This window comes from Klebsiella terrigena (genome assembly GCF_006539725.1).
Taxonomy (GTDB): Bacteria; Pseudomonadota; Gammaproteobacteria; order Enterobacterales; family Enterobacteriaceae; genus Klebsiella; species Klebsiella terrigena.
This window is the reverse complement of sequence record NZ_BJNO01000001.1, coordinates 285,572-511,461: the sequence shown is the minus strand read 5'-3', so window position 1 is coordinate 511,461 and position 225,890 is coordinate 285,572. Positions and strand designations below refer to the sequence as shown.

General features: G+C 55.9%; 215 protein-coding genes and 11 pseudogenes (1 of these 226 cut by a window edge). 100 read left to right on the top strand and 126 right to left on the bottom strand.

Features of this window, described 5'->3' with window-relative positions:
* Positions 1-124: 124 nt before the first annotated feature.
* Positions 125-1,537, bottom strand: coding sequence for an aminotransferase-like domain-containing protein (locus tag RTE01_RS02450; RefSeq protein WP_134526205.1), 1,413 nt, complete (start codon positions 1,535-1,537; stop codon positions 125-127).
* Positions 1,538-1,635: 98 nt separating this feature from the next.
* Between RTE01_RS02450 and RTE01_RS02445 the strand changes: the two genes are divergently transcribed.
* The gene (locus RTE01_RS02445) at positions 1,636-2,442 is read left to right on the top strand and encodes an arylamine N-acetyltransferase family protein (protein ID WP_134526202.1); all 807 of its coding nucleotides are present in this window, start codon (positions 1,636-1,638) and stop codon (positions 2,440-2,442) included.
* Positions 2,443-2,532: 90 nt separating this feature from the next.
* Here RTE01_RS02445 and RTE01_RS02440 read toward each other — a convergent pair whose 3' ends face one another.
* Entirely contained in the window at positions 2,533-3,780 is a 1,248-nt protein-coding gene (locus tag RTE01_RS02440) for a diguanylate phosphodiesterase (protein WP_052474527.1), read from the bottom strand.
* Between the two features lie 314 nt (positions 3,781-4,094).
* Here RTE01_RS02440 and RTE01_RS02435 point away from each other — a divergent pair, with 314 nt between their 5' ends.
* Positions 4,095-4,706 (top strand): glutathione S-transferase, encoded by a 612-nt coding sequence (locus RTE01_RS02435; protein WP_134526199.1) that lies wholly within the window; start codon positions 4,095-4,097, stop codon positions 4,704-4,706.
* 150 nt (positions 4,707-4,856) lie between these two features.
* Here the strand turns inward: RTE01_RS02435 and RTE01_RS02430 are convergent, their stop codons facing one another.
* The gene (locus RTE01_RS02430; RefSeq protein WP_115192614.1) at positions 4,857-5,318 is read right to left on the bottom strand and encodes a GNAT family N-acetyltransferase; all 462 of its coding nucleotides are present in this window, start codon (positions 5,316-5,318) and stop codon (positions 4,857-4,859) included.
* A 146-nt stretch (positions 5,319-5,464) separates the two neighbouring features.
* On the opposite strand from RTE01_RS02430, the gene pdxR reads away from it, so the two are divergent.
* Positions 5,465-6,934, top strand: coding sequence for a MocR-like pyridoxine biosynthesis transcription factor PdxR (pdxR, locus tag RTE01_RS02425; RefSeq protein WP_134526196.1), 1,470 nt, complete (start codon positions 5,465-5,467; stop codon positions 6,932-6,934).
* A 174-nt stretch (positions 6,935-7,108) separates the two neighbouring features.
* Here the strand turns inward: pdxR and RTE01_RS02420 are convergent, their stop codons facing one another.
* The 7 genes from RTE01_RS02420 to RTE01_RS02390 form a co-directional block, all read right to left on the bottom strand.
* Entirely contained in the window at positions 7,109-7,777 is a 669-nt protein-coding gene (locus RTE01_RS02420) for an ATP-dependent Clp protease proteolytic subunit (RefSeq protein ID WP_115192616.1), read from the bottom strand.
* A 192-nt stretch (positions 7,778-7,969) separates the two neighbouring features.
* Positions 7,970-9,193: an MFS transporter gene (locus RTE01_RS02415; protein WP_134526193.1), complete on the bottom strand. Its 1,224-nt coding sequence runs from the start codon at positions 9,191-9,193 to the stop codon at positions 7,970-7,972.
* Positions 9,193-10,443 (bottom strand): arsenic transporter, encoded by a 1,251-nt coding sequence (locus RTE01_RS02410; RefSeq protein WP_134526190.1) that lies wholly within the window; start codon positions 10,441-10,443, stop codon positions 9,193-9,195. The genes RTE01_RS02415 and RTE01_RS02410 overlap by 1 nt, the downstream gene beginning before the upstream one ends.
* Positions 10,443-11,111, bottom strand: coding sequence for a hypothetical protein (locus RTE01_RS02405; RefSeq protein WP_134526187.1), 669 nt, complete (start codon positions 11,109-11,111; stop codon positions 10,443-10,445). Before RTE01_RS02405 ends, RTE01_RS02410 begins: the two co-directional genes overlap by 1 nt.
* 149 nt (positions 11,112-11,260) lie before the next feature.
* Positions 11,261-12,607: a sigma-54-dependent transcriptional regulator gene (locus tag RTE01_RS02400; RefSeq protein WP_134526184.1), complete on the bottom strand. Its 1,347-nt coding sequence runs from the start codon at positions 12,605-12,607 to the stop codon at positions 11,261-11,263.
* On the bottom strand, positions 12,592-14,103 hold the full coding sequence (locus RTE01_RS02395; protein ID WP_255313500.1) for an ATP-binding protein: 1,512 nt from the start codon (positions 14,101-14,103) through the stop codon (positions 12,592-12,594). Before RTE01_RS02395 ends, RTE01_RS02400 begins: the two co-directional genes overlap by 16 nt.
* A 46-nt stretch (positions 14,104-14,149) precedes the next feature.
* Positions 14,150-14,689, bottom strand: coding sequence for a GNAT family N-acetyltransferase (locus RTE01_RS02390; protein WP_134526181.1), 540 nt, complete (start codon positions 14,687-14,689; stop codon positions 14,150-14,152).
* Positions 14,690-15,232: 543 nt separating this feature from the next.
* On the opposite strand from RTE01_RS02390, the gene RTE01_RS02385 reads away from it, so the two are divergent.
* The 4 genes from RTE01_RS02385 to RTE01_RS02370 all read left to right on the top strand — a co-directional run bounded on the left by RTE01_RS02385 (position 15,233) and on the right by RTE01_RS02370 (position 17,106).
* Entirely contained in the window at positions 15,233-15,418 is a 186-nt protein-coding gene (locus RTE01_RS02385) for a con-10 family general stress protein (RefSeq protein WP_041145707.1), read from the top strand.
* Positions 15,419-15,507: 89 nt separating this feature from the next.
* Positions 15,508-16,008, top strand: coding sequence for a YciE/YciF ferroxidase family protein (locus RTE01_RS02380; RefSeq protein ID WP_041145706.1), 501 nt, complete (start codon positions 15,508-15,510; stop codon positions 16,006-16,008).
* A gap of 41 nt (positions 16,009-16,049) precedes the next feature.
* Complete coding sequence (locus tag RTE01_RS02375) at positions 16,050-16,556, top strand: ferritin-like domain-containing protein (protein ID WP_141334638.1); 507 nt, start codon at positions 16,050-16,052, stop codon at positions 16,554-16,556.
* A gap of 145 nt (positions 16,557-16,701) precedes the next feature.
* Positions 16,702-17,106 carry a YdeI family stress tolerance OB fold protein gene (locus RTE01_RS02370; RefSeq protein ID WP_041145704.1) on the top strand — a complete coding sequence of 135 codons (405 nt, stop codon included), beginning with the start codon at positions 16,702-16,704 and terminating at the stop codon, positions 17,104-17,106.
* Positions 17,107-17,254: 148 nt separating this feature from the next.
* On the opposite strand, the gene RTE01_RS02365 is transcribed toward RTE01_RS02370, so the two are convergent.
* A complete protein-coding gene (locus RTE01_RS02365) occupies positions 17,255-17,488 on the bottom strand; it encodes a DUF6434 domain-containing protein (RefSeq protein WP_134526178.1) in 234 nt (77 codons plus the stop codon).
* A gap of 266 nt (positions 17,489-17,754) precedes the next feature.
* Here RTE01_RS02365 and RTE01_RS02360 point away from each other — a divergent pair, with 266 nt between their 5' ends.
* Positions 17,755-18,303 carry a GNAT family N-acetyltransferase gene (locus tag RTE01_RS02360; protein WP_041145702.1) on the top strand — a complete coding sequence of 183 codons (549 nt, stop codon included), beginning with the start codon at positions 17,755-17,757 and terminating at the stop codon, positions 18,301-18,303.
* Positions 18,304-18,353: 50 nt separating this feature from the next.
* On the opposite strand, the gene RTE01_RS02355 is transcribed toward RTE01_RS02360, so the two are convergent.
* The gene (locus RTE01_RS02355; RefSeq protein ID WP_041145701.1) at positions 18,354-18,569 is read right to left on the bottom strand and encodes a DUF6500 family protein; all 216 of its coding nucleotides are present in this window, start codon (positions 18,567-18,569) and stop codon (positions 18,354-18,356) included.
* 403 nt (positions 18,570-18,972) lie between these two features.
* Here RTE01_RS02355 and tcuC point away from each other — a divergent pair, with 403 nt between their 5' ends.
* Together tcuC and RTE01_RS02345 are read left to right on the top strand one after the other, a co-directional pair.
* Entirely contained in the window at positions 18,973-20,268 is a 1,296-nt protein-coding gene (tcuC, locus tag RTE01_RS02350; protein ID WP_115192627.1) for an MFS transporter, read from the top strand.
* Positions 20,269-20,282: 14 nt separating this feature from the next.
* A complete protein-coding gene (locus RTE01_RS02345) occupies positions 20,283-21,089 on the top strand; it encodes a substrate-binding domain-containing protein (RefSeq protein WP_041145699.1) in 807 nt (268 codons plus the stop codon).
* Here the strand turns inward: RTE01_RS02345 and RTE01_RS02340 are convergent.
* Complete coding sequence (locus RTE01_RS02340) at positions 21,064-21,963, bottom strand: LysR family transcriptional regulator (protein ID WP_115192629.1); 900 nt, start codon at positions 21,961-21,963, stop codon at positions 21,064-21,066. The two genes, RTE01_RS02345 and RTE01_RS02340, sit on opposite strands and share 26 nt — an antisense overlap.
* A gap of 244 nt (positions 21,964-22,207) precedes the next feature.
* Between RTE01_RS02340 and RTE01_RS02335 the strand changes: the two genes are divergently transcribed.
* Positions 22,208-22,969 carry a DeoR/GlpR family DNA-binding transcription regulator gene (locus tag RTE01_RS02335; RefSeq protein ID WP_134526175.1) on the top strand — a complete coding sequence of 254 codons (762 nt, stop codon included), beginning with the start codon at positions 22,208-22,210 and terminating at the stop codon, positions 22,967-22,969.
* A 14-nt stretch (positions 22,970-22,983) separates the two neighbouring features.
* Positions 22,984-24,375, top strand: a complete 1,392-nt coding sequence (locus RTE01_RS02330) for a M24 family metallopeptidase (protein WP_141334636.1) — start codon at positions 22,984-22,986, stop codon at positions 24,373-24,375.
* Between the two features lie 271 nt (positions 24,376-24,646).
* Here the strand turns inward: RTE01_RS02330 and RTE01_RS02325 are convergent, their stop codons facing one another.
* Entirely contained in the window at positions 24,647-26,101 is a 1,455-nt protein-coding gene (locus RTE01_RS02325) for an MFS transporter (protein WP_141334634.1), read from the bottom strand.
* A gap of 103 nt (positions 26,102-26,204) precedes the next feature.
* On the opposite strand from RTE01_RS02325, the gene RTE01_RS02320 reads away from it, so the two are divergent.
* A complete protein-coding gene (locus tag RTE01_RS02320; protein WP_141334632.1) occupies positions 26,205-27,011 on the top strand; it encodes a helix-turn-helix transcriptional regulator in 807 nt (268 codons plus the stop codon).
* A gap of 357 nt (positions 27,012-27,368) precedes the next feature.
* Here RTE01_RS02320 and RTE01_RS02310 read toward each other — a convergent pair whose 3' ends face one another.
* The gene (locus RTE01_RS02310) at positions 27,369-28,073 is read right to left on the bottom strand and encodes a B3/B4 domain-containing protein (protein ID WP_141334630.1); all 705 of its coding nucleotides are present in this window, start codon (positions 28,071-28,073) and stop codon (positions 27,369-27,371) included.
* 43 nt (positions 28,074-28,116) lie between these two features.
* On the opposite strand from RTE01_RS02310, the gene RTE01_RS02305 reads away from it, so the two are divergent.
* Together RTE01_RS02305 and RTE01_RS02300 are read left to right on the top strand one after the other, a co-directional pair.
* On the top strand, positions 28,117-28,719 hold the full coding sequence (locus RTE01_RS02305; RefSeq protein ID WP_041145692.1) for a helix-turn-helix domain-containing protein: 603 nt from the start codon (positions 28,117-28,119) through the stop codon (positions 28,717-28,719).
* A 76-nt stretch (positions 28,720-28,795) separates the two neighbouring features.
* Positions 28,796-29,257 (top strand): GNAT family N-acetyltransferase, encoded by a 462-nt coding sequence (locus tag RTE01_RS02300; protein ID WP_115192635.1) that lies wholly within the window; start codon positions 28,796-28,798, stop codon positions 29,255-29,257.
* 137 nt (positions 29,258-29,394) lie between these two features.
* Here the strand turns inward: RTE01_RS02300 and RTE01_RS02295 are convergent, their stop codons facing one another.
* Positions 29,395-30,588 carry an MFS transporter gene (locus tag RTE01_RS02295; protein ID WP_141334628.1) on the bottom strand — a complete coding sequence of 398 codons (1,194 nt, stop codon included), beginning with the start codon at positions 30,586-30,588 and terminating at the stop codon, positions 29,395-29,397.
* Between the two features lie 169 nt (positions 30,589-30,757).
* Between RTE01_RS02295 and RTE01_RS02290 the strand changes: the two genes are divergently transcribed.
* Both RTE01_RS02290 and RTE01_RS02285 read left to right on the top strand, forming a co-directional pair.
* A complete protein-coding gene (locus RTE01_RS02290; RefSeq protein ID WP_041145690.1) occupies positions 30,758-31,651 on the top strand; it encodes a LysR family transcriptional regulator in 894 nt (297 codons plus the stop codon).
* 381 nt (positions 31,652-32,032) lie between these two features.
* Positions 32,033-32,620 carry a LysE family translocator gene (locus RTE01_RS02285; RefSeq protein ID WP_134526172.1) on the top strand — a complete coding sequence of 196 codons (588 nt, stop codon included), beginning with the start codon at positions 32,033-32,035 and terminating at the stop codon, positions 32,618-32,620.
* A 61-nt stretch (positions 32,621-32,681) separates the two neighbouring features.
* Here RTE01_RS02285 and RTE01_RS02280 read toward each other — a convergent pair whose 3' ends face one another.
* Together RTE01_RS02280 and RTE01_RS02275 are read right to left on the bottom strand one after the other, a co-directional pair.
* Positions 32,682-33,575: a LysR family transcriptional regulator gene (locus RTE01_RS02280; RefSeq protein WP_134526169.1), complete on the bottom strand. Its 894-nt coding sequence runs from the start codon at positions 33,573-33,575 to the stop codon at positions 32,682-32,684.
* A 131-nt stretch (positions 33,576-33,706) separates the two neighbouring features.
* Positions 33,707-33,862 (bottom strand): annotated as a pseudogene (locus tag RTE01_RS02275) (diaminopimelate epimerase); the annotation flags it as partial.
* A gap of 301 nt (positions 33,863-34,163) precedes the next feature.
* Here RTE01_RS02275 and RTE01_RS02270 point away from each other — a divergent pair.
* Positions 34,164-35,858, top strand: coding sequence for a thiamine pyrophosphate-binding protein (locus tag RTE01_RS02270; protein ID WP_123552271.1), 1,695 nt, complete (start codon positions 34,164-34,166; stop codon positions 35,856-35,858).
* On the opposite strand, the gene RTE01_RS02265 is transcribed toward RTE01_RS02270, so the two are convergent.
* The gene (locus RTE01_RS02265; RefSeq protein WP_041145686.1) at positions 35,855-36,775 is read right to left on the bottom strand and encodes a LysR family transcriptional regulator; all 921 of its coding nucleotides are present in this window, start codon (positions 36,773-36,775) and stop codon (positions 35,855-35,857) included. The two genes, RTE01_RS02270 and RTE01_RS02265, sit on opposite strands and share 4 nt — an antisense overlap.
* A 69-nt stretch (positions 36,776-36,844) precedes the next feature.
* Positions 36,845-37,042 (bottom strand): annotated as a pseudogene (locus RTE01_RS02260) (histidine phosphatase family protein); the annotation flags it as partial.
* Between the two features lie 119 nt (positions 37,043-37,161).
* Between RTE01_RS02260 and RTE01_RS02255 the strand changes: the two are divergent.
* Both RTE01_RS02255 and RTE01_RS02245 read left to right on the top strand, forming a co-directional pair.
* On the top strand, positions 37,162-37,602 hold the full coding sequence (locus RTE01_RS02255) for a GNAT family N-acetyltransferase (protein ID WP_069476558.1): 441 nt from the start codon (positions 37,162-37,164) through the stop codon (positions 37,600-37,602).
* A 592-nt stretch (positions 37,603-38,194) separates the two neighbouring features.
* Positions 38,195-38,638 carry an acetyltransferase gene (locus tag RTE01_RS02245; RefSeq protein ID WP_134526166.1) on the top strand — a complete coding sequence of 148 codons (444 nt, stop codon included), beginning with the start codon at positions 38,195-38,197 and terminating at the stop codon, positions 38,636-38,638.
* A gap of 19 nt (positions 38,639-38,657) precedes the next feature.
* On the opposite strand, the gene RTE01_RS02240 is transcribed toward RTE01_RS02245, so the two are convergent.
* The 3 genes from RTE01_RS02240 to gcvA all read right to left on the bottom strand — a co-directional run bounded on the left by RTE01_RS02240 (position 38,658) and on the right by gcvA (position 40,787).
* Entirely contained in the window at positions 38,658-39,242 is a 585-nt protein-coding gene (locus RTE01_RS02240) for a helix-turn-helix domain-containing protein (RefSeq protein WP_041145681.1), read from the bottom strand.
* A gap of 403 nt (positions 39,243-39,645) precedes the next feature.
* The gene (locus RTE01_RS02235) at positions 39,646-39,816 is read right to left on the bottom strand and encodes a hypothetical protein (RefSeq protein ID WP_227503243.1); all 171 of its coding nucleotides are present in this window, start codon (positions 39,814-39,816) and stop codon (positions 39,646-39,648) included.
* Between the two features lie 71 nt (positions 39,817-39,887).
* On the bottom strand, positions 39,888-40,787 hold the full coding sequence (gcvA, locus tag RTE01_RS02230; protein ID WP_134526164.1) for a transcriptional regulator GcvA: 900 nt from the start codon (positions 40,785-40,787) through the stop codon (positions 39,888-39,890).
* 155 nt (positions 40,788-40,942) lie between these two features.
* On the opposite strand from gcvA, the gene RTE01_RS02225 reads away from it, so the two are divergent.
* A complete protein-coding gene (locus tag RTE01_RS02225; protein ID WP_134526161.1) occupies positions 40,943-41,857 on the top strand; it encodes a DMT family transporter in 915 nt (304 codons plus the stop codon).
* Between the two features lie 129 nt (positions 41,858-41,986).
* Positions 41,987-42,073, top strand: a complete 87-nt coding sequence (locus RTE01_RS26565; protein ID WP_071844925.1) for a LysR family transcriptional regulator — start codon at positions 41,987-41,989, stop codon at positions 42,071-42,073.
* A 512-nt stretch (positions 42,074-42,585) separates the two neighbouring features.
* On the opposite strand, the gene gap is transcribed toward RTE01_RS26565, so the two are convergent.
* The 5 genes from gap to RTE01_RS02195 form a co-directional block, all read right to left on the bottom strand.
* Positions 42,586-43,596, bottom strand: coding sequence for a type I glyceraldehyde-3-phosphate dehydrogenase (gene gap / locus RTE01_RS02215; protein ID WP_134526158.1), 1,011 nt, complete (start codon positions 43,594-43,596; stop codon positions 42,586-42,588).
* Positions 43,597-43,674: 78 nt separating this feature from the next.
* Positions 43,675-44,655, bottom strand: a complete 981-nt coding sequence (locus tag RTE01_RS02210; RefSeq protein WP_134526155.1) for a GlxA family transcriptional regulator — start codon at positions 44,653-44,655, stop codon at positions 43,675-43,677.
* A gap of 262 nt (positions 44,656-44,917) precedes the next feature.
* Positions 44,918-45,307, bottom strand: coding sequence for a VOC family protein (locus RTE01_RS02205; RefSeq protein WP_134526153.1), 390 nt, complete (start codon positions 45,305-45,307; stop codon positions 44,918-44,920).
* A gap of 210 nt (positions 45,308-45,517) precedes the next feature.
* The gene (locus RTE01_RS02200) at positions 45,518-46,696 is read right to left on the bottom strand and encodes an MFS transporter (RefSeq protein ID WP_134528502.1); all 1,179 of its coding nucleotides are present in this window, start codon (positions 46,694-46,696) and stop codon (positions 45,518-45,520) included.
* Between the two features lie 28 nt (positions 46,697-46,724).
* Positions 46,725-47,918: an MFS transporter gene (locus tag RTE01_RS02195; RefSeq protein WP_134528499.1), complete on the bottom strand. Its 1,194-nt coding sequence runs from the start codon at positions 47,916-47,918 to the stop codon at positions 46,725-46,727.
* A gap of 134 nt (positions 47,919-48,052) precedes the next feature.
* Here RTE01_RS02195 and RTE01_RS02190 point away from each other — a divergent pair, with 134 nt between their 5' ends.
* The gene (locus RTE01_RS02190) at positions 48,053-48,640 is read left to right on the top strand and encodes a TetR/AcrR family transcriptional regulator (RefSeq protein ID WP_134526150.1); all 588 of its coding nucleotides are present in this window, start codon (positions 48,053-48,055) and stop codon (positions 48,638-48,640) included.
* A 66-nt stretch (positions 48,641-48,706) separates the two neighbouring features.
* Here the strand turns inward: RTE01_RS02190 and RTE01_RS02185 are convergent, their stop codons facing one another.
* Positions 48,707-50,236 carry an MFS transporter gene (locus tag RTE01_RS02185; RefSeq protein WP_141334626.1) on the bottom strand — a complete coding sequence of 510 codons (1,530 nt, stop codon included), beginning with the start codon at positions 50,234-50,236 and terminating at the stop codon, positions 48,707-48,709.
* A 123-nt stretch (positions 50,237-50,359) separates the two neighbouring features.
* Between RTE01_RS02185 and RTE01_RS02180 the strand changes: the two genes are divergently transcribed.
* Entirely contained in the window at positions 50,360-51,247 is an 888-nt protein-coding gene (locus RTE01_RS02180) for a LysR family transcriptional regulator (RefSeq protein WP_141334624.1), read from the top strand.
* Between the two features lie 42 nt (positions 51,248-51,289).
* On the opposite strand, the gene RTE01_RS02175 is transcribed toward RTE01_RS02180, so the two are convergent.
* The 4 genes from RTE01_RS02175 to eitA are packed head-to-tail and all read right to left on the bottom strand — an operon-like array spanning position 51,290 to position 55,345.
* On the bottom strand, positions 51,290-52,537 hold the full coding sequence (locus RTE01_RS02175; protein ID WP_134526147.1) for an MDR family MFS transporter: 1,248 nt from the start codon (positions 52,535-52,537) through the stop codon (positions 51,290-51,292).
* An 11-nt stretch (positions 52,538-52,548) separates the two neighbouring features.
* Complete coding sequence (eitC, locus tag RTE01_RS02170) at positions 52,549-53,310, bottom strand: siderophore ABC transporter ATP-binding protein EitC (RefSeq protein WP_041145669.1); 762 nt, start codon at positions 53,308-53,310, stop codon at positions 52,549-52,551.
* Positions 53,310-54,347: a FecCD family ABC transporter permease gene (locus tag RTE01_RS02165; RefSeq protein WP_134526144.1), complete on the bottom strand. Its 1,038-nt coding sequence runs from the start codon at positions 54,345-54,347 to the stop codon at positions 53,310-53,312. Before RTE01_RS02165 ends, eitC begins: the two co-directional genes overlap by 1 nt.
* Positions 54,347-55,345, bottom strand: coding sequence for a siderophore ABC transporter substrate-binding protein EitA (eitA, locus tag RTE01_RS02160; protein WP_134526141.1), 999 nt, complete (start codon positions 55,343-55,345; stop codon positions 54,347-54,349). Before eitA ends, RTE01_RS02165 begins: the two co-directional genes overlap by 1 nt.
* A gap of 341 nt (positions 55,346-55,686) precedes the next feature.
* Here eitA and RTE01_RS02155 point away from each other — a divergent pair, with 341 nt between their 5' ends.
* Positions 55,687-56,094: an MAPEG family protein gene (locus RTE01_RS02155; RefSeq protein WP_115192656.1), complete on the top strand. Its 408-nt coding sequence runs from the start codon at positions 55,687-55,689 to the stop codon at positions 56,092-56,094.
* Positions 56,095-56,256: 162 nt separating this feature from the next.
* Here RTE01_RS02155 and RTE01_RS02150 read toward each other — a convergent pair whose 3' ends face one another.
* A complete protein-coding gene (locus RTE01_RS02150; RefSeq protein WP_134526138.1) occupies positions 56,257-57,189 on the bottom strand; it encodes a LysR family transcriptional regulator in 933 nt (310 codons plus the stop codon).
* A 103-nt stretch (positions 57,190-57,292) separates the two neighbouring features.
* Between RTE01_RS02150 and RTE01_RS02145 the strand changes: the two genes are divergently transcribed.
* Positions 57,293-58,501 (top strand): MFS transporter, encoded by a 1,209-nt coding sequence (locus RTE01_RS02145; protein ID WP_134526135.1) that lies wholly within the window; start codon positions 57,293-57,295, stop codon positions 58,499-58,501.
* Between the two features lie 259 nt (positions 58,502-58,760).
* On the opposite strand, the gene RTE01_RS02140 is transcribed toward RTE01_RS02145, so the two are convergent.
* Positions 58,761-59,123, bottom strand: coding sequence for a DUF4406 domain-containing protein (locus tag RTE01_RS02140; protein ID WP_115192659.1), 363 nt, complete (start codon positions 59,121-59,123; stop codon positions 58,761-58,763).
* Between the two features lie 217 nt (positions 59,124-59,340).
* Between RTE01_RS02140 and RTE01_RS02135 the strand changes: the two are divergent.
* A pseudogene (locus RTE01_RS02135) lies at positions 59,341-59,553 on the top strand (DeoR family transcriptional regulator); the annotation flags it as partial.
* A gap of 18 nt (positions 59,554-59,571) precedes the next feature.
* On the opposite strand, the gene RTE01_RS02130 reads toward RTE01_RS02135, so the two are convergent.
* Together RTE01_RS02130 and RTE01_RS02125 are read right to left on the bottom strand one after the other, a co-directional pair.
* On the bottom strand, positions 59,572-60,054 hold the full coding sequence (locus RTE01_RS02130; protein WP_134526128.1) for a glutathione peroxidase: 483 nt from the start codon (positions 60,052-60,054) through the stop codon (positions 59,572-59,574).
* A gap of 179 nt (positions 60,055-60,233) precedes the next feature.
* Positions 60,234-60,719 (bottom strand): GNAT family N-acetyltransferase, encoded by a 486-nt coding sequence (locus RTE01_RS02125; protein ID WP_134526125.1) that lies wholly within the window; start codon positions 60,717-60,719, stop codon positions 60,234-60,236.
* A gap of 235 nt (positions 60,720-60,954) precedes the next feature.
* Here RTE01_RS02125 and RTE01_RS02120 point away from each other — a divergent pair, with 235 nt between their 5' ends.
* Both RTE01_RS02120 and RTE01_RS02115 read left to right on the top strand, forming a co-directional pair.
* A complete protein-coding gene (locus RTE01_RS02120) occupies positions 60,955-62,004 on the top strand; it encodes an NAD(P)/FAD-dependent oxidoreductase (protein ID WP_134526122.1) in 1,050 nt (349 codons plus the stop codon).
* A gap of 215 nt (positions 62,005-62,219) precedes the next feature.
* A complete protein-coding gene (locus tag RTE01_RS02115; protein ID WP_134526119.1) occupies positions 62,220-62,528 on the top strand; it encodes a chorismate mutase in 309 nt (102 codons plus the stop codon).
* 428 nt (positions 62,529-62,956) lie between these two features.
* Here the strand turns inward: RTE01_RS02115 and RTE01_RS02110 are convergent, their stop codons facing one another.
* On the bottom strand, positions 62,957-63,265 hold the full coding sequence (locus tag RTE01_RS02110; protein WP_134526116.1) for a YciI family protein: 309 nt from the start codon (positions 63,263-63,265) through the stop codon (positions 62,957-62,959).
* Between the two features lie 233 nt (positions 63,266-63,498).
* Positions 63,499-64,278, bottom strand: coding sequence for an alpha/beta hydrolase (locus RTE01_RS02105; protein WP_134526113.1), 780 nt, complete (start codon positions 64,276-64,278; stop codon positions 63,499-63,501).
* Between the two features lie 127 nt (positions 64,279-64,405).
* On the opposite strand from RTE01_RS02105, the gene RTE01_RS02100 reads away from it, so the two are divergent.
* The gene (locus RTE01_RS02100) at positions 64,406-65,401 is read left to right on the top strand and encodes a GlxA family transcriptional regulator (RefSeq protein WP_141334622.1); all 996 of its coding nucleotides are present in this window, start codon (positions 64,406-64,408) and stop codon (positions 65,399-65,401) included.
* A gap of 141 nt (positions 65,402-65,542) precedes the next feature.
* On the opposite strand, the pseudogene RTE01_RS26325 reads toward RTE01_RS02100, so the two are convergent.
* Positions 65,543-65,857 (bottom strand): annotated as a pseudogene (locus RTE01_RS26325) (AraC family ligand binding domain-containing protein); the annotation flags it as partial.
* Positions 65,858-66,316: 459 nt separating this feature from the next.
* On the opposite strand from RTE01_RS26325, the gene RTE01_RS02090 reads away from it, so the two are divergent.
* The 5 genes from RTE01_RS02090 (at position 66,317) to RTE01_RS02070 (ending at position 70,746) form a co-directional block, all read left to right on the top strand.
* On the top strand, positions 66,317-67,882 hold the full coding sequence (locus RTE01_RS02090; protein WP_170197846.1) for a sensor domain-containing diguanylate cyclase: 1,566 nt from the start codon (positions 66,317-66,319) through the stop codon (positions 67,880-67,882).
* Between the two features lie 38 nt (positions 67,883-67,920).
* Positions 67,921-68,421 carry a hypothetical protein gene (locus tag RTE01_RS02085; protein WP_134526104.1) on the top strand — a complete coding sequence of 167 codons (501 nt, stop codon included), beginning with the start codon at positions 67,921-67,923 and terminating at the stop codon, positions 68,419-68,421.
* A 602-nt stretch (positions 68,422-69,023) separates the two neighbouring features.
* Positions 69,024-69,596: a cytochrome b gene (locus RTE01_RS02080; RefSeq protein WP_041145654.1), complete on the top strand. Its 573-nt coding sequence runs from the start codon at positions 69,024-69,026 to the stop codon at positions 69,594-69,596.
* A complete protein-coding gene (locus RTE01_RS02075; RefSeq protein ID WP_041145653.1) occupies positions 69,593-70,165 on the top strand; it encodes a YceI family protein in 573 nt (190 codons plus the stop codon). The genes RTE01_RS02080 and RTE01_RS02075 overlap by 4 nt, the downstream gene beginning before the upstream one ends.
* A gap of 383 nt (positions 70,166-70,548) precedes the next feature.
* Complete coding sequence (locus tag RTE01_RS02070) at positions 70,549-70,746, top strand: hypothetical protein (protein ID WP_041145652.1); 198 nt, start codon at positions 70,549-70,551, stop codon at positions 70,744-70,746.
* A 175-nt stretch (positions 70,747-70,921) separates the two neighbouring features.
* Here the strand turns inward: RTE01_RS02070 and mgtS are convergent, their stop codons facing one another.
* The 3 genes from mgtS to ftrA all read right to left on the bottom strand — a co-directional run bounded on the left by mgtS (position 70,922) and on the right by ftrA (position 72,471).
* Positions 70,922-71,017, bottom strand: coding sequence for a protein MgtS (gene mgtS, locus RTE01_RS02065; protein ID WP_115192668.1), 96 nt, complete (start codon positions 71,015-71,017; stop codon positions 70,922-70,924).
* Between the two features lie 171 nt (positions 71,018-71,188).
* Positions 71,189-71,404 (bottom strand): DUF4177 domain-containing protein, encoded by a 216-nt coding sequence (locus RTE01_RS02060; RefSeq protein ID WP_041145651.1) that lies wholly within the window; start codon positions 71,402-71,404, stop codon positions 71,189-71,191.
* Positions 71,405-71,457: 53 nt separating this feature from the next.
* Complete coding sequence (ftrA, locus tag RTE01_RS02055; protein ID WP_134526102.1) at positions 71,458-72,471, bottom strand: transcriptional regulator FtrA; 1,014 nt, start codon at positions 72,469-72,471, stop codon at positions 71,458-71,460.
* Positions 72,472-72,539: 68 nt separating this feature from the next.
* On the opposite strand from ftrA, the gene RTE01_RS02050 reads away from it, so the two are divergent.
* The 7 genes from RTE01_RS02050 (at position 72,540) to urtE (ending at position 79,919) form a co-directional block, all read left to right on the top strand.
* Entirely contained in the window at positions 72,540-72,932 is a 393-nt protein-coding gene (locus tag RTE01_RS02050) for a rhodanese-like domain-containing protein (RefSeq protein ID WP_134526099.1), read from the top strand.
* 195 nt (positions 72,933-73,127) lie between these two features.
* On the top strand, positions 73,128-74,231 hold the full coding sequence (locus RTE01_RS02045; RefSeq protein ID WP_123552303.1) for a cobalamin-independent methionine synthase II family protein: 1,104 nt from the start codon (positions 73,128-73,130) through the stop codon (positions 74,229-74,231).
* A 174-nt stretch (positions 74,232-74,405) separates the two neighbouring features.
* On the top strand, positions 74,406-75,677 hold the full coding sequence (gene urtA, locus RTE01_RS02040; RefSeq protein ID WP_041145647.1) for an urea ABC transporter substrate-binding protein: 1,272 nt from the start codon (positions 74,406-74,408) through the stop codon (positions 75,675-75,677).
* A 98-nt stretch (positions 75,678-75,775) separates the two neighbouring features.
* Complete coding sequence (urtB, locus tag RTE01_RS02035) at positions 75,776-77,341, top strand: urea ABC transporter permease subunit UrtB (RefSeq protein ID WP_134526096.1); 1,566 nt, start codon at positions 75,776-75,778, stop codon at positions 77,339-77,341.
* Positions 77,341-78,414, top strand: a complete 1,074-nt coding sequence (urtC, locus tag RTE01_RS02030; RefSeq protein ID WP_115192673.1) for an urea ABC transporter permease subunit UrtC — start codon at positions 77,341-77,343, stop codon at positions 78,412-78,414. The genes urtB and urtC overlap by 1 nt, the downstream gene beginning before the upstream one ends.
* Positions 78,414-79,211, top strand: a complete 798-nt coding sequence (urtD, locus tag RTE01_RS02025) for an urea ABC transporter ATP-binding protein UrtD (RefSeq protein WP_041145644.1) — start codon at positions 78,414-78,416, stop codon at positions 79,209-79,211. The genes urtC and urtD overlap by 1 nt, the downstream gene beginning before the upstream one ends.
* Positions 79,212-79,220: 9 nt before the next feature.
* Positions 79,221-79,919: an urea ABC transporter ATP-binding subunit UrtE gene (gene urtE / locus RTE01_RS02020; RefSeq protein WP_041145643.1), complete on the top strand. Its 699-nt coding sequence runs from the start codon at positions 79,221-79,223 to the stop codon at positions 79,917-79,919.
* Positions 79,920-79,967: 48 nt separating this feature from the next.
* On the opposite strand, the gene RTE01_RS02015 is transcribed toward urtE, so the two are convergent.
* Complete coding sequence (locus RTE01_RS02015; protein WP_134526093.1) at positions 79,968-80,438, bottom strand: helix-turn-helix domain-containing protein; 471 nt, start codon at positions 80,436-80,438, stop codon at positions 79,968-79,970.
* Positions 80,439-80,554: 116 nt separating this feature from the next.
* The gene (gene ydeE, locus RTE01_RS02010; protein ID WP_115192675.1) at positions 80,555-81,751 is read right to left on the bottom strand and encodes an efflux MFS transporter YdeE; all 1,197 of its coding nucleotides are present in this window, start codon (positions 81,749-81,751) and stop codon (positions 80,555-80,557) included.
* Between the two features lie 194 nt (positions 81,752-81,945).
* Here ydeE and eamA point away from each other — a divergent pair, with 194 nt between their 5' ends.
* Positions 81,946-82,845, top strand: coding sequence for an O-acetylserine/cysteine exporter (eamA, locus tag RTE01_RS02005; protein ID WP_041145640.1), 900 nt, complete (start codon positions 81,946-81,948; stop codon positions 82,843-82,845).
* A 43-nt stretch (positions 82,846-82,888) separates the two neighbouring features.
* Here eamA and marB read toward each other — a convergent pair whose 3' ends face one another.
* From marB to marR, 3 genes are read right to left on the bottom strand one after another with little or no spacing between them, the layout of a single operon-like run.
* Entirely contained in the window at positions 82,889-83,095 is a 207-nt protein-coding gene (gene marB, locus RTE01_RS02000; RefSeq protein WP_041145639.1) for a multiple antibiotic resistance protein MarB, read from the bottom strand.
* Between the two features lie 30 nt (positions 83,096-83,125).
* Complete coding sequence (gene marA / locus RTE01_RS01995) at positions 83,126-83,506, bottom strand: MDR efflux pump AcrAB transcriptional activator MarA (RefSeq protein ID WP_004862191.1); 381 nt, start codon at positions 83,504-83,506, stop codon at positions 83,126-83,128.
* 17 nt (positions 83,507-83,523) lie between these two features.
* Entirely contained in the window at positions 83,524-83,958 is a 435-nt protein-coding gene (marR, locus tag RTE01_RS01990) for a multiple antibiotic resistance transcriptional regulator MarR (protein ID WP_041145638.1), read from the bottom strand.
* A 248-nt stretch (positions 83,959-84,206) separates the two neighbouring features.
* On the opposite strand from marR, the gene RTE01_RS01985 reads away from it, so the two are divergent.
* Positions 84,207-84,875, top strand: coding sequence for a MarC family NAAT transporter (locus RTE01_RS01985; RefSeq protein ID WP_134526090.1), 669 nt, complete (start codon positions 84,207-84,209; stop codon positions 84,873-84,875).
* A gap of 64 nt (positions 84,876-84,939) precedes the next feature.
* Here the strand turns inward: RTE01_RS01985 and RTE01_RS01980 are convergent, their stop codons facing one another.
* The gene (locus RTE01_RS01980) at positions 84,940-86,136 is read right to left on the bottom strand and encodes a sugar transporter (RefSeq protein WP_134526087.1); all 1,197 of its coding nucleotides are present in this window, start codon (positions 86,134-86,136) and stop codon (positions 84,940-84,942) included.
* A gap of 200 nt (positions 86,137-86,336) precedes the next feature.
* Here RTE01_RS01980 and RTE01_RS01975 point away from each other — a divergent pair, with 200 nt between their 5' ends.
* On the top strand, positions 86,337-87,140 hold the full coding sequence (locus RTE01_RS01975; protein ID WP_041145635.1) for a PhzF family phenazine biosynthesis protein: 804 nt from the start codon (positions 86,337-86,339) through the stop codon (positions 87,138-87,140).
* A 98-nt stretch (positions 87,141-87,238) separates the two neighbouring features.
* A complete protein-coding gene (locus tag RTE01_RS01970) occupies positions 87,239-87,721 on the top strand; it encodes a GNAT family N-acetyltransferase (RefSeq protein ID WP_134526084.1) in 483 nt (160 codons plus the stop codon).
* Here RTE01_RS01970 and ptrR read toward each other — a convergent pair.
* On the bottom strand, positions 87,675-88,553 hold the full coding sequence (ptrR, locus tag RTE01_RS01965) for a putrescine utilization regulator PtrR (protein WP_045858233.1): 879 nt from the start codon (positions 88,551-88,553) through the stop codon (positions 87,675-87,677). The two genes, RTE01_RS01970 and ptrR, sit on opposite strands and share 47 nt — an antisense overlap.
* A gap of 118 nt (positions 88,554-88,671) precedes the next feature.
* Between ptrR and sad the strand changes: the two genes are divergently transcribed.
* The 7 genes from sad to RTE01_RS01930 all read left to right on the top strand — a co-directional run bounded on the left by sad (position 88,672) and on the right by RTE01_RS01930 (position 96,485).
* Positions 88,672-90,057: a succinate-semialdehyde dehydrogenase gene (gene sad / locus RTE01_RS01960; protein ID WP_134526081.1), complete on the top strand. Its 1,386-nt coding sequence runs from the start codon at positions 88,672-88,674 to the stop codon at positions 90,055-90,057.
* A gap of 79 nt (positions 90,058-90,136) precedes the next feature.
* Complete coding sequence (glsB, locus tag RTE01_RS01955) at positions 90,137-91,063, top strand: glutaminase B (protein ID WP_041145631.1); 927 nt, start codon at positions 90,137-90,139, stop codon at positions 91,061-91,063.
* Positions 91,063-91,428 carry a DUF4186 domain-containing protein gene (locus tag RTE01_RS01950; RefSeq protein WP_041145630.1) on the top strand — a complete coding sequence of 122 codons (366 nt, stop codon included), beginning with the start codon at positions 91,063-91,065 and terminating at the stop codon, positions 91,426-91,428. Before glsB ends, RTE01_RS01950 begins: the two co-directional genes overlap by 1 nt.
* A gap of 115 nt (positions 91,429-91,543) precedes the next feature.
* Complete coding sequence (locus tag RTE01_RS01945; RefSeq protein WP_041145629.1) at positions 91,544-92,956, top strand: GGDEF domain-containing protein; 1,413 nt, start codon at positions 91,544-91,546, stop codon at positions 92,954-92,956.
* Positions 92,957-93,046: 90 nt separating this feature from the next.
* A complete protein-coding gene (locus RTE01_RS01940; protein WP_041145628.1) occupies positions 93,047-93,577 on the top strand; it encodes a GNAT family N-acetyltransferase in 531 nt (176 codons plus the stop codon).
* Positions 93,578-93,680: 103 nt separating this feature from the next.
* Entirely contained in the window at positions 93,681-95,132 is a 1,452-nt protein-coding gene (locus RTE01_RS01935) for a tagaturonate reductase (RefSeq protein ID WP_134526078.1), read from the top strand.
* A gap of 297 nt (positions 95,133-95,429) precedes the next feature.
* A complete protein-coding gene (locus RTE01_RS01930) occupies positions 95,430-96,485 on the top strand; it encodes an alpha/beta hydrolase family protein (protein ID WP_174824629.1) in 1,056 nt (351 codons plus the stop codon).
* Here the strand turns inward: RTE01_RS01930 and RTE01_RS01925 are convergent.
* Both RTE01_RS01925 and RTE01_RS01920 read right to left on the bottom strand, forming a co-directional pair.
* The gene (locus RTE01_RS01925) at positions 96,439-97,470 is read right to left on the bottom strand and encodes a helix-turn-helix domain-containing protein (protein ID WP_134526075.1); all 1,032 of its coding nucleotides are present in this window, start codon (positions 97,468-97,470) and stop codon (positions 96,439-96,441) included. The genes RTE01_RS01930 and RTE01_RS01925 overlap by 47 nt on opposite strands.
* A gap of 115 nt (positions 97,471-97,585) precedes the next feature.
* On the bottom strand, positions 97,586-98,596 hold the full coding sequence (locus RTE01_RS01920) for a LacI family DNA-binding transcriptional regulator (RefSeq protein ID WP_041147638.1): 1,011 nt from the start codon (positions 98,594-98,596) through the stop codon (positions 97,586-97,588).
* A gap of 223 nt (positions 98,597-98,819) precedes the next feature.
* On the opposite strand from RTE01_RS01920, the gene RTE01_RS01915 reads away from it, so the two are divergent.
* Entirely contained in the window at positions 98,820-99,260 is a 441-nt protein-coding gene (locus RTE01_RS01915; RefSeq protein ID WP_141334618.1) for a GNAT family N-acetyltransferase, read from the top strand.
* 208 nt (positions 99,261-99,468) lie between these two features.
* Here the strand turns inward: RTE01_RS01915 and RTE01_RS01905 are convergent, their stop codons facing one another.
* The 5 genes from RTE01_RS01905 to RTE01_RS01885 form a co-directional block, all read right to left on the bottom strand.
* Positions 99,469-99,861: a tautomerase family protein gene (locus tag RTE01_RS01905; RefSeq protein ID WP_141334615.1), complete on the bottom strand. Its 393-nt coding sequence runs from the start codon at positions 99,859-99,861 to the stop codon at positions 99,469-99,471.
* Entirely contained in the window at positions 99,852-100,166 is a 315-nt protein-coding gene (locus RTE01_RS01900) for a carboxymuconolactone decarboxylase family protein (RefSeq protein WP_041145623.1), read from the bottom strand. Before RTE01_RS01900 ends, RTE01_RS01905 begins: the two co-directional genes overlap by 10 nt.
* Positions 100,167-100,317: 151 nt before the next feature.
* The gene (gene tam, locus RTE01_RS01895; RefSeq protein ID WP_141334613.1) at positions 100,318-101,082 is read right to left on the bottom strand and encodes a trans-aconitate 2-methyltransferase; all 765 of its coding nucleotides are present in this window, start codon (positions 101,080-101,082) and stop codon (positions 100,318-100,320) included.
* Positions 101,083-101,224: 142 nt separating this feature from the next.
* Positions 101,225-101,515: a hypothetical protein gene (locus RTE01_RS01890; protein WP_041145621.1), complete on the bottom strand. Its 291-nt coding sequence runs from the start codon at positions 101,513-101,515 to the stop codon at positions 101,225-101,227.
* A gap of 228 nt (positions 101,516-101,743) precedes the next feature.
* On the bottom strand, positions 101,744-102,934 hold the full coding sequence (locus RTE01_RS01885; protein ID WP_076947514.1) for an MFS transporter: 1,191 nt from the start codon (positions 102,932-102,934) through the stop codon (positions 101,744-101,746).
* 170 nt (positions 102,935-103,104) lie between these two features.
* On the opposite strand from RTE01_RS01885, the pseudogene RTE01_RS01880 reads away from it, so the two are divergent.
* The 3 genes and pseudogenes from RTE01_RS01880 (at position 103,105) to RTE01_RS01870 (ending at position 105,673) form a co-directional block, all read left to right on the top strand.
* A pseudogene (locus tag RTE01_RS01880) lies at positions 103,105-103,726 on the top strand (LysE family translocator).
* A 67-nt stretch (positions 103,727-103,793) separates the two neighbouring features.
* Positions 103,794-104,234, top strand: a complete 441-nt coding sequence (locus RTE01_RS01875) for a VOC family protein (protein WP_115192689.1) — start codon at positions 103,794-103,796, stop codon at positions 104,232-104,234.
* A gap of 257 nt (positions 104,235-104,491) precedes the next feature.
* Positions 104,492-105,673: a YbfB/YjiJ family MFS transporter gene (locus RTE01_RS01870; RefSeq protein WP_409372325.1), complete on the top strand. Its 1,182-nt coding sequence runs from the start codon at positions 104,492-104,494 to the stop codon at positions 105,671-105,673.
* Here RTE01_RS01870 and RTE01_RS01865 read toward each other — a convergent pair.
* Positions 105,670-106,512 carry a LysR family transcriptional regulator gene (locus RTE01_RS01865; protein ID WP_134526073.1) on the bottom strand — a complete coding sequence of 281 codons (843 nt, stop codon included), beginning with the start codon at positions 106,510-106,512 and terminating at the stop codon, positions 105,670-105,672. The genes RTE01_RS01870 and RTE01_RS01865 overlap by 4 nt on opposite strands.
* A gap of 92 nt (positions 106,513-106,604) precedes the next feature.
* Between RTE01_RS01865 and RTE01_RS01860 the strand changes: the two genes are divergently transcribed.
* A complete protein-coding gene (locus RTE01_RS01860; protein WP_134526070.1) occupies positions 106,605-107,690 on the top strand; it encodes an NAD(P)H-dependent flavin oxidoreductase in 1,086 nt (361 codons plus the stop codon).
* Between the two features lie 35 nt (positions 107,691-107,725).
* On the opposite strand, the gene RTE01_RS01855 is transcribed toward RTE01_RS01860, so the two are convergent.
* Genes RTE01_RS01855 through RTE01_RS01840 form a run of 4 tightly spaced genes read right to left on the bottom strand, consistent with a single transcriptional unit; the run spans position 107,726 to position 111,028 of the window.
* On the bottom strand, positions 107,726-108,385 hold the full coding sequence (locus RTE01_RS01855) for a methionine ABC transporter permease (RefSeq protein WP_166793729.1): 660 nt from the start codon (positions 108,383-108,385) through the stop codon (positions 107,726-107,728).
* Positions 108,382-109,173 carry a methionine ABC transporter ATP-binding protein gene (locus RTE01_RS01850; protein ID WP_076947518.1) on the bottom strand — a complete coding sequence of 264 codons (792 nt, stop codon included), beginning with the start codon at positions 109,171-109,173 and terminating at the stop codon, positions 108,382-108,384. Before RTE01_RS01850 ends, RTE01_RS01855 begins: the two co-directional genes overlap by 4 nt.
* Positions 109,170-109,976 carry a MetQ/NlpA family ABC transporter substrate-binding protein gene (locus RTE01_RS01845; protein WP_041145614.1) on the bottom strand — a complete coding sequence of 269 codons (807 nt, stop codon included), beginning with the start codon at positions 109,974-109,976 and terminating at the stop codon, positions 109,170-109,172. The genes RTE01_RS01850 and RTE01_RS01845 overlap by 4 nt, the downstream gene beginning before the upstream one ends.
* 23 nt (positions 109,977-109,999) lie before the next feature.
* The gene (locus RTE01_RS01840) at positions 110,000-111,028 is read right to left on the bottom strand and encodes an isopenicillin N synthase family dioxygenase (protein ID WP_115192693.1); all 1,029 of its coding nucleotides are present in this window, start codon (positions 111,026-111,028) and stop codon (positions 110,000-110,002) included.
* 289 nt (positions 111,029-111,317) lie between these two features.
* Here RTE01_RS01840 and RTE01_RS01835 point away from each other — a divergent pair, with 289 nt between their 5' ends.
* Positions 111,318-111,605, top strand: coding sequence for a VF530 family protein (locus tag RTE01_RS01835; RefSeq protein ID WP_134526067.1), 288 nt, complete (start codon positions 111,318-111,320; stop codon positions 111,603-111,605).
* A gap of 6 nt (positions 111,606-111,611) precedes the next feature.
* Here the strand turns inward: RTE01_RS01835 and RTE01_RS01830 are convergent, their stop codons facing one another.
* Positions 111,612-112,028 carry a hypothetical protein gene (locus tag RTE01_RS01830; protein ID WP_123552319.1) on the bottom strand — a complete coding sequence of 139 codons (417 nt, stop codon included), beginning with the start codon at positions 112,026-112,028 and terminating at the stop codon, positions 111,612-111,614.
* A gap of 121 nt (positions 112,029-112,149) precedes the next feature.
* Entirely contained in the window at positions 112,150-113,106 is a 957-nt protein-coding gene (locus tag RTE01_RS01825) for an AraC family transcriptional regulator (RefSeq protein WP_123552320.1), read from the bottom strand.
* Positions 113,107-113,215: 109 nt separating this feature from the next.
* On the opposite strand from RTE01_RS01825, the gene RTE01_RS01820 reads away from it, so the two are divergent.
* Positions 113,216-114,415 carry an MFS transporter gene (locus RTE01_RS01820; RefSeq protein WP_041145610.1) on the top strand — a complete coding sequence of 400 codons (1,200 nt, stop codon included), beginning with the start codon at positions 113,216-113,218 and terminating at the stop codon, positions 114,413-114,415.
* A 45-nt stretch (positions 114,416-114,460) separates the two neighbouring features.
* Here RTE01_RS01820 and RTE01_RS01815 read toward each other — a convergent pair whose 3' ends face one another.
* Entirely contained in the window at positions 114,461-114,910 is a 450-nt protein-coding gene (locus RTE01_RS01815; protein WP_045858182.1) for a helix-turn-helix domain-containing protein, read from the bottom strand.
* Positions 114,911-114,979: 69 nt separating this feature from the next.
* Between RTE01_RS01815 and RTE01_RS01810 the strand changes: the two genes are divergently transcribed.
* Positions 114,980-116,206, top strand: coding sequence for an MFS transporter (locus tag RTE01_RS01810; RefSeq protein WP_134526064.1), 1,227 nt, complete (start codon positions 114,980-114,982; stop codon positions 116,204-116,206).
* A 15-nt stretch (positions 116,207-116,221) separates the two neighbouring features.
* Here RTE01_RS01810 and RTE01_RS01805 read toward each other — a convergent pair whose 3' ends face one another.
* Both RTE01_RS01805 and RTE01_RS01800 read right to left on the bottom strand, forming a co-directional pair.
* Positions 116,222-117,115: a dihydrodipicolinate synthase family protein gene (locus RTE01_RS01805; RefSeq protein ID WP_134526062.1), complete on the bottom strand. Its 894-nt coding sequence runs from the start codon at positions 117,113-117,115 to the stop codon at positions 116,222-116,224.
* Positions 117,116-117,164: 49 nt separating this feature from the next.
* Positions 117,165-118,055, bottom strand: coding sequence for a DMT family transporter (locus RTE01_RS01800; RefSeq protein ID WP_135184607.1), 891 nt, complete (start codon positions 118,053-118,055; stop codon positions 117,165-117,167).
* Between the two features lie 104 nt (positions 118,056-118,159).
* Here RTE01_RS01800 and RTE01_RS01795 point away from each other — a divergent pair, with 104 nt between their 5' ends.
* Entirely contained in the window at positions 118,160-119,494 is a 1,335-nt protein-coding gene (locus tag RTE01_RS01795) for an aminotransferase-like domain-containing protein (protein ID WP_141334611.1), read from the top strand.
* 44 nt (positions 119,495-119,538) lie between these two features.
* On the opposite strand, the gene RTE01_RS01790 is transcribed toward RTE01_RS01795, so the two are convergent.
* The 5 genes from RTE01_RS01790 to nifL form a co-directional block, all read right to left on the bottom strand.
* Positions 119,539-120,084 carry a dihydrofolate reductase family protein gene (locus tag RTE01_RS01790; protein WP_041145604.1) on the bottom strand — a complete coding sequence of 182 codons (546 nt, stop codon included), beginning with the start codon at positions 120,082-120,084 and terminating at the stop codon, positions 119,539-119,541.
* A gap of 170 nt (positions 120,085-120,254) precedes the next feature.
* Positions 120,255-120,758: a nitrogen fixation protein NifQ gene (locus RTE01_RS01785; RefSeq protein WP_134526056.1), complete on the bottom strand. Its 504-nt coding sequence runs from the start codon at positions 120,756-120,758 to the stop codon at positions 120,255-120,257.
* On the bottom strand, positions 120,758-122,164 hold the full coding sequence (gene nifB, locus RTE01_RS01780; protein WP_134526053.1) for a nitrogenase cofactor biosynthesis protein NifB: 1,407 nt from the start codon (positions 122,162-122,164) through the stop codon (positions 120,758-120,760). Before nifB ends, RTE01_RS01785 begins: the two co-directional genes overlap by 1 nt.
* Positions 122,165-122,318: 154 nt before the next feature.
* Positions 122,319-123,893 (bottom strand): nif-specific transcriptional activator NifA, encoded by a 1,575-nt coding sequence (gene nifA / locus RTE01_RS01775; RefSeq protein WP_123707956.1) that lies wholly within the window; start codon positions 123,891-123,893, stop codon positions 122,319-122,321.
* Complete coding sequence (gene nifL / locus RTE01_RS01770) at positions 123,890-125,377, bottom strand: nitrogen fixation negative regulator NifL (protein ID WP_076947528.1); 1,488 nt, start codon at positions 125,375-125,377, stop codon at positions 123,890-123,892. The genes nifA and nifL overlap by 4 nt, the downstream gene beginning before the upstream one ends.
* A gap of 320 nt (positions 125,378-125,697) precedes the next feature.
* Here nifL and RTE01_RS01765 point away from each other — a divergent pair, with 320 nt between their 5' ends.
* Positions 125,698-126,228, top strand: a complete 531-nt coding sequence (locus RTE01_RS01765; RefSeq protein WP_115192704.1) for a flavodoxin — start codon at positions 125,698-125,700, stop codon at positions 126,226-126,228.
* Between the two features lie 22 nt (positions 126,229-126,250).
* Here RTE01_RS01765 and nifM read toward each other — a convergent pair whose 3' ends face one another.
* The 14 genes from nifM to nifH form a co-directional block, all read right to left on the bottom strand.
* The gene (gene nifM, locus RTE01_RS01760; RefSeq protein WP_134526050.1) at positions 126,251-127,051 is read right to left on the bottom strand and encodes a nitrogen fixation protein NifM; all 801 of its coding nucleotides are present in this window, start codon (positions 127,049-127,051) and stop codon (positions 126,251-126,253) included.
* 2 nt (positions 127,052-127,053) lie between these two features.
* Positions 127,054-127,494: a nitrogen fixation protein NifZ gene (locus RTE01_RS01755; protein WP_041145597.1), complete on the bottom strand. Its 441-nt coding sequence runs from the start codon at positions 127,492-127,494 to the stop codon at positions 127,054-127,056.
* On the bottom strand, positions 127,491-127,751 hold the full coding sequence (locus RTE01_RS01750; protein WP_080773214.1) for a nitrogenase-stabilizing/protective protein NifW: 261 nt from the start codon (positions 127,749-127,751) through the stop codon (positions 127,491-127,493). Before RTE01_RS01750 ends, RTE01_RS01755 begins: the two co-directional genes overlap by 4 nt.
* Entirely contained in the window at positions 127,751-128,893 is a 1,143-nt protein-coding gene (gene nifV, locus RTE01_RS01745; protein WP_041145595.1) for a homocitrate synthase, read from the bottom strand. Before nifV ends, RTE01_RS01750 begins: the two co-directional genes overlap by 1 nt.
* A gap of 13 nt (positions 128,894-128,906) precedes the next feature.
* A complete protein-coding gene (gene nifS, locus RTE01_RS01740) occupies positions 128,907-130,109 on the bottom strand; it encodes a cysteine desulfurase NifS (RefSeq protein ID WP_134526047.1) in 1,203 nt (400 codons plus the stop codon).
* Between the two features lie 30 nt (positions 130,110-130,139).
* Entirely contained in the window at positions 130,140-130,964 is an 825-nt protein-coding gene (gene nifU / locus RTE01_RS01735) for a Fe-S cluster assembly protein NifU (protein WP_115192708.1), read from the bottom strand.
* 195 nt (positions 130,965-131,159) lie between these two features.
* On the bottom strand, positions 131,160-131,630 hold the full coding sequence (locus RTE01_RS01730) for a NifB/NifX family molybdenum-iron cluster-binding protein (RefSeq protein WP_041145592.1): 471 nt from the start codon (positions 131,628-131,630) through the stop codon (positions 131,160-131,162).
* On the bottom strand, positions 131,617-133,002 hold the full coding sequence (gene nifN / locus RTE01_RS01725) for a nitrogenase iron-molybdenum cofactor biosynthesis protein NifN (RefSeq protein WP_123552326.1): 1,386 nt from the start codon (positions 133,000-133,002) through the stop codon (positions 131,617-131,619). Before nifN ends, RTE01_RS01730 begins: the two co-directional genes overlap by 14 nt.
* A gap of 10 nt (positions 133,003-133,012) precedes the next feature.
* On the bottom strand, positions 133,013-134,386 hold the full coding sequence (gene nifE / locus RTE01_RS01720; protein ID WP_041145590.1) for a nitrogenase iron-molybdenum cofactor biosynthesis protein NifE: 1,374 nt from the start codon (positions 134,384-134,386) through the stop codon (positions 133,013-133,015).
* A gap of 194 nt (positions 134,387-134,580) precedes the next feature.
* Positions 134,581-135,243, bottom strand: coding sequence for a NifB/NifX family molybdenum-iron cluster-binding protein (locus tag RTE01_RS01715; RefSeq protein WP_115192711.1), 663 nt, complete (start codon positions 135,241-135,243; stop codon positions 134,581-134,583).
* 10 nt (positions 135,244-135,253) lie between these two features.
* On the bottom strand, positions 135,254-135,472 hold the full coding sequence (gene nifT / locus RTE01_RS01710; protein WP_041145588.1) for a putative nitrogen fixation protein NifT: 219 nt from the start codon (positions 135,470-135,472) through the stop codon (positions 135,254-135,256).
* 39 nt (positions 135,473-135,511) lie between these two features.
* Positions 135,512-137,074: a nitrogenase molybdenum-iron protein subunit beta gene (nifK, locus tag RTE01_RS01705; protein WP_076947536.1), complete on the bottom strand. Its 1,563-nt coding sequence runs from the start codon at positions 137,072-137,074 to the stop codon at positions 135,512-135,514.
* A 55-nt stretch (positions 137,075-137,129) separates the two neighbouring features.
* Positions 137,130-138,578 carry a nitrogenase molybdenum-iron protein alpha chain gene (gene nifD, locus RTE01_RS01700; protein ID WP_128878160.1) on the bottom strand — a complete coding sequence of 483 codons (1,449 nt, stop codon included), beginning with the start codon at positions 138,576-138,578 and terminating at the stop codon, positions 137,130-137,132.
* 16 nt (positions 138,579-138,594) lie between these two features.
* Positions 138,595-139,476 (bottom strand): nitrogenase iron protein, encoded by an 882-nt coding sequence (gene nifH, locus RTE01_RS01695; RefSeq protein ID WP_041145585.1) that lies wholly within the window; start codon positions 139,474-139,476, stop codon positions 138,595-138,597.
* 405 nt (positions 139,477-139,881) lie between these two features.
* Here nifH and nifJ point away from each other — a divergent pair, with 405 nt between their 5' ends.
* Together nifJ and RTE01_RS01685 are read left to right on the top strand one after the other, a co-directional pair.
* Positions 139,882-143,397, top strand: a complete 3,516-nt coding sequence (gene nifJ, locus RTE01_RS01690) for a pyruvate:ferredoxin (flavodoxin) oxidoreductase (RefSeq protein WP_141334609.1) — start codon at positions 139,882-139,884, stop codon at positions 143,395-143,397.
* Between the two features lie 91 nt (positions 143,398-143,488).
* A complete protein-coding gene (locus tag RTE01_RS01685) occupies positions 143,489-144,148 on the top strand; it encodes a riboflavin synthase subunit alpha (RefSeq protein ID WP_141334607.1) in 660 nt (219 codons plus the stop codon).
* On the opposite strand, the gene RTE01_RS01680 is transcribed toward RTE01_RS01685, so the two are convergent.
* The 6 genes and pseudogenes from RTE01_RS01680 to RTE01_RS01655 form a co-directional block, all read right to left on the bottom strand.
* Entirely contained in the window at positions 144,145-145,128 is a 984-nt protein-coding gene (locus RTE01_RS01680; RefSeq protein ID WP_218029258.1) for an NAD(P)H-quinone oxidoreductase, read from the bottom strand. The two genes, RTE01_RS01685 and RTE01_RS01680, sit on opposite strands and share 4 nt — an antisense overlap.
* Before the next feature lie 108 nt (positions 145,129-145,236).
* Positions 145,237-145,344: pseudogene (locus RTE01_RS01675) on the bottom strand (glyoxalase III HchA); the annotation flags it as partial.
* Between the two features lie 349 nt (positions 145,345-145,693).
* Entirely contained in the window at positions 145,694-146,455 is a 762-nt protein-coding gene (locus RTE01_RS01670; RefSeq protein ID WP_041145581.1) for an amino acid ABC transporter ATP-binding protein, read from the bottom strand.
* Between the two features lie 8 nt (positions 146,456-146,463).
* The gene (locus RTE01_RS01665; protein WP_141334603.1) at positions 146,464-147,564 is read right to left on the bottom strand and encodes an amino acid ABC transporter permease; all 1,101 of its coding nucleotides are present in this window, start codon (positions 147,562-147,564) and stop codon (positions 146,464-146,466) included.
* A gap of 15 nt (positions 147,565-147,579) precedes the next feature.
* Positions 147,580-148,758 (bottom strand): amino acid ABC transporter permease, encoded by a 1,179-nt coding sequence (locus RTE01_RS01660; protein WP_141334601.1) that lies wholly within the window; start codon positions 148,756-148,758, stop codon positions 147,580-147,582.
* Between the two features lie 65 nt (positions 148,759-148,823).
* A complete protein-coding gene (locus RTE01_RS01655; protein ID WP_141334599.1) occupies positions 148,824-149,849 on the bottom strand; it encodes an amino acid ABC transporter substrate-binding protein in 1,026 nt (341 codons plus the stop codon).
* A 689-nt stretch (positions 149,850-150,538) separates the two neighbouring features.
* Here RTE01_RS01655 and RTE01_RS01650 point away from each other — a divergent pair.
* From RTE01_RS01650 to RTE01_RS01635, 3 genes are all read left to right on the top strand, one after another.
* On the top strand, positions 150,539-151,141 hold the full coding sequence (locus RTE01_RS01650) for a DJ-1/PfpI family protein (RefSeq protein WP_134526040.1): 603 nt from the start codon (positions 150,539-150,541) through the stop codon (positions 151,139-151,141).
* 138 nt (positions 151,142-151,279) lie between these two features.
* A complete protein-coding gene (locus RTE01_RS01640) occupies positions 151,280-151,546 on the top strand; it encodes a type II toxin-antitoxin system TacA family antitoxin (protein WP_134526037.1) in 267 nt (88 codons plus the stop codon).
* A complete protein-coding gene (locus tag RTE01_RS01635; RefSeq protein WP_076947544.1) occupies positions 151,534-152,019 on the top strand; it encodes a GNAT family N-acetyltransferase in 486 nt (161 codons plus the stop codon). The genes RTE01_RS01640 and RTE01_RS01635 overlap by 13 nt, the downstream gene beginning before the upstream one ends.
* Positions 152,020-152,240: 221 nt before the next feature.
* On the opposite strand, the gene RTE01_RS26320 is transcribed toward RTE01_RS01635, so the two are convergent.
* Positions 152,241-152,534 (bottom strand): hypothetical protein, encoded by a 294-nt coding sequence (locus RTE01_RS26320; protein ID WP_227699924.1) that lies wholly within the window; start codon positions 152,532-152,534, stop codon positions 152,241-152,243.
* Here RTE01_RS26320 and RTE01_RS01630 point away from each other — a divergent pair.
* Genes RTE01_RS01630 through RTE01_RS01595 form a run of 8 tightly spaced genes read left to right on the top strand, consistent with a single transcriptional unit; the run spans position 152,455 to position 158,466 of the window.
* On the top strand, positions 152,455-153,138 hold the full coding sequence (locus RTE01_RS01630) for an amino acid ABC transporter ATP-binding protein (protein ID WP_228283737.1): 684 nt from the start codon (positions 152,455-152,457) through the stop codon (positions 153,136-153,138). The two genes, RTE01_RS26320 and RTE01_RS01630, sit on opposite strands and share 80 nt — an antisense overlap.
* A gap of 10 nt (positions 153,139-153,148) precedes the next feature.
* Positions 153,149-153,847: an ABC transporter permease subunit gene (locus RTE01_RS01625; RefSeq protein ID WP_041145574.1), complete on the top strand. Its 699-nt coding sequence runs from the start codon at positions 153,149-153,151 to the stop codon at positions 153,845-153,847.
* A gap of 9 nt (positions 153,848-153,856) precedes the next feature.
* The gene (locus RTE01_RS01620) at positions 153,857-154,612 is read left to right on the top strand and encodes an amino acid ABC transporter permease (RefSeq protein ID WP_134526034.1); all 756 of its coding nucleotides are present in this window, start codon (positions 153,857-153,859) and stop codon (positions 154,610-154,612) included.
* Positions 154,599-155,444 (top strand): transporter substrate-binding domain-containing protein, encoded by an 846-nt coding sequence (locus RTE01_RS01615; protein ID WP_041145572.1) that lies wholly within the window; start codon positions 154,599-154,601, stop codon positions 155,442-155,444. The genes RTE01_RS01620 and RTE01_RS01615 overlap by 14 nt, the downstream gene beginning before the upstream one ends.
* A 22-nt stretch (positions 155,445-155,466) precedes the next feature.
* A complete protein-coding gene (locus tag RTE01_RS01610) occupies positions 155,467-155,988 on the top strand; it encodes an L-2-amino-thiazoline-4-carboxylic acid hydrolase (RefSeq protein ID WP_134526031.1) in 522 nt (173 codons plus the stop codon).
* Positions 155,988-156,740 (top strand): VOC family protein, encoded by a 753-nt coding sequence (locus RTE01_RS01605; protein ID WP_134526028.1) that lies wholly within the window; start codon positions 155,988-155,990, stop codon positions 156,738-156,740. The genes RTE01_RS01610 and RTE01_RS01605 overlap by 1 nt, the downstream gene beginning before the upstream one ends.
* A 13-nt stretch (positions 156,741-156,753) precedes the next feature.
* Positions 156,754-157,557: a pyrroline-5-carboxylate reductase family protein gene (locus tag RTE01_RS01600; protein ID WP_134526025.1), complete on the top strand. Its 804-nt coding sequence runs from the start codon at positions 156,754-156,756 to the stop codon at positions 157,555-157,557.
* A gap of 21 nt (positions 157,558-157,578) precedes the next feature.
* Positions 157,579-158,466 carry an alpha/beta fold hydrolase gene (locus RTE01_RS01595; RefSeq protein ID WP_255313499.1) on the top strand — a complete coding sequence of 296 codons (888 nt, stop codon included), beginning with the start codon at positions 157,579-157,581 and terminating at the stop codon, positions 158,464-158,466.
* Between the two features lie 135 nt (positions 158,467-158,601).
* On the opposite strand, the gene RTE01_RS01590 is transcribed toward RTE01_RS01595, so the two are convergent.
* The 5 genes from RTE01_RS01590 to RTE01_RS01570 form a co-directional block, all read right to left on the bottom strand.
* Positions 158,602-159,891: an anaerobic C4-dicarboxylate transporter family protein gene (locus RTE01_RS01590; protein ID WP_141334597.1), complete on the bottom strand. Its 1,290-nt coding sequence runs from the start codon at positions 159,889-159,891 to the stop codon at positions 158,602-158,604.
* A gap of 65 nt (positions 159,892-159,956) precedes the next feature.
* On the bottom strand, positions 159,957-160,838 hold the full coding sequence (locus RTE01_RS01585; protein ID WP_141334595.1) for a fumarylacetoacetate hydrolase family protein: 882 nt from the start codon (positions 160,836-160,838) through the stop codon (positions 159,957-159,959).
* A 75-nt stretch (positions 160,839-160,913) separates the two neighbouring features.
* Positions 160,914-162,308, bottom strand: a complete 1,395-nt coding sequence (locus tag RTE01_RS01580) for an MFS transporter (protein WP_041145565.1) — start codon at positions 162,306-162,308, stop codon at positions 160,914-160,916.
* Between the two features lie 243 nt (positions 162,309-162,551).
* Positions 162,552-163,481, bottom strand: a complete 930-nt coding sequence (locus RTE01_RS01575; RefSeq protein ID WP_041145564.1) for a dihydrodipicolinate synthase family protein — start codon at positions 163,479-163,481, stop codon at positions 162,552-162,554.
* Between the two features lie 247 nt (positions 163,482-163,728).
* Entirely contained in the window at positions 163,729-164,760 is a 1,032-nt protein-coding gene (locus RTE01_RS01570) for a LacI family DNA-binding transcriptional regulator (RefSeq protein ID WP_041145563.1), read from the bottom strand.
* Positions 164,761-165,228: 468 nt separating this feature from the next.
* Here RTE01_RS01570 and RTE01_RS01565 point away from each other — a divergent pair, with 468 nt between their 5' ends.
* From RTE01_RS01565 to RTE01_RS01545, 5 genes are all read left to right on the top strand, one after another.
* Positions 165,229-166,626, top strand: coding sequence for an MFS transporter (locus tag RTE01_RS01565; protein ID WP_134526021.1), 1,398 nt, complete (start codon positions 165,229-165,231; stop codon positions 166,624-166,626).
* A gap of 186 nt (positions 166,627-166,812) precedes the next feature.
* Positions 166,813-168,156 (top strand): carbohydrate porin, encoded by a 1,344-nt coding sequence (locus RTE01_RS01560; protein ID WP_255313498.1) that lies wholly within the window; start codon positions 166,813-166,815, stop codon positions 168,154-168,156.
* A gap of 352 nt (positions 168,157-168,508) precedes the next feature.
* On the top strand, positions 168,509-169,057 hold the full coding sequence (locus RTE01_RS01555) for a hypothetical protein (RefSeq protein WP_227503242.1): 549 nt from the start codon (positions 168,509-168,511) through the stop codon (positions 169,055-169,057).
* Between the two features lie 364 nt (positions 169,058-169,421).
* Positions 169,422-170,783, top strand: a complete 1,362-nt coding sequence (locus tag RTE01_RS01550) for an NHL repeat-containing protein (protein WP_134526018.1) — start codon at positions 169,422-169,424, stop codon at positions 170,781-170,783.
* Between the two features lie 397 nt (positions 170,784-171,180).
* Positions 171,181-171,957, top strand: coding sequence for a BPL-N domain-containing protein (locus RTE01_RS01545; RefSeq protein ID WP_134526014.1), 777 nt, complete (start codon positions 171,181-171,183; stop codon positions 171,955-171,957).
* A gap of 26 nt (positions 171,958-171,983) precedes the next feature.
* Here the strand turns inward: RTE01_RS01545 and RTE01_RS01540 are convergent, their stop codons facing one another.
* The 3 genes from RTE01_RS01540 to RTE01_RS01530 form a co-directional block, all read right to left on the bottom strand.
* The gene (locus RTE01_RS01540; protein ID WP_041145558.1) at positions 171,984-172,571 is read right to left on the bottom strand and encodes a TetR/AcrR family transcriptional regulator; all 588 of its coding nucleotides are present in this window, start codon (positions 172,569-172,571) and stop codon (positions 171,984-171,986) included.
* 194 nt (positions 172,572-172,765) lie between these two features.
* Positions 172,766-173,902, bottom strand: a complete 1,137-nt coding sequence (locus RTE01_RS01535) for an FAD-dependent oxidoreductase (protein ID WP_134526011.1) — start codon at positions 173,900-173,902, stop codon at positions 172,766-172,768.
* Between the two features lie 51 nt (positions 173,903-173,953).
* Entirely contained in the window at positions 173,954-175,390 is a 1,437-nt protein-coding gene (locus RTE01_RS01530; RefSeq protein WP_141334593.1) for a DHA2 family efflux MFS transporter permease subunit, read from the bottom strand.
* A gap of 165 nt (positions 175,391-175,555) precedes the next feature.
* On the opposite strand from RTE01_RS01530, the gene RTE01_RS01525 reads away from it, so the two are divergent.
* From RTE01_RS01525 to RTE01_RS01500, 5 genes are all read left to right on the top strand, one after another.
* On the top strand, positions 175,556-176,143 hold the full coding sequence (locus tag RTE01_RS01525) for a TetR/AcrR family transcriptional regulator C-terminal domain-containing protein (RefSeq protein ID WP_134526008.1): 588 nt from the start codon (positions 175,556-175,558) through the stop codon (positions 176,141-176,143).
* Between the two features lie 1,180 nt (positions 176,144-177,323).
* On the top strand, positions 177,324-180,017 hold the full coding sequence (mgtA, locus tag RTE01_RS01515) for a magnesium-translocating P-type ATPase (protein WP_115192738.1): 2,694 nt from the start codon (positions 177,324-177,326) through the stop codon (positions 180,015-180,017).
* Positions 180,018-180,092: 75 nt separating this feature from the next.
* On the top strand, positions 180,093-180,329 hold the full coding sequence (locus RTE01_RS01510; protein ID WP_115192739.1) for a hypothetical protein: 237 nt from the start codon (positions 180,093-180,095) through the stop codon (positions 180,327-180,329).
* A gap of 2 nt (positions 180,330-180,331) precedes the next feature.
* Positions 180,332-181,984, top strand: a complete 1,653-nt coding sequence (locus tag RTE01_RS01505; RefSeq protein ID WP_134526002.1) for a Na/Pi cotransporter family protein — start codon at positions 180,332-180,334, stop codon at positions 181,982-181,984.
* Positions 181,985-182,006: 22 nt separating this feature from the next.
* Positions 182,007-182,390 (top strand): SLOG family protein, encoded by a 384-nt coding sequence (locus RTE01_RS01500; RefSeq protein WP_255313497.1) that lies wholly within the window; start codon positions 182,007-182,009, stop codon positions 182,388-182,390.
* A 106-nt stretch (positions 182,391-182,496) separates the two neighbouring features.
* On the opposite strand, the pseudogene RTE01_RS01495 reads toward RTE01_RS01500, so the two are convergent.
* The 9 genes and pseudogenes from RTE01_RS01495 to RTE01_RS01460 all read right to left on the bottom strand — a co-directional run bounded on the left by RTE01_RS01495 (position 182,497) and on the right by RTE01_RS01460 (position 190,794).
* Positions 182,497-183,566 (bottom strand): annotated as a pseudogene (locus tag RTE01_RS01495) (helix-turn-helix domain-containing protein).
* A 190-nt stretch (positions 183,567-183,756) separates the two neighbouring features.
* Positions 183,757-184,557 carry a hypothetical protein gene (locus RTE01_RS01490; RefSeq protein WP_134526000.1) on the bottom strand — a complete coding sequence of 267 codons (801 nt, stop codon included), beginning with the start codon at positions 184,555-184,557 and terminating at the stop codon, positions 183,757-183,759.
* Between the two features lie 16 nt (positions 184,558-184,573).
* On the bottom strand, positions 184,574-186,064 hold the full coding sequence (locus RTE01_RS01485; protein WP_134525997.1) for an alkaline phosphatase D family protein: 1,491 nt from the start codon (positions 186,062-186,064) through the stop codon (positions 184,574-184,576).
* Between the two features lie 11 nt (positions 186,065-186,075).
* A complete protein-coding gene (locus tag RTE01_RS01480) occupies positions 186,076-186,933 on the bottom strand; it encodes a lipase family protein (protein WP_134525994.1) in 858 nt (285 codons plus the stop codon).
* Between the two features lie 123 nt (positions 186,934-187,056).
* Positions 187,057-187,161 (bottom strand): annotated as a pseudogene (locus RTE01_RS26560) (NAD(P)-dependent alcohol dehydrogenase); the annotation flags it as partial.
* A 207-nt stretch (positions 187,162-187,368) separates the two neighbouring features.
* A pseudogene (locus RTE01_RS01475) lies at positions 187,369-187,617 on the bottom strand (type II toxin-antitoxin system TacA family antitoxin); the annotation flags it as partial.
* A 112-nt stretch (positions 187,618-187,729) separates the two neighbouring features.
* On the bottom strand, positions 187,730-188,512 hold the full coding sequence (locus RTE01_RS01470) for a CBS domain-containing protein (RefSeq protein WP_134525989.1): 783 nt from the start codon (positions 188,510-188,512) through the stop codon (positions 187,730-187,732).
* Between the two features lie 125 nt (positions 188,513-188,637).
* On the bottom strand, positions 188,638-189,420 hold the full coding sequence (locus RTE01_RS01465) for a peptidoglycan-binding domain-containing protein (RefSeq protein WP_166793728.1): 783 nt from the start codon (positions 189,418-189,420) through the stop codon (positions 188,638-188,640).
* 300 nt (positions 189,421-189,720) lie between these two features.
* Positions 189,721-190,794 carry a helix-turn-helix transcriptional regulator gene (locus RTE01_RS01460; RefSeq protein WP_141334591.1) on the bottom strand — a complete coding sequence of 358 codons (1,074 nt, stop codon included), beginning with the start codon at positions 190,792-190,794 and terminating at the stop codon, positions 189,721-189,723.
* A gap of 121 nt (positions 190,795-190,915) precedes the next feature.
* On the opposite strand from RTE01_RS01460, the pseudogene RTE01_RS26315 reads away from it, so the two are divergent.
* Positions 190,916-191,164: pseudogene (locus tag RTE01_RS26315) on the top strand (site-specific integrase); the annotation flags it as partial.
* A 395-nt stretch (positions 191,165-191,559) separates the two neighbouring features.
* On the opposite strand, the gene RTE01_RS01450 reads toward RTE01_RS26315, so the two are convergent.
* Positions 191,560-192,525, bottom strand: a complete 966-nt coding sequence (locus RTE01_RS01450; RefSeq protein ID WP_141334589.1) for a helix-turn-helix domain-containing protein — start codon at positions 192,523-192,525, stop codon at positions 191,560-191,562.
* Between the two features lie 402 nt (positions 192,526-192,927).
* Between RTE01_RS01450 and RTE01_RS01445 the strand changes: the two genes are divergently transcribed.
* From RTE01_RS01445 to RTE01_RS01405, 9 genes are all read left to right on the top strand, one after another.
* Positions 192,928-193,821, top strand: a complete 894-nt coding sequence (locus RTE01_RS01445) for a transporter (protein WP_134525983.1) — start codon at positions 192,928-192,930, stop codon at positions 193,819-193,821.
* Positions 193,822-193,875: 54 nt separating this feature from the next.
* The gene (locus tag RTE01_RS01440; RefSeq protein WP_041145538.1) at positions 193,876-194,358 is read left to right on the top strand and encodes a group I truncated hemoglobin; all 483 of its coding nucleotides are present in this window, start codon (positions 193,876-193,878) and stop codon (positions 194,356-194,358) included.
* A 135-nt stretch (positions 194,359-194,493) separates the two neighbouring features.
* Positions 194,494-196,008: an amidase gene (locus RTE01_RS01435; RefSeq protein ID WP_141334586.1), complete on the top strand. Its 1,515-nt coding sequence runs from the start codon at positions 194,494-194,496 to the stop codon at positions 196,006-196,008.
* A gap of 23 nt (positions 196,009-196,031) precedes the next feature.
* On the top strand, positions 196,032-196,640 hold the full coding sequence (gene nthA / locus RTE01_RS01430; protein ID WP_041145536.1) for a nitrile hydratase subunit alpha: 609 nt from the start codon (positions 196,032-196,034) through the stop codon (positions 196,638-196,640).
* A 15-nt stretch (positions 196,641-196,655) separates the two neighbouring features.
* Positions 196,656-197,309 (top strand): nitrile hydratase subunit beta, encoded by a 654-nt coding sequence (gene nthB / locus RTE01_RS01425; protein ID WP_134525980.1) that lies wholly within the window; start codon positions 196,656-196,658, stop codon positions 197,307-197,309.
* Positions 197,306-197,773, top strand: a complete 468-nt coding sequence (locus RTE01_RS01420; protein WP_135184649.1) for a nitrile hydratase accessory protein — start codon at positions 197,306-197,308, stop codon at positions 197,771-197,773. Before nthB ends, RTE01_RS01420 begins: the two co-directional genes overlap by 4 nt.
* Positions 197,770-197,979: a CbtB domain-containing protein gene (locus tag RTE01_RS01415; protein ID WP_115192754.1), complete on the top strand. Its 210-nt coding sequence runs from the start codon at positions 197,770-197,772 to the stop codon at positions 197,977-197,979. The genes RTE01_RS01420 and RTE01_RS01415 overlap by 4 nt, the downstream gene beginning before the upstream one ends.
* A 10-nt stretch (positions 197,980-197,989) precedes the next feature.
* The gene (locus RTE01_RS01410) at positions 197,990-198,745 is read left to right on the top strand and encodes a CbtA family protein (protein WP_134525974.1); all 756 of its coding nucleotides are present in this window, start codon (positions 197,990-197,992) and stop codon (positions 198,743-198,745) included.
* A 4-nt stretch (positions 198,746-198,749) separates the two neighbouring features.
* Positions 198,750-199,319, top strand: coding sequence for a histidine phosphatase family protein (locus tag RTE01_RS01405; protein WP_134525971.1), 570 nt, complete (start codon positions 198,750-198,752; stop codon positions 199,317-199,319).
* A 38-nt stretch (positions 199,320-199,357) separates the two neighbouring features.
* On the opposite strand, the gene RTE01_RS01400 is transcribed toward RTE01_RS01405, so the two are convergent.
* From RTE01_RS01400 to RTE01_RS01375, 6 genes are all read right to left on the bottom strand, one after another.
* Complete coding sequence (locus RTE01_RS01400; protein ID WP_041145530.1) at positions 199,358-200,251, bottom strand: transglutaminase family protein; 894 nt, start codon at positions 200,249-200,251, stop codon at positions 199,358-199,360.
* A complete protein-coding gene (locus tag RTE01_RS01395) occupies positions 200,248-202,659 on the bottom strand; it encodes a circularly permuted type 2 ATP-grasp protein (RefSeq protein WP_197734838.1) in 2,412 nt (803 codons plus the stop codon). The genes RTE01_RS01400 and RTE01_RS01395 overlap by 4 nt, the downstream gene beginning before the upstream one ends.
* 159 nt (positions 202,660-202,818) lie before the next feature.
* Positions 202,819-206,163, bottom strand: a complete 3,345-nt coding sequence (locus RTE01_RS01390; RefSeq protein WP_134525965.1) for a transglutaminase family protein — start codon at positions 206,161-206,163, stop codon at positions 202,819-202,821.
* The gene (locus tag RTE01_RS01385; protein WP_197734839.1) at positions 206,160-207,110 is read right to left on the bottom strand and encodes an alpha-E domain-containing protein; all 951 of its coding nucleotides are present in this window, start codon (positions 207,108-207,110) and stop codon (positions 206,160-206,162) included. Before RTE01_RS01385 ends, RTE01_RS01390 begins: the two co-directional genes overlap by 4 nt.
* Positions 207,110-208,561 carry a circularly permuted type 2 ATP-grasp protein gene (locus RTE01_RS01380; protein ID WP_041147625.1) on the bottom strand — a complete coding sequence of 484 codons (1,452 nt, stop codon included), beginning with the start codon at positions 208,559-208,561 and terminating at the stop codon, positions 207,110-207,112. Before RTE01_RS01380 ends, RTE01_RS01385 begins: the two co-directional genes overlap by 1 nt.
* Before the next feature lie 603 nt (positions 208,562-209,164).
* Complete coding sequence (locus RTE01_RS01375) at positions 209,165-211,930, bottom strand: LuxR C-terminal-related transcriptional regulator (RefSeq protein ID WP_134525962.1); 2,766 nt, start codon at positions 211,928-211,930, stop codon at positions 209,165-209,167.
* 254 nt (positions 211,931-212,184) lie between these two features.
* On the opposite strand from RTE01_RS01375, the gene RTE01_RS01370 reads away from it, so the two are divergent.
* The 4 genes from RTE01_RS01370 to lpdA are packed head-to-tail and all read left to right on the top strand — an operon-like array spanning position 212,185 to position 217,101.
* A complete protein-coding gene (locus RTE01_RS01370) occupies positions 212,185-213,144 on the top strand; it encodes a thiamine pyrophosphate-dependent dehydrogenase E1 component subunit alpha (protein WP_166793777.1) in 960 nt (319 codons plus the stop codon).
* Positions 213,145-213,155: 11 nt separating this feature from the next.
* On the top strand, positions 213,156-214,175 hold the full coding sequence (locus tag RTE01_RS01365) for an alpha-ketoacid dehydrogenase subunit beta (protein ID WP_134525956.1): 1,020 nt from the start codon (positions 213,156-213,158) through the stop codon (positions 214,173-214,175).
* 3 nt (positions 214,176-214,178) lie between these two features.
* The gene (locus tag RTE01_RS01360) at positions 214,179-215,714 is read left to right on the top strand and encodes a 2-oxo acid dehydrogenase subunit E2 (protein ID WP_141334584.1); all 1,536 of its coding nucleotides are present in this window, start codon (positions 214,179-214,181) and stop codon (positions 215,712-215,714) included.
* Positions 215,704-217,101 carry a dihydrolipoyl dehydrogenase gene (gene lpdA, locus RTE01_RS01355; protein ID WP_134525953.1) on the top strand — a complete coding sequence of 466 codons (1,398 nt, stop codon included), beginning with the start codon at positions 215,704-215,706 and terminating at the stop codon, positions 217,099-217,101. The genes RTE01_RS01360 and lpdA overlap by 11 nt, the downstream gene beginning before the upstream one ends.
* Before the next feature lie 207 nt (positions 217,102-217,308).
* Here the strand turns inward: lpdA and RTE01_RS01350 are convergent, their stop codons facing one another.
* The 9 genes and pseudogenes from RTE01_RS01350 to RTE01_RS01310 all read right to left on the bottom strand — a co-directional run.
* Entirely contained in the window at positions 217,309-218,367 is a 1,059-nt protein-coding gene (locus RTE01_RS01350; protein ID WP_307723804.1) for an alpha/beta hydrolase family protein, read from the bottom strand.
* A 302-nt stretch (positions 218,368-218,669) separates the two neighbouring features.
* Positions 218,670-218,762 (bottom strand): annotated as a pseudogene (locus RTE01_RS26310) (cation diffusion facilitator family transporter); the annotation flags it as partial.
* Between the two features lie 226 nt (positions 218,763-218,988).
* Entirely contained in the window at positions 218,989-219,687 is a 699-nt protein-coding gene (locus RTE01_RS01340; RefSeq protein ID WP_041145523.1) for a GntR family transcriptional regulator, read from the bottom strand.
* Positions 219,688-219,705: 18 nt separating this feature from the next.
* Entirely contained in the window at positions 219,706-220,932 is a 1,227-nt protein-coding gene (locus RTE01_RS01335; RefSeq protein WP_134525950.1) for an amidohydrolase, read from the bottom strand.
* Entirely contained in the window at positions 220,925-222,415 is a 1,491-nt protein-coding gene (locus RTE01_RS01330; protein WP_076947107.1) for a chlorohydrolase family protein, read from the bottom strand. The genes RTE01_RS01335 and RTE01_RS01330 overlap by 8 nt, the downstream gene beginning before the upstream one ends.
* The gene (locus RTE01_RS01325; RefSeq protein WP_141334582.1) at positions 222,415-223,605 is read right to left on the bottom strand and encodes an amidohydrolase family protein; all 1,191 of its coding nucleotides are present in this window, start codon (positions 223,603-223,605) and stop codon (positions 222,415-222,417) included. The genes RTE01_RS01330 and RTE01_RS01325 overlap by 1 nt, the downstream gene beginning before the upstream one ends.
* Positions 223,606-224,640: an ABC transporter ATP-binding protein gene (locus tag RTE01_RS01320; protein WP_041145519.1), complete on the bottom strand. Its 1,035-nt coding sequence runs from the start codon at positions 224,638-224,640 to the stop codon at positions 223,606-223,608.
* Positions 224,637-225,620 carry an ABC transporter ATP-binding protein gene (locus RTE01_RS01315; RefSeq protein ID WP_134528482.1) on the bottom strand — a complete coding sequence of 328 codons (984 nt, stop codon included), beginning with the start codon at positions 225,618-225,620 and terminating at the stop codon, positions 224,637-224,639. The genes RTE01_RS01320 and RTE01_RS01315 overlap by 4 nt, the downstream gene beginning before the upstream one ends.
* Positions 225,621-225,631: 11 nt before the next feature.
* Positions 225,632-225,890 carry the 3' end of an ABC transporter permease gene (locus RTE01_RS01310; protein WP_041145517.1) on the bottom strand. Its footprint extends 710 nt past the window's final position, so only the last 259 of its 969 coding nucleotides appear in the window; the start codon falls outside the window, past its right edge; its stop codon occupies positions 225,632-225,634.

Below are 225,890 nucleotides of genomic sequence, written 5' to 3'. Positions count from 1 at the left end.
GCCGCATATTATTTATCCTGACGCTACGTCCCCCCTATTTCCAGGCGCGGAAGAGGTCAGGCAACCGGCGGCGGCCAATCCGCCGCCGGTCCTGCGCAATATCAATAACGCTCCCGCCAGGCTATTAATTCTTATTATCCGCGTGCTGACAAATCTCGCCGAGCTTTATTACCGCCGCTATCAGCTGTGGCGTAGGTTCGCAGGCGCAATTAAGCCGGAGATAATGGGTCATATCCTGGCGCGGGGAAAAAAGCTGGCCCGGACTGACGCCAATTCCGGCGTCAAGCGCGGCGCGGTGCACGTCCAGCGCGTTAATGGATTTGGGCAGCTCCACCCACATTAGAAATCCGGCCTGCGGAATGACCACCCGGGTTTGCTCGGGAAATTGAGCCGCTACCGTGCGGGATATGATGTCGACGCTTTTTTTGATCCTGCTCTTCAGGCGTAAAAGGTGACGATCGTAGTCTCCTCGGGACATAAAATCGCTTACCGCCGCCTCCGTCAGCGGCGAGCCGGCCCAGTCGCTGGCCAGGCGAATTTTCATCACCTCTTCATAGTAGCGGCCCGGCGCGATCCAACCCGTGCGCCAGCCTGGCGTCAGCGCTTTCGACACCGAGGAGCAGTACAGCACGGAGCCGCTGCGGTCAAATGCCTTACACGCCGGCGGACGGGCGGCATCCCCGACCAGGTCGCCATAGACGTCATCTTCAATCAGCGGAACGCCGTGTCTCTCCAGCATCGAAACCAGCTCCCTTTTGGCGGCTACCGGCATCACGGCGCCCGTTGGGTTCTGCGCGCTGGGAGAGACCAGCACCGCGGCAGGGCGATAGTTGACGATGGCCTCATTCAGCGCCGGAAGGGAGATGCCTTCCTGCGGATCGGTGGCGATTTCCAGCGCCTTGAGGCCCATTGACTCCAGAAGCAGCAGTGCGCCGAACCAGGCGGGACGTTCGATCGCCACAACATCCCCGGCAACGCAGACGGCCTGTAGCGCCAGGCGTACGGCCTGAGTGGCCCCGCCCGTGACGATCAGTTCGTCGGGGCCGAAGGTCGCGCCCCACTGGACGGCCCTGCGGGCTATCTGATAACGCAGATCGGCTCTTCCCGGCGGCATGCTGTAGGTCTGCCCGCAGGCCTCCAGACGCCGGCTTGCGGACTGCAGAACCCGCTGCAGCCGGGCCGCCGGCAGCCAGGCCGGATCGGGCTGCGCGGCACCGGGCGGAACCAGACGACTCTCCTGGCGGCTAAACAGCGTTCTGGCGAGGGTCGACATATCCACGGAGACCGGCGCGGCGTTGGGGATCGCGCCAGATGTGACCGCGGAGGCGACGAGGTTGACGTAGTACCCGGAGCGCGGGCGGGCGACGATCAGCCCTTCGGCTTCCAGAAAACGCAATGCTTCCTGGGCCGTCGGGATGCTGACCTGCTCCCGTTCAGCCAGCTTGCGTACTGAAAGCAGGCGGTCGCCGGGATGAAGCGCGCCGGCAATGATGGCCTGTTGGAGCGAAAGGGCAATGCGCTGATAGCGGGGAAGCATGGGATCTGTACAGGCTGGTTTTCAATAAATCTGAATATATCCCCTTAGCGCCCGTAACGCTATTCTCGGCTGCAGATGACGAAACCACGGAGATTGCCATGAAAGCTAAAAATTTTGACCTTGCCGCCTATTTTCAGCGCATTGATTATCACGGGTCGGCACGGGCGGATGCCGCAACGCTGCATGACGTTATGCAGAGACAGCTCTTTTCAATTCCGTTTGAGAATATCGACGTGCGGAACGGGAAAGGCGTTTCGCTGGTCGCGGAAGATATTGTCGAAAAACTGATCGGACGGCAGCGGGGCGGATATTGCTACGAAGTTAACGCGCTGTTTGCCATGGCGCTTGAAGCGCTGGGGATCCCTTACCAGTTTGCCGCCGCGCGCCCGATGTTCTATCCAGCCCGTCGCCCGCGAACGCATATGGTGGTCATTGCTTTTGTCGACGGCAGGCGCTGGCTGTGCGATCTCGGGTTTGGTCATTATGGAATACGGGCGCCCGTTGACCTCGCCATTCTTGATACTGAACAGCCGCAAAATCCGGATACCTTCCGTCTCAGCCTCGATGCGACCGGCGTGTATACGCTGCAGGCGTGGGTTGATAGCGGCTGGCACAACCAATACAGTTTCGATCTCTCGCGCCACGAGCTGATCGATTTTGAGCCCGCCAACTATCTGAATTCCACCCACCCGGACACCGTGTTTGTCAGGCAATTAGTGGTCGTGTTACACCATCCCGACGGCAGAGATATTCTCTCCGGCCAGGCGCTTAAGACGATCCGCGGCCAGGAGACGCGCCAGCGGCAGCTCTCCGATGACGAGCTCCCGCAGGTACTGCGCGAGACGTTCAGGGTGACGGTGCCTGAGCCCGCTTCAGCGCCGGCGGATAAATCGCTCGTCAGCTGATTTTTTTGTCATCAGCGGCGGAGATTATCCGGCCTCCGCCGCTGGGCACGAGCGCGCTGATGGCGGCGTTAACGGGGGATTGAGCGCCGCTTATGGCGCCAGTGTGGCCGCTGGCAGCCCTTTGCCGGGGAGCCTGACCGGCCAGCGGACTTCTCCGACGCCGTTCAGCTGGGGTCGGGAGAATAAAAAGCCCTGGAAAAGACGAATTCCGATGGCGTGGAGCCAGCACCACTCAGCAATGCTCTCCACGCCCTCGGCGACGACGGCGATCCCGAGGTCTTCGCAGCATCTGACCACGGACACCACAATCGCCTGCTTGGCTCCGCTCATATGAATATTGCGCACCAGCTCGGCGTCGATCTTAATTTTATTCGGCTGGAAGCGGGTCAGAAGCGAAAGTCCAGAATAGCCGGCGCCAAAATCGTCAATGGCCAGGCTCATGCCGGCCACGCGAATATCCTTCAGCACCTGCTGAAACTCGGTAAAACCGGAGATAACCTCGGTTTCGGTGACTTCTATTATAATTTGCTCCGGCTTTAGCCCGGCGTCGCGGATTTTATCCAGTAAAAACGCCACCGAGCCGGAGCGGTTATACAGCGAGCCCGGCAGCAGGTTAACCGCCAGCCGCTGCTCGCCGAGGTTAATGCTGCCGGCAAGCGAAAAGGCGTAGGCTTTGGTTTCGAGATCGAAATCGTAGCGCTTCTTTTCCGGCACCGAAGAGAACATCTCCGCCGGTGAGCCGCCAGATGGGCTGCGGATCAGCGCTTCAAACGATGAGATATGGCCGCTTTCCGGCTCGACAATCGGCTGAAGCGCGAACTGGCAGGGCTGCCCGGGAGACAATCCCGACAGCGGGCAGAGCGAAGGGGTGCCACGGCTCTCCATAGTCCACAGCGCGGGATTGAGCCCTTCCGGCAGAATATAGCGCCCGCCGTGCGCGATAAAGGCCTTGATAAACTTGAACATCCGGTCATCCGCAGAGAGCGTGTTTCTGAACTCACCTAAATGGAGGATCTGTTCCGTCAACGCCCCCGGCTTGTTTAGCTGCAAATCAAACAGATGCATACCGATATCGCGAAACCGCCGGTAGGCAGAATAATCGCGCATTAGCTCCACCACGTCGGTGTGGCGCGGGTCGTTGCGGATCTGGCTGAATAGCGCATCGACCACCTGCTCATCGCCCTCCAGGACCTGAAAAAACTGCGACCCACTAAAAATCAGGATACCGGTGACGTGGAGATTTGTGTTTTTCTGTCGTGCCCGGCTGACGAGAGTGCCCAGGCCGGTCGGCTGCCAGGCGGGAGCTAACTGACTCCGGTAGATCAGTGTGGTCAGCATATATTTCCTTGTTGGATCGGACTAATGGGTGCCAGTCTGCGCGAGGGAATAAGTCCTGGCCCGAGGTCCTCTGACCTAAGCGGGTACGGTGTTCATGCCTTTGCCAATTATCAGGGCGTGACGCCGGTATTTTCGAGTGTCGCTATCACGCTGAGAGTCGCTTACTTTACCCTGAACGGCGCGCTATTCCATGTTTATCTTAGTTCTGCCGGGCGTTTGAGGAAATCGTTCTCAGCCTGCTCGTCCGCTGGTGCATAAAGCGTGCCTGCGCGAGCGTAATAACTTTTGCATCCACAAATTAACAAGGAGTGGTAATGAAACTGATTGGCATGCTGGATTCACCCTATGTGCGGCGCGTAGCAATATCGCTGGCGGCTTACGGCGTGGCTTTTGAACACCTGCCGCTGTCCGTGTTTAGCGACTATGCGGCCTTTGCCGAGCTGAATCCGGCGGTGAAAGCCCCAACTCTGCTGCTGGATGATGGCACGGTGTTAATGGATTCCACTCTGATATTGCACTATCTGGAAGCGCAGGCGGATGCTGCCGCTAAGCTTTTGCCCGCGGATATTGCGGCGCTGGCGGAAGATAGCCGTCTGCTCGGGCTGGCGCTCGCGGCGAGTGAGAAGGCGGTGCAGCACGTCTACGAGCATCGCCTGCGGCCGGAGGAGAAACGGCACCAGCCGTGGATAGACCGGGTCACCCGGCAGCTGTTGGCGGATTGCGCCGCATGGGAGGCCGGGCTGCAGCATCGTCAAATCAACGACGCCCGGCTGGATCAGGTCGCCATTACCAGCGCCGTGGTGTGGGGGTTCATTCAGATGATGATCCCAGAGGTGGTCAGCGCCGGCGACTACCCGCGCCTGCAGGCGATCTCTCAGCAGCTTGAGGCGCTGCCGCTGTTTGCGAAATTTCCCGCGCAGAGCTGAGAGCTGAGAGCTGAGACGGGGGCATCGTTCTTTGTCCGCGATCGCGGCGCGGCGTTCACCCACGGCCCGGCGGGTCGGCATCGACTGCCGCCGGACGTTACTGCTGCGCTATGTGAAGGGTGGGGAGGAGGCCGCCGTTCCCGCGCGGGCCTACCTCAGCGGCATGCGGTATTCGATCATCCCGCTTTTGCTGGCGATCCAGTCGTAAAGCCGCTGCCCGCGCAGGTTCGTTTCATGCGTATGCCAGTAAAGGTGGGCGCAGTGCCGCTTTCTTGCCTGCCGCTGAACGTGCTCGATAAGCCGCTTACCAATCTGCTTGCCCCGCACATCGGCGCTGACAAAGAGGTCCTCCAGATAGCAGTAATCCGTGTCGGCCCACGTCGAACGGTGAAACAGGTAGTGCACCAGCCCGACGACGGTTCCGTTCTCTTTTGCCACCGCGCAGTACACCGGCTCGATGGGATTAAAGAAACGGTTCCAGGTTAGCCGGGTGGTGCTTTCCGCAATATCGACGCGATAAAACGTCTGATAGTTTTTCCATAACGCTAACCACTGCGGGTAATCATTTTCGGCAACGATCTCGACAGTAATATTGTCTGGATCGCCGGTCATTGCTGCTCTGTGCATCGCTTTTCCTTGTTTATGTCATGACCCGATTGTCTCTGTGCCGGTGATGTTAGAGGGATTTTTGGTTCCAGGTAAGTCACGCTTTTTGTATATTTATAGGATCCACTTTTACCAAAAGGACGTGGGCACCTGTGAAAAAAGCCGTTTCTCCTCTGTTTCAGGATCTGCTGTTAGATAGCGGGACCATCAAGGATCAGGTCTATCATGCTCTTCGCCGCGCTATTCTCGACGGCCGCCTGAGCGCGGGCGCAAAAATTCCCTCCAGCCGCGCGTTGGCCGAAGTGATGGGAATTTCGCGTAACTCGGTGATTGCCGGCTTTGAGCGCCTGAGCGATGAGGGCTATCTGGTCACGCGGGAGGGCGCGGGGACCTTTGTGGTCACGCATATCCCCGACTGGCTTATCCATACGGACGGCGCGGGTGGCGGGCAGGTTGACGATCCGCCGTCGGTCGGGTCGCTGAATCCGGATATCACCGCGCTGCGGCCCCTGTGGTCAGAAAGCCAGGCCGGAGGCGGCGCAAACCGCCTGTTTGCCGTAGGCGTCGGCTGCACCGATCTCTTCCCCTACGATCTCTGGGGCCGGCTGCTGGGGAGAGTCTGGCGGCAGTCGCGCCGCGAGATTGGCCTTCACGCCAGCCCCAATGGTTATCAACCTTTGCGGCGGGTGATATGTCAGTACATTCAGTCGACGCGAGGGGTTAACTGCACGGAGGATCGCGTGATTATCGTCAACGGTATCCAGCAGGCGCTGGATATCACCGCGCGCTCGCTGCTTTCGCGCGGGGATGAGGTGTGGCTCGACGATCCCGGCTATAACGGTGCCCGCGGCGCTTTTGCCTCGGTAGGGGCAACGGTCAGGCCGGTAAGGGTCGATAGCCAGGGAATGGACGTTGACCACGGGATGACGCATTATCCTCACGCCCGGCTGGCCTATACCGCACCCTCGCACCAGTTTCCGCTGTGCGCCACCCTTAGCCTCACGCGCAGGCTGGCCCTGCTGGAGTGGGCCGAATCCCGGCAGGCGTGGATCTTCGAAGACGATTACAATAGCGAGTTTCGCTACGCCGCGCGTTCATTGCAGGCCCTGCAGGGGCTGGATAAGCATAATCGGGTCATTTACGCCGGGACGTTCTCGAAGATGATGTATCCGGAGTTTCGTCTCGGTTTCCTGGTCGTTCCCGGCCATTTACGCGAACAGTTTGCCACGACGAAATACTTCTCCGATCTGTGCAGCGGCTATCTTGAGCAGGCGGTGCTGGCCCGTTTTATCGCAGAAGGCCACTACGCCAGCCACGTTCGCCGGGTCCGCAAAGCCTGCTATGAGCGTAAGCTGGCGCTGGCCGCCGCGGTTGAGCGCTATCTGCCGCAGAAAATGACCGTTCATCCGACGGATTCCGGCGTGCATCTGGTGTGCTGGCTGCACGGCGGCCTGACGGCAGAATACGTGGTGGAGAGAGCCCGCGAGCTGGGGATGGGGATCCAAACCTTTGCCCGCTACTGCCAGCAGCCAATGGAACGAGAGGGGGTATTGCTGGGCTTTGCCAACCATTCGCCCGCAACGCTCGAGGAGGGGATTCGCCGCCTTGCGCAGGCGCTGTGATGCTTGTCAGTCAGATGTGACAATACGTTATTTTTCCGGCTTATTATTCCGCCCGCCCGCAATAATAAGCCGGGGCGAGTGAACCGTTAGCGCTAAACGTGTTCTGCTCGTGCCGGCTTTTAAGGTCATTGTGTCTGCCACGGACCGTATGGAAATATTCTCTGCACGACTATCTTAACTATCGCCGTCGGTAACATAGTAGGTTACCGAATAGCTATGGCTCTCTTTGATACCGCGAGTGACCAGGCCGGCTTTGGCTGCCTCATCGACCTTATAAAATACGCGTCCGGTTTCCGAGGCCGTTATTTTATTCAGTTCATCGGCGGAGATTTTTGTGCAGGTCGAATAAATAGTGCGAAACAGGACGTTGTAGCTTTCAGCATCTTCCAGAATGCGCCTGGCCTGATCGGGTTTCAGATAATCCGCTTTGTCGTTCCACGCGGCGGCAGGATGAAGCATGAATCTGGCAAGCGGCATGGCGTAACGCTCATCCGATCCGCAGTAAATCATGGTTGCCGCTGAGGCTATCACTGAAGCATCGATCATATTCAGTTTGATCGCACTCTTGCGCAGCGCTTCATAGGCCACGTACCCGGCGTCCATATCTCCGCCTTCGCTGTTGAGATATATATCGATATTCTTGATATTGCGGTACCTGCCTGCTATTTCTGCAAGCGAGGATAATAACCAGGTGACGGTTCGGTTATTGATCGCGCCGTTGAAGTAAATGGCAGCCTCATTAACGCTGGTATTCTTGACGGTATCGGCTTTGATATAATAAACGTTGGCCTGTGCGCTCAGGGGTAACACGAGAGCCAGCAGGAAGAGCGGCCGCTTATTCATGGATAGGATCGTCCTTGGTATCAGGAAATTTTTAAGATATCGATGTAAGTTGCTTAATCAGCTGGAATGAGGCGCAATAAAGCAGATAAATAACGCCACCAGCCGCGTAATGTGATAGCACATGGCGCGTAAGGTATGGCTGATCTGCATCAGTTCTGGCACGGTCTGTTGAAAGATTAATGATGCTCGGGTTCAGTGTTTCGCCGCAGGTTTGCGTTGCCCCGCGAAGGCAAACAGCAGTATGGCCAATAGCGCAATGAGGCCGTGTACCAGAAAGGCATGGCCGTAGCCCCACTTCTCAACAACGGCTCCGGCGACGACGCTGCTAAGGGTCGCGCCAATGCCCTGCACGGTTAATACGCTGGCAAATCCGAGGTTAAAGTGGCCCGTCCCCGCCAGCAGTTTTTCCAGCACCAGCGGTGTCAAAATGCCGAGCAGGCCAGCCCCGAGGCCGTCGAGAATTTGCACGGGATAAATCGCATTGAAGTCGTGCGCCTGTGCCGCAATCACGCCGCGTATCGGTAGCGTAGCCAGCGCGAACAGCACCAGATATCGCAGGCCAAATATGCGAATAGCGGCGGGCACCAGCAGCGCCCCGACAATGGCCGAGGCCTGGCCGACCAGCATGATAATCGCCGTGGTTTTAAAGGGCTGATCCAGATTGATGGCATTTTGCTGGATCAGCAAACGCGATATTGGCGCATTGGCGAAATGGAACAGCATCAGCGTTAGCGCAAACACCAGCAGCCCGCGATCGGACCACAGAACCCGTAGCCGTGAGGGTGGCTTGTGTTGCCTGTTGCCCGGCGTTTCATCCTGTCCGCGAGCCACCTCATGGTCGATGTCATCGGGGTTGATTGTTAATGTTGCCAGGACGGTGACGACGGCGGTTATCGTCATCAGCGTTGCGACGCCGGACAAGCCGGCTTCACTGCTGATCCACCATGTCGCCATCAGCAGCACAATATTACCGGTGTGGTTCCACGCTTCGTTATAGCTCACCTGTTGAGTGAAACCGCTGCGTCCGACCAGGCCCAGCGAGATAGCCACCATGGTGGGGCCAATCAGCAACCCTGCCAGCGCGGTTAAGATTTGGGAGACAAAAACCACGGGTTTACTGGGCCATAAAATAGCGGCAAAAGCCAGCAGGGTGGTTAACAACACCGGCACAATTAGTAGGCTGCGCTTGGCGCGGGCGGCATCGACCCACGCGCCGGCAGGAACCCCGGCAAACAGCCCGATAGCGCCGCCGGTGGTTGCCAGTAAGCCCAGCTCAAAAGCCGTCCAGCCCTGGGTGATAAGCCAGGCATCGAGAAAAGGTCCAAGTCCATCCCGTGCGTCGGCGAGAAAGAAGTTAAGGACCGCCAGTGAAACGAGCGTTCGGGTACGCAGAGGAAGAGTGCTGAGTAAAGACATTATGCGATTCCATGCAGAACGAAAAGAGCAAGCAGCAGCGTTGGCGGCATCACCAGCAGCCCCAGTTTGAAAAACTGCCCCACGCCGACGTGCAGCCCCTCCCGGCGTAGGGCATTGAGCCACAGAATGGTCGCCAGCGAGCCGGTAACGGAAAGATTAGGGCCGAGCGCAACGCCGATCAGCGCGGCGGCAGAGATCGCCGGCGCAGGCGTCGCAGATTGCAGGACCGATCCGGCCAGCAGCCCTACCGGAAGGTTATTCGCAAGGTTACTGACCAAAGACAGCGCGCCGCCAACCATCAGCCCCGAAGCCTGCGGCCAGCGCGTGGTCACCCGCGTTAAGGCATCAGAGAGAGGGCCGATCGCGCCGCTATACTCCAGCGCCTGCACGAAGACAAACAGGGCGGCAACCAGTGGAATAACGCTCCACGAGACGGCTTTAACCACGCTGAGCGGCGATTGCCCGCGGCGGAACCAAACCAGGAGCAGCGTTAGCAGAGCAATCATCAGCGTGGGCATACCGAGGTCGATGGCGTTCCAGGCGCAGGCGGTTAAAATCACGGCCGCACCAACCAAACCGACCACGGCCAGCCGCCCGCTGCGGCTCAAAGGGCTGGGGGAGATGTCGCTGTGGAGGCGTGGCGCAATGTCGGCCCGCAGCCTCCAGCGCAATAGCGCATAGGTCGCGACAATGGCGACCAGCGAAGGCAGCGCAAACAGGGCGAACCAGCGGGACAATGGCGGCATCGAGGTACCGAATACTACCAGATTGGCCGGATTGGAGGCCGGCAACACGAAGCTGGCCGCATTCGCAATGAACGCGCAAATATAGAGATAGGGCAGCGGGGAGGCGCCAACCGCTCGGGTAACGGCAAACACCGCCGGCGTCAGCACCACGGCCGTTGCGTCGTTGGAGAGGAAAACGGTCACCAGCGTTCCCACCGCATATATCAGCAGGAATAGGCGAGGTCCGGAGCCGGCAGCCCGGCGCGCCGCCATCGCGGCTAACCAGTCAAAAACGCGCTCCCGGCGGGCGAGCTCGGCCATCAGCATCATGCCCGCGAGGAACAGGTACACCGAGGTTCCTCGGCGGACCCCCGCCATCGCCTGGGCGAAGGGAAGAAGGTGAAATACCAGTAAAATCAGGACACCTGAAGCTGCCCATATCGCCTCAGGTAGACGAAACGGCCGCAGTATCACCGCCGCGGTTGCGCTACCGGCAACCAGCCAAATCCACGGGCCGGTTTCCATTAAGGCTCTCCGCGATAGAGAGGCTGAAGTGAGGAAAGGGTGGCGCCGACGCTCACGGCCTCAAGCGCCTGCCCATACTGATTACGCGTTCCAAGCCCTGCTGCGGCGAACGGCATTCCCGCCTCCAGCGATCTCTGCAGCGAGCCGGGAGGAAAATGCACGATGCTGCCATCATTGAGGATCGCGCCGTTGATTTCACCGCGAGGGCCGGTCAGAACGGTATCGATAGAACCCGAGACTTCAAAGCGCTGTAGCGTATTCGCCCGCAAATGAGGGGGGATGCCCTCATCCTCGACTGTCGGGGGGCGATCGACCAGGGCCTGCCCCGTGGCGACGTTGATAATACTTTCGGCTTTTACCCGCTTTGCGGTTTCCATAAAACCGCTAATACGCACGGATTGACCCGGCGCGGCTTCTGCGGCAAGCCTGGCGCCCATATGGGGTGGGAAAGCGACGACAACACCGCTTTCCAGCTGTAATCCATCGACTTCACCGAAGGGGTTGATAAGCAACCGCCGCACCTTACCTTCCGCGACCGAGATCGGCTGTTGCGAAGGCGGGGTAGCCGAAAGTGGAGGCAGAGGAGCGGCCGGGGGCGGTTCAGCGATAGCCGCTGTCAGCCCGCTCAACGCCGCTGCCAGAGTGATAACAATCAACGACAATTTCATAATAACTCCCGAGAAATACAGCAATGATTTCTCTAAGAGCAAAGAGCGTGCCAGCTAAGAAAACGCGCCACCGGGCGCGATGCGGGGCGGATCTGTCACAAAGTGTCCGATAATGTGACAGCGTGCTGTCCGCCGTACGGACACCCTGGTTATTTAATGTCTAACTGCTCAAGCTTACGATAAAGCTGCTGGCGCGAGAGGCCGAGCCGACGCGCGGCATGGGCCCGATTATTATCGGTGGCCGCCAGGGCTCGCATAATCATCTGCCGTTCAATAACGGCGAGGGCTTCCTGCAGGGTTCCGTCCCAGTTCAGCTGCGGAGCGGCATCGGCGGCCTGAGGCGTCCGTAGCCCTAATCCTAATTGCTCGGGGCCAACCGTCGGCCCCTGGCTTAGCACCGAAGCCCTTTTGATGGCATTCTGCAGTTCACGCACGTTCCCCGGCCAGATATGCGCCAGCAGCGCCTGGCAGGCCTGCTGGGAAAGACGCTTTGGCGGATGGCTCTCCGACTGGCGTAAAAAATGCTCCGCCAGCAGAATCACGTCTCCCGACCTTTCCCGCAGCGGGGGCAGGACGATAGTGATGACCTGTAATCGATACCACAGGTCTTCGCGAAAGCGCCCCTCCTGTACCGCCAGCGGCAGGTCGTGATGGGTGGCTGCGATGATGCGTACCTTTACCGGATGAGCATGCGTTCCGCCGACCGGCGTAACCTGCCGCTCCTGCAAAGCGCGTAAAATTTTCGCCTGCACCGGGAGCGGCATATCGCCAATTTCGTCTAAAAAGAGGGTTCCTCCTTGAGCGGCGCGGAACTGACCAGGACGGTCCGCCACGGCGCCGGAAAATGCCCCTTTCACATGACCGAACAGCTCACTCTCAATCAGCTCTGCCGGGATTGCCGCGCAGTTGACCGCGATAAAAGGGCCGCTAGCGCACGGCCCGCTACGGTGTATCTCGCGAGCCACCAGCTCTTTCCCGGTTCCCGTCTCGCCGCTAATCAGCACCGTGGCATCGCTATTAGCCACCTGGCCTATACGTTTAAAAATCTGGCGCATCGCTTCGCTGCTGCCAACCAGATCGTCGTCAGCCAGGGGCATATCGTCGGCGGTGCTGCCTGAACCATGCTGATTTTCTGCAATGCGATCCAGCGCGCGCGTCAGCACCTCTTCAAGCGCCGCGCGCCCGATGGGTTTTGTCAGGTGATCAAAAGCGCCCATCCGCATGGCTTCAATGGTATTGCCGCTGCTGGCGTAGGCGGTGAGCATGATGCAGGGGATGTCGGGGGCGAGCGCCCGGGCCTGGCGCAAAAAAACCAGCCCATCATCGCCAGGCATGCGCAGATCCACAATGGCGATGTCGATATCGCCTGTGCGAAGCTGCTGCATCCCTGCCAACGTACAGTCGGCTTCGATCGCCTGATGATTTAAGTCGCTTAATGCCTCGACCAGGCTGGCGCGAAACGCGCTATCATCATCAACAATCAGCACTCTGGCCATGTCAGCTCCATCTCAAAACGCGCGCTATCTGCCAGCGAAATATTGCCGCCGTGGGCATGGACTATTTCACGTACCAACGCCAAACCGAGCCCGTAACCGTCCGGGCGGCCGGTGATAAAAGGGTTAAACAGCCGGGCGCGCAGCTCATCAGACACGCCCGGGCCATCATCGGCAACCCACAATAGCAGGTTGCCATTGGCGCGGCGCCTTGCGCCTGTCTCAATCCGACCGCCGTTCGCGACATGCGCCAGCGCGTTTAATATCAGATTATCGAACGCCCGGGCCATTTGCGACGGGTCAAAGAGTTTGCGGTCATTCATGTGGGCGGGTAATTCAGGGTCAATCGTCAGCGTTAGCTCAATCTGACGCCGCTGGGCGGCATCCGCGTGGGCGTTTATTCTCTCCAGCAACCACTCTTCAATGTTAACTTTCTGCCGCTCAACGCGAAACGGTTGCGTCAATGCCAGCAGGCTGGAAACGAGCCGGTTGATCCTTTCCGTTTGTTCTATTACCACCAGCAGGGCACTTTCGGCTCGCGCTACGCGGCTCGCCTGCGGGGCATGCAGCGCGTTTTCGGCCTTCATCTGAATGGTCGCCAGCGGGTTGCGAATTTCATGCGCCAGCCCGGCAGAAAGCTCGCCGAGCGCCGCGAGTTTTTCCGCCTGCGCCAGCTCGGCAGACAAGCGTGCGGATTCGCGCTGGGCGTAGGCCAGCCGCTGCGAGTAATCATTCAGCGCGACCGTAACCCTATCGAGGTCGGCTAATCCCGACAGCTCGGCGAGCTCCGGCGCGGAGGAGTCAAACTGAGTTCTGGATTGCTCCAGCACTCCCGCCAGATAATGCACGCCGCGGGACCAGCGGGTGAGCGTCCAGCCCAGCCAGCTGCCGGATAAAAGGACAAAACCGAGTAAAAGCGCCATCGCCAGCACCAGCCGGTCGAGGGCATCACCCGTTATGGTCGGCACGCGGGATAGCGTCCAGGCAACCAGGGCCGAATTTTGCTCCAGCGGGCATGCGGAAAAAATGACCGCCTCACGCAGGCCGGGACGTACGTCGGTAACGGAGCGTTTCCCATCCAGGGCGCGACGGCTGGTGGACTCAATTCGCTCCAGTTCAGCGCTGGGCGGATCGCGTTTGATGCCGCTGCCGTCATAGGTCGGGAAAGCGTAGGCGACGACTCCCGAGCCCATGCTCCACAGCCCGCCTTCGACGCCGGGCCGGTCTCTCAGCGTGAGATCGATAACCGCCTGCGCGCCGGAAACCCACTGTGGGCTCAGATTTATCTTCCCGGAGTCGGCGCTAAGACCCGCGCGGGTTGCCGCGATCCGCAGCGTTTCACAGCTGGCGGCGGTGAGCTGGCGCTCGCGTCGAATCTGCTCATCTGCCCCCTGACGGCTGAGTTCGAAGATAAGCCATCCTAAAGTAATAGAGACCGCCGCAAAGCTTAACCATATAAACAGCAGCCGGCGTAGCAGGGTATTGCTGCGTAACATCATGTACCTTCGATCCTGGTGGCAGGGAGTTTTTTAGAATCAGCTCAAACTATTTATCGCGCCACTCTTTGGCGAGGACGGCAAACACCAGCGTATTTTCGTAGACCACGGTTTCATTATCCGTGATAAAAGAGACGTGCTCCTTAAAACATCCTTCGAGGCGCATACCGAGGTGACGGCAAAGATTTTGTGAAGGTTCATTATAATCAGCAACATAGGCATATATTCTTCGGGCGTTTTTATGATTAAACAGGTAGTCGAAAAACGCCTGTGCCGCTTCGCGGGCGAACCCCATACCTTCATATTTTTTATTCAGCAGCCAACCCACGCCGTATGTATCAGGGGCCGGTTCCCGGCTGTTATCCGCAAAAAGCTCGCCAATCAGCGCACCGGTTTCCTTCAGGCTGATGGCATAGTCGTGTTCCTCTTTTTGCCGGCGCGTAATTTCGCTAACTGCCTCCCCCAGGGAGTGAAGTTTTTGATCCATAAAACAGGCTACGCGCGGGTTTGACAAATATTCGAACATATCCTCGGCGTCATTATCCTGAAAAGATCGGATGATTAGCCGGGGAGATTCAGTATATTTCATGGGGTCATTCCGGTGTATAAGCGTTGATCGATTTTATCGCTAACGGCAGGGGATCGCCTATGAGATTGTGTATCGCGAGGCAATATTTTATGCGTGACGCAGGCCTTCGCGACGAACGCTGCACGGGCGTCGATTGAGATGGCGGGTATCGGTTATCGGGTATCGGGTATCGCTGAAGCGGGCGGCGGTCATACACGCGGCAAAGCGTAGCGGGGAGGGCGGAATTTTTTTGCTGCTGACTCTACGCGCAGGGTCTTTTTTCGTTATATTTACATTTCCGGCATTTCTTTACAAAGGGCAATCCGCAGCATAAATATTTTTGCGCCTGGCGCTGGCCGTCTCGTTTATTCTATAGTCTTAATAGCTACTTGGCTTAAAAATAATTTTTGCTGCCGCTGCGTTATTTTTCTTTAAATATTTTATTATGCCTGGTGTTAAATTATTAATAATTTGACTCTCGCGCTCAGTGTCCTAGCCTTAAATCTCGAAGGCGATGATTTGCAGGTCTGAATCATTATTAAGTAATCATCTGGAGATAAAATTATGACAGAGCACAGAGGCGGTTCAGGTAATTTTGCAGAAGATCGGGATAAAGCATCTGAAGCCGGTCGCAAAGGCGGCCAGCACAGCGGGGGGAATTTTAAAAATGACCCAGAGCGTGCTTCCGAAGCCGGTAAGAAAGGCGGGCAAAATAGCCACGGCGGCGGCCGTAAATCTGACGGCAGCTAAGCCGTAAAGGACCCTATTGTACCGCGTTCAGAATATCAATAGTCCCTGCGGGTCAGCCGACCCGCATCGTTTATTTACAAGGTTACTCCATGAAAATTCAAAGCATTGAAGACGTATTTATTCATTTGTTATCGGATACCTACAGCGCCGAAAAACAATTAACTCGCGCGCTCGCTAAGCTGGCACGGGAAGCGAGCTGCGACGAGCTAAAAACCGCCTTCAGCCAGCACCTCGATGAAACCCACGGCCACGTCGAGCGCATTGATAAGCTGCTGGAAGAAAATAGTAATATCAAAGTTAAAAGGATTAAATGTATGGCGATGGAGGGGCTGATAGAAGAGGCCAAAGAGGTTATTGAGAGTACCGACAAAAATGAAGTGCGTGACGTCGCGCTGATCGCCGCGGCACAAAAAGTGGAGCATTATGAAATTGCTGCCTACGGCACGCTGTGTACGCTGGCAAAACAGCTGGGATATAACGCCGCCGGAAAATTGCTTGCCGCAACCCTGGAGGAGGAAAAAACGACCGATATGAAATTAACCGATCTGGCCCTTAGCCATATTAATCAGGATGCCCAGCAGGCCGTTTAATTTTATTCCAGCAATAACCCCTACAGCATTAAGAGGTTTTTATGACCGACATTGAGAATTATCACGACTGGCTGCGGGATGCTCACGCTATGGAAAAACAGGCTGAGTCGATGCTTAAATCAATGGCGAAACGCGTCAATAATTATCCGGAATTAGGTACGCGTATTGAACAGCATCTTTATGAAACTCGCCAACAAATTACGCTGCTTGAAGGGATTATTTCGCGCAATCAAATTTCCCGCTCGGTATTAAAGGATTCAATGAGCAAAATTGCGGCCTTAGGACAATCTATTGGCGGCATTTTTCCGGAAGACGAAATTGTTAAAGGCGTTATTAGTAGCTATGTTTTCGAGCAGTTCGAAATAGCCTGCTATACCTCTTTGATAACGGCAGCGGAAAAGGCCGGTGATGTTCACTCTATTCCCGAGCTGCAGAGGATTCTTGCCGAGGAGCGAGGAATGGCGGATTGGCTGCTGCACCATATCCCTGATATTACAGAACAGTATATTCTGCGCTCGCAAACGCCCGGGGTTGACGCTAAGAGATAATCCTCGAAGGGGCTATTTCGTCGTCTCAGTATAAGACGGCGGCTTTATTAGCCGCAGCCGGTGGGGAGAGTACCGCACGCGTATTGAAGTATCCAGTCATCAGGGCAGTGGGCGAGCAGGCCATCTTAAATTTATCGGGGGCGTGATGAAAATAATACCGATTTTAATTATCTCTTTATTAGCAACGCTGAACGCACATGCGGATGAGAAGGGTGGATTTAACGGTAACGCGGCGCCGCCGCCGCCGCATAAGCTGGATGACGGGTATCGCGGCATGGAGGACGCCAGGATAATGACCGTGGAGCATGCGAAAACTATGCATGATGGCGCCACTATCTCGCTGCGCGGTAATCTTATCGAACGTCAGGGCGATGACCGCTATATTCTGCGGGATAAAACGGGAGAAATTACTGCGATAATTCCGGCCGCTGTTTTTACCGATCAAGAAGTGAAGCCTGACCATCTGGTTAGCATCAACGGTAGCCTGGATACCAAAATGACACCGCCCGTCGTGCGCGTCGACAGGCTGCAAAAGCAGGCGCCAGAGTAAAGCCGGGTCGCGCGGGCTGATTTATTTGACGCGGCTCGCGTCCAGGCTTATCGCGATTTTCACCCATTCTGATTATCCTCGGGGCCGCGTGGAAAAGGTAAGCGCTATCGCCTGCGGCTGGACGCGGCGCTGGAGATCCACAAATCAGTCAGCGGAGGCGGGCACTCTCTTTCTGGCGTTGCTGCCTGCGCTTCCACTCATCGACAACGTCACCCAAACTTTTGGCGACATCGTTACGGATCCATGCCATGAATTCACGGTCAAACCGAAAGTCCTCCCCACACTCCTTGAGCATAAAGCGGCGGACGTTTTGCGTATTCTTATACTCTTTATCAACAACGGTAGTACGTGTGAGCAATGTACTATGCCAGTCAATTTTCACCTTTCCCGCTCCCGTGGTCAGTCATCACTAAGACGCAGTGCTATAACTTAACCCAACGGGTAGCAATGTTGAAATATCCGCTTCTCGCGTAAAAACGGCCTCTGAGGAATATCTGACGCCGTTGGAATAAAAGTGCACGGTGAATGACGGGGGAGAGAGAGTCGGTTAAAAAGCAAAAAGAGAGCAAAAAGAGAGTGAAAATCTCTCAGTAACGGGCATGATGCTATTGATCGTTGAGCCTCTATTTAATCGTTTATGGATGACATATGAAAACGCCAATGCTGGAAACTTCACGTCTTTATCTTCCACCGCTTCAGGCCGAAGATGCCCTGCAGATTCAGCAAATATTTCCGCAATGGGAGATTGTTCGTTATCTTGCCGCCGGCTTTCCGTGGCCTTTTCCGCAGGACGGCGCCAGCCGTTATGTCAACCAGATTGCGCTGCCTGCCTCAGAGCGAGGAACGGCATGGTACTGGACAATCAGGCGCAAGGAAGATCCGTCGGTGATGATTGGGCATATATGCCTCTCGGATGAGCAGGACAACAATCGCGGGTTCTGGCTGGTGCCTGAGTGGCGGCGCAAAGGCTATATGACCGAAGCCTGCCGTATCGTGACGGATTTCTGGTTTAACTCTCTGAACCGGGAAGTCCTGCGAGCGCCGAAGGCCAGCGGAAATGATGCCTCCAAAAAAATATCGCTGAATGACGGGATGCGCCTGATTCAAACCGGTAAGAAACAGTATATAGAGGGAGAGCTGGACTCCGAATTATGGGAAATCACCAGAGAGGAATGGAACCGTCAGAGCCGAGGCTGACCGGCCTCAGCCGTGAGCTAATACACGTGCGCAGCAGGCCGGTCTGTTCATCACATATCTAAAACGAGGGCTTTTATCTTTTCTGCCTTTTCAAAATGATCCAGCTTCATCTCCATGATCCACCAGTGCGCAACCTCCATCAGCAGCTCAGGGTCATCATTTTTATTGGCAAAAAAGGCATAGAATGAAAGCCCCACGTTACTGCCCTTAGCCACGATTTTAGCATCACAGGTGGTGATGATTTTTTCCTTCATTGCTGCCCGCACGTGCTCTCCTGTTTATTCGCAAGATCTCAGACTGTTTCAAATAATATTCGCGGCCGCGGACGGCGATGCAGGTCATGCAGAAGCAGGGGAAATGCTTTTCTCCTGCGCGCCCTGAGAGGACCCAAACGCGCCTTGCTGCGTCAAATTCCGCTATTTTATGCGCTTACACCTTACATGAACCCGGTCACAAAAAATGCATAAAGTTTTTAGCCTGCAGGGAGTACGGCGCTACAGGTTAATTTTGTTAATGGCCCGTTACAGCTTGTCGTAACTAAATGTTAAACCTGATTCATGCGACAAACGCATCAGTCCATGAGTTTATTGCGCTTATTTACTTTATTTTACTGAGCCAGTCTGCTGCAACAGGCGCGGTGAAAGCGTCAATAACTAACTGGAGATTAAGATGCATTCCTCTCACGCAAGCATGACGGCCTGGGGCAGAGCCAGCGCGATATTGCGCGTAACCTCTGGCAATTTTCTGGAGCAATTTGATTTTTTCCTGTTCGGATTTTATGCCACCTACATCGCGCATACCTTCTTTCCTGCCAGCAGCGAATTTGCCTCGCTGATGATGACTTTCGCGGTCTTTGGCGCGGGCTTTTTGATGCGTCCTGTCGGCGCCATCGTACTGGGCGCCTATATTGATAAAGTTGGCCGACGTAAAGGGCTGATCGTGACGCTGTCCATCATGGCCGCGGGCACCTTCCTGATTGTCCTCATCCCCTCCTATCAAACGATTGGACTCTGGGCGCCGCTGCTGGTGCTGGCGGGTCGTTTATTACAGGGTTTTTCAGCAGGCGCAGAGCTGGGCGGCGTGTCGGTTTATCTGGCTGAAATAGCCACCCCAGGGCGCAAAGGCTTCTTCACCAGCTGGCAATCCGGCAGCCAGCAGGTGGCCATTATGGTGGCAGCAGCCATGGGTTTTGCGCTGAATGCCGTCATGGAAGAAAGCGCCATACGTGAATGGGGATGGCGTTTGCCTTTCCTGTTCGGCTGCCTGATTGTGCCTTTCATCTTTTTCCTGCGCCGCAGGCTGGAAGAGACCGAGGAGTTCACCAGCCGCCGCCACCATCTGGCAATGCGCGAGGTGTTTAAAACCCTGTTAGCTAACTGGCAGGTGGTTATCGCCGGCATGCTGATGGTCGCCATGACCACCACCGCATTCTATTTGATAACCGTATATGCGCCGACCTTCGGTAAGAAGGTACTGATGCTCAGCGCTTCTGACAGCCTGCTGGTGACGTTGTTGGTTGCGATTTCCAACTTCCTGTGGCTGCCGGTAGGCGGCGCGCTGTCCGACCGTTTTGGCCGCAAGCCGGTCCTGATTAGCATGGCCTTGCTGGCCCTGGTCTCCACGTATCCTGCGCTTAGCCTGCTGGCGAATGCCCCCAGCTTTTCCATGATGCTGGCGGTGCTGCTGTGGCTCTCCTTCCTCTACGGCCTTTACAATGGCGCGATGATCCCGGCGTTGACCGAGATTATGCCTGTGGAGGTGCGGGTCGCCGGTTTCTCACTGGCATACAGCCTGGCAACCGCTGTTTTTGGCGGATTTACGCCGGTTATTTCTACCGCGTTGATTGAGTTCACCGGCGATAAGGCCTCTCCCGGCTACTGGATGAGCTTTGCCGCCGTATGCGCCTTGCTGGCGACGCTTTATCTCTATCGCCGCAGCGCGCTATCGCTGCAAGCAGCAGGTTAACCAGAGGGCAGATAATGAAAAAAATGAATCCTTTACTCCCTGTCGCGCTGGTGCTTGCTGTTGTCAGCCCCCAGGTGCTGGCAAAAGACGTCACCGTCATGATCTCAGGCGGCTTCAAAGCCGCGCTGGAGAAACTGGCCCCACAATTTGAAGCAGCCAGCGGCGATAGCATCATTTTGGTGTCCGGCCCCTCAATGGGTAAAACACCTCAGGCCATTCCCGCGCGGCTGGCGCGCGGCGAACGCGCCGATGTGGTGATCATGGTGGGCGAGGCGCTGGATAATCTGCAAAAAGAGAACTGGCTACAGCGTGGTTCGCGCGTGGAGCTCGCCGACTCGTCGATTGGCATGGTGGTCAAGCAAGGCGCTCCTCAACCCAGGTTTAAAACGACGGCGGAGCTGCGCGATACGCTCCTGCATGCTAAATCCATTGCGTATTCTGATAGCGCCAGCGGCCGCTATGTCAGCAGCCAGCTTTTCAAAAAGCTGGGTATCGAAGAGCAGGTAAAAGAGAAGGCGCACATGATTGAGCGCATTCCTGTGGCATCCGAGGTGGCAAAAGGAACCTATACGCTCGGGTTCCAGCAGGTCAGTGAGCTGCTTCCCGTTCCGGGCGTGACCTTTATTGGCGAGCTGCCGGAAAACCTGCAGTACATTACGCGCTTTGCCGGCGCGGTAACCGCCAATGCCGATCATCGCCGGGAGGGTAAAGCGCTGCTGGATTTCCTCTCTTCCGCCGAGGCGCAAAGCGTCATTCGAACCACCGGTATGAGAAGCGTGAAGGCAGAGCAGCCGCTTAAACCGCGCGATAGAGTTCAGTAAGCAGTTTTTCCAGCTCGGCGGCGACGTAGGACTGCATGCGTCCGCGGCGCCTGATCAGTCCCACCGTGCGCATCACCTGCGGCTCCGTCAGCGGCAGGTGGGTGAGCACCGAATGCGCTATCGTCGGCAACGACATCGCGGGAACGGCGGCAATGCCGATTCCCGCTTCAACCATACCCAGCATGGTCGTCACGTGGCGGGTTTCACAAATGCTGGGACGCTGTGGAATGATGTGTTCCAGCATCTTGTCGAGCAGATTGCGGTTGCCGGAAGTCTTATCGAGCCCGACATAATCCTGTTGATAAAACTCGTGCCAGGTCAGGCTTTTTTTACCGGCGAGAGGGTGGTCTCGTCGGCAGGCGGCCACGTAGGGGTCCCTCACCAGCGGTAAAAATTCGATATTGGGCTGCATGCTCATCTCAAAAGAGATGCCGAAGTCGGCCTGGCCGCTGGCAACCGCTTCAATGACGTTTCCTGCGCTGCTATCGATAAGCTTGACGCGTACCCGTGGATAGCGGGTCTGGAAGCGGCGAATAATGTCAGGCATGAAATAGTAGGCCGCCGAGGGCACCGTAGCGACGGTGACCAGCCCCACGCGGTCCTGGCTGACCTTGTCGATATCCGCTAATACCAGCTCAACGTTTGCCAGCAGCTGATCCGAACGCTCGGCAAAGGTTTGCCCATAAAGCGTCAGGGTGACGCGGCGGGTCGTTCTGTCGAATAATTTAATGCCCAGCGCGGATTCCAGCTTCTCTATTCTGCGGCTCAATGCCGATTGTGACAGGCAGATGGACTCCGCGGCACGCCGAAAGTTACCGTATTCAACCAGCGCCCGGAAGGCGTAAAGATCGTTGAGATCAAAATTAACGGGCATAGCGGCGGACAATCCTTTTAGAGACGATAAAAGCTTAAGGGAAAGATGATAGTCACATATTGGATAACGGCAACATAATACCCGCGCCGGCTGTCGCTACGGCGCGTAGCGTCAGGTCATGACTGGGGGGCATCGCGACTTCTTGCATCGAGAAGCATTATTTTGCATTTTGTGATGCTGTTTTGATCTAAAGATTGCAAAATAATGCAGTCCGTGCCAGGCTGTTTGCATCGAGGAGTTCACTATGTTCATTGAAGATCGTTTAAACAGAATTAAAAAAATCATTCAGGAGAACAAAAGTGTCTCGATAGAAACACTTGTCTCGCGAATGGGGGTGTCTAAAGACACCATCAGGCGTGACCTGATCAGGCTCGAACAGGACAATGTCATCAAGCGGACTCATGGCGGGGCGGTGATCAACAGCCGTGATGCCCTGATTTTTGATTACAGCCAGCGCTCGGGAACCCTTAACCCGGTTAAAGAACAGATTGCTAAAAAAGCAGCTGAGTTAATCCAGGATAACGCCAGCGTCATTTTTGATGCGTCGACCACGGTCGAAGCCGTTATCCCTAAACTTGCTGATAAGCACATACTGGCAATAACTAACTCTTTAACCAATGCCAACCGGCTGGCTAAAAATGCAACAGCCGATGTGAAGATTTTGCCAGGGAAACTGCACAAAGAGCAGCTCTTTTTGTTCGGCAGTGAAACCATTCAGAAATTAGCTGAATATCACGTTGACTATGTTTTGCTGGGAATTTTCGCCATTTCTGACAAAGGCGTTTTCATTCATACCGAAGAAGAAGGCCTGGTGAAAAGGCAGATGGTCATGCAGGGAACTCGGGTCATCGCCCTGGCAGATAACAGCAAAATTAATACCACAGGCTTTTTCAAGGTGTGTGACCTGTCTCTGATTGATTGTCTTATTACGGATATGCGTCCTGATGACAGTTTTATTCAGGCGTTGCAGGAAAGCGACGTCGAACTGATTCTGACCGCTACTTGATTGCGAGGTAAATTATGTACTCTAAAGATATCCAGCTGCAAACTGTCGAACCCCCGCGCAAATTCACCGGTGTCTCCCCTGTATTTTTAAGCGATGCAACTATGCTCGAACGAAAAAATAAAGTACTGGCGAGAATGAATGAGGAGGGTTTCGATGCGCTCGTTATCTATGCGGATAAAGAGCACGGGGGTAACTTTGAGTACCTGACCGGGTTTGTTCCTCGGTTTGAGGAAGGCCTGCTGATCCTCGACAAATCAGGTAGCGCAACGGTTGTTCTGGGAAATGAGAACCTGAAAATGGCAAACTATTGCCGTATCCCGGTTACCCTGAAGCATTGCCCGTATTTCTCTCTGCCTAACCAGCCAATGGATAACGAAAAGTCGCTTGAAGCGCTGTTCATTGAGTCGGGCTTGCACACCCGCTCTAAAGTTGGCCTGGTCGGCTGGAAAATGTTCACCTCTACCCTGGCCGATAATAAGGCCTATTTCGACCTGCCTTATTTTATCGTTGAGGCTGTTAAAAACAGCATCGCTCCAAACGTGGTCCTCGAAAATGCCGCCCATCTGTTTATTCGCGGTGATAAAGGCGCCCGAAGCACAAATAATGAAAACGAAATTGCCCACTATGAGTACGGCGCAAATCTGGCTTCCAACTCTATTCTGGATGCCATGAACGCGGTAGAACCGGGTATTCGTGAAACCGAACTCGGTGCGCTGCTGGCCGCAGAAGGGCAGTATCAAACCGTTGTGACAATTGCAGCAGCCGGTCAACGTTTTGAAAAAGCGAACTTCTACCCGACATATAAAAAAGTGGAACGCGGCAATCCTCTTTCACTGACCACCGGCTTTAAGGGCGGGCTATCCAGCCGCACCGGCTTCGTGATAGCAGACGAGAGCGAGCTCCCTGAAAATCAGAAAGATTATCTGGATCGGGTGGCAAAACCGTATTTTGCGGCAGTCGTCAGCTGGCTGGAAAACATCAAAACAGGGATGCCTGGCGGCGAATTGTACGATCTGGTTGAGTCAGTTCTGCCGAAAGCACAATACGGCTGGCACCTCAATCCGGGCCACCTCAGCGCGGATGAGGAGTGGATGTCCTCTCCCGTCTACCGTCATTCAGAGGAAACGCTGAAGAGTGGGATGATTATGCAGATCGATATTATTCCCTCTGTAGCGGGCTATACTGGAGTCAGCGCAGAAGAGAGCGTGGCGTTAGCCGATGCGGCGCTGCAGAAAAAAATCCAGGCGTCTTATCCTGAACTGTGGGCACGTATCGCCGCTCGCCGCGAGTACATCCGTAATGTGCTTCATATTAATATTGCGGATGAGGTGATCCCGCTGGCGAATACGGTGGCGTATCTGCGGCCGTTCTTGCTGGCGAAAGATAAGGCTTTTGCCGTTCAGTAACCTCTCCCCCCCAAACAGGGAGGCGTGTTTTTGTGACGGAAGTCATATAATAACACCCGGTTATTGTGATGTTGTTTGCATTAAATGGATTTTGCACTATTGAATCAGCCCGCTATATCTCTGCGGGTTTTTTTTCGTCCAGCGAGCCTCGAACAATCGTCAGGCTGACGGCTGCTTTGGGCGGCTAGCGCGCATATTGTTGAGCGCTGGCAAAGGTTTTCAACATCGCTACCCGCGCGCTTCATTATTTAAAACGCATGACCGAAGAACGTTAGCGGGGCGTCCGCTGCGTTTTTGACAGCCTCAGCAGCAACAGCCATATCAGCACGGCTGCGCCAAGGTTGTAGAGCATGCCAGCCACAAAGGCGGAGGCATAGATTCCGGCGTCGGGCGCTGCGTGCGTCCCTGAAAGTGCAGCCTTAAAAAGAATGCCGACGACGGCGACACCCAGCGCTGCACCGACCTGCTGGACGGTTGAGACAATGCCGGATGCCATACCTGACGTTGATTCATCCACGAAACCCAGCACCAGGTTTAGCAATGGCGTCATGATTAACCCCTGACCGGCACCGACCATGATGAGCGCTGGGATCAAACGGATGGGTTCCAGTTCAGCGCCCGCCATCTGAACCTCTGCAATCAATACGGCGATGAAGACGGCATAAATCAGCGCACTGACCACAAGGGCAGAGGTTCCCCACCTGGCCACCAGTTTCGGCGCGGCAAGCGATGCCAGCACAAACCCTGCGCTACAGGGGGCAAAAATAGCTCCCGCCAGGAACGGATTCAGACCGAGGCCGGTTTGCATCAGCAAGGCAAAACAGAGAAAAAATGAGCTGGATGTTGAGTAGACCAGCAGCACCAGTAGTGCCCCTGACGCGAAGCGAGGCTGGGCCATCAGGCGCATATCGACCAGCGGCCAAAGACCCGCGACCCGGCGACTTTCCTGCTGCCGGTAAAAAAGACCGAGCAGGGCAAGCGCCACCAGCGGTGAGCAAAGACTCCACAGAGGCCAGCCCTGTTCGGGGCCTTCTATCAACGGAATCAACAGCAGCGCAAGTCCCGTACTGACCAGCGCCATTCCCGCCCAGTCCAGTCGGGGCCGGTGCGGGGCGCAGGACTCTGGGATCCATCGCGCCGTAATAATGGCGAGTACTCCTACCGGCACGTTGATAAGAAAAATGCTACGCCAGCCAAGGCCGAAAAGGTCCGCATGAACCATCCATCCGCCGAGAACTTGCCCGGCAATGGCGGCCAGCCCCAGGATCATCCCCAGCAGGCCAAAGGCTTTGCGCCTGTCGTTGTCATCAAAATTAACGCGGATGGATGCATAGACCTGAGGGAACAACAGTGCGGCTGCCAGTCCCTGCAAAACCCGGGCGCAGATAAGATAACCCGGGCTGGCTGCCAGCCCACAAAACGCCGAAGCGAGCGTAAAGCCGGCCATACCGATGATGAACATTCGACGGCGGCCAAACCGGTCCCCCAGACGCCCGCCGGTAATTAATAAAACGCCAAAGGCGAGCTCGTAACCTGCGACAATAAAACCAATCTGCGCAAAACTTGCGCCCAGCCCGCTCTGAATAGTGGGGATGGCAATATTTACCACAAACAGATCAAAAATGGTGACGAAACCCGCCAGCAGCAAGACTGACAGCCCGGCCCAGGGCGGCGTTCTACTGGCGATGCGTTGAGGAGAGGGCGTTAAACAAAGGTTTGAATTCATATTGCATATCCATGTTTAGAAGAATATGCGACGATTCTCTCTTTATCATTAAACCATTACAATTTAACACATTATGCTATTACTAAAAGCAACGAGATAACCCATGCGCACACTGAATCGAACACGCCCCGACCTGGCGGCTTTCCTTAAGGCGCATCGGGAACGCCTGTCGCCTGCCGAGGTAGGGCTCCCCAGCGGGAACCGTCGCCGGACGCCGGGGCTTCGACGGGAAGAGGTCGCTGCACTCGCCGGCGTGGGCTTAACCTGGTACACGTGGCTGGAGCAGGGGCGCGATATTGGGGTGTCGGCCATCTTTCTGGATAATTTGTCCAGAGTGCTGAAACTTGATGCGGCTGAACGTCGCCACCTGTTTATGCTCGCTCATGAGCGACCTCCCGCTGAACCAGGAAAAACCTGGTGCGTGCTTCCATCACTCGTGCGCCGCCTGATGCACGACCTGCCGCATCCTGCTTTCGTGCTTAACCTGCGCTGGGACGTGCTGGGTTTTAATGCCCCTGCGGATGCGCTTTTCCGTTTCGGCAACCACCCAGTGGAGCGGCGCAATCTGCTCTGGATGCTGTTTACCGACGCGGCATTTCGCCAACGGATGGTGGACTGGGATGAACAGGCTCCGCTGATGCTGTCGAGCTTTCGCCGCGATTTCACCCGTGCCAGCCAGAGTAAAGACATTACCGGGCTAGTGGATGAGCTGGAACAGGTTTCGCCTGAGTTCAACATCTGGTGGCGACAACAGCAGGTTCATGCGCAATGCAGCGGCGTTAGCCATTTGCGGGTAGACGGTAAATCGATAGCGTATGAATTTACCTCGTTGACCGTTGATGAAGACCGACACCTGAGGTTGGTCGTCTATGCGCAACAGCAGAAAGAACCAGGGTTAAATGAAAAATAAAAGGGGAGGGCTAAGCGAAAAAGTTCTCACCGATTGAGGGCTGTCTGATGAGGCGGATTTTATTTTCCCTGGCGGTGAGCATGTTAAAACCCGTGAGTGTATTCGGACGGTTATGCCGTGAAGAATGGCCTTTTGATTACTACCAGACCACGATCCCGGCATGCTGTTTTGCCAGAGTGGCTATGCGCGTGCGCTGCTCCCGGGTCAGACAGGCGTAGCTTCCGGTTGCCCCCAGGATGCCCATCGCGCTTCAGTAAGACGGGAAAGAATATGGCTACAGCCCTTTTCAGCCACGCCGCCGGCGGTGACTGGGGTTCATGGAAACGCCGACAGGCCGGTAAACATAAGCGTTTCCCCTCAATGATTTTCCTGGTGTTGTTCTTCGATGAGAGCAACTTCAAACCACAGACCGGGCATCATTTTTTCAAGGCCGTCGGTCAGCATCTTCCCGGCTTCGTGAAGCGTCTCCAGCGGCATCTGCGGCAGACTCTCCAGAATGAACCACATTTGCTGAGCTTCCACGCCTAAACGGGTTCTGATCCCCTGTCGCCAGTTCCAGCGACGGCAGGTCACGCCGATATCGTCACACCAGATAACCTCGCCTTGTGAAGGAAATTCAACGGCGGTCTCACCCTCTTTGACGGTATCAAAAGGCTCTGTTCCTTTTGCCACCGCCAGACGCGGCGACCCCTGATAGGCCGAGATATTCTCTCCACCAACCGGAACGGCGTAGCGAAGACTAACGGCATTATAAAGATCAACGATGGGATCGAGCGCTGGCATCGTTCCGTCACGTAATACGCGCTTACGTAACGCATCCGCTGAGCAAGGGGTGCGTTTAGGTTTTGCGCCAAACTTTGGAAAAACGTCGGCCCATGCGGCGAGATGAGATTCCGCCCATTCAGGCTCACCGGCCAGAACTGCTTCACATGCTTCCCGCAGCGCCGTTTCTCCAATATCGGGGTTAAGCACTGGCGCAGCTTTTACGGAGATACTGAGTGCGCGAAAACCTGGAGCAATACGATAAATTTCAGGGGCAATTGACGGAGATACTGTTAGCACGTGATAATCCTGTAATGACCAATTTATCCCATGATAATGACCAATGACCAAAAAAGTCAATATAATGACCGATGCGAACTCTATCGTCAGCACCGTGAATGAAGCCGTATCTCAGCGGATTAAGCTGTATCGTAAGCAAAAGAAAATATCCCTCGATGAACTCTCCCGTCGGGCGGGCGTCAGCAAGGGAGCGCTGGTTGAGATTGAGGGATGCCGTGCAAATCCCAGCATTGCCCTGTTATGCCGCCTGGCTGCCGCGATGGGCGTTTCGGTGGCTGATTTTGTGGATGTCAGCGCCAAACCGACCGTGCATCTCATTGCTGAAGATGAGATCCCAGAACTATGGGAAGGGGAAAAAGGCGGGAGAGCACGGTTGCTCGCAGGGTCGGGTGGCCCTGATATGACCGAGCTCTGGATGTGGGAAATGCAGCCGGGGGAAAAGTTTGCTTCCCCCGGTCACACTGAAGGGACGCTTGAACTGTTTTATGTTCAGACGGGCACGCTCACTCTGGGCGTACAGGACCATCTGTATCTGGTGAAGACGGGGTGTTCGGCAACGGCCAGAACGGACCTTCCTCATTTCTATGAAAACCAGGGGGAAAGCCCACTGGTTTTCATCATGACGGTACATGAAAAAGCATCCTGAGTGTGGCCCAATATAGAAACCAGCCCTCACCAGTATGACTTGCCTCATCACAAGTAAGTACAGAAGGATACGTTCAGTGGATAATCAGCATCTGAGTTTTACCAAAGACCAATTTACTGTCACAACCGATCCTGCTTTTTTCCAGCTGGAAGCCATTCACGATTACCTCTCGCAATCGTCCTGGGCGCCCGGCATTGATGCTGAAACGGTCAGGATATCCGTCCAGAACAGCCTTTGTTTTGCGCTTCTGGATGGAACAAGACAAATCGGCTTCGCCCGTCTGGTCACAGACTATGCCACTTTTGGTTATTTGTGCGACGTTTACGTGCTGAATGATTATCAGAAGAGTGGCCTTGGTCGTTGGCTGATTGAATGCTGTCAAGCCCATCCGTTGATGTCACACCTGCGACGGATAATGCTGGTCACCGACAGCGCCCCCTGGCTATACCAGAAACTGGGGTATCTCCCGTTGAACCGACAAGATTTTGTCTGGCAGATCAATCGACCAGACATTTATCGTCAACCCGGAAAAAAATAAAACGGCCCGGCCGCACTCATTATCCGCATTTGGCACACAGCGGGCCTCCCGTGGCAAATATAACGCCTGTCAGGAGGCTCCTTTATCTTTTTATTTGTCGATTATGCCCTTCTAAAAAGGGGGGCGCCGCTTGAGCATTACCTCAGCCTTGCCGGGCTTTTCAGCATCCAAATCAGTGCCATACTGCAGACCATGACGGCCGCTGCCAGTAACGCCATTGTCTGAAGGCCAACTCTCGTCGACACCAGACCTCCGACAAGCGCGCCCGTACCGATTGCGGCATTGAAAATAGCGACGTAGACGGCTGATGCGGGCTGCGCCGTATTTCCGGCGCTACGTAGCAACCAGGTTTGTAAGCCAACAAACACGATGGCTATTCCTGCTCCCCAGATTGCAAGCAGCGTACCGGTGAACCAGATCGGAAGCGATGATCCGCTCTTCATGCCCAGCATACCCAGCGCGCCTGCGCTTAGCAGCAGTGAAGTCATAATCAGGATCTTGATATGTCGATCGATAAGTTTGCCGGCAATGAGATTCCCCAGTAGTCCGGCGAGTCCTGAAATAAGCAGCAGAACTGAAATAGTTGCCGTCGGTATCCCGTGGGTCTGAGTCAGCAAGGGCTCAAGATATGTGAAGGCGGCAAAGTGGGCGGAAATAATGCAGGCCGTGGCGCCGAAGAGTGAAAGCAGCAGCGGATTTTTAAATATCCCGACGTAAGTCCTCAGCCTCAGCGGCTGTGGTGACGCCAGCGCGGGAAGCGTCCAGAGTAACGCCACGGCGGTAGCCAATGAGAGCAGGGCTATCGCGGTAAATGCCAGCCGCCATCCGGCCATGTTGGCAATAAAACTCGATAGCGGAACACCCAGTACGCTGGCCGCTGAAACGCCGGAAAAAATAACTGAAGTGGCCAGCCCCAGTCTATCGGCCGGAACCAGCTGTATAGCCACGGTGCCAATTAATGCCCAGAAAGCGCCGTGTGCGACTGCTCCTGTCATCCGTGCCGTCATAAACGTCGGCATGGTGTGTGACTGCGTCGCCGCCAGGCAGGAGAGCGCCAGAATCAGCATTAGCGCAATCAGCAGCGCCTTGCGTGAAAACCGGGGAGGGATCGCACCGGCCAGCAAAGCGGCAAGCGCGGCCACCCAGCCGTAGGCGGTAACGGCAAGACCCGCTCCCGCTTCCGTCTGCTGTAAATCTTTCGCCAGCGCGCTGAGCATGCCAACGGGCGCCAGTTCGCTGGTCACAATCGTAAATGCGCTGATCCCAAGTGCGGTTACCGCCAGCCATGCGCGCGTGGGCACCGGGTTTACCTGTAAAACGCTGTCGTTCATTTAATGTATATCCCTGGAAAAATTGGAGAAAAAAATTGGTTTAGCCGATGCGATCGGATTTCTGCGTCGTTCCTCGTTGCCATCTCGTGGCGTGGCGTGCAGTATCATCCTGAGATAAGTGATAAAACAGCCCTGAAAACGGAGAGCCGTTTTCCATAAACGGAAAAAGATGAAAGCAGATTTTAACTGGGACGATACGCGTGTTTTTCTGGCTGTCGCCCGCGCGGGTACGCTAAGCGGCGCGGCAGAAAGCATGGATATGGGCATTGCCACCCTCTCAAGAAGGCTGGACCGGCTTGAGAAGTCGCTGGCTGTCCCCCTTTTCAGTCGACATCAGAGCGGCTACCGGTTAACGGATGATGGCGAGGCTCTGCTGGAACACGCCGAGGCGCTTGAGTATGCAGGACTGGCATTTGGCGAGATGGCGAGGCAGCAGGGGCACGTTGCCGGCCATGTCCGGCTTGCTACGTCGGATAATCTGGCCGCGCATTTTATATTGCCTTCATTCAACGCGTTGATGGAAAAGCATCCCGACCTGCGGGTGGAAGTGCTCAGCGGCGTGCAATCCGTCAATCTGCATCGACGGGACGCCGACTTGGCTATCAGGATGGTCAAGCCCGATAGCGGAAATCTGACGCTGAAGCGTCTCGGAAGCGTGGGATTTGGCCTATACGGCGCAGCCGGCTATCTAAAAACGTGCGCTGAAGGGCCCGCTGACGCGGCGCTCAGCCACGCGCAGTATATCGGGTGGCCGGAATCTCATCAGCATCTGCCCGCTGCGCGCTGGGTGACGCGGACGCTTCGCGGCAGGCCGTGCCGGATGGAAGCAAACACGCTGGTGGCACAGCTGGCGGCCGTGTCAGCCGGCATAGGCCTTGGCGTGTTGCCGCACTTTATGGCGAGGAAAAACGGCCTGCAGTGCGTGAATGCGCAGATCGGCGTCGATCAAACCCTATGGCTGGTGATGCATTCCGACTTAGCCAACTCGCGGCGAGTGAGAGTGGTCGCCGATCATTTAATTGCCCTGTTTGATGAAATAAAGGATCGGCTGACGCTGCCATAACCCTGAATCCTGAATCCTGAATCCTGAATCCTGCGCCCGGAAGCGTCAGGAGCTAACGAGCAGTCTGCCATGAGGCGGGCTGGGGGAGGGGGCGGAAGGCCGGCTATCCGCGAGCAGCGGACCTTATGCCGTATTCATCGCATGATAGTAGAAGCATCATTGTTGCAGACTGAACCTACGAAACGCGCAAATAATAATGAGTTAATTAAGTTTCTGGATGATCTATTGAATCGATTATGTGAAAAAATCAAATACAGCTTTACAGAAAACCCGCTTAATCTGGCCGTCTTTTTTCTATAGTCTACTAGGGTAACAGGAATGCCGTCGGGCAATAAAAATCAGCTGTATTAGATTGTGCATTTATAAGAATGCGGAGAGAAAATGATCTTAATTTTTGCAATGTTTATGTTCTCCCTTACCATGTCAATTTCGCCTGGTCCAGTCAATATGGTCATTATATCATCAGGGGCGAGCCATGGATTTCGAAAAACGCTCCCATTTGTCTCAGGTGCGACAATAGGATTTACTCTATTACTTATATTCGTCGGTTTTGGCTTCTATGCGATCATTGAGAAATATCCACTCTTCTTCAAATACCTCAACGTTGCCGGTTCGGCGTTTATAATATACCTGGGTTATAAGATAGCGTCATCCCGACCTGAGTTATCATTAACAAAAGCAGAGACCCCTGGTTTCGTACAAGGTTTTTTACTTCAATGGCTCAACCCCAAAGCCTGGATCGCCTGCGCATCCGGGGTGGTATTGTTTTCTGAACCCTCAAACAATACTCCGCTGACGGTCTTCATCATCATCTATTTTCTGGTGTGTTATTTCTCATTGGCTACATGGGCCGTTCTTGGGAATAAAGTTTCGATATTACTTAACAGCACCCAGCGCATCCGTACTTTTAATTTCTTGATGGGCGGATTGCTGATTGTTACTGCCTGCTACATGCTCTTTTCCCAATGAACGGCGATGTTAACGACTGGTTGTATTTGATTTCCAGGAATTAATGTATTTTTCATATTAATCATAATTTATGCGATTCAAAAGAGTGGTGAATTTTATTGATTAATGTGTAGGCGATACTGCTGGTCGATATATTGGAAGGCCAAATTGCATAAACTTTTAGTGGCTCTAATGACCAGTCGGGGAGAACCTCCTGCATTTCTTCGCGCGTAATATCCTCCTTGCCGAGATAACAAGGGGGAGCCGCTAGCCCAACCTGTTGTTTTGCAAGAGTGTAGGCAGCTTCGACATTATCAACGTAAACCGTTGGCGTGTACTTGATTAAAGCTACCTCTCCATTTTTGTGCCTGAACTCTCGATTGTCCTGTCGCATACTCAGGCCAATCCAGGGCATTTTTTCTAAGTCATCAGGATGGTTGACAGGTGGGTAATTGCTTAGGAATTTCTTTGACGCAACAACGCGGCGAGGCAATACAAAAAGATGCCGCGCTTTGAGTGAGCTGTCCGGCAGTTCGCCAATTCGAAATGCAACATCAATACTATCGGCAATGATATCTTTACGCGTGTCGCTATAAGAAATATTCAGGCAAACGTCCGGGTATTCTTTTATGAAATCTGCAAGATGGCGAGTGAATTCACTATTTATAAACACTGCAGGGAGAGAAATATGCAGCTTATTGGTTGTTGAAATAGAACGCTGCTTAAACTCGATAAATCCCTTTTCATAGAGTTCTAACATAGAGTTTGCGGTCTCGAGCAAACTTGCGCCATCGTGAGTCAGGGATAGTTTTCGGGTATTCCTGTATAGCAAAGCACTTCCCAGATTTCGCTCAAGCTTAGATAGATGTGTGCTTGCCGTCGCGGTAGTAAGCCCTAAAGCTTCTGCACCACCTGAAATTGATCCAGCCTCTACAATTTTTGCAAAAACAATCAGGTAACGGATGTCATCAATCATTTATATTCCTGTGTTCACTAAGTAATTTTAAGTCTGAGGATCGGCGGAAATGATTCAAGGATCTTACTCGCGATCCTTGAATCTTCAATGGATAACTCAACGCCTCGGGCAAATTAACCAAGGCGGGCAACGCCACCGTCGATCAGCAGACCGTCAGAGCCTACGCCATTGTGGCGGTGGCACAGGAGACGAATTTGCTCGTTGCTCAGTTGTTCAGCAACGGAACGATGGCATACCAGGGAATCATGACCTGGCCCGTGATATTTATGAAGGAGTAAAGCTGTCATGGAGCCGGTTAGTCCAGAGCCGCTGATTCTATTGCGCATTACAATACATTCACTGGCTGGATGGATAAAGCAACAAGTTGCTGACTGCAATGTCCGTTTCTGGCACTGTGCTGACGGGGCGTGGAGCCAGCTCTTCGACGCAGAACACTTTACATTTCCCAACGGAAAGCGGACTACCTCCATACCTAAAAAGGTATGACTGAGCATCATTATAGTATTGGAAAGAATGTCATACCTGTTATTAAGATTGAATCACCCGCCAGACAGGGCGAACTAATACGCAGATACAGGTGATCATTCTATGAGTAACGCAATAACTAAAGTCCAGAACGCCAATGCACGCCGTGGCGGTGATGTATTGTTAGAGGTTCTGGAAAGTGAAGGGGTGGAATATGTGTTTGGTAATCCAGGTACAACCGAACTGCCCTTCATGGATGCGCTGTTAAGAAAACCGTCAATTCAGTACGTGTTAGCTCTGCAGGAAGCGAGTGCAGTTGCCATGGCGGACGGTTATGCTCAGGCAGCAAAAAAAACAGGATTTCTGAATCTGCATACCGCCGGTGGTTTAGGCCACGGCATGGGAAACCTGTTGAATGCAAAATGTTCACAGACACCACTCGTGGTGACAGCGGGGCAGCAGGATTTACGCCACACGACAACCGATCCATTATTGTTGGGTGATCTGGTCGGTATGGGTAAAACGTTCGCTAAATGGTCACAGGAGGTTACCCACGTTGACCAGCTACCGGTATTAGTTCGCCGGGCTTTCCACGATTCTGACGCTGCACCGAAAGGCTCCGTTTTCCTGTCGCTTCCGATGGATGTGATGGAGGCGATGAGTTCTATCGGGATCGGGGCGCCTTCCACTATTGACCGTAATGCAGTCGCGGGTTCGTTACCTTTGCTGGCAAGTAAGCTGGCGGCATTTACTCCGGGTAAGGTCGCACTGATTGCCGGCGACGAAATTTACCAAAGTGAAGCGGCCAGCGAGGTTGTTGCTCTTGCTGAGATGCTTGCCGCTGACGTGTACGGTTCAACATGGCCAAACCGGATCCCCTACCCAACAGCACACCCCCTCTGGCGGGGCAACCTGTCCACTAAAGCGACGGAAATTAACAGAGCATTAAGCCAGTACGATGCTATTTTTGCACTTGGCGGTAAGTCGCTTATAACCATTCTTTATACAGAAGGTCAGGCAGTACCGGACCAGTGTAAAGTGTTCCAGTTATCAGCCGATGCGGGCGACCTGGGACGCACCTACAGTAGTGAACTCTCAGTGGTTGGCGATATTAAATCATCGTTAATGGTGCTACTGCCCGAACTGGAAAAAGCCACGGCAAACCATCGCGGTGATTATCAACGTCGTTTTGAAAGCGCGGTTCATGAGTTTGAATTGATTAAAGAAAGTCTGCTGGGGGAGGTTAAGGAACAACAATCTGCTACGGTAATTACGCCACTCGTGGCTGCGTTTGAGGCAGCAAGGGCGATCGGACCAGATGTGGCAATTGTTGACGAGGCGATTGCAACCAGCGGCTCGCTTCGCAAATCACTCAACAGTCGCCGCGCGGATCAATATGCCTTTTTACGTGGCGGTGGTCTGGGGTGGGGGATGCCAGCAGCTGTGGGCTATTCTCTCGGTTTGGGAAAAGCGCCTGTGGTGTGCTTTGTGGGAGACGGCGCTGCGATGTACTCCCCTCAGGCTCTCTGGACGGCCGCACATGAAAAACTGCCGGTGACCTTTATTGTAATGAATAACACGGAATATAACGTATTGAAAAACTTCATGCGTTCACAGGCAGATTATACTTCGGCGCAAACAGAACGCTTTATCGCAATGGATTTGGTTAATCCGGCAGTTGATTATCAGGCACTGGGTGCATCGATGGGACTGGAAACCAGAAAAGTTCTCCGTGCCGGGGATATCGCCCCGGCAGTTGAGGCCGCACTGGCGAGTGGCAAACCTAACGTGATCGAAATCATCATCAGTAAAAGTTAATTGGTAATCCGTCCGGCCTGTGCTGCATCCAGTTTATCCCTGATACTGCGGCACAGGTTCACAAAACCCGGTAAAGCCGGGTTTTTGTTCTTTGTCGACCACATCAGCATATTCTCCACCATATTCGGATTTTCCAGCCTCCGGTAAACCACACCACGCAATTGGGCATTCTCCATACTTGCGGGAATAAGCGCCACACCAACGCCATGGGCCACAAAATTCATCACAGACTGCTGCACGGAGGCTTCCAGCCCTATTTGCGGGCTAAATCCGGCCTTGAGGCACTGATGAAGGATGGAATCATAGAGCATCGGTGCGCTCTGGCGCGGAACAGTGATGAATGGGTCATCACAGAGTGATTCAAGCCTGAAATGCTCGCTTTGAACCTGGGGGTGATTGGCAGGAAGGGCGGCGATTAGCGGCTCACGCAAGAGCACCAGTGAATGAATCCCCGGAGTGGCCGTCTCGGAGAAGCTGATTGCCGCGTCTAATCGACCATCCTGTAATGCGGCATTTAAATCAGAGGGGACCATCTCCTGAAAATGCAATTCCACATCAGAATAGGTATCCCGGTGCTGCATGGCAACATGAGGCACAACGCTATAGCTGGCATACATTGTTGCACCTAAATTCAGAACACCTTTCTGCCCTGATTCTACTGCCCGTACGTTATTACAGGCCTGCTCAAGCATTACCAGCACCGCGCGGCAGTCCACCAAAAATTGCTCTCCGGCAAGGGTTAAACTGACACCTTTAGCGGCCCGCTTAAATAGCTTTGCACCGAGGATGGTTTCCAGCTGGGCTATTTGTCGGCTTAAGGGAGGCTGCGAAATATTGAGTTTACTGGCGGCTTTGCCGATGTTTCCGGTTTCAGCAACAGTGCAGAAGTTAATCAACTGATTAAGGGTCGGTTTCATGAGCATTCCTGAAGCAGGTTCATACCTTCTATGGTATCACTTGTTTGCAGGGCGGATATTCACATGAAGTTAAGCGTTCTGGTGTTCGAGTGGAAGTAGGTGTGTGGCAATACCCCATCTGACGGCTATGCATTTCCCATCCCAGAAATCGAGTACAGAGTAACTTGCATTGGGGTGAGCGTACCGCGAAAAGTTATCGATAGTTCCTTCTTTAGGCACCGCCAGTACTCCCTGACTGACTTGCCTATGCGTGACAATACATACGCTCTCGCTTCTGACAGGGAGCGGGTGGGGCGCTGAGAAGCTGCGTTAAGCGACGATCTGTCCTGGCAACTTTAGCGAAATTTGGATATTTTTACTCAACTCTTCTGCAGAAGGTAATGGCAATGACCTTAATTAGGGCACCCGAATTAAAAGATATACCGTCTTTAAACAAACTTTTTTTACAATTGGGCTATCAGACAGATGCTGAACGCTTAAAACAACATATTAATCAGACGAATACCAATCTTAGTATCCTGGTTGCTGAATCAGAAAAGGAGCTCTACGGGGTTATTGTGGTGAATTTTATCACGCCTGTTCATGAAGACGGCTTATGGGCATTAATTTCAGCTCTGGTCATAGATGAATCGTCGCGAGGGGCAGGAATCGGTCGGAAACTTCTCATCGCCGCTGAGCGAATCGCCCTGGATAAGGGATGTTCTCAGATTGAGCTTTCAAGCAGTGAAAGAAGAGTCAGAGCGCACAAGTTTTATGAAAGCAACGGTTATAAGGAAGTGAGAAAACGTCTTGTTAAACTCCTCGCTAACATGCCCATTGCTAACTAATTCCCCATCAGTTTTGCAACGTCCGCTGCTGGCACGGAGCGGTCTGCAAAACACTCAAACTTCCAGCGCGCGCTTATCGTCGGTCTTCAGTAAGGCCCCTGAATAGGGCATCTCGCAGGTGAACCCTTTATTTTGTGACCAATGCCTGAGGGGCGTTGCTTTTATCTGCAGGTTATCCGCCCTGGCGCTAAACCCGGCTGGAAGCATATGGAATGCATGCTTTTTTGTCATTGGTGTCTGTGGGGGAGGTGTCTCTGTCGTGCCTCAAAGTATGAGTGGTTTTCGTGGGGACCAGATTAGTTATCATCCCTTATCAGGTGTTGAAATTGAACTCGATCTCATCCTCGGCTATCGCCACTTACCTCCATCAGTACATGCCTTCGTTCTTACTGCCGAAGAGAAGCGGAGGGTTTATCGCATTCGCTACGTAATTTTCCAGCGGCGGGTTAACCAGCGTATTAGCACTTCTCATAGGGGATGATAAGGTATGGAAGTAAAAGCACTATTGTGAATTTAATTTCACTATAGTAAATTTAAGTGGACTTATTTTGTATGTAAATGCACAAAGCAATGACCACGTTAAGGTAGAAAAATGTTAAAAATCAGAACGTCACGACCATCCGAAGCGTCGGAAATCATCCAAATTTGGAAAAATTCTGTCGATGCTACGCACGATTTTCTGACCGCCCACGACCGACAAGAGATCGAAAAAGAAGTTGTCAGCTTTTTTTCAGAAACCCCTGTATTGGTAGCAACAAATCAGGAAGACCAACCGCTAGGATTCATGTTTTTGCATGAGGGCCATCTGGAGGCACTTTTTGTCGATGCTTCTGCTCGCGGACTTGGCGTCGGAAAACGGCTGATCTCACATGCGCTGGCTCTGCATCCTGATTTAAGCGTCGATGTAAATGAACAAAATCAGCAAGCTGTAGGGTTTTATCAGCATATGGGCTTTCAGCTTACAGGGCGTTCCGAGCGGGACAATCAGGGAAGGCCTTACCCCCTGTTACATCTACGCAAGTCTAATGTGATGTAACCCGGTTACCAGGGCAATATCATTGATTTTTTTGACTAAAAGCGACGATGTAAGAACAGCTCTGCTCGCTATCAGGATTGCTCATTTGGTACTCGCTTGCAAAGGTAAGGGCCAGACAGTCACCGGCTTGTAAATGATGGGTCTGATGATTGACCCGAAAATCAAGGCTGCCGCTCAGCATCCAAAGCGTTTGCCCGGAAAGGTGCTCATTCGCAGAGGCGGGTATCGTCAGTTGACCCATCGCGGGAATTTCAACTTTTATAAGTTCCGGGCATGCCCCCGCTGGGGACAGCGACCAGCGGGTAATGCCGGATTGTTCGTCTGTCCAATGCTGCTGCTGATCGGCGAAACGAACCAGTGAGTTCTGATGTTGCTCAAGCTCCGCAAAAAGTTTTGATAGCGTTATATTCATGGCGTTGGCTAAACGACTCAGGATAGTTGCGCTGGGGCTGGAGGCGCCTCGTTCAACTTTGCTAATCATGGCCTGACTGACGCCCGATCGTTGGGCAAGCTCCGTTACCGTCAAGCTGCGAGCCTTTCTGTGTTTAAGCAATAAACGCGCAATGTCGCTATCTACTATCTGATTTTTAGATGTTTTATCCATTTTTACCCTCACTTTTGCCAGTCTGATTATGCCATCACATAAATTGGGCTGAAATAAATGATTTTGTCAGTCTAAAAATTCAGCCTGTCAGGTCCCCTGTGAGCAGAGGATAAGGGATGGTTTATGAGCGAGTATCCTGAAATCACATTTTATTGATTTCACCACTTTATGCGGAGGATGACGATATTCAGGAAGGAGTCAGGACGCGGGAAGTTGACCGGTAGTTGAAAGAAATACTACCGGGGGGCATTTCAGTTCTGGTCCACAGATCGCCAGACACTCACGCGCGTAGAGGTCGATGATCGTCAGCAGACGAAGCCGGAGGGGCTTTATCAGACGCCCGCCAGGCGCGCCACCTCGGTGGCGCTGGCGAAACCAGAATTTTTACTTTGGCGGCTATTGCTCATGGTGCTGCGGCGATGGCTCGTTCACGTATAATGGCATACTCGGCCAGGCGGGTTAGCGACGGCTTCGGCGTTTCATACCACTCTTGCGGATGGAGCTGACGTTTATCGCGGATCAGGGCGATAGCGTCGTCGAGAGTGGGGAAACGTTGCGGGCACTCCAGGTGCATAGTTTGTTTATCTCCGGGGCATAGCGCGTGTAGAAAAGTGTGCCTGTCAGAGAGCGCTGCCGACAAGCGGATTAGGCGGGGTATTCATTCTTGTCAGCGGCGGCAGTGGCGGCGATCCAGTCCCGGAATCGTCGGCTTATTCGCTGCAAAATAGCGGACTCATCGTACACCAGGTAATACGCGATCGGTGATTCGATGGCCACTCTGAGGGGATTAATGAGGGTTCCATTTTTGAGCTCCTCCCGGACCAGCGCACTGCGGATAAGCGCGATCCCTTTTCCTGCCAGTGCTGCTTCCAGAACGCCGTTTGAGTCGACAAAAACAGGGCCTTTGTTCGTATCGGTATCCGGGAGCCCCGCCGCATTAAACCAGATCGCCCAGTCCATGCGATGTTCATCGTGGAGCAAGGTATACCGGGTAATATCAAGGGGGGAGGACAAGGGCAGCGTCTGGGAGATAAGACGCGGGCTACAAACGGGCTGGAGCCTGTCGTTAAGAAGACATTCAGATTCGAGTCCGGGATAACGCCCCAGGCCGTGTCTTACCGCAAAATCTATCCCTTCTGACAATAAGTCTACCCGCCGGTTAGTGGTGCTGATTTGCACCTCCACTCCGGGGTTCTCCTTTTCAAACCCCGGGAGACGCGGCAGCAACCACTGGATCGCAAAACCACTGGTGCAACTGATGGTTATCTTATTCGGTTTACCTTCATTCATCAGCCGCAGTGTCGCTTCTTCAATCTGGCTGAACGCCGGGCGGATCGCGCGCAGATAAATGCGGGCTTCATCCGTCAGCTCCAGACTTCTGGGGCTACGGATAAAGAGCCGTATGCTGGTCATATCTTCCAGCTTGGCAATTTGCTGGCTGACCGCACTGGATGTCACGCATAATTCTTCCGCCGCTTTTTTCATACTTAAATGTCTTGCTGTTGATTCAAAGCACATAAGTGCATGTAAAGGTGGGAGTTTCATAATACGTCCGACTCTATGCGTTAGTTAAACTTAATTATAAAAGAAAAACTTGCTTGTGTGTTTACTGACATACTCTTACAGTTTTTTCATGTTTAAGTTTTGTTAACTTAAGTCATATATACAACATTTTTCCTTTAATAAAAAGAGGGGGCTAAATGCGTATTGCAGACTACATCCGGCTAATAGTTCTTGCAGCCATCTGGGGCGCCAGTTTTTTGTTTATGCGTATAGCCTCTCCCGAGTTTGGGGCTATTAATACGGCATTCCTGCGCGTATTATTTGGCCTTCTGGGGCTGGCGGTCATTATTTTTGTTCTGAAGTCTTCATATAACTTTGAAGGGAAGTTTAAATCTTCTCTTATTCTGGGTGTGATTAATTCCGGGCTGCCGTTTTTCATGTATTGCCTCGCGGCACGATGGCTACCTGCGGGGTATTCCGCCGTACTTAACGCGACGACGCCGCTGATGGGCGCATTAATTGGGTTTGCTTTCTTTAGCGAGAAACTGACGGCACGGAAATGGGGCGGCGTGGTGCTTGGCCTGGTCGGAATCATGGTCATTACCACCATCGGTGAATCGCAGTCCACTAATGAAACCCTCGTCGGGGTTATCGCTTGTCTGGTAGCGACCGGGTGCTATGGCATCGCGGGTTTCCTGACACGCCGGTGGATCTCAAACAATGGTGGGCTTGATCCGAAAGTCGTTGCCTTTGGCAGTCAGATCGGTGCGACGTTGTTTTTGTTGCCCTTCTTTATCTGGAGCAGCACGACCGGACCATCGATTAACTGGCTGCAAGGCAACGTGTGGGCAAGCGTGGTGGCTGTCGGTCTCATTTGTACAGCCTTTGCCTATATTCTCTATTTTCGACTTATCGCGGATATTGGGCCCCTGCGCTCACTGACCGTGACTTTTTTAATTCCCCCCTTCGCGGTGTTGTGGGGATATCTGGCTCTGGGGGAAACCATTAATGAAGGATTTATTATTGGCGCCATTATTGTATGTGTTTCAGTATGGCTGGTTGTCAGTCCGGGAAAAGCACAGATGGTCTTAAAGAGTAAAGTGACAAAATAATATTTCAACTAATTAGTGGTGCTACAGAGTCCCGGTAGAGGAATTTTATGTCACACAATATTACGCTATCTCCATTACGGATGTTTATCGAAGTCAGTTGTCAGGGAAGCATGAAACTTGCTGCAGAAAATGTGTATCACAACCGGTGTCGTTAGCCAACAAATCCGTCATCTTGAGGAACAGATGGGGAGCAAATTGTTCTCACGACAAGGTTAACGCCCGATGCAGAGTATTCCCGGCCTCAGCGCACGGGATGTGGTTGGACGGGGATTTGAAAAGATAGCCAACGGTTGGGCAAAAATTGTTCCGCCGGCTCAGAATCAACTGGTCATTTCAGCGCTGACGGTGGTTGACCACTGTCGTTTCAGCGCGACTGCCCGTATTCAGTCGTAGCTGGCGTGCGACGTTCGACAATGCCGACTGTATTTTTTAGTCCCGCCATATAAGGTCCCCGAAAAGCTGGCACAGGGCCTCCGGTACCGGTGCAACGTCCGGGGCTGAAACCAGCGCCAGAAATTGTGCTTCGAACAGGGTGTACTCCTCGTTGGTCAAAACAGCTTAATGTTGTCCTGGTTAATCACAAACTGGACATTCCGGTTTTGCCGTTAAGAGGTTAAGCAGGGATCGATTGACCCACTTTCAATACGCCGCCATGCGGCTACTCACTCGCGACAGAGATAAAAATCCACGCCAGGCGTGGATTTTAGAGAAAGTGGCAGAGCAGGGGGTTAGCGTTCACGCCTTGCCATCAGCAGCGCCAGGTCGACGAGGCGACTGGAGAATCCCCATTCATTGTCGTACCACGCCAGAATTTTGACCATATTGCCGCCAATCACCAGCGTTGACAGACCGTCGATAATGGAAGAACGCGGGTCACCCTGGTAGTCGCTTGAGACGAGGGGTTCATCGCTATAGCCGAGGATCCCTTGCAGCGGCCCCGCGGCGGCGGCTTCACGAAACGCATTATTGACCTCTTCTGCCGTCACATCCCGCTCAAGCGTTACGGTCAGGTCGACAATGGAGACCACCGGAACCGGTACGCGCAGCGAGTAGCCGGTTAAGCGGCCATCGAGCTCGGGAATGACTTTGCCGAGCGCCTTCGCGGCACCGCTGGAGTAAGGCACAATCGACAGTGCCGCAGCGCGGGCACCACGAAGGTCTTTTTCCGGCTGGTCGTGCAGCGCCTGGCTGTTGGTGTAGGCGTGGGTGGTGTTCATCAGGCCATGCTTAATACCGAAATGCTGGTGCAGAACCTGCGCGGCAGGCGCCAGACCGTTGGTGGTGCAGCTGCCGTTGCTGACCACGTAGTGCTTATCCGGGGAGTAGAGGCCGTCGTTCACACCCATCACGATGGTTAAATCATCGTTTTTGCCGGGGGCGGAGATAATCACTCGCTTTGCGCCACCGCTATGGATATGCACCGCCGCCTTGTCGCGATCGGTGAAGAAGCCGGTGGCTTCAATGACGATATCGACTTCACTCTGACGCCACGGGATGTTGGCCGGGTCGCGTTCGCTGAACACGGTAATGGGACTACCGTCAACCACAAGCTGCCCCTCACCGGCGGTGACCTCTGCGTCGAGTTTACCGAGCAGCGAGTCGTATTTCAGCAGATGTGCCAGCGTTTTACTGTCTGTCAGATCGTTGATTGCCACAATCTGAATATCCGGATTACCCAGTGCAGCACGCAGTACGTTGCGTCCGATACGGCCAAAACCGTTAATACCGACCTTTACCATGATCAACTCCTTATCTGTTGTCTCTGCAGGTAATGTAGGCCGGTCGTCATTTGGCGTAAATGACAAAAAAGGATCACTTTACGCCATTTTACGGCAGTGAAAGCGCTGGCGATATTCACCGGGCGTGAGGTGAAGCTGTTTTTCAAATAGCCGTCGCAGGTTAATGCTGCTGCCAAATCCGCTTTGTTCGGCGATACGATCCAGCGTCTCGTTGGTCTGCTCCAGACGCTGGCGGGCGGCGGCCAGGCGGGCTTCGGCGACGTAGCGCGCCGGCGAAGCGCCGGTTTCCCGGGTAAACACGCGGGTGAAGTTGCGCGGACTCATGGCGACTCTTGCCGCAAGCTTATCGACGCTGAGATCGGCGGTGAGGTTCTCGAGCAGCCAGGCCAGCAGATCGTTAATCGGGCCCAGGGTGCTGGTCTGCTGAAGGTTGTAGCGGCTAAACTGCAGCTGGCCTCCGGGACGACGCAGGTACATAACGAAGTCCTGGGCGATGTCGCGCGCCAGGCTGAAGCCGTAGTCCTCTTCCACCAGCGCCAGGGTAAGGTCAAAGCCGGAACTGACCCCGCCTGATGTCCAGATGTGTTCGTCCTGAACGTACAGCGGACCGCCTTCGACGCGCACCTGGGGAAATTCTGCCTGCAGGGTTTCCAGCAGCTTCCAGTGAGTGGTGGCTCGTCTGCCGTCCAGCAGCCCGCTTTGCGCCAGCAGCATCGCACCGCCGCAAATGGATGCAATGCGGCGGGCATGGGGAGCGGCAAGGCGCAGCCAGTCGACCACCGCAACGCCTTCCTGCGGGTTTTGACCTCTGCCGGTGATAATGATGGTATCGAGAGGCTCGCGAGGGTCTATCTCATGCAGGCGGTGATCTGCCAGTAGATTTAAACCCGACTGACCATGGATAACCTGATGCGGTTGGGTTGTCGCTAACTGAACCTGGTAACAGGCGTTTGTAGCGCCTTCCTGATGCAGGCGGTTGGCCTGCATCAGAATGTCGGCAATACCGGCGGATTCAAACAGCATGCCGCCATCGGGGACAATAATGAGTATCTTTTTCATGTCCTGAAAAGTAATCCTTTTACAGAATAAGTCAACAGGACATGCGCAGCCGGAAAAAGGCAACGCTACCCTAAAGAAAGAGGGAGCAGGGTAGCGTGTTTACACAGGATTGATTAGTTACGATTATGGTCAAACTTGTCTCTTAATAATACAGTAAGACGATGTAAGACATTTCCTTGAAACAGATGCACTCATAATGTCAAATTAATCAATGAACTAACGCCTTTTATTGAACTGATACCGCCCGATAGTACATTAGCCGCTATCTCGTCTCGTGGTAAACCGCCTCTATATTGTACCCATCAGGATCAAGGATAAACGCAGCGTAATATCCAGGGTGATAATGGGGCCTGTACCCCGGTGCACCATTATCTTTTCCACCAGCCCGGAGGGCAGCGCAGTGGAATGCCTCCACTTCCTCTTTATTTTTTGCACTGAAGGCAAGATGCATCCGGGGCGTGGAGGGGGTACCCAGCGTTAACCAGAACGCGCCCCCTGGATCTACCCCTTCATCGAGTTGGGCGGGACCAAAGCCTACCGCCTTACCAGGGAATTCAAGCCGGATAATATAACCAAGACTTGCGAGAACGCTTGTATAAAAAAGTTTACTGTCTTCAAGATTTATGACGCTGAATCCGGTGTGGTCAATCATGTTTATACTCCCGCCAGCAAAGAAGAATATTCAGTAAAACATTCAACTATCGAGTGCTGTTTGATTTGGTATAAGAACAGGTGATTATGTCGGCTCTTTTTCTGCGTGAAACCATCCTCGTAGACCCGGCATGCTTGTTCTCTATTGATTGCCCTTGCCGATATTTGTAACGAGCGCAATTCGCCTGCGCCAGGCCGGGATTCGTTCTTATTACGCATCACCTCGATTCATGCCAGCCGCTACCGCCAAAAATAAGGCTGCGGCCGCTAACCCGCAGGCCAGCCAGAGCGTATCTGTCAGGGCTAACATATCTACTATCTGACCCCCGCTCCATGACCCCAGCGCAATCCCTGTATTGAACACCCCGACATAAAGCGCCGCGGCGATCTCCAGGGCACGAGGTGCGGCTTTCATCATCCAGGTCATCAGCCCGACCGAAAGCCCACCGTAAGCCAGCCCCCAGAAGATGAGGATACCCGCCCCACCTGTGACCGATTGCCCGGCGGTAATGAACAGTAACGGTGTTAACGCGAGCCCAGCCGCAATCGCAATCAGGGTGAATGTTGTACAGCGCGCCGCGGCGATACCCGCCAGAAAATTACCTGCGATGCCGGCGGCACCGTAGGCGAATAAAATGGCACCTATCCACTGCGTATCAACTCCTGACACTGAGATCAGCAGCGGGCGCACAAAGGTGAAGGCCACGAAATGGCCTGTTACGAGTAATAGCGTCAGGAACAAGCCCGTTTGTATTTTGCGGTTGCCAAGCTGGGTAATGAACTGGCTAATGTTAGCCGAACCCGTAACGGGCAGCGACGGAATGACCGCAAGGTGGAATACCAGCACCAGTGCGCTGAATACTGCCATGATCCCAAATGCCCAGCGCCAGCCGATGGCATCGCCAATAAACGCCCCCAGGGGCACGCCCAATACCGATGCAGCAGCAACACCACCAAAGATAATAGAGGTTGCCAGGCCAGTAGCGTTCTGCGGAACCAGGCGTGAGGCAAGACCGCCCGCGATCGCCCAAATTCCCCCCATGCAGAAGCCAACCAGAACCCGGGCTGCGAGCATTAAGATCAGATTTGGTGCCAGCGCGGAGGCAAGATTGGCTATCACCAGTAACGCCAGCAGGCCACACAATATCCATCGGCGATCTATTCCACCCGATGCAATGACCACGAACGGGGCGAATAACGCTGCCAGTAATGCTGGCAGGGAGATCATCAGACCCGCGCTTCCGGTGGTGATGCTGAGCGTTTCGGCTATGGATGTCAGCAAGCCCACCGGGAGCATTTCTGTGGTGACAACCGAGAAAGTCGCCAGACCGACAGCAATAACTGCCGTCCAGCGGCGGCGAACAGATTTCATGCCAGAAAATGTATTCATCATTTTATATCCCGAAGACGCACCCGGCTCAGGCGCGATTATCCTGCTTGTGCAGGGTTAAATGACTTAAAAATGCCATAAGCAGTACCAGGACTCCGGCACAGAAGGCGACGTAGAATCCAACCCGCGATCCGCTGCTATCAACAACCTGACCGGCAATCGCGGCGCCCAGCGCAACGCCCACGTTCAGCCCGGCCAGCAGCCAGGTCATGCCCTCTGTTAACTGGCTTTCTGAGACCTGACGTTCAATGAGCGACATGGCGACGATCATGGTTGGGGCGAAAAAGAGGCCCGCCACCAGGACGGCTGCCGCCAGCGCGGTAAGATTTGTGACCAGTATCAGTGGGACGGTGGTGGTGGCCGTTGCCAGCCCGCCTAACCACAACAGCCGATGGAGCGGGGTTTTCAGTTTGAGTGAGCCATAGAGTAATCCGGACAGACATGAACCAGCGGCATACGCGGATAACACCAGGCCGGCCGCTGCCGGCTGCTCCAGCTGTCCGGCGTAGGCGACACTCACGATATCAATGGTGCCGACAATGACGCCCATTGCCACCATCAGCAGCGCCAACAGCCGTACGCTTGCCATACCCATGACCGAGCCAGAGCCAATTTTGCCGCCTGGGCACGCCATTATCGGAGGTTCCGTGCCGCGCTGTAGCACCAGTGCAAAGACGCCGAAAAACAGCAAAAGCGCGGTAAGCAGCAGACCCGCCTGCGGAAACAGCGCGATGGAAAGGCCAATCGAGAGGGGCGGGCCAACGATAAACGTTAGCTCATCGAGCACTGTTTCAAGCGAATAGGCGGTCTGCAAACGCGCCTGGCCCCGGTACAGCGCCGTCCAGCGTGCCCGTACCATGGCAGACATACTCGGCATAAATCCTGCCAGGGATGCGCCGAAAAACGGCGCCCAGGTGGCAATACTCCGGTAGGAGCAGGCTATGAGGATGAGAAAGCCGGTGACGCTGATAGCCGTTGCCACAGGCAAAACCCGCAGCTGCCCATAGCGATCCACATAGCGGGAGATCTGCGGTGACAGCAGGGCGTAGGTCAGAACAAAGGTCGCGGAAATAGCGCCGGCCAGCGCATAGCCGCCCTGCTGCGAAAATAGCGTGATAATCCCGATGCCTGCCATCGGCAGTGGGAGCCGTGCAAGCAGACCCGCAGCGGAAAAATGTCCCGTTCCAGGGACAGCGAAAAGGTCTCGATACAGATTAGCCATCATCATCTCCGGTAGCATTTGCTTGCCACAACGCGGTGGCACAGCGACAATACATACAACGCGTATGAATCCAATCCTATATTCATACGCGTTGTATGTAAACAATCATTCGCATCGTATGTAAGAGGAAGATTATGGTTCGCCGAACCCGCGCTGAGATGGAAGAGACAAGAGCGACATTGTTAGCCACTGCCCGTAAGGTTTTTTGCGAATACGGCTACGCCGAAACCTCGATGGATGACCTGACTGCGCAGGCAGGGCTGACCCGCGGTGCGCTTTATCATCATTTTGGTGACAAAAAAGGATTGCTGACGGCCGTTGTGGCGCAGATCGATGACGAGATGGATCAACGCCTGCAGGCGATTTCCAGTCATGCAGCCGATCCGTGGGAAGGCTTTTGCAACCGCTGTCGGGCTTACCTCGAAATGGCGCTGGAACCTGAATTTCAGCGCATTGTGTTGCGTGATGCAAAAGCGGTGTTAGGCGGTTCTTCGCCTGAATCGCAACGTCAGTGCGTGGAATCCATGCGCTGCCTGATTCGCAATCTGATTCGGCAAGGTGTCGTTGATGACGTCGATCCGCAGGGCTTGGCTTCGCTGATTTACGGTAGCCTGGCAGAAGCGGCATTCTGGATTGCCGACGGTGAAGAAAGCGAGACCCGGCTGACAAAAGCCATTACCGCTCTGAACCTGCTACTTCGCGGATTGCAACGTACTGGCTGATACCCATGTCGGCACGCGCCCTGCGTGGTGACATAACCCAACCCGAGTACCCGCGTGCCCGGGTATTCAGCCGATCCCAGGGGCAGGATAAGCGCGGCTGTTCTGCCCTAACGTCCGCCAGACCAGTAATGCGCATAGCACCGTGATGGCGGCGAGAACGCGAAATAGCCAGACATAGGCGGAATCATAGCTTTCTCTCAGCAAGGCATGAGAAAGACCGGGTAAGAGAGCCGCCGCCCGTGCCGTGTTTCCGCCGCCAAGCCACGTCGCCGCGTTATCAATAATGTCTGGCGCATAGCCGGGAAGGACTCTTCTGAGGCTGAGCGCGTTCATTTCAACTAAAAATGCTGAAACCATTGCCAGCGCAATGCCCTCGCCAGCCACGCGAACAGTGTTAAACAAACCCGCTGCCATACCGGCTTTTTCGACAGGCACTGAGGAAATGGCCAGACCATCCATCAGCCCCCACGGAAGTGCCGCCCCGGCACCGGTTAAAGCCAGCGCAAATAGCAGAAGCGTGCCGCTGGTGCCCTGCAACGCCTGCCCGAGAATAAGCAATCCTGCCGCAGAGAGTATCAGCCCTGCGGCCGAAACCGATCCCGGAGTAAACCAGCGGGTCAGCAGAGCGGCAAACGAGGGAAAGATCAGCATCGGTGCCGTCAGCGCCATAAGATAAAAAGCACTTTGCGTCTCGTTCAACCCATCACCCCCCATAAAATGCAGCGGGACGATAATCAGCAGCACCACGTAGCAATAGCAGGTTGCCACCGGCAGCAGCAGGACGCCGACGAAACGCGGGTGCCGCATAAGTGATATATCGAAAACCGGATAGGTAACGTTCAGGCAGCGGGCCGTGAACGCGGTGAACAGCACCAGGGCGGTGATAAACAGCGCCAATCCGCGAAGTGATAAAAATCCCCAGGTCGGCACCAGCATTATCCCCGCAGTAAACAGAACCAGGGCTGCGGTGAACAGCGCTAAGCCGGCATAATCCACCTTTTGCCGGGAGCCTATTTGCGCGGCGGGTATAAACAGGGCGCCGGCCAGCATAACGGTTCCTGAAAGCAGGGCGATCGAGGCATAAACCCACCGCCAGCCTAACGCGTCGGTTATATACCCGATCGCCAGCGGTCCGAATGCTAATCCTGCCCCAAACAGCGTACCCAGTACGCTGAACGCCCGGGTTCGGGCAACGCCATCATAGAGCTGAGCCAGCACTGCGCTGCCGCCGGCGAGCGTCATCGCCGCCGCTACGCCCTGTAGCGACCTGAGCACGCCGATCGCGGCCGTATCTTCGGCCAGGCAAATGAGCAGGCAGCTAAGACAAAAGAGAAGCAAACCGAGGATGAATACCCGTTTTCTGCCTACGGCATCCGCAATAACGCCGGCGGACAGCAGAAAGCCGCCGAAAGTCAGCATAAATCCATTAGTCAGCCATGACAGAGCGGCCGGTGAACCGCCCAGCGCATGGCTGATAGCCGGAGTGGTCACCACGCCGCCGGTAAAACTGAACGGCAGCAGCATGGCGGCTATAAAAACTGAGGCCGCGGCAGGACTTCCCGGGCGCCGAAGAAACGATGTAGTGAAAGAGAGCATCTGATGACCTTTGTTGGCGGAACAATCGTGAGCAACAAATAAACTTCAGCCATCTTATTGCGGACAATTAATCAGATAAATAGACTGAATATACCGACAGAATAGAGATAAAGTTCATAATCAATGGATAGTTTCACCTCACTGACCTCGTTTGTAAGGACTGCGGAAACGCTGAGCTTTGTACAGGCTGCAAGGTTGCTCGGCATTTCAGCTTCAGCAGTTGGCAAAAATGTGGCCAGACTCGAACAAAAGCTGGGCGTCAGGCTCTTCAACCGCAGTACGAGGAGCGTCAGCTTGACGGCGGAGGGGGCGGTATTGCTGGTTCGCTGCCAGCATATTCTTGAGCAGTTACAGGAAGCGGAGGCAGAGTTGACCAGCAGCATCGGTCAGCCAGCGGGAAAACTCAGAGTTTCTCTTCCGGTTATAGGCTATCGGCTGCTGCTTCCACTTCTTCCTGCTTTTACCCGCCAATATCCGCAGATAGAGCTGGATCTGGACTTCAGCGATCGGCTGGTAAACATCATTGATGAAGGGTTCGATGTGGTGATTCGAAGCGGTGACCTCGCTGATTCAAGGCTGACGTCGAAAACGCTCGGCAGCTTCAATTTTGTTCTCTGCGCCAGCCCCGCTTATCTGAAGAAATATGGCACGCCGGGGTCGGAGGAGGATTTAAGCGCTCACCAATGCGTTCTTTTCCGCTTCCCCTCGACGGGTCTAATACAGCCGTGGGAGCTGCGGGGGATCACCGTAACAGGAGACTTCGCCTGTGCTTCGGCGTTAACCGCCAACAATATTGAAGCCGTTATCGGCATAAGCGCGGCGGGAATGGGCATAAGTTACGTACCCGATTTTGTCGTTCGCGATGCGCTGGAGAAGGGGGATTTGAGCGAAGTTTTACCGGGTTCGTGCGTCAGGCAGGGGCATTTTTGTGCGCTATGGGCCGCCAGACGCCACCTCTCTTCGAGAGTACGCTGCTTTGTCGATTTCCTCGCCGAAAACTGGACGAAGTGATCCAGCTTTCAATCGCTCTGCGCGTCCCGTTGCTCCGGACATTCAGGTTTTCGCGATCGGCGCGCTGCGTAGCGGGCGACAAATCACGGCCAGGGCAACGCTGCTGCATAAGGGAAACAGCGCCAGCAGCAGCCAGGGATAGATGGCCCGCGTGGAGGGTATGAGCGCGTCATCCAGCAGCGGGCCAAACAGCACATTACCCGCCAGCACCGCGAAGCCTCCGGCGGTGGCCAGTGCGCCATAGTGCGCACCAAGCGTCGACTCGTCGGCAAACCAGGGGATCAGATCCTTTGCTGACGGCACCAGCAGCATCTGCCCCAGCGTCAAAAGCGTCACAAAACAGGCCGCAGGCATTAACCGCAGCCAGCCTTCCGGCGGCTCTGCGGCTGCGAACATCGCCACGCTGGCAAAAGCGGCGGAGAGCAGCAGAAATCCCACCGGCAAGATTTTGACGGCCCCCACTCGCCGCGCGAAGCGCGCAAGCGGAAGCTGAAAGGCAATGATAAGCACCGAGGCCAGCATAAAAAGCGGACCGAGATCCTTCTCGCTGCCCCCCGAGCGCTGAATCTCCACCGGTAGCGCCAGATAGAGCTGGTTGTAGCTTAATAGCCACGAACTATAGGCAATGATAAAGGCGACGAAGCGCGGCTGGCGGAAGGTTGTCCACCAGGGGAGAATTTTTAGACTCTGCTTCGCGTGATGAGCGGCAGGGAGGCAGAAGAACAGCACCACGAGCGCGATGACAAAAATACCGGCCCCGGCCAGCGCCACCTGGCGAAAGCCGAAACCCGTAAGCAGGGCGCCAGCAACCGGGCCCAGCACGGCGCCAAGTTCGCCGCACACGGCAAATAGCGCGAACCACTCCGCGCGGCTGCGCTTTCCGCGTGCCTCGCTTTGCGTCCCCGCCTTTGCCAGTAGCGCTTCAATAGATGGGGAAAACAGCGCCCCACCGATACCGGTCAGGCAGGCGCCCAGAATAATCGCCCACAGGGAGTGGCCGAATGCCAGCAGCAGATAGCCCGCAACACGAATAAGGCAGCCGCAGAGGATAACGACCCTGGCGCCGTATCGGTCAGAGAGCGCGCCGCCGATGATAAACATGCCCTGCTGGGAGAAGGTGCGCAGCCCGAGGATCAGCCCGATCGCGCCGCCGGAGAGCAGCAGATCGTCGCGTAAAAAGAGGGCCAGGAAGGGGACGACCGCGTAAAAGCCGATGTTGAAAACAAACTGGCTGCCCAGTAACACGGGCGGCCGAAGCGTTGTGGCAGGTCGCAGGGAGAAAGGAGACATGCTACCCGATCCTAAACGATATAGTGAATGTGCTTTTTGCCATGGAAGCGGGAGATCTCAATTTTCGTTTTCACCCGAAACACCTCCCAAAGAAGCTCTTCGGAAAGAATGTCTTCGGGCGTCCCGGTGGCGATGATTTGCCCGTTCTGCATCACAATCAGCGAATCACAGAACATCGCCGCGTGGTTGAGATCGTGAATAGCCACAATGCTGGTGACCGGAAGCTCACTGATCAGCTGCATCAGCTGCATCTGATGGTGAATATCCAGATGGTTGGTCGGTTCATCGAGCAGAATTTCGCTGGGCGTCTGCGCCAGCGCACGCGCAATGTGCACCCGCTGGCGCTCCCCGCCGGAGAGGCTCTGCCAGCCTTGCGCGCTCTTTTCCAGCATATCCACCCTCTGCAGGGCGGCAGTGACGGTTTGGTCATCGTGCGCGCTCCAGTTAGAAAAAGGCGAGTGATGAGGAATACGCCCGAGCTTTACCACGTCGCGAACGCGCATATTGGCGTCGGTCATGCCGTGCTGCTCAACGAAGGCTACCCGGCGGGCAAGCTGCTTTTTGGCGACGCGGGAGATGTCCTGGCCGTCCAGCTTTACGCAACCGGCATCCGGGCGACGCAGGCCGGCGAGAATGCGCAGCAGGGAGGATTTACCGCAGCCATTAGGGCCAAGGAGCCCTACGGTTTCGCCACGAGAAACGTTCAGCGAGACGTCGTTGACGATGACTTTTTTGCCTACCTTCCAGGTAATATTGTCGGCGGAGATACTCATTACTTATTCCTTGAACGGTAGATAATCACGGCAAAGAAAGGAACGCCGACCAGCGCCGTCACCACGCCGACAGGAAGACTTTGCGGCGCGATCAGCAGGCGCGATGCAATATCTGCCAGCACCATCAGGATCGCGCCTGCCAGGGCGCTGGCAATCAGCAACGTCCGGTGCAGGGGACCAAAGAAGAAGCGCATAATATGCGGAACCACCAGCCCAACAAAGCCGATGGAGCCCGCCATACTGACGATGGTCGCGGTGATAAGCGCGGTGACGGTGAAGAGGATCAGGCGCACCCAGGGCACGGCAATGCCCAGCGACGCGGCGGCATCATCGCCAAAAGTGAAGGCATCCAGCGCCCGGGAATAGTAGAGGCAAACGGCAAGCCCAATCAGCACCACCACGAGCACCAGCTGGAATTCAGGCCAGCGCACGCCGCTAAAGCTGCCCAGCAGCCAGAACATCACATCCCGCGCCTGCTGGGCGCTGGCAGAGGTACTGATGGTGTAAGCGGTAATCGCATTGAACAGCTGGGAAGCCGCAACGCCGGCCAGAATGGTGCGTTCGTTACCGCCGCGCGCGCCGTTGGTCAGAAAGGCGACGAAGGCAAAGGCGGCAAACGCCCCGGCGAATGCGCCGGCGGAAAGCGAAACCGCCCCGGTACCGATGCCTAATACGACGACGGAAACGGCGCCGGTTGACGCACCTGCGGATACGCCGAGCACGTAGGGCTCAGCCAGCGCATTCTTCAGCAGGCTTTGGAGGACTGCGCCGCAGATAGCTAACCCGGCGCCACAGCAGGCCGCCACCAGCGCGCGGCTCAGACGAAAGTCCCAAATCACACTTTCATAAATGCGGCTGAGCGGAACCTCGGTCAGGCCCATTCTGTTACTGATGGCATAAAAGACGTCTTGCAGCGGGATCGAGAGTTCACCCACGCTAACGCCAATCGCAATGACCAGGAATAACGCTACGACGGAAAGCAGGAGCGAGGTCGTCAGCCATAACCCCTGTCGGGACTGAACAACAGCGGTCGTCATCAGTTCAGACCCAGCTTTCTGAGCTGCTCGCCGACCTGTTCAGCACCGTAGATTGTCCTGATTGTCGGGTTCATCGCCTGACCGTCCATCACCACGATATGCCCTTTTTTCACCGCATCCAGCTGGCTGATGGCGGGGTCGCTTTTGAGGAATTTTATTTTTTCCTCTGCGTTATCCAGCGCCCAGCGGTTACGGTCCAGACTGGATACCACGATCACGTCCGGATTTGCAGCAATAATGCTTTCCCAGCTTACCGTCGGCCATTCGGTCTCAGAGGTGATGGCGTTATGCCCGCCGAGCACGTTGGCAATAAATCCGGATGCGCTGTTTTTACCGCCCACATAGGCATCAGCGGAAGGGGATGAACTTGAGAACCAAAAAACAAAAGAGAGATCTTTTTTGTTTTTACCGAACTCCTGGCGCAGGTCCGCTTCACGCTTTTTGAAATCAGCAACCACCGCATGGCCACGATCTTCGACATTAAAAATTTTGGCAAAATCTTCAATTTCTTTATAGAGATAGGTCATATCCCATAGCTTCTGGCGGCTGCCATACATATCGCCGGTGGCTTTTTTGGTGGCGCACATCCCCGGAGAGACATAGCTGTTTACACCAAGGGTCAGCAGATCCTGGCGTTTGGCGACCTTACTTTCTGGGCCGAGCAGCAGCGGGGACTGGGCGGGGACGAAATCTGGATTTTGCGCAAGAACGGATTCGAGGGTAGGAATTTCTACCGTTAGCGTTTTGATTTTTGCATTCTGTGCCGCCAGCTGGGGCAATACTTTGGTCGGCCAAAAGGCGCTGGCAACCACCTTATCCTGCAGTCCCAGCAGGAGCAAAATCTCGACGGTATTTTGTCCCAGCGCCACGACGCGCTCGGGCGATTGGCTAAACGTCTCTTTATACCCGCAGTTTTCAAGGGTCAGAGGATATGTGGTTGCCTGAACAGAGCTGACCGAAGCAAACACCATACCTAACGCGCAGATGACCTTTTTCATTAAACGCTATCCTTCATTAAAATCGTTGGCGAAATCCAGGATCTATTTTTAATGCAAATGAAACGTATTACAGAATGCCGGGTTTTATACAGTGGCCGATATAGGGTGTCAATGAGAGATAATTGCCGAGCGTTATCATCGACGTGAGCAGGCAGAGGTTGGGGAACCGGCGGTCCGCCGCGCAGGGGGATGAAGCCAGGCGGTTCACTAAAACGAAATGGCCGGCCGGGGGATGCGTTATGCCGGTCATGCACTCAATACCGCCATTTATAACGATGGTTGTATTTCCGCTTTATCATTAAACTTCACGTCCTTGCTGCAGTACTACGGAGAATAAACAGATGGAAAATAACCCTGAACTAGTCGTGCTTACCCTGGTGTGCCTGATAACGGCGTTGATGTGGCTTCCTTATATCGTCGCCAGGGCTTCTGGCGTGGGGGTGCTGACAGCGCTGGGAAATCCCAACCCGACGGCGACAGACGTGGCGCCCTGGGCGCAGCGCGCGCAGAAGGCACACGCCAATGCCGTAGAAAATCTGACTATTTTTGCTCCGCTGGTGCTTATCGCCGCCTTCCTTGATGTGAATAATCCTGCAACGCTAATGGCAGCAAAAATCTATCTGATTGCGCGAGTCGTCCATTATGTGGTGTATACCGCGGGTATTCCCGTTATCCGGACTCTCGCTTTTCTGACCGGCTTTGGCGCAACCCTGACTTTTGCCTTCACAATTCTCAGCTCAGTTTTCTAAGGTGCAGTAACGAGAATCGGTGGTATCGATATTCTTGATAACTTCTGCGAGTGGGGCCTTGACCACGCTTCGCAGCGTCGGGGTCTAACGTTAACTGGCATAAGCGGGGAGCGGGGGGGTGTGCTAAGGCGAGTTTCATTATGCCAGCTGGACTCTCCGCGGTTATTCCACGCGGCCTGATGTGGCGAAGGATATATTGCTCAACTGCTGATGCATGAAATCAATTAGCGCTCTTGTTTTAGCGGGCAAATAGCGCCGGTCTGAATAAATTGCGAACAACTGCAGTGGCGCTACCGATTGTTCAAACTCAATCTCGATTAACCGACCATCGCTAATATAGGGCTGGCAGGCTTGTTTAGAGAGAATGGCAAAACCGACGCCTGAGACCGCGGCTCGTCCTGCCATCTCGCCGCTGTTTACCCGATAATGACCTCTGACCTTAATGGTTTCGAATCCCCCCTTTTTATTGACGAACTGCCAGGGCGCGCCTTTCAGCGCGCTTACCGTTGTAATGCAGGGTAATTCTTCAAATTGCTGTATCCGAGAAGGGGTGCCATACCGCTGAATGAGGCTGGGGGCTGCCACGATGGTGCAGGGGATCGTCAGCAGATGACGGGCGATGTAGTCACTGTCATCCATCTGACCGCGGCTAACAATGACCGCTAAATCCAGATCCTCGCGCAGGGATTCGAAACCTGACAAATTGGTGACGCAGCTGATCTCCAGCTCCGGGTGCTGACAGGCGAAATCGGCGACAACAGCACCCAGCAACGCAGGACCTATCTCATTGGGAATGCAGATACGTAATTGCCCCTTGAGCTGCATTTGCCGCAACGTCAATTCGGTCTCAGTTTGCTCAAGCGCCTCCAGCAGTGGCTTCGCTCGGGTATAGAGTAGCTGTCCCGCCTGGGTGAGTTTCATATGCCGGGTGCTGCGCTCAATGAGTTGAAGATTCAGTTTGTCTTCCAACTGAGAAATGCAACGACTCACGTTTGAGGTCGGCATTGCAAGGAGTTTCGATGCCCCCACAAAACTTTCTCTTTCAACCACGGCAATGAACACTTTCAGGGTATTAAAATCAAGAGCCGGACGCATCAACTATCCCAAATATGATAATAATGAGTGCCACTTTTACCATCTAATGAATATTTTTGATAGGGGTTAAACTCGGATCTCTTTCATCCACAGGTTGCTTGCTATGTCACTGGTCACGCCGACGTTTAATCATAAAGCCCTTATGCGGGTTGCCATGGTAATGGTTTTTATCCAGTTCGCTAATGCGCTGGAATATATGATGTTCAACCCTATTTTTGCTTTTATGGCCGCCGATTTCGCCGTCCCCGTCTCCTTCTCAGGCTATGTATCCGGCATGTACACCGCGGGGGCCGTCCTTTCGGGAATTATCGCCTTTTACCGGATTGGTCGTTTCAATAAGAAACGTTTTTTAATCGCCAATATGGCGCTGTTAGGCCTGCTGACATTTTTGACGACCTTCACCTCCAGTTTTAGTCTTCTGCTGACGCTACGATTGTGTGCAGGATTAGTTGGAGGGACGACAATGGGGGTGGGTATAAGTATATTGATAAACAACGCCCCGACTCATTTGCGCGGAAAGATGCTGGCGACGGTCATTGCGTCATTTTCGATGGTAAGCATTGTAGGCATGCCCACGATACTATTTTTGTGTGCGCATTATGGCTGGCATGTCGCTTTATGGTTAATAAGTACGCTTTGTGTGTTGGCATTGCCGCTGATTGTATTCATCATACCCCGGGAGCCCGTCTCTTTCGACCGGCTCCCCGCGCAGCCTCTCGATGCGGATACTTTACTGTTTGCCTCCAGTAATGCGCTTGCACAGTTTAGCCCCATGCTGGTGGTTCCTGTTCTGGTGCCCTTAATGACCCAGCAGCTGGGCGCTTCGCAAGACCTGCTGCCCTGGCTGTTCTTCGCCGGAGGGGTGGCAGGTTATCTGTCTACAAAAATGACCGGCGTGCTCACTTCCCGTTTTTCCGTTTTGACGCTGGCTACCGGGTCAACCATAGTCTTTATATTGAGTCTGCTAATACCCATGCTCGGCTATCAGCATGCGGCGTTATTTATGACGTTATTTCTCGGTGCATCCTACAGTCGCCTGGTTTCATCTTCGGCGGTGGCGATTCAGTTTCCTGATGACGGGCAGCGCGCTGGATTCTCTTCATTACAGACATCAATAATGTATCTGATTACAACCGTCGCATTTTTCCTGTCCGCTTTGCTATTACCTGAACATGGCATGGCGCCACAAAATATCAACAAGCTGCTGGCGGTATGCGCAATTTCCGCATCAGGGCTGCCAGTTATCGTTATCATTCTGCAAAAGAAACTGGCTAAACGGACTCTCCGGCCTGACCACCCGATCGTGGATTAGCATAACGTCGGCGCCTGACTCTGAGCTGGCAAGTGCGGCTAGCGGATGTAAAAACAGAGCCGTTTTCCGGGCTTAACGATGCGGGAGTGTATTAACTAAGGCGTTTTTATCCCTTATTGTTAGCGTCACTTTGGTTTATTTGAAAACCAAGCCATTAAATAGCACTCTTTACTTTAGCGGGCGGGGGGTATTTATCGACATATATAAATAATCAACAATTCACGCTGCCTGCAGATTTGCAGGCAGGTGCACGATAAAATTATGCTAAAGGGATATCCTCAAGACGAGTATAAATGTCCAGTCCGTTCTGACGGGCAACGTCAATATCCATATCAGCACCCTTTGAAGCGCCTTCTATACGATAAATAGCAGAGCATTTTGTGATAAGTCGGTGGGCAACCGGATAAATCATGGACTCACCGATCTCATCGTTGATGGATTCAGAACCGGCAGCCTTCGCCAGCGGTAACGCCAACCACTCGCCGATGACGGGGATATGTCCTCGCTGATATACCGCCAGCGCTGCCTTTTCCAGCCTGTCGAGATTGGCGTCGATAAGCTCTTGTTTTCCATCCGTTCCGCTACGGTATGGCCCAGCAATCAGAATCAGTTTTACAGTCATGAAAACCTCATAAAATGCCTTTCAGCGTGATGTGATAAAGCAACACTTCAGTCTCTATTCCTTCGCCCGCATCCGTTTTGTCTCGCGTAGCGAATTCTTGATACTGCGTATTTCTGCACGTTTTTCTGCCGCGGTGACGCCTCTATACGTGGCGCTGCTATCATAACCAGCATTATCGTGCACATTCAAGATAATTCATGCATAAAAGGACAGCTACATGCTCACCCGTCAGCGTGTACAGCTCGTTCCAGAACAACTTCTTTTAGATGACGGGGTTCTCACGAGAGAACTGAGTGCGGGATTTGACGTTTTAGAAGAGACTATTCGACGGGATTTGCACGAACTTGCGGCTGAAGGGCGTTTGCAACGCGTTCACGGTGGCGCTTTACCTCCATTTTCAGCCATCGCCACGCTTGCCGGGCGTAAATCATGAAAAGTAGCGCAGCGCTTAGACGTCAAGCGCAGCAAGGATTGTGGCTTCCATTTTCTCCGGAGTGGTGAAGGGGGCAAAACGCTTGAGCGGTTTGCCGTCGCGTCCGATCAGGAACTTAGTGAAGTTCCACTTGATCCGCCCCCCCAGCACGCCGGGCAGTTCTGCTTTCAGGAAACGAAACAGCGGGTGCGCAGCGGCGCCGTTGACCTCCACTTTCTCGAACATCGGGAAGCTCACGCCGTAGTTGATGTGACAGGTCTGAGCGATTTCGTCGGCGCCGCCGGGTTCCTGCTTACCGAACTGGTTGCAAGGGAAACCAAGCACCACCAGTCCCTGGGCGGCGTACTTCTTGTAGAGCGCTTCAAGGCCTGCGTATTGTGGCGTGAAGCCACATTGGCTGGCGGTATTCACCACCAGCACCAGTTTTCCCGCATAGTCGGCCATGGAGATGGGCTGGCCGGCCAGGCTGGTGGCAGTCAGTTGATGAAAGGGGGTCATAGCGGGATCCTCAAAGTAGAACCAGTTCTCTGCGCTACATCTTTGCAAAGTCGAACGAAAAGGACAACACGCCATGATATTGGTGGCCTTCGCTTTTGCCTCGAATCAATCCTGGCGCCATCTTCGGACTGCTATGAGCGAACTGCGGCCTTAATTTCCACAACCAAACCGGCCTGTTTTTATACCGCCCGTTGCAGTATTTCGCCGGGCAAACCATCAAAATCCCTGAACTCACGGGTGATAAAACGATTATTCGTCAGGATCTTTTTTGATGCCAGATTTGCAGGATCGATAATCGCAATGAGCGTCGATATTTCACTATTTCTACGCGCCTGCTCAATCAGTATTGTCGCTACCTGGCTTGCAATACCAAGCCCCCAATATTCCGGCAGCAGCATATAGCCAAGCTCAGCGGTCTTCGGTTGATCGGCCACGGATGCCAGTTTGGCGAGGCCGATAAAATTACCCTGCTTATCATCCGTGATTCTGTAATAGCCTAAATCGGAGTTCTGGGCATTGTCGTCGAGTAGGCGTTTGAAATCACGGGAGGCCTCATCGCAGGGAACGGCACGCTCGGTGATCATCGCCATAACATCGCTATTGCTGACGAGTTTTAAATAGTCCGAAAAATGTGTTGCTGAAAACTTTTCTAATAACAAATCCATTTATTACCTCACAAACTATTAGCGACCAAAGCAAGGTCAGGGTTATTTACCTACAAGCCGGACAGTATTTTGATTGTATCAATATAGGCGCGAGGTGCCGACTGCTTAGCAGGGTATGTGAAGCTAATGTCCTGAACAATGATGGCGATGAAATTTACTATTCTGCGAGGTTGCCCGCGACAAAAAACTTTTACATCATGGCATGAACCTATTTCCCGCACTGGAGAAAGCCACAATGGACGCGATGAAAAAAAGGATTGTCGTTGTAGGGGCAGGGATCACTGGCGCTTCTATTGCCTGGCATCTTGCGCAGCTTGAATTTAACGTCACGGTTATTGAGCAGAATGTGCCCGCGTCAGGGGCGACCGGCAGCGCGTTTGGCTGGCTTACCGGCGCGGTGAGTGATGATGCGCCTGATGTGCTTCTCCGGCGCGCCGCACTCGCAGACTGGCGCAGGCTGGAAGAACAGATTCCGGAACTGCAGATTAACTGGAGTGGTTCATTAAAATACGGCCCGGCGTCTCAGGCCTGCCTGCCGGGCGAACGCCTCCTGCAAAGAGCCGGAATCGCCAGCCTGGAGCCAGCGTTGAAAGTTCCTCCCTTAGAAGCCCGCTATGCGGCAAAAGATGGTGCCGTCGATGCCAACCAGGCGACACGCATATTACTGAGTAAAGCCTGTCGTCAGGGTACGGTACTGCATAACCAAACGACCGTGACGGGGATTTGCCTGACCAACGGCAAGGTGACGGGGGTCCTGACCTCCGAGGGGAAAGTGGAGGCGGACTGCGTTGTGCTGGCCTGTGGTACGGGTATTCCCGCTTTAACTGCGCTAATGGGTACCCCGGTGCCGATTTTGGCTTCTCCCGCCATATTGCTGCGCTTTGCGGCTCCCCAGTGCGACGTCAAGACAATTATCGCAGGCGACGATGTTGAGGTTCGGCGTGCGCGCAACGGGGATTTATTAGCCGCAGAGGATTATCCGCAAAACGGCAGAGTGAGTGAAACGGTTAGCGCTGCCGAGGCCTCAGTAACAAACAGGATCAGGGGCGCAGAGTCGGCTTCTCTCAGCCAATACTCAATAGGGGAACGTCCTTTCCCGCAGGATGGGTATCCCGTTCTGGGCTTCACCGATGAGAGTCGGGGCGTTTATGTCGCCGCCATGCACCCGGCGGTGACGTGCGCAGCGACGATCGGGAGGCTGGTTTCTGTCGAATTACGCGACGGTGTGAGCGCTGAGATCCCGGCGAGCTATCGCCCCTCACGCTTTATGCATAACCCTTTGTAGTGAAATCAATATATTGAAAATGCTGGCCGGCGTTCTGTGTCTTAATCCTTGGCATATTATTGCGGTCCGCCTTTGGTGCGATGCGGCCAAATCGCTACGCGATCAGGTCGGCGATGCAAGCGCCGCCTGCCCGGCATTAATTGATGCCAAAGCTGGTATCAATTGAGATTTGATATATCATGCCAAACTCATGTACTAGTTCAGGAGTCCATAAAGTGACTTTTACCAGCATTGAAGACGTCAGAAGCCGTATCGATCGGATAGATAGCGAATTGGTCAAAACGATCGCTCAGCGCGCGGAATGCGTTAAAGCCGCTGCCGCGTTTAAAACCGATAGCTCCGCCGTGCGTGCGCCGGAACGCGTGCAGCAGGTTATCGATCGGGTTCGTGAGAAAGCGACGGAGGCAGGGCTGCCGGAGGTGATTATTGAGAAAGTCTATCGCTGCATGATTGGCGCATTCATTGAGTACGAGCTTGAGCAGCATCAGCAGCTTCAGCAGCAAAAAACGGATGTTGCTCGATAGCCAGGCCTGCGCGCAGCGCAACGGCTGCCCGGGACAAATTTTTCCCCGCGGCCGTGCGGGGCAACCGGTTTTTTGCGCTTTGGCATAATTTAGATAGATGTTGTCTGTTTAGCTATATTTTGCAGGCTTTGAGTATCTTAAAGTCTTTCTTTTTTGAGAGAAAGTCAGAGAGATGTCAGATACAACCCATAAGTGGCACACCATCGCACTGTTAGCGGGAATTCTTTGTATTGCCGCTAAGCTGCGAGTTCCTTATGAGTAATATCTCAGGGCGATATTTTCTTAACCTTGTATAAAATAAAGCCCTTTTCAGGGCTTTATTTTCGGCGGGCTGTGGAGCAGTGGTAAAAATGAATGGTTCGTTACGTCAGCGTTTCCGCTGGTGTCCGGCGTAGCAGCATTCAGAGCCTTATTTAATGCAAAACAGGTCAAATAAACCGGGCTTTCGCTGCCCATTTTTCGGGAAAGCCCTGAGCGCTTAATGCGGGCTCAACGCTGACCAGAGAAGCTTTAACAATTTTGTACTCAATGAAGGGATCCTCTTTCATAAAGCGATCGACGGCGTTCTTGTCCTCGCCGTAAAAGAGGATGTACCCGCCGGCATGATTGTCGAGGGGGCCGGCAAAAAGGATTTTTCCATCTTTAACTCCTCTGACAAGCCATTGTTTATGCGCTTCAAGGTGAGCGGCAATATCTTCTTCCGGACACAGATATGTCAATGTAACAGCGTGCAGCATGGTTAATCCTCACGGATACAAACAGGGTTGATGACCTGAGAAACCGAGCTCATGGTCTGATAACATTCGCGTGCTTTAACTTCTTCTCCTTTCGATGAGTCTGCCCGCCTGGCCTATCCCGGATGCGTAATCCCGGCAGATTGGGCAGAAAGCGTGGCTCAACGTTCATTTCCGCATTCAGCCTTGATGCCTGCGCCAGGACAGAGGCGGTTCATCGTATTTTGGCCGATGGGTTAAGAGTGGTTTACGCTGTGGGCCGCTCTCTTAATCAGTGCCGCGACCTCAGCAGGGTGTGAAATCATTGACAGATGGCCCGAGTCAATCCGTGTCGCGTGGGCGCCAGCTTGCCGGGCAAAGCTCGTCTGCACTGAAGCATTTAGCGCGTTGTCATTTTCCGTAATCAGATACCACGAAGGCTTGCTATGCCAGGCTGCCGTTCGTACTTTTTCCATAAAGGCGCCAGCGGCAATCGGCTGCTGCGTCGCAGCCAGCAGGCGAGCCTGGGACAAAGGGAGATCGTTTGCCATCACCCGATAAAAGTCATCCGCATCATCAAGCCAGAACAGACCGTTGTTATCCGCCGTCATCCCGTCCATTGGGGCGTGGAGGCGGGCCAGCGCCTGCGATACCGACTCTCCGCTATCGGGAACCAGTGCGGAGAGGTACACCAGCCCCTTAACGTTAGGGGCGTTTCCTGCCTGAGTGATGACCGCGCCCGCCCACGAGTGGCCGACGAGCAGAGTGTCGCCCTGTTGACGCGCAAGAACGCGTTCAGTCGCAGTCACATCGTCCTGCAGTGAAGTCAGCGGGTTTTGAACGGCAGTGACGTGATAGCCGTCAGCCTGCAGCAGCGGGATAACGGCTGACCAGATGGAGCCGTCGGTAAAGGCGCCGTGAACCAGAACGATATTTTTGATGTCAGGTTCCTCCGCCCGGAGGGGCGATAGGTATGCGAGGAGCAGGCACAAAATGAAATATCCTCTACGTAGGTTAGCTGCCAGCAAATATTTCATCGGTCGTGTCTCTGTCGTCGGGATGATATGAATGCAGCCAGTGTAACGATCTCGGGTGAGGGGTTTGAAGTGTCTTTAACGACATGTATCATGCTAAATCGGACAAATTTTCCGTTAGGATCTCATCATGCGAATTGCGTTACTGGCACTACCGGGGAGCATGCGTTCGGCGCTTGCCGGGCTTGGCGACATGTTCTGGTTAGCCAATCAGGTAATACGGCAAAATCCGTCGGTCAATGCCGATATCTCCCGGCTGGCACCGTTTTTTGACGTCAGGATTGTGACGGCGGATGGCAAACCGGTTACCGACGTGCAGGGACGGAAAATTGACAGCGACTGTTCGTTTGATGAGTCCGGTAGCGTCGATTTAATTATCGCCAGCGGGATACAGCTTGATGAACAGAAAAACCCGATTGCGGGGGAGGCGGTCTCCATTGCGGCAGAGTGGCTGAAGGCAAAATATCAGCAAGGAAGCCGCATTGCCGGGGCATGCGCCGGTGGGTTTGTGCTCGGGGAAGCCGGTTTGTTGGATGGGCGGCTCTGCACCACAACCTGGTGGTTATATCACTCATTCAGATCGCGTTATCCGCTGGCGAAGCCCGTGTGGGGAAAAGTGCTGGCTGAACAGGACAACATTATTACTGCGGGTGGGCCGCTTTCGTGGGTTGACCTTGCTATCTACGTAGTGAGTCATCACGCCGGTAAAGAGCTGGCTAAACTGACCGCGGATATGGCCGTTGCCGATAGCCAACCTTTATCGCAGCAACTCTATGCGCCTGCCGGATTTCTTAACTCAAGGCATCCTTTGCTGATCAAAGCTGAACACCTGGTGCGTTACCAGAACCCGGCAATCACCGTCGAGCAGCTGGCTGCAGCCCTGAACCTGACGCCGCGCACGCTGAATCGCCGAATGATCGCGCTGATTCAGGAAAGCCCGAAAAACTTCATCACGCGGGTTCGTATTGAAACCGCGTCGCTTCTCCTCGAAAGCCCTGACCAAACGGTCTCTCAGGTCGCCAGCGCCTACGGATACGGCGATGAAACCGCGTTCAGGCGGGCCTTCAGCCGCATCATGGGCATGTCTCCGGGCAATTACAGGGAACGCGTCAAAACCAATTCATAAAAATTCAGGCGATGCGCAACCGATCTCCCTCATACATTAGGACTTCATGGTCAATGCATCGTCTTCTCGCCGCGTCGGGGATCTGTTCGAGAAGCACGGCGGCGAGCTGGCCATTTTGCCTTGCGTGGGATACAAGGGTTCCTGCCCGGCCAGGTAAAGAATGAGTTCGCGGAGCAGGGGCGTAATGGCAAGCGTACAGCAGGCTGCGGACATCACCGCCGCACCGGGCTCAATAAAAAGAAAGCAGGTGCGCGCATTCTGCGTTACGCGACAGCTGTGAGGCGTATCACCGGGGATCCAGACCGCGTGCCGGGGAGGAACAAGCCACAGCGCACCTTCTACTTCGCAGCTGACGGCGCCGTGTAAAGAGAGGATCGGCTGACCTTTTCGGTGAGCATGCGGGCTGGGACCCAAATACTCCCCCGTCGATCCCACGTGCAGAGCGACGGCTACCATCCGGCGATTTACAACGACAGGAGCGGTAAAAAAATGATGATATGTTCTTCATTCGTGAATTATTAAACAGGAATAGAAGATACCTCTTCTAATCGAAAAATAATGCTGGCGAACTACTGTTATTTCAGCTGTGAAATCTGTTTGCGTACCCACTGAGCGCCACAATAAACGCCTTCATGCTAGCAGAATATAGTGTAGGTAAGGGGAGTAATGGATGGTAACTGCATAAGTAATGCATAATTGTTTATAAAATAAAAATGACACCTTACAAAGAAATCAAAATAATAGCAAGTGCATTATTTGGTATTGAATTTAAAAAATAATCTATTTTATAATAAGTCAGGACAATAGCCATCCACGAAGACCGTTGCTCTTATACTTGTTACGGATTAAATAGTTTTAATGGATCTGGTTTATTACACAATGGGTTGAGCAACCCTGGATGTTATGGAGCTATTTATGAAACAAAACCCATTCGCAGTGATAGGGTTAAGGAGCTTAATATTAGCAATGTCGTTAATAATCCTTGCTACGGCACTGATCGTTAGCTGCTACGCGGCCTATCGAGTTCAAAGGCAAGCTTTACTGGATAGTGCGTATGATTTCAACAGATTATACGCGCAAAAAATAGCATCCACCCTGGATGGACTCTTATACGATACGCAAAAGCGGTTGCAGTATTCATCTGAAAGAATGATAAGCCTTGCCGGCGATCGGCATAAAATTGACGATGAACTCCAAAGATTAATGAATCAGGATGATACGTTTAATGGGGTCTTGCTGCTTGATTCAAACGGGAAGATAATCTCGAAACAACCCGGCGATTTGCATTATAGTGATAGCTTCCTTGCAAGCGTAGTAGATCTACAAAAACTAAGAGCGAACAAGGTTTATTATAGTGATGTTCTTCAATCGAACTCAGGTGATTATTTTGTTTTTATCTCAACGAGAATGATGGACTCTGCAGGAACAATCAGCGGATTTCTGCTGGGCATTATTTACATTAATAAAAGCAAAGCGCTGCATACCCTAACCGAAGATAATTTCAATCGTGATGGTACCGTTACCTATATTGTCGACAGAAAACAAGTTATTATTCAACATCCTGTACAGCGCATCCAGGGCGACGTGGCCTTAAATAATAAAATGCCTGAAGTCGTGCTGGGAGGGCTGGCCGGGGATTGTTTTATAGAAATATCCACAGATGAATCCCTGCTTACTGGCTTTGCTCCGGTGAAAAATAGCGGGTGGGCGGTCATATCACAAAGATCCGAAGCCAAAGTTTTATCCTCTCTGCAGAGTTTAATCAAGCAACTGGTCGTTTGTATCATACCTTCATCCTTTGTTATCGTGGCAGGGGTCTTTTTTTTAACCCATCTAATATCGAAGCCCTTAAGACAAATAGCCGCTGTAGCGTCTGGAATAGATAAATATTATAGCCTTGATAAAATAAGAAAAATTCATGCCTGGTATTATGAAGTGGATAGCATTAAAAAAAATATGTTTAATGGCGCCGGGCTTTTGCAGGAAAAAATGAAGGACTTAAGCCTGCAGGCGCAGACCGATCCGCTGACCGGACTGGCGAACAGAAGAACAATGGCTGCCGCCATAGAAAAACTAGCAAGTGCAGGGCAATCCTTCTCTTTAATTGCTGTGGATATCGATCATTTCAAAAAAATCAACGACAGATTTGGACATGATGCAGGCGACTTTTTACTGCAAAAAATATCGATACTCATTAATCAGAGTTCACGAACGGGTGATTTGGCTTGCAGAACCGGTGGCGAAGAGTTCCTGTTAATACTTCCGAGAACCACCTTGACGCAGGCGGTCGAGATCGGCGAGCGTTTAAGGCTTATGATCGAATCCACTTCGTTTGGCCGAGTAGGGAGAGTAACAGCATCCCTGGGGGTTTCCTGTTGGCCAAATGAAAATAAAACAGTACAGCAAATAATTAAGGTCGCTGATGATAATTTATATGTTGCTAAACAAAATGGTAGGAATAAAGTAGTATCAATGGAATGATTTTCACTTTTTAATTAAGTAACGTTAATGGTGGTCTAATGTTTATAGATATAGAAGAGTACGCTCGGCGAATTGCCGAGGGCGACTTTGCGTCCAGCTCAACATCAGCCGACGGCGTTTTTTTAATATTTGATGGTAAAGTTGATTTAGAAACAACAGCATATCTTAAGCATTCATGTCATGAACCCTATACTGCGGAGATGTGTTGGAGCCAGGCTGTTGCCTGGGTCATTACAAGGGATAGAATGATTAAACCCTCGGTTGATTTGAATATTAATATATCAAGAGTCGTCAAGGCGGCACGAGAAATTGGCTATGATGCTGAAGTGAATATAAATGAAAAGCAGTACCCAGTCGTTTTCTTTAAAAGAAATCACAGTGAGGATCACCATTTCTATGGTAACGAAAGCTTTAGTGTCGCTATAGACAGGCTGAGGGCTGAATTTTTTTATATTGGATTGTATGAAAATCCTGATCTCATTAGAAAGTGGAATTTTGAACGACTCAAATGCTTATGTCTAACCGGAGCCTCTCTGTAGCGATTGCGCAGGTACTGTACCTCAATAATTGGTATAAATTGATGCTGCCGCAATTCGGCTTCCATTCAGCGGAGCAGGAACGTATAAACATGACCGCCTCGCTGCCAACCCCCCGGAAGCCGGGAGCCATGCTGCAGGTGCTTATCGGAAGTAGAGAGTATTGAGTCCAGAAAATGATTGTTATCCATGCAGTGACTAAGGGAATTTCGCTGGTCATATTTCCAGTAGGAGATATTTTAAGTCAGTCGGGTTGATGAAAGGGCCGACATGAATGCAGCTAAATGAAGGACGCCGGCATTTTATGCCGATGCGTGTAAAACGACAGGCCGCGCCGCTGTCTGGCTGTTAAACGCTCTCCGGGTATAAATAAAGAAATGAATGTTTTCTTGAGTTTATGTAAACGCAATTTACGTAAATAAATAAAAGATGAAAAAGGAAGCATCTTCTTTAATTGCGCATGCGGAATATTTGTAGGAGAAACTCAGGTTTGAACAATAAATTTGAATGCCAATCAAAATTCACATTTATGTTAACTTAATGATTGATTTATTAATTGAATGAAGTCATTTTGTGTTTTTTGTTACATGAAAGAGTCTGAGTAAATGCGTCTGATAAACTCACAATCAGCTTATGGTTTTATATCCATAACCCTGCACTGGCTAACGGCTGCTGTAGTGTATGGGATGTTTGCGCTCGGGCTGTGGATGGTGACCTTAGGATATTATGATACCTGGTACCATAAAGCTCCGGATATCCATAAAGGGATCGGTATCCTTTTAATGATGGGGCTAATCATCCGGGTGTTGTGGCGGTTTATATCCTCTGCACCTCAGCCGTTGAAAAGCTATTCAAAGATAACTCGCCTGGGGGCCGGTTTCGTTCACGCGTTACTTTATCTGGCTCTTTTCACTATTGTCATTAGCGGCTACCTCATATCAACAGCCGATGGCAAACCGATCGCCGTCTTTGGCTGGTTTTATGTACCCGCGTTCATATCTGACGCCGCGATACAGGCTGACACTGCGGGCGTAATACACCTGTGGGTTGCATGGGGCATCGTGGTGGTATCCATTCTTCATGGCCTTATGGCAATTAAGCACCATTTTATTGATAAAGACGCAACGCTGCTCAGAATGCTGGGTAAAACGTCAATACACTCTGGAGTAAAAAAATGAAAAAACACCTGCTGGGACTTTCGCTGTTTACCGCTCTGTTCGTTTCAGGTTCTGCTTTAGCGGCGGATTATAAGATTGATAAAGAGGGCCAACATGCATTTGTAAACTTCAAAATAAAACATCTTGGCTATAGCTGGCTGTATGGGACATTTAAAGATTTTGATGGCACCTTCACCTATGACGAAAGCAACCCATCGGCCGATAAGGTCAATGTTAAAATTGCTACCGGCAGTCTGGACACCAATCATGCTGAACGTGACAAACATCTGAGAGGGGCCGATTTCCTCAATACGGGCAAGTTCCCTGAGGCGACGTTTGTATCGACGGCGGTCAAAAAGAGCGGTGAGAAGCTGGAGATTACGGGTGATTTGACGCTGAATGGCGTTACCCGACCTGTTGTTCTGGATGCGAAACTCATTGGTCAGGGCGATGACCCGTGGGGTGGCAAACGTGCCGGATTTGAGGCCACAGGCAGCATCCACCTCAAAGACTTCAATATTAAAAGCGACCTGGGCCCGGCCTCACAGGATGTCGAGCTTATTATCTCCGTAGAAGGCGTCCAACAGTAATTGAATGAATCCCGGATATCACCGATCCGGGATTGACTTCGTTAATATGGGGTAAACCTTTTTCTAAGAGGTCAGAACAATATATCGCAACGATCGCCGTAAACCTACTTAGTAACCTTCCCGTTATCGGCCGCAAAACGTCTTACCAAAGGGCCGGCGACCAGCTGTTTGGCGATTTCTGACAGCGTTATCGCGAATGCAGGACGCCAACCGCTGGCTAACGCGCTGTCTACCTACAAGAATTTGAGAATAGATATTGATGAGAAACCTGTAGAATCGATGCGGGCACTCTTTTTCCCTGCAATACCTGAGGCGCTATTTATTGAGCGGATTTCCAGGCACAGACATTTAAGACAATCAGAGTGATGAAAGGAGCTATAGGGATGCAGCTAAATGATAAACATCAGGCATTTTATGACGATTTGTGTAAAGCGCTTGGCCGGGCGGTGGTCTTACTTAAAGAATCGGGTCAGCCGGTCACAGAGCAAACGTTAGATTTGATGCTGCAAAACCACAATACGCAGACCGAAGATCTCTACCTTACCAAAATTTATACAACCGCCAGACGGATTATTCGATAATCCGCTTTAACGATATTTGTGATTAATCTATCTAAAATGCGCCGGGAAGACGCGGGCCCGGTGCTATCAACGCCGCTTTCGTTCAGGGCGGTATTCGGCATAGCGTAATAAAGCAGAACGCCCCTTGATGCATCAGCAGCAAGGGGCGTTTAAGGGTGGGGATTATCGTCGTTCATCAGTCATCCCATTTGTGGCTTAGGTACGCGGCAATAAAACCAAAGAACAGAATGGTTCCCAGAACTGCCATAAATACATGCATATTTCCCAGCATGATTAACCTCCATCGAGTTTTTATTTGCGCTAAGGTTGTCCTTATTGAACAGGGTGTACGGTTGTTGCAGCTATAGTAGCCCGCGCAACTTCAACCGGATGTTAACAAAAGGTATTATTTAAGATCTCAATAATGACGCCCGCGGCGCAAGCGGGCGGGCGAAGAGGGGGATCAGAGGGCGCGTTCAAGTACGAAAAGATAGGCTTCCCGTGACCAGAAAAGGCCGGTGCGGCGCCTTTCCACGGACATCGTTTTCACTTCCCAGCCCTGCATGGTGTATTCATTCAGGAAACGGCTCATCTTATCGGGGTCAGCTTTAGCCTCGCCGAAAAACATACTTCCCAGTATCCCTTCCTTATAAAGCACCACGCGACACTCTTTTTTCATTGGAACCAGCTCCTTGCGTTAGATAAATAAATTAAAGCTATTGTGCTCTGCCGCTACGGTTTTACAACCGCGGAGGCAGAAAACTGCTTGCGATACTGTAGCGGGCTGAGGGCAAACTGCTGGCGAAAATGATGGCGCAGGGCGCCGGCATTGGCAAAGCCGCAAAGCTCGGCGATCTTCTCCACGCTGAGACGGGTGTCGCTGAGGTGCTGCGTGGCGCGCAGCAAACGCTCATCCAGCAGCCAGCGCGCCGGGGTTTTGCCGGTTGCCGCCTCAAAGCGGCGTAAAAAGGTTCGCGGGCTCATGCCGACGCGCTGCGCCAGCGAGGCGACGCTGTGGCTGACCGCCAGCTGCTGATGCAGAAAATCGAACAGCAGCCCCAGACGCTGGCTTTCCCGCGCCTTCGCCACCGGGCGGACAACCTGCTGGGCCTGGGCGCCGTCGCGGTGCGGGGAGATAACCAGCCTGCGGGCAACCGTATTCGCCGCATCAATGCCGTAGTCTTCGCGCACCAGATGCAGACATAAATCAATCCCGGCGGCGCTGCCTGCCGATGTCATCACGTGCTCGTCGCCGACGTACAGCACGTCGTCGATCACTTCTATCTGCGGATAGCGCTGGCGCAGCTGGTCGGTATAGCGCCAGTGGGTGGTTGCCCGGCGTCCGTCGAGCAGGCCGGCGGCGGCGAGCACGAACACGCCGGAGCAAATCGAGATGATGCGACAGCCGCGGGCGCGGGCGGCAACCAGCGCCGCGCAGAGCGCTGTGGGAACCGGGGCATCAATTCCGCGCCAGCCGGGGACCACAATAGTCTCCGCGCTGCTGAGCAGATCCATGCCGCCATCGGCCATCAGCCGTATACCGCCGGTCACGCGGAGCTCGCCGCTGTCAACGGCCGCTACCGCAAACTGATACCAGCCGGCGCCCATTTCCGGGCGCGGCAGGCCGAAGATCTCGACCGCCACGCCAAATTCAAAGGTGCAGAGGCCGTCATAGGCCAGCGCAACCACCCGGTTAGGTGACAACGTCACGGTGGAGATTGGCATGATTTCAGCGTTTTCTGTCATGGTTGCCAGCGGATAAGAGAGTGAAGGTGTCATTTAATAAGTGGTATCACAGACAAGGAGAATACGCCATGAGTGTTGTTACCGAATTTACCCCTGCCGCACCCGCCGAAGCCGCCGCCTGGTTCGGCAAAAAGCTGGGTCTTGAAACAGATTGTGCTGACGTCCACCGGGCGATGAGCGAAGGCGAGGCTGATTTCGTCCTGCTGCACGTCGTCGGCAGTGCGGAAACTTTTGCCCGCCGCCATCTCCCCGGGGCGCTGCATATTCCGCATCGGCACATTGATGCCGCCAGAATGAGCGAATGGCCGATGGAGACGCTGTTCGTGGTTTATTGCGCCGGTCCGCACTGCAACGGCGCGGACGTCGCGGCGCTGCGGCTGGCGCTGCTGGGAAGACCGGTGAAGATAATGATCGGCGGCCTGACCGGCTGGCAGGACGAAGGGCTGCCTTTCGCCGATTAAACCGGGCGGCGGTCAGCCTCTGGAGAGTAAGCCGGCCGCTGAATGAAATTTTTTCATCAGCCATGAAATTTTCTCGTTTGCCGATCGGCGTGCTGCGTGCCAGTATTTGGACATATAGCCATCCAGAAGTCTATAAATTCAAATAATGAACTATCACGGTGGGCAACTAAACTCGCCCGCCGCTAAGGAGACACCATGCAACGCTCACAGGCCCCGTTCCGTGCTGATATCGTCGGCAGCTTCCTGCGCCCAAATGCCATCAAGCTGGCGCGTCAGCAGTTTAGCGAAGGCGCTATCGATAGCGTGCAGCTGCGGCGGGTGGAGGATGAAGCGATTCGCCAGCTGGTACAGCAGCAGTGCGACTGCGGCCTGCACGTGGTAACCGACGGGGAGTTTCGTCGCGCCTGGTGGCACTTTGATTTCTTTGACGGCCTGCAGGGCGTCGAGCGCTACGATTCGGACCACGGCATCCAGTTCAACGGCGTGCAGACCCGTGCGCACGGCATTCGGGTGACCGGCAAGCTGGCGTTTGGCGAACATCCGATGCTGGAAGACTTCCGCTTTCTGCAAAGCATCAGCGGCGACGCGCAGCCAAAAATGACCATTCCCAGCCCGAGCGTGCTGCATTTCCGCGGCGGACGCAAAGACATTGACGCCACCGTTTATCCGGACCTTGCCGACTATTTTGCCGACCTCGCGACCACCTGGCGCGACGCGATCCGCGCGTTCTATGACGCCGGCTGCCGCTATCTGCAGCTGGACGATACCGTCTGGGCCTACCTGTGCTCCGACGAACAGCGCCAGCAGGTGCGCGACCGTGGGGAAGACCCTGACGAGCTGGCGCGGATCTATGCCCGGGTGCTCAACCAGGCCCTCGAAGGCAAGCCGGAGGATTTAACCGTTGGTCTGCACGTCTGCCGGGGCAACTTCCGCTCCACGTGGATCTCCGAAGGCGGCTACGAGCCGGTGGCGGAGGTGCTGTTCGGCAGCGTTAATATCGATGCGTTCTTCCTGGAGTACGATAACGACCGCTCCGGCGACTTTGCGCCGCTGCGCTTTATCCGCCCCGGTCATCAGCAGGTTGTGCTGGGGCTCATTACCACCAAGAACGGCGAGCTGGAAAATCCTGAAGGGGTGAAGGCGCGGCTGGCGGAGGCGGCGCAGTATGTTTCGCTGCAGCAAATTTGCCTCAGCCCACAGTGTGGTTTCGCCTCTACCGAAGAGGGGAATGCGCTGACCGAGTCTCAGCAGTGGGATAAAGTCCGCCTCGTCACCGGGGTTGCCGCTCAGGTCTGGTAACTTCTCTTCTTAGCGCAGCGTTGCACCGTTTTGAGGCAACGCTGCGCCTCCCTTTATATGCTCCCGCCGCGCGCCGCGCGTTCAGGTTGTTTTGTAACCTGGCATCTTTTTTGCCTTATCACTTCCGGTTAGTCGTTAATTCATTTTTTGTTTTTGCGATATTCAGGAGTGAACATGCAGCGTCGAACACTATTAAAAGCTTTTGCACTCTCCGCCTCTGTCATCAGCATGGGCTACACATTCCCGGCTTTTGCCGCCGACACCATTAAGGTCGGCATTATGCATTCACTCTCCGGGACGATGGCCATCTCCGAAACGCCGCTCAAAGACGTCGCGCTGATGGCGATCGACGATATTAACGCCAAAGGCGGCGTGCTGGGCAAAAAGCTCGAACCGGTGGTGGTTGACCCGGCCTCGAACTGGCCGCTGTTTGCGGAAAAAGCCCGCCAGCTGCTGACCCAGGACAAGGTGGCGGCGGTCTTCGGCTGCTGGACCTCGGTATCGCGTAAATCGGTTCTGCCGGTCTTCGAGGAGCTCAACGGGCTGCTGTTCTATCCGGTACAGTACGAAGGTGAAGAGATGTCGCCGAACGTCTTCTATACCGGCGCGGCGCCAAACCAGCAGGCTATCCCGGCGGTGGAGTACCTGCTGAGCGAAGACGGCGGCGGGGCGAAGCGCTTCTTCCTGCTGGGGACGGACTACGTCTATCCGCGCACCACCAACAAGATCCTGCGCGCCTTCCTGCACGCCAAAGGGATTCAGGATAAGGACATCGAAGAGGTCTACACCCCGTTCGGCTACAGCGATTACCAGACCATTGTCGCCAATATCAAGAAATTCTCTGCCGGCGGAAAAACCGCGGTGGTTTCAACCATCAACGGCGACTCCAACGTTCCGTTCTATAAAGAGCTGGCGAACCAGGGACTGAAGGCTACCGATGTCCCGGTGGTTGCCTTCTCGGTGGGGGAAGAGGAGCTGCGCGGCATCGATACCAAGCCGCTGGTCGGCAACCTCGCGGCGTGGAACTACTTTGAGTCGGTCGATAACCCAACCAACAAACAGTTCGTGGCCGACTACCGCGCCTATGCAAAAGCCCACAAGCTGCCGAACGCCGATACCGTGGTTACCAACGATCCGATGGAGGCCACCTGGGTTGGGCTGCACATGTGGGCTCAGGCGGTGACCAAGGCCGGTACGACCGATGTGGACAAGGTTCGCGCGGCGATGGCCGGGCAAACGTTCAAAGCGCCGTCCGGCTTTACCTTAACCATGGATGCCACCAACCATCATCTGCATAAGCCGGTGATGATCGGTGAAATCGAAGGCAACGGTCAGTTCAACGTCGTCTGGCAGACCGACGATGCGGTGCGCGCCCAGCCGTGGAGCCCGTGGATCGCCGGTAACGATAAGAAGCCTGACCATCCGGTAAAAACCGTCAGCAACTAAATGTCACTTAGCGTCACCTTCCCGGGCTACGGCCCGGGCGGGTGGAACGTGCATTAACGAGCGTCCGGGCGATCCGGAACGCCACAAGGAGAGCAATCATGAAGGCGCTGCGCATCATGGGTTACTACTTCGCGCTGCTGGTGATGATTTTGCCGTGGCGCGCGCAGGCGGCGGACGCGGATGATTTCGTGACGGCAAACCGCAGCCAGCAGGCGCGCCTGCTTGAGCAGTGGGCCGCCGCTCCGCAGGCCCAGCGTCTGCCGCTGCTGCACGCCTTAGCGGCGGAAACGCTGCAGGTTGATAGCAGCGGCCACGCCTTCAGCAACCAGCAGGCGCTGGGCGCGGCGGCGGAACCTTCAGGCACCCCCAAACCGGTGCGGCTCACCAACCGCCTGCGCAACCTGGCCGCCGGCGCGCTGGCCACGCACCTGCTGGTGAGTGACAGTGTCACTGAAAGGGCGGCGGCGGTGAAGATCCTTCAGCGAGAAGCCACGCCGGAAATGAGCGGGCTGCTGCAGCAGCGGCTGGCGGCAGAAACGGATGACGGCGTCAAAACGCAGCTGGAGATGGCGCTGGCTCGCCTTCAGCTCAGCAGCCCTGCCAGAGAGCAGCGGCTGGCGGCGGTTGAGCGGCTGGGCCACTCCTCCGACCCCGAAACGCAGGCGCTGCTGATGCCCTTTACCGATGCGCAGCATGAGCCTGATGCCGGCGTACGCAGCGCGGCGGCCGACAGCCTGAGCCAGATTAAACAGCGGCTGCTGCTCGGCGAAATTCTCGGCCAGGCCTTTATGGGGCTGTCGCTTGGTTCGGTGCTGCTGCTGGCGGCGCTGGGGCTGGCCATCACCTACGGACTGCTGGGGGTCATCAATATGGCCCACGGCGAAATGCTGATGATCGGCGCCTACAGCTGCTGGCTGGTGCAGCAGGCTCTCTCCCAGTTCGCCCCGCAGTGGCTGGCGCTCTATCCGCTGATTGCTCTGCCGGTGGCCTTTCTGGTCACCGCCGGGATCGGCATGGCGCTGGAGCGTACCATTATTCGTCATCTCTACGGGCGCCCGCTGGAAACGCTGCTGGCGACCTGGGGGATCAGCCTGATGCTTATTCAGCTGACGCGGATGCTGTTTGGCGCGCAAAACGTCGAAGTGGCGAACCCGGCGTGGCTCTCCGGCGGCATGCAGGTGCTGCCCAACCTGATCCTGCCGTGGAACCGTCTGGCGGTGCTCGGCTTTGTGATCCTCGTTCTGTTCTTTACCTGGCTGATTCTGAATAAAACCCGTCTGGGCATGAACGTGCGGGCGGTGACGCAGAACCGGGCCATGGCCGCCTGCTGCGGCGTGCCGACCGGGCGGGTGGATATGCTGGCGTTTGGTCTCGGCTCCGGGATCGCGGGGCTGGGCGGCGTCGCGCTGTCGCAGCTCGGCAACGTCGGCCCGGAGCTCGGCCAGGGCTATATCATCGACTCGTTTCTGGTGGTGGTGCTGGGCGGCGTCGGCCAGCTGGCGGGCAGCGTGGTGGCGGCATTTGGCCTCGGGATCTTTAACAAAATCCTCGAACCGCAGCTGGGCGCAGTGCTGGGCAAAATTCTGATCCTGGTGCTGATTATTTTGTTTATCCAGAAACGCCCGCAGGGGCTGTTCGCGTTAAAAGGCAGGGTGATTGACTGATGAGCCAACCGATGACCTTACGACTTGCGCGCAACGCGCCGCGGCCGCTGCGGTGGCTTGGGCTGCTGGCGATCCTCGCGCTGCTGAGCATGCCGTTTCTGGCGCTGCTGCCTCAGTCGCATCCGCTGGCGGTGCCGACCTGGCTGCTGACCCTGACCGGAAAAATCCTCTGCTACGCCGTCGTCGCGGTGGCGCTGGACCTCGTGTGGGGCTATGCCGGCATGCTGTCGCTGGGCCACGGCATCTTCTTTGCGCTGGGCGGCTATGCGATGGGCATGTATCTGATGCGTCAGGCGGCCGGCGACGGTCTGCCGGCGTTTATGTCCTTCCTGTCGTGGACCGAGCTGCCGTGGTTCTGGTGGGGAACCCAGCACTTTGCCTGGGCGATGCTGCTGGTGGTGCTGGTTCCCGGGCTGCTGGCGCTGGTGTTCGGCTGGTTTGCCTTTCGCTCCAAAATCAAAGGGGTCTACTTCTCGATAATGACCCAGGCGCTGACCTACGCCGGCATGCTGCTCTTTTTTCGCAACGAGACCGGCTTCGGCGGCAACAACGGTTTTACCGGCTTTACCACGCTGCTCGGCTTCTCCGTCACCGCGACCGGCACCCGCGCGGCGCTGTTTATGGCGACGGTACTGCTGCTGCTGTTAACGCTGTGGATAGGCTTTCGCCTGGCGACCAGCAAGTTTGGCCGCATTCTGACCGCGGTGCGCGACGCCGAAAACCGGCTGATGTTCTGCGGCTACGATCCGCGCGGCTTTAAGCTGCTGGTGTGGACGCTCTCCGCCGTGCTGTGCGGGCTGGCGGGGGCGCTGTATGTCCCGCAGGTGGGGATTATTAACCCAGGCGAGATGTCGCCGACTAACTCGATTGAGGCCGCCATCTGGGTGGCGCTCGGCGGGCGCGGAACCCTGGTCGGCCCGGTGCTGGGCGCGGGGCTGGTCAACGGCGCGAAAAGCTACTTCACGATGGCGATCCCGGAGTACTGGCAGCTGTTTCTTGGACTGATTTTTATCATCGTCACGCTCTTTTTACCGCGTGGGGTGATTGGCCTGCTGCGTAAAGGAGACCGCTAATGCAACCGGATGACGGCCTGTTTACCCGCCAACTGCCGACGGATCGCTTTCGCGAGCAAACCGACCCGGTGCTGCAGCTGGAAAAGATTAACGTCAACTTCGACGGCTTTCAGGCGCTAACCGATCTCTCGCTGCAGATTGGCGTGGGCGAGCTGCGCTGTATTATCGGCCCCAACGGCGCCGGAAAAACCACCCTGATGGACGTGATTACCGGCAAAACCCGGCCGCAGAGCGGCAGGGCGCTGTACGATCAGTCCATCGACCTGATGTCCCTTGACCCGATAGCCATTGCCCGCCAGGGGATTGGGCGAAAGTTTCAAAAGCCGACGGTCTTTGAAGCGCTGACGGTGGCTGAGAATCTTGAGCTGGCGCTGAAAAGCGATAAATCGGTCTGGGCCAGCCTGCGGGCGCGGCTGAGCGGGGAGCAGGAGGATCGCATCAGCGAGACCCTGCGCCTGCTGCGCCTCGATGGCGAGCGCGGGCGCCAGGCGGGGCTGCTGTCGCACGGGCAGAAGCAGTTCCTTGAAATCGGCATGCTTCTGGTGCAGGAGCCGCACCTGCTGCTGCTGGATGAACCTGCCGCCGGTATGACCGACGCCGAAACCGAATACACCGCCGAGCTGTTCCGCACCCTCGCCGGCGAGCATTCGCTGATGGTGGTTGAACATGATATGGGATTCGTTGAAACAATTGCCGACCGGGTAACCGTGCTGCATCAGGGACAGGTGCTGGCGGAAGGCTCGCTGCGCGAGGTGCAGGCCAACGAACAGGTGATTGACGTTTATCTTGGACGCTAAGGAGCGCCGATGCTGCAGGTTAACCAGTTACATCAATACTACGGCGGCAGCCATATTCTGCGCGGCGTCGATTTTGCCGCCCGGCCGGGGGAGATTACCTGCCTGCTGGGGCGCAACGGCGTCGGAAAAACCACGCTGCTGAAGTGCCTGATGGGGCTGGTCCCGGCGCGCAGCGGCGAGGTGATATGGCAGGATAAGACCATCACGGCGCGTAAGCCCCACCAGCGCGTACAGGCCGGGATCGCCTATGTCCCGCAGGGGCGAGAGATCTTTCCCCGCCTCACCGTTGAAGAGAACCTGCTGATGGGGCTGTCGCGCTTTTCCGCCCGCGACGCGCGTCAGGTTCCGGAGGAGATCTATCAGCTGTTTCCGGTGTTAAAAACAATGAAGCAGCGGCGCGGGGGCGATCTCTCCGGCGGTCAGCAGCAGCAGCTGGCGATTGGCCGGGCGCTGGCAAGCCGGCCGCAGCTGCTGATCCTCGACGAGCCAACGGAGGGCATTCAGCCCTCGGTGATTAAGGAGATCGGCGAAGTTATCCGCCAGCTGGCGAACCGTGGCGACATGGCGATCCTGCTGGTTGAGCAGTTCTATGATTTTGCCGCTGCCCTTGCCGACCACTATCTGGTGATGTCGCGAGGGACAATTATTCAGCAGGGAAAGGGCGCGGATATGGAAGCCGAGGGCGTGCGCGGGATGGTGGCTATCTAAGCCGCAATAACCGTTCAGCGCGACGCCTGACGTCGCGCTGAACGGAGTCTATTTACGTAACAATCGCTGCAGCCGGGCCTGGCGCCAGCTGCGGGTCATTCCGCCGAAGACAAACAGCCGGGCAGCTCTCACCAGCAGCAGCGCGCCCCAGATGGCGGCGACCCACGCTGACCAGTCGCTTGCGGGGCTGTTGACCCGGTTGAGTACCGCCAGCAGGATGCAAACCACCACCGCGACCGACAGCGAGCGAAAGAAGCGGCTCTCCTGATGGACCCGCTCTTTGGCTTCCTCAATGCGTAAATCGAGCGACTCTTCGTGACCGACGGGCGCGTCGTCGCTCAGACTGGCCACGTTAACCTCAAATACGGCGGCGAGGGCGCTGAGCGTTTCCAGGCCCGGGCGATCGCCGTTTTCGATGCGCTGAATGGTGCGCACGCTGACGCCGGCCAGTTCGGCTAACTGCTCCTGAGACCACGCGCGCTGCAGACGTAACTGTTTAACCTGATTAATACCGTTCATTTTTTCTATCTCCGGATGAAACCTGAGATGAAGCCTGCTGGTTTGCGCCGTTGGCCGCCACGATCCTCTGCCGACAGTAACCCGACACCGACCCGACAGCCCCGTGGCGGCAGGCTTCAGGCGCTGGCGACCGGATAACTTTTTTGCCGCGGAGGATTGTTCATGCCGCGGAAAATCATCAGCCACGCGGCGATAATCGCCACCATCAGCACCACAAACAGCGACCAGTGCGGCATATGGGTCAGAATCGCCCCGGTGATCATCGGATTAAACGCGGCGCCAAGCCAGCCTAACGACTGGGCGGAAAAATAGCTGGCCTTCATGCCCGCCGGCGCAATGTTGTCGATCAGCATATATTCTCCTGGCGCATAGATAACCTCGCCAAGGGTAAAAATCGCCGCCGACACGCCCCACAGCAGCAGGCTGCTGCCGGAAACAATAAACCCGCCCAGCCCGATGACAAAGCATAGCGTACCGAAGGTCATCAGCGGGCGGATATTGCGCGCGTTCAGCCTGCGTCCGACGGCGTACTGCAGCGCCACTACCACCGCGGCATTGACCGGCAGAACGACCGCCACCACTTTCTCGGCAAAGTCGCTGTCGGCGACCACCAGCACGTACTGGGAAATGCAGGAGGCGAAAGAGCCGCCGACAAACGACGCCAGCAGCCCGGAGAGCGTAAACCACATTAGCGCCCGATCGCGCAGCAGCACCGAGGGCGACCACGGGCTGGCGCTATCCGCAGCGATTGCCGCCGAGGTCCGCTGGACGAAGAGCTGGATAAACACCAGCGGAAACGCGGCGCAGGCGGCGGCCAGCCAGAACGGCAGGTTAATGCTGTGCATCACCAGCAGGGTGCCGAGCGGGGGGCCGACGGTCCAGCCGATATTGAGGAAGGTATAGTTGAGCGAGAAGATCCGCGCCTTCTTCTCCGGCGTTAGCACGTCGGCAAACCACGCCTTCAATACGGTGGAGAAGACGGAATAGGCGCAGTTGATCAGGGCGAAGAAAAAGACCACCAGCGGGACGCTGTTTACCAGCGGGATCGCCACAAACCCGCAGATAAAGGCGGTCACGGCGACCAGCATATAGCGCTTTTTATCGAACTTATCGGCCAGAATGCCGAACCCCATGCTGAACACCACCCCAACCGTCAGGGCGATAGACATGGCATAGCCGATTTTGTCCACCTCCAGCTGATACTGACGGGTAAGAAAGATGGTCATAAAAGGGAGCGTCGCGCCGCGGCCGATGGTAAGCAGCAGCGATGAAGCCAGCAGCGCTATCGTTGAGCGCCTGAGGGTCGGTATCATTTTTTCCTTGCCTGATAAATGTTATTTTTTTGTAGTGCTGTTCACAAATAACATGCTCTTTCAGGCTTGTATAGCATTCCCCTATGACAAAAGGGGCATAGCGGCCCTGCTAAAAATAATGATCTATCCGAATGAGGATTTTTCCGTTACTTTGATTTCATTGATAAAAATTCGCGTAATGGCCGGGACAGGGTATGACACGTAAAGACGGACTGCTGGCGCTGCTGGTGGTGGTCGTTTGGGGGCTTAATTTTGTGGTGATTAAGCTCGGGCTTCACAACATGCCGCCGCTGATGCTGGCGGGGCTGCGTTTTTTACTCGTCGCCTTCCCGGCGCTGCTGTTCGTGGCGCGGCCCAAAATTCCTCTGCGCCTGCTGCTGGGCTACGGCCTGACGATAAGCTTTGGGCAGTTCGCCTTTCTGTTCTGCGCCATCGGCCTCGGCATGCCCGCCGGGCTGGCGTCGCTGGTGCTGCAGGCGCAGGCCTTCTTCACCATTATTCTCGGCGTGTTTACCTTTGGTGAACGTCTGCAGGGCAAGCAGCTGGCCGGCATCGCGCTGGCGATTTTCGGCGTGCTGGTGCTGGTAGAGGCGAGCCTCGGCGCGCAGCATGTGCCGATGGTCGGGTTTATGCTGACCCTGGCGGCGGCGCTGAGCTGGGCCTGCGGGAATATCTTCAATAAGAAAATCATGTCGCGGCAGGAGAAGCCGCAGATCATGTCGCTGGTGGTGTGGAGCGCGCTGATCCCGGTGCTGCCGTTTATGCTGGCCTCATACCTGCTCGATGGCCCGCAAAAAATGGTTGCCAGCCTGGTGCAGATCGATCTGCTGACCGTGCTTTCGCTGCTCTACCTGGCGTTTATCGCCACGATTGTCGGCTACGGGATTTGGGGTTCGCTGCTCGGGCGCTACGAGACCTGGCGGGTGGCGCCGCTCTCGCTGCTGGTGCCGGTGGTGGGGATGGCCAGCGCCGCGCTGCTGCTTGGCGAAACCCTGAGCGGGCTACAGCTCACCGGGGCGGTGCTGATTATGGCCGGGCTCTATATTAACGTCTTTGGCCTGCGGCGGGTTCGCGTCAGCGCACCGCGGGGATAAAAAAAGCCCCGCAGTGCGGGGCTAAAAGACCGGAGTCGTGCGGTTAATTGTAGTACGGCACGCCTAGCTCATCTGACTTGTCGCTACCGGCAGCCATATGATTAAAATCAAACGGCGAATCGTTATGTTCGGAAGGCATTATCATCGCATCGCGGTGGTTATGGCGAACCGGGGTCGTGGTTTGCTCCGCATAGCTCTGGCCTGAAGCCAGGGCGACCAGCACAAGGGCGGCGGCAGCGAATAGTTTCATGATTTCCTCAATACGTCTTTTTGCAGGCGATTAACAACAGTTGTTCAGTGGCATTAGATAGCGGGATTCACCCGGCATATTTGTCATGCGATATTTATGCGGCGGAACGTCGAAATAGTTTTTAAAGGTTCGGGTCAGCGTTTGCTGTGATTCAAATCCGTAGCGCTCCGCCAGGTAGAGAATCGGCTCGTTGCTCTGCTTGAGCTTCTGGGCGATCTCGGTCAGCTTGCGGCTGCGGATGTACTGGCCTAAGGAGTGACCGGTCTCTTTCTTGAACATTCTTTGCAGGTGCCATTTAGAGTAACCTGAGCGCTCAGACACTTTCTCCAGCGACAGCGGCGATTCCAGGTTATCTTCGATCCACGACAAAATACTATGGATAGTGATGGCGTCGTTATTGCGTCTGGACATCATCTTACCTCTTCTTATTACGGCAGGACTTTCTTGAGTAAATACTCAAGGGTGACCACTTCATCCGCCGACAGATTTTTTGTTAATTCCTGGTGCAATTTCTGACCCACAACCTGATGACATTGCTCACATAGCGCCGCGCCGTCTGGCGTTAACTGCACCAGCACGCCGCGTTTGTCAGTGGGGTTGGGTAACCGTTCAATCCAGCCTTTACAGACCAGGCGGTCGAGCATGCGCGTCATTGCGCCTGGGTCGACCGAGAGCACGGTTTTCAGCTCAACGGGGGTAATGCATACTTCGCAACGAATGGAACAGAGCACCCGGAACTGGGTGGAAGTGATATCCATCGGAGAGAGGTACTCGTTGAGCAGGCGATCTTTTTTCTGGTTAACCATCTGGATCAAGCGACCGAGGGGGATCATTTCGTTAAACAGGTCACTTGTGCTTTTCACAATGGTTGCCCAGGCAATTATTTAATTGCTGTGGATATTATTGCCTAGGCAATCATAAGTCAACCTGATGAATTAGCTGATGACACGATTTGCTAAAGCGGCAATAAATAGCGCCGATAGCGGGGGCGAGACGGCGCTGGCGCGGCGGCAGAAGCAAGATAAGCGCTGGCAAGACCAACGGCATAAAAGCTATACTTGCGCCGGGAAACTTTTTTAATAGTGTAATATTAACAGGGCCTTAATTAATCATGATCGAACTCTTTAAAGCGATAGGGTTAGGGTTAGTGGTGATATTGCCGCTGGCAAACCCGCTCACTACCGTGGCCTTGTTCCTCGGGTTAGCGGGCAACATGAACAGCGCCGAGCGTAACCGACAATCGCTGATGGCTTCGGTGTATGTGTTCATTATTCTGATGGTCGCGTGGTACGCCGGTCAGGTGGTCATGAGCACCTTTGGCATTTCGATACCCGGACTGCGTATTGCCGGAGGGCTGATTGTCGCCTTTATCGGTTTTCGGATGCTTTTCCCGCAGCACAAAGCGCATGATTCGATGGAAGCGAAGATGAAATCGGAAGAGCTGGTCGATGAGCCGAGCGCCAATATCGCCTTCGTGCCGCTGGCGATGCCGAGTACGGCAGGTCCCGGGACCATTGCGATGCTCATCAGCTCGGCGTCGACGGTGAAACACGGCGTTGATTTCCCCAACTGGGTGGTGCTGGTGGCGCCGCCGATTATCTTCGTCCTGGTAGGGATCATTCTGTGGGGCTGTCTGCGCAGCTCCGGGGCGATTATGCGTATGGTCGGGAAGGGCGGCATCGAGGCGATCTCCCGCCTGATGGGCTTCCTGCTGGTGTGCATGGGCGTGCAGTTTATTATTAACGGGGTGCTGGAAATCATTACCACCTATCATGCCTGACGGGTAAACAGCCGATCAAAAAAGCCGGACAGCGTAGCGCTATCCGGCTTTTTTATTGCCGCTATCAGGAGTGGTGGGGCTGCTCTTCCAGCGACACCGGCCAGCGGCGGAAAATCATCACCGCCCAGACCAGCGCTACCAGCGCCGGAATGGCTCCGACGTAGCCGATAGAGGCCATCGACAGATGGGTGCTCACCTGGCTACCGACCAGCGCGCCGGCGCCGATACCGATATTAAAGATCCCCGAGAACAGCGACATCGCAACGTCGGTTGCGTCCGGGGCCAGCGCCAGTACCTTAACCTGCATTCCGAGGCCGATAATCATAATCGCCACGCCCCAGAAGATGCTCAGCAGCATCAGGTGGTTGGCGTTTTGCGAGGCCGGCAGCAGCAGCAGCAGACAGGCCAGCAGCAGGCCAATCGCCATATTAATCAGCCCCGAAGCGTGCTTATTGCCCATCTTGCCGAACAGCACGCTGCCGATAATCCCCGCGCCGCCGAGCACCAGCAGCAAGACGGTGGCGAAATTACCGCTCATACCGGCCACCGTCTGCACAAACGGCTCAATGTAGCTGTACGCGGTGTAGTGCGCCGTCACCACGATAGCGGTCAGCAGATAGATGCTGAGCAGCGCCGGGCGGCGAAACAGCAGCGGCAGGCTTTTCAGCGAACCGGAGTGCTCGCTTGGCAGCTTCGGCAGCAGCTTGTAGAGACACACCAGCGTGACCAGCGCGCCAAGACCGATGACCAGGAAGGTGGTGCGCCAGCCGAAATACTGACCAACGATGCGGCCGATGGGAATACCAAAGACCATCGCCAGCGCGGTGCCGGTGGCGATCAGGCTCAGCGCCTGGGCGCGTTTTCCCGGCGGCGCCATGCGGATCGCCAGCGCCGAGGTAATGGACCAGAACACCGCGTGGGCAAAGGCGATACCGATACGGCTGATCACCAGCACGTTAAAGCTCCACGCAAAAAACGACAGCACGTGGCTGGCAATAAACAGAATAAACAGGCCGATTAGCAGGCGGCGGCGCTCCATCTGGCTGGTGAGCAGCATAAACGGCAGCGACATCAGGGCCACAACCCATGCGTAAATAGTCAGCATCATGCCGACCTGGGCGGTTTCCATCCCAAAGCCGCCGGCAATATCGGACAGCAGGCCGACCGGCGCGAATTCGGTGGTATTAAAGATAAAAGCGGCGATCGCCAGCGTGACTACCCGAAGCCACGCGACCCTGCGTGAAACCGTGTTTGTAATCATAGGTTTTGAACTAGTGCTTAGAGGAAGAAGAGAAGGCGATCTTAAAACGATTGCTGCTGAAAATACAATCATTTTGTGATCTGCGTCTCATTTTCCCGTTGCGGTGATAAACGGGCTAACAGATTAATTTCTCTCTGGATCGTGTGCACATCGCGCTTTTATGTCATGTTGAGGATAAGTAATAAAAAAGGACTATAGCGATGCAGGAAATTGATTTTTATCTGGTAGATGCTTTCAGCGATCGTAACTTTGGCGGTAATGCCGCGGCGGTATGCCCGCTCACCGAGTGGCTGCCTGACGAGACGCTGCTGAAAATGGCGCAGCAGCATAATCAGTCGGAGACCGCCTTCTTCGTGCGCACCGATGAAGGCTATGAGCTGCGCTGGTTCACCACGCAGTATGAGATTGACCTGTGCGGCCACGCGACGCTGGCGGCCTCGCACGTTATTTTTGAATACCTTGACCATCCGTCCGCCACGATCGTATTCAGCACCCGTTTTGTCGGCGAGCTGCAGGTGACGCGCAACGGTGACTGGCTGACCCTCGACTTCCCGGCGTGGTCGACGACTGAAGTTGCCAACCCGCCCGCCGAGCTGTTGGCCGGGCTGGGAATTAGCCACGCGCTGGAGGTGCGGGTCGGGCGTGACTATCTGGTGGTGCTGGCGGATCGTCAGCAGGTTGAGGCCGTCCGTCCGGACATGCACCAGCTCCAGCGGCTCGGCAAGATGGTCTGTATCAGCGCGGCGGACGAGGAGTACGACTTCGTTAGCCGTTTCTTCTGTCCCGGCGAGGGTGTAGCCGAAGATCCGGTCACCGGCTCGGCCCACAGCATGCTGATCCCTTACTGGGGCGAGAGGCTTGGCAAAACGCAGATGCAGGCGCGTCAGGTATCGGCCCGCGGCGGCGACCTGCGCTGTCAGTGGCAGGGCGAGCGGGTGCTGATTGGCGGCCAGGCGGTAACCTACCTGATTGGCAAAGTTGCTCTGCGCCAGGTCAACGCGTAAAAGAGCGCGCCGCTCAGGGAGGAGCGGCGCGATAAGTTAATGCTATGAACGACCGGCCTACGCGTGCGCTACAGTGGCTCAAAAAAAAGGAGCCAGCAATGTACACCATCGCCCCAACCTCGTTGTCCCATCCCGACCTGACCGCCCTGATTGCCCAACTGGATGCTTTTCAGGAATCACTCTATCCCGCAGAGAGCAACCACCTTGTCGACCTGAGCCAGCTAAAGGCGGAGTCGGTTATCGTGCTGCTGATCAGGGATGACAGCCAGCAGGCGGTGGGCTGCGGAGCTATCGTCCTTGACGACGATGGCTTTGGCGAAATGAAGCGGGTGTTTATCGATCCTAACCATCGCGGGCAGATGCTGGGCGAACGGCTGCTGGAGGCGCTGGAAAGCGAGGCTCGCCGCCGCGACTGCCACACCGTGCGCCTCGAAACCGGCATTTACCAGCAGGCCGCCGTCAGGCTCTATACCCGCAGCGGCTATCAAACGCGCAGCCCCTTTGCCCCCTATCAGGAAGATCCGCTGAGCCTGTTTATGGAGAAACTGCTCGTTGCCGATCTTCGTTCAGCAGCGCTATAAACGCCTCCAGCTGGCGGGTTTTCGCCCCGCGCCGCCACACCAGCCAGGTCGTTAGCCAGCGCCACTCTTCGGCCAGCGGCCACGCGGAAACCTGCTGATGGCCGGGCATGCTCTCCAGCATGCTGCGCGGGATCAGCGCCAGCCCGGCGCCGGCAATCACGCACGCCAGCATGCCGTGATAGGACTCCATCTCATGGATCCGCCCGGGGGTGGCGCGATCGGCGTGAAACCAGCTTTCAAAATGGCGCCGGTAGGAGCAGTTGGCGCGAAACGCGTAAACGTTGACGCCGTTCACCTCGCTGGCGCGCGTAATCGGCGCATGGCCCACGGGGGCGACGATCATCATCTCTTCCGGGAACACCGGCAGGCCTTCGAGGCCAGGGTGCACCAGCGGTCCGTCGATAAATGCCGCGCTCAGGGTGCCCTCCAGCACGCCGTCGATCATATTGCCGGAAGGGCCGGTTGAGAGCGCCAGGTGGATTTTCGGGTAGCGCTGGTTATAGAGCGCCAGCGCTGAAGGGATCCTGACCGCGGCGGTACTCTCCAGCGACCCGAGCGAAAACAGCCCCTGCGGCTCATCGCCGGTCACCACCATTCTCGCCTCATCGACCAGCGCCAGGATCTGCTGGCTATAGCGCAGAAAGCTATGGCCGGCGGGAGAAAGGCGCAGGCGCTGGTTCTCGCGGATAAACAGCTCTACGCCAAGGTCGGCCTCCAGCTGGCGAATGCGGGTGGTGAGGTTCGAAGGGACGCGATGCACCTTCTGCGCGGCCTGGGTAATGCTGCCGGTGGCGGCGACGGCGTTGAACATCTCAAGCTGGGTCAGGTCCATAGTATTCTTCTTTTGTGAACGGGTTGCTTAATATTATTCATTTTCAATGAATGGAAGCGTAAGCCAGAATGAGGTCAGTTCGCAATCAACATTCGCCATCAATACAGAGAGAATAACGATGAATTTATCTGCAACTCATGCGGTTTCCGTGAACCCGACCACCGGTGAAATTGTGTCGTCTCTGCCCTGGGCTACTGAGCAAGAGGTCGATGCGGCGATTGGTCTTGCGGGGCAGGGCTATCGTCAGTGGCGCGCCGCCAGCGTAGCCCAGCGCGCCGATGCGCTGCGTCAGGTCGGCAGCGTCCTGCGCAGCCGGGCGGAAGAGATGGCGCAGATGATAAGCCTGGAGATGGGCAAGCCGATTGCCCAGGCCCGCGGCGAAGTGACTAAATCGGCCAATCTCTGCGACTGGTACGCTGAACACGGTCCGGCAATGCTGGCAACCGAAGCCACCCAGGTCGAAGAGAATAAGGCGGTTATCGAATACCGCCCGCTGGGCGCCATTCTGGCGATTATGCCGTGGAACTTTCCCCTGTGGCAGGTCCTGCGCGGCGCGGTACCGATCCTGCTGGCGGGCAACAGCTATCTGCTCAAGCACGCGCCGAACGTCATGGGCAGCGCGGCGCTGATCGGCGATATCTTCGCTGAGGCCGGGCTGCCGGCCGGCGTATTTGGCTGGGTTAACGCCACCAATGACGGCGTATCGCAGACCATTAACGATCCGCGTATTGCCGCGGTGACGGTAACCGGCAGCGTGCGCGCCGGGAAGGCGATCGGCGCCCAGGCCGGTGCCGCGCTGAAGAAGTGCGTCCTCGAGCTGGGAGGGTCTGATCCGTTTATCGTGCTCAACGACGCCAGCCTCGACGAAGCGGTGAAGGCGGCGGTCATCGGACGCTACCAGAACACCGGGCAGGTGTGTGCGGCGGCGAAGCGCTTTATCGTCGAGGCCGGGATTGCCGATGCGTTCAGCAAAAAATTCGTTGCCGGCGTTGCAGCGTTGAAAATGGGCGATCCGCGCGATGAGGCCAACTATCTTGGGCCGATGGCGCGTTTCGACCTGCGCGACGAGCTCCATCAGCAGGTGACGGCGACGCTGGCGGAAGGGGCGACCCTGCTGCTCGGCGGCGAAAAGCTTGCCGGTGCCGGTAACTACTATGCGCCGACGGTGCTGGGTAACGTGACCGCGGAAATGACCGGTTTCCGCCAGGAGCTATTTGGCCCGGTTGCCACCATCACCGTGGCTCGCGACGCCGCGCACGCTCTCGAACTGGCTAACGACAGCGAATTTGGCCTGTCGGCCACCGTCTTTACCGCCAGCGTCGAAGAGGCCGACCGCTTCTCCCGCCAGCTGGAGTGCGGCGGGGTCTTTATCAATGGCTACAGCGCCAGCGACGCGCGGGTGGCCTTTGGCGGCGTGAAGAAAAGCGGCTTCGGTCGTGAGCTCTCGCACTTTGGGCTGCATGAGTTCTGTAACGTGCAGACCGTATGGAAAGACCGCCGCTAATCGACGTTAGCGCCTGACGCCCGTCGCCGCGCTCTGCTATACTCGCAGCCCGAATTTGGATGTGGGCAAGGAGCCGGGTGTGGCGACGGTCATCAATAATGCAATGCTGGATGCAATTCTGGCGGAAATCAGGCCGCTGATTGGGCGCGGCAAGGTGGCGGACTACATTCCGGCGCTGGCCAGCGTGAGCGGCAATAAGCTTGGCATCGCGATCTGCACGGTTGACGGGCAGCACTATTTTGCCGGTGACGCCCATGAGCGTTTTTCCATTCAATCCATCTCTAAAGTGCTCAGTCTGGTGGTGGCGATGAACCACTATCAGGAGGAGGAGATCTGGCAGCGGGTGGGGAAAGATCCCTCCGGCCAGCCGTTTAACTCGCTCCTGCAGCTGGAAATCGAACAGGGAAAACCGCGCAACCCCTTTATTAACGCCGGGGCGCTGGTGGTGTGCGATATGCTGCAAAGCCGCCTCAGCGCGCCGCGCCAGCGGATGCTGGAAATTGTCCGACGCCTGAGCGGCGTGGCGGATATCGCCTACGACCCGCTGGTGGCGCGCTCTGAGTTTGAGCATTCGGCGCGCAATGCGGCGATTGCCTGGCTCATGAAGTCCTTCGGCAATTTTCATAACGACGTCGCGACGGTGCTGCAAAACTATTTCCACTACTGTTCGCTGGAGATGAGCTGCGTTGAGCTGGCGCGGACCTTTCTGTTCCTCGCCGATCGCGGCATGGCGCCGCATCTCGATACGCCGGTGATCGCACCGATTCAGTCACGCCAGGTCAATGCCCTGATGATGACCAGCGGGATGTATCAAAACGCCGGGGAGTTTGCCTGGCGCGTCGGGCTGCCGGCAAAATCGGGCGTAGGCGGCGGGATTGTGGCGATCGTTCCCCAGGAGATGGCTATTGCGGTATGGAGCCCGGAGCTGGACCAGGCCGGGAATTCGCTGGCCGGGATCGCGGTGCTGGAGAAACTCACGCAGAAGGTGGGAAGGTCGGTATTCTGATGGATACGTTCAACGGTTTATTTAGCCGGCTGCAGCGGTCGGCCTTTCGCTCCCGCTTTAAGCTGGGAATAAAAGAGCGGCAATACTGTTTCGATAAAGGCGCGGAGACGATTGACCAGCACGCGGCGGATTTTATTGCCCGCCGACTGGCGCCGGCGAATATCCCGAATGACGGCAAGCAAACGCCGATGCGCGGTCATCCGGTATTTATCGCCCAGCACGCCACCGCCACCTGCTGTCGCGGCTGCCTCGAAAAGTGGCACGCGATCCCGCCAGGCCGGGCGCTGAGCGCCGACGAGCAGCGCTACGTTGTGCAGGTTATTCACCATTGGCTGGTGCTGCAGATGAATTCTCCCGGCCATTGATAGTGAGCAACAATCAGGCATATGTATGCCTGATAAATATTCTCATGCTATGATAATCCGCTAACTAATTATTAACATAATAATTGCCTGAAACAATTAGACGGATAATTACTGAATGTCTTCACTGTCGATTCGGTCATTCACGCTGTTTCGTGAGGAGCAGCCCGTGCGTGATGCGCTGGTGTTATTCACGTTAACGCTGCTGCTTCATTTCTTTGGCGCCATGCTGCGCCTGGTGCAGGAACTTTCGTTTTTCTGGCCGCTGAATGCCGTGATGGCAGGGATCTTCGCGCGTTACGTCTGGCTAAACCGCAGCTATTTTTACGCGGTTTGCTTTGCCGCGATGCTGGTTTATGACGGCTTAACCTCGCGCTGGGGAATGGGCTTTGCTTCGCTGCTGATTAATTTCTCCAATATTGTCTTTATTGTGACCCTGGCACAGCTGGTGCTGTGGGATAAACGCCGCGCTGATTCTATGCCCGGGCCAATTAATGCGCTGAGCCTGTTTTGCTATTGCCTGCTGGCGGCGCTGCTGTGCGCGGCCGTCGGCGCGCTGGGTTCGGTGGACGTCGAGCGCGCCACCTTTATTCCTCAGCTGGCGGACTGGTTTAGCGAGCAGTTCTCGACCGCGGTGCTGATCCTGCCGTTTATTCTGACGCTGACGCTGCCTTCCGCGCTCGGCGCCTTCCGTTTCCGCCAGCTTCTGCCGGTTATCGCGCTGGTACTGTCGATTATTCTCGGGGTTAGCGTGGGCGGAGCAGGGAGCATTACCTTCCCGCTGCCGGCGCTGATCTGGTGCGCCATTCGCTATCCGCTGCCGCTGACCTGCCTGCTGACGTTTATAACCGGCATCAGCGAAATTCTGCTTGTGGCAAACTCGCTGATTCATCTCTCTCCCGACGCGCGGATGCAGCCGTGGCAGCTCTTCTCCACCCGTCTTGGCATCGCCGCGATGCTGATTAGCCCGGTGATCGTCGCCTCGAGCGTCGAGGCGATAAATAATCTGGTGAAACAGCTGGCGCTGCGCGCCGATTTTGATTTCCAGACGCGCGTTTACTCGCGCTCCGGACTCGGCGAGGCGCTGAAGCGGCAGCCGCTGGCGGAAGGGCAGCTATTGACCGTAATGGTGCTGGATATCGACGGCTTTAAGCGGGTCAACGACAGCTGGGGGCACGAGTGCGGCGATTGCGTTCTCGCGCAGTTTGCCCAGCAGGTGCGCCAGCTGGCGGGCGAACAGGGAATGGTGGCGCGCATCGGCGGGGAGGAGTTCGCCGTGGCGACCCTGACCTCATCGATGCAGGAGAGCCAGGCGCTGGCGGAGAAAATCCGCCAGGGCGTTGAGGCGCAGACCTTTGTCTGGGGACAGAATCAGATCCGCCTGACCGTGAGCATGGGGCTGGAGTCTCGTCCGGTAGGAAACGAGCGAATAACCGAGCTCTTTAATCAGCTGCTGATGGCCGCCGACGACTATCTGGTGAGCGCCAAGAAAGCGGGGCGCAATCGCGTTTGTACCCCCGGACTGGCCTGAAGGCGGTAATAAGAAAAAACGATAGTGATTTTGCTTGTGTTAAATTTAAGTTAAAAACATAGTGATGTGGTCAATTTTAAGGAACCTATCATGACCACATCCTTTTCCCTGCGCACGCTCTCGCGTGAAGAAATCCTCGACCAGATTCAACCGTTAACCGACATTTTGACCAGCTGCGTGAACGGCGGAGCGTCGGTCAGCTTTATGCTGCCCTTCTCCGCGCAAACGGCCAGCGACTTCTGGCAGCGGACGGCGCAAAGCGTTGCCGCCGGAGAGCGTATTGTGATGGTGGCGGAAAATGAACACCATCAGATTGTCGGTACCGTCCAGCTTATTGTCAGCCAGCCGGAAAACCAGCCACACCGCGCGGACGTGGCTAAACTTTTGGTTCACCAAAATGCCAGGCGGCAGGGGCTGGCCAACGCGCTGATGAACTATCTGGAGGAGGTTGCCCGCGACCAGGGTAAATCCGTGCTGGTGCTGGATACCGCAACAGGCAGCGGCGCCGAGCGCTTCTACGTTCAGTGCGGCTGGGAAAAAGCCGGGGAAATTCCGCGCTATGCGCTGATGCCGGACGGAAAGATGACCGCCACCTCGTTGTTCTATAAGTTCCTGCAATAACCGCCGATGGTTTGATCAAAACGGGGTTTTAGTCGTAGAGAAAGCTGATAAGTTATTACACCAATTACCCAGGTTGTATGACTACTCTATGAGGGAACCCATTGTGAAAGCACTAAATCGTCGCGATTTTCCCGGCGCGCAGTATCCTGAACGCGTTATCCAGTTCGGCGAAGGTAACTTCTTACGCGCCTTTATCGACTGGCAGGTCGATCTGCTCAATGAGCATACCGACCTGAACGCCGGCGTCGTCATCGTGCGCCCCATTGAGAGCGAGTTCCCGCCGTCGCTGAGCGTACAGGACGGCCTCTATACCACGATTATTCGCGGGCTGAACGAGAAGGGCGAGGCGGTTAGCGATGCGCGCATGATCCGCAGCATTACCCGGGAAATCAGCGTCTATGCGGACTATGCCGAATACCTGCGCCTGGCGCACAACCCGGATATCCGCTTTGTGTTTTCCAATACCACCGAAGCGGGTATCAGCTACCATGCGGGAGACCGCTTTGACGATGCCCCGGCGGTAAGCTATCCGGCTAAGCTGACGCGCCTGCTGTTTGAGCGCTACAGCTGCTTCTCCGGCGCCAGCGATAAAGGCTGGGTCATTATTCCCTGCGAGCTTATCGACTATAACGGCGAAGCCCTGCGCGAGCTGGTCCTGCGCTACGCCAAAGAGTGGGCGCTGCCGGAAGCTTTTAGCGCCTGGCTGGATGAGGCGAATACCTTCTGTTCAACGCTGGTGGACCGCATCGTCACCGGCTATCCGCGCGATGAAGCGCTGCAAATCGAACAGCAGCTCGGCTACAAAGACGCCTTCCTGGCGACCGCCGAGCACTTCTATCTCTTCGTTATTCAAGGGCCTAAATCGCTGGCTGCGGAGCTGCGCCTCGATAAGCTGGCGCTTAACGTCCTGATTGTCGACGATATTAAGCCCTACAAAGAGCGTAAAGTGGCGATTCTCAACGGCGCGCATACCGCGCTGGTGCCGGTTGCCTTCCTGGCAGGGCTGGATACCGTCGGGGAAGCGATGAACGATAGCCAGATCTGCTCGTTCGTCGAAAAGGCGATTTACGAGGAAATTATTCCGCAGCTGGACTTACCCCGCGAAGAGCTGGAGACTTTCGCCAGCGCGGTAACCGGGCGCTTCCGCAATCCCTACATTAAGCATCAGCTGCTGTCGATTGCGCTCAACGGCATGACGAAATACCGCACCCGCATTCTGCCGCAGCTGCTGACGGGGCAGGCGAAAAACGGTAAACTAGCCCCCCGGCTGACCTTCGCGCTGGCGGCCTTGATGGCGTTCTATCGCGGCGAGCGCAATGAGCAAAACTATCCGCTGCAGGACGATGCCGACTGGATAGAGCGCTACCGGGCGCTGTGGTCCGCGCATCGTGACGCGCAGCTGAGTACGAGTGAACTGGTGAAAGCGGTGCTGTCGGTCGAGGCGCACTGGCAGCAGGATTTGAGCCAGATTCCCGGTCTGGTGGAGCAGGTAACCCTCGACCTCGATGCCATCCTGCTTAAAGGCATGCGCGAGGCGGTTACACCGCTCTGCTGATATCCCGTTCAAAACGTTGACCCGGCGATTGCCGGGTTATTTATCCCCTCTAAATAGTTACAACATACATTAAGTCGTCAGTTAAATTGAGCGAGCAGACCTGATGCTTCTGCGCCGCTTCGTTCTACAGAATGGCAGATGGCGCATTCTCCACGCCTGAATCCGAGGGCACGGTCTCCTGCTGATGCTGAAAACTAGCGTAAATGTGCAAATTCATGGCCTCGATCGCGTTCTGGGACGCCCTGATGCCGCGGCTCATCTATAAATGGGCCTCAATTCAGCACAGCAGGAGTCATCATGATGTTCAGAAGAGGGTTTCTTTTATTACCGGCTTTACTTATCTGTATCCAGGTTCACGCCGCTCCGGGGTTTCGCCAGCTGGCGTTGACCGACCCGCAGGGGAAAAGCCTGGACGTGGCGGTATGGTATCCAACGTCTGCAGAAGGAAAGACGGAAAATGTCGGCGCCAATCCCGCGTTCGAAGGGGTCGCCGTTATTCGTAATGCGCCTGCGAGGCCCGGAGCCCACCCTCTGCTGGTTATCTCTCACGGCTATAACGGCAACTGGCGCAATTTATCGTGGATAGCGGCGGCCATGGCCGCGCAGGGATATATTGTCGCGGCACCGGACCACCCCGGAACCACCACCTTTAATCAGGATCCGCGCGACGCGAAGCGCCTGTGGCGACGTCCGCAGGATCTCAGCCAGGTGATTGACTTCACTCTGCGCTCTTCCGCGCTGGTCGGGGAGGTAGACGCCGGGCGAATTGCTGCTTTAGGCCACTCTCTCGGCGGATGGACGGTGATGTCGCTGGCGGGAGCCCGCTTCGATTCCGCCCGCATGCTGAGCGACTGCCTGCACCATGCACAGCGAGGCGACTGCCGGCTAACGCAAAAGCTCGGCATCGATGGCACCCGCTCGCAGGATGCGCGCTTTGCGGACCTCCGGGATGCCAGAATCAAGGCGGTGGTCTCTCTGGATCTCGGCTTCGCCCCCGGCTTTACCCCGCAGAGCCTGCGCGCGCTCGGCATTCCGGTACTGATCCTTGCGGCCCAGGCGGACAAGCTGGCGGACCTCGATGCAGGGCAGGAGTCAGGCTATCTTGCGGCCAACATGGATCCGCAGCGCAGGCAGTATGAGGTCGTTGAAGGCGCCACTCATTTCAGCTTCATGCAGCTGTGCAAGCCTGGCGCCGAGGCGCTTATTGAGGAGGAGACGCCCGGTGACGGTATCGTTTGTCGCGACGGTAGCGGAGGAGACCGCGCCGCTATTCACCAGGCGCTGATACCTAAGATCGGCAGATTCCTTAATTCGGCACTGGATTACCGCCCGCCTGCTGACGAAACGAAGTAGGCGACAGGCCGCAAATGCGCTGAAACTCGCGGTTAAAATTGGACTTGGTGGTAAATCCGGACTCGAACATGATTTCGGTAACGGGCAGCGGGGTGCTGAGCAGCAGCGCCTGCGCCCGTTCAATCCTTAAACCGTTAATCCACTGCGAGACGTTACACTGGCTGATAGCATTGACCGCCCCTGAGAGCTGGCGTGCGGGGATCCCGGTTTTTCTGGCGAGAAGGCTCAGCGTCAGGTCGGGATTGAGATAGAGCTCCGTCTCCCGTACCTGCTTCTCGAGGCCGGCGTAAACTTTCGCCAGCTCTTCCTCCGGCGGCGCGGCCCGCGTCGGGAGCGCGGCTTTACTCTCAGCTTGCGCAACCGCAGCTGGCCGTCCGGCGATGACGATAGCCGCCGCAATCAGCGGAAGCAGCGCGGCCTGAAAACCCATCACGATCGCCGGCGCCAGCCTGCCGCCGGTCAGGCTGAAGTCAAACGTCACGGCAAGATCGGTCAGCGCCGATAGACAGAGAAAACAGCCGGCAAAAAAGGCCATTTTCGTGGTCTGCGGCGACTCGCCGAGACGGCTGAGGGTGAAGCGGTGCTCCCCGCGCCATGCGAGGCGCAGCAGGCTGCACCCGTAGCCGGCAAAAAGTAAAAACAGGACCGGATCCGTCGCCGGCGGCCAAACAATCCTGATAATGAGAGCGAGAGCTGCGGGGGCGAACAGCAGCAGCAGCAGCAGGTGACACCGCCGGCCAATCTCAGTCAGCGAGACAAAACCGTGCCAGGCCAGCGGCGGCAGCATTATGGCCAGCCCGGACTGGATATTGCGCAAGATGCTGGATTCATATTCCCAGCGCAGCGTGCTGACGGCAACCAGCACGATACAGGCAAGCACGAAACGCAGAGTGCCCGTGTGGCGCTGTTTTTGCGCAAACAGGGCCGTTGCCAGCAGGATAAGCAGGGCGGATAAGGTAATAAGCGGAAAAGGAACTGAAAGCATGTCAGCCGTACCAGAACGGAAAGTTAGCGGGAATAATTACCGGGAATAGTTACACATATCCCGGCGCGCTGTCGCCTCCGACGTGCTGTTCTGCAGGCAGGCGTTTATTGAGAATTTATTCCCGAGTGCTGGAGGATCTCACCTTTAGCCGGCCGGCCAGCATCACGTGCGTCGCCGCATCCTCCTGATTGCAAAGATACTCCACCGCCAGTCGCCCTAATTCGCTGTAGGGCAGCTGAATACTGGTGAGCGGCGGGGTGAGCTGTTCCGATATTTTCTGATCGTCGTATCCCGCCAGCAGGATATCCTGCGGCAGCCGGACGCCGTTGACCGCCAGCGCCTGATAGCAGCCGATCGCCAGCCAGTCGCTGGCGCAGAAGATGGCATCCGGGCGATCCTGCTGCTCCAGTAGAGAGCAGGTGGCGGTAAAGGACTCGCTGAACTGCCAGTTGGTCCGGCGCACCAGGCGCTCATCATACGCCTGTCCGGCCTGCTCCAGCGCCGCCTGATACCCCGCCAGCCGCTGGCGGGTCGCCTCCATCCAGCTTTCGCCGGTGATGTGCGCGATGCGCGTCGCGCCCATAGAGATCAGATGACGGGTCACCTGAAACGCGTTGGCGTAGTCGTCGGGAACAAACGAAGGCAGCAGCGGCGAATCCGGGTCGCGCTGGTTGAGCAGGACCAGCGGCAGGCGGGTGCAGTCCTGAAAATCGGTCATATCTACAAGCGTGGTCACCGGGGAGGCGAGAATAATGCCGATACAGTTACGCTGTTCCAGCTGGCGAATAATATTAATCGCCAGCTCGACGTCGTCGCCGTAATCATAGACGGTCAGCAACACTTCATTGCGCCAGGCCGCTTCCCGCGCCTGGCTGATGGCATCGATAAAGGGATCGTAGCTTTGCAGGGTGCTGACCAGCAGCGCCACTTCTTCCTGATTTCGCGGGGCGTGAATCGCCGGTAGGCGGTCGTAGCCGAGCTCGGTCGCGACGGCGATCACCCGCTGACGGGTCTCCTCGCTCAGCTTGATATTCCGGGACTGATTAAGGACCAACGATACCGTTGCCTGTGACACACCCGCCGTACGGGCGATATCGTTCATTGTGACTTTGTTTTTCCGCTTCATCATCCCTCTCCCCTTGCGAAACCGCATTATACCTTAACGACCCGGCACATAGGCAGACTAAAGCGCTGCCGTTGACCTTTCCTGCGGCTCATCGGACACGGTTTGTGACCCTCATCGCTTTTAGCAGCCACAGGGCCGGCAGTGGCAAATTGCGCCGGTAGCGCTTGAAGTAATCGTCTTCGAGGAAAATAATGGCCTATTCACATTGAGGTGGGAGAGTACGATGGTCATCAATATTCGCGAGCTGCAGCCGCAGGACAAGTTGCAATGGCTAGGGTTGTGGGAGGGCTACACCTGTTTTTACGGCAGCCCGCAGCCTGACGATGTGACGCAATACACCTGGCAACGCCTGCTGGACGGCGCATCTCCGGTTATCGGCCGGGCGGCGGTCGTCGACGGCCGGGTGGTTGGCTTCGCTATTTGCGTCCTTCACGACGGAACATGGGTGAAAACGCCCGTTTGCTATCTGGAAGACCTGTTCGTTGACCCGGCAATGCGCGGACGCGGAGTCGCCAGAGCGCTGGTGCAGGCGCTGCATGCGGAAGGGAAAGCGAAAGGGTGGTCGCGTCTCTACTGGCATACGCGTGCTGATAATCCCGCCCGTAAGCTGTATGATGAGTTCACCCCGGCGGATGAGTATGTCCGCTATCGGGTGATGCTCTAAGCCGCCAGCGATAAGCAGTTGTTAAGATTTTCCCTGTCTAATAGCGGAAAACGACTCAGGAGAATCAAAAATGGAAAAACGCATCGAGACGACCGTTAATTTGATCATCTTTCTTTCACTGCTGGCTACCGCCTGGGATCTCTCCCTGGTGCACCATCTCCCCTGGTAAATCCGGCAGTACGGCGCCCGCTGCGGCGCCGTTAGTTAGTTAGCCCTCAACCTGTCCCGCCAGCATCTCACCGCGGCTAAAGCTCCAGTCGTCGGTATGATTAAACTGAATCACCACCATCACGTCATCGGGGGCAATACCGAGCTCTGCCTGCAGCCGGTCGCACAGTCGCCGATAGAGGCGCTTTTTCTGCTGCGCGCTGCGCGGCTTGCCGGCAAAAATATGAAACAGCACAAAGTCGGCGCTGCGCCCACCGCTGAGGTAGTGCGGATCGACGATGCGCCGGGCGTCGGGCAGAACGTCGATAAACTGAAATTTATCCGCCGCGGGGACCGCAAACTCGTCCACCAGAGTTTGATGAAATAGCGCGGAAAGCCGCGCAGTCCACTCATCGTCATAGCCGGGACGAATCGTTATTCGGGTCAAAGGCATGCTGAATCCTCCGGCGGTATGCAGGAGAGCGCGGTGACGGCCGCGGGCCAGCCGGCATAAAAGGCCAGGTGGGTGAAGACTTCGGTTATTTCAGCGCGGGTCAGGCCGTTGCTCGCCGCAAAATCAATATGCCACGGCAGCTGTTTTTCTCTGCCCAGCGCCGTCAGGGCGGCAAGGGTGATCAGGCTTCTTTCTCGCGGCGACAGCTCGCTGCGGGCCCAGATATCGCCGAAAAGCACCTCTTCGGTCAGTTGGGCGAGCTTCGGCGCGATCCCGGCCAGGTTATTGCGGTTAGGTGATGCCATCGTTCATATCTCCGGTTGTCATAAGAGGATGAACAGAGAGTGGCACAGGGCAATACTTCTTAATATCGCAACATTTTTGATAATCAATCCTGAAAACCGGGACGATGGGCGGTGCAGGCCGGGCGACATTGGGCGCGCCCGGCAGATGCTATCAGCGAGCGGCCCGGCGTCGGGCGACGATAAACAGGCGAGGGAACAGCAGCAGTACTTTCCCGTTACACTGTAACGGATAGTGTTCATGCAGCAGCGTCAGATAGCGGTTGAGAAAGGCGTCGCGCTGGCTGTCGTCGAGGCGCAGCAGGTAAGGACGTAGCCCCGTCGACTGCAGCCAGTCAATAATCGCCTGATGAGAATCGAGCTGATGGTAATAGGTGGTGCGCCAGATATCGACCTCGCAGCCGCTGGCCGTCAGGATGTCGTAATACTGCCGGGCGGTGGGAAGCGGGTGGCGTCCGCTGTCAGGATGCCCAAGTTCCTGGGCGACCTGACGCATCAAAGTATGCGACGGCTCCTGCCAGTTATCCGGCATCTGCACCGCCAGAATGCCGTTATCCGCCAGCTGCGCAACGAGCTGCGGGAACAGCGTCTGGTGGTCGGTAAGCCACTGCAGGGAGGCGTTGGCGTAAATTACATCCGCCGCACGCTCGGGCCGGTACTCGCGGATATCGGCGGTAACGAAGCGACACGCCGGCAGCGCCCGGGAGGCCTCTTCCAGCATCGCCGGTGAATTATCCACGCCGATCACCGTCGCCGTGGGCCAGGCATGATGCAGCAGCGCGGTACTGTTCCCCGGCCCGCAGCCAAGGTCAACGGCGAGGGTAACGGGATGGTGGGCAATACGGGCGAGCAGTTCGGCTGCGGGGCGGGTACGCTCGGCGCCGAACTGTAGATATAACGAGGGATTCCAGTCTGCCATCGATGACTCCGGGTTAGATAAACTCGTTCATCAGCATAGATGGCATTGACCGCGGGTAAAATGATTTTACCCATTTTTATGCTTTACGTGACAGCGTCACGTAAAGCGGCGGCGGGTGAAAGCCTTACGTCCGTTCGCCGGCTTAATCGGCGTCCTTTAGCGACTCCGCGCGTTTAGCGGTGGCATAGACAAAATCCAGCATCGGCTCAAGATCGGTATCGTATCCGGCCTGGATTATTTTCCCCCGCAGCCACTCAATCTCGCTGGTAATATCCGGGTGGAAAATATTGTTGTCCTGCGCTTTACGCAGCCATTTCAGCAGGAAGTTATTTTTTCCTCTGATCCCGCCCGCTTTCTTAGATTTTCCGTGTATTTTCAGCGCGATTAATATGCAGTAATAGAAATGAACCCGCTGATTAAAACTTTGATGCATGTATGTATTTCCCGCCAGACTCAGGAATTCACCGTCGAGGTCAGTGATTCGGATTGGCCATGATAACGGGCACGGATCGTTTATTATTCGATCTCTGATATCTCACCCGTTTCGCCAGTACGCCCGTTGCCGGGCGTTGAGCGGATGGTGTCACGGATGCCGAATAACAGTCAATTCTTGATTACTTTTTTACCTTTTTCGGCGGGGCGGCCCGCCGAATACAATTCCTCAGGCCCGCCGCAAAGCGGCGCGTTGTTGCAGGTATACGCGGAATATCAAGATAAATGCCATCACCACAACCGCCGCCGCCAGCAGATAAATAGTTCCCAGGCTGTAATACCCGGCAACCCAGCCGGCAACGGGGCCGGTCAGGCCGAGCGCCAGATCGAGAAACGCCGAGTAGGTGCCCAGCGCAGTACCCTGGTTCTGCTCCTCAACCTGTTTCACCGCCTCGACGCCCAGCGCCGGGAAGACCAGCGAGAAACCGGAGCCGGTCAGGAAGGCGCCGATCCCGGCCACCCACGCAGACGAAGCCTGCCAGATAATCAGCAGGCCGATGCATTCGATAACAAAGCAGGCCAGCGACACCGGCACGCCGCCGTAGCGGGTGATGGTGTTGCCGAGCACCAGACGAATGCAGATGAAACCGACGCTGAACAGCGACAGCGTAAATGCCGCGCCCTGCCAGTCGTGGGCGGAGAAGTAGAGGGTAATGAAGGTGGCTATCACCCCGAAGCCTACCGTCCCCAGCGCCAGCCCCAGGCCGTAGGGCCAGATTTTGCGCACCACCACGTGAAAGGGCGCGCGAACTCCGCCGCTAACGCTGACGTCCTGGCGCGTGCGGGCAAAAAGCAGCCCGATAAAGGCCACCGCCACCACCACCACGGCAAAACCGCTAATGCCAAAATAGCCGTTGAGCAGCACCCCCAACGGGGCGCCAACCGCCATCGCTACGTAGGTGGCGACCCCGTTCCAGGAGATAACCCGGGAAGTATGGATCGCGCCGACGGTTTTAATTCCCCACAGCGTCGCCCCGGTGGCGGTAAAGCTCTCGCCCACGCCGAGGAAGATTCGGCCAACCAGCAGCGCGGCGACCGCCAGCAGCGGAACGGATTGCAGCAGCACCGCAGCCAGCGTAAAGACCCCGCTCAGCAGGCAGCAGACGATCCCGAGGCTGACGACTTTTTTCGGCCCCCAGATATCGGCGTAGCGCCCGGCGTGCGGCCGGCTGAGCAGGGTGGCGATGTATTGCAGACTGATCACCACGCCGGCAATAAAGGTGCTATAGCCGAGCTGATAGTGAATGTAGCCGGGTAAAACGGCGAGCGGCAGGCCGATCGACAGATAGCAAATGCAGGTAAAAACCACGATCGAAATGATGCGCAGGTTGAGCTGAGTCTGAGTGGCAGCAGGTGTCATAACGTCAGGTATTTAAAACAAAAGGGGGATTAGCATAGCGCAGACCCTGCGGCCAGCACGAGCCCAGGATGTGATTTCCGCACGTTTCACTTAAACCGCCGCAAGATGAAATTTATGCCGTTGCTGCTGCCGCCAAATTTATCTAAAATCCACTCTTTCGGAGAAAGAAAATGTCCGTCACCGATTCCCTTCTTGCCTTTTCATTTGCTGCGCTGCTCCTGACCTTAACCCCGGGTCTCGATACCGCCCTCATCCTACGAACCTCCGCCGCGGAAGGCGGTAAAAAAGCCTTTCAGGCCGCGCTGGGTATCGACGCGGGATGCCTGATCTGGGGGGCGCTGGTCGCCCTGGGCTTAGGCGCGCTGCTGGCGGCATCGGAGCTGGCCTACAGCCTGTTAAAATGGTGCGGCGCTGCCTGGCTGTGCTGGCTGGGCCTGCACAGCCAGGCAGCGCCGCGCCTTTGATGCCGGAACGGCGGCGCCCGCTGGCGGTAACTGGTTCTTAAGGGGGATGTTAGGCAACGTGCTGAACCCTAAAATGGGCGTCCTCTACGTCTCGTTTCTGCCGCAGTTTATCCCCAGCGGCCACTCCCCGGTGGTCTGGACCTTTCTGCTGGTCGGCATCCACGTGCTGCTGGGCACCCTGTGGTCCTTAACCCTGATTATGGCTACCCGCTATGCGTCGGGCCTGCTGAAGGCGCCGGGATTTATCCAGTGGATGGACCGGGCGACGGGCGGCGTATTTATGCTCTTCGCCGCGCGGCTGGCGCTCAGCAGCCGCCAGGCCATTTGATTGCCTGGGCAGCGGGGCCAATTCGCGGTATATATCTCATCTTGTATATCAACCTCCAGGAGGGAGTATGACAGCCGATTTAGCCGGAATTGAGGTGCTGTTCGTCGCCGGGTTTGGGCCCATTACCCGCAGCGCCGAAAGCAGCCGATCGTTTTACGCCGAGGCGCTGGGTTTGCCTTTGAAGGCGATGGAGGGTAACCCCGACTACCTGCTCACGGAGCAGGACGCGCTGGCCGGGGTGAAGCACTTTGCGCTGTGGCCGCTGGAGCAGGCGGCGCAATCATGTTTTGGCGTTGACCGCTGGCCGGCGGATCTCCCGCAGCCCCAGGCGTGGATCGAGTTTGAGGTGCGCGATATTCAGGCGGCCAGCGACGGCCTGCTGGCGAAGGGTTACCGCCTGCTTATCGCCAACCGCGTGGAGCCGTGGGGGCAGACGGTGACGCGTCTGCTGAGTCCGGAAGGGCTGCTGACCGGCATCACCATCACGCCGTGGCTGCGCGGCGAGTAGATGCTTTCCGTCCTCGCCTCTGCTGCGCGACGGCTTGCGCCAGCAGCGGAGGCGGGGCGTTTTCCGCTTAATATCCTGCATATTTCGTTGACCGACGAAGCATTTCCCGGCGTTTTCCTCTAGTTTCCCGTTCTGACGATCCGCGGCGCCGATCCAACGCCGCTTGCCTGTCCGTCAATTTATAATCATACTAATTTGAGAATTTAAAATATAAATAATTCTCTATTTGAGATTAATCATTGAAAGGAGTGCGCAACGTGACTGAATGCAGGCCAGAACTGAAGGCTTTCCTGCTGGCGCTGGCCGGTTCGGTGGTGCTGATCGTCGGGATGGGGTACGGGCGCTTTGCCTTTACCGGGATCCTGCCACTGATGCTGGATGAGCATATTTTAACGCTGCGTGAAGGCAATCTCGCGGCCTCGGCGAACTACGCGGGCTATCTGCTGGGGGCGCTGATGCTGGCGAAGGCCAGGCCGGGCGATGCGAAGTGGTTAAACCTCGCGTCGGTACTCTTAACCCTGCTGTGTCTGGCGGCGCTCGGCTGGCTACGCTCGCCGCTGGCCATTATTGCGGTCAGGGGCGCTGCCGGCGTGCTGAGCGCGGTCACCCTGATCGCCGCCTCGCTGTGGCTGCTGCAGCATATGAAGCATCACAACGGCGCGCCGATCCTCTATTCGGGCGTCGGAATGGGCATTTTTCTCTCGGCGGAGTTTATTTCGCTCGCCAAAAGCCACGCCTTGACCAGCCAGCAGATCTGGCTGATCTGTGCCGCCAGCGCCGCGCTCCTGTTTTTGCTGGTCCTGCGCCTGCTGCTCAGCCCGTCGGACTACCTCGTGGACTGGAAGCCGACGGTATCGGCTCAGGCAGCAGGTGCAGAAGGCCAGCGCGGAGAAGCATGGAAACTGTTGATTATCTACGGCTTAGCCGGATTCGGCTATATCATCACCGCGACCTATCTGCCGCTGTTTCTCTCCGGCTCGCTCACCGATATCGACCCGGTGCAGCTGTGGGCGATGTTTGGCCTGGCGGCGGTTCCGTCCTGCTTTGTCTGGCACCGGCTGGCGCTTAAGCTCGGCTACCGGCGGGCGTTTACCCTCAACCTGATGGTACAGGCGACCGGCGTGATCCTCCCCGCCTGGAGCCACTCCCTGGCGTTTTGCATGCTGAGCGCTCTGCTGGTTGGCTTCACCTTTATGGGCACCGTGACCCTGGCGCTGCCGGAAGGCAGGCGCCTGAATCACCTGGTGACATTCAATATGATCGCCGCCATGACCGCCACTTACGGCATCGGGCAGATTATCGGCCCGCTGGCGGCCGGCGTTCTGCACGCGCTGACCGGCTCCTTCAACGCCGCTCTCGGCGCCGCGGGCGGGGCGCTGTTCGTGGCCGCCGTACTGGTGACGCTCGGCAAACCCGCCGGGCAAAGGCGGGAGCGCTAAATATCGGCCGCCAGCAGCAGCTGCTGGCGCATGGCATCCAGCGCCGGCGAAGCGTAGCCTTTGCGCCACACCAGCTGGGTCATCGCCGTGCCGACCGGCTGCGTCTCGCAGCCTTCAGGTAGCGTCATGAGCGCCAGCACGCTCTGCGGCACGATCCCGGCATATCCCCCCGAGGCAATGCAGGCAATCACGGCGTGATATGAGCCGATCTCCTGGACTTCAACGTTTTTCACGGCGGATAAAAATGCTTCCCCGCGCTGGCGATAGCTGCAGCCCTGGGCAAACGCCGCCAGCCTGAACGCTTCCTGTCCGGCAGGGGTTATCAATACCAGCTCCTCGGCAAAGAGAGGCAGATACTCCAGCGCCGCCGGACACTCCGGCTCGCCGCTGGCGTCCGGCGGCAGGCTTACCAGCGCGCAGTCGAGCGCAGCGCTCAGCACGCGTTCGACCAGCTGCCGGGTAGGCATGGTTTGCAGGGTGAGGGCGACCGCCGGGCACTGCTGATGAAAGCGCGGCAGAATTGAGGTTAAGCGGCTGGCGGCAGCGGCCTCCATCGCCCCCATCCGCAGGCTCCCGGCGGGCTGCGTCGGATGCAGCGCCTGCTTCGCCTCTTCGGCCAGGCTGAGGATCCGCAGCGTATAGTCAAGAAAGCGCTCCCCGGCGGCGGAGAGCAGCATCTTTTTATTGCCGCGCACGAACAGCTCGACGTCGAGCTCCTCCTCAAGCTGCTGGATGCGCGTGGTGATGTTCGATTGCGCGCGTCCCAGCCTCTTAGCCGCCCGGGTGACGCTGTGCTCCTGGGCGACAATTTTAAAGATTTCCAGCGTGCTGTGGTTCATGTTTTTCTTCTAAATATGGAATTAATATTGATCTTAGCATCTCGAAAAGAGATGTTAAGCACTGAATATCACAAATCTACGCAGGATCAATCATGAGCAACCGCCTGTTGCAGCAGCTTGATATCGTTTATCCCATTATACAGGCCCCGATGGCCGGCGTGTCCACGCCCGAGCTGGCGGCGGCAGTCAGCAACGCTGGCGGCCTGGGCTCGCTGGGATTGGGCGCCTCTTCGGTTTCCCAGGCGCGGGCGCTGATCGACAAAACGCGGCGGCTCACCGACAGAGCGTTTAACGTGAACCTTTTTTGCCACCTTCCGGCACCCAGAGACGAGCAGGTTGAAGCCCGGTGGCTTGAGCGGCTGCGTCCGGCGTTTGCCCACGCGGGGAGCCAGCCGCCGGCGGCGCTGACGGAGATTTATCAAACTTTCCTCGGGCACGAGGCGATGCTTGAGCTGCTGCTCGAACTGGCGCCGCCGGTGGTCAGTTTTCACTTCGGCATTCCGTCCCGGGAGGTCATTCTCCGCCTGCAGGAGAGAGGCATCGTCACCATGGCCACCGCCACCAGCGTTGAGGAAGCCCGGCAGATCGAGGCGCAGGGAGTGGATATCGTGATTGCGCAGGGCTACGAGGCGGGCGGCCATCGCGGGATCTTTGACGAACGCGGTGACGACCAGCAGCTGAGCACCTTTACGCTGGTCCAGAGTCTGAAGCGGGCGGTGAGCCTGCCGATTATTGCCGCTGGCGGCATTATGGACGGCGCGGGAATTTGCCGCGCTATGAGCCTCGGCGCCGAGGGCGCGCAGCTGGGGACCGCATTTCTGCTGTGCCCGGAATCGGCGGCGGACAGCGGCTATCGTCAGGCGATTAAAGCCGATCCTGACCCGCAAACCCTGCTCACCGCGGCCATTTCCGGCCGTCCGGCGCGCTGTATACACAACGGCTGGCGTGCGCTGGCGCACCAGGTTGCGGCCTCTGAGATCCCGGCCTATCCGCTGGCCTATGCTGCCGGTAAGGCGCTGGCGACGGCGGCTAAAGCGGGAGGGGATGAGCGCTACGGCGCCCACTGGGCGGGACAGGGCGTGGGCCTGATCCGCGAGCTGTCGGCGACGGAGCTGATGGAGACCTTAATTCACGAGTGCGGCTTACGCCAGCGGCGAGAAAAAGAGCAGGAGAGATAAAGGGCGGCGCCGTCAGGAGATCGCCCTTGATGAACCTAACGACGGTGCGCCAGGCGGCGAACCAGGCGGTCACCGGTCATCTGCACGCCCTGGACCATCGCCACCAGAATCAGTACCGTGCCCACCATTACCTCGTTATTAAAGCGCTGGTAGCCGTAGCGGATCGCCAGGTCGCCCAATCCGCCGCCGCCGATCACCCCGGCCATCGACGAGAAGCCAATCAGCATAACGATAGTCAGCGTCACGCCGGCCAGCAGGGTCGGCAGCGCTTCCGGCAGCAGAGATTTAAATATCACGTGCCAGATGTTGCCGCCCATCGACAGAATTGCCTCAATCCGCCCGTAGTCCACCTCGTCCAGCGCGTTTTCCGTCAGCCGGGCGAAGAAGGGAAAGGCGCCGATGGTTACCGGCACCACCGCGGCGGTGCTGCCGAGGGTGGTGCCGATAATCAGGCGGGTAAACGGGATCAGCGCAATCAGCAGCACAATAAACGGCAGCGAACGGCCGAAATTGATCGCCGCCCCCAGCAGCGCGTTGAGTTTTGGCATCGGCAGCAGGCCGTTTTTGCGCGAAATAAACAGGATAATCCCGGTCGGTAACCCGAGCAGAACGGTAAAAAATGTCGCCAGGCCGACCATATAAAGGGTGTCCAGAGTGCCGTCAACCAGCAGCGGCCAGAGATCTTCCCAGCTCATGCTACTCCGCATAAAGGCCTCCCGTGAAAGCCGTGACGAGCGAGAAAGTCGCGCTCCGTTTGCGGGTCGTGGAGCAGCGACTGGCGCAGTTTTGACCACGGTGCCACCAGCAGATCGGCAATTTTTCCGCTTTCAACAATCTCTCCTTTTTCCAGCAGCGCGGCGTGATCGCACAGGGTTTTAACCACTTCCAGCTCGTGGGTGATCAGCACGATGGTCAGATGAAGACGCTGATTGATATCCGCCAGCAGCGCCAGCACCGAAGCGGTGGTTTCGGGGTCCAGCGCGCTGGTCGCTTCATCACACAGCAGCACGTCGGGCCTCGCGGCCAGCGCGCGGGCGATCCCCACGCGCTGCTTCTGCCCACCCGAAAGCTGGGAGGGAAAGGCCTCGGCCTTATCGCTGAGCCCCACCAAATCGAGCAGTTCCTCTACCCGGGCCCGGCGGGCGGCCTTTGCCATCCCGGCTATTTCCAGCGGCACCGCAACGTTGTCGGCGACGCTGCGCGCATGGAGCAGATTAAAATGCTGGAAGATCATGCCGGTGCGCAGGCGATAGGCGCGCAGGGCCGATTTATCCATCTGCGTAATATCATGCCCGTTCACAATAATGCGGCCCGCAGTGGGCCGCTCCAGCAGATTCAGACAGCGTATCAGCGTACTTTTGCCCGCGCCGCTGCGCCCGAGGATGCCGTAAACGGCGCCCTTAGGGACATGCAGCGAGACATCGTTAAGCGCCGGTCGGCCCGTTCCGGCATAAGTTTTACTCAGCCCCAGCACCTCAATCATGACTGCGGCGCGACCGGTATCACCGAGCCGTTGTACTGTTTGCGGATAAATTCCGCCACCTGCGGCGACGTCAGATCCTTCGCCAGCTGCTTGATCCGCGGATCGTTGGCCAGGGACGGATTGGTGACGAGGATGTTGGCGTAGGGGTTATGCGCCGCGCTTTCCAGACCCAGCGCATCTTTTGCCGGCGTCAGGCCCGCTTCCAGCGCATAGTTGCCGTTAATCACCGCCAGGTCGACGTCGTCGAGCGAGCGGGGGATTTGCGGGGATTCAATCTCAAGAATTTTGAGATGTTTAGGGTTCTCCACAATATCCTTTGGCGTTGCCAGAGTGGTGGCCGGGTCGGTAAATTTCGCCGCCAGCTTAATCAGCCCCTGGCTCTGCAGCAGGAACAGCGCCCGGCTCAGGTTGGTGGTGTTATTCGGCACCGCGACGGTGGCGTTTTCCGGCAGGGATTTGAAATCTTTGTGTTTGCGCGAGTAAATACCCAGCGGTTCAATATGCACCGTCGCCGCTACGGTAAAGGTTTTACCCAGGGCTTTTTCCTGATCTTTCAGATAGGGAACGTGCTGGAAATAGTTGGCATCCACGTCGCCGTTAGCCAGCAGCTCGTTGGCGTTCACGCCGCTGGTGAGCTCTACGATCTTCAGATCGAGGCTCGGATCGATTTTCTTGATGTAATTCAATATCTCGGCATGCGGTACCGGGTCAGCGGCGACGCGTAGCGCGGCGGCCTGCGCCGAGGTCCATGCCAGAGAAAGAGACAGTGCTACCCCTGCCAGTTTGAAAGCGGCATTTTTCATGGTGTTTTCCTTTATTGTTATGTTTAAACGATCAGTTGTTCGGCGCGTTCGCGAAACACATCCTGGTAGTAGCGTTCGGCAACGTCCGGATGCGAGCGCAGGCGCCCCTTCAGGTAGTTCCAGCCCACCTCCCGCAGCAGCGGATTCTGCGGATCGCTATCCGGCCCGAGCGCCTCCTGCGCCAGTTCAGGCGGCAGGGTGTAGACCGGAACCACGGCGTCCAGCTGCGCGCCGAGGAAGAAGGCGATAGAGAGGCGCTGCTGGTCCGCCGGCGGCGAAACGACGCGATGCACCGTCGCGCGCAGATAGCCATTGGTCGCCAGCTCAAGAAGTTCGCCAATATTGACCACAAAGCTGCCGGCCAGCGGGGTTGCATCGATCCAGCGGCCGGGTGCGACTTCAACCTGCAGCCCTTTTTGCTCATCCTGGAGTAAAAAGCTGAGGAACCCGGAGTCCTTATGCGCGCCAACGCCCTGGGTGCTTTGCGTCTCCTGCTGGCCTGGGTAGCGGATCAGTTTGATATGCTCATTAGGCTGCTGGCCGTAGAGGGTATCAAAGGCGTCATGGGGTAAATTCAAGGCTTCGGCAAAGGCGCGCAGCACGGTAATACCCACCTGCGTCATCTCGCTTTGCCAGCGCAGCAGCGTTGGTTTCAGCTCAGGCAGCGCGTCCGGCCACAGGTTAGGTCCCTGCAGGCGCTGCCAGCGCGGCGCATCGTCGCCGAGGGTCAGAGCAGGGCGCTCGGCGCCAATATCGAACTGTTCGCGCCAGTCCGGCTGCCCGCGGGTCAATTCCGACGCGGCGCGGTTATAGCCGCGAAAGTGCGGGGAGTGGATCATGGCGACCGGCTGCTTTTGCGCATCGGACAGCGAAAAGAAGCGGCGGGAGAGCTGCTGCACGCTGTGCTGCAGTTGGTCATCCACTCCGTGATTGATCAGGTAAAAGAAGCCGATATCGCGCGCGGCATGGCGCAGGTCGGTGAGAAAAGCGGATTTCTCAGCGGGATCTGCGTAGCGGGCAAGATCGAGAATCGGCAGGGTGGTTGCGTTCATTGTGTTCTCCGAAGGCGGTATGCGTATATTTTCGGGTATTCAGGTTCAGGGTTCGGGGACAACAACAGCGCATAATCATTTCCTCAGTCAGGCGGTCAAACACAGCTTGCCCTAAGCGAAAATAATCAACCAATAACCTTCTTTTCTAATTTATGTCCGTCGGGGGTTCAGTGCTTTTGCGAATAGTAGATAAGGGCGATAGCGCGCTAAGTCCGCCTCGCGAGTTGCGCGGGGCGAAAGGAGCCAGTATGGTGTGCGCAATTTCTCAGGTATTTCAGGACAGGACATTATGCAGCCTTCAAAAGATCCCCTCCACGGCGTCACGCTTGAGGCGTTACTCAACGCACTGGTGGCGAAATATGGCTGGGCGGAGCTGGCAAAGCGCATCAATATTAACTGCTTTAAGAGCGATCCCAGCGTCAAATCCAGCCTGAAGTTTTTACGCCGGACGCCCTGGGCGCGCAAGGAAGTGGAAGAACTCTATATTGATAGCCTGGAAGATATTGCCGATGAGCGGGAGGATATGCCGACCGACGGCCCGTGGGCAAACTGGCAGAGTAAGAAAGAACAGCGCTAGCGGCGGTTAAGGTGCCTGCCTGCGCATCTGCCGCCACTTCACGGTGTGATAAATAAAATAGCCGGCGGCTAAAGGCAGCGTCAGCGGCATGACGATAAAAAGATATAGCGTGCCAATTCGGTAGCCATCAATAACCTCAAACACGCGCGCTGAGGTCAGGTGGAGCAGCGTATCGTCAGCCCCTTTTTTGGCAAAGGGATACAGCAAAATAGAGACCCAGCCGAGCGCAATAAACGGCCAGCTGACGTTATCGTATAAGCCGTAAATAAAAAACCCGAAGAACAGCGCGCCACACGCCAGCTTACCGATAAACTCCGGACGCTTAATAAAAAGCAGCGCCGGATGCGCGATGTGGACCTTACTCTGCCGCGGCCTGCGGCTTCCCGTTTTCCGCGATCGGCGGCGGCTGTTTTTTCTGCTCACTTCCTGTTAATTATCCTGCTTAGCCGGGATGCAATAGCGCATACGCCATAGTGATATTTAGCGGCGAATTGAGCAAATATAATTCAGCCGCGCTGCCAAAAAAGGCGGGCAGATATTCTGTTTATATCTCTTCGCCAGGTGAAATTGCGCGCAGGGCGCCCGGCGCCTTGCCGGTAATACGCTTAAACGCGCGGCTAAATGCGGCATGGGAGCTGTAGCCCAGCTTAAAGGCCACTTTTTCCAGAGCCTGGCCCTCATGGGAGATGTACTGAACCGCCAGCCGCATGCGTAATTCGGTCAGATAGCGCGCGGGCGTCGTGCCGGTCGCCGCCAGAAAGCGCTCGGCAAATACCGAACGCGAAGTTCCGGCCTCGCGGGCCAAATCCTCAACCTTCCAGTTAACCCCCGGCTGCTGATGCATCACGTAGATAGCTCTCGCCAGCTTCGGATCGCGCAGCACCTGCACCCAGCCGGTGGCGTTGCCGCAGCCGCACTCAACCCAGCCGCGAACGATCAGCGCCGCCACCACGTCCGCCAGCCGCGCGAGGATCCCCGCATAGCCCGCCTGGCGGGTGAGAGTTTCTCGCTCCATCGCCGCCAGCAGAGGCTGGATTTCCGGGCGGGTATTCAGCAGGCTGCTGACCATCATCACCTCCGGCATCGCCTTGACCAGCGGCTGCATGCCGCCGAGCTCAAAGTCCATACAGCCGCTGAAAATAATGGCGTTGTCCTGCGCCGGCTGCGGGCCCTCGTTTTTGATGCAGCACACCGTACTGCACACCGGCTCGGTAGGCAGCTGCTGTACGTTGACGATCTGCGCCCCGGCGTCGGACATCAGCGCGTGGCCGTCGCCGTTGGGGATAAACAGCGCATCGCCGCTCTCGAGAGCCAGCTGCTGGCCGCTGGCCATGCGCAGCACAACCGGGCCGCGGCTGATGAAGTGAAACTGCGCCTTGCCTGGCACATAGCTGAAGGCCACCCCGAACGGGCGGCCGGACTCAATGCGCCGGTAGTTGACGCCTGAAAGACGCATGCCGCGCAGCAGTTCGCTGGTGAGATCTATGGCCTGATGGGTCATAACGCTATTCCCGGACGAATAATCAATAATGGCAGAGTATGCATCATAGATCGTCCGATGAGAAGTTTCTAAGCTGTGTCGGATTGTTAACTGTTCTGGAGAGATGTATATGAGTTCCTGCATTGTAGCCGATGAGAGCCAGCTAAACGCCAAACCCGCATGGCGGGCCGTTTATGCGCTGGCGCTGGGCGTTTTCGGCCTGATTGTTGCAGAGTTTCTTCCCGCCAGTCTGTTAACGCCAATGGCGACAAGCCTGGGCGTAAGTGAAGGGATGGCGGGGCAGGCGGTGACCGCGACGGCACTGGTGGCGCTGGTTACCGGGCTGCTCATTACCCCGGCGACCAAAAATATCGATCGCCGCTGGGTGCTGATGTTTTTTTCGGTGCTGCAAATCATCTCCAGCATGATGGTCGCCTTTGCGCCTTCGCTGGAGTTTTTACTCCTCGGCCGCCTGCTGCTGGGGATTGCCATCGGCGGGTTCTGGTCAATGTCCACCGCGACCGCGATGCGCCTCGTGCCCGCCGCGTTTGTACCCAAAGCGCTGGCCATTATCTTCTCCGCCGTATCGGTAGCGACCGTCGTGGCCGCGCCGCTGGGCAGCTATTTAGGCGGGATGATCGGCTGGCGCAACGTGTTTATCATCTGCGCGCTGCCGAGCCTGGTGGCCCTGTTCTGGCAGCTGTGGGTTCTGCCCTCCATGCGTCCGGAAAGCGCAGGCAGCTTTGCGACGCTGTTTAAGGTTCTGCGCCGGCCGGGGATGCTGGGCGGCATGCTGGCAACCATTTTGATTTTCAGCGGCCATTTCGCCTTCTTTACCTACCTGCGGCCGTTTCTGGAAACCGTCGCCCAGGCGAGCGTGGAGGGGGTTTCCCTGATCCTGCTAGGCTTTGGGCTGGCGAACTTTGTCGGGACCTCCATTGCCGGACATTTACTGGCCCGCAGCCTGCGCATGACGCTGGCGCTGGTGCCGCTGGTGATGAGCATTCTGGCGCTGATGATGGTGACCTTCGGCCATCTGGCGCTGCTTGACGGTCTGATGGTGGCCATGTGGGGCTTCGCCTTTGGCCTGGTGCCGGTGGGCTGGTCAACCTGGCTTGCCACCACGGTGCCGGATGAGGCCGAAAGCGCCGGGGGGCTGCTGGTTGCCTCCATCCAGCTGGCCATCAGCGCCGGTGCGGCCGGCGGTGGGGCGGTGTTCGACATCACCGGCGCCAGCGGCGTCTTTACCGGCAGCGGTCTGCTGCTGCTCAGCGCGATGGTCATTGTCCTGGTCGGCGTCCGGGTAAAACCGGTCCCGAGCGGAGAGTAAAAATAAAAGCGCCTGCGGGCGCTTTTTTCGTTTTTCGTTTAGCCGTTAGCCGGGCCGCTTCAGCGATCGGCCGCTCGGCGCTTTTTTCTTTGCCGCCCTGGCGCCGCTTTTCCCCGCCAGCTCAACAAGACGCCTGAAGGTCGGGCACTCCATATGCGAAGGTGCCGGGCAGTCGGCGACGTGGCGAAGCGTGTCGCGCAGGGCGGTGAGCTGCTGGATCTGGCGGTCGATGCGGTCGGCCTGCTGGTGCAGCCCGGCGCGCGGAAGGTCGGGCGAACCCTGCTTGCCGAACATGCTCGCGATCTCATCGAGCGAAAAGCCCGCCGCTTTGCCCATGGTGATGAGCTTCAGATGCAACAGCACGTCGTGCGGAAACTGTCTGCGCAGCCCGTGGCGTGAAATTGACGCGATCAGGCCGATCTCTTCGTAGTAGCGCAGCGCCGAGGGTCTGATCCCGCTCAGGGCCGAAACTTCACCGATATCCAGAAATTTCATGCTTGACCTCAATTCGACTTGAAGTCGTAGCATGCTCCTGAACCGAATTTCCGGCAAGAGGGCAATGCGATGACACAGGTGGAATTACCGAACCCGACACACAAACAGGCGGCAATAACGACGGCGCTCGCGCTCTGTATGCTGCTGGCCTCGCTGGGCACCAGCATCGCTAACATTGCGCTACCCACGCTGGCCGCGGCCTTTTCCGCCCCTTTCCCGCAGGTGCAGGCGGTGGTCACCGTCTATCTGGCGGCGCTGACGATCTCGGTGCTGGTTGCCGGTCGCCTCGGCGATAGATGGGGACTGAAGAGCATGCTGATGGTCGGCCTCGGCCTCTTTATGCTGGCCTCACTGCTCTGTAGCCTGGCCGCCAGCCTGTGGTTTTTAACCATGGCGCGGGCGCTGCAGGGGGCGGGAGCCGCTTTCCTGATGACGCTGAGCATGGCCCTTATGAGACAGGCCGCCGGGAAGGATCGCATCGGCCGGGCGATGGGGCTGCTGGGGACCACCTCGGCGCTGGGCACGGCGCTCGGTCCCTCCTTCGGCGGGCTGCTGATAGCCTGGGCGCAATGGCGCAGCATTTTCTGGGTTCAGCTGCCGATCGCCTGCCTGGCGCTGCTGCTGGTGTTTATCGTCCTGCCTGCCGATCGCCGCGCGCGCGCCGAGTCACGAATAAGCCAGCCTCCGGCGCCGATCGGCCCTCTGGCGCCCTGGCTGCTGGCCAATCTTTTGGTAGCTGCGGTGATGATGGCCACCCTGGTGGTGGGGCCGTTCTATCTCGGCAGCGCGCTTAATCTGAGCACCGCGGAAGTGGGCTTTGTGATGGCCATCGGCCCGGTGGTCTCTATCTTTTGCGGCGTGCCGGCCGGCCGCCTGGTTGACGGCTGGGGAACCCGCCGCACGCTCTACGTGGGGCTGATCCTGCTGACGGCAGGAGCCTTTATGCTGGCAGAGCTGCCGAACCGGACGGGCATAATCGGCTACGTGCTGTCGGTGATGGTTCTGACCCCCGGCTACCAGCTCTTTCAGGCCGCCAACAATACCGCCGCGCTGCTCGACGCGCTGCCGGGCCAGCAGGGCACGGTCTCAGGACTGCTGAGCCTCGCGCGGAATATGGGGCTGATCGCCGGTGCGGCGGTCATGGGAAGCGTTTTTTCGTTTGCCGCCGGCACGCAGGACCTCGTTCACGCTCCGGCGTCGGCCATTGGCGGCGCCATGCGCTTCACCTTCCTGCTTGCCGGCATCATGATGACCGCCGCTATCGGCGTCGTGCTCACCGGGCGCCTGAAAAAATAACCCTGCCGCTGCCGATCAATCCAGCCGCGGCAGCTGGCCGAGGATCTGCTCCAGGGAGAGTCGTTCCTGACCGCTCAGCGTCTGCAGAGGGAACGGCAGGCACGGCGCCGGCGCGATGCCAAGGATCTCGGCGACGGTGGCGATCGCGCGCAGGCTTCCGTGGCGGTGATAGAACGCCCACAGCGGCGCAAGGTCTGCGCTAAGCCTGAGCGCCTCGTCTTCATCCCCGCGCTGGGCCGCCCGGGTCAGGCGCAGAGCGTAGCGGGGGAAGAGTCCGCCGAGTACGGAGTACCAGACGCCGCAGCCGGCAATCAGGCCCGGCGCGGCGCGGGCGTCACCGCTGATGCCGAGCGTGACCTGTCCGGCGATCCGGCTCTTCAGGGCGGCGATGCGCTGCGAGGCGGCGCTCCACTCTGCCGGAAGCTCGCCGAGTTTTATCGAAGCGACGTGGTTAAGGTTCGCCAGGGCGATCAGCAGGTCGTCGGAAAAGTGAAACCCGGTGGTTGCCGGATTGTCATAGACGCACAGCGGGACCGATAGCCCGGCGGTGACGCGCTCATACAGGCGAAACGCTTCATCGGCGCTCAGTTTCTGATACGACAGCGGCGCCAGCAGCACGCCGCTAACGCCGGCGTTTTGCGCATCCTCCGCCAGCCTCATGACCTCATCTGCGCTGATGTTGCTGATGCTGGTCATCACCGGAGTACCGGACGCGGCGTCGACGGCGAGGCGGGTGACCCTGAGCCGCTGCTCCCGGGTCAAATAGGCGTAGCTGCCGGTCGAACCCAGCGCGCCTATGGAATCCACGCCGGCATCGACCAGGTTTTCAATCAGTGACACAAACGACTTCTCGTCGATCTCCGCCCCCGCCAGCGGGGTGAGAGGGAATGCGCTCAGGCCTGTAAACATCGTTGATTCCTTTTAAAAAAATGGGAGTAACCCTGGCGACCGCTGCGTTTTATCGGGCAAACTTTCGCGATCCGCTCACGCACAGAATAACGCCTAAGGTGACGAAAACCATTACCGGACTGACCGTTTCATGCAGCAGGACCGCCGACAGCGTCAGGCCAAAGAACGGCTGCAGCAGCTGGAGCTGGCCGACGGCGGCAATCCCGCCGATTGCCAGCCCTTTGTACCAAAAAATAAAGCCGATCAGCATACTGAAAAGCGATACGTATCCTAACGCCGCCCAGGCCGGGGCGCTAATGCCGCTGAAGGTCGCCGGCAGAGTTATCACGGTGGCGATCAGCATGAAAGGCAGCGAGATAATCAGCGCCCAGCCGATCGTCTGCCAGCCGCCGATAGCGCGGGTCAGCTTTGCGCCCTCGGCGTAGCCCAGGCCGCAGACAACGACGGCGGCCAGCATCAGCAGATCGCCGGTCAGCGACGCCGAGGCGCTTTGCGCGAGCGCGAAGCCCACAACCAGCAGGCTGCCGATGACCGAAAAGATCCAGAAGGCCGTTTTGGGGCGTTCACCGCCGCGCAGAACGCCGAAAATGGCCGTGGTCAGCGGCAGAAGTCCGAGAAACACGATGGAGTGTGCAGCGGTGACGTGCTGCAGCGCGAGGGCGGTCAGCAGCGGAAAACCCACCACCACTCCCAAAGATACGATGGTCAGCGCGACGAGCTGCGAAGCGTGAGGGCGCCGCTGGCGAAAGCACAAAATCAGCGCGCAGGCCACTATTCCGGCAATAGATGCGCGCAGAAAGGTCAGAAAGAAAGGGGCCATCTCGAGCACCGCCACGCGCGTGGCGGGCAAAGAGCCGCTGAAAATAATCACGCCGAGCAGGCCGTTGAGCCAGCCGGAAACGGCGCCGGGGTCGGCTTTATGTACCGCTGAATTCACCACTGTAACCTCATCTGTTTGTTCACGTTTACGGGCTTGAGCCTGGGGTCAGCGGATGGTAGCCTCGCTAATCTAATACAATCAAATTATTGTCATGGATACATTTGATGAAAGCCCGCTACAAAGGCATTGTTGATCAATTCGCTGAGGCGATACGAAACGGCGAGATAGCGCCGGGAACCCGCCTGCCGACGCACCGGCATCTCTCTGCGCAGGAGCATATCTCTTTGGCGACCGCTACCCGGGTCTACAGCGAGCTGGAGGCGATGGGGCTGGTGAGCGGCGAAACCGGGCGCGGTACCTTTGTCAGAGAGCGGTCGCTGCCTGCGGGTCATGGCGTCGATCAGCAGACGGTGGCGACGGACGTGCTCGACCTGAATTTTAACTATCCGGCACTGCCGGGGCAGGGAGAGATGCTGCGCGACGCGCTGCGGCAGCTTTCGGCGGCCGGTGACATCGAGTCGCATCTGCGCTATCAGCCCCACGCCGGCAGGCTCGGTGAGCGCGAGATGATGGCCGGACACTTTTGCCGGCACGGATTTCGGCCGACGGCGGACAACCTGCTGATCGTCAACGGCGCCCAGCACGGGCTGACCGTCACGGTGATGGGGCTGCTGAGGCCCGGCGACGTCGTTGCCGTGGATGCGCTGACCTATTCGGGGTTCAAAGCGCTGGCCGAGCTCTACCATCTTGAGCTTATCGCCATTCCGTCCCTCGCTGATGGCCCGGATTTAGCGGCCCTCAGGCAGATCTGTCAAAAAAGACGCGTCCGGGCGGTCTACGTCATGCCGACGCTGCATAATCCGCTGGGCTGGGTACTTAGCCACCGTCAGCGCAAGGCGCTGGCCGAGATTGCCCGCGCCCACAGTCTGCTGATCGTCGAAGATAGCGCCTACGCCTACCTGGTGCGACGGCCGCCGCCGCCGCTGGCGTGCTATGCGCCAGAGCGCACCGTCTATATCAGCGGATTTTCAAAAAACGTGGCGACCGGCCTGCGGGTCGGGGTGGTTATTTGCCCTGAAAGCTATCGTTCCGCGCTGGAGAGAGCGATTCGCGCCACGACCTGGAATACCCCCTCCGTACTGACGGCGCTGGTCTGCGGCTGGCTCCAGGACGGCACCATCAGCCGCGTTGAAACGCTAAAAAGAGCCGATGCGCGCCGGCGGCAGGCCGTGTTAAGAGAGGCGCTGGGCGATCTTCCCTGCGTGAGCCATCCGGACTCCTATTTTGCCTGGCTGCCGCTGCCGGATGAGGCGAGGGCGGATCGGGTGGTCAAGGCGCTGATGGACGACAATATTTCCGTTTCGACGGCGGCGCCTTTCTGCACCGCGCAAACCGTCCCCCAGGCCATCAGGCTGGCGCTGGGATCGGTCTCGACGGAGAGTTTGCGGCCCGCGCTGGTTAAGGTTCGCGAGGCGGTGGAAGCAGAACGCTATCGCTAGCAGCAGGGCGGCCGTGATGCCTTCGCGCTGGCCGCCCCGCGAGTCTATGCGGCTTGTGGCGTCAGCCGATAGTGCGACTGCACCAGGCCTGAAGGGAAGCTGCGGCTTGATAGCAGCGTCAAATCGATATCCTGGGGCAGAGATCCGAACAGCGGCTTGCCCGAACCGAGCAGGACGGGCACGGTCGTGATAATAATATCGGCGACCAGCCCTTCGCGCAGGAACGACTGGATCAGCTGCCCGCCGTCGATATAGACACGATGCGCGTTCTGCGCCGCCAGGTCGTCCAGCACCTCCTTCGGCGCGCGGCGGGAAAACTGCACTTTACCCTTCAGCGCCTCGGGCACGGGGGTATCGGCCAGCTGGCGGGAGAGCACCAGCACGGGCCGGTCATAGGGCCATTCGTCGAAGGCCAGCACCTTCTCATAGGTTCCCCGGCCCATCACGATCCAGTCTTTGTCCGCGATGAACGCCATATAGCCGTGATCTTCCGTCGGATCGTCGCGCTGCAGCAGCCAGCCGATATCGCCATCCTGCCGGGCGATGTAGCCATCAAGGCTGGCCGCAATAAAAACGTGTGTGGTGACCATCGGGCGCTCCGTATTCAGGCTGCAGATAGTAAGTTGAGTTTAGCGGCCCTGATGACGCGGGCATAAACGCAGAGAAAAACGCAGGCCTAAAAGTACGGAAAAATTCCGCCGAGGACAAGACGCTAAAATCGGTACTCAAGGGGCGAATTTGCGACGGCCCGTCCGGCCACTTACTCAAAACAGGCGCTGCGCTCATAGCACTCGTCGCAGCTCGGCGAGCGGCAGACGACCTCTCCCTGCTGAAGCAGGCAGCGCTGGCGGTAGAAGAACTTTTTCCAGCGCATATTGTGTTCGTTCATCACCACCAGCTGCGGAAAACAGTCGCTCATCAGCAGGCGCAGCTCGGCCCGTGACGCCAGGCCAAGATCCTGCCAGAGATGGTTATAGGCCAGAGAAACTTCGGCGACGATCTGCGCCATCGGCCCGGCATCCTGCTGCATCCACCCCGCCAGCCACGTAGCGAGCTGCCTGCGCTCCTCTTCGCGGGTGGCGTTCAGCTCCGCCATCAGGCGGCGGCGGGTGAGCGCCTCGCCGTCCAGCGGCGTTTCGACCTGAGCCAGGCGCTGACCTAATGCCAGCCAGTCGCTCTGGCTGAGCCCCATCCGCAGGGGAAAGCTGCCTTTCCCCGCGTGATAGAGCAGCCACAGGCGGTTTAGCCAGTCGCGCGGTGGCATCAGGCGACCCCCTGCTGCGCCCGCGCGGCGGGCCAGCTGCCCCGATGCTGCTGCCACCAGTCGGGGAGCACCTCGGAAACCGGCCGCCATGCCCCCTCGACGCAGGGCTCAATGCCCGCCTGCTCCAGCTTTTGCCACGGCGCATGGCCGATGCGCACGCAGAATACGGCTTTAACGTCCGCCAGCAGCGCAAGGATCGCCGCAAACCTGGCGTCGTTATCCTGCGGCTCGCAGCCGTCGCTGCCGTGGCAGTATTTCGGCGTAAACCGCTCATTGACCAGCACCATGCCGGCGGCCGACAGGCTGTAGATGTAGAAGCGGTCGGCGTGACCAAAATGGCTGTCAATCACGTCTCCGCGGCCTGAGGCAACCGCAACCAGGCAGGCGTCGTCGGCCTCGGACTCGCCGCGGGTGGCGATGCTGGCATGAAGCTGGGCGCGCTGATGGAGAATCGGCAGCCAGGCGGGGAGGCTTGCCGCGGCCGGCAGCTCGGTAAACTGCTGGCTGCGATCCTCCCCCAGCATACCGATAGCGTCGGCGCGGCACTGATGGCAGTGGGTCATCTGCGGCATCACTTCGCCGCAGCGGCTGCGGGTGGCGGCGAGCATTTCGGCATCCGGCTCCGGCTGGCCGTTAAGGCCAAAAACCGTGCCGTGCTCCGGTCTGGCGATCAGCGGCATAATATTGTGAATAAAAGCGCCGCTGGCCTGCAGCCGACGGCTAACGTCGGCCATGCCGCTGTCGTTAATCCCCGGGATCAGCACCGAGTTTATCTTCACCAGCACCCCTTTGGCGGTCAGCCGGCTCACGCCCTCCAGCTGGCGGGCGATGAGGATCTCTCCGGCCTCGCGCCCGCTGTAGCGCTCGCCGTCGAGCCAGAGCCAGGCATAAATTTGCGCGGCAACATCGGCATCCAGGGTATTAATGGTGACCGTGACGTGATCAACGCCGACATCCAGCAGGCGATCCACCGCGTCGGGCAGCATCAGGCCGTTGGTTGACAGGCACAGCTTCAGGTCCGGCAGCTGGTCGCGTATCAGCTCGAGGGTGCGGAAGGTGCGGGTGATATTGGCGAGCGGGTCGCCGGGACCGGCGATCCCGACCACGGAAAGCTGCGGGATGGCCTCGGCGACCTGGCGTACTTTGAGCACCGCTTGCTCAGGCGTCAGCAGCGTTGAGGAGACGCCGGGGCGGGATTCATTGCTGCAGTCGAACTTGCGGTTACAGTAGTTGCACTGCAAATTGCAGGCGGGGGCGACCGGCAGATGCATCCGCGCAAAGCGGTGGTGCCCGCTGCGCGAATAGCAGGGGTGCGCAGCGGCCTTATCGGCAACGAAAGGCGTTAACGCGCCGCTGTCCGCAGAGTGACAGGCTTTACCGGCAGGGAAAGAGGAGCAGGAAGTCATGGTCGTACCTTCATGGTTGGGCGATACCTTCCTGCTGCAAATGCTGTACCAAACGCCACTTCACTAACCAACTGAAAATTAAAGATAATATTAGGCAGTAAATTGTCGCAATTCCGCCCGATTGCTGACAATGTCCTGAACCTCACACGACGAGTCAGATTCGCGGCATGGTGATGTCCATAATCTGGATCCGATAGGCGACCTGGCGCGGCGTCATCCCGAGCAGGCGCGCCGCTTTGGCCTGCACCCAGCCGGCTTTTTCCAGCGCGGCAATCAGCCGCTGGCGCTCGTCGAGCGTATTATCGAGCCAGCCATCCTCTGACGGGCCGCTGGCGGGGAGCGCTTTCGGCATCGTGTCGTAGTGATTGAACAAAATCACGTCCCGGTCGATCAGCCCGCTCTCCGACATCACCGCCGAACGCTCAAGGCAGTTTTCCAGCTCGCGCACGTTTCCCGGCCAGCTGTACTCCATCAGCAGGCGGATCGCGCCGTCGCTTATTCGCAGCGACCGCCCCTGATTTTGGGCGATTTTGCGTACCAGAAAATGCGCCAGCTCGGCGATATCCTCCTGGCGCTCGCGCAGCGGGGGCAGGGCGACAGGCATCACGTTGAGGCGATAGTAGAGATCCTCGCGGAAATGTCCCAGCCGCACCTCCTCCTCCAGGTGGCGGTTGGTCGCCGCGATGATGCGCACGTTTACCCGCAGGGTTTCATCGCCGCCCACGCGCTCCATCTCTCCCTCCTGCAGGATGCGCAGCAGCTTGGCCTGGAATGAGGCGCTGCTTTCGCCAATCTCATCGAGAAACAGAGTGCCGCCGTCCGCCAGCTCAAAGCGGCCCTTGCGCTGGCGCACCGCCCCGGTAAAGGCGCCTTTCTCATGACCAAACAGCTCGCTCTCCAGCAGGGTGTCCGGCAGCGCCGCGCAGTTAAACTTGACGAACGCGGCAGCGGCGCGCGGCGAATTATGGTGAATGGCATTGGCAATCAGCTCTTTGCCGGTTCCGCTCTCGCCGCGCACCAGCACCGTGGTATCCCAGCGGGAGACCTGACGAATAATCTCCATAATCTGGCGCATTGCCGGGCTTTTACCGACCATCGTGTCGAGGCCAAAACCGCGCGCAGGCGCGCAGGTGCGTGGCCGCTCGGCTCTGGCGAGGGGCTGAGCTGGCTGCTGCGCGGAAGTCGGGAGGATCATCAGGCGAATGGTCTGGGCTATCAGGTTAGCCACGGTTTCAAGAAACCGCGTGCAGGCCGGGAGCCGCTCGTCCTGACGCACCATCGGCTGCGCCGACAGCACGCCAATGGGCTGAGCGTTGGGCCCCATCAGCGGCACGGCGATAAACGGCAGATCGTAATCATAGAGGCTGAGGCGGTCGAGAAAGCGCCGATCGTCGGCGACGCGCGGCAGCACCAGCGACTGGCCCCGCGCCAGCACGGTGCCGACCAGTCCTTCCCCCGGCCGGTAGCGGATCTGCGTACTGCCAGGCAGCGTCTGACCATCCGTCTGCTGTAGCGCTTCGATGCTGAGAATTTCCTGCTCGCTATCGTAAAGGCAGATCATGCCGTGCTGCATAAAGGCGTCGTTGTACAGCACGCTCAGCACCTCCTGGAGCGTCTTGCTGGCCTCGGTGGCGCGGCTCAGCACCACGCTGATGCGCTGCATGGCGGTAAACTGCTGAGAGAGGTCAAAGCGCCTGACGGTGGTGTCTGAGTCGGGTTTGTGGGTCATAGCTCGCCTCCGTTCAGGGTGTTAAAGAGGGGGAAGCGCAGCACAAGGCAGGTTCCCCCCTGCGGACGGGAAGTCAGTTCGATGGCGCCGCGATGGTGGGCGACCAGGGTCTGGATGAGCCGCAGCTCCATCCCCTTGCCGGGAGAGTTTAAGGCATCGGGGGAATGGGTATAGCGCACCTGCAGCAGCGGCACATTGTCGTTGAGGTAGAGCGAAAGCCAGCCCTCGTCCTCTTCGGCGTAGAGCTGCATCTCCAGCGGCACGGAGGGCAGCTCGGCGGCGAGGGCCAGCGTGCGGTCAAACCACAGGCTTAAGCAGGCCAGTAGCTGCGTGCGCTGGCCGAAGCCGATCAGGTGCGGGGAGGCCATATCGACCAGCAGCACGCCGCGATCCTCGAAGCGGGTACGGTAGAGCGCGCACAGATCGTCGAAGAAGGGCTGCAGCGGCCAGGCGGCGTTGCTCTCCAGCTCCAGGGAGGGCCGGCAGCGCTGCAGGCGAGCCATCGCCTCTTCGCCTTCGCGCCACGCGGCCTCCAGCGCCACGTTACCGCCGCCTTCGCCGTTCAGCCGGCGCGCCGCCGCCAGCATGTTGATCGGACAGTTAAGCTGAATTAGCGCCGCGTCGAGCGACTCGCGAATGGCGGCCAGCAGCTTACCGGCGGTCATCTGCTGCTTGAGCCGGTCGAGGCGACCCTGCTCGTGCTGCTGGCGCTGCTGCGAGCAGTCGGTGATAACGACCAGCGTGCGCGCCGGGGCGCTGTCGACGAAATAGCGGCTGGCTTCTTCGCTAACGCCGGGCAGCGCCCAGCTGGTCACCGACAGCCAGCGTACCGCGCCGCGCACCGCCAGCGGCAGAATTTGCTCCGCGCCGGGCCCCATTTTGCGCGGTGAAACCTGCAGCTCAACCAGCAGCTCTTTCCCGCCGCAGTCGGCGCAGAAGGTTTTGTAGGCGAGGTTATCCATCACCACCCGATCCTGCTCGTCGACCACCACTACGGCGGCGGGAATATTATTGAGCACGGCTTCCATCAGGGTCATGTGATTGCGCAGGCGCTGCTCGAGGGTGTAGCTGACGCTGATATCCCGCTGCATCGCCAGATAGTGCTCCAGCTCGCCCTGGGGATTGAGTACCGGCGTGATGTCGATATCCACCAGATAGAGCCCGCCGTCGCGGCGCTGATTGATCAGCTGGCCGCGCCAGGGCTGGCGCTGGAGCAGCGTTTGCCACATCTGCTGGTAAATTTCGCGCGGCGTCTGGCTGCTGGCCAGCAGCCGCGGGTTCTGGTTCAGCAGCTGCGCCAGCGAATAGCCGGTCTGGCGGCAAAACGCCGGATTGGCGTAAATGATATTGGCTCTCGCATCGGTCAGCGAAATCGCCACCGACGCCTGTTCTACCATGGTAAAAAACAGCCCCGGATGTTGTTGAGTCAGCGCGCCGGCAATCGCCTCCGGCACGGCGTTATCGAGCATCATATTCAGGGTCATCGCAAACTCCTGTGTCGCAGTTATGACAATTTGTCCGACACCGCGACGCCAACGCCGCGGTGTTATTCGCATCCTGATAACCATGCAAACCGTGCGCCCTTATCAAAGCGACCTGATGAAACATTGATCCGACAGCGGAAAATCGCGCTTTTTTTGCGTTGTTGCGGCCCGGACGGGCCCGCTGTGGGCGGAAGAAGGGCGAAGGGGCGATCGTTATGGGGCAGACCTGGGCCGCGGTGGTGCAAATAAACCTGGCACAGCCTTCGCAATACCCCTGGCGACAACTGGTGTTTTAACCCCCTTCCCGACAGGAGCGTAACATGGCGAACATTGGCATTTTCTTTGGCACGGATACCGGCAAAACGCGCAAAATTGCGAAGCTGATCCACAAGCAGCTGGGCGGCGTTGCGGATGCCCCGGTCAACATTAACCGCACGACGCTGGAGGCGTTTTTGGCCTATCCGGTGCTGATTCTGGGTACGCCGACGCTGGGAGACGGGCAGCTGCCGGGCCTGGCGGCCGGATGCGAGAGCGAATCGTGGAGCGAATTTATCCCGGCCCTTGACGGCATCAGCCTGAGCGGTAAAACCGTGGCGCTGTTCGGTCTCGGCGATCAGCAGGGCTATCCGGACAACTTCGCCAGCGGAATGCGCCCGCTGTATGACGTCCTGAGCCGCTGCGGGGCGCAGATTATCGGCAGCTGGCCGAATGAGGGATACGAGTTCAGCGCCTCATCGGCGCTGGAGGGAGAGCGGTTTGTGGGACTGGTTCTCGACCAGGATAACCAGTTCGATCGCAGCGAAGAGCGCCTGAGCCGCTGGCTTGAGGAGATCAAACGCGTGGTGCTGTAAGTTTTCGCGGGTAGCCGCAGGGCTACCCGCACAGCCCCGGCTGGCACGAGATTGAATCCTGCAGCCACCGGCGCTGATGGCGCTGCTGGCTTTGCTGCCACAGATAATCGCGGGCGCTCTCCAGCGCCTGCTGCTGCTCCATCGGCACGGCGGGGCGAATCGCTTCGCACCACAGCAGGTGCCATCCCAGCTCGCTGGCGACCGGCGGGCTCAGCGCATTCTCCGTGAGCGAAAACAGCGCCGTCTCCAGCTGCGGATAGAGCAATCCCCGGCTAATCCAGCCTAAGCGTCCGCCCTCCAGCGCGCTCGGGCACTGGGAATAGCGCTGCGCCAGCGGCGCAAAGGCATCGCGGGAGACGTTGATTTGCTGATGCAGCCCGAGGATTTGCCGATGAACCGCCTCGAGGTCGCCATCGACCGTCAGCAGCAGGTGGCGGGTCAGGCGCTGCTCCGGGCGCATAAAATGCGCCTGATGGTGAAGATACCAGGCCTGTACCGTTGACGGATCCGGCTGCGGCACCTGCTGCGCCAGTTCGGCAAAGGCGATCTCCAGGCGGGTGTGATGCAGCACGATGGCCTCGCGCTCCTCGGGGGTAAAGCCGCCGTCGCTAAGCCAAACCCCAAGCGACGCGGCCACGCTATCCCTCAGCTCTGGCGCAATATCGTGCGCCGGCGCCAGGGTGACGATAGCCAGCTCCATCTGACGCTGGCGCTGCCAGGCCTGCTCAAAGGCCTCGCTGTCGGCGGCGTTTAATGCCGCCGGTTCACTGTTCCAGCGGCTGCGCGCCAGGCGCTGGCGGCCAAACCGTTCCCATGCGTTCATGATTATCTCTCCTCGACGAGGCTGATGGCCCCAACCGGCACGGTAAACCAGCGGCCGCTAAAGTCGACGGTATAGCTGTCGCCGCGCTCGCCCCGATCGGTCGCCTCGATGCGCCCCTGTTGACCAACGTTAACCACCACCTCGCCGTTGACGGCCAGCGGCATTCGGCAGGTGACGGTATCGCCATACTGCAAATTTCCGGCCAACCACGGCTGGGCGATGGGGATCAGCTCCTGTTCGCGGCAGCCGATGACCCGGTCTCCCTGCGGAAAGTGGATCTGGTAAATAATCTGATCCTGTAAAAAGACGCCCCAGTCGCGGACAAAGCCGGTGCTGCCGCGCCTGACCAGCAGCTCGCCGGGGGCAAAGCCCGCCACGGTGCCGTCGTTACGGATCGCGCGCACCACCCGTACTTCGTCGCTGAAGGTGAATTTTGGCCTCATTCTTCCTCCTCCTGAAACTGCTGCCGGTAGCTTTCAGCAAGCAGCCGTCGCGCCAGCAGCCACGAGGCGCGGGCGTTCTCCTCCAGCCGGTTCTGCAGCGGGACTTCGGCGCGCAGCTTGCGGTGAAAGGTCGTCAGCACCGGCAGGCAGCAGCGGCCGAGCCGCTCTGGCTGATAGGGTACGGCGAAAAACTGAAAGAAAGACTCGGCGGAGCTCAGCTCGTCCACGCCGGGAATTTGATAAAACCACTCCATGATTATCCCCCTGTTCGCAGCGCGGTCGCGCCGTAGAGTTCGTCATATATCGCGACCAGCTCATAGTCCCGCGGGCTGCGCTTGCCGTGCTCGGCAAAGCGGCGGATGGCGGGCAGCAGCTGGTTAATTTGCGCTGAGCTGAGGTGATAGCCCATGGCGTCGAAAATGCCGTTCACCGCCTGACGCCCGGAGTGTTTTCCCAGCACCAGCCGGTAGCTGCGGCCGACCAGCGCCGGATCGATCGCCTGATAGCTCTCGCGATCGCGCAGCAGCGCCGCCACGTGGACGCCCGACTCGTGGGTAAAGACCAGCTCGCCGACCAGCGGCTGCTGCGGGTCGATGGGGCGCAGCGCCGCCGTCGCTACCTGCTGGCAGAGCGCGGGGAGCGCCGGAAAATAGACGCCGGTTGCAACGCCGAGGCAGCGCTCAAGGCCCAGGGCGACGGTTTCCAGCGCTGCGTTGCCCGCGCGCTCGCCGAGGCCAAGCACGGTGGTATTAACGCTGGAGGCGCCGGCGCGCACCGCCGCCAGCGTATTGGCGGCGGCGAGGCCGAGATCGTTATGGGCATGCATCTCGATGTCGCCGGGCCAGACTTCGCGCAGGGCCGAGATGTGCTCGAAGGTGGTAAAGGGATCGAGTATGCCAACCGTATCGGCGTAACGGAGGCGGGCCGCGCCGGCGTCCTGCGCCACCCGGGCAATATCGTGCAGGGTCTGGCCGCTGGCGCGGGAGGCATCTTCGCAGCCGATGCACACCTGCAGGCCAAGGGTCCGCGCAAGCTGAATAAAGGTCGCCAGCCGCTCCAGCAGCAGCGCCAGCGGTTCGCGCAGCTTGTACTGCCGCAGCTTATCCGAGGCCGGAATGGAGATATCCACCCAGTCGATGCCCAAATCGGCGCTCTGGCGGATCTCCTGCGCGTTCATCCGACACCAGGTCATCAGCGTGGCGTGGGGAAGCTGGCGGCGCACCAGCTGGATCCGCGCAAGCTCCTCATCCCCCATGGCCGGGGTTCCCACCTCCAGCGCCGTAATTCCCGCCGCATACAGCGCCTCGGCGATGGCTACCTTCTCGCTGGGGCGAAAGGCCACGCCGGGGCTCTGTTCGCCGTCACGCAGCGTGGTGTCGTTGATCAGCACGCGTCTCATCGTCGTCTCCGCCTTAGCCATAAACCGGCGTAAATGCGTCCGCCGTCGGATGCGGCCTGCCGTCCTGCCAGTAGGGCGACAGCGCCCGCAGGCGTTCAACAATCGGCGGCAGCATGGCAATGACGTAATCCATCTCTTTTTCCCGGGTGTAGCGCGAGAGGGAGAAACGGATGGTGCCGTGGGCCGCGGTGTAGGGAATATTCATCGCCCGCATCACGTGCGAGGGCTCCAGCGAGCCAGAGGTGCAGGCGCTGCCGCTGGAGGCGGCAATCCCGACCTGATTCAGCAGCAGCAGGATCGCTTCACCTTCAATAAACTCAAAGGCCAGATTCAGCGTGCCGGGCACCCGCGGCTGGCCGCCGCCCATCACCATGACCGATGGGACGCAGGCCTGCAGGCGCCGTTCGAGGCGATCGCGCAGCAGGCCGGTTTGCGCCATGCCCGGCAGATGGATCTGCGCCAGCTCGCAGGCCGCGCCCATGCCGACGATCCCGGAGATGTTTTCCGTTCCGGCCCGTCGCCCGTACTCCTGATGGCCGCCGCGCAGCAGCGGGCGAAAGCGCGTTCCCCGCCGCAGATAGAGGCAGCCGACGCCCTTCGGGCCGTGAAACTTATGCGCCGAGCAGGAGAGCATGTCGATGGCGGTTTTGCCGACCGCTATCGGCAGCTTGCCCACCGCCTGCACCGCGTCGCAGTGGAACAGCGCGCCCTGTTGATGGGCCAGCTCCGCCATTTCGACCACCGGGAAAATGACGCCGGTTTCGTTATTCGCCCACATCACGCTGACCAGCGCGACCCGGGGAGTGAGCGCCGCCCGGAACTGCGCCATATCCAGCGCGCCGTTGCCGTCTACCGCGATACGGTGGATCAGATAGCCCTGGCGCTCCAGGTGCTCGCAGACTGCCAGCGTCGCCGGATGCTCAACCGCGGTGGTGACGATCTCCCGCCGCTCCGGCATCAGGGCCACCGCCGAGGCGATGGCGGTAGCGGTGGCCTCGGTGGCGCAGGAGGTAAAAATTATCTCACTGGGATACTCCGCCCCGAGCAGCGCCGCTGCCTGCTGATGCGCCCGCTCCAGCGCCGCCTGGGCCGGAATGCCAAAATCATGAATGGACGAGGGATTGCCGTAAAAATCGGTTAAAAAGGGCATCATCGCTTCGAGAACCATCGGGTCTAACCGGGTGGTGGCGTTGTTATCGAGATAAACCTGTTTCATCTTGTCCCCCTTGGGTCAGTTAACCGCGGCCTATGCCGCCACCACTTCCATATAACAGCCGGTACGTTCCATCAGCTTTTGCTGCAGCCAGGCCAGGGTCATGTCGGTCATCATGCAGCCGCTGCAGCTGCCGGAAAGGCTGACGGTGACCTGGTGGTTGGCGACGTTGAGCAGGGACATATCCCCGCCGTCGGCCTGAATATGCGGGCGCAGTTCGGCGATGGTGTCGACCACGCTCTGCCAGTGCGGATCTTTGCCGCTGGCGACGGGGAGGGGCTTCTGCGGCCGTTCGGCGAGGATCGCCGCCAGCGCCAGCTCGATTTGTTCATGGCAGGAGGTGCAGCCGCCGCCGGCTTTGGTGTAGTTAATCACCTCCTCAAGCGTCGTCAGGCCGTTGTTGAGCACCGCGCGGCGGATATGCCCTTCATCGACGCCGAAGCATTTGCAAATCAGCCGACCCTCTTCATGCTCTTCGTCGAGGCTCTCGCCGCGAAAGTTGGCGATGGCCGCACGCAGCGCCTCCTGGCCCATCACCGAGCAGTGCATTTTCTGCGGCGGCAGTCCGTCGAGGTAGTCGGCGATCTGCTGGTTGGTGACCTCTGCGGCTTCGGCCAGCGTGCGGCCGACGATCAGCTCCGTCAGCGCGGAAGAGGAGGCGATCGCGCTGCCGCAGCCAAAGGTCTGGAACCCGGCCTCCTCGATAATTTCAGTTTGCGGGTCAACGCGCAGCATCAGGCGCAGCGCGTCGCCGCAGCTCAATGAACCGACATCGCCCACCGCGTTGGCGTTGTCCACCACGCGCGCGTTGCGGGGATTAAAAAAATGGTCTTTCACTTTCTCGGAGTAATTCCACATGCTGTCAGCTCCAGGGATGATGACGGAAAACGCCGGGGCGCGTTCCACCGCAGAAAGCGCGGTGGTAGCGATCAACAAGCAAATGCAGTACCAATGCGTAAATGCGTTTATTTTTAGATACTTAGAATCCACATCTGACAATACCGCCCGACAGTGTCGCTATTTTTTGTGGGGTTTGTCACAGAAACGACAGGGTTAGCCCCGCGGGTCGCGATCCTCCCGCCACTCCTGCTCCTCGAGCAGCCGGGTAAAGCGCTCCGGGTCGCGCCTGCGGGCGCTTTTACGCTGCTCTTTGGCGTACCAGTAGAGCTGGATCTCCTGCAGTAAATCGACAATTTTGGTGTCGGCGGGCACGCGTTCTGCGCGCACGCCAACCTGCAGCAGCTGGCGAAAAATCGCATCGCCGATGGCGACGCAGAACAGGGTGACGCAGTCCTCAAGGGCGTGGATCCGTGGGCCGATCCTCTCCGCCTGATGGCCGCTTTCGACCGTGAAATCAACCACCCTGATCAGGGTGACCCGATCCGCCTTGACGCCATACACCACCAGCCGCGGCGTGGCGCCAAAGTGGCGGTCGACGTGGCGATAGTCGGAGCTGGCAAAAGCGACCTTCATGGACCACTCGTCGGAATGGACCATGTCAAACTGGCGGTTAATGGGCGGCATAATCGGCTCCTGGGGTGAAGGGCGGTTCGGCGTTCTGGCGCAGCGGTGAGCGGTAAAGGGCGACGTGGCGGTGGCGCTCGCGCATCAGGTTGGCCAGTTCAAACAGCGTATCGCGTATCCCGCTGTAGCCCTGTCGTACCCGGCGGAACTCGCCGAGGCGGTCAAAGAGAGGGAAGCCGGCGCGGATCAGCGGTAGCGCGAACTGTTCCGCCAGGTCGCAGGCGTGAGAATTGGCCACCAGCAGGTCGGCGGGCTGCGAACAGAGCAGGGTTTGCAGATCCTCCAGATCTCCCGGCACCACGCGTTCGACCGGCAGCTGGCGCAGGCTGGGATGGCCGGTGGGGGCGACCAGCGGACCTGGGCGCATTCCCTGGCTGGCGGCAAAATCGCACCACGCTGCCAGCAGATCGCCTTCTGCCGCCATCGCCATGCGCTGGTCCTGGAGCCACATGTGGCAGTCGATCATCGCGTCCTGCAGCTGTCCACGCTGGCGCTCAATCCACTGCGGAACGCCGCGCCCGGAAATCTTCGCCAGCTGATGGATGAACGTATCGCAGTGCTCAAGGGTCATCAGGTGCGGCAGGGCGATAACCTCGCCGTGGCTGCGCCGGGCCAGCAGGGAGGAGGCCCGGCTCAGCGAGGCGCCGATGGCGAAGCTGCACAGGCTCTGCCCCATCTGCTCTATCTGGCGCAGCGGCGTCCCGCCCTGGGTGACCGGCGAAAAATCCCCCTGCGCGAGATGCCCGTCCATCGATTGTGCGAGGTCCGGCAGGATCGTCGCCTGCAGGCCGAAGGCCTCCACGTAGCGGCGCAGCAGCTCGATATCGCCGGGGGAGCAGAGGTGGCTCACCAGCAGGTTGACCCGGCGATTTCGCTGGCCGGCGCGCGGCGTCGGCGCGACCCACTGCTCGATGACGCTCTCCAGCACGGCGCTGAAGCCGTTTTCCATCGAGCCATAAAAATCAGGGCTGTTGACCGTCAATATCGCCACCCCTTTATGCCGGGGATACTCCTCGCGGAACTGGCGCACGATCCGGGACATGTCGCTGCCCTGGGCCTCCGACAGCCCGGTGCTGAGCAGGACGATGGCCTGCGGAGTGTTGCGCTGGCACAGGGTGTCGAGGGCGGTAAAGATATTGCCGTCCGCGCCCATAATCGTCGAGGTCGGGTCCATCGCCGTCGACTGTAGAGGCACCGGATCATGGAAGTGCTGAATAAAAAAGACCTTGGCGAAGGCGCTGCAGCCCTGCGCGCCGTGGACCAGCGGGATGCAGTGTCCGATCCCGAGGCTGGCGAGGATTGCGCCGAGCGGCTGGCCGGTTTTAACCGGACTGACCGCCAGCGGTTTATCGGTGCGAAAAATTTCTGCCATGCTGTGCTCCTTAGTGCCAGGGGGCGCGGGAATGGGTTTGCGGCCAGACCGGGCTATTGATGGTCTGGCAGATCTGACGGGCGAGGGTGACGATGCCCTGATAGCCGGCGAAGGCGTGCTCGCGTTCCTGATTGATATCGAGAAACGGCAGCCGGGCCTTGTAGGCGGTGTACATATTGCGCCCGCCGGCGATCATCAGGTCGGCCTGGTAGCGATAGACCACGTCCAGCAGGGTGCGGGCGTTGCCTTCGTCGAGCATGACCGCCTCTTCGCCCATCAGCTCGCGGATCCGCTGTTTATCTTCCTCGGTGGATTTGCGCGTGCCGGTCGCCACCACGCTCATCCCCAGATCCTGCAGCGCCGACACCACCGACCAGGATTTAACGCCGCCGGTGTAGAGCAGCGCTTTGCGCCCGCGCAGCTGCTCGCGCCACGGCCTGAGCGCCAGCTCCGCCGCCTGCTCCTCGCGCGCAATCAGCGCCTCGGTGCGGCGGCACAGGTCGTCATCGCCCAGCAGGGCCGCCAGCTGACGCAGGGCGTCGGAGGTCGCGCGGATGCCGTAGAAGCTGCCTTCGAACCACGGGGTGCCGTAGCGCTGCTCCAGCGATCTGGCGACGTTAATTAACGCCCGCGAGCAGACCAGCATATTGGCCTGCGCCCGGTGCATGGTCTGGATTTCAGCAAAGCGGCCGTCGCCGGAGAGGCTGCCGAGCACGCGGATCCCCAGCTCATCGAGCAGCGGCTGAATGTGCCAGAACTCCCCGGCGATATTAAATTCGCCGATCAGGCCAACGTCGTGGCGATGCTCCGGGGCGAACGGGGATGCCTCCGGCCAGGGGGCCGGTTCGCGCTGGCCGATAACCCGCTTGACCATCACCTCGCCGGCCAGTCGGTTGCCGAGGTTTTTACTGCCGTAAAAACCGGCGGCGTCGATAGCGATAACCGGCACGCCGGTGGCGGTCTGCGCAGCCTGGCAAACCGCCTCCAGGTCGTCGCCCTCCATTGCCGGCACGCAGGTGTTGTAGATAAAGACCGCCGCCGGGCGGTAGCGGGTGACGATATGGCGAACCGCGTGAAACAGGCGGCGTTCGCCGCGGCCCATGATCACATCCTGCTCATTAAGATCGGTGGTGAACCCCAGCCGGTTTATATTCGGCCCGGAGCTCATGCTGCCGCGGTTATCCCATGAGCTGCCGGCGCAGCCGATGGGGCCGTGCACCAGATGCGCCACGTCGGCGATGGGCAGCAGGGTTATCTGGGCGCCGTCGAACGCGCAGCCGCCGGCGGTGGCGCCGGGTTTTGGCGCGCTACAGCCGGACTTCTGTTTATGGTTATGTTCGCAGGCGGGCTCATCCAGCAGCGCCAGAATTTCATTTCCCTTCATAGTGACCTCGTTGACCGTGGGGGATGATGATGGAAATGCAATTCGCGATCCACGCGGTGAACATTGATTTTTAAAGAAAAAGTCTTGTGAGCTTTGCGACAAAGCCCACAATCGAACGAGAATGTTGTGGGTCGTGGAGCGGGGCGAGAAAAAAAGCCCGCGGGGTCGGCGGGCAACGGGCAAATAACAGGGGGTTAAAAGACGCGCTCCTGCAGCGGGTTATCCCTGTGAAGTCGCTTCGCCAGCCACGGCGGCAGGCGCCCGGCCAGCAGGGTGTTGATGGCCTCGCACTGGGCCTGAATAGCGGTGCCGGGCGGCGCTTTCATCGGATGGATCTGGTGGCGGATCAGCCGGGCGGCGGCGGGACCGCCGATCTCCTGGCAGAACAGCAGCTGACAATCGTCAACCAGCCGGGCGCGTACTTCGCTGGCCTCCTGGCTATCCGGCGCTGACGGATAGCGGCGCAGATCGTGCAGCCAGCCGCCTTGCTCATCAAAGGCATAGATAAAGAACAGACGCCCCTGGCCGAAGTGGCCGTTAATGAGCAGGCCGTCCTGGGAGCAGAATGCGGCCAGCAGCTGCGGCGTCCGCTGCGCGGGGCGGGCGATGCTCAGATGAACGGGCAGCGCGCCCCGCAGGCAGGCCATCACCCGCGACCAGCGGGCGGGGGACATCACGGCAGTGGTTGACGGAAAGGCGGCGGCGAGGCGCGGCTGCGTTAAGGTGGCCAGGCGCTCCGGGGTCAGGGTCTCGCCGCTCTCCTGCGCCAGCCAGTCTAAGATTTGCGCCGGCGGCAGATCCGGCAGCGTCTGGAACAGCGCCAGCAGGCGCCAGAAAAGGGTATCGTTGTCGGACATCGCCGGCTCCTTATATCAGCGTACTGCGGGTGGCCCGCAGGCTTATCGGGAAGGTGGGCCGCTCCGGCTGCGGGCTGACGTAGTAGCGTCCGCCGCCTTCCAGCGAGATTGCGCCGCCCCAGCGGTCAACGTCGTTATGCTCAATCTGTATCACCCGCGCCTCCAGATCCCGCCTGGCGATATAGGCATACAGATCCGCGCCGCGCTCACGAAAAATCACGATGGCCATAGGCCCCTCCAGGCCCCGCTTGCGCGGGGCGGCTAATGGTTAACGGACGAGGTCGAAGCTATAGTCGGTTTTGCCTAACTGGCTGGTGTCGTTATCCAGTTTCTCCAGCACGGCGTTTACCAGCGTGGTAACGATGTTCATCGCGCCTTCATAGCCCCAGGTGGTCTGGCGGTGCAGATGATGACGGTCGAACAGCGGAAAGCCGAGGCGAATAAGCGGAACTTCAAAGGCTTTGCCCTTCGCCAGGGTGTCGCGCTGGATAAATTTGCCGTAGGAGTTGCCTATCATAAAGTCCGGCTGACGGGTGAACATCAGCGAACGGAAGTGCCACAAATCGCAGTTGATGAACACTTCGCTGTCGCGGCCGTAGGGCGAGGCCTCCAGCATTTTCTTCATCGCCTTCAGCCAGCGTTTGTTGGCGTTATGGCTGAGGATAACCGTTGGCTCGCAGCCGAGCTCCAGCAGGAAGCGGGTCAGCCCCATCACAAAGTCAGGGTCGCCGTAGAGGCCAAATTTCTTGCCATGCAGCCAGGTGTGGGAGTCGAGCATCATGTCGACCAGCCGCCCGCGCTCAAGGGTGAGGGCGTCGGTAATCGGCTTGCCGCTGAGCTGGCTGACGGTCATCAGCAGCTCGTCGGTGGCGGCTAACCCCAGCGGGACCGCCACGTCGGTTGCCGGCTGGCGCCACATCTCCTGCACCACTTTTTTGCTTTTCAGCAGCTGCCACGGCTGCAGGAGCAGCGTATCGATGGCGTCCGGTGCCTCCTTCATCTCCTGCTGGGTGGTGCCGCCGGCATACATCCGATAGTGGCCGTCGGCGGGGGTATCAAGGACCTCCGACGGGTCGGAGAGCAGGCTGCACGGCACCGCCATCTGCGCCATCATCCGCTTCAGCACGCGGAAGTTGCCGAGATAGGTCTCAAAGCCAGTCACCAGGTTGAGCTTTTGCAGCTTGCCCGGCTGCCCTTCATAGCCGGCGGTAAAGGTTTTGGCGAACCCTTCGAACATATTGTCCCAGCCGGTGACGTGGCTGCCGATAAAGCTTGGCGTATGGGCGTGCGGCACGGCAATGCTGCTATCGACAAAACCGTCCTTTTTGGCGTTGGCGATAAACGCCTGCAGATCGTCGCCGATAACCTCCGCCATGCAGGTAGTAGAGACCGCGATGATCTCCGGTTTGTAGAGCGCGCTGGCGTTCTGCAGCCCGAGATTCATATTGTTGTTGCCGCCGAAGACCGCCGCGTCTTCGGTCATCGAGTCGGATACGCAGGCGATCGGCTCTTTGAAATGGCGGTTAAAGTAGGTGCGAAAATAGGCCACGCACCCCTGGGAGCCGTGAACATAGGGCAGGGTATTAGCAAACCCCAGCGAGCAGAGCACCGCCCCAAGGGGCTGACAGGCTTTCGCCGGGTCAACGGTCAGCGCCTCGCGCTGAAAGTTCAGCGCTTCATATTCGGCGGTGGTGGTCCAGGCGAAAACCTCCTGCACGCGCTGCGCATCGTGCGCCTCTTCCAGTATCCGCTTACTGCGGAACATCTCCTGGTATTCGTCCTGTTCGAATAGCGGATAACAGCTATCAATTTTATCAATCGTTTGGCTCATGGTGTTCTCCTCCCGCGCCACAAATCGGTGAACTAACGGGACAGTAAATGGGCAATCACGCAGACTTCAGCCACGGGGCGATCAGTTCGTTCCACGCCGGGTTGTTTAGGGTCATATCCATATCGCGGGCAAAAATGGCGAAACCATCGTAGCCGTGGTACGGGCCGGAGTAGTCCCACGAATGCATCTGGCGGAACGGAACCCCCATTTTCTGGAAGATATATTTCTCCTTGATCCCGGAGCCGATAAGGTCGGGCTTCAGCGCTTTGACAAACGCCTCCAGCTCGTAGCTGCTGGCGTCATCGAACAGCAGGGTGCCTTCCTTAAGGTCCGGCAGGGTGCGGTCGTAGTCGTCGTTATGGGCAAACTCATAGCCGGCGGCGACGATCTCCATGCCGAGATCTTCATAGGCGCCAATGACGTGCCGCGGACGCAGGCCGCCCATATAGAGCAGCACCTTGCGCCCCTCCAGCCGCGGGCGATATTTGGCGATAATCGCCGCCATTTGCCCCTCGTATTTGGCGATCACCTTCTCGGCGTTGGCGCGAATGACGTCGTCAAACTGGTCGGCAATTTTGCGCAGCGATTCGGCGATTTTGGTCGGGCCGAAGAAGTTGTACTCCATCCACGGGATCTGATGCTTTTCTTCCATGTGCCGGGCGATGTAGTTCATCGAACGGTAGCAGTGGACCAGATTCAGCTTAACGAAAGGGGTGTTCTCCATCTCAACCAGGGTGCCGTCGCCGGACCACTGGGCGACCACCCGCAGGCCCATCTCTTCGAGCAGAATGCGCGAGGCCCAGGCGTCGCCACCGATGTTGTAATCGCCGATGATTGCCACATCGTAAGGGGTGGAGGCAAACGGCTGCCCCTCACGATTATTGAGCACCCAGTCGCGAACCACGTCGTTGGCGATATGGTGCCCCAGCGACTGCGATACGCCGCGAAATCCTTCGCAGCGCACCGGGATCACCGGCTTATCCAGCGCCTTGCTGCTGGCGTTGGCGACCGCGCTGATATCATCGCCGATAAGCCCCACCGGGCATTCCGACTGGATGGTGATGCCCTTGGTGAGCGGGAACAGCAGCTCCATCTCTTCAATCAGCTTAGTGAGCTTTTTATCACCGCCGAAGACGATGTCGCGCTCCTGAAAATCGGAGGTGAAGTTGAGGGTGCCGAAGCTGTCGACGCCGCTGACCCCGGTGAAGTAGTTGCGACGCCCGGCGCGCGAGTACTGCCCGCAGCCGACCGGCCCGTGGGAGATATGGGCCATATCCTTAATGGGCCCGAATACCACCCCTTTGGAGCCGGCGTAGGCGCAGCCGCGCACGGTCATCACCCCGGGCTGCGATTTACGGTTAGAGATAATGCACTTGCCGACGCTCTCCATTTGCGGATCGCTGACCATCATGTGCTTTCTGCGCTCTTTACGCGCGGTTTCGGGAAAGACTTCCAGGACCTCCTGGATTAGCGCGAGATTACGTTCGCCTGTTGCGTTGGTCATGATGATTGTCCTGTGCTCAGGCCGCGTTTTCTTCGGCGGCGGTTTTACCAATGATGCTGGTGTCTTCTTCTTCCATGATGCCGAACTCCATCAGCAGCGACTCCAGTTCATCCATGGTGCAGGGCGTCGGCACCACCTTCATGGTGTTGTTGACGATCTTGTTGGCCAGGGTGCGGTACTCATTGGCCTGCTGGCAGTTCGGGTCGTACTCGATAACCGTCATCCGGCGAATTTCCGCGCGCTGCACGATGTTGTCGCGCGGCACGAAGTGGATCATCTGGGTGCCGAGCTTCTCCGCCAGCGCCACGATCAGCTCATCTTCCCGGTCGGTCTGACGCGAGTTACAGATCAGGCCGCCGAGGCGGACCTTGCCGGATTTGGCGTACTTAACGATCCCCTTGGAGATGTTGTTGGCGGCGTACATCGCCATCATTTCGCCGGAGCAGACGATATAGATCTCCTGGGCCTTATTTTCACGGATTGGCATCGCGAAGCCGCCGCAGACCACGTCCCCGAGCACGTCATAGAACACGAAGTCGAGATCGTCCTCGTAGGCACCTTCCTCCTCGAGGAAGTTGATGGCGGTGATCACCCCGCGACCCGCGCAGCCGACGCCTGGCTCCGGGCCGCCTGATTCTGCACAGCGCACGTCGCCGTAGCCGATTTGCAGGACATCTTCGAGCTCGAGGTCCTCTACCGAGCCCACTTCCGCGGCCATCTCCATAATGGTGTTCTGTGCTTTAGCGTGCAGGATCAGGCGGGTGGAGTCCGCCTTCGGATCGCAGCCGACGATCATCACTTTCTTACCCATCTCCGCCAGGGCGGCGACGAGGTTCTGAGTGGTGGTGGATTTGCCGATACCGCCTTTACCGTAGATAGCGCATTGACGCATGGTCATGGTGACTTCTCCTGTTGTTGAGTGTTTGCCATCTGATAAGTGCAGGGAACATACCAGCCGTGCCAATCAATTTAACTAATTGATAAATAATCAGTTAAATTTTATCGACCGCGGCGGACGTAAAACAAAACGGCACAATAGGGCCACCAAATGTGGGAAACAGAACAATTCCGCTCAGCCAGCTAATAAGAGGAGGCTTTGTCGGCTGTTCAACAGCTTGTCGCGCGCTGTGTCTTATTCCGCGCAATCTCTTTGCGTCATCGCGCGCTTCCTGGCACCTAATCCGCTGAATTCACACAAACTATTCCGCTATGCGCGAGCTGGCACGGGCTGTGCTTGAGGCACAGACAGGGTTTGCCGCCAGCTGATGCGGCGAAGATGCCTCTCACCTTCGAGGAATGAACAATGTCCGGAAAAATGAAAACAATGGATGGCAACGCTGCGGCGGCCTGGATCTCCTACGCCTTTACCGATGTGGCGGCTATCTACCCGATCACGCCCTCCACGCCGATGGCGGAAAACGTCGACGAATGGGCGGCACAGGGGAAAAAGAACCTATTTGGTCAGCCGGTGCGCTTGATGGAGATGCAATCGGAAGCCGGCGCCGCGGGGGCGGTGCACGGGGCGCTGCAGGCCGGGGCGCTCACCACCACCTATACCGCGTCGCAGGGGCTGCTGCTGATGATCCCCAACCTCTACAAAATAGCCGGAGAGCTGCTGCCGGGGGTTTTTCACGTTAGCGCCAGGGCGCTGGCGACCAACTCGCTCAATATCTTCGGCGATCATCAGGACGTGATGGCGGTTCGCCAGACCGGCTGCGCGATGCTGGCGGAGAACAACGTTCAGCAGGTGATGGACCTCTCCGCCGTGGCGCACCTGGCGGCGATAAAGGGGCGTATCCCGTTCATTAATTTCTTCGACGGCTTTCGCACCTCGCACGAAATTCAAAAAATCGAGGTGCTGGAGTATGAGCAGCTGGAAACGCTGCTCGACCGGCCCGCGCTGGAGAGCTTTCGCCGTAACGCGCTGCATCCGGATCATCCGGTCATTCGCGGCACCGCGCAAAACCCTGATATCTACTTTCAGGAGCGGGAAGCGGGGAACCGCTTTTACCAGGCTCTTCCCGAGCTGGTAGAAGGCTATATGGCGCAAATCAGCGCCATTACCGGACGGGAGTACCATCTGTTCAACTATTCCGGCGCGGCGGATGCCGAACGGGTGATTATCGCGATGGGATCGGTGTGCGACACCGTCCAGGAGGTGGTGGAGACGCTGAACGCGGCGGGAGAGAAGGTCGGCTTGCTCAGCGTGCACCTGTTCCGCCCCTTTTCGCTGGCGCACTTCTTTGCTCAGCTGCCGACATCCGTCCGGCGCATTGCCGTACTCGATCGTACTAAGGAGCCCGGGGCCCAGGCCGAGCCGCTGTGTCTGGAGATTAAAAACGCTTTCTATCAGCACGACGATCCGCCGCTGATTGTCGGCGGCCGCTATGCGCTGGGCGGGAAGGACGTTCTGCCCAACGATATCGCCACCGTGTTTGACAATCTCAACAGGCCGCTGCCGATGGATGGCTTCACGCTGGGGATTGTCGATGATGTCACCTTTACCTCATTGCCGCCGCGCCAGAAGGCGCTGGAGGTTTCTCACGCCGGCATCACCGCCTGTAAATTCTGGGGGATGGGCTCGGACGGCACGGTTGGGGCGAATAAAAGTGCGATCAAGATTATCGGCGACAGGACCGATCTCTACGCGCAGGCCTATTTTTCCTACGACTCGAAAAAATCCGGCGGCATTACCGTGTCGCACCTGCGCTTCGGCGACCGGCCGATTACCTCGCCCTATCTGATCCACCAGGCGGATTTTATCTCCTGTTCGCAGCAGTCCTGGGTTGAACGCTATGAGCTGCTGGATGGGTTAAAGCCGGGGGGGACCTTTTTGCTCAACTGCAGCTGGTCCGATGCCGAGCTTGAGCAGCACCTGCCCGCCGGCTTTAAGCGCTATCTGGCGCGGGAAAATATCCGCTTTTACACCCTCAACGCCGTTGATATTGCCCGCGAGCTGGGGCTGGGCGGGCGCTTTAATATGCTGATGCAGGCGGCGTTCTTTAAGCTGGCGGCGATTATCGATCCGCAGACCGCCGCGAACTATCTCAAGCAGGCGGTGGAAAAGAGCTACGGCAACAAGGGGGCAAGCGTCATTGAGATGAACCAGCGGGCGATTGACCTCGGCATGGCGTCGCTGCATCAGGTGACGGTTCCGCCGCACTGGGCGACGCTGGATGAACCGACCCCGCAGCCCTCGGTCCTGATGCCGGACTTCATCCGCGACATCCTGCAGCCGATGAACCGCCAGCGCGGCGACCAGCTGCCGGTTAGCGCCTTTATCGGCATGGAGGACGGCACTTTTCCGTCGGGTACCGCCGCATGGGAGAAGCGCGGCATTGCGCTGGAGGTGCCGGTCTGGGATCCCGACGGCTGTACGCAGTGTAACCAGTGCGCCTTCATTTGCCCGCACGCGGCGATCCGCCCGGCGCTGCTGAGCGGCGACGAGCTGGATGCGGCGCCGGCGGCGCTGTTGAGCAAGCCCGCGCAGGGGGCGAAGGAGTACGGCTACCATCTGGCTATCTCGCCGCTGGACTGCTCCGGCTGCGGTAACTGCGTCGATACCTGTCCTTCACGCGGCAAGGCGCTGAAAATGCAGCCTCTCGATAGCCAGCGCCGAATGGCGCCGGTCTGGGACTACGCGCTGGCGCTGGCGCCGAAAAGCAATCCGTTTCGTAAAACCACGGTTAAAGGCAGCCAGTTTGAGACGCCGCTGCTGGAGTTTTCCGGCGCCTGCGCCGGCTGCGGGGAGACGCCCTATGCGCGCCTGATCACCCAGCTTTTTGGCGACCGGATGATGATTGCCAACGCCACCGGCTGCTCCTCTATCTGGGGGGCCAGCGCGCCATCCATTCCCTATACCACCAACCATCGCGGCCATGGCCCGGCGTGGGCGAACTCGCTGTTTGAAGACAATGCCGAGTTTGGCCTCGGCATGATGCTCGGCGGCCAGGCTATCCGCAAACAGATCGCCGATGATATGACCTCGGCGCTGGCGCTGCCGGTGAGCGAGGCGCTTAAAGCGGCGATGAGCCAGTGGCTGGCGCAGCAGGATGAAGGAGAGGGAACCCGCGAGCGCGCGGACCGGCTAAGCGAACAACTGGCGCAGGAGAAAGAGCAGTCTCCGCTACTCGAGCAGCTCTGGCAGAACCGGGACTACTTTACCCGACGCTCGCAGTGGATATTTGGCGGTGACGGCTGGGCGTACGATATCGGCTTCGGCGGTCTCGATCACGTGCTGGCCAGCGGGGAGGACGTCAATATCCTGGTGTTTGATACCGAGGTCTACTCCAATACCGGCGGGCAGTCGTCGAAATCGACCCCGACGGCGGCTATCGCCAAATTCGCCGCCCAGGGCAAACGCACCGGTAAGAAAGACCTCGGCATGATGGCGATGAGCTACGGCAATGTCTACGTCGCGCAGATTGCGATGGGGGCCGACAAAGATCAGACCCTGCGCGCGATTGCCGAAGCCGAGGCCTGGCCGGGACCGTCGCTGGTGATTGCCTATGCCGCCTGTATCAACCACGGACTGAAGGCCGGGATGAGCTGCAGCCAGCGGGAGGCGAAACGCGCGGTGGCGGCGGGATACTGGCATCTGTGGCGCTATCATCCGCAGCGCAAGGCGGAAGGCAGGACGCCGTTTGTCCTTGATTCCGAAGAGCCTGAAGAGAGCTTCCGCGACTTTCTGCTCGGCGAGGTGCGCTATGCCTCGCTGCACAAAACCACGCCACATCTCGCGGACGCGCTGTTCGAACGGACGGAGGAGGATGCCAAAGAGCGGTTCAGGAAGTATCAGTCGCTGGCCGGGGACGAATAACGCCGAGCCGCAGAGCCGGGATGAAAGGAGACAATGCAGAGGGATTTGCTCTTTAACGACTTTCCGTAACCAATGTTGACAGGGGAACGCTATGTTTACCGGTATTGTCCAGGGGATGGCGAAAGTGCTGTCCATTGAAGAAAAAAGCCATTTCCGCAGCCACGCCATAGAGCTGCCCGCGGCTATGCTGGCGGGGCTCGAACCCGGCAGCTCGGTGGCGAATAACGGCTGCTGTTTGACGGTCACGCGTATTGAAGGCGCGCGGGTGAGCTTTGATTTAATGGACGAAACCCTGCGGGCGACCAGCCTAGGAGCGCTCAGGGAAGGTGACAGCGTGAACGTTGAGCGCGCCGCCAGATTCAATGATGAAATAGGCGGACACCTGATGTCAGGCCATATTATGACCACCGCAGAAGTGGTGCAAATCGTGGCCTCTGAGCACAACCGTCAGATGTGGTTTAGGCTGCGGGACCCGGCGGCCATGAAGTATATCCTCTACAAAGGCTATATCGGCGTGGACGGGATCAGCCTGACCGTGGGTGAAGTGCTGCCGCTGCGTTTTTGCGTGCACCTGATCCCGGAGACGCTGCAGCGCACCACGCTGGGGACGAAAAAGGTCGCTGAGCAGGTGAATATTGAAATCGATCCGCAGACTCAGGCGACGATCGATACCGTGGAGCGCGTGCTGGCCGCCGTCGCCGAAGAAAAGGGGCGCCAGGTCGCCCCGTTTGCTGCCTGGCCGCACCTTTAACCTGTCACCTGGAGCACAATTTTGCCTATGTGATCCCCGCGCTCCATCCTGGCGTGCGCCAGCGGGGCATCCTCAAGGCGGAAAACCTGATCAATGACGGGCCGACACTGGCCCGAGGCCAGCAGCGGCCAGACCTGCGCGCGGAGCTCAGCGGCGATGCGCGCCTTCTCCTGCGCGGTTCTTGCCCGCATGGTTGAACCGGTAATGGTCGCGCGCTTCAGCGCCATGGCCTGCAGGTCAACGCCGTCTGCGATGGCGCCGCCGAGGAAGCCGATCACCACCAGGCGGCCATCGCGCGCCAGCGCGGTCAGATTCGACTTGAAGTAGGAGGCGCCCATGATGTCGAGAATAATATCGACACCGCGTCCCCGCGTCTGGCTGAGGATGACGGCGGCAAAATCATCGGTACGATAGTTGATGGGTTGCCCCCCGAGGGCGGCAACGGCGGCGCATTTATCCTCCGAGCCTGCGGTGGCAAAGCACTCGATCCCGAAGGCTGCGCACAGCATCAGCGCGGTGGTGCCGATGCCGCTGGTGCCGCCGTGGATGAGGACCCGATCGCCGCGTTTGGCCTTAGCCATTTGAAACAGATTGGCCCACACGGTAAAGAACGTTTCCGCTATCGCGGCAGCCTCGATCATGCTCACGCCCGTCGGGACCGGCAGGCACTGCGTCGCGGGTAGCAGGCAGTATTCCGCGTAGCCGCCGCCGTTGGTCAGGCCACACACCTTGTCGCCGATCGCCCAATCAGTGACGTTGTCACCTATCGCCACAATATTCCCGGCCACTTCAAGGCCGGGTACCGGAGTGACGCCGTCGGGCATAGGGTACTTTCCCTGCCGCTGTATCACATCCGGACGGTTTACGCCCGCAGCGGCAACGTGCACCAGCACCTCATCGGGGCCGGGCAGCGGCAGGGGCGCTTTGCGAACCCGGAGCACCTCAGGTCCGCCGGGAGAGGTTATTTCAACCTCGTTCATATATTCAGGTAATGGCATCGTTGTTCTCATTGTCAGATTTCCGATACACCGCGTCAGGGCGACTGGCGGCGAGTGCGGCTGAAAAGGGTTCATCCGCATTGGCGCCGCTCATCGCGCCGCGACGTCGGCAAGCAGCGTTTTTGCGGCCAGCTTGCCGGGATTGTTGGAGGCCAGCGGGCTGTCGCCGGTCAACAGGCGCCGGTCTTTGTGGACTTTATCTTCAGCGGGATGACGATCGTCGGATGGTAAGCCGGTCATGATGATCTCCTTATGGGCGATTTACATTACAGCTTTAGCTTAGGTAAACCGGCCACAGGCCGCAATGAGGGATAGCCTTCAGCCGCTGACTCCCGGAATCTTCTGGACACGCGGGTTAACGGCTGGAGATGAGGAGGGCCCGTTGTTGATGGCAGAGCAACGCTCGCCCTGACGATTGCGGTAGATCTGCCGCGTGATCGCTTCCCTGATTGACCGTGACGCGATAAAACGAGCGCTTAAATACCCGCTCTGCCGCCGCTGAGGGGTATTTAAGCCGTGACGTCCTTTCAGGTTTAGTGATTAACGTTTAGTGAATAACCTGCGACAGAAACGCGCGGGTACGTTCTGATTTTGGATGGGCGAAGAACTCCTGCGGCGGAGCCTGTTCGACAATCTCGCCGCGGTCCATAAAGATAACCCGGTCAGCGACCGTGCGCGCAAAGCCCATTTCATGGGTGACGCAAAGCATCGTCATGCCGTCTTCCGCCAGGCCAATCATGGTATCGAGCACCTCTTTGACCATCTCCGGATCAAGCGCTGAGGTGGGTTCATCAAACAGCATGATTTTTGGCTTCATGCACAGTGAGCGGGCAATGGCTACGCGCTGCTGCTGACCACCGGACAGCTGCCCCGGGAACTTATGCGCATGCTCAGCAATACGGACTCGCTGCAGATAGTGCATTGCCAGCGCTTCCGCTTCCTTCGTTGGCATCTTACGCACCCAGGTCGGCGCCAACGTACAGTTCTGCAAAACGGTCAGGTGAGGAAAAAGATTAAAGTGTTGAAATACCATGCCAACTTCAGTTCGCACCCGCTCTATGTTGCGGACATCATCGTTGAGATGAATGCCATCAACGACGATACGCCCTTGCTGATGTTCTTCCAGGTGATTGATGCAGCGGATGGTGGTCGATTTACCCGAGCCAGAGGGGCCGCAGAGTACTATCCGCTCGCGGGGCTTCACCTGCAGGTTAATATCTTTCAATACGTGGAACTGACCGTACCATTTATTCACATTTTCGAGCGAAATCATCATCGCTTCAGCAGAATTAGTCATAGAGTGTGTCATGTAAAACCTCAGTGCGATGTACGCCCGGTGTGAAAGCGCTTTTCCAGATACTGGCTGTAGCGCGACATGCTAAAACAGAAAATCCAGTAGACGAGAGCGGCAAAAACGTAACCCTCCGTCGACATGCCAAGCCAGGTGGGGTCAACCGTTGCCTGCTGTACGCTGCTGAATAGATCGAACAGGCCGATGATGATCACCAGGCTGGTGTCTTTAAACAACGCGATGATGGTGTTGACCAGGCCGGGAATAGTGAGCTTGAGCGCCTGGGGAAGAATGACCAGAAACTGTGTTTTCCAGTAACCCAGCGCCAGCGATTCAGCCGCTTCATATTGCCCTTTGGGCAGCGCCTGTAATCCGCCGCGCACCACTTCCGCGATGTAGGCCGACTGGAACAGAATCACCCCGACCAGCGCGCGCACCAGCTTATCGATGGTGGTGCCTTCGGCCATAAACAGCGGCAGCATCACCGAGGACATAAACAGCACGGTAATCAGCGGCACGCCTCGCCAGAACTCGATAAAAATCACCGACAGCGTGCGAACGACCGGCATAGTTGAACGACGTCCCAGCGCCAGCAAAATCCCCAATGGCAGCGCCCCGGCAATCCCGACAGAAGCGATAATCAGCGTCAGCGTCAGGCCACCCCACTGGCGTGTCTCGACGCGATCGAGGCCCAAAAAACCGCCGTACAGCAGGACCCAGACGAGGAGAGGATAGGCCACCGCCCAGCAGGCGATATAGCGGCCCCGGCGCGGCATGGATTTGATAAACATCGGGATGATGGATAGCAGGCCAATCACCAGCGCGAGGTTGATACGCCAGCGGAGCTCGTGAGGATAGAGCCCATACATAAACTGGCCAAAGCGCGCGTGGATAAACACCCAGCAGGCGCCTTCTTTGGTACAGTCGGCGCGGGTTGTACCCAGCCAGTTTGCCTTGAACACCAGCCAGTTCAGCGCCGGGGGGATCAGGGTCCAGATAATCCACAGGCACAGCAGCGTCAGCAGCGTATTGAACCCGCTGGAGAACAGATGCTTACGTGCCCAGGCCCAGGCTTTACTCGCCGGATTGGTGGGCGCCGGGGGTGTTTCATGTGTGGTAACAGACATAGTCATTCCGTTCTCTTAACGCTCAACCAGCGCGATTTTGCGGTTGTAGATGTTCATCAGCAGCGAAATAATCAGGCTGATGATCAGGTAGACCGCCATGGTGATGGCAATGGTCTCGATAGCCTGGCCGGTCTGATTCAGCACCGTACCGGCAAACAACGAGACCATATCCGGGTAGCCGATCGCCGCCGCCAGCGACGAGTTTTTCACGATGTTGAGATACTGACTGGTCAACGGTGGAATGATGACCCGCATTGCCTGGGGGATGATCACCTGCCGCATGGTCACCGGATTCGGCAAACCTAGCGAGCGGGCCGCTTCACTCTGTCCATGCGGGACCGACTGGATACCGGAGCGAATCACTTCAGCAATAAACGAAGAGGTGTAGATCGACAGCGCCAGCGTCAGCGAAGCCAGCTCCGGGATCATGACGAACCCGCCACGGAAGTTAAATCCACGGAGCTGCGGGGTATCCCAGTGGGTGGCGGCGCCAAACAGCATATGCGCTATCAGCGGGAAGACGACGATTATCGCTGCGGCTATCGGCCATGTGCGGCGCAACTGACCGGTCTTCAGCTGGTGTTGGCGGTTGTAATGCCGTAATCCAATGCTGCCGACGATCGCCAGCGCCAGGGCGATAACGAATGGCCAGCTGCCTGGCGCATAGGTGGGCCACGGGATGTAAAGACCGCGGTTGCTGACAAACGCCAGATCGAATGCGCTTAATGCCTCGCGTGGGCCAGGGAGATTGCGCAGCACGGCGAAATACCAGAAGAAAATCTGCAATAACGGCGGAATATTGCGGAACGTCTCGATGTAAATGGTCGAGAGCTTGCGCAGCAGCCAGTTATCGGACAGACGCGCGAGACCGATAAAGAATCCGAGAATGGAGGCGAAAACAATGCACAGCGCGGAAACCAGCAGGGTATTGGTTAACCCCACAAGGAAGACGCGCGCGTAAGTGTCACCTTCAGTGTAATCAATCAGGTGTTGGATAATGCCGAAACCGGCACTGCGCTCAAGAAAACCAAAACCGGATGTAATACCGCGATTGGCCAGGTTGATCACCGTGTTGTGGATCAGATATCCGACAACGGCAAACACGGCGACAATGGCGACTATCTGGTAAAGCCAGGCGCGAACCGTAGGATTACCGAACGAAAAATCCCTTTTTACGGTTGGGCGTTGAGACATGTTGAAACCTCAATGAAAAAATCGCACCGGGTACCGCGGGGTGCGGTACCCAACTGGAAGGCAGATTAGCGTACCGGCGGTGCGTACTGGATGCCGCCCTGGTTCCAGAGCGCATTCTGGCCGCGCGCGATTTTCAGAGCGCTGTCTTTACCGACGTTGCGGTCAAAGCTCTCCTGGTAGTTACCGACCTGTTTAATAATGTTGAACGCCCATTTATTGTCGAGCTTCAGGTCTTTGCCAAAGTCGCCTTCAGAGCCCAGCAGGTGAGCGATGTCCGGGTTGGACGGTTTTGCCGCCATCTGATCGACGTTTTTCGAGCTGATCCCCATTTCTTCAGCATTGAGCATGGCGTACAGCGACCATTTAACGATAGTGAACCAGTCGTCATCCCCGCGACGCACGACGGGCCCCAGAGGCTCTTTCGAAATAACTTCCGGCAGAACGATAAATTCATCCGGTTTGCCCAGCTTAATACGCAGCGCGTACAGCTGAGACTGGTCGGAAGCCAGGGTGTCGCAGCGGCCGCTGTCGAGGGCTTTCGCTGATTCGTCAGAGCGGTCAAAGGTCACCGGGGTGTATTGCATTTTGTTGGCTTTGAAGTAATCGGCTACGTTCAGCTCGGTATCCGTACCGGCCTGGATACAGACGGTGGCGCCATCCAGCTCTTTCGCGCTTTTGAGGCCAGCCTTTTGATGGGTCAGGAAGCCGATGCCGTCATAATAGTTGACGCCCGCGAATATGAATCCCATACCGCCGTCGCGTGAGGAGGTCCAGGTGGTGTTACGCGATAAAATATCCACTTCGCCTGATTGCAGGGCGGTAAAGCGCTCTTTTGCCGTCAGCGGGGTGTATTTAACCTTGCTGGCATCGCCAAACACCGCTGCCGCAGTCGCGCGACAGACATCGACATCAATCCCGGTGAATTTGCCGTTCGCATCGGCGTAAGAGAAGCCCGGCAGACCATCACTGATACCGCATTGAACAAACCCTTTCTTCTTAATTGCATCCAAAGTGGTGCCAGCATGTGCCTGCTGTGCGACCGCGAGCAGAGAGGCTGCGGCGATAAGGGTGGAGAACATTATTTTTTTCATAAATCATCCTGTGTGGATAAGTCGTGTTGTTATGTGGTTGTGTTGAGCACTGTACCGTGCGTTTTTTCCTGTGGCGGTCCGCCGTTTTTGTTAAGGCAATTTTGATGCCATGTTTATAGATCGCTGAAATTCATAGGAAGAGCGCTTTGTTATCTGAATCATCAGCAAAGTTACGGTTACGCATGAGCACTAAAAGGGAACAAGACGAGTCATCGTGGGCAAAATGAGTGCAAAAGTTTCACGATAAGAAAGCAGCGTGCGCGACGAAGAAGGGCGCATGCTGACGGAGTCGGCATTTCATTCACTGGCAGGCCTCAAGGGATAGCAGGGTGAGGCCAGGAGAAGAGGGGCGTAATACCGCAGACGGGAGCATGAGATTTACCGGCAAAACCTCAGCGTATTAACTGCAACTATCGTTACCATTAAGGGGGTTACTGTTTCATTCGTTGCGAATGCAAGGGTGGCAAAACGCCGGGTATCACCCTGGATAACGGGCATCAGTTCATGCCGAAGATGCCAGGGTAATGTTTAATTCGTATTAGCCACATTCAGCACCGACGGATAATAATATCGTGAATTAAAGGACCGTGCGGGCGCTCGGTTAGGATGGCCGGTTTTAGCCTGGCGCTGATATTCGTTGGCGCGATAACTTTTTTCCTGCTTCTACGCACTATCGAGGGAGTTAATCTATGTCGATACAGGTCGGGATCTATATTTTTGATAATGTTGAAGTCCTCGATTTTGCCGGGCCTTATGAAGTCTTCACCTGTGCCTCCAGGGTTCATCGGGGCGAGATACCGTTGTTTAACGTCTTTACGGTAGGCGAAACGCGGGAAACCATACGGGCCCGCGCAGGACTGCAGCTTTCCCCTGAAGCCACGATAGATAATCATCCCCCCATAGATTGCCTGATTATCCCTGGCGGGATTGTTGATGCGGAGCTGGCAAAGAGTGGCGTCATTGAATGGATATACCAGCAATCGTTAAAAACGGTAATTACCGCTTCAGTGTGTACCGGCTCTTTTTTGCTCGCTCAATCCGGCATTTTATCCGCTAAATCCGCCACCACGCACTGGGAGGATATTGCAGATTTCCGCATGATGTTTCCACAAGTCTTAGTAAAAGAAGGATTACGTTGGGTAGATGAGGGCGCCATTGTCTCCTCCGCCGGAATTTCAGCAGGTATTGATATGAGTCTGCATTTAGTCGAACGTTTTTCTGACAGAGCGCTCGCGGAGCTTACCGCGAAACAGCTGGAATTTGACTGGACCGAGAACAAACCGACGATTTAGGGTACTGATAGCCTCCAGCCCGCAGGCTCTTTGTGAACTGCACCCAGTGAGGGAGAAAGTCAAAGTTTGACGTATAGCATTTGCTATACATAATCGTTGTGCTATTCTTGTAAAGCAAACGCTATACAAGGGGGTCTTATGAAATCAGATGTTCAACTTAACCTTAGAGCTAAGGAATCGCAGCGGGCGCTCATAGATGCGGCTGCGGAAATCCTCCACAAGTCACGTACAGATTTCATTCTTGAAATGGCCTGTCAGGCTGCCGAGAATGTGATCCTCGATCGCCGGGTATTTAACTTTAACGATGAGCAATATGCGGAGTTCATCGATATGCTTGATGCACCTGTCGCAGATGATCCCACCATCGAAAAACTGCTGGCAAGAAAACCCCAGTGGGACATGTAACAGCACCAGAACCTCTGTCCGCTTTTCATCAGGTGGCTGAGTTCGTCAGCGGTGAGACTGTGCTCGATGACTGGTTAAAGCACAAAGGCCTTAAAAACCAGGCTCTCGGAGCCGCCAGAACGTTTGTGGTATGTAAGAAAGATACAAAGCAAATAGCTGGCTTTTACTCTCTGGCCACCGGGAGCGTCAATCATACTGAAGCGACAGGGAATCTTCGGCGTAATATGCCAGATCCCATCCCTGTCATTATACTTGCCCGCCTTGCTGTCGATCTCTCATTGCGCGGAAAAGGGCTTGGCGCTGATTTACTTCATGATGCAGTGCTTCGTTGCTATCGGGTTGCCGAGAATATTGGTGTACGTGCAATCATGGTTCATGCGCTCACAGAAGAAGCCAAAAATTTCTACATTCACCATGGTTTCAAACCATCACAAACTCAGCCGCGAACATTGTTCCTCAGACTCCCTCAGTAATGCAAATGGACTCTTTCTCTGATGCCTCGGTTAATCTGTCCAACTTTTTGGGGTCAGTACAATTTGCTGGGCTAATCGCTTTAGCCGGCAGCGGGTGAACCATAGCGGGCGCAGCGGTGAGCGGCTAAAAAAAGAATGTCACCCACGATCCGCGCCGATAAATAGCGGATCGTTCTTCTCTTCGCCTTTTATATCCTCGCAAGAGTCTGAATATGCTATTTTCAGCAAAAATGGCAGGCGGCAGAAATCTGTTTTTCAACTTTCGATATGTTTTTTTCTTGTTTGTCTTGATAGCCTTCGCGGCAATATAGTTTTAGAAAAGAAATAAATGCCACCGTTGCGCATTTATCAGGGATAGCTCGCTGCGAAAATAAAATAATGATTGCTATTAATAAAATCAGTAAAAGTTTTACTGGCGAACCAATACTAAAAGAGGTGTCGCTTGCCATTAATACCGGAGAAGTTATCTGCATTATTGGCCCGAGCGGCTCAGGAAAAACGACATTATTGCGCACGCTGAATTTTCTCGAACCTGCCGACAGCGGAAAAATAGAGATCGATGATGCGGTTGTCGACTGCGCGAAAGCCGGAAAAAAAGAGATTGCAAAAATACGCGCGAAAACCGCAATGGTTTTTCAGTCCTGGAATTTGTTTCACAATCTCACCGCGTTGCAAAATATCACCGAAGGCCTGATTTATGCGCAGAAACGACCCCGTCAGGAGGCGGTGGCGGTCGCCGAACGGCTGCTAAAACAGGTCGGGCTATTGCATAAAAAAGACCATTATCCGAACAGCCTTTCTGGCGGGCAGAAACAGCGTATTGGCATTGCCCGCGCGTTGGCAATTAACCCGGCCGTGCTGTTACTGGATGAACCGACTTCAGCCCTCGATCCGGAAAAAGTGGGCGAAGTCCTGACGCTTATCCAGGACATTGCCGCCAACGGGCAAACGATGATTATCGTGACTCATGAAATGGAGTTTGCCCGTCAGGTCGCCTCCAGAGTGGTGTTTATGGAAAATGGCGAGATCGTGGAGCAGGGGCCGCCTGAGCAGATTTTTGGGGCGGCGTTGCACACGCGGACGCAGGCGTTTCTGGCCCGATTACGTTTCCACGCCTGAGGTCAACGCGATGAATCCACAACCGCTATTTACTCTCGACGATCTGCTGTTCATTGTGCCGAAATTACTGGAAAACCTACCGGTCACGCTGGGCATTACGCTGGCCTCTCTGCTGCTCGGCCTGGCGCTTGGGCTGGTGGCGGCGGTCCTACAGTTTAGCCGTTCATCGCTACTGAGCTGGCTTGCGAAAGCCTATACCGATGTGCTGCGCGGGGCGCCGCTGGCTCTGTTAATCCTGCTGTTCTTCTTCGGCGGCAAACTGATCCTCTCAGCGCTTGAGCTGCCGGCGTTACTGATTAGCGATATGACCTTTGCCATATTATCTATCTCGGTTGGTATTAGCCCCTATTTTGCAGAAATGCTGCGCTCGGCATGGAACGCCGTAGATGCAGGACAAAAGGAGGCGCTACGGAGTCTGAATATTCCCTGGTATATTGGCATCGCCCATGTCATTTTCCCGCAAGGGCTCATTATCGCCATTCCCAATTTTGGCAATCTGTTAATCAACCTCGTAAAGATGACCTCGCTGGTTAATATTATCGGTATTGTCGATATTTTTGGTCGGGCACAGAAAATATCGCAGAACAGCTATGGTGCGAAGCAGGTCGCGGCATTTATTAGCGTCATTCTTATTTACTGGTTGCTTAATGTTATTATCTTTTATCTCACTACCCGCATTGAGAAAAAGTATCAATATTTACTGGAGTAAAACACGACTATGTTTAGCATCGATTTTATCCGGGATAATTTCGCCTTTATACTCAGCGCGCTACCGATAACCTTGCTGATTACCTTTTTATCGTTAATTTTCTCGACGCTGTCAGGAGCCATTCTGGCCTGGGTGATGATCCGCAACGTGCCTTACGTGAAATATCTGGTCACGGTGTTTATCTCTTTTGGGCGCTCGATCCCCATGCTGGTGATGCTCTATTTTGTGTTTTACGTCTGGCCGTGGCTTGCCAACGGTTTTTTTGGTGGGCCGCAGGATACCCCGTTCAGCTACAAGCTCTCGCCGCTGGTGGCCGCCGTAGCCGCGTTTTCAGTGGTGTTTAGCGCGTATTTCGCAGAGACGTTTCGTTCGGCGTGGAATTCGGTTGAAAAGGGGCAGCGAGAAGCCGCCTGGTCGATAGGCCTGACCGGTTTTACCCAGTTTCGGCGCATTATTTTTCCGCAGGCAGCGGTCTCCGCTTTACCCAACTACACCAGCGTCCTGATTGACCTGATCAAGGATACGTCGCTGGTTTATACCATCACGGTGGTTGATGTGATGGCAAAGGCGAATATTGCTGCAGCGCGTGGTTTTCATTACGTAGAGGCCTACTGCATCGTTCTGATTATTTATATTGCGCTCTGTCTGGTGCTTACCCGGATATTGCGACATATCGAGGCGTATCTCAGTAACCGGTGGAAAAGCCATGCGCCAAAAGTGGTTCCATCTCACTCATTTTGGGGAAAGAAGTATGTTCAAAAATAAGGTGTTAATGTTAGGTTCGCTGCTGTTGGCAATGCAGGTAACGATGGCCCAGGCGGCCGAAAAAAGCGCGAATGCGCAAACCGTTGAGGTGGTGGTCAATGCGAACGGATTCCCGTTCAGCTTTGTGGATGATAATAACAACATTACCGGCTACGACGGTGAGTTACTAAAAATCATCGATCGGCAGCTCACCAACTATAAGTTCCATTTTAATGCGGTCTCCCGGGATGCGATGATCGTCGGTTTGTCCACCGGCGCCTATACCCTCGCAGCGGATCATTTTTATCTCACGAAAGAGCGCGCGGCACAGTATGCGCACTCTGGCCAGCCTTCGGGTATCAGCGACCTGCGTTTAATTGTGCGTAACAACGAAAATGATATTCATACGCTGGGAGATCTTGCCGGCGGTAAGAAGAAACTGGTGCCGATTCATACATCTGATGCGCGCTATACCGTTATCGATAACTACAACAAAAAGCACCCAGGCCAGCAAATCAATCTCCAGCCGAACGGCGAGCAATCTGCGGCGGATATTTTCAAAGCCGTTGCCTCCGGAGAGTACGATGCGGCTATTTACCCGATTGGCGCATTATTGGCGTTAAACAAAGCCCTCAATCTTAATCTGAAAGCCTCTGAGTCCGTCGGCTTGTTCCCCAACGTCTATTTATACAAAAAGAATGCTGACCCGAAACTGATTGAAGCCGTCGACAAGGAGCTTGCCGCCCTCAAAAAAGACGGCACGCTCGCCGAACTCTCCCGCAAGTGGTACGACGAAGATGTTTACGCTTTACCGGGGGCGGAAAACGTCAAAGTGAACACCGACTGGGAATGATTGTTTAGGGGAGTGCTGCCTGATGAAGACACAACAGCCCGCTTCGGGGCACAACGCGTCGAGCCTGGACGACGACGTTACCCTTGCGCTGCGCGCGATCACTGAAAAGCGCGCCGCGACGCTTGGCTATTTACTTGATGAATCCCGGCAGCGCAATCAGCCCGACGATTATGCGCGCGCCGCTATCCGCCGTTATGGCCGTGATATCGGGCATTCCGTACGCGCGAAGATGCGTCATGGCAACGATTTGCAGGAGTTTGCCGCTCTATTTACCCGCGGGCTGGAATCGCGGGTTTACGAAATGGAGACCGTTTCGGTCAGTCCGTCAGAGTTTATTGTGCTGTTCCATTATTGCCCTTACGTCAACTGCTGGCGTCAGCAGGGGCGCGATGCCCACCAGATTGAGACGCTGTGTGATATCTGCATGGCAGGGGATCATGCGTTAACCGATGCATTCGAGGGCATGCAGTTAGCGGTTGAGGCCGCGCTGGCGCGGGGTGATGCTGCCTGCCGCCTGCGTTTCTACCAGACTCAGGAGGCTTAATGACAACATTAAAATGGGATCACGCCGTTCAGTTTGTGAACCAGCCGGACGAAGCGATTGCCACGTTTGCCGGCCACAAGCTCAACGCACTTGCCGGCGGGCGTCATCCTGGCTGGGGGACCTGGAATGCGCTCAGCTATTTCGGACTGACCTATATCGAATTTCTCGCCATCTACGATCGTGCCGAGCTGGCGTCGGCGCTGGCCGATTTTTTGCTCTCCCGCGACGCGGCACAGCTGCTGCCGGAAAACCAGGCGCTGCATCGGGTGGCGCTGCGCACGGATGATATTGACCAGACGCATGCGGAGTTGCGCAGCAAGGGGCTGAATGTCTCTCCGATTGTCGACGGCCAGCGTAACGATCCGCAGGGCAATATCATTAGCTGGCGTATCTTCACTGTCGATGGGGATTTTAACGGCCTGCCGTATCCCTTTATTCTGCAGTGGGGAGAGGGCGATGACGCACGGCTGACGCGGCTACGTGCTCAGGGGCTCGACGGGCCGCATCCCGCAGGCGAGGTCACATTGCAGAGCGCAGTTTTTGCGGTGCAAGACCCGCAGGCCGCGCGTGCGCACTGGCACGCGCTTTTCGGGTTCAATGAGCTGCCGGAGGGGCTGGCTGTGGGGCAACAGCGCTTTGTTTTTCTCCAGGGGCAGGACAACCGGTTAGTCGAACTGGTCTTTAAGGTCTCTGACCCGGCGCTGAAAGGCCAACGCTTTCGCGTCGGTAACGGCGAATATCGCTTTCAATAAGGAGTCACTGCGCATGGCAAATGTACATTTTATTGGTGCCGGACAAATGGCGGAGGCCATTATTCGAGCCTCGCTGGCGGCGGGGACGCTGCGCGCGGAAGAGATTTCGCTGGAGGATATCGATCCGGGCCGTATCGCAGCGCTCGCTGAACGCTATGGCCTGGCGCGGAAACCGCCGCAAGACGATGCGTTGCGCGAGGCCGAACTGGTGGTGCTGGGGATCCGCCCGCAGGATAATTTGTCGAGCGTGGCCGAACGTATTCGGCCTCATCTTTCTGCCGCAACGACGACGATCTCACTGATTGCCGGGGTGACGCTGCACAAACTCGAAAGCGTATTGGGGGCGGAAAACCCCATTGCCCGGGTTATCCCTAATACGCTTACCGATACCGGCTTTGGCTACAGCGGGGTGGTTCTGAACGCGCAGGCAATTCCCGAACGGGTGGCGCCTTTTCTCAGCGGTTTTGGCAAGGTGCTTTACCTGCCGGAACGGCTTATTGATATCTTTACCGGCTTCGGCGTCGCCGGGCCGAACTACATTTATTACTTTATCGAGTCGTTTACCGATGCGGGCGTGCTGGCCGGCCTGTCGCGCACTCAGGCAACTGAGGTGGTTCTGGAAAATCTGCAGGGGGCGATAGAGATGCTGCGCCTGAGCCAGAAACACCCGAGGCAGCTACTCGATATCAACAACTCCCCGGCTGGCGTCGGGATCCATGGGCTGTATGAGCTTAACAACAGCGATTTCGCTGCAGGTCTGCAACGCAGCGTGCTGGCGGCGGTGAAACGCACCCGTGAGTTGGGTGAGGCGCAGTAAACGTTATCAGGAGCGATCGCTATGAAGAGAAAAAACACGCTATTCCTCGCCGGACTCCTCTGCGTGATGGGGACGTTGGGCGCCTCTGCGGCCTGGTCGGTGACCCCGCAATCCCCGATAGCCTGGGGGGAGCGCTGGAAAAATTTGCCGCCAACGCCAGCACCTGTCGCCGCGTTAAAACCCGCCTATGCCAGCGTAAACGGAATCCAGCTCTATTACGCCACCACCGGGGAGGGGACGCCGGTGGTTTTGCTCCACGGCGGGCTGGCGAATTCCGATTACTGGGGTCAACAGGTTGCAGCGCTGGCGAAGCATCATAAGGTCATCGTAGTTGATAGCCGGGGCCATGGACGCAGCACGCGTGACGAGCGCCCTTACAGCTACGACTTAATGAGTGATGATGTGGTGGCGTTGCTCGATCATCTGAGCATTAAGAAAGCGGATATTGTCGGCTGGAGCGATGGGGGAATTATTGGGATCGATTTGGCTATTCGCCATCCGACCCGCGTGAACCGCATTTTCTCCTTTGCCCCCAATACGAAAACCAGCGGCGTCAAACCTGATACCGAAAAGAACCCGGTCTTTGCCAGCTATATCGAGCGGGCCGGGAATGAATATCGCAAGCTGTCAAAAACGCCCGACCAGTACGATGCCTTTGTCGAACAGATAAGCCATATGTGGGCCACACAGCCCAACTGGAGCGATGACGATCTCAGGAAAATCACGGCCCCGGTGCTGATTGTTGATGGCGATCGTGACGAGGCCATTGTGCGGGAGCATCTGGAATATATTGCGAACACCATTCCGAATGCCGGGTTGTTGATTTTACCCAATACCAGCCACTTCGCGTTTATTCAGGCACCGAAAGAGTTCAACGAGGCTATCCTGAACTTTATCGATTATAAGTGAGTGCATGGCGGTGAAAACTTAACGAGCCAAATGCTAAAGGCCCCTTGATTACGCTAACTTACGAAATTATTTTAATAGCCAATCAATTATTGATTGGCTATTTCACGTATTTGTGACTGCTGGTTGTTTTAAAAATTAGAATAGTAAAATCAAGCCGGCGGAGAACAGAATAGAGAGGCAGGTAGCCATCAGTCCGGGTATCAGAAAGGGATGATCGATAATCCGCTTTCCTAACCGCGTGGAGCCTGTATCATCAAGGGCGACTGCGGCCAGCAATGTCGGATAATTTGGCAGGATGAAGAGCGACGCGGTAGCAGGAAAACAGGCAATGAGCGTCGCGGGCGCAATCCCCATACTCAAGACCAGCGGGAAGAGTATCTTTGTTGCGGCAGCCTGAGAATAAAGAAAACAAGATACCAGCATAATAATCAGAGCCAGCAGCAGCGTAGAGCCCGAGAGATATTCTACCACTTTGTTTTGCAGCCAGGCTTGATGGCTGTCCATAAACGTTGAACCCAGCCATGCCACTCCCAAAATGCAGATACATGACGTCATGCCGGTTTTAAAGACCGATGTCGAAGGGATCTTATGCACGTTTACGCGGCAGAATATAACGATGGTCAGAGCCACCGCCATCATCACGGAAATACGTACCTGTCCGCTGTTCAACACCGGATGCGCAATTAATCCCAGCGTTGAGCTACTGGCAATAGCATATAAAAGTACCGTGACCAAACCGGTGATAAAAATCAGCACTGCGCGTCTTGCTCCGGGGAGGATATCGCTATCATCAAGGGTCGGTTGGTTGAACGGTGCCGCATCGCTTAGCTTGTCGGTTTGCCGGATGCGATCCCAAAACAGATAAAATACAGATGTGCACAGCAGGGCCAAAAACGTTGCCGGTATCGTCACCGCAATAAGATCCAGATATCCCCAGCCCTGATGGCTTTTTTCCAGTATCCCGGAGAAAAAAATCACTGCCGCCGAGATAGGGGAAGCGACGATACCCAGCAATGAGGCGACAACGGAAATCGCCAGCGCCCGAGTTGGGCGAAGCTGGTTCTCTTTCGCAACGCCGACAATGACCGGCATACAGGCAAATGAAACTTGTCCGGTGCTGGCCATCATCGTCAGTAGCCAGGTGCTAAGCGGGGCGGTGATGACCAGCAATCGCGGAGAGCGACGCAACATACGTTCGGTCAGTCTGACCAGGTAGTCAATACCGCCAGCTTCTTGCATTGCGGCGATGGCGATGATGACCACCATAATAAAAACGATGACCAGCATAGGTAAGTCACCGGGCGTCGCCCCCAGCGCACATAGCACCATGACACCGGCGCCGCCGGCGAAACCTACGCCAATGCCGCCGACCCGCATGCCCAGATAAAGGAAAAAGAGAACAACAATAAATTGCAGTAGTATCATGGTATATACGCCTCCATTGAGCAGACGGGTAATTCCTCTGGTCGTACGCAGCGTTGATTTGATATTCAGGAGACGCTGGTACGCACGGATATCGCTGAACTTATGCTGTCGTCTATCTCATCGATGACCGGGTTTTCCAGGCAGCCAATCTGCGATATTTCCACTTCCACCACATCTCCTGGCCACATGAAAAGAGGAGGATGCCGTTTTTTTCCGACCCCGCCAGGCGAGCCGGTCAGAATGACATCACCGGGAGAAAGCGTGGTGAATGCGCTAATGTAGGCAATTAATTTATCTATTGAATGGATCATGCTACGGGTATTATCGTGCTGTACCTCGCGACCGTTAAGCCGGGTCATAATCTCAAGGTTCTGCGGGTCAGGGATCTCATCAGGCGTCACCAGCCAGGGGCCGAATCCACCGGTTGCGGGCCAGTTTTTTCCTGCGGTAAACCAGCTATGCTGCCAGTCTCTGACAGAGCCATCCATATAGCAGCTGTACCCGGCGATATAGCCATAAGCCTGATCCTGAGGAATGTGCGAACCAGACTGGCCAATCACCAGCGCCAGCTCTCCCTCATAGTCGAACTCATTACTGCGGGCAGGTTTGATCAGCCCACAACGGTGTCCGGTCTGGGAGTCTGCAAAACGAATAAAGAGAGTCGGGTCAGGATCCTGCTCGTCAAATTCCGCTCTTTTTTGCTGGTAGTTCATTCCCGCACAGATGATTTTATTGGGCCGAGTGATCACCGGTAAAAAGGTAATCTGCTCAAGTCGATAATCTGCTTTTTTGCCCGACAGCATCCCCTGGTTGAGTTTATTAATATGTGGCAGAAAGGATCGTAGATCGGCGAATTCGGGGAAGAAAGGCTGTAAATCAATAACCCCATCGGCTGCAACCAGACCGTATTTTTCGTGGCTATCAACGGAAAAACTCAGTAGTTTCATTGTTCATCTTACCTAAAGTTTATGTCTCTGTTTAAGTCGGCCATTTGGCCAATAATCGGCTTTATATTGGGGCGTCTAAGGGGAGAGTTCCTCCAGGATGGCGCCGCGGGTTTCAATACCGAACAGCATCGTTATGATCCCTCCCACCAGTGCTACAGCCGCAAATAAAAAGAAGACATACTCTACGCCGGGCCCGGCAACGATAAGTCCCACCAGCAGCGTGCCGAGAGTCGAGCCAGCCCGTAGCCAGGCACTACCAAATCCGGTGCCAATCGCGCGCAGGCGAGTGGGATACAGCTCGGCAGAATAGAGATAGAGTGAGAATGTGACGGTCTGCATTATGGCGTAGGCCAGACTGGCAAAAATTAGAACCACGATGGCGTCGGAAGCACCGCTTTCACCCAGCACCAGCAGCGCCAGAGCGGAAAGGCAAAATGCGACGCTGTACCAGCGTTTCCGCCCTGTCCGGTCAATCAGTAATGCGCAGGCCAATGAGGCAACTACGCCCGTGGCCGAGGTTATCCAGCCGTAGGCAAGACTGAGAGGGATCGAAAGATGGAATGCACTGCGGTACAGGGTGGGTAGCCAGGTGATCATGCCGTTATTGACCAGATAAGCACTGACCCATAATCCCCAGAGCATCAGGGTTCGTTTCAGATAGAAACCTGAGAATAGCTCGCGCCAGCCGTTTGCAGAACTGGGCGGTGAGACAAAAGTCTTTACTACCGGCTCTTCCAGCGTACCACCGCTACGGATCACCTCAGCCTCCAGGCTACTGACCACCCGGTCGGCGTCGGCCATTCGGCCTTGACTAATCAGCCAGCGCGGTGATTCTGGCATCAGCCAGCGCAGCGGAGCGGCGATCATCGGAGGGATCAATCCAACCCAGAACATCGCCTTCCAGCCATATTCAGGCACCAGAAAGTAACCAATGATCCCCGCGAACATCAGACCAATTGGGAAGATAACTTCATACAGTAAAAAGAAGCGACCGCGTTTTTTGGAACCAACGAACTCATTGATATAGGCGCTGGCGACGGGCACTTCCGCGCCAATCCCGATCCCCTGTAAAAAGCGAATAATCAGCAGGGACCAGCCACTCCAGGCAAAAAGGCAGGCTGCACTCATGGTCACAAACATGACGATGGTAATTTTGAGTACGCCCAGACGTCCTATTTTCTCTGCCAGAGAACCAAAAAAAATAGCGCCAACCAGCTGCCCTGCATAGCTGGCGGCAATAATCAGGCCGACAAAGAGGGGCGTCAGATGCCATTCACCGATTAATTCTGGCATAGCAAAGGCGATGGCCAGCACCGTGTAGGAGTCAAAAAAAGTTGAAATGCCGGTTACGAGGCGAATAAAGACTAATTTTCGGGTAACAGGAATACGTTCTATGCGGGCAACCAGTTCGGCGGAACTCGTCGCGGTATCGACGGCAGAACGACTGGCATTAAGAACCAATGTAGACATGGTATACCTTCCTGAATGACCGGGGAAAAGCGGAATAACCCTTGACCCCGGATAGTCAGTGTTGTTGTCTGATTTGCTGGATATGAGAGGCCGGTATGGCTCATCAGTACAGAGAGGGACCGGTCAGCCTTTAGGCTACGCTTGTCAGCTGTACCCCTGTTATTGATGAATCTCGAAAGAGAGCAGCATTCCCGCTGGAATTGTGGCTGTTGAATGCTGCTGTACCGACTCTTTTCCAGGCAATTAGCCGACGCGCGGTAATTCTGATGCGCGGATGGCGGCATGGATCTCTTCTTCTGCACCCGCCTCAAGCGGAAGCAGCGGTGAGCGTACGGTGGCATGTTCCAGAATACCGCGCGCAACCAGCGCATGTTTTAGTGCCACCGTACCTTCCATGTGAGAGCCGCGGTGGTAGACGCTTTTGGTCACCGGCAGCAGACGGTCGTGAACTTCGCGGGCTTTCCTGTAATCCCCAGCCTTGCCGGCATTGATCATTTCGATCAGCGGTTCCGGTGCGATATTTCCGTAGCCGACAAGGAAACCGTCAACGTCGAATGCAGTATGCAGCAGGTATTCGTCATGGCAGGTCAGAATCTGCAGGTCCGGACGTTCACGACGGATCACTGGAATTTCGGTATCCCAGCGGCGCATATTGCGAACGCCATTTTTCATAGCGAACACGCCCGGTTGAGCGGAAATATCAAGCAGGGTTTTCAGGTTGTAGGTCGCTTTAGTCACATCCGGATACTGGAACAGGATCAGCGGGAGACCACTTTCTTCGTACACGACACGGTAGCGGTCTTGTGGAGCGCCATCCTGATAGCCGAAACGCAGCCACCCATGAGATGGATAGAGCAGGCCGGCGGAGGCTCCGGCGGCAACGGCACGCTTGGCTTCCAGCGCGGCAACTTCAGTACCTTCGCCGGTGATCCCCGCAATGATCGGTAGTTTACCGTCAACGGATTTGACAAATGCACGGATGACCGCAGCCTGTTCATCCTGAGTCAGGAATGTACCTTCACCAGCGTGCCCCAGCACGACCAGTCCTTTCACCCCGTCAATGCTACCCAGCCAGCTACCAAGACGCTGGATAGCATCAAAATCAATGCTGCCATCGAGGTTGAACGGGGTAACCGGTGCTGGAGTCAAACCTCTGAGATCGATATTAATCATGATTATCTCCTTGATGAACAATAGTTTTATTTTCAGTGATGATTTCCTGAAACCAATATGCAATCGTTTCTGCAATCGTTTTCACGTGTTTGAATCTGAACCTCAAAAATACCTAAGTCAACAGTATTAAGGTCATAAATGCGGCAATGGTCACAAAAGCAGGGGATAAAGCGGGTACTGCTGAGAGATCGATCGCAGATTGTGGCTTGCTGCATCACAGAGCGCGACGCAGCCGGGGAAGAGAGGATTATTTATTCGGTGATGTGGTTGATTTTCTTGGGATAAGAGTAGGGGCAACCTTACGTAAACGCCTGCTGTCATCGCCGTTGATCAGCATATCGACCGCATTGCTGGCAATGTGTTCCAACGGCGTTCTGACCGAAGTCAGCGCCACAGGTAGACGACTGACCAGGGGAATATCATTGTAACCGACAAGCGACAATTGCTGTCCGATAGTGATGCCTTGATGGTGTGCAGCAGCCACCACGCCAATGGCTATTTCGTCGTTGACCGCAAAAATAGCGCTGGGAGGGGGAGTGGTGGCAAGTATGCGCCTGCCGGCTTCTTCACCCGACTGGATGTTAAAATCGGACGAACAGCACCATTGCGGCTGAACGACTAACCCCATCTCATGCATTGCCCTTTCAAAACCTTTTCGGCGGTTGATGGCATTCGATGCAAAATCGGGTCCGCCGATGAGACCAATATCCTTGTGCCCTAAATCAATCAGATGGCGGGTAGCAAGGTATCCACCCAGTTCATCGTCCCCAACGGAAGATAAACTGATCCCATCCGTTCGCAGCACCAGAACGTGAGGCACGTCCCGCTCACGCAACGCCTGAGGCAGAGGATCGCCCAGCCGGCAGGTGGACAAAATTAAGCCATCTACACGTCGGTCCAGCAGAGATTCAACTGACTCGCTCTCCTGCTCAGGGTCATCTCCGCATGTTGCCACAACGGCAAAGTAGCCGCGGCGCGAGGCTGCACGGGCAATTTCTTCAAACAGCATCGCCGTTACCGCATCTGTCAATCTGGGGACCAGAACCCCGATTGTCCCGGTGTCTCCTCGACGTAAGCTGGAGGCAACATAATCACGCCGGTACCCGAGATCGCGAGCAATCCGGCGAACTTTTTCAGCAGAGGCGCTTCTGGAGGGGGGAAGTCTTTCATCCAGTATACGTGAGACGGTCGACACGCTGACGCCTGCCGCACTGGCGACATCCCGCATAGTTATCAGTCTTTTTTCTGCGTGATCCTGTTCTTCACTTTCCTGGTCCATATCTCACTCCGGATATTAAAATTGACCGAAAGGCTCCGCCTTACAGCTGGCCAGTAAATTATGAGTAACATTCTAAAATGTTACGGCAATTTTCTGTACTGACAAAGAAATGGTTACGAATTTTGCTCTCTCTGAGCCAGTGATATCAAGCATGCGCTGGCTGAGCTGGTCACTTCGTCACTTCCTTGCGTTTATGCAAAACTTTCAGAGAGACATCACATTTTCTTTATCCCATCAGTAGGGAATGTGAACTGGTTATCAATTGTTCATTTTATTGAATTGACATCGACTCTTAATCCACTGACGATTATCGCACGTGAGAACGATTGCAGAAACGTTTTCACTGTATTTTTTGTGGTGTACAAAATCCCTACAATAACTGCAAGTGAATACCTGCCTGTCTGCAGTACTGGCGTCATTCGTTGTCTTGCATGTATGCCCCGGTAAATCAATCAACAGGGTATCACTATGTCAACTCAGGTTATTGCTTCTGATAATATTGTTACCAGTCACTCTGAGATAAAATCGGCAGAGTTACTGGCGAGACTAGAGCGGTTACCTATCACACGGCGGCTTATGGCAATCCGTGTGGTAGTGGGCTTATCTACGTTTTTCGATGCTTACACCATTATTGCTATTGCTTTCGCTTTACCGCAGCTCACGCAAGAGTGGGGGCTGACACCAACTTTTGTCGGACTTATTATTGCTGCAAGCTATGTCGGACAATTATGCGGGGCCCTGTTTTTTGGCTCGCTGGCCGAGAAGATTGGCCGTATTGGCGTATTGCGCATCACTATTATTATGTTTGTTGTGATGGATGCCGCGTGCCTCTTTGCATGGAACGGCTGGTCAATTCTCGCAATTCGCTTCCTGCAGGGATTGGGTATTGGTGCAGAAGTACCGGTCGCCAGTGCCTATATTAATGAGTTTGTCGGGGCAAAAAAACGCGGCCGTTTTTTCTTACTGTATGAGGTTATCTTTCCGATCGGAATGATGTTCGCGGGTCTGGTCGGTTTTTTTCTTGTCCCGATTTATGGCTGGAAAGTGATGTTCCTCATTGGGCTGGTTCCCTCAGCGCTGACGGTTCCTCTACGCTGGTTGATGCCTGAATCGCCGCGCTGGCTGACGTCCAAAGGACGAAATGAACAGGCCGAGAAAGTTGTCGCAACGTTTGAAGAAGAAGCTATTCGTCGTGGTATGGAATTACCTGCTCCAGTAATTAAACCGATTGTGACGCAACAAACATCGGCGAATGGAGTAAAAGAGCTTTTTTCCGGAATGTATAAATCGCGGACATTTATGTTATGGGGGCTTTGGTTAACGGTGTATACCATTAATAATGGGATGATTACCTGGTTCCCGACAATGTATAAAACCTTATTCCATCTACCTCTGGAAACCAGTCTTGCCTACGGATGGATTACGTCCTCCTGCGGTGTAGTTGCGTCAGTTTTTTGTGCCTTTCTGATTGATAGAGTTGGACGTAAACGCTGGTATTCATGGGCGTTTATGTTAGCGATCCTTCCGTTAATTACGCTCTGCGTGCTGGGTGCCAAATCCGCGACAGAAATATTAATTCTGGGCAGCATCACCTACGCAATTCTGCAGACTATCGCTTTTTCTCTGTACCTTTATTCCGCAGAGCTGTATCCGACCCGCCTGCGGGCTATCGGAACCGCCTTCTCCAGTGCCTGGCTCCGGGCTGGCTCTTCGGTTGGACCTTTGCTGGTGGGCTTTATCGTCTCGGGTTTTGGCGTACGCTTTGTTTTTATCACCTTCGCGGTTATTGCCTTGATTGGCGGACTAGTAACGCTGCTATTTGCGATTGAGACTAAGGGTAAATCGCTGGAAGAGCTCTCACCGTAGTTTTAGTCAGGCGTTCGATATCGCCAGGACGAATTCATTTAGACCCGTTCACGCTGCTTTATCACTCAGCATGCTCATAAGCAGTATTCATTCCTGAATACCGCATGAATTCGGCTCGCGCATTCACAGGAATAGCTTGCGAATGCGCGAGTACTGTCTGAAGTTCAGAGTCAAAGGTGAAAATAAATGAAGTATATAATGTCTGGGCTTTACTCTTTACTGTGTATTTTATGTCTACCGGAATTATTATTTGCCAGTGAAAAACCTTTCTCTGCCTCTGGGAAACATATGACCGGAGATTGGGGTGGCCTGCGCAGTGAACTGAAAGATAAAGGCTATGATTTTACGTTGGAATATGGCTCAATGTTGGGCTCTAATATTTCCGGAGGATATAATAAAGACAAAACTGTACGTTACAGCGATCAATACATTATTGGTGCTGATGTCGATCTGCAGAAAATAGCCAACATTACTGACGGCGAATTTAAAATATCGCTGGTGGATCGTAACGGACGTGATTTAACAAAAGACCGAATCCAGGATCCAAGAGCGCCCGTAATGGGGTCCACGGTAAACAGCAACTACGGTCGGGGACAGACCTGGCATGCGACACAATTCTGGTATCGACAGTCCTGGCTTGATAAAACGCTGGATCTCAAATCCGGGTTGATGCCGGTGGGTGAAGATTTTGATAATAACGGCTGCTATTTTCAGAATCTATCACTATGCGGATCGCTGGCCGGGCACGGTAATAGCGCGTGGTTTAACACGCCGATTGGGCAGTGGGGAGCAAGGCTGCGATACAATATGACCTCCCAGGTGTACCTGCAGTCCGGGGCGTTTATGTACAATCCTGCCTACGCCACGCGGCACGGAAGCTTCCAGCTGGATAACACGGGGAAGACTGGCAGCATGTATCTGGTGGAGCTGGGATTTACTCCGCTGCTGGGTAGAGAAAAGCTTCCGGGAGCGTGGAAACTGGGAGCCTGGTATAACACGGCAGATGCTAACGATGTACTGAAGGACAGCAATGGCGATGATTACGTCCTCAGCAAACGCGCTCCCGCTATTCATAATGGACGCTATGGCGGTTGGATCTATCTACTGCAGCAGGTAACCAGTGACAAAGGTGGATCTGGCCGGGGACTCTCGCTGTTCTGGCATCTGGCAATGAATGACAAAGACACCGCGACGGTAGATTACCAGACCCAGGTGGGGGCAATTTATAAAGGTCCGTTCACCAACCGGCCTCAAGATTTTATTGGTCTGGGGGTGAGCAAAATACATGCGAATGGGCGGGTGGCGGAGCGTGCCAGATTGCTGAATGAGCAAAAGGGTGTTGAATATTATGACGATCCGGCCTGGACGCCGATTCGTGGCGCAGAGTATGCGGCTGAACTCCATTATAGTTTTGCGGTGACACCATGGTTTATATTACGCCCAAACGTACAGTTCCTGAGTCAACCTGGCGGCGTCAATGAAATTAAAGATGCATGGGTTCTGGGAACGCAAATTATCATTAAATTATAAGGACGGATTATCTGGCGGGTGGGGTCAGCCTATGTTCCTTTAACAGAGGGGAAATTTGACCTTACCCCAGAATATGCTGCCGTCAACTGGCTGCATATGATGGCAACCGACAGGTTTTTCGGCGAACTTAGAAATATATGACAGAAGGTGCCGGATTTACGCTCGCCGTGCCGCTTACGTCCAGGGCCAGGAGAGCGTGACAAACGCCGAGATCCGCAGCATGTCCTGTCAGGAAATTATCCACTATCCCTCTCGTTTATATCCCGGGTGTGCTGAAGTATGCTAAAATTTGTACAGCTCAAAGCCCAGGATAAGCAGCATAATATCAGCACCTTAGTCAATGCGAGGGAATATGGATAATGCGCGATATAAACGGGATGGCCGGCAACGATATCCCGCATGGCTGTGGTGCGGAAGTTTATTTCTGGCTACATGGCACTGTTCTGCGGATGAAATAAACCTGTACTCACTCAATACGGGCTCATACGTATATCATTTAACCAACAACCACGGGCAGTATACTGAGAATTTTGAAAATAACTTCATCTCCGTGGAGCGTAAATTCTCAGAGGATTCAAAATACAGTTTTGTGCTAGGTACGATGAAAAACAGCTTTGATGACCGATGCCTGGCTGCCGGCGTAAGAAGAGATTGGGTAGGGTGGGATACCGGCTGGGTTTTCAAAGGAATATATGGCTACGTGGGTGAGTTTTTCTTTGATGCTTTCAGTGATTGCGGCGATCATGGGTCTTATCATGATTTTAAGAAAGCAACAGGAATAGGCTTTTCTCCCTATATCTATCATGGCTTTCAGTATAACTTTACCTCTTATTTTGGGATGGACGTTGGCATCATCATTCCATCCGTATTTGTCATTACGGCACAGTGGAGCTTTAGGTAAAACCGGCGGCCTGCCATACTTTCAGGTGAGCGGCGATTTCGATCTCTCGAATCGCCGCTGAATCAGTCAACTCATCGTATCTTTCAACGTAGACGCGCGCAGTAGCGATATAGGCGGGCGCGCAATTTTCAAACCTGCAGCGAATAACAACCATCGACCAATCTGGCCGCCCGAGCTTCCTGCTTTACCCCCTTCCAGAAAACCACCCCACCACAAATAAGAATAATAATTATTTTCATTAAGTAGTATGTTGTACTCGCCCATGACGAGAAATGTCTCATCATTGCGGAACATAAGACCAGACGAGTGGGCGCCGACGTTACCTGTGCTGAGGTGCTGCATCAATATAATTTATGGGGATAAGATGATAAGAATATCAATCCGTGCAGTGCTGTTGGCCTCCGCTGTTGCGATGTCAACCGCCACAACCGCATTTGCCGCCAGCCATTGGGAAACGGCGGAGACTACCTTTCCTGGCAGTATCCGCGCCGGTTCAAGGGAAGTCCCTGTTAAGCCCGGCGATAAAACCGAAGTCACGATTAAGAACCTTCCGGCGGGCGCAACCGTCACCTTGCTGAATGGCGCTGAAGCCCTGATCCCTCAGCCACTGACCGCCGACGGGAAGGGAACGCTCAATATTCCGCTGACCGTTCCGGCCAATGCCGAGATTGGCCTTCATCCCCTCACCGTTATCACGCAAAACCCGGCGAGCGTTTCACAGGTCATGTTGAAACTGTCCAGGATCGTTCCCCCGAAAAACGCCGATGCTTTCAAGCTGCAAACGGCTCCTGTCGGTGAGCGGGCGTACCAATCGGCCGTTTCAGCCGATGGGAAGCTGTTCGTGACCTCTGCGCGCGGACCGAAGGACGGTAGCCGTCTACTGAGACTGAACGCCGAAACGCTGGCTGTCGAAGCGGAGGCCGTACTGCCCAAAGATGAAAAGGGCAAACAAATTGGCGTCTTCGGCGTCGGTGTTGACAATGCCCATAAGCATGTCTGGACGACGAACACCCTTGCCGAGACGGTGACCGTGTATGACGCGAAGACGCTTTCCGTCGTCAAGGTCTTTCCGGAGGGTTCGGTCCCGCATCCGCGCGACGTGATTATTGATGAAGCCCACAATCGGGCCTATGTCAGCGCTGCGCTGACCGGTTTTATCGAGGTATATGACACCAAAACGCTTGAACACGTCGGTCAGTTGCAGTTCGTGGCGGACCGTGGCCGCGACCTGTTTTACAGCACGGATCTTGCTCTCGACAGCAGAGGAGGGAAGCTCTACGGCGTCAGCCGCGATACGCCATGGGTAGGTTGGATTGATCTTAAAACGGGCAAGAGCACGACGGTGAAAGTACCGCAGGCGCAAGGTGCAACTGATATCGCGCGCGATCCGGCAACCGGACGGCTCTACGTCACTTCCCAGGAGACGAACAATGTCGTGGTTCTGGATCCGAACGGCAAGGTTCTCGCTGATACCTATATTGGTGCCGGGGGCGTATCTGTCGTCTGGGATGCGGTGACGTCGCAGGTTTTCGCCGCGACGCGCGCGGGCGGAACGGTTGCAGTCCTGGATCGGGACGGCAAACTGGTCGCCAATATTCCGATGGATGAGACGCCAAACCACCTGACCATCGCGCCTGATGGTGCCGTTTATCTGGTGTCGATGTATGGCGCCGCCGGGGATAAGGTCCAAACCGGCTCGGTGACGAAAATCACGCCCAGGCAGTGACGGCATGAATCGGCTGCGTGACGCGTGGCTCGCTGGACCACCAGGTCCGGCATAATAATGAATCCCCGGCCGCCCAGAGACTGGGGATTCATCCATGACGTCAAAATTTGCCGGATGTGCGGCAGGATCTCTTAAGCCAGCGATGGACCTCTCAGATTTTCTGGGCACCACCTTATCGAATTCGTCAGATTATCTCCTTAAAAGATATGGATAAAATAGTCATCGCGCCTATTTTATTAACGATTAAATATTATTCTTTTCCATTTAAATGTCTTGACAAAATTCACGACAAAGATAAATTTGAGCGACTGCTCTAATTTGTCATGTTCGCCTGCGGGATCTAAAAACGTCACACAGCGATTAACTAATACAGGCCATAACTACGGAACTCACTGACATGTCATACTTTTTTCAGAGAACGAAAAGTAAAAAACCGGAAATGTTAGCGGTTGCAATTTCTTTCGCTATTTCCACGGTTCCAGCCTTAGCAAATGCTTCTACAGCAGAGAGTTACAATATCGCCGTTTATAGGGGGCAAGCCGGCTGTTCGGGGTGTTCTGAAATGGTGGTTAAATCTCTGGTCAAGACGGGTCTGCCGCTGAGGATTTCTTATGTGGGTGAAAAAGAACGGCTGAAACTCAATGCTCAAACACTCAAAAAATTCGATCTCTATATTCAGCCTGGCGGCGGTCAAGATATTCCGGGATCTTATCAAGCGCTTGGGGATGAAGGGGTTGACGCAATCCGTCAGTTTGTGAAAAGCGGCAAATCTTTTATGGGTATCTGCATGGGAGCATATCTTGCCGACAAAGACTGGATAGGGCTCATTGACGCGCCTCTGGAGTCTGAAGTGGCAAGACCAGGTTCAGACGCCTTAGATCAGGGAGATTATACCCTGCAACTTACATGGAATAATAAGCAAGAGCCTTTTTACTATCAGGATGGACCTTATCTCAACGGCAGCAGCTCAAGCACCGGGTTCCAGGCGCTCGCTTATTATGAGAATGGAGATATCGCCATTGCCCGGTACAAATACGGGAAGGGGAACATCATATTATCAGGCCCGCACCCGGAAGCCGATGAGACCTGGATAGATAGCACTGCGGTAGGCAATACGACAGCCGAAAGTAAAATGCAGCGTATTTTGAGCTATCTTGATATAAAAAAGAGCTAAGGTCTGGCGCACATTGCTCAACACGCTCAGGAATGGTTTTTAAGTATTTTAAACACCAGCTCGGATATTTCATCAAGAAAAGCACTGCGTTTATTTTCTGAGTAATCGAGGATCAACAGGCTGGAATACCCATCTATTAATGCATTTATTTGTCTGGCTGATACTGAGGCGTTTTTCGACAGGAACTCGCCTTCCTTAAGCCCAAAGCTAATGATGTCTTCAAGAATAGTGATCCACTGTAGTGATTGATTGTGCACTAAACTAGCATAGTCAGCATCACGCGCTGCCAGCGGCCAAAGTTCAAGATAGAGCAGCCAGTGCGCTGATGGCGCATCAGGTAACAGCGTCCTGATATAGAGGCGGACTCTGTCGCTAGCGCTCATATTTCCCGAGGTACTCAAAAAATCATGGCATTCTTGTATGTCATTATCAAACATATATTTAATAGCCGCTTTTTTCAAGGTTTCCCAGTCGCTATAATAATGATAGATATGACTTCTTGATATGTTCAGCTTTTGGGTTAAATCACGAGTTGAGACATTGCTTAATCCTTTTTCTCTGAAAAGTTGCAGAGCAGCTATTTTTATCAACTCAGAAAAATTTGCCGTTTTCAAGATTCAACCTTTATGATTATCAAGCGTAATGAAATTATAACATAACGCCTGTAACCTTGCACGCGCTCAACTCCCGATACTATATCTATCAATCACTAAAAAAAGTAGAACAATATCCTCTGCACTTTATTGAAAATAAAAAAGGGCAGGGTGCCGCTGGCCGATTTCTTGATAAAATAACGCGTAGATGATTATCATTTTTCAAACACCCCAGCCTCTACTGCCTGAAAAAACTCAATTAGCTTATGGGGCGCGTTTTCACCCAGAATGTAGTCGATCGTGATGTGCGTATCCGTGGCCTCATCTTTGCTGCGCAAGAACATCGCCTCCTCATAGATACCCAGTGCGGCATCGATGTTGTCCGTGTTTGTAGCAATTAATTTCCCCAGCTCAACGGCATCGAGCATACCCAGATTGGCGCCTGTACCATTCGGAGCCATAAGATGTGCAGCGTCGCCAATTAAGGTCACGCCGTGGACACGATCCCAGCGATGCTCATCGGGTAGAGAATAAATGGGACGGGGTATTAAAGGCGTATCTCCCGCAGTTATCAGAGCGGTAAGGTAGGGGGCCCAACCCTGAAACTCTTTCTGAATCAGAAGATTAGTTGCTTCTACATCGCTAAAGTCGATGCCGTCAACCCAACTCTGTGGTCGCATGAACTGAGCATAAGTATGAATGATGTTACCGGCTTCACGATGCGCCGTCAGGCAGGTACCAGGCACCATACAAAACATATTCCCCGGCCCTACAGCACCTGCAGATTCAGGATGACGATGGTCAACATCGTGCAGGAAAGTTTCTATTAAGGTTATACCGGCATAGGATGGCCGGGCACCCGATACCAGATGGCGTACTTTTGACCATGCGCCATCTGCTCCAACGAGTAGCTGGCTCGTCGCTGTCGAACCATCTGCAAAAGTTAAGTGGTGACGTCCTTCACCATCCGGCATAACGCATGTAAGCTTCTTCCCCCATTGTATGGTACCCGCTGGAAGGGAATCGATCAGGACCTGTCTCAGATCACCACGAAGGACTTCAGGCCGCTGGCCGTTATCTGGCTGATCAAATAACACTTCCCCCTGAGGTGAGAGTATACGGGTTGCGCCTCCCCCTTTATGAATGATTGCATGGAACTCATCGGTAAGACCGGCTGCTTCAAGAGCGTACTGGCCGCTGCTCTCATGTATATCGAGTTGCCCACCCTGGCGACGCACTTCTGGTGATGGTTCGGCTTCATAAATGACTGCGTTAATGCCATGAACATGCAGGATTCGGGCGAGCATCAACCCGCTAAGGCCGGCCCCCGTAATCGTCACAGAGAGATTCATCAAAACTTCCTCTATCGTTGTGGATGTTATAAATCTTATCTTTAAATGATTTCATCCTTCCTGCGTTGCTGAAACCCTATGGCTCACCATGAATAACGCTGAGAGAACGAGCAGTACAGCCCCGCCTGTGAGTACCCACCCGGCGTGCTGAAAGGCGACTAAGTGACCATTATCATGGACCAGTCTGACGTAGTACGCAGTCACTAATGCGGTTCCTGCCATAGCGCCGACACGCTGCAGGATGTTCAGAATAGGCGCTGCATCAGCTACATGACGGGTTCCCGCCATAGCCAGGCCTGCTGCCATTGCTGGCACAGTCGCAAGGGCTAAACCGAACCCCCGGACGGCTATCGCTATACCAACAAGCGTATAGCTGCTGCCGGCATCGATCATTGCTAAGGGCAATGTGGCACATGCCGCGAGAACGCCGCCAATGATAAGCACAGCTCGTGGTCCCAGCCTATCAGAAAAGTAACCTGCTACAGGAAATCCTACCGCAGAGCCGATTAACTGTGGAGTCAGCAGCAAGCCCACATCAGCCAGTGTTTCATGGCAAACGTCACGGAAATACAAAGGAAGCAGGAACTGTCCCCCAAAATTCACCGCACCGCCAAGAGTCATCAATACAGCAGATAACGTGAAGCCACGATGTTTAAAAAGTCTGAGGTGAAGTAATGGCGATTCAGTGCGCAAGGAACGGTAGATAAACAAACAAGTAAACAGTGCGCCCAGGCAAAGTACGATAATGTCCCAACCGTTTTTGCCACTGCTAAGACTTATCCCTTTCAGTCCTTCCATCAGCATGGGGAGGCTGCAAAGGATAAATATCAGTCCCACCCAGTCCAGAGAGAGAGGCTTGTCATTTTTTATTGTCGGACGGGGAAGTAACTTCCATCCAGCAAGACAGGCACATAGACATAACGGCACATTGATCCAAAATAACCCTCGCCATCCGCAGCTTTGAAGTAGAACTGCACCAAGAGACGTTCCTAATAAGGGCGCAATGACGATGGCAACGCCAATAGTGCCAATGACCCGCCCCAGGCGCTCACGACCGACAGCCAGACCAAGGATGGTCTGTCCTGCCGGCACGAGTAATCCACCGGCCAGACCTTGCATAATTCTTGCGGCCAGTAGCACCTCAAAACTCGGGGATAAAGCGCAAACTGCCGAGAAAATCCCAAATAAAATCAGTCCGTAGAGCCAAAGCTGTGTCGCGCCAAACCGCCTTACAGCCCATGCGCTAATCGGAACTCCCGCGGCAAGGGCCATGAGATACGCTGTTGCTATCCATTGTATCGATGCGTCCGGAACCCCAAGGCCGTTGGCCATGACAGGCAGTGCAGCACTGAGCATGGTTGATGAGAGCATAGTAGAAAAAGCCCCCAGCGTGATGATGGCGGCCTGCATCCACAAAACCGGAGGTATAGCATTTATCGGTAGCGGATCGGTTGTTTTCTTTACGTACTTGTCGCGATTGATATTCATGGGAAGACCTTTAGAACGATGAGCGAAGGAATCTATCATTGATCAATTAATCTATCAATGATAGATTAATTTGCATTAATGATTCCGTCAGGCTCTTAGTTCAGACAAAATGTCTTTTCACATGACGCAGACTCGGTTTGATGCATTAACAACAGGATGAATACCATGGCGAAAATCCAGCGAGAGCAAGTGATTGAGGCAGCATTAGCACTACTGGACGAAGTCGGTCTGGAAGCGATAACGACGCGTAAGCTGGCACAAAAACTTGGTGTGGAATCAGCGACGCTGTACTGGCATTTCAAGAATAAAGCCAATTTGCTTGAAGAAATGGCTTCAGCTGTTTTAGCAAAACACCATTCACTTCCCGTGCCGGAAGAAACGACTGAATGGGCAAACTGGCTGGCAGAAAACGCCCGCAGTTTCCGACGCGCTCTTCTCGCCCATCGGGATGGCGCACTGTTACATGCAGGGACAACGCCGGCTCGGGTGGGTGGGGAAACGTTTTATCCAAAGGTGGCTTATCTTGTACGAGTCGGTTTCACTCAGGCAGAAGCCGCAATGACCTTGCGCACGATTAGTGAATATACATTGGGATGCGTTTTAGAGGAGCAGTCTCGCCCGGACAGCAATGAACATCTGATGTTATCAACGTCATCTCAAGAAATTATGAATATTGAGGCGCTAGTACACCAGCACCCTGATACCACCTTCGAGTTCGGTCTCTCTTTGATAATGAAGGGCTTATTAAAATAGCAAGCTCTCTTTTCGCTCATCCGGACAATGGCAGATTTCAACCTGCTTTCAGATGAAACTTAGGTGAGATCCTCGCCAGATGAAAAATATCCCCCCGTCATTATCATTTTCTAGTGGTCGATGTGCATCAAAAGTCGTGTCGGGGAGCGTTGGCAAATAGTTGGTTGTCATCGGCCATCAATACATCGGCCTACGCGCTATGCCGGTGACATAAACCGGGGCCTGAAGGAGTGGCAGTCCCTGAAGCGAACCAGTAAACATCGCCCAAGCAGAGAGTAGGGTGCCGTCGTTTTTACAAATTACCTGAAATCACTTATCGGTAATTCTCAATCTCAATATTTCCTCACTGGAATATAAACGAACGAATTTAATTTCCATTGACGGGTTGACAATAGTATTTGCCATGGGTAGATTTCATGGGCCGAAGTCGTGGCCTTTTCTAACCTGACATAAGAGACTAATGGATACTGAATTTAGTAGCTACCTGAATAAAGCCTCAATGGCTATTCAGGGTAAACATGAAATCGATTGTGATCGCCTCCTCGTCCTGGTGTGTTTCGCCGGAGCTTAATGCTCTTGTGTTGTCCCACCTCGACCAGGGTGTTCACGGTCCCGAGGTGTGTTATGAACTTCAAAGCTCGCTTTTTCCCAGGTGTCAAAACAGTGACATCAACTCTACGCGTCCGGGCTCCCCGCGATCGGGTTTTGCCTGCGCGTAAAAAACAATCAGTCTCGATTTTTTCCTCTAAAATCAGCGAATTAAACCAACGCATAGTTAGTTGGCGTGTCAGCCCCGTCACGGGACAGCTGGAACGTCGCTGCGGTTTCGCTGACGCCGAAGACCCACAAAGTCGATCTTCCATCGCTTAATTCAACCGTTACGCCGTTGAGAGTGCCTGCGAGCTGTGCCGCAGTCTGCTCCTGCGTACCGCGCTGAATTTCGTCACTATCGGTACCTGTTTATTCCCTGATATCTTCATAAAGAAATATCAGCAGGAATAGTCACGTCCAAATAAAATATTAGTTTCCCGCCTGTTTATTGTTGGTAATAAATAGTGGGCAGCTCAATGCAAAATGAATTAAAACCGATCGTCCCGGCGATATCGGGTTATTTTCGGCCGCGCCTAATACGGCATGAACCGTAAAAAGCCCGCTACCATCTGGCGGCAGGAGCACCACCATGACTGTACAAACCCAGAATCGTAATAAAAAAAGCACGCTGTCTATGCGTGCCGCCCAGGAAGCCAAAAATGGCATCGCAGAAACCCTGGTCAACCTCAACACCACCCGGGAAGGGCTGCAGGAAGCCCACGCGAGTACCCGGCTGGAGCGGGATGGTCTGAACGAAGTCGCCCATGACAAGCCGCCTCACGCGCTGATCCAGCTGCTTATCGCCTTTAACAACCCGTTTATCTACGTGCTTGGCATTCTCGCCAGCATCAGCTTCTTTACCGACTACTGGCTGCCAACCAGCCACGGCGAAGAGGGCGATCTGACGACTGTGATTATCATTGGCACCATGGTTGCACTCAGCGGCCTGGTGCGCTTCTGGCAGGAACACCGCTCGGCTAAATCCGCCGAGGCGCTGAAAGCGATGGTACGCACCACCGCCACGGTCGTTCGTCGCGAACACGCCGGGCAAAAAGGGACCCCGCGTGAAATCCCGATGCGTGAACTGGTCGCGGGCGATATCGTGCAGCTCTATGCAGGCGACATGATCCCGGCGGACGTCCGCCTGATCGAGTCACGCGACCTGTTTATCAGCCAGGCAGTGCTGACCGGTGAAGCGCTGCCGATTGAGAAGTACGACACGCTGGGCGACGTGGCGCAAAAATCCGCGCACGACAGGGCGTTCGACAGTGAGAATCTGTTGGATATCCCTAACATCTGCTTTATGGGAACCAACGTCGTCAGCGGCACCGCGCAGGCGGTGGTGGTGGCGACCGGGCCACGAACCTACTTTGGCTCGCTGGCAAAAGCGATTGTCGGTACCCGGGCACAAACGGCGTTTGACCGCGGCGTGAACAGCGTCAGCTGGCTGCTGATCCGCTTTATGCTGGTGATGGTGCCGGTGGTGTTCCTGATTAACGGTCTGATGAAAGGCGAATGGTGGGATGCTCTGCTGTTTGCTCTGGCGGTCGCGGTCGGCCTGACCCCGGAAATGCTGCCGATGATCGTCAGCGCCAACCTCGCCAAAGGTGCGGTGGCCATGGCGAAGCGCAAAGTCGTGGTTAAGCGTCTTAACGCGATTCAGAACCTGGGCGCGATGGATGTGCTGTGCACCGACAAAACCGGCACGCTGACGCAGGATAAAATCATCCTTGAGCATCACGTGGACACGCACGGGCAGAAAAACGCGTCCGTGCTGGCGCTGGCCTGGCTCAACAGCCACCATCAAAGCGGCATCAAAAACCTGATGGATCAGGCGGTCATCTACTTCTCTGAAAATGAGTCGGGCTTTGTGAAACCTCAGGGTTACAGCAAGGTCGATGAGATGCCGTTCGACTTCGTACGCCGCCGGCTGTCTATTGTGGTGAAAGACAATCAGGGTAACCACCTGCTGGTGTGCAAAGGCGCGGTGGAAGAGATGCTGAGCATTGCGACCCAAATGGAAGAGAATGGCAAGGTCGTCACGCTGGATAATCAGCGTCGAGACGCCATGCTGGCAATGACCAATGACTACAACAAAGACGGCTTCCGCGTCCTGGTGGTAGCGACTCGCGACATTGCTAAAGTTGAGGCGAAAAAGCAGTACGGCACCGACGATGAGCACGACCTCATTATCCGCGGTTTCCTTACCTTCCTCGATCCACCGAAGGAGAGCGCAGGCCCGGCTATTTCAGCCCTGATGGACATTGGCGTCGCGGTGAAAGTTCTGACCGGCGATAATGCGATTGTGACCACACGCATTTGCCGCCAGGTTGGGCTGGAGCCAGGCGAGCCGGTGCTCGGTCCTCAGATTGAGCAGCTGAGCGATGCTTCGCTGCAGCAGTTAGTGGAAGAGCGCACGGTGTTTGCCAAGCTGACGCCGCTGCAGAAATCTCGCGTGCTGAAGGCCCTGCAGGCTAACGGCCACACCGTGGGCTTCCTCGGCGACGGCATCAACGATGCGCCAGCCCTGCGTGATGCTGACGTGGGTATCTCGGTCGACAGCGGCACCGATATCGCCAAGGAATCTGCCGACATCATCCTGCTGGAAAAGAGCCTGATGGTGCTGGAAGAAGGGGTCATCAAAGGCCGCGAGACCTTTGGCAACATCATGAAGTACCTCAACATGACCGCCAGCTCCAACTTCGGCAACGTGTTCTCGGTGCTGGTCGCCAGCGCGTTCATCCCGTTCCTGCCGATGCTCGCGATTCAGCTGCTGCTGCAAAACCTGATGTACGACATCTCCCAGCTCGCGCTGCCGTGGGACAAAACGGATAAAGAGTTCCTGAGCAAGCCGCGCAAGTGGGATGCAAAAAATATTGGTCGCTTCATGGTCTGGATCGGACCGACGTCGTCCATTTTTGACATGACCACCTTTGCGCTGATGTGGTTTGTGTTTAGCGCCAACAGCGAGCACATGCAGACTCTTTTCCAGTCCGGTTGGTTCGTCGAAGGCCTGCTGTCACAGACGCTGGTCGTGCATATGCTGCGTACTCAGAAAATCCCGTTTATTCAAAGCACCGCCGCATGGCCGGTGATGATGATGACCGGGCTGATAATGGCTATTGGTATTTACGTACCATTCTCACCGCTTGGGCCGTTAGTCGGCCTGCAGGCGCTGCCGTGGCAGTACTTCCCATGGCTGGTCGGCACGCTGCTCGCATATTGCTGCGTAGCACAGGGCATGAAGGTGTTCTATATCCGTCGCTTCAAGCAGTGGTACTAGGTCGACGTTCAAGACGGTAATACGGTGCCACTTCGGTGGCACCTTTCAGGCAGGCAACACAAGCTGGAAAGTATTATGGAAAAGCAATATTCCATTATTTCTTTGATTAAAAATAAAACCATTACGCTGATGATCTTATTTTTAATAAAAATTACCCGCACTCTTCGCGTAAGTGCCCTGGCATGGTACGCAGGAGGACGACTTAGCTATCGACACGCTAAAGCATTACTGAATTTCGCCAGCGGCATACAGCGCTATTCGATCAGGCTACTGCAATTTATTACGACACCCGCCCAGAAGAGGGGGAATTAATCATGTCCGGCACTACTTTGTTAATTCACCTGGCTGGCGCCATTGCTTTGTTGCTTTGGGGCAGCCATATGATTTCGACGGCGCTTCAGCGCGGCTTCGGTACACCGCTGCGTAACTGGATGGGACGCCACCTGACTAATCGCTGGATAGCGCTGCTTTCTGGCGTCGGCATTACCGGTATTCTGCAAAGCAGCACCGCGGTCAGCATGATGGCGACGTCCTTCACCGCTGCGGGTACCCTAAGTCTTGCCCCGGCTCTTGCGGTGATGCTTGGTGCCAATATCGGCTCTACACTGGTGGTACAGCTGATGAGTTTCAACACTGAAATTGCCATCCCGCTACTTTTCCTGGCGGGTTTTATCGTCTTTAAGCTGCGCGACAATTCCAGTTTTGAGAGCGTAGGCTGCGCCTTGATTGGGCTCGGCCTGATGCTGCTAGCCCTTCATCTACTTGGCGGAACGCTGGAAGCGATTAAAGTGACCCCCGTTTTCCATGCCGTGATGCAGGGACTGCAGGGGGATATCTTAATCTCTCTGCTCGTGGCTGCAGTCCTGACACTCATTTGCCACTCCAGCGTGGCGATTATTTTGCTGATCGCCTCCCTGGCCGGTACGGGCGCGATGACCCCAGCCACCGCACTCGTGCTGGTACTTGGCGCGAATATCGGCGGCGCGTTGCCGTCGGTGCTGAATGCCGGCTATGCGGCGGCTCGCCGCCTGCCCATTGGCAACCTGATGGTTCGCCTCTCTGGTTGTGCATTGATGCTATTACTGCTGCCGGTGTTAACGGATGTCGCACTGAGAACAAGGCTGAATACGCCGCAGCTTGTGGTGTGGTTCCACACTGCCTTTAGCGCACTGCTTGCACTGCTATTTATTGGCTTCACCGCGCCAATGGCCCGCTTTCTGGAGCGACTCTTTCCTGAAGAGGAACGTGTTGGCGACCTGGGTATGCCAATGTATCTGGACGATGCCGGCCTGGAAGTGGCCTATATTGGCCTGTCTAACGCGGTTCGTGAATCGCTCCGAGCCGCTGACATGCTCACAATCATGCTGGATCGCCTATTAGTACTGTTTGAGACCCAGGAAAGACAGGCCGCCAAAGAGATCCGTCATCTTGACCAGTCGGTCGATATGCTTAGTGCGGCGGTTCGCGCCTATCTGGCAGATATTGGGCAGGATGGGCTCAACGATTCGGACGCCGATCGTGCGCAGGAAATCCTGATGTTCGTCATCAATGTCGAACATGCAGGAGATATCCTTTCCAGCAATCTGACCCAGCTGGCAATGCGCCGCGCGCATCGGGGCGAACTGTTTAGTGATTTTGAGTTACACAATATCCGTCTGCTGCACGCGGAGCTGCTCACCAGTCTACGTCTGGGTGTTACCGCGTTTATGCATGAGGATTTATCTGCTGCCCACCATCTGGTGCTTCGCAAGGAGACCATCCGTCAGCTCGAAGCGTCCGCCAGTCGCGAGCATTTTAAAAAACTGCGCGAGGACAAAAATGCCTGGGCAGAATCAGGCGATATTTTCCAGCGGGTATTGAGAGACTACCGCCGCGTGCACCACCATATTGCCGCCGTAGCCTATCCAGTCATTGAGCGCCTTGGCGATAAGTCGCCGCATTTTATTAGAACGACATCGAACGTTTAATAATAATTACCGCCACGTGCGGATGAACATCCTTTCAAGGAAAACAACTTTAAGGTACAGAACAGTGAGAGTTTTAATCTGCTCAGGTCGCTTTTATGCTGACACCCATACGCTTACCCATGTACTGGATTTATATGCCCGTACGCAAATAATAGATGTGCTTATCCACGGAGGCCACCAAACGCTGGGCGGCGCGATAGAAACCTGGGCCCGCGGTATCGATATTCATGTTATTCGCTATCCGGCAAACTGGATGCTGCACGGGAAGTACGCGGAAACTAAGCGTAATCTTTTTATGTTGGAAGACAGCCGCCCTGACGTGCTACTGGCTTTTTCAGGCGGTGAAGACACGGCGGAGTGCATAAAAATGGCGCAAAGGGCAGGGATCCAGGTGATTGAGGTTTAGCCCAACCCGGTCAGGCGGCGCCAGGCATAAATTAGTCACATTTATTACGGTCGGTCAGCATAATGTGTATTTTTCGTGCTTAAGATGTCCGCATGTAGGTTATGTTTCAGCCTTTGCCGAAGATGTCTTTGCTCCGGGTATGGAGTTGCTGCAGGGCTTCCAGCATGTCGTTCTGGTCCAGACTTCGTTGTGATTTCTTGCCGGGTTGCTTCTTTTTTCTGCGAGAGGTCTGGCCGTCAATGGACGGCAGGGCCTGTGAGCGGATATTGTCCCGTTTGTCCTGCACCAGTTTTATCATCTCCAGAGCACGTCCCAGACGCTTGTTGTCGATGATGGCGCCCTGGTCCAGCTCTCCAAGCCGGTCGTAAATGGTAAAGGGCAGGGAAGTGCCGTTGACCCGGAGCTCAATGTCACCATCCGGGTATTGCCAGACCTCGATGTACTTCCCCTAAAAACGTCGATTTTCTTCATTATCTTCAAGCAGATAAAGCTTTTTATCGTACTGTAATGTCAGGTTTTTCGAGACCTTACGCTGCTCGCGCCAGGTGAATGTCGCCTGCAGGTTTTCGCCGTTATCCAGCTGGCGATGTACATCAAAATCGTGACGTGACGGCTTTGCAAACCGACGGTTGTAATCTTCCATGAACTCATCAGCAAAGGCGTTTTCAGCCTCAGGTGTGCTGATACCGCGGAGCCACAGTTCCCGAACCAGCGATGTTCACTGCCATCAATCTGGATGAGTTCGCCGGTGCAGGCTCAACGTGGGCGTGGCTGATGCATACGAGGTGGCCGTAACTTACGTGGGGTTCATAAACCGTCCCGGGTCATGAGCTTACGCACAGTCTCTTTAGCAAGATAAAGATCATGAATCTCAGCAAGCTTCTCGCAGGCTAATGTCGGTCCAAAGTCGGCGTAACGTTCGCGGATAATGCGCAGCGCACGCTCAGCGAGGCCGGGCATCAACTGTCGGTTACCAGGCTGACCACGTCGACGGTTAACCAGCGATAGCGGTCCGTGTTCACGACAGCGCTCGAGTAGCCGGCGGCAGTGCCTGTCAGAGATCTCAAGTCGGGTTGCTGCAAGACGCGTGGTAAGACGCCGGTCGATAACGTCCTGCAGGATCCTGAGTCGGTTTACATCGTTCATCGAGAAAAACTCCGTTCCGTATGCCGTCAGAGTCTCATCCTTTGAAAGCAGCGATCGCTGTGGCGAGACTGTAGCAGGATTTGGTCAGAGACGGACATCTCAATTTAGCCTCTACATCATTAGTGCATATAATGTATATTATGTTAAATAACCTCCATGAGTCTATTACTTCATGGTTTACTCATGCGGCCACAGAAATCAGCATGTTGTGATTTTTGAATTAGTATTCAGTGGACTTATTTGCCCTTCCCGATAGCTTTTTATGCCCATCATTAATGTTGTAACTGTCGGGTGTGCAGAAGCGCCCTTTTGGCATTTCCAGCTTATTATTTTCAAAATATTTATACCAGCGCGAGGCTGTAGCCCAGATGGCTTCAGGACTCGATGCACGAGTTTCCAGCCCTGGGGTGAGATCCATCCCCGCACCACTATATAAACTTTCCAGCATGCAGGCGGTAGGCAGCCCAATACCATCATTAATCGGCGTGGGAGTTCTTGCGACGCCCCACGCAAAAGCCAGCCAACGGAGAATATGCTCGAGTGCGTCAATATAGTTGCGTCCCCTCTGAAAATGAGGAAGCGAATTCAGTACGTCTTCTTGAGCTTTTGGAAAAGCTATCAATGCGATATTTTTCCATTGCTCAGAATCCTTAAAAATTGAGACCGGTGATTCCACAACGCCATTGCGCTCAGTGGCAAAAACACCTCCCTGGGGTTGGAAAAGTGGAATATGCAGCACTTTCGATTTCTCCACATTTTCAGCGTTAGCACACAGCAGCGCCGAGGTAGACCAATACGAAGGCAACATATCAAAGCGCAGTTGTGACTGGCCAGCACGAATTCGCCACGACAACGTATCCGTACCACCAAGCAGCAAAATGTATGACTGCGCCAAAGGCTCTTTACCTTTAAGCGCATTAAAGGCACGTAACAACCACTCAAGGTTGTTCTCATTATCGGCGCGTTTTTGCTCAACCAGTTTAGGGTTCTTTTCTGAACCTGGGGCATAATTCATGACCATTATTATTCTCCAGAAGCTAAGTATTAACGTTGATAATCGGATACGTTCTCGTAGAAACGGCAGGAGAAGCTGGGTAAGTAATGGGATAATAATTCACCGTCATATTTACCCCTGAACCTGAACGAGTAAATTCGATAATTGCGACGTGATTGCCTCTCATTCCGTAGAACTTTTCAAACGGGCTGAACTGATTTTTTTCACCAACATATTTCGGAGGGGTATCGGGATCGGAATGTCTTTTCCAGTCAGAATTTTTACCGAATAATCCCCCTACTGTGTGTTTGGCAATATTCGCCTGGTCAACTCCTGGCGTCAGGCACAAACTGGTCGGCGAGCAGATGACCTCTGTCAGAGTGGTCCTTTTCGTCCGGGTATGGTTAGCTTGAGCCACTCTGTTCCAGTGCACATCTCCCGTCAGGAAGATCACCTGCACACCACTCTCACCAAGTTTATCAATTGATTCCATAAGTTTCGCAAACTGTGTTGTATAGTTCGCGAGCTCAGCATCTCCCATTTTGTTTAATAACAACCCCGTTGGTTCGCAAAACAAGGCCTGCCCTGTGGCAAGTACACCGATAAGCGGCTTACCGTTAATTTGGTGATCCAACAGATTATCCCGCCATTTCTCGACGGCCTTCCACGCGCTGTCAGGCATAAGTCCAGCCGGGCTGGTAAAGTTTTTCTGTCGATAGCTTCGCGTGTCCAGGAACAACATACTGAGTGGCTCAATTTCCAAAAGCGTCCAGGGTTGTTGGGAAGCAGGAGTGCCTCCCAGTTGAAAATCCTGTAAAAGCTCTCTTGCGGCAACTTCCCAATGATTAATCCCATTTGCACCAGGCTCCGGTCCCGTCCCCTCTTTCCAGACTTGTTCCCAAGGATAGTTATTCCAGAATTCGTGATCATCAGGCAGACATAATGTCGGCGCTTTGGTTAACGCTTTCTGTAACCCCCTTTGCCCGGTGAAATCTGACAACCAGTTTCGACGGTACTTGGCGGCAATGTTTTTTCGGAGTTTCTCAGCAGAGTCAGGCATGTGAAAGAAAGGCGGCTGATCCAGATAAACCTGATCACCCGCAAAAAGCGTCATATCCGGACGCACCGGTATCTGTTGCACAAAATCACCCACTCCCACTGCATCGGTACCCGCGCAGTAACATGACATCAGCATAATTTTGAAGCTGTTACCCAAAAAGGGCACTTTCGCAGGGAGCGACTTCACAGCCAGAAATCGCGATGTGCCATCTTGCGGGATGCTCACATTAAAGCGGTGCTCAATGTCATTTCCCTGGACACTGAACTCATAAATCCCCTGATAACTTAGCGGCTGCTTGTTCAGACAGTCATCATCACGAATCGGAGCCAGAGGCTGACTACTTATTTCCGGGCTAACCGCTTTTTCATTCAACGTAAAGTTCAATATCGGGGCTGTCTTATACCCAAAAACACCCACCCACAGTTGGATGACACCAACATTACCTAACAACGGTCGAACCATCAGATATGGCATTCCACACCTCGTTATGGCCAGAAGGCCCGGATGTAATTGTGAGGGGCGTGATCGGCGAGCCAACGCACCGGAACATGATTCATGCGGTCGGCTTCATAGAGCGGAGCATAGATTTTACGCCCTGCCGCACGATCGTTTTTCAATGCGCTAGCGGTTGGGTTATGCAGAAGCTTTCCTTTGCAATCAAGGTAGAGCGCATTTCCAGCATGCTCATAGCCCAGGAATATCGGGGGGACGGTCGGCACCACATCGCAGCAGTTGACCACCCGGATTACCTGCAATTGAGGCTGGCCCAGCAGGGAACTGACAAATGCATCGTCTCCCACCCTGGGGCAACCTAAAGTTATTAACGTGTCCGGCCGTAACGCCATCGCCAGCAAAGTAGCTATTGCCCCACCCAGGCTGTGGCCACAAATCAGCAAATGGGTTCGCTTTGCTGTCATTATCTTGAGCCAGTTTTCCGTCAGAGGCTGTAGGGCTTGGGCGCTTTTCTGAAATCCGGTATGTACTCGTCCATAGCGGCAATATTCAGGTAATGTCTGAATATTGGTCAGAAAATCCTGGTAGTGATCAATCTGCGTTCCCCGAAAGGCAAGCACGCAAAGGCCACTGGCATGACAGGCGGCAAACCCGTAAGCATCACCAGCAACATCGTTCAACAGTTCGGGCGCGCCAAACCCCGCCGCTTTTAATATGCCCGTCAACTTCTCTTTTTCTCCAGAATCTTTTTTTTCTGCCCTTAGATATGCCAGCCGTGATAATTCTGCTGCCAGCGCGATTTCATCTGGCCAGTCAGAATCACACAATAATGTTATATCTTGTTCAGGATGATAAAGTGAGTGATTATCTGCACTATAAGCAACAGGCATATATTCTCCCTATCTGTTGATACAAACGTTTATGGTCTCACGCTACTGTCAGAAAGCCGAATTAATAATTATAAAAGCCATCACCCAGGCAAGGCATTGTCACTAAAAGAAAATCAGAATCTATATCTTGTCCGAATAACCGCCATACGTTGGCATATGGTCATGCCTGTCAGTATGGTTATAGGTTAAGGTATTGCCCTCTTCACAGCACTGCTCCAGTCCCTGCTTCCTCTTGCGCGGCAAAAGCGGCATATCCTTTCACATTTAAGGTCATCTTTGAATCTCCGAAAAAGAAGTGAAGCGACATGATGGTCACGTGGTGGCCATCATGTTGTGGGATGATTAAGAGGGTTTATTGCGGACGCAATTCGCCATATTTATTCGGAAAGCGAGTCTTTGTTTGCTGGGAGGAAAAAACAGCCAGGATATGACCAGTTTCCTTTTCAGCAGCCTTTCAATGGCTGGTTCATCTGCGACAGGTGCGTCAAGCATATCAATAAATTCAGCATATTGCTGATCATTGAAATTGAAAACACGGCGATCAAGAGTCACATTCTCTACCGCCTGGCAGGCCATTTCTAAAATAAAGTCTGTGCGCGATTTGTGAAGGATTTCCGCAGGCGTATCTATAAGTGCTCGCTGGGATTCTTTTGCTCTAAGGTTGAGCTGATCATCGGATTTCATAAGATGACCTCATATATAGCAATCTCTTTACGATTATGACACGACAATGCCGTATAGCAAATGCTATACGGATGAGCCTCCTATCTCTTTGTAGAACAATATGAGACTGATATTATGCCACAGATTTTTCTTGAACAATGACATTCGTTATCCAGCCAACTGCTTTTGAGCCTCCTGTTCCATCTTCGGTGACAAAGGCATCGGAACAATCAGGATTTCCGTCAATCAATTGTTTAACGGCGCTCAAGCGTGCATTTTTCCCAACAATAGCAAATGCCTTGAATATTTTCGTGAGACTCGCATCCTGAAGTAGGTCATTTAATGTTAAACTATTTTTTTGTGTTTGATCAATAAATTGTTTAGATAGAAATTTATAAACCAAACTCAAATGAATGATGTAGATTATTTTTCCTGTACTATCAACAACCGGAAGTCGATTTCGCTGATGGTTTTCCAAAAAATCAACAATGTCTTTTTTTATATTTACTAAGCCAGGATCATTGCTGGGCGGAAATAATTTTAAAGTTGTATCAGCAGACATATCTAACATAGCATCAGTGACCGGTATGCTTTCAAGTCGCTGCTCTGGGGTTAGTTGACGTAATAAATTAGTCGCCTGCTGTGCGGCTGCAGCATAATTCTCCCGAGAGAAATAGAACGCCAGAACGGTCCCAACCCAAGTACCAATAAGTGGCAGGATAATAGTGAGAACATCTTTGATATCACTAAATTTTTTCGCATTTTCTTCGGTGTAAAACACAGAAGCAATTGCGCAAAGGCCGAGGAGAGACACAATAATCAAAGAGATATAAAGAACATGCTTCCCAATTTCTGTTCTAGTCCTGGCTTCTGAATCGGAAAAAGAATTCTCAGTGACCTGTATGTTGTCTGCCATGGTTTACTCCTATTAAATGGATTGCATAAATTATCTTACGATTAAGACTTCGATAATATAACGACTAAAACGGTAAGTAACTATTATGCACGCATGTAATGGATAAAAAATGAGTTAGTCAGAGACTATTCACCGATTATCCTAATAAAATCCTTGTTATAAGCGGAGCGCGTTCTGCCGGCAACTTCATAACCGTTCTTGCTACCATCGTCATTTGTATTACCTTCGATAGTCTGGAAAACGTCATATGTACCGCCAAAACCTATACCAGTATGGCTGTAGTCACCCGCAGCACGTCTGACTAAGAAAATGTATGTTTGACCGAGGGACGTCCAGGCACTCTTGTCAGATAGCAGGTCAGCTTCTCTAACCAGGTGACCACTCAATTGGGCCTGGGACGCAAGGATATTACACGATAGTGATCCTGCAATGGGCAATGATAGCCCCAACTCTATGCCAGCCTGTTCAATGATAAAACTGACAAAACCTGCACACCAGAACCATTCAGGACCATCATATCCCCCGGTATACACACGAACCCACGGTCCCCTATTGTCGCCACCATACTCCCTGGGGTGATTGGCAAGATGCTGCTTAGCGACACTATGAATGCGCTCTGCTAATGTCGTTCCCTGACTGTCTGCGAGGGCTGAAATGAGGGGGGTTACAAGTCTATCCCATGTTGACTGATCTACTGTTCCACTCTGAGGTAGTTCGTTGCTCATCTGAAAATGCTTAACGCAACAGGCCGTCGCTGGGCCATAGTCACCGTCGATTTTAGTCCCAACATTATGGTGGTAGAGCCACTCTTGCACGCGCTTAACGCCTTCCCCCTTACTCCCAATCCCAAGGGGGCCAGGGAAATCAATTTCGCGCTTTATAATATTTGAATATTGGTTTTCTTTCATTGAGGACTCCTTTTTAGGAATGAGACTGACTTCACTAACCATGCAATAGTTAATATCGTCGCAGCATAAATTTACTTATTGACTCGCTTGTAGATTATTACGTTACATACACCTCATACTTCACCACAATCAGCTTTCGCGTGCATAACATAATGACGATTGCTCAATACCAGCATAAAAACAAAAACATCCCGACTTAATAAGTTAGGGGTAAATAAAACTAGTTCACCCTAATATTTATAAGTATAATGGTGGCAATTGAATGTTCACTCATTCATATGAATGACTGAGTGAAATAAATCAGCCATAGATAGCCCGAATGATGAGCAGCAACTCAGACTGATTGCGGGTATGCGTTTTCCGGTACAGAGCGCTGAGATGGGTTCTGATGGTGGTGATGGAGACACCCAGATGCAAAGCACACTCATCCGGGGTCATTCCCCTGAGCAGCAATTCTGCGACCGTATTCTCGGCAGGTTTGACATTAAACAGCTCCATTAATGTGCTCCGAGCGACGAAAGGTTCTGGGATGATAATACTGGCTACTCCGGGGAGGCGCGTAGCCGGAAGGACCAAGATCGGTTTCGCATTACGCCCGAAGGTGTAGCACAACCCTGCCCTGGGAGCGGTATCTGTCTGGGTGGCTTTTCCGATGGCCTGTTTAAGTTTTTTACTGTCGGTATCCAGACTGAGGGTGTCAGTGCCGGCGGACCAGATCAACCGGGCGTTTTCACGTAGGTAGCTTTCCGCATGAGCACTGGCGTAAAGAATTTTCCCAGCCTGATCGACAAGCCAGACCGGGTAAATACCATTGTCCATGACGGCATTCTGATATTTAATTGTGTCTCGAAGCTGTTCAAATCTGGCATGAAGTTGGCTGGCAGTTATTAGTGCCGGAATGAGGCGCCGGAACACGGCAAACTGGATAGACTGCGGATAGATAGCGTCATTGGCCGTCATCAGCGATAAATAGGTGGAATACCCGTTGACGGTACAGAGTTTGACACTGGTCAGATAATTCAGGTCATTCGGATGATGAAACTCATTGTAATAAATACTGTTGGCAATAAATTTATCCCCCAAGAACTCCCGGTCTCGGTACATCTGTCCGATAGGTAACCCAGTCAGTATTTTTTCAGCGGGGTCAATTGCCAAAAACACATCACGGTAGGCCGTAAAGACCTTTTCATCAAATAGAAATGAATCTGTCATCAGATGCGCATTACCTTTATCATAAAATAATAATGCCGCGTACTGATGACCTGTCAGTAACGTCAGTTTCTGCAGTGCGGGTTTCCACAATTGCGAATCCATCGTGGCCATCAGAATAGTTTCCAGGATATCGAGGTAGATGAGTTCCGGATCAATGGCCATAATGATACCTGCTGCTCAGTGTTTAACCTGACGAAAAGTGCATATGATACCCATACAACCATCATAGTCCCTATGACCATCGGGGTACATTTGGAACTCGCTGACACGGCTGAAGAAGGCGAACTGGCTGAACCAAGCCGTGAGCCGGGCCGACGCCGACGGGGTCCACTTTTCGATCCCAGTGACACCGCACACGTTTCGGCACAGCTACATCATGCGCATGCTCTATCACCGGCAGCCTAAAAAAGTCATTCAGGTACTGGTCGGTCATAAGAATCCACGCTCGATGGATGTCTACACCCGCATGTTAGCTGCAACCCTAGCCGTCCCGTTTACGGGCGATGGTCGTGATACGGCGGATATTCCCCGGCGACCTGATTTCAGGTTTGTGCTGCCTTTCTTTCCAGCCCACTGCATCGATCTGGCTGTGCGACTGCAGCACATACGGGTATTTACAGAGTACCGCCAGGTCCGTCTTCCGCGGATGTTTTTCCACTTCCTCATACCGCAGACAATATGTGCTATACGGCGCATGATTGCATCAGACTAGTTTCCTTGATCGCACAGAGTCCGGCTTCTGCCAGTAAGGAAAACCAACACAGGTAACGCGTTAACTTACTCTTCTCTGACAGCCGTTAGATTTTCGCTTAGTCCAGACAGCATGACGAACTTATTCAGAAGGTATGGCTCCGGACTGTGCGTTAGCCTTTCTCCGCTACGTTTTCCAGACACGCCGACTGCGGAGCAGTACCACGTGATAACCCATCACAAATTTTGCTGCTCTCTGGGCAGCAGGGAGCGAGGCGAGACGCCGAAGGCTTTGCGGAAGGCGTGGCTGAAATGAGAGAAATCGGAGAAGCCAAAATCCAGTGCCGCCTGGGACACGCTGCTGACGCGTCCGCGTTCGATGGCCTCTCGGCTCGCCCGCAGCCTCTCCTGCCAAATCACGGCCATCGGCGTTTTTTTGTGGCGGGCGAAAGCACGCGTGACGGTGCGAACGGAAACGTGGTGCGCCCGTGCCAGGCTCTCAATGTTCAAATCTGGCTCAACAAGTTGCCGCTGGATGTAATTCATCATCCGGGCGTAGAGATCGCGCTCAGCACTAACATTATCCAGATCCTGCAATTCCAGACTCAGTACCAGCAGATCCAGCATTGTCTGGGAGAAACGACCAGAAATATCAGGGTTGTTCAGACAGTCGGGCATCGCTGTCGCCTGGCGCAGCATTTCACGCAGCGGGATCACGCCGGGGCGGCTGTCGTCCAGTACCATAGCGGTGAGGTTTTCAATCCTCGGCAAACGACCACTCAGCAGATGCCGGGGCACCCGTACCAGATGGTTATCGCGCCCACCGAGGCTGAAACTGAAAGTCTGTGCGGCGTCGTATAGCACCAGACTATCCGCCGCCAGCGCCGCCTTGCGCCCCCCCTGTTCAAGCTGGCCGTACCCTCCCTGCATATAGCCCAGCCACAGATCGTCGTCCGGGCCCTGTCTCAGATAACGGGCGGTGCGTTCCCAGCGGTGCAACGGCGCGGACAACGAACAGATATCCACCATGCCCACCCCGCGCACCGCAAGCCGGGCATCAAAGTCGACCCCTGCCATGGGCACACTGGCGGCCGGAATGCAGTGACGCAACACAACGTCGTTCCAATACTCGAAGCGGCGCGACTCGGCAACGCCAACGGTCGAATAGTGGGAGCTGCCGGCAGACTGCATGATGCTATTCATTGTTGCTCACCTCACACCTTGATTCCCGCATATACAACAGGCACGGATTGACTGGCAGCAACTATCGTGCCAGCACACAGATGCCCCACTCCATCGCTCACGCGCATCTGCGCTAAGTCAGCGGAAATATGGCTAAAAATCCGTCGACGCCCCTGGCGTCCCCTATCGCGGATGGCGTCGAGAAAGCGGCTACCGCACTCCAGGCGTGCACACCTGCGCTACCACGGCGCATCACGCTATGAGCCTTTTCAGCCTCCCCGCCCGTTGTCCCTGCCAGCCAAACGACTGTCCCTATGAAACAAGTACGCAGCAAATTTCTCCCTAATATCAGTAACCGTAAGGTCTTCCGGCCACGTCGGTTCCGGGAATAAACAAAGAGATATCAGACATGAGGGTAACGTTATGACGGTTAGCGGCACCACATCTCGCATCAGCCTGGTCGCCTGCACACTCTGGCTGGCGATGAGCCCGGCCCATGCGGTCGATCTCAACTCACAGGATCTCATTCCGGCTCCTGCCGGTACCGATGCCATTCTGGGGTATTTCACCTACGCCACACGAGACAGCTTTACCCCCACAGGTGGCGACGAAATTAAGCAAGGCACCGGGCTGGACTCCTTCGTCAGCATCTTTCGTTACGTCCACTACATGGATGTGGGTGGCTTCACCGTCGCGCCGCAGGTGCTGATGCCCTACGGACGCCTTTATAACGGCTCCCTGGGCGGCGCCCGACTCGATTCCGCCAGCGGCCTGGGCGACCCCATTTTGGCCGCACCGGTCTGGCTGGTGAACAACCCCAGCACCACCTTCGCCATCGTGCCCTACCTGTACGTCCCTGCCGGTTCCTACGATGCCGGGCGCACGCTCAACGTTGGTGAGAACCGCTGGAAGTTCGACCTGCAGTTCGGCGGCGTGCAACAGCTTGGTAACGGTTTCGCCACGCAGCTGTCCGCGGATGCGCTGTGGTATGGCGATAACGACGATGCCACGGGCATCGGTACCGGCCGTCTCAAACAAGACAATACCTATCAATTTCAGGGCTGGCTAAGCTGGACGCCGCCCGCAGACAAGACATGGACCGTCTCCACCGGTTACGCCAAATTGTGGGGCGGTAAACAGCAGATCGACGGCGTCGAGAACGGACAAGCGACGCGTTCGGATCAGGTAAGGCTGGAATTGTCGAAATTCATTACCCCTACGCTGCAAGTGCAGGGCTTGTTCCAACGCGACATCAACGTCGATGGCGGTTTTAAGGAAGATCTACACACCACCCTGCGCGTGTTGAAACTGTTCTGATTGAACAGCGACCGCGACATCCCCTTCCACTCACATGTTACGGAGAAATCCACCATGAGCGAACAGCAGCAAAAGCCGTCTCTCTATGAACGTCTCGGCGGGTATGACGCCGTTTACGCCTTCGCAGGCGAAGTGTTGAAGACCTGTATGAAGCATCCCGACATCGGCCATATCTGGGCGCACGTGTCTGAGTCTTCATTCCAGAAAGAGCATATCAACTTCGTTGACTTCTTGTGCAAGCACTGGGGTGGCAACACCGTCTATCGGGGACGAGATATGGTGACCGCGCACCGCGGCATGGGGCTGACCGAAGTGCACTGGAAAGCCGTGTTCGAGTCTATCGACGAGTGTTACGAAAACTTCAGTGTGCCGCAGGATATTCGTGAAGAGGTCACCGCCTTCCTGACCCAGTTCAAGCCCGCCGTTATCGGCAGTCCTTCGTACCGCGATGTGGTGCTCTCGCACCCTGACATGGACGTCACCAAGGGCATGAAAAGTGTCGGTATCCACTGGCCCAAAACAGATAAGCCGTCTTAGCACCCTATGGACACCCGCGCAGCTAGCGGGTGTCCATTTCAGCCAAACGACTGACCCGCATAACCAAGTCGTGATGGCGAAACGGGCTTATGTTCAGAACAGGTGTATGAGCAAGTAAGAGAAAAAGGAAACAGTATGGCTATTCAACGTCCCACAGCCGAACAATTGCAAGAACTTGCCAGTCGGCTGCATATCAGCCTGACCCCTGCTCAGTCTGAGGAGTATCTGGCGCTGATGCAGGCGAACTTCGACGCCTACGATCTGGTCGACTCGCTGCCCGACGAGATCCCGGAAGTCCGCTACCCACGCGCCGCTGGTTATCGCCCGACTGGCGAGGAAAATCAGCTCAACGCGTGGTATTACAAAACCGAGGTAAAAGGTGCGGCGACTGGCGCGCTGGCCGGATATACCATCGCTCTTAAGGACAATATCTCGCTGGCCGGAGTACCGATGATGAACGGGACCTCCACGCTGGAAGGTTTTGTCCCTGCCTATGACGCGACCGTTGCCACGCGCCTGCTGGATGCCGGCGCAACTATTCTCGGCAAAGCCACTTGCGAGCACTTCTGCCTCTCCGGCGGCAGCCACACTTCCGACCCGGCCCCGGTGCACAATCCCCATCGTCATGGCTATTCCGCCGGCGGTTCATCCTCCGGCAGCGCCGCACTGGTGGCGGCGGGAGAAGTGGACATGGCGATAGGCTGCGATCAGGGCGGATCAATTCGCATCCCTTCCGCCTTTTGTGGTACCTACGGCATGAAACCGACCCACGGACTGGTGCCTTACACCGGCATCATGCCGATTGAAGCGACTATCGACCACGCAGGCCCAATCACCGCCAACGTGCGCGACAACGCGTTGATGCTGGAAGCCATCGCCGGCGACGATGGGCTCGACCCGCGCCAGTATGCCCCCCTCGTGGAGACTTACACCTCCGCGCTGGGCAAGGGCGTGCGTAATCTGAAAATCGGCATACTGACCGAAGGGTTCCAGCTGCCAAACATGGATACACAGGTGGCGGCGAAGGTGCGCGCTGCCGTCGCCCGCCTGCAAGAACTGGGAGCCATCGTCGGCGAAATTTCCGTACCGGAACATGCTCTGGCGGGCGCGCTCTGGTCCCCCATCGGCTGCGAGGGGCTCACGGCGCAGATGATGCACGGCAACGGCATGGGCTTTAACTGGAAAGGCCAGTACGACGTCGGTCTGCTGGACAAACACGCTCACTGGCGCGACAGCGCCGATGCCCTCTCCCCGTCGCTTAAAATCTGCATGTTCGTCGGGCAGTACGGGCTGGAACGCTATCATGGTCGCTATTACGCCAGGGCGCAGAATATCGCGCGCCGGGCCCGCGCCGCCTACGACCGGGCACTGGGAGACTTCGACCTGCTGGTGATGCCCACCGTACCTATCGTCGCTCAGCCGATACCGGAGCCGGACTGCTCCATCACCGAATATATCTCGCGCGCTTTCGAAATGATCGGCAACACCGCCCCGCAGGACATCACCGGTCACCCGGCCATGTCTATCCCCTGTGGCATGGTCGACGGGCTCCCGGTGGGCATGATGCTGGTAGGACGTCATTACGCTGAAAGCACTATCTATCAGGCCGCCTCCGCTTTCGAAGCCTGCGGCGACTGGCGGAAGTTTTAACCTTAACTCTCGGGAAGCATAAAATGAGCCATAAACACGACCACGACCACACCGAACCACCAGTAGACATCGAGTTACGTGTCCGCGCACTGGAATCCCTGCTACAGGAAAAAGGACTAATCGACCCGGCGGCTCTGGATGAGTTGATTGACACCTATGAGCACAAAGTCGGCCCGCGCAATGGCGCACAGGTTGTCGCCAGAGCGTGGAGCGACCCGGAATACAAACGTCGACTGATGGAAAACGCCACCGCCGCCATCTCAGAACTGGGTTTCTCCGGTATACAGGGCGAAGACATGTTGGTGGTTGAGAACACGCCGGACGTGCACAACGTCACCGTCTGCACGCTGTGCTCCTGCTACCCCTGGCCGGTACTGGGTCTGCCACCTGTCTGGTACAAATCAGCCCCCTATCGTTCGCGTATTGTCATCGACCCACGCGGCGTTCTGGCCGAGTTCGGGTTACACATTCCCGAAAGCAAAGAGATTCGCGTCTGGGACAGCAGCGCCGAGTTGCGTTATCTGGTACTACCTGAACGTCCGGCGGGTACAGACGGCTGGAGCGAAGCGCAGTTGAGCGAACTGATCTCGCGCGATTCGATGATTGGCACCGGTGTGGTTACCGCACCATAACGAGAGGAGAAAACCATGAACGGGATACACGATCTCGGCGGTATGCACGGCTTCGGCCCGATCCCTACCGAGGAAAACGAGCCCTATTTCCACCATGAGTGGGAGCGCCGGGTATTTCCAATGTTCGCCTCGTTGTTTGTCGGCGGACACTTCAACGTCGACGAATTTCGCCATTCCATAGAATGTATGCCCCCTGCCGACTATCTGCAGTCGAGTTACTACGAGCACTGGCTGCATGCATTCGAAACCCTGCTGCTGGCAAAGGGGGTGATCACCGTTGACGAGTTGTGGGGTAGCGCGAAGCCCACCCTCTGTAAGCCTGGCACACCTGTGCTGACGCAGGACATGGTATCGATGGTCGTCAGCACGGGCGGCTCTGCTCGCGTCAGTCACGACGTTGCGCCCCGCTTCCGGGTGGGAGATCGGGTACGAACGAAAAATTTCAACCCGACCACCCATACCCGTCTGCCGCGTTACGCACGCGATAAAGTCGGCCGCATAGAAATTGCTCACGGTGTGTTTATCACGCCAGATACCGCGGCGCACGGCCTGGGCGAACATCCCCAGCATGTCTACAGCGTCAGTTTCACCGCGCAGGAGCTGTGGGGGGAGCCGCGCCCGGACAACGTGTTCATCGATCTGTGGGACGACTATCTGGAGGAAGCATGAATACTGCGACACAACACGATTACGCCGCCGTCGGGTTACCGCGCGATGAGGAAGGGCCCGTATTCGATAAGCCCTGGCAGGCAAAAGCGTTCTCACTGATCGTCCATCTGCACCGGGCCGGGCTCTTCCCGTGGGCAGAATGGGTACGGACATTCAGCGAGGAGATCAAGGCTGCGCCGGCCCAGCCTGGTGAAAGCGTGAATGATGCCTACTATCGCCAGTGGGCAGCGGCGATGGAAAAAATGATAACCGCCCTCGACCTGATCGTGCCGGAGGAGTTCACCCGGCGGACACAGGAATGGCGGCAGGCGTATCTCAACACGCCTCACGGCCAGCCAATTGTACTGGCGAACGCCAGTTGCCCACCGGCACATACCCATCATCACCTTCCGCTGGGCGTGCCGGTGACGGTTAGCCCGGCGCACTCGTCCAACAGCAAAATCGACAATGGAGTTACATCATGAGTGATATCACCCTGAATGCCCACGCCCCGGTCGCCCCGATCCCTGTCGCGGAACTGCTGCCCTGGGCGCTGTTCACCGCTTTGCTGGCGCTGCTGGCTATCTATTTTGTTGGCGCAGAGCAAGGCGCAACGTCGATGTTTTCCGGTACCCAGGTGCATGAATTCTTCCACGACGCACGTCATCTGCTGGGCTTTCCCTGCCACTGAGGAGGCGGAAATGATTGGGAAACTGTTATTTAAAGGGATGATGGCCGGCATTCTGGCCGGACTGGTGGCATTTGCCTTTGCACACCATTTCGGCGAACCGCAGGTCGATCGCGCCATTGGGTTGGAAAAAAGCATGTCCGCTCACACTCACCAACACGGCGCGTCAGCAGACGGTGGAGAAGAAGAGGTGTTTAGCCGACAGACCCAGTCCGGGATCGGTCTAATGGCCGGTATGGCGCTGTTCGGCGCCGCACTGGGCGGCGGCCTGGCGCTGGTGTGGGCTTTTAGCTACCAGCGCTTCGGGCCATCGAACCCGCGTTTGCTGGCGTTGTGCCTGGCGCTGGTCGGTTTTCTGGCCATGAGCCTGATGCCAGGTCTGAAATACCCGCCCAATCCGCCCGCAGTCGGCAACCCGGATACCATCGGCTATCGTACCGGGCTGTACTTCGTCATGATGTTGCTTTCCATCGGCATCGTCATCGCGTCCGCGTGGTTATCACATCAGCTAATGCCGCGCCTCGGCAGAGGAAATGCGATGATGTGGGCAACGCTGTTCGCCGTGGCGCTGATGCTCGTGGTTTGTGCCCTGATGCCGACAGTGAACGAAGTGTCCGACCACTTCCCGGCGGACCTGCTGTGGCGTTTTCGCATAAGCTCCTTCGGCACGCATCTGGTGCTCTGGAGCGTCATCGGTATAGCGTTCGGTGCCTTAGCCGAACGCACGCCGGCGACACGCGGACAGCGCCCGGCCTTCCGGCGCGGTTAACATTATGAGAGCGTCGCTAACGCTGATTTGTCAGGGAGAAACGGCAGCTTCCAGAGGTTCACATTTTCCCTGTGATGACCCTCTGGAGGCGCGGGAGTGGCAGCGGGCGCAGCACTTACCAGGCAGTGCCGCCCGTTATCACAGCGTCTGGATCTCCCCAGACACCGCCGCCCGACAAACCGCCGCAGCGCTCTCTTTACAGGGCACCCTGGTGGCAGAGCTGGCGGAACCCGACTACGGCAGCTGGGCCGGTCGGCCATTACGTGAGGTGATGGCGCAAGACGCCGAAGCTTTCCACGCCTGGCTGGAAGGCGCCCCGCCCCCGGGCGGAGAGTCGCGTGCTCAGCTGTTGGCGCGCTATGGCAGTTGGCTGGCCAAACGCGTCGATATGCAAGGTCGTCACTGTGCAATTGTGCCCGCCGCCGCAATCCGCGCCATGATCGTCGACGTTCTCGGCGCACCACCTCAATCATTTTCACGCATCGACATCCACCCGCTCAGCATCACCGAGCTGCGCAGCGACGGACGGCGCTGGAATTTTTGTTTATTGAAAGACCGCGCAACTGGCGGTTAGGTCAACTCGCCCCTCGGTGCACTGAGGGGCGGTTTCGGTCAGCCAGATGAATCCTGACGCTGCACATCAACCGCCACTTCCAGAGCCAGCGTTGCCCCGCCATCGAAAATAACGCCCTGTAACGGAGTCACATCGGCATAATCCCTTCCCCACGCCGTGACGATATGCTGCCCCTGAGGCATAAGATCGTTGGTCGGATCAAACTCCAGCCAGCCGATATCAGGGATAAAAATGGCAAACCAGGCGTGTGACGCATCGGTGCCGACGAGTTTTTCCTGCCCCTCCGGCGGCAGCGTTTCAATATAGCCGCTGATATAACGCGCGGGTAAGCCGACAGAGCGCAGGCAAGCGATCGCCAGATGGGCAAAATCCTGACAGACGCCCCGCTTCTCCTCTAAAACCTGCTCGGGTGGTGTTGTGACGCTGGTCGCAACCGGGTCGAAAGTAAACTCCGTAAAAATACGATGCGTGAAGTCCATCGCCGCCTGGATCACCCCTGCATTGTCGTGAAAAATATCGGCAGCATAGCTGGCAAGCCGTTCGGAACGGAGGATTAAACCGGAATCGAGCAAATACTCTTTCGCCATTCGCAGATCCGCCGTCCCGGACTCCTGCAGCAATCGACGATACTCACCGCAGGTGAGCGGGTGGTCATATAGCAGGTTCGCGTGGTTTATTTCATCAATATCAAAGTAGCTTTCCATCTCAATGGTTAGCTTGTCGTGCGGAACCTGGATCGAGAAATAAAACGTCAGATTGCCGAAATAATCACTCCCCTCGCTCTGATAAACGGGCATCGGCGTCACCGTAATCCGCCGCAGTAAACAGCGCTGATTTGCCGTATCGCGCGGCAGAAGATGCGTCATGTTGTAGCATAACGTCACGGGTGAATTGTACTGGTACTCCGTCAGATGACGTACCCGGTATTTCATAAGTCAGTCTTCCATTGCGCGTTAATCAACTGCTGGGGTCCATCTGCATGATCGAAATACTTGTCGCTCAGCAGGGTCGTAAACTGCTCCAGTTGGCTGATTATCTGCGTCATAAGCGTATCCAGCTGTCCACGCAGCTCCGTTTGTTCATCGACCTGCGCCAACATGTCCAGCTCGGCCAGCTGAATATCGGTCAGTGATTTCATTATCGGACGCATGTCGGATGTCAGGCTGGAAGTCTGACCATCCTGTCGCGGTAGTTCGAGGAGGTATTTGCGCAGTCGATCGATCTGATAAATCAACGAACGCGGGTTGCTGGCGTCCAGCATCAATAAATCCAGACCAGAAATGATGTTCATACGTCCGCGATAGCGGCGACGGAAAGAGATCAGTGCCTCTACGCTCATCAGTACCGATTCTAAAATTTGCTGTTGCTGTAAACCAGGAAGAGCGTGGGTCAGCGTGTGTTTGAGTAAAATGGCGGTTAGACGCGCCCGCTCCGCGCGGCGGCCAATCTCCTGAAACCGCCAGTCCATTCCACGCAGCATGCTTTCATGATTCAGCCCGGACAAGGCCAGTAAAGAGGTGACCAGATTGTCCAGTGACTCTTCCGGCAGCTCCGGCAGCCCATCCTGATAGGCCACCTCCACCGCCCGAATACAATCGCGTAACTCATTGAGAATAATTCGGGTATCGGCCGAGAGCATCTCTTTTACCTGCTCGCCGCAGGTCAGCATGCTTTGGATATTAAATTTAATCGATCCGGCGCGTTGGCCATCACAAACCAACGAAGAAAGCTCATGATTCTGGTCAGCGCCCGCGTCTGTTTCAGGCAACGTGCCGGTGAGCGGAAATAATGCCCCCAGCAGGACATCGCGGCTCTCAGGCATAAACAACTCAACTCCGTTAAGCTGTTTGAAAAGAGTGCGTATCACGCGCAGGCTCATTTCAGCGCGTTCCGCATAGCGGCCAAACCAGAACAGGTTCTCGATAACGCGGCTGGGCAGATTTCCCTCATCACGAGGAATGGAGTCCGTCAGCGGCTGCTGCGCTATATCGGGTTTTTCCCCCAGTATCCACGTATCTTTACTGCGTGCGCCGGATAAATCGCTAACAATAAATTCATCAGCGGACTCAGCTACCCGTGATAGCGTTCCGGGCATGACGCAGTACCCCTCCGGGGTGGCGACGGTAAACGCGCGGAAAATACTGGGCCGATATTCAATTTGTTGATTATCCCAGACCGGTACGCGCGAGCCGGGTATGTATACCTGAGCCACGTAGTTGTGCGGGTTGGCGTTGATTTGCTCAATGGTGAGCATCCGATTGCGCTCATCCAGGCTATGACCGTAAATGCTTTTGCTATCAAAACTACGCCAGGACGGTTTGATTATCAGGTGCTCAAGGTTACGGATCACAAAATCGCGATCCTCAGCGCGACCGCACCACCAGGTCTTAACCGTCGGGATCAATAGCGGTTCGCCAAGCAAACACTGACTAATTTCTGCGAGAAACGCCAGCAGCGCCGGCGCTTCAAGAACCCCTGAGCCCAGAGGATTTGCCAGCACGACGTTACCGCTGCGTACCACTTCAAGCAGCCCCGGCACGCCTAGCCGCGAGTCGGAACGCAGTTCCGTTTGGTCGCAATAAGTATCATCCATACGGCGCAAAATCACATCAACTTCCGACAGGCCATTAAGGGACTTCAACCATACCCTGCCGTTACGCACGGTCAGATCGCCTCCCTGAACCAGCTGAAAGCCGAGATAGTTCGCGAGATAAGCATGCTCAAAATAGGTACTGCTGTATGCACCGGGCGTCAGTACCACGATCCGCGGGGTCTCTGTTTTGTGACTGGCAAGACCGGCTAACGTATGCCGCAGTGCGTGAAAGAAGCCGGAAAGCCGCCGGACGTTGCTGTTGCGAAACAGCGACGGCAGCACGCGAGAAACGGCGATTCTGTTTTCAAGAACATAACCGGTGCCGCTCGGCGCCTGGGTACGATCGCCAATAGCCACAAACTGTCCATCACCGCCGCGAACGAGATCGACTGCGTGGAAGATGAGATTATGCGCGCCCGGCAGACGTATACCGTGGCACTGACGCAGAAAGCCAGGATGAGAGAAAACGATTTCTGACGGGATTACGCCCTCTTTCAGCAGCCGCTGTTCACCGTAGAAATCTTTAAGTATCAGGTCGAAAAGCAGCGAGCGCTGCGCCAGGCCACGTTCAACGGTTAACCACTCATCCTCCGCCAACAGATTTGGAATGATGTCCAGCGACCAAACGTTCGGCGACAGCGGATCGCCATTGAGGTTATAGGTTGCGCCATCGTCGCGCAAAATACGCCTTGCCTGACGAAGACGGTTTTCCATCCCTTCTATACCCATCTCGCCGACGCTGTTCATGACCTCAGTCCAGTGTGGGCGGATGGTGTTCGCCGGATCGCAAGCTTCGTTATAGACGTCTGTCGTAGAGGGATCGACAGAGAAAGACGCCGGCTCACAGGCCGGCGTGATTGATTCAGAAAAAGAAGCTGTCATGTATTCTGATTACCCGGCTCAAAGCTAAATCCTAGTATACTTCCTGCGGAGATCCAAAGTATGCGGGTATTCATCGCCCGGTTCTTCTTCCGGAGGAGCCATTGGGCGTGGAACCTGCTCATGCTCATAGAATGTCCTTAACGCGCTGAATGCTGGAGGAGGCGTCAAGACGCCCTGGGTGAAGCCATGATCCCAGAATCGATTGACGCGCCTTGCCTCAGCTTCATTGCTGTTGACCGGTAGCGTCTCATAGTGACGTCCGCCCGGGTGGCTGACGCGATAGCTACAGCCACCAATGGAAAGACCGTTCCAGGTATCAATCAGATCAAACACCAGGGGGGTATTCACCCCAAGAGTCGGATGCAGCGCCGAGGTTGGCGCCCAGGCGCGATAGCGCACCGCCCCCACCATCTCCCCTTTCTTTCCGGTCGCTCGCAGCGGTACGCGGCGGCCGTTGCACGCCAGCACATAGCGTCCTTCAGTCAAACCGGACAGGCGCACCTGCAGGCGTTCGACGGAGGAGTCAACGTAGCGAGAGGTCCCGGACTGCGTCACTTCTTCGCCCAGGACATGCCACGGCTCGATCGCCCAGCGAAGCTCGAGCTCAATATCATCAATTTGCTGGCGACCATAGTGCGGGAAGCGGAACTCTTCAAACGGCAGCAGCCATGACAGTTTAAAGGGATAGCCATGCCGCTGCAGGTCATCCACCACTTCTTTTACGTCCTGCCAGACGAAATGCGGCAACATAAACTTATCGTGCAGTTGGGTGCCCCAACGGACCAGCGGTTTGTGATACGGCTGGTTCCAGAAACGCGCCACCAGGCAGCGGAGCAGCAGCAACTGCACCAGCGACATGCGGGCGTGCGGCGGCATTTCGAAGCCGCGGAACTCCAGCAGCCCCAGACGGCCGCTACTGCTGCCTGCCGCGTACAGTTTGTCGATGCAAAATTCTGAGCGATGGGTATTACCGGTGATATCCACCAGCAGGTTGCGCATTAGCCTGTCTACCAGCCATGGGGTATCAACCAGCCCTTCCGGCATGTTCTGGAAGGCTATCTCCATTTCATAAAGCGCTTCATCCCGTCCTTCATCCGGACGCGGAGCCTGACTGGTTGGGCCAATAAACATTCCTGAGAATAAGTAGGAAAGACCCGGATGATGCTGCCAGTATGTCACCAGGCTACGCAGGAGGTCGGGACGCCGCAGTAGAGGGCTGTCGGCAGGAGTGGCCCCGCCTAAGGTCACGTGGTTACCGCCCCCGGTACCGGTGTGGCGGCCATCAAGCATAAACTTCTCGGCCCCCAGTCGGGTCTGTTGCGCCTGCTCGTAGAGCGTTTCAATATTATGGACCAGCTCATCCCAGTGGCTGGCAGGGTGAATATTGACCTCGATAACCCCAGGGTCGGGGGTTAACAGCAGCTTCTGCAAGCGAGCATCTTTTGGCGGCTCATAACCTTCTATCACCACCGGTAGCTGCAACGCGCTGGCCGTCGCTTCGACGGCATGAATCAGGGCAACATAATTCTCCAGATGGGTGACTGGCGGCAGGAACAGATGGAGCTTGCCCTCGCGCGGTTCGAGGCACAGCGCGGTGCGGACCACGCTTTTACTGCCGTTAACTGCCGATTTTTGTTGCTGCAACGCCTGCTGGGCAACGGTGGTGGCCGCCTCTTCCCCGATCGCAAAAACCGGCAGCGGTTCGCGAGGTTCGAAAGGATCGCGTTCGACGACGCGCTCATCTTCGGTGAGCGGCGGCAGCGAATTGAGCGGCAGACGGTAACCCATGGCGCTGTCTCCGGGGATCAGCGTAATCAGCCCTCCCCGCATCGGCCAGCGGCTACTCCGCCACCCTTGACCATCAAACTCGACGGGCAGAATGTAGCCCGTTGCGCTTTCCATACCACGGCTGAGTAAACTGGCCAACCGTCGCCGTTCAAGGTCATCATCGAGACTCGCCTTCCTCGGGTCGGCCCCTTCCGGCAGCGCGCGCTCGAGCCACAGGTAGTAGAGCGCGTCTTCATACCCGGGTTGCAAATAGCCAGCGTCGATGCCTAACTGCTGACACAGCGTCTGACCAAAGCGCTCCGCATCAGCGATGCCGTGGCCGTAATCCCGATCGACGCGGGCAACGAGCTCCGGATCGTGCCACAGCGCCTCTCCGTCGGTGCGCCAGAAGCACCCCAGCGCCCAGCGCGGAACCTCCTCTCCCGGATACCACTTACCCTGACCATAGTGCAGCAGTCCCCCGTGACTGAACTGCGCTTTTAGCCGCAGCAGCAGGTCTTTAGCGAGACGTAATTTATCCTTGCCCAGCGCCTCGGTGTTCCACTGCGCAGAGTCCATATCGTCGATGGAGATAAATGTCGGTTCGCCCCCCATGGTCAGGCGCACATCATTGGATTGCAGCTCAACGTCTACGGCGCGGCCCAGCGCGTTGATGTTCAGCCACTCATCTTCGCTGTAAGGCCGCGTGACGCGCGGATCTTCATGAATGCGTGTGACAATGTTGGTATAGCTGAACTCACATTCGCACGGGTCGGTTGCGCCGGTAATCGGTGCCGCAGACTGCGGGTCCGCCGTGCAGGCTAAAGGAATATGCCCTTCGCCGGCAAACAGGCCGCTGGTCGGATCCAGCCCCACCCAGCCAGCGCCGGGGAGATAGACTTCACACCAGGCGTGCAGATCGGTGAAATCCTGTTCCGGGCCTGACGGACCGTCGAGCGCTTTCACATCGGCAGTCAACTGCACCAGATAGCCGGAGGCAAAGCGGGCTGCCAGCCCCAAATGACGCAGGATCTGCACCAGCAACCATGAGGTATCCCTGCACGAGCCTTTTTTCAACGTCAGCGTTTCCTGACAGCTCTGCACGCCGGGCTCCAGGCGAATTCCATAGTCAATTTCGTTGGCCAGGCGGCTATTGAGCTGCACCAGGAAGGTCACGATGTGCACCATTTCCTCGCAATCAACGGTATCCAGCCACGCGTCAAGTTCAGGGCTCTGCTCGGTGACCTTAAGATAAGGTGCGAGTTCTTCCTGCATCAAGGCATCATAAGCAAAGGGAAAATGCTCGGCATACTCTTCAATAAAGAAGTCAAACGGGTTGATCACGGTCATGTCCGCGATCACCTCCACCGCGAACTCCAGGCGTTTCGTTTTTTCAGGAAACACCAGCCGCGCCTGATAGTTGCCGAACGGATCCTGCTGCCAGTTAATAAAGTGGTCTTCGGGCGTCACTTTCAGGGAATAGCCATGTATATGGGTACGTGAATGAGGCGCTGGGCGCAGGCGCAAAATATGCGGCGCCACGTTGATCAAACGATCGAATTCGTAAGTCGTTGTATGTTGAATCGCAACCCGGATGGTCATACGGCATCCCCTTGCAGGAAAAGAAACCAGTTATCGGTAATCAGGTGATGAAGCGCAATCAGGCTGAGCTGAACCTCATTGAGGTAGAGACTAAATTCGCGGTTCAGATCGTGAGAATTATCGACGCCCCGGGTTGCAAGCAGAAGACTGTCAATGTGATCCGAAACGGCCGACGCCCGCGGTAGCTCAGCGGCAGCCAGCTTGATTTGCTGCAGGCAGTAGCGCTGCGAACGAGGGAAATGCCCATCCGTCAGGAGCAACGTGACCACCAGCGAGCCTTTAATCGAACAGCGCATTACCCGGCGAAAGCTGAGATAGGCGCTTTGCGATTTCAGTACCTTCGACCACACCACCTGGCCTAACTTGATGCTCTCCTCCTCACGCGCCTGCATCATCAGAGAATTTGCCGCGTCAAGAATGCGCGTATTCATATCGGCGCGCTCCAGATAGCGCCCCATGTTCAGAAAATGCCAGCCGGCATCGCGGCTCATCGACCCGGTCAGCAGGCCGATAATTTTCTGACATCCTTCAATGACGTTATTGAGATACGTATGTCGTTCAGAGCGGTTGATCCCCAGGCGGATGTTCTGTCTGGCGTACAGATCCAGTTCATTAATCAGCTCCCACATCTCTCCCGGTACCACATCACGGCTGGTACGGATATTTTCACGGACCATTTTTAATGACGACAGCAGAGAGTCTGGGTTGCTCTCGTCGGCCAGCATAAACTTCAGCACATTGCGTTCGTCTTTAATTTTATAGCGCTGGCCAAACAGGGCGACGCCGCTGCTAATTTCGATCAGGTTATACCAGGAAACAGCGATATCCCGTGGCAGATCGTAAAGCAGGTCGTCATACACGCTGACTAACCGCGCGATATTCTCCGCGCGCTCCAGATAACGCGCGCTCCAGTACAGGCGCGCAGCAACTCTTGATAGCATATTCATTATTTTTTGCTCTCCACGATCCAGGTATCCTTACTCCCGCCGCCCTGGGATGAGTTAACCACTAATGAGCCTTTTTTCATCGCCACCCGCGTCAACCCACCGGTTGTCACGTAAGTCTCTTTGCTTTGCAAAATGAAGGGGCGTAGATCGAGGTGGCGCGGCTCCAGATAATCTTTCGCGATAAGCGCCGGTGCGGTAGAGAGCTTCAACGTCGGTTGAGCAATATAGTTGCGAGGATTCGCCTGGATCAGTTCGGCAAACTGCTGCTGCTCTTTTTTGGTCGAGTGCGGCCCGACCAGCATGCCATAGCCGCCTGATTCGTTAGCCGGTTTCACCACCAGCTTATCCAGATTCTGCAGAACGTATTCCCGTTCATCATCATTCTGGCAAAGGAAGGTTTCCACGTTCGGCAGAATAGGCTCTTCGTCCAGATAGTAACGAATCAGTGCCGGAACATACGCATAGACGACCTTGTCATCCGCCACCCCGGCGCCAGGCGCATTGGCCAGCGCCACGTTTCCAGCTTTCCATGCCCGCATCAGGCCACGCACCCCGAGAACAGATTCGGGATCAAATACTTCCGGGTCGAGGAACATATCGTCAATGCGTCGGTAAATGACGTCCACCCGCTCCGGGCCGTAGATCGTTTTGGTGTAGACGCAGTCGTCGTCGCCAACAAACAGATCGGCGCCTTCCACAAGCTCGACCCCCATTTGCTGGGCCAGAAAGGCGTGTTCGAAGTAGGCAGAATTATAAATCCCCGGGGTCAGCACCACGATTTCCGGGCGTTCAATCTGCCGGGGCGACAGGGCCGCCAGGGTTTCCAGCAGCTGTGCCGGATAGGCGTCAATGGGTTTGATATTCTCGCGTTCAAACAACTCCGGCAGAACGCGCTTGGTGATGGCTCGGTTTTCCAGCATATAGGAGACGCCGGAGGGAACCCGCAGGTTATCTTCCAGGACGTAGAACTGTCCGGTTTCATCACGGACTAAATCGGTCCCACAGATATGCGCCCAGACGCCATAAGGTGGCGACATCCCGACACACTCGGGGCGAAAATTTTTCGACTCCTTAATGATATATTCGGGAATGATGCCATCTTTGATGCAATGTTGTTCGTTATACAGGTCATTGATAAAGCGGTTCAGCGCGGTAAGTCGCTGCTTCAGCCCGGTTTCGGCTATCGTCCAGTCCTGAGCATCAATGGTGCGGGGAATAATATCGAATGGCCAGATCCTGTCGATATTTCCTTTGTCGGTATAGACCGTAAAGCTAATGCCCATTTCCTGTATTGTCGCCTCTGCCGTCAGACGACGCTTTTCAAGTTCATCCGGCGCAAGCGAATCCAGACACTGAATCAAACTCTGTGCTGAACGGCGGGGATTGCCCTCATGGTCGATCAGTTCGTCGAAATAGACGTCGGCTTTGTAGTTTTTTATGAGTTTATGCATCAGCATTGTATCCGTGTTAAATCGCCGATCGTGGCAATATATGCTTCACCTACACAGAACTAAGCCTTTTCATTTTCCATAAAATGAATGTGGCTTTTTACCAGGTGTCATATCAACACCAGTGAGTAAATTAGGTTATCGTCAATAGAGACTGATATGTTCTGTCAATTAAACTATGCGGGTATATTGTGAGTCAGGCATCCTCTTAAAAAACACGGCAAATATGAATATTGGAATCGACGTAGAACTAACTAATGACAGCGTTGATTATCCACTCCTCGCCTACAATAATATCTGCACTGCGTATGGCCCCCACAAATTGGCGGTGATGCGCTGAGATGTTTATTCCTCCATCTAAGTATAAGCATAAAGCATGCCACTAATTAAATTGTTAAATATCAGTGTGATGAGATAAATATTGCTGTATACATCGATTCGTAATGCCTCACGATGATGCAGGCTGATTTTTGTGGGGCACCAAAATGAAACATTACCATTGCGTTTATTCGAGAGTTTCAATCATCGAGCATCTTAAATAGACAACATTGGCAAAGTTCATCATCGAATTTCAACGCAGGGGTTAGGCGTATACTATCCACAGGGTTAATCCAGCAGTTTCATTTCCAGCGCACGGCTCATTGCCTGAGTGCGACTGTTGACTTTGAGCTTGCTGTAGATGTTCTTGAGGTGCCATTTCACCGTCTCAACAGAAATAGCCAGGGAACGCGCAATTTCTTTGTTCATCTGGCCGTCGGCGACCAGGTGTAATACCTGAAGTTCTCGCTCACTGAGCGCCCAATGAACATCATGGCTTTCGCTCTGACGCGGTATTCCTCCGCTCTGAACACCCTGCTCTACCCTGTAAATCTGTGTTGCGCCCTGCTCTTTGCAGGCTGCAGAGGATTCGTCCATATAGGTAAGCAAAGGTTGCAATGTCTCGCCGGCATCAAGAAAAATACGCTGGAAATTCTGTTGCTCAGCCAGGTGCAGGACTGGCTGCAATGCAGTCCTGGCCGCCGCGTTTTCGCCGCTCTTCCACAAGGATAACGACCATAGCGTACGCAGACGCGCTGCGGATAGCCAGTCACCCCGACGTTCCTGCTCAGTAACCAGTCCGGCCAGTAGAATGCTGGCTTGCGGCGCCTGGCCTGACGCCAGAAGAAGGCGGCTACGGCTGACGGCGGCATGCTGAGCGATCGCACGTTGACAAGGATGTTCGGCATCAATTCTGCTATGGACCGCCAGTTGCTCGAGTTGCCGCTGCCGTTGCTCTGCGCCGGGATAATCCCCGCACTGCAGGCGCACTCTAACCTGCTCGGTTAACAACAAAGCCTGCAGCCGCTGCCACCCGCGGGAGATCGCAAGTCGCTGCGCATGTTCCAGGAGTCGTTCCGCCTCATGCGGCATGTCGTCATGCAAAGCCTGACGCGCAAGATAGGTATAGCAACGACTCAATGCATCGGGTGGACTGAACCGATCGATGAGTTCGAGTCTATCTGCTAATAGATTATCGAGTGAGTCAAGGCTCCGCTGTTCGTAAGCAATTTCCGCCAGCAGCGGTGCCAGCGTTGCGCCGCTGGTGGACTGGGAGCCGGTATAACGCTCAGCCTGACGCAATGCACTTTCGGCATACCGCCCGGCGTTCTCCAGATCGGCCTGGCAAAGGTGGCACTGGGTGATGATAAAAGCACGGTAAACCGAGACAAACAGATTATCCAGGGGGCTTTCCGGGCAGGGCATATACCGTTGAACCTCCAGGGCCTCAGCGTAGCGCTGGTTCACCACGTGGCAGTAGCTAAGAATATTGCATATCAGGCCATCAACCCAGGTGTCTCCGCAGGGCACTTCGGCCAACAGCGGCTGAACAATAGCCATACTCTGCGGAATATTTTCGGCGAAGGCTTCGCAAATCGCGCGCACAACACGCAATTTAAGCCAGGCGCTGCGGGTCATACTCTCACGGTGATTAACGACCATTTGGTCGAGATTATCGAGCAACCTTCTCGATTCATCAAAGCGGAAATAGTGCGCCAGGGCCCAGGCCAGATTGATTTGGAGGTCAATACGCGAAGGGTCATTGCTGTCGGGTAAATGATGCATCCAGGAAACCAGGGTATCTATATCCCCTTCTTCCGCCAGTGACTGCGCGCTGGCGCCATCCTGTCCGGGGCTATGAACGGGCTTGCCCGCGGCGAGTGCATGGCGTACCGCCTCGGACCACAATCTCTGCTCAACGAACCAATGACTGGCTAATTCATGTAACTGTTTGGGGTAGATATCGTTGCTCTGCTGCAATATCGCCCGCAGGGTCTCCTGCAAAAGAGGATGGTAGCGAAACCAATAGCCTTGTTCATCAAGGGCTGACAGGAAAAGGTTGTGTCTCTCAATCCATGCCAGCATGGCTTTACCATCGTCACGTCCTGTAACCGCATTGCATAACCCGGCATTTACACGATTGAGGAACGAAGTTTTCACCAGAAAATCGAGCACCTCCTCCGGCAGAGGGTCAAGTACCACCTCTTTCAGATAACGGGCGATGGAGCGTGTACCTCCACGAATGTTGCGCAGCAGATGTTCTGGATCATTCTGCAATGCCGGGGACAATGACGCGATCTTCATACCCGCAATCCAGCCCTCTGTCGCGGACAGCAGCCGCAGCGCATGCTGATTGCTAAGCGGTACGGCAATCGTCTGGCTGAAATATTTTCGCGTCTCTTCGAGCGTGAACTGCAGGTCTCGATCATAGATTTCCACCAGCTGGTCCTGCGCCTGAAGCTGACTCAGGGACAGACTCGGGTGGATACGGCTGCCGATGATCAGATGTAACGCCGCAGGTGCATGCCTGAGCAAATAACCCAAGGCTTCATATACACCAGCATCATTAATCATGTGGAAATCATCGATGATCAGATACAGGTCGTGCGGACAGTAATGTAGCTGGTTAATCAACCCGGCCAGCAGCTGTTGAGAGTTAGCGGGCTTCTGTTCTTCTATGTTGCGCCAAAAATCGGCGTCCCAATCGCCATAGAGCGGACGCAATGCCTGCAGCAGATAAGGTATGAACTGCCAGACGTCATCATCCTCCTCATCGAGGCTAAGCCAGGCAACACGTTCACCCTGGTCGACCATTTGCTGATGCCACTGGGCTAATAGCGTGGTTTTACCAAATCCAGCCCCAGCGCAAACGACGCCCAGACGGCGCCACTGAATTTGATCGAGGAGTCGGAGAAGCCGTGAGCGCTGTAGTAACGGGATAGAGGAGCGTGGCGGGACGAATTTGGTCAGGATGAGCGGCAAGCCTCTCGTCAGCCGCAATGGTCCAGAGACCAGTGATGTTGATTGGCGACCTGCAAAATCCGATGGCTTCATCCGTGGTTGTCTGCTCGTATTGTTTTTATCAATTGTACGCCAGAGCTCGGGATGACATGGGACTGCCCTTCTGGATAAGTACACAAAATTTATAAAGTTTGACCTCAAGCATGAAAACCCCCACCAACCCACCCATGAAGGTGGCTTCGCACTCTCTGCTGGCGCTCGTAGATTCATTGCATTGGTGTGGTTAGGGTGCACCCACCCTGTCAAATAACCCCGCCCGGCCGACCTTTATTGAGGAGACTTAAATGATGCTTAGCAAACAGGCGTTGCTACAGGCTTACCGCAAGATGCGCGAGATCAGGACATTTGAGGAGCGTTTGCATCAGGAAAACACCAGCGGTGATATTCCAGGCTTCATCCACCTTTATACCGGTGAGGAGGCCATTGCTGTGGGAGTTTGCGAAAATTTAACGGACGCTGATTTCATCGGCTCTACGCACCGCGGACACGGCCACTGTATTGCCAAAGGCTGTGATATTCACGGCATGATGGCTGAAATATTCGGTAAGGACAGCGGATTATGTCGCGGCAAGGGGGGCTCGATGCACATTGCCGACCTCTCAAAAGGCATGCTGGGTGCGAACGCTATCGTTGGCGGAGCGCCTCCGTTAGCCATTGGCGCTGCGCTGACGGCCAAAACCCTGAAGACCAGCAACGTCGGCGTCTCTTTTACCGGTGACGGCGGTTCTAATCAGGGCCTGGTTTTTGAAGCGATAAACATGGCAGTCGTGCTCCAGCTTCCTGCGATTTTTATTTTCGAGAACAACGGTTATGGCGAAGGTACCGGTCATGACTATGCCGTCGGCGGTCGTGATATCGCCAGGCGCGCCGCCGGCTTTGGCTTACCGGCAGTGACGGTTGATGGCACCGATTTCTTTGCCGTTTACGAGGCCACCGCAGAGGCGGTCAAGCGCGCCCGCGAAGGAGGTGGCCCGAGCGTGATTGAGGCCAAAGCCTTCCGTTGGCACGGCCACTTCGAGGGCGATCCAGCCCTATACCGTGCTGAGGGTGAAGTTCAACGTCTGCGTGAACAACATGATCCGCTGAAGATTTTCACCGCCAGGGTCAAGCAACATGTCACCCAGGAGGAACTGGCGGCGATCGATGCGGAAGTTGAAGCGCAGGTCGACGATGCCGTACTCAAAGCCCGCGCCGCTGCCTATCCGGCTCCGGAAGACCTGTTGACCGACGTTTATGTCTCTTACTGAGGGTGATAACAATGACTATAAAAACCTATCGTGAAGCGGTGAAGGAAGCCCTGGCCCAGGAAATGGAGCGTGACGAACGCGTGGTACTCATTGGTGAAGACCTGCGTGGCGGCCATGGCGGAAATGCGCCAGAAGAAGCGAGGATAGAAGCCTTTGGCGGTGTGCTCGGCGTAACGAAGGGGCTGTGGACGCAGTTTGGCTCTGATCGGGTGATCGATACGCCAATTACAGAGTCGGCGATCGTCGGCATGGCTGCCGGCGCCGCGGCAACCGGTCTGCGGCCGGTGGCGGAGTTGATGTTCATGGACTTTTTCGGCGTTAGCCACGACGCACTGTACAACCAGGCTGCCAAATTCCGCTACATGTTTGGTGGCAAGGCCAAAGCACCACTGGTCATGCGTGGCATGATCGGTGCGGGTTTCTCTGCAGCGGCCCAGCATTCGCAGTCACCCTATAATATCTTTGCGACCACGCCGGGACTGAAGGTGGTGGTGCCGTCGACGCCTTATGACGTCAAGGGGCTGCTGATCCAGTCGATTCGTGACGACGATCCGGTGGTGTTCTGCGAGCATAAAATGCTTTATGACCTCAAGGGCGAGGTGCCGGACGAGATTTATACCATCCCGCTTGGTGTAGCCAACTATACCCGCGAAGGAGACGACGTCACCATCATCGCGCTGTCGGCAATGGTACACAAAGCAAATCAGGTCGCCGACAAGCTGGCCAGGGAGGGGATCTCGGTTGAGGTGGTCGATCCACGCACCATCTCGCCACTGGACGAAGAAGGTATTCTGGAGTCGGTGGCCTCCACAGGCCGCGTGGTGATTGTCGATGAATCAGCGGCGCGTTTTGGCTTTGCTCATGATGTCGCCGCGCTAATTGCTTCCCAGGCATTCCATTTCCTCAAGGCGCCGATTGTACTGGTGACACCACCGCACACCCCAGTGCCGTTCTCCCCTGCCCTCGAAAAGCTCTGGATCCCTGACGTCAGGCGTATCGAAGCGGCCGTCCGCCAAGTGCTGGAGGATTAAGTCATGAGCGATATCAAGACGCTTGAAATGCCGAAGTGGGGTCTTTCAATGGAGGAAGGTTTGCTCGCTCGGTGGGCCATCCAGGAGGGTGAAGACTTCACCAAAGGCCAGGAAATCTGTGAAATTGAGACCAGCAAAATCGTCAATGTGCTGGAGGCTCCCTTCGCCGGTACGCTACGTCGGATACTAGCCCGACAGGGAGATACCCTCCAGGTAGGCGCAGTTTTGGCGCTGGCAGCTGACTCTTCAGTCAGCGAGGCTGAGCTGGACGCCTTCGCTGCCAGTCTGGCTACGGTGCCGCCAGCGGCCCCTGTCACCCAGGCTACCGAGCCTGCTGTCGCTGCCATCGCCATCGGTAAGCCACCTGGCGTTGTCCCGGCCCCATCCAACAAGCCCCTGGCATCCATTGGGCAAACCGAGGTACCCGTCAGCCTGCAAGGCACGACCAATGCGGCTCAGGTTAATGCCACCCCCCATGCGTTGCGTCTGTCTGCACGGTGGGGTGTCGACCTGCAAAAGGTCCGCGGTAGCGGGCGTGACGAGCGTATCTCTGTCGCTGACCTGGAGAGCGCGATCGTTGCGGCCGGAGGCCGTATAGCCTTACCGAAGCCGCCAGTGCGTTCCAGCAAAGCACCTCGCTCCCATGCCGACGATAGCCAGGTATCGGCAACCCCGCTGGCGCGTCGTCTGGCCGGGAAAATGGGGATCAACCTGCACGACTGTCGCAGCAGCGGTTCACACGGGCGAGTCAGTCGCGATGATGTGCTGGCAGCCGCTTTGCTGCTCGATGGCCTGCCGCAAGCCGGAGCGGTAGAGACGGCGCCACCGGCAGCCTTTGAGACTTTGCCGCTGTCCGGTATGCGGCGGGCGATCGCTGCTCGCTTGCAAATGTCCAAGCAAAATTCACCTCATTTCCGTTTGACTGCCGATCTCGATCTGGAGCGACTATTAGCGCTGCGGAAGGAAATCAACAGCGCAGTGCCCGGCGTCAAGATATCGGTTAACGATCTGCTGGTTAAGGCCTGTGCCCTGGCGCTGGTGGCTGTGCCGGATGTTAACGTACAGTTTGACGAGGCAACCCAGAGCATCCGCCGTTTTGCCAATGCCGATATTTCGGTGGCCGTTGCGCTGCCAGACGGGTTAATTACCCCTATCGTACGTTCGGCCAACAGCAAATCGGTAAGCGAGATCTCCAACGAAATTCATTCTCTGGTCACCAAAGCCAGGGCGGGCACGCTCAAGCCCGAAGAGTTCCAGGGCGGAACCTTTAGCTTGTCAAACCTGGGTATGCTCGGAGTACGGCAGTTTGATGCCATCATAAATCCACCGCAAAGCGCGATCCTCGCCATTGGCGCCGGCGAGCTCCGGGCGGTGGTACGCGACGGACAGATCGTCGCACGCCATCAACTGACCGTATCGCTGTCCTGCGATCACCGGGTAATCGATGGCGCGCCAGGCGCGGCTTTTCTCCAGCAGCTCAAGCGACTGGTTGAAACACCAACCCTGCTGTTGATCCAGGAGACGAGCGATGCACGATAAATACGATGTACTGATAATCGGCGGCGGACCCGGGGGTTATGTCGCCGCCATCCGTGCCGGCCAGCTAGGGCTTCGTACAGCCCTGGTGGAAAAACAGCACCTGGGAGGTATCTGCCTGAACTGGGGCTGCATTCCAACCAAGGCGCTGCTGCACGGCGCAGAGGTGGCGCACAGTATCACCCATGCCAGCCAGCTGGGTTTCACTTTCGGCGAGGTGAATTTCGATCTGCAGAAACTGGTGCAGTTTAGCCGCTCCGTATCGCAACAGCTGACCGGCGGGGTTGAGTACCTGTTGAAGAAGAATGGCGTCACGGTGATAGACGGCACAGCCCGATTGCGTGGTAAGGGACAGATAACGGTAGCCGATGCCAGAGGAGAAGAGCACGACTACCGTGCCGACCACGTTATCCTTGCGACGGGTGCCCGCCCGCGAGCGTTACCAGGCGTAGAGCCGGATGGTGAGCGTATCTGGACCTACTTCGAGGCGCTGCAGCCCAGGTTCCTGCCTAAATCTTTATTGATCATCGGTTCAGGCGCCATCGGCGTCGAATTCGCCAGCCTTTATAACGATCTTGGCAGCGACGTGACGCTGGTCGAGCTAGCCGCGCAGATACTGCCGGTTGAAGACGCCGAAGTGTCCGCCGTGGTGCGTAAATCATTCGAGCGGCGCGGCATTCACGTGCATACCCGGACTCTCGTGACGCAAGTGCAGGTCACCGATACCGGGGTGCGCTGCACCTTGAAAAACGCCGACACCGAACAACTACATGAGGTCGAACATGTGCTGTTGGCGACGGGCGTGCAGCCCAATGTTGAAGGTCTCGGGCTGGAAGCCCTCGGAGTCGTGTTGGATCGCGGTTTTATCAAGACGGATGCCGCTTGCCGCACCAACGTATTCGGCCTTTACGCCATCGGCGATGTAGCCGGTCCACCCTGCCTGGCGCACAAGGCCAGCCACGAAGGAACGATCTGCGTCGAGACGCTGGCTGGCGTCGAAGGCATACACCCTCTTGACCGCGACTATGTGCCCGGTTGCACATATGCCCGGCCACAGGTTGCCAGTCTGGGCTTGACTGAGGAGACGGCACAGGCCAGAGGACGGCCGATCAAGATAGGTAAGTTCGCCTATCAGGGCAATGGTAAGGCGTTGGCCAGCGGTGAGACGGAGGGTTTTGTTAAGACCATTTTCGATGCCGAAACCGGCGAGCTGCTAGGGGCGCATATGGTTGGCGCACAGGTCACCGAACAGATCCAGGGTTTTGGTATCGCCCATCACCTGGAGGCCACACATGAGAGTCTGTTATCGATGATTTTTGCCCATCCGACGCTTTCGGAAGCCATGCATGAATCGATCCTCGCGGCCATCGGTCGGCCGCTGCATCAATAAGTCAATAAGTTAATAAAGAAGGCCGCGATAGCTTCGTTGAATGAGGTTACGCCCTTTCGGTTTCAAATGTGTTATTGGGTCAATCAGCGGGTTTCTTATGCTCGTTGCAGGCAGAGCTCCCTCCAGCCATCTACTCATCTAAGCGGCTGGGGGGCGTTTCTCCTGAGAACAGGGAGCCTTCCCCGCGCTATGGAATAAGAATGTAATTTATTGTCCACATTTTTGACTCAGGATCCATGATGAGACGGTATTGAGCGCCCCTGGTGAATATGAGTATTTCCCGGACAACAGAAACAACCCCTGTTTCCACAACGGCCACTGAGAGGCAAGCTGATAATCAAACCATTCGCTGCGTAAAAGTCCGTGAGTCGCCCCCGGCAGCTGCATGATACAACGCGGTGTGTCCAAAGGAAGTGCTTTGGTCCAGACAGCGACAGTGTCATCAGGGTCTACATTCCGGTCATCCTTACCCATCAGAATTAATACCGGCGTCCGCATGACGGAAATATATCTCGTCGCATCAGCCCGGGAATTTCTGCGCTCGAAGTCCTGACGCGTACACTGGGTGTTACAGGGGAGAGACGCCGCTTCTTCTGTAAACTGGCGGTCAAAAAGTACGGCTTCATGTTTTTTAGCGGCCAGCACATCAGTCACGGAGTGACCCTCAGCTTTAAGCCGTTGTCCTGTATAGTATATGCCCTGATTCCGCCAGTTTATCGCAGCGCCTATCAGCACGGCAAAGTCAGCTGCTGCCAGTTGGCTTGCCGGAGGTACGACCCAGCCAGCCTGCGAGAACCCAAGATAACCTCCGCGACTGTTTTTCAGTTCTGGCTGTTCTCTCAGTTTTTGTAACGCTAAAACGGCCTCCTCTGAGCGATCTGACATTGTCTGTGCCAGCCAGTTACCTGTACTTTGACCCACGCCTGGTTTATCCCATGAAAAAACGGCAATTCCCTGCGAGATAAGGAAGTTAACCAGCGGAATATATCCGCCTTCTGACCAGCGATCCTGCGGCCCGTCGCCATGAATGAGAAGCACAACCGGGGGCGACATCTTGCCAGGAGGCATAATTAACGACCCCTCCAGGAGATCCTGATGATGCTTGAAAGATATAATACGTTGCTGACCGGAATCTGAAATATCGAACTCGGATAAGCGACTTAAAAAAAACATAACAAGAGCAATAATAACAATTAAAAATGACACGACATATTTAAGCATACAAAGCTCTTTGGTTATTTGTACATATAAAAACAGTTCGGTCATTTAATTGATTATGAAAACTATGAGTGTACAGCATTACGCTTTTGTCATGTTTTTTGCACGATATGCGTTGTTTATAAGGATAATTATTTTTAACCATGCCACTGTTCGTTTTACATCCAAAGCAAACGTCTTTCATCTTCGCTTCCTGTCAGCCTTAATCCACACGATCCAGTATTTTTCTGTGTTCAGCTTGCGCCACCGCAGAAAAAATAGCGACTACCATTTTTCATGTTCTATCGGCGCTTATCCCGTTAGCAATGAACCAGTCGGAACCGCTGCCAGCGGTAGTTAAGATGGTTTACGGCTTTTTTACGGGCCAACAAAACGGCAAAATCAGCAACTGAATCTGCAAGAGAATGAATACCATCTGCAATTAATCCCTGAGCGCCAGGAAATGGGCTATCCCGCGCAGGGAACCGCTGGATAGCCGCGACAAAAGATTATCCTCTACTCTAACCAACCGGCATCGCTCTCACCGGGTCGACAGGCCCTCTTCACCCGGAAAGCTCTCTCCTCTGCGTCATTTTTAATGGCAACCCGAAAATTTAACCCCATATATTTAAGCCCGGACTTATAGCGATCATTTTCAACAGCAGGCAAACGACATTTAATGAGTAATACTTACTCGCTCATTTCGTTCAATGCCTGGGACAATGTCATCAGATTCGGTGGCGTTTCATTCAGGTTCAGTTGCTGCAGGAGAGCATGCAAGTGATCGCTCATGAGATTCTGCGCGCGTTGAGTATCCCCCTCCTGTAGCGCAGCAATAATATTTTTGTGTTCATCACACTGGCAGTGCGTGGTGACATCCTGCTGGTAAAGCATAACTATCAGCGAACTCAGTATCATCAGATTATCGAGGATACCGCGCAGGACGTCGTTACCGGCGATCCGCGCCATAAGCTCATGAAACGCGCCGAGTTCGTAGACAATGCGCCGACGATCCTGAGCATGAAACGACTGGTGCTCGTTATGCTGCTGACGTGCTATCTCTTCCGCGAAAAGCGCCATTCTCTCCGGCGTGATGCACGAAATGATGGCACACTCAATGGCGCTACGGGCAATAAAGACTTCGTGAGCCTGTTTTGCCGTTGGCCGGGCAACCATTGCACCGTAGTTGGGTTCTATGATGACAATCCCCTGACCCGCCATGCGCTGTAGCGCAGTTTGCACATGATTGCGGTTTGCCTGTAGCGCCTCGACGATTTGCGCCTCAATTAAGCGCGTTCCCGGACGCAGCTTATGCTGCCCGATAGCCTGGGTGAGCGCTTCCACCACCCGGTTAACTTCACGCTGCTTTGGCGTCAGTTTTTCACTCATTGCGTTCTCTACCCTGATTTATTCTCTGGTCCAGACCCTTTTCCCACGAAAATAGACTGCCTCAACGGCAGTCAAACGCGCAACTACTTGTGCCGAACAGGCTGCATTCAGCAAGATAAAACTGGCCTCATCGTTCACTTTCGGCCAGGCCCTGTCGCCACTGTCTGTGAGTGGCAGGCAATTCCCGGTGGCGATGGCCAGCGCCCGACTCAGCTCAAACTCGCTACCGCGCGTATAGAGCCGCGCCCAGTCGTGCGCTTTATCCAGCATACTGGCGGAGCCAAACGGCGACCAGTGATCGATAACGCTGTCGGTACCGCTTAGCAACCGCACGCCGCGTTCGCGTAAATACGGTAGCGGCATGACGCCCTTGCCTAACGGCAGACAGGAGGCCAGCGATACCCCAAGCTCTGCCATCTGCCCCGCCAGCTCGCTCAGCTCCGCTGGTTCGATTTGCGCCAGACAGTAGGCGTGACTCAACGTCAGCTTCCCGCGCAGCGCCGGCTCCCGTTCCAGCGCATCCAGTAAATAGCGGATACAGGCAATACCGGTGGATTTATCCTCATGCAGATGGTAATCAATGCCCTTTCCTGCTTCGACGGCCAGTTCCAGCGTCGCTTCCAGCGAACGGACCATATCACCGTCCACTTTTGACGGATCCAGGCCGCCGACCCACTCACAGCCCAGCGCCAGGGCTTCACGCATCAGCGACAGCGAACCCGAGCGCAGCAGTCCGTGCTGCGGAAAAGCCACGATCTCACACTGGAGCTTCTCCCGCCAGGGCGCCAGGGCCTCCAGCAAATGCAGCAGGCTTTGCAGACCGCTTACCGGCTCGATATTACAATGGCTGCGAACGTACGTCGTTCCCTGCTGCTGCACCAGCTGCAATAGCGCGTGCGTGCGCTGCACCGAGGTCGGCAGCAGCGTGGGCAGAATCTCCTGTTCAAGGACGATCATCCCAAAGATGTCCTGTGCCCCGCTCTCCCGCGCCGCACGCCAGGGACCGCCGTAAAAGGTTTTATCCAGATGAATATGCTCGTCGCGGGTGGCCGGGAGCATCAGATATCCCCCGGCATCTAGCCAGGCGACGCCAGGCAGACGCTGGGTACCGGCGTAGATAGCGCTAATTCTGCCGTCCACAATATCGAGGGTAAACTCCGCACACTCGGTTCCCTGCACCACGCCCTGTCGGCGAATGAACCCCTGCTCCAGGCGGACGTTAGTCAACAAATAGCGTTCACTCATCGGCGTTTCCCCGACTACAGAGTGGAAAAGAGGAAGGCACAATCTCTGCGAGCGGAGGATGATTAACCGTGCGTTCCGGATAGCTGCGCAGAATATGGGCGAACACGTTCTGCGACTCTGCGTGCAGTTCCGCGAGGTCATAACCGGCCTGTACCATGCGTCCTTCCCAGTAGACCTTACGCCCGGCAACGATAGTACCGGTGACATCGCGTCCGTTGCCGCTGAGCACCAGCGCGGTGATAGGGTCGAATATCTGCCCCAGCGCAGGTTGATTAAGGCTCACCACGATCATATCCGCCTGGCAGCCCGCTGCGAGTCGCCCCAAATCGTCGCGCCCCAGCGCCTTCGCCCCGCCGAGGGTGGCCATGCGGTAATAATCCGCGCTGCTGGCGGCGGCGATATCGCCGGTCACTACCCGGGTAAGGATCGTGCCCAGATGCATATTGCTGAACATATCCGGCGGGAAGGTATCGGTACCGAGCGCCATATTGACGCCTGCAGCCCTGAGCTGTGGATACTGTTCGAGATATTTCGCGTGACGACCGGACACCATCGGACAGGAGACCACCGTCGCCCCGGAACGCGCAAGGCGATCGATATCCTGCGCTATTCGCTGCGGGTCAGGCCGCTCGCCGCCCAGAAACTGGCCATGCGGTAGCAGCATCCGCCGGTTTAGCAGCCCGACGTCTTCAAGCACCTCCAGCGAACTCTTGCCATTATAACGACGGGCGATTTCGCCGATCTCCAGCTCGCTCTGGCAACAGTGCAAGCGGGTTGGACAGGCCAGCTCCGCCACCAACGCGGCCAGTTCGGCGAGCCACTGCGGATCGCCGCCTTCAATTCTGTCCGGCGCCAGCATCCCGCTTAGCGTCGGCACACCGCGCTGTCGCAGACGCTGGAAAAAGCGCTGCGCGTCATCCAGGCCGCGGCGGGCCTGGGCTCTGTCCTCGCGGCGGCTAAAGCGCCCCGAAGCGTCGGTAACATAATATCCGGCCATAAACGCCGGGCCTAGCCAGGCTCGTGCGCCGAGGGACTCCGCGACGTCCGCAGCGTAGAGATATTCATCGAAGTCTTCTGCCCACTGGCGATAGAGGATCGAGGTTATCGGGGCAAAACTGGTGATCCCGTTACGCAGCAGCTGGCTATAGGCATAACGCTTGGCAAAGTCGAGCTGTTCCCGGCTATAAAGATCGCGCCGCAGCCAGTCATCGGCAACGATCCGCCCTTTTCGCCAGCCCGGCTGGTTGTCGAATGCCAGCACGGTGGTATCTAAATCACCCAGCGCATCCAGGTCGATAAAACCAGGGCCAACCAGGCTGTTACCCGCGTTAATCTCTTCATCAATATGGCCCGGATAATCGTGACCGACAAAGAGGATTTTATCCCCCTGATAGACCACTTCGCCGTCGGCATACAGACAGTGGTCGCCCTGGCGGTAGCCCACCACCCAGGCGGCACGAATGCGCGTTGTTTTATCAGTCATTAAAAGAGGCACTCCCCGTTGTTCGCCACCAGCACACCGCCTTTAAACACCTTCCGCTCGACCGGAACCTCCACCAGCGCTTCCACCATACTCCGTCCGGGGATCAGAACCAGATCGGCACGGCAGCCTGGCTCAAGACCATAGTTTTCGAGCGCCATCACTCGCGCCCCGCCGTGCGTGACGGTGCGCGTTGCGCGCATAATTTCGCTATCTTTACGCCAGCGATAGCGCAGGCCCATGGTGACCGCACGCTGGATCATGTCGCCGTTGCCATAGGGGCTCCAGGTATCGCGCACCCCATCATTTCCTGCGCAAATTGCCACCCCGGCACGGTCGAGGATCTCCCACGGCGGTACGGCGATATCTGCGGGCGCGGTCGTCGCGACGCTCACGCCCAGCTCCGCCATCTCTTCGGCAAAGCGCTGCTGCCGGGCAGGATCCAGCATCCCCAGACAAAAACCGTGGCTAACGGTCACGGCATGCTGTTTCTGATAGCGGCGGGTAAATTCCAGGATCAGTTCAAGGCTAAATGCGCCCAGCTCGCCGCGTTCGTGCAGATGAATGTCGATTTTTTTATTATGTCGACTGGCCAGTTCAAAAATAATCTGCAGGTGGCGCTGCGGGTCGCGGTCAAAAGAACACGGGTCCAACCCGCCGATCAGCTCAGCACCCATTTCCAGCGCCCGCTCCAGCAAGGCTTCGCTGCCGGTATTTTGCAAAATACCGCTTTGTGGAAAGGCGACAATCTCGATATCTACCTGCTGCGCCAGGCGTCGGCGCGTCTCCAGCACCCCTTCCAGATTGGCCAGCCCAATCTCATTATCAATATCCACGTGAGTACGGATAAAAGAGGTGCCAGCCGCAATGCCGCGCCGGGCGATGCGCTCAGACTGAAGCTGTGCATCGGGGACCTGTTCATGGCGGTAGGTGCGTTCGTTGGCAATAATTGCCGCCAGATCGCGCGGAACATCATTGATATACCACTCGCGGCCCAGGAGCGTTTTATCGAGGTGGGCATGACCGTCCACCAGGCCGGGAAAGGCCTGAAAACCACGGCCATCAATCACAGTGGCATGCTCAGGCGGAGCCAACGCTCGCGCTTTGGCCGCAATTTTCCCGTCCTCAAGCAGCAGGTCAACGGGTGAAGAGGAATCAAAAGGCGTTACGCCTTTAAGCAAAATGGCGGTCATTTACGATACCTTCGCTAACGGAATAGAGGTGGAACAGGCCATCACTTCAACCGGGAAATGGCACTCAAGCTGATGATTAGCGCTGAGGTTGTGCGCCGGCGGCATCGTCTGGTGGCACAGCGGTTTGGCATAAGGGCAGCGCGGCGCAAATGCGCAGCCTGGCGGTGGCGCCAGCGGGCTGGGCGCTTCACCACGAATCGGTTCCCGGGCAATGGCGGGCGTATCAAACTGTGGGATAGCCGCCATCAGCATCCGCGTATAAGGATGCGCGGGACGAGCGAAAATCTCCTCGACGCTGCCCTGCTCGACCAGTCTGCCGAGATACATGACTCCGACCCTATCGGAGATATGGGAGATCACCGCCATATTGTGGCTGATAAAAAAGTAGGTGAGCCCATTTTCTCGCTGTAACTTGCGCATCAGATTAAGCACCTGAGCCTGAACCGATACATCCAGCGCCGAGGTAGGTTCATCGCAGATCAAAAAACCCGGTTGCGTCGCCAGCGCACGGGCAATCGAGATACGCTGACGTTGACCGCCGGAGAATTCATGAGGAAATTTATCCAAATCCCCGGCAGCAAGCCCGACCTGCTCCAGCAGTTCGCCGCAATACTCTCTGGCCTGGCGGGTGGTGCCCACCTTTTTCGCCAGCAGCAGCGGTTCTGCCAGCGATCGACCGATGCGCCAGCGAGGGTTCAGGCTGGCATAGGGATCCTGGAAGATCATTTGCGTGCCGTTTTGCCCCGCTGAACCGGATATTTGCGCACTGCGCCAGGCGTAGTTTATCTCGCCGGACGATGGCTGATAGAGCCCGGCCAGCGCGCGGGCAACGGTCGATTTACCGCATCCCGATTCACCTACGATGCTGAACGTTTCTCCCTGGCGAATGGTAAAGCCGATGCCGCGGACCGCATGCAGCTCCTTTTTCGCCGCCGGGCGAAAGAGCGACGTTTTTTTCTCCCGCCCCAGATTAAAGCGAATATGCAGGTCGCGGATGGTCACAACTTCCGGGGCAAGGCCCGATGGCTCGTTCATAGCGATTCTCCTTGCGGATGAAAGCAGGTTAACTGGGCCGCGTGTCGGTGGTGCATCAAAGGCTGCTGTTCGCGGCATTGTGCGCTGGCATGCGGACATCGAGGGTTAAACGCGCACCCTTGAGGTAGCGCGTTCAGCCGCGGCATCGCGCCATCAATTTGCTTGAGATACTCATGCCGTTCGCTCATTGACGGAATGGACTGAATCAACCCGCGGGTATAAGGATGTTGAGGATGCCTGATAACCTGCGCGACTGGCCCGGTTTCGACAATGCGTCCGGCGTACATCACCGCCACTCTTGAACACACTTCCGCGACCACCCCCATATCATGCGTGATCAGCATCACCGCCGTACCATGCTGTTCGCATAACCGGCGCAGCACTCCCAACACCTGAGCCTGCACCGACACATCCAGCGCCGTAGTGGGTTCATCGGCAATCACCAGCTGCGGGTCGACGCACAGTGCCAGCGCAATCACCACCCGCTGGCGCATTCCGCCGGAGAGTTGGTGCGGATACTGTTCGATGCGCTGGAGCGGGCTGTTAATCCCGACTTCCGTCAACAGCGAAACCGCCCGCTCCCGCGCTTCGTTAGCCGACAAGGGAAGATGCGTACGGATGGTTTCAATGAGTTGCTGTCCAATGGTCAGCACCGGATTAAGGCTGGTTAGCGGGTCCTGGAAAATACAGCTGATTGCTTTGCCGCGCAGCTGACGCCGGGCTTCATCGTCCAGATTATCGATACGCCGATCGCCAAACCAGATTTCGCCGCCCCGAATGCGCCCCGGGGTTTGTAACAGCCCGGCGATAGCCGCACCGGTCAGGGATTTACCCGCACCTGATTCGCCGACCATCCCGAGGATCTCACCCGGCTGCATCGTCAGCGTCAAATCGTGAATCGCCTGCAGGTTGCCTTTGCGGTGCAGGAACTCAATGCTCAAATTTTTTACTTCCAGTAACGCCTGTAGAGAAGCCGTCATCATCTTTCCTCTTAGCGCAGCTTAGGGTTGAGGGCGTTGAGCAGCCAGTCGCCCAGCACGTTAAACGCCAGCGAAAGAACGACCAACAGCGTGGCCGGGAACAGCACAATCCACCACTGCCCGGAAAAGAGATACTGGTTGCCTTCATTGATGAGCGTCCCCAGCGATGGCTGGTCCGGCGGCATACCGACGCCGAGGAAGGACATCGTGGCTTCGGTGAGAATGGCGACGCCGAGGTGCAGAGTCGCCATCACCAGTACCGGGCGCATC

What these genes read in the sequence shown, in the direction of transcription:
- RTE01_RS02450 (WP_134526205.1), bottom strand. Translation starts at nt 1,537, where the DNA reads ATGCTTCCCCGCTATCAGCGCATTGCCCTTTCGCTCCAACAGGCCATC.
- RTE01_RS02445 (WP_134526202.1), top strand. Translation starts at nt 1,636, where the DNA reads ATGAAAGCTAAAAATTTTGACCTTGCCGCCTATTTTCAGCGCATTGAT.
- RTE01_RS02440 (WP_052474527.1), bottom strand. Translation starts at nt 3,780, where the DNA reads ATGCTGACCACACTGATCTACCGGAGTCAGTTAGCTCCCGCCTGGCAG.
- RTE01_RS02435 (WP_134526199.1), top strand. Translation starts at nt 4,095, where the DNA reads ATGAAACTGATTGGCATGCTGGATTCACCCTATGTGCGGCGCGTAGCA.
- RTE01_RS02430 (WP_115192614.1), bottom strand. Translation starts at nt 5,318, where the DNA reads ATGACCGGCGATCCAGACAATATTACTGTCGAGATCGTTGCCGAAAAT.
- RTE01_RS02420 (WP_115192616.1), bottom strand. Translation starts at nt 7,777, where the DNA reads ATGAATAAGCGGCCGCTCTTCCTGCTGGCTCTCGTGTTACCCCTGAGC.
- RTE01_RS02415 (WP_134526193.1), bottom strand. Translation starts at nt 9,193, where the DNA reads ATGTCTTTACTCAGCACTCTTCCTCTGCGTACCCGAACGCTCGTTTCA.
- RTE01_RS02410 (WP_134526190.1), bottom strand. Translation starts at nt 10,443, where the DNA reads ATGGAAACCGGCCCGTGGATTTGGCTGGTTGCCGGTAGCGCAACCGCG.
- RTE01_RS02405 (WP_134526187.1), bottom strand. Translation starts at nt 11,111, where the DNA reads ATGAAATTGTCGTTGATTGTTATCACTCTGGCAGCGGCGTTGAGCGGG.
- RTE01_RS02400 (WP_134526184.1), bottom strand. Translation starts at nt 12,607, where the DNA reads ATGGCCAGAGTGCTGATTGTTGATGATGATAGCGCGTTTCGCGCCAGC.
- RTE01_RS02395 (WP_255313500.1), bottom strand. Translation starts at nt 14,103, where the DNA reads ATGATGTTACGCAGCAATACCCTGCTACGCCGGCTGCTGTTTATATGG.
- RTE01_RS02390 (WP_134526181.1), bottom strand. Translation starts at nt 14,689, where the DNA reads ATGAAATATACTGAATCTCCCCGGCTAATCATCCGATCTTTTCAGGAT.
- RTE01_RS02385 (WP_041145707.1), top strand. Translation starts at nt 15,233, where the DNA reads ATGACAGAGCACAGAGGCGGTTCAGGTAATTTTGCAGAAGATCGGGAT.
- RTE01_RS02380 (WP_041145706.1), top strand. Translation starts at nt 15,508, where the DNA reads ATGAAAATTCAAAGCATTGAAGACGTATTTATTCATTTGTTATCGGAT.
- RTE01_RS02375 (WP_141334638.1), top strand. Translation starts at nt 16,050, where the DNA reads ATGACCGACATTGAGAATTATCACGACTGGCTGCGGGATGCTCACGCT.
- RTE01_RS02370 (WP_041145704.1), top strand. Translation starts at nt 16,702, where the DNA reads ATGAAAATAATACCGATTTTAATTATCTCTTTATTAGCAACGCTGAAC.
- RTE01_RS02360 (WP_041145702.1), top strand. Translation starts at nt 17,755, where the DNA reads ATGAAAACGCCAATGCTGGAAACTTCACGTCTTTATCTTCCACCGCTT.
- tcuC (WP_115192627.1), top strand. Translation starts at nt 18,973, where the DNA reads ATGCATTCCTCTCACGCAAGCATGACGGCCTGGGGCAGAGCCAGCGCG.
- RTE01_RS02345 (WP_041145699.1), top strand. Translation starts at nt 20,283, where the DNA reads ATGAAAAAAATGAATCCTTTACTCCCTGTCGCGCTGGTGCTTGCTGTT.
- RTE01_RS02340 (WP_115192629.1), bottom strand. Translation starts at nt 21,963, where the DNA reads ATGCCCGTTAATTTTGATCTCAACGATCTTTACGCCTTCCGGGCGCTG.
- RTE01_RS02335 (WP_134526175.1), top strand. Translation starts at nt 22,208, where the DNA reads ATGTTCATTGAAGATCGTTTAAACAGAATTAAAAAAATCATTCAGGAG.
- RTE01_RS02330 (WP_141334636.1), top strand. Translation starts at nt 22,984, where the DNA reads ATGTACTCTAAAGATATCCAGCTGCAAACTGTCGAACCCCCGCGCAAA.
- RTE01_RS02325 (WP_141334634.1), bottom strand. Translation starts at nt 26,101, where the DNA reads ATGAATTCAAACCTTTGTTTAACGCCCTCTCCTCAACGCATCGCCAGT.
- RTE01_RS02320 (WP_141334632.1), top strand. Translation starts at nt 26,205, where the DNA reads ATGCGCACACTGAATCGAACACGCCCCGACCTGGCGGCTTTCCTTAAG.
- RTE01_RS02305 (WP_041145692.1), top strand. Translation starts at nt 28,117, where the DNA reads ATGACCAAAAAAGTCAATATAATGACCGATGCGAACTCTATCGTCAGC.
- RTE01_RS02295 (WP_141334628.1), bottom strand. Translation starts at nt 30,588, where the DNA reads ATGAACGACAGCGTTTTACAGGTAAACCCGGTGCCCACGCGCGCATGG.
- RTE01_RS02290 (WP_041145690.1), top strand. Translation starts at nt 30,758, where the DNA reads ATGAAAGCAGATTTTAACTGGGACGATACGCGTGTTTTTCTGGCTGTC.
- RTE01_RS02285 (WP_134526172.1), top strand. Translation starts at nt 32,033, where the DNA reads ATGATCTTAATTTTTGCAATGTTTATGTTCTCCCTTACCATGTCAATT.
- RTE01_RS02280 (WP_134526169.1), bottom strand. Translation starts at nt 33,575, where the DNA reads ATGATTGATGACATCCGTTACCTGATTGTTTTTGCAAAAATTGTAGAG.
- RTE01_RS02270 (WP_123552271.1), top strand. Translation starts at nt 34,164, where the DNA reads ATGAGTAACGCAATAACTAAAGTCCAGAACGCCAATGCACGCCGTGGC.
- RTE01_RS02265 (WP_041145686.1), bottom strand. Translation starts at nt 36,775, where the DNA reads ATGAAACCGACCCTTAATCAGTTGATTAACTTCTGCACTGTTGCTGAA.
- RTE01_RS02255 (WP_069476558.1), top strand. Translation starts at nt 37,162, where the DNA reads ATGACCTTAATTAGGGCACCCGAATTAAAAGATATACCGTCTTTAAAC.
- RTE01_RS02245 (WP_134526166.1), top strand. Translation starts at nt 38,195, where the DNA reads ATGTTAAAAATCAGAACGTCACGACCATCCGAAGCGTCGGAAATCATC.
- RTE01_RS02240 (WP_041145681.1), bottom strand. Translation starts at nt 39,242, where the DNA reads ATGGATAAAACATCTAAAAATCAGATAGTAGATAGCGACATTGCGCGT.
- RTE01_RS02235 (WP_227503243.1), bottom strand. Translation starts at nt 39,816, where the DNA reads ATGCACCTGGAGTGCCCGCAACGTTTCCCCACTCTCGACGACGCTATC.
- gcvA (WP_134526164.1), bottom strand. Translation starts at nt 40,787, where the DNA reads ATGAAACTCCCACCTTTACATGCACTTATGTGCTTTGAATCAACAGCA.
- RTE01_RS02225 (WP_134526161.1), top strand. Translation starts at nt 40,943, where the DNA reads ATGCGTATTGCAGACTACATCCGGCTAATAGTTCTTGCAGCCATCTGG.
- RTE01_RS26565 (WP_071844925.1), top strand. Translation starts at nt 41,987, where the DNA reads ATGTGTATCACAACCGGTGTCGTTAGCCAACAAATCCGTCATCTTGAG.
- gap (WP_134526158.1), bottom strand. Translation starts at nt 43,596, where the DNA reads ATGGTAAAGGTCGGTATTAACGGTTTTGGCCGTATCGGACGCAACGTA.
- RTE01_RS02210 (WP_134526155.1), bottom strand. Translation starts at nt 44,655, where the DNA reads ATGAAAAAGATACTCATTATTGTCCCCGATGGCGGCATGCTGTTTGAA.
- RTE01_RS02205 (WP_134526153.1), bottom strand. Translation starts at nt 45,307, where the DNA reads ATGATTGACCACACCGGATTCAGCGTCATAAATCTTGAAGACAGTAAA.
- RTE01_RS02200 (WP_134528502.1), bottom strand. Translation starts at nt 46,696, where the DNA reads ATGAATACATTTTCTGGCATGAAATCTGTTCGCCGCCGCTGGACGGCA.
- RTE01_RS02195 (WP_134528499.1), bottom strand. Translation starts at nt 47,918, where the DNA reads ATGGCTAATCTGTATCGAGACCTTTTCGCTGTCCCTGGAACGGGACAT.
- RTE01_RS02190 (WP_134526150.1), top strand. Translation starts at nt 48,053, where the DNA reads ATGGTTCGCCGAACCCGCGCTGAGATGGAAGAGACAAGAGCGACATTG.
- RTE01_RS02185 (WP_141334626.1), bottom strand. Translation starts at nt 50,236, where the DNA reads ATGCTCTCTTTCACTACATCGTTTCTTCGGCGCCCGGGAAGTCCTGCC.
- RTE01_RS02180 (WP_141334624.1), top strand. Translation starts at nt 50,360, where the DNA reads ATGGATAGTTTCACCTCACTGACCTCGTTTGTAAGGACTGCGGAAACG.
- RTE01_RS02175 (WP_134526147.1), bottom strand. Translation starts at nt 52,537, where the DNA reads ATGTCTCCTTTCTCCCTGCGACCTGCCACAACGCTTCGGCCGCCCGTG.
- eitC (WP_041145669.1), bottom strand. Translation starts at nt 53,310, where the DNA reads ATGAGTATCTCCGCCGACAATATTACCTGGAAGGTAGGCAAAAAAGTC.
- RTE01_RS02165 (WP_134526144.1), bottom strand. Translation starts at nt 54,347, where the DNA reads ATGACGACCGCTGTTGTTCAGTCCCGACAGGGGTTATGGCTGACGACC.
- eitA (WP_134526141.1), bottom strand. Translation starts at nt 55,345, where the DNA reads ATGAAAAAGGTCATCTGCGCGTTAGGTATGGTGTTTGCTTCGGTCAGC.
- RTE01_RS02155 (WP_115192656.1), top strand. Translation starts at nt 55,687, where the DNA reads ATGGAAAATAACCCTGAACTAGTCGTGCTTACCCTGGTGTGCCTGATA.
- RTE01_RS02150 (WP_134526138.1), bottom strand. Translation starts at nt 57,189, where the DNA reads ATGCGTCCGGCTCTTGATTTTAATACCCTGAAAGTGTTCATTGCCGTG.
- RTE01_RS02145 (WP_134526135.1), top strand. Translation starts at nt 57,293, where the DNA reads ATGTCACTGGTCACGCCGACGTTTAATCATAAAGCCCTTATGCGGGTT.
- RTE01_RS02140 (WP_115192659.1), bottom strand. Translation starts at nt 59,123, where the DNA reads ATGACTGTAAAACTGATTCTGATTGCTGGGCCATACCGTAGCGGAACG.
- RTE01_RS02130 (WP_134526128.1), bottom strand. Translation starts at nt 60,054, where the DNA reads ATGACCCCCTTTCATCAACTGACTGCCACCAGCCTGGCCGGCCAGCCC.
- RTE01_RS02125 (WP_134526125.1), bottom strand. Translation starts at nt 60,719, where the DNA reads ATGGATTTGTTATTAGAAAAGTTTTCAGCAACACATTTTTCGGACTAT.
- RTE01_RS02120 (WP_134526122.1), top strand. Translation starts at nt 60,955, where the DNA reads ATGGACGCGATGAAAAAAAGGATTGTCGTTGTAGGGGCAGGGATCACT.
- RTE01_RS02110 (WP_134526116.1), bottom strand. Translation starts at nt 63,265, where the DNA reads ATGCTGCACGCTGTTACATTGACATATCTGTGTCCGGAAGAAGATATT.
- RTE01_RS02105 (WP_134526113.1), bottom strand. Translation starts at nt 64,278, where the DNA reads ATGAAATATTTGCTGGCAGCTAACCTACGTAGAGGATATTTCATTTTG.
- RTE01_RS02100 (WP_141334622.1), top strand. Translation starts at nt 64,406, where the DNA reads ATGCGAATTGCGTTACTGGCACTACCGGGGAGCATGCGTTCGGCGCTT.
- RTE01_RS02090 (WP_170197846.1), top strand. Translation starts at nt 66,317, where the DNA reads ATGAAACAAAACCCATTCGCAGTGATAGGGTTAAGGAGCTTAATATTA.
- RTE01_RS02085 (WP_134526104.1), top strand. Translation starts at nt 67,921, where the DNA reads ATGTTTATAGATATAGAAGAGTACGCTCGGCGAATTGCCGAGGGCGAC.
- RTE01_RS02080 (WP_041145654.1), top strand. Translation starts at nt 69,024, where the DNA reads ATGCGTCTGATAAACTCACAATCAGCTTATGGTTTTATATCCATAACC.
- RTE01_RS02075 (WP_041145653.1), top strand. Translation starts at nt 69,593, where the DNA reads ATGAAAAAACACCTGCTGGGACTTTCGCTGTTTACCGCTCTGTTCGTT.
- RTE01_RS02070 (WP_041145652.1), top strand. Translation starts at nt 70,549, where the DNA reads ATGCAGCTAAATGATAAACATCAGGCATTTTATGACGATTTGTGTAAA.
- mgtS (WP_115192668.1), bottom strand. Translation starts at nt 71,017, where the DNA reads ATGCTGGGAAATATGCATGTATTTATGGCAGTTCTGGGAACCATTCTG.
- RTE01_RS02060 (WP_041145651.1), bottom strand. Translation starts at nt 71,404, where the DNA reads ATGAAAAAAGAGTGTCGCGTGGTGCTTTATAAGGAAGGGATACTGGGA.
- ftrA (WP_134526102.1), bottom strand. Translation starts at nt 72,471, where the DNA reads ATGACAGAAAACGCTGAAATCATGCCAATCTCCACCGTGACGTTGTCA.
- RTE01_RS02050 (WP_134526099.1), top strand. Translation starts at nt 72,540, where the DNA reads ATGAGTGTTGTTACCGAATTTACCCCTGCCGCACCCGCCGAAGCCGCC.
- RTE01_RS02045 (WP_123552303.1), top strand. Translation starts at nt 73,128, where the DNA reads ATGCAACGCTCACAGGCCCCGTTCCGTGCTGATATCGTCGGCAGCTTC.
- urtA (WP_041145647.1), top strand. Translation starts at nt 74,406, where the DNA reads ATGCAGCGTCGAACACTATTAAAAGCTTTTGCACTCTCCGCCTCTGTC.
- urtB (WP_134526096.1), top strand. Translation starts at nt 75,776, where the DNA reads ATGAAGGCGCTGCGCATCATGGGTTACTACTTCGCGCTGCTGGTGATG.
- urtC (WP_115192673.1), top strand. Translation starts at nt 77,341, where the DNA reads ATGAGCCAACCGATGACCTTACGACTTGCGCGCAACGCGCCGCGGCCG.
- urtD (WP_041145644.1), top strand. Translation starts at nt 78,414, where the DNA reads ATGCAACCGGATGACGGCCTGTTTACCCGCCAACTGCCGACGGATCGC.
- urtE (WP_041145643.1), top strand. Translation starts at nt 79,221, where the DNA reads ATGCTGCAGGTTAACCAGTTACATCAATACTACGGCGGCAGCCATATT.
- RTE01_RS02015 (WP_134526093.1), bottom strand. Translation starts at nt 80,438, where the DNA reads ATGAACGGTATTAATCAGGTTAAACAGTTACGTCTGCAGCGCGCGTGG.
- ydeE (WP_115192675.1), bottom strand. Translation starts at nt 81,751, where the DNA reads ATGATACCGACCCTCAGGCGCTCAACGATAGCGCTGCTGGCTTCATCG.
- eamA (WP_041145640.1), top strand. Translation starts at nt 81,946, where the DNA reads ATGACACGTAAAGACGGACTGCTGGCGCTGCTGGTGGTGGTCGTTTGG.
- marB (WP_041145639.1), bottom strand. Translation starts at nt 83,095, where the DNA reads ATGAAACTATTCGCTGCCGCCGCCCTTGTGCTGGTCGCCCTGGCTTCA.
- marA (WP_004862191.1), bottom strand. Translation starts at nt 83,506, where the DNA reads ATGTCCAGACGCAATAACGACGCCATCACTATCCATAGTATTTTGTCG.
- RTE01_RS01985 (WP_134526090.1), top strand. Translation starts at nt 84,207, where the DNA reads ATGATCGAACTCTTTAAAGCGATAGGGTTAGGGTTAGTGGTGATATTG.
- RTE01_RS01980 (WP_134526087.1), bottom strand. Translation starts at nt 86,136, where the DNA reads ATGATTACAAACACGGTTTCACGCAGGGTCGCGTGGCTTCGGGTAGTC.
- RTE01_RS01975 (WP_041145635.1), top strand. Translation starts at nt 86,337, where the DNA reads ATGCAGGAAATTGATTTTTATCTGGTAGATGCTTTCAGCGATCGTAAC.
- RTE01_RS01970 (WP_134526084.1), top strand. Translation starts at nt 87,239, where the DNA reads ATGTACACCATCGCCCCAACCTCGTTGTCCCATCCCGACCTGACCGCC.
- ptrR (WP_045858233.1), bottom strand. Translation starts at nt 88,553, where the DNA reads ATGGACCTGACCCAGCTTGAGATGTTCAACGCCGTCGCCGCCACCGGC.
- sad (WP_134526081.1), top strand. Translation starts at nt 88,672, where the DNA reads ATGAATTTATCTGCAACTCATGCGGTTTCCGTGAACCCGACCACCGGT.
- RTE01_RS01950 (WP_041145630.1), top strand. Translation starts at nt 91,063, where the DNA reads ATGGATACGTTCAACGGTTTATTTAGCCGGCTGCAGCGGTCGGCCTTT.
- RTE01_RS01945 (WP_041145629.1), top strand. Translation starts at nt 91,544, where the DNA reads ATGTCTTCACTGTCGATTCGGTCATTCACGCTGTTTCGTGAGGAGCAG.
- RTE01_RS01940 (WP_041145628.1), top strand. Translation starts at nt 93,047, where the DNA reads ATGACCACATCCTTTTCCCTGCGCACGCTCTCGCGTGAAGAAATCCTC.
- RTE01_RS01930 (WP_174824629.1), top strand. Translation starts at nt 95,430, where the DNA reads ATGATGTTCAGAAGAGGGTTTCTTTTATTACCGGCTTTACTTATCTGT.
- RTE01_RS01925 (WP_134526075.1), bottom strand. Translation starts at nt 97,470, where the DNA reads ATGCTTTCAGTTCCTTTTCCGCTTATTACCTTATCCGCCCTGCTTATC.
- RTE01_RS01920 (WP_041147638.1), bottom strand. Translation starts at nt 98,596, where the DNA reads ATGAAGCGGAAAAACAAAGTCACAATGAACGATATCGCCCGTACGGCG.
- RTE01_RS01915 (WP_141334618.1), top strand. Translation starts at nt 98,820, where the DNA reads ATGGTCATCAATATTCGCGAGCTGCAGCCGCAGGACAAGTTGCAATGG.
- RTE01_RS01905 (WP_141334615.1), bottom strand. Translation starts at nt 99,861, where the DNA reads ATGCCTTTGACCCGAATAACGATTCGTCCCGGCTATGACGATGAGTGG.
- RTE01_RS01900 (WP_041145623.1), bottom strand. Translation starts at nt 100,166, where the DNA reads ATGGCATCACCTAACCGCAATAACCTGGCCGGGATCGCGCCGAAGCTC.
- tam (WP_141334613.1), bottom strand. Translation starts at nt 101,082, where the DNA reads ATGGCAGACTGGAATCCCTCGTTATATCTACAGTTCGGCGCCGAGCGT.
- RTE01_RS01890 (WP_041145621.1), bottom strand. Translation starts at nt 101,515, where the DNA reads ATGCATCAAAGTTTTAATCAGCGGGTTCATTTCTATTACTGCATATTA.
- RTE01_RS01885 (WP_076947514.1), bottom strand. Translation starts at nt 102,934, where the DNA reads ATGACACCTGCTGCCACTCAGACTCAGCTCAACCTGCGCATCATTTCG.
- RTE01_RS01875 (WP_115192689.1), top strand. Translation starts at nt 103,794, where the DNA reads ATGACAGCCGATTTAGCCGGAATTGAGGTGCTGTTCGTCGCCGGGTTT.
- RTE01_RS01865 (WP_134526073.1), bottom strand. Translation starts at nt 106,512, where the DNA reads ATGAACCACAGCACGCTGGAAATCTTTAAAATTGTCGCCCAGGAGCAC.
- RTE01_RS01860 (WP_134526070.1), top strand. Translation starts at nt 106,605, where the DNA reads ATGAGCAACCGCCTGTTGCAGCAGCTTGATATCGTTTATCCCATTATA.
- RTE01_RS01855 (WP_166793729.1), bottom strand. Translation starts at nt 108,385, where the DNA reads ATGAGCTGGGAAGATCTCTGGCCGCTGCTGGTTGACGGCACTCTGGAC.
- RTE01_RS01850 (WP_076947518.1), bottom strand. Translation starts at nt 109,173, where the DNA reads ATGATTGAGGTGCTGGGGCTGAGTAAAACTTATGCCGGAACGGGCCGA.
- RTE01_RS01845 (WP_041145614.1), bottom strand. Translation starts at nt 109,976, where the DNA reads ATGAAAAATGCCGCTTTCAAACTGGCAGGGGTAGCACTGTCTCTTTCT.
- RTE01_RS01840 (WP_115192693.1), bottom strand. Translation starts at nt 111,028, where the DNA reads ATGAACGCAACCACCCTGCCGATTCTCGATCTTGCCCGCTACGCAGAT.
- RTE01_RS01835 (WP_134526067.1), top strand. Translation starts at nt 111,318, where the DNA reads ATGCAGCCTTCAAAAGATCCCCTCCACGGCGTCACGCTTGAGGCGTTA.
- RTE01_RS01825 (WP_123552320.1), bottom strand. Translation starts at nt 113,106, where the DNA reads ATGACCCATCAGGCCATAGATCTCACCAGCGAACTGCTGCGCGGCATG.
- RTE01_RS01820 (WP_041145610.1), top strand. Translation starts at nt 113,216, where the DNA reads ATGAGTTCCTGCATTGTAGCCGATGAGAGCCAGCTAAACGCCAAACCC.
- RTE01_RS01815 (WP_045858182.1), bottom strand. Translation starts at nt 114,910, where the DNA reads ATGAAATTTCTGGATATCGGTGAAGTTTCGGCCCTGAGCGGGATCAGA.
- RTE01_RS01810 (WP_134526064.1), top strand. Translation starts at nt 114,980, where the DNA reads ATGACACAGGTGGAATTACCGAACCCGACACACAAACAGGCGGCAATA.
- RTE01_RS01805 (WP_134526062.1), bottom strand. Translation starts at nt 117,115, where the DNA reads ATGTTTACAGGCCTGAGCGCATTCCCTCTCACCCCGCTGGCGGGGGCG.
- RTE01_RS01795 (WP_141334611.1), top strand. Translation starts at nt 118,160, where the DNA reads ATGAAAGCCCGCTACAAAGGCATTGTTGATCAATTCGCTGAGGCGATA.
- RTE01_RS01790 (WP_041145604.1), bottom strand. Translation starts at nt 120,084, where the DNA reads ATGGTCACCACACACGTTTTTATTGCGGCCAGCCTTGATGGCTACATC.
- RTE01_RS01785 (WP_134526056.1), bottom strand. Translation starts at nt 120,758, where the DNA reads ATGCCACCGCGCGACTGGCTAAACCGCCTGTGGCTGCTCTATCACGCG.
- nifB (WP_134526053.1), bottom strand. Translation starts at nt 122,164, where the DNA reads ATGACTTCCTGCTCCTCTTTCCCTGCCGGTAAAGCCTGTCACTCTGCG.
- nifA (WP_123707956.1), bottom strand. Translation starts at nt 123,893, where the DNA reads ATGACCCACAAACCCGACTCAGACACCACCGTCAGGCGCTTTGACCTC.
- nifL (WP_076947528.1), bottom strand. Translation starts at nt 125,377, where the DNA reads ATGACCCTGAATATGATGCTCGATAACGCCGTGCCGGAGGCGATTGCC.
- RTE01_RS01765 (WP_115192704.1), top strand. Translation starts at nt 125,698, where the DNA reads ATGGCGAACATTGGCATTTTCTTTGGCACGGATACCGGCAAAACGCGC.
- nifM (WP_134526050.1), bottom strand. Translation starts at nt 127,051, where the DNA reads ATGAACGCATGGGAACGGTTTGGCCGCCAGCGCCTGGCGCGCAGCCGC.
- RTE01_RS01755 (WP_041145597.1), bottom strand. Translation starts at nt 127,494, where the DNA reads ATGAGGCCAAAATTCACCTTCAGCGACGAAGTACGGGTGGTGCGCGCG.
- nifV (WP_041145595.1), bottom strand. Translation starts at nt 128,893, where the DNA reads ATGAGACGCGTGCTGATCAACGACACCACGCTGCGTGACGGCGAACAG.
- nifS (WP_134526047.1), bottom strand. Translation starts at nt 130,109, where the DNA reads ATGAAACAGGTTTATCTCGATAACAACGCCACCACCCGGTTAGACCCG.
- nifU (WP_115192708.1), bottom strand. Translation starts at nt 130,964, where the DNA reads ATGTGGAATTACTCCGAGAAAGTGAAAGACCATTTTTTTAATCCCCGC.
- RTE01_RS01730 (WP_041145592.1), bottom strand. Translation starts at nt 131,630, where the DNA reads ATGCCGCCCATTAACCGCCAGTTTGACATGGTCCATTCCGACGAGTGG.
- nifN (WP_123552326.1), bottom strand. Translation starts at nt 133,002, where the DNA reads ATGGCAGAAATTTTTCGCACCGATAAACCGCTGGCGGTCAGTCCGGTT.
- nifE (WP_041145590.1), bottom strand. Translation starts at nt 134,386, where the DNA reads ATGAAGGGAAATGAAATTCTGGCGCTGCTGGATGAGCCCGCCTGCGAA.
- RTE01_RS01715 (WP_115192711.1), bottom strand. Translation starts at nt 135,243, where the DNA reads ATGTCCGACAACGATACCCTTTTCTGGCGCCTGCTGGCGCTGTTCCAG.
- nifT (WP_041145588.1), bottom strand. Translation starts at nt 135,472, where the DNA reads ATGGCCATCGTGATTTTTCGTGAGCGCGGCGCGGATCTGTATGCCTAT.
- nifK (WP_076947536.1), bottom strand. Translation starts at nt 137,074, where the DNA reads ATGAGCCAAACGATTGATAAAATTGATAGCTGTTATCCGCTATTCGAA.
- nifD (WP_128878160.1), bottom strand. Translation starts at nt 138,578, where the DNA reads ATGACCAACGCAACAGGCGAACGTAATCTCGCGCTAATCCAGGAGGTC.
- nifH (WP_041145585.1), bottom strand. Translation starts at nt 139,476, where the DNA reads ATGACCATGCGTCAATGCGCTATCTACGGTAAAGGCGGTATCGGCAAA.
- nifJ (WP_141334609.1), top strand. Translation starts at nt 139,882, where the DNA reads ATGTCCGGAAAAATGAAAACAATGGATGGCAACGCTGCGGCGGCCTGG.
- RTE01_RS01685 (WP_141334607.1), top strand. Translation starts at nt 143,489, where the DNA reads ATGTTTACCGGTATTGTCCAGGGGATGGCGAAAGTGCTGTCCATTGAA.
- RTE01_RS01680 (WP_218029258.1), bottom strand. Translation starts at nt 145,128, where the DNA reads ATGAACGAGGTTGAAATAACCTCTCCCGGCGGACCTGAGGTGCTCCGG.
- RTE01_RS01670 (WP_041145581.1), bottom strand. Translation starts at nt 146,455, where the DNA reads ATGACACACTCTATGACTAATTCTGCTGAAGCGATGATGATTTCGCTC.
- RTE01_RS01665 (WP_141334603.1), bottom strand. Translation starts at nt 147,564, where the DNA reads ATGTCTGTTACCACACATGAAACACCCCCGGCGCCCACCAATCCGGCG.
- RTE01_RS01660 (WP_141334601.1), bottom strand. Translation starts at nt 148,758, where the DNA reads ATGTCTCAACGCCCAACCGTAAAAAGGGATTTTTCGTTCGGTAATCCT.
- RTE01_RS01655 (WP_141334599.1), bottom strand. Translation starts at nt 149,849, where the DNA reads ATGAAAAAAATAATGTTCTCCACCCTTATCGCCGCAGCCTCTCTGCTC.
- RTE01_RS01650 (WP_134526040.1), top strand. Translation starts at nt 150,539, where the DNA reads ATGTCGATACAGGTCGGGATCTATATTTTTGATAATGTTGAAGTCCTC.
- RTE01_RS01640 (WP_134526037.1), top strand. Translation starts at nt 151,280, where the DNA reads ATGAAATCAGATGTTCAACTTAACCTTAGAGCTAAGGAATCGCAGCGG.
- RTE01_RS01625 (WP_041145574.1), top strand. Translation starts at nt 153,149, where the DNA reads ATGAATCCACAACCGCTATTTACTCTCGACGATCTGCTGTTCATTGTG.
- RTE01_RS01620 (WP_134526034.1), top strand. Translation starts at nt 153,857, where the DNA reads ATGTTTAGCATCGATTTTATCCGGGATAATTTCGCCTTTATACTCAGC.
- RTE01_RS01615 (WP_041145572.1), top strand. Translation starts at nt 154,599, where the DNA reads ATGTTCAAAAATAAGGTGTTAATGTTAGGTTCGCTGCTGTTGGCAATG.
- RTE01_RS01610 (WP_134526031.1), top strand. Translation starts at nt 155,467, where the DNA reads ATGAAGACACAACAGCCCGCTTCGGGGCACAACGCGTCGAGCCTGGAC.
- RTE01_RS01605 (WP_134526028.1), top strand. Translation starts at nt 155,988, where the DNA reads ATGACAACATTAAAATGGGATCACGCCGTTCAGTTTGTGAACCAGCCG.
- RTE01_RS01600 (WP_134526025.1), top strand. Translation starts at nt 156,754, where the DNA reads ATGGCAAATGTACATTTTATTGGTGCCGGACAAATGGCGGAGGCCATT.
- RTE01_RS01595 (WP_255313499.1), top strand. Translation starts at nt 157,579, where the DNA reads ATGAAGAGAAAAAACACGCTATTCCTCGCCGGACTCCTCTGCGTGATG.
- RTE01_RS01590 (WP_141334597.1), bottom strand. Translation starts at nt 159,891, where the DNA reads ATGATACTACTGCAATTTATTGTTGTTCTCTTTTTCCTTTATCTGGGC.
- RTE01_RS01585 (WP_141334595.1), bottom strand. Translation starts at nt 160,838, where the DNA reads ATGAAACTACTGAGTTTTTCCGTTGATAGCCACGAAAAATACGGTCTG.
- RTE01_RS01580 (WP_041145565.1), bottom strand. Translation starts at nt 162,308, where the DNA reads ATGTCTACATTGGTTCTTAATGCCAGTCGTTCTGCCGTCGATACCGCG.
- RTE01_RS01575 (WP_041145564.1), bottom strand. Translation starts at nt 163,481, where the DNA reads ATGATTAATATCGATCTCAGAGGTTTGACTCCAGCACCGGTTACCCCG.
- RTE01_RS01570 (WP_041145563.1), bottom strand. Translation starts at nt 164,760, where the DNA reads ATGGACCAGGAAAGTGAAGAACAGGATCACGCAGAAAAAAGACTGATA.
- RTE01_RS01565 (WP_134526021.1), top strand. Translation starts at nt 165,229, where the DNA reads ATGTCAACTCAGGTTATTGCTTCTGATAATATTGTTACCAGTCACTCT.
- RTE01_RS01560 (WP_255313498.1), top strand. Translation starts at nt 166,813, where the DNA reads ATGAAGTATATAATGTCTGGGCTTTACTCTTTACTGTGTATTTTATGT.
- RTE01_RS01555 (WP_227503242.1), top strand. Translation starts at nt 168,509, where the DNA reads ATGGATAATGCGCGATATAAACGGGATGGCCGGCAACGATATCCCGCA.
- RTE01_RS01550 (WP_134526018.1), top strand. Translation starts at nt 169,422, where the DNA reads ATGATAAGAATATCAATCCGTGCAGTGCTGTTGGCCTCCGCTGTTGCG.
- RTE01_RS01545 (WP_134526014.1), top strand. Translation starts at nt 171,181, where the DNA reads ATGTCATACTTTTTTCAGAGAACGAAAAGTAAAAAACCGGAAATGTTA.
- RTE01_RS01535 (WP_134526011.1), bottom strand. Translation starts at nt 173,902, where the DNA reads ATGAATCTCTCTGTGACGATTACGGGGGCCGGCCTTAGCGGGTTGATG.
- RTE01_RS01530 (WP_141334593.1), bottom strand. Translation starts at nt 175,390, where the DNA reads ATGAATATCAATCGCGACAAGTACGTAAAGAAAACAACCGATCCGCTA.
- RTE01_RS01525 (WP_134526008.1), top strand. Translation starts at nt 175,556, where the DNA reads ATGGCGAAAATCCAGCGAGAGCAAGTGATTGAGGCAGCATTAGCACTA.
- mgtA (WP_115192738.1), top strand. Translation starts at nt 177,324, where the DNA reads ATGACTGTACAAACCCAGAATCGTAATAAAAAAAGCACGCTGTCTATG.
- RTE01_RS01510 (WP_115192739.1), top strand. Translation starts at nt 180,093, where the DNA reads ATGGAAAAGCAATATTCCATTATTTCTTTGATTAAAAATAAAACCATT.
- RTE01_RS01505 (WP_134526002.1), top strand. Translation starts at nt 180,332, where the DNA reads ATGTCCGGCACTACTTTGTTAATTCACCTGGCTGGCGCCATTGCTTTG.
- RTE01_RS01500 (WP_255313497.1), top strand. Translation starts at nt 182,007, where the DNA reads ATGAACATCCTTTCAAGGAAAACAACTTTAAGGTACAGAACAGTGAGA.
- RTE01_RS01490 (WP_134526000.1), bottom strand. Translation starts at nt 184,557, where the DNA reads ATGGTCATGAATTATGCCCCAGGTTCAGAAAAGAACCCTAAACTGGTT.
- RTE01_RS01485 (WP_134525997.1), bottom strand. Translation starts at nt 186,064, where the DNA reads ATGCCATATCTGATGGTTCGACCGTTGTTAGGTAATGTTGGTGTCATC.
- RTE01_RS01480 (WP_134525994.1), bottom strand. Translation starts at nt 186,933, where the DNA reads ATGCCTGTTGCTTATAGTGCAGATAATCACTCACTTTATCATCCTGAA.
- RTE01_RS01470 (WP_134525989.1), bottom strand. Translation starts at nt 188,512, where the DNA reads ATGGCAGACAACATACAGGTCACTGAGAATTCTTTTTCCGATTCAGAA.
- RTE01_RS01465 (WP_166793728.1), bottom strand. Translation starts at nt 189,420, where the DNA reads ATGAAAGAAAACCAATATTCAAATATTATAAAGCGCGAAATTGATTTC.
- RTE01_RS01460 (WP_141334591.1), bottom strand. Translation starts at nt 190,794, where the DNA reads ATGGCCATTGATCCGGAACTCATCTACCTCGATATCCTGGAAACTATT.
- RTE01_RS01450 (WP_141334589.1), bottom strand. Translation starts at nt 192,525, where the DNA reads ATGAATAGCATCATGCAGTCTGCCGGCAGCTCCCACTATTCGACCGTT.
- RTE01_RS01445 (WP_134525983.1), top strand. Translation starts at nt 192,928, where the DNA reads ATGACGGTTAGCGGCACCACATCTCGCATCAGCCTGGTCGCCTGCACA.
- RTE01_RS01440 (WP_041145538.1), top strand. Translation starts at nt 193,876, where the DNA reads ATGAGCGAACAGCAGCAAAAGCCGTCTCTCTATGAACGTCTCGGCGGG.
- RTE01_RS01435 (WP_141334586.1), top strand. Translation starts at nt 194,494, where the DNA reads ATGGCTATTCAACGTCCCACAGCCGAACAATTGCAAGAACTTGCCAGT.
- nthA (WP_041145536.1), top strand. Translation starts at nt 196,032, where the DNA reads ATGAGCCATAAACACGACCACGACCACACCGAACCACCAGTAGACATC.
- nthB (WP_134525980.1), top strand. Translation starts at nt 196,656, where the DNA reads ATGAACGGGATACACGATCTCGGCGGTATGCACGGCTTCGGCCCGATC.
- RTE01_RS01420 (WP_135184649.1), top strand. Translation starts at nt 197,306, where the DNA reads ATGAATACTGCGACACAACACGATTACGCCGCCGTCGGGTTACCGCGC.
- RTE01_RS01415 (WP_115192754.1), top strand. Translation starts at nt 197,770, where the DNA reads ATGAGTGATATCACCCTGAATGCCCACGCCCCGGTCGCCCCGATCCCT.
- RTE01_RS01410 (WP_134525974.1), top strand. Translation starts at nt 197,990, where the DNA reads ATGATTGGGAAACTGTTATTTAAAGGGATGATGGCCGGCATTCTGGCC.
- RTE01_RS01405 (WP_134525971.1), top strand. Translation starts at nt 198,750, where the DNA reads ATGAGAGCGTCGCTAACGCTGATTTGTCAGGGAGAAACGGCAGCTTCC.
- RTE01_RS01400 (WP_041145530.1), bottom strand. Translation starts at nt 200,251, where the DNA reads ATGAAATACCGGGTACGTCATCTGACGGAGTACCAGTACAATTCACCC.
- RTE01_RS01395 (WP_197734838.1), bottom strand. Translation starts at nt 202,659, where the DNA reads ATGAACAGCGTCGGCGAGATGGGTATAGAAGGGATGGAAAACCGTCTT.
- RTE01_RS01390 (WP_134525965.1), bottom strand. Translation starts at nt 206,163, where the DNA reads ATGACCATCCGGGTTGCGATTCAACATACAACGACTTACGAATTCGAT.
- RTE01_RS01385 (WP_197734839.1), bottom strand. Translation starts at nt 207,110, where the DNA reads ATGAATATGCTATCAAGAGTTGCTGCGCGCCTGTACTGGAGCGCGCGT.
- RTE01_RS01380 (WP_041147625.1), bottom strand. Translation starts at nt 208,561, where the DNA reads ATGCATAAACTCATAAAAAACTACAAAGCCGACGTCTATTTCGACGAA.
- RTE01_RS01375 (WP_134525962.1), bottom strand. Translation starts at nt 211,930, where the DNA reads ATGAAGCCATCGGATTTTGCAGGTCGCCAATCAACATCACTGGTCTCT.
- RTE01_RS01370 (WP_166793777.1), top strand. Translation starts at nt 212,185, where the DNA reads ATGCTTAGCAAACAGGCGTTGCTACAGGCTTACCGCAAGATGCGCGAG.
- RTE01_RS01365 (WP_134525956.1), top strand. Translation starts at nt 213,156, where the DNA reads ATGACTATAAAAACCTATCGTGAAGCGGTGAAGGAAGCCCTGGCCCAG.
- RTE01_RS01360 (WP_141334584.1), top strand. Translation starts at nt 214,179, where the DNA reads ATGAGCGATATCAAGACGCTTGAAATGCCGAAGTGGGGTCTTTCAATG.
- lpdA (WP_134525953.1), top strand. Translation starts at nt 215,704, where the DNA reads ATGCACGATAAATACGATGTACTGATAATCGGCGGCGGACCCGGGGGT.
- RTE01_RS01350 (WP_307723804.1), bottom strand. Translation starts at nt 218,367, where the DNA reads ATGACCGAACTGTTTTTATATGTACAAATAACCAAAGAGCTTTGTATG.
- RTE01_RS01340 (WP_041145523.1), bottom strand. Translation starts at nt 219,687, where the DNA reads ATGAGTGAAAAACTGACGCCAAAGCAGCGTGAAGTTAACCGGGTGGTG.
- RTE01_RS01335 (WP_134525950.1), bottom strand. Translation starts at nt 220,932, where the DNA reads ATGAGTGAACGCTATTTGTTGACTAACGTCCGCCTGGAGCAGGGGTTC.
- RTE01_RS01330 (WP_076947107.1), bottom strand. Translation starts at nt 222,415, where the DNA reads ATGACTGATAAAACAACGCGCATTCGTGCCGCCTGGGTGGTGGGCTAC.
- RTE01_RS01325 (WP_141334582.1), bottom strand. Translation starts at nt 223,605, where the DNA reads ATGACCGCCATTTTGCTTAAAGGCGTAACGCCTTTTGATTCCTCTTCA.
- RTE01_RS01320 (WP_041145519.1), bottom strand. Translation starts at nt 224,640, where the DNA reads ATGAACGAGCCATCGGGCCTTGCCCCGGAAGTTGTGACCATCCGCGAC.
- RTE01_RS01315 (WP_134528482.1), bottom strand. Translation starts at nt 225,620, where the DNA reads ATGACGGCTTCTCTACAGGCGTTACTGGAAGTAAAAAATTTGAGCATT.